The sequence below is a fragment of the Saccharopolyspora sp. MMCC62 genome (assembly GCF_057736575.1).
Window position 1 is genome coordinate 514,453 of record NZ_JBYKCM010000004.1, and the last position, 206,358, is coordinate 720,810.

Genomic DNA, 206,358 nt, shown 5'->3' on the forward strand with positions numbered 1-206,358 from the left:
TTGCCAGGCACCACGGTGTCGGCGGCGGCGCCGGTGCTGCCGGGGATGGACGGGGTGGAGCTGGCCGCGGCGGACGTGTGGGCGACGGGCGTGTCGCCGGACAGCTTCCCGGTGCAGTTCGTGCGGTCCCGGCTGGACGGCTGGGGCGCGGTTCCGGCGGCCGGGTTGTCCGAGGTGGCGCACGGGGAGCGGGTGCTGGTGGGCGGCGCGGTGACGCACCGGCAGCGTCCGGCGACGGCGGGCGGCATCACGTTCCTGAACCTGGAGGACGAGACGGGGATGGTCAACGTGGTGTGCTCGCCGGGCCTGTGGGCGCGCTACCGGTCGGTGGCGCGGGGCAGCGCGGCGCTGCTGGTGCGCGGCACGGTGGAGCGCTCCGAGGGGGTGGTGAACCTGCGGGCGGACCGCTTGCAGCGACTCGACATGCGGGTCCCATCGACATCCCGCGACTTCTGCTGAGCGCTCGGCGGTCTCCTTATGCTGCGAGGTGGGTGGCGGAACCTCAGCGGTCTTCTCGCTGCGGGATCGTTTTCGCAGGTGGCTCCGCCACATGCGAAAACGCTGTCCTCGCGAGAAGACCGCTGAGAACCCGCGGGTGGTCCGGTTGCTCGGGTGGTCGGCGGCTCAGCGGCTTCGCCGCTGACAGGAGAAGGACGTGATCCGCCGGGATGGGCGTTGCTCAGCCGGCCGGTTCGCAGTGGCGGAGGGCGAGCAGCACGTAGCTGCGGACCGCCTGCTCCAGGTCGGCGAGCGGGACGTGCTCGTCGTGCGCGTGCGCGTAGCGGATGTCGCCGGGCCCGTACTGCAGCGTCGGCACCCCGGCGGCCGCGTACAGCCGCAGGTCGGTGCCGTACGGGGCGCCGAGCACCCGTGGCTCCGCGCCACCGGCGTCGCGGATCGCGCCGCGGGTCTCGGCCAGCAGCGGATGCCCCTGCGGCAGCCGGCCGGAGGCGAACACGCCGCCGGGCCAGCTGACCCGCACCGGGTGCTCGGCGAGCCACGGGTCGGCGGCGCAGGCTGCGGAGACGGCCGCGGTGAACTGCGCTTTCGCGGTGTCGAGGTCCTCGTCCAGCCGCACCCCGTACCGGCCTTCGGCGACGGCGAGGTCGGGGACCGTGCTGGCCCAGTCCCCGGCGCGCACCACGCCGACCGACAGCGGGTACGGCAGGTCCAGGTGCGCGACCAGCGGGTCCGGGTCGGCGTTGCGCTCCGCCTCCAGCTCCCGCAGCGCGGGCAGCAGCGCGGCGAGCCCGTCTACGGCGTTCACCCCGCGCAGCCGGGTGGAGCCGTGCGTGCTCTGCCCCGGCACCTCCAGCCGGAAGGTGAGCGAGCCGCCGTTGGCGGCGACGACGTCGCCGCCGCTGGGTTCGGCGAGCACGACGGCCTGCGCCCGGTGCCCGCGGCGCAGCGTCGCGAAGGCGCCGAGCCCGCCGTCCTCCTCGCCGACGACCGCGTGCACCCCGACCGGCCGCCGCAGCGGGATGCCCGCGGTGCGCAGCGCCTCCAGGGCGCCGAGGAACGCCGCGATGCCGCCCTTCATGTCGCAGGTGCCGCGCCCGGCGGCGACGCCGTCGTGCACGCGCAGCGCGTACGGGTCGCGGTCCGGCCAGCGGTCCAGGTCGCCGGGCGGCACCACGTCGGTGTGCCCGCAGAACACCAGCGCCGGTTCCCCGTCGCCTGCGACGCCGACGCAGCCGTGCGCCACGTCCCGCTCGACCTCCTGCCCGGGGAACCCGGGCTGCGCGGCGAGGTCGTCGAGGTCGATGCGCCAGTGGTCCACCCGGTGCCCGAGCCCGCGGAGCCGGTCGGCGCACCACTGCTGCGCGTCCTGCTCGCCGCGGGTGCCGCCGACGCTGGGGATGGCGACGAGCTCGCGCAGGTCCCGCAGCACCCCGTCGAGGTCGACGGCGTCCAGCGCGGCCCGTTCGAGGTCGGTGCGGGCGGGTTCGCGGTGCTCAGTGCCGCTGCGCGAGGTGGTCACGACCCGAGTGTGGCGCATGGTCGTCAGCGGCTGAAGGGCTGCTACTACCATTCCGGCGTGGCCGAGGGCGACAAGATCGAGCGCGAGTTCGAGATCGGGAAAGACGGGCTGGGCGGCATCGTCGTGGGCATGGACGGCAGCCCCGCGAGCTTCCACGCCGCCTCGTGGGCGGCGGGACTGGCCCGTCGCGAGCGCGCGCGCCTGGTCCTGGTCTACGTGGAGGCCGTGGGCGGCGTCGCCTACTGGTCCCCGATGGGGGTGGCGGTGGCCAGCGAAGCCGCCGAGAGCCTCGTCGAGGAGTTGAAGAAGGAGGTCGTGGCGCACCTGCGCTACATCGACATCGACTGGGACTTCGTGCACCACCGCGGTGATCCGGCGGTGGGCCTGGAGCAGGTGGCCGAGCAGTACCGGGCCGACCTGATCGTGGTGGGCCGGTCCCGGCGCCGCGGCGGCCTGCTGGGCACGGTGCCCGCGACATTGGTGGTGGAAGCGGTGCGACCGGTCGTCGTGGTCCCCTGATCATCGTCACCGCTATTAATTGAAAATGCGATCGTTTCGCTGTTAGTGGTGCCGATTCCGCCGAATGGTGGATGTGCGAATAAGCGCGTTGATCGGGCGTCACCACCGGCCCATCCGTGTGAGGATGGCGGGCATGAGCGAGGACGGGCCCGGATTCGAGGAAGGGCCGAACACCGTGTGCTTCACCTGCGCCGGTTTCCGGAAGGTGAGCGAACCGCGGTTGTACGCGATCCAGGCCACCCGGGAGACCGAGACGGGCATGTCGATGGGCGAGTGGCGCAGCTGCCCGCACTGCGGCGGATCAGGCAGGTTGCCGGGGTTGCAACCGCCGAGCTGAGCAGCTCGGTGCACACTCCCGCCGTGGTCCCGGCAGCCGGGTGCCGCCGGCGCGGTCGGTGCTTTCTGCGAAGCTGAGCGGTATGCCAGAGGATCTGCGCGCCATCGGCGAGGACTTCTCCGACGCGGTGCTGACCGGCGCGGAATGGGATGGCCGCGAATTCGCGCACTGCGATTTCACCGATGCCGACCTGGGTCTGCTGCGCGCGCGGAACTGCGTGTTCACCGAATGCACCTTCACCCGCACCGATCTCGCCGAGTCGCGGATTCGGGCGTGCGCGTTCCGGTCCTGCCGGTTCGACCGGGTGGTGCTGCGCGATTCCCGGTGGGAGGGGTGCAGCCTGCTCGGTTCGTCCTTCGTGGACTGCAGGCTGCGGCAGTGGAAGCCGGGGGAGACGGACCTGACCCTGGTGGGGATGGGGCGCGCCGACCTGCGCGGGCTGGACCTGCGCGGCGTCCGGTTCCGGGAGGCGAACCTGAGCGACGCCGACCTGCGCCGCTGCGACCTGCGGGACGCCGACCTGATGGGGGCGCGGCTGCTCGGCACCCGGTTCGAGGAGGCCGACCTGCGCGGCGCGGTCGTCGACGCCGACGGGCTCGCGCAGAGCGTGCTGGCGGGCGCACGGGTGGACGTGAACACGGCGCTGGCGTTCGCCGCGGCCAAGGGCCTCCGCATCGACTGACCGGCCTGTTCGCGGGTGGGCGGGAGGCCGACAAGAAGAACCGGCACCGCCGCGGGGGCGATGCCGGTTCCTCGGTCCTGCGCTGAGCCTCACTCCATCGGCGGGCGCTGGGCGTCCCCGATCTCCTGGAGGGTGCCGTCGGCGACGAGGTCGCTGATCGAGCCGGGCAGCACGTAGGCCGTGCCCCCGCCGGGCTGCTCGAACCACGGCACCGCGGTGCCGCGCAGCGCCTGCAGGGGCCGCTGGACGCGGAACGCCGCGTACCCGCGGGTGGCCCACTGCGGCGGCAGCGACCGCTGGTTGTACGGCGTGTGGACCGCGTAGGTCACGTTGCCTGCCGGGTCGCCGAAGCGGTCCAGCTCGGTGCCGGGCTGCAGCACGAGGTTGCGGCGGTCCCGGTACAGCGTCAACGGTGGTTCGCCGCGCAGCGGCTGGATGTTCCCGCTCGGCTGCTGTTGCTGCTGCGGCGGGTGCGGCTGCTCGCCGGGGCCGTTCTGCGGCGGGCGCTTGATCGGCCCACCGGGCCGGCCCTGCGGTTCGCCGGGCGCCTGGCCCTGCGGGCCCGGTGCCTGCCTCGGCGGTCCGGCCATCCCCGGCCCGGACGGGCCGGGACGCCGGTCGGCGCCCCCGGTCGGGGCGGCGCCGGGGCCGCCGTGCGGACCCTGCGGGCCGGGCGCACCCGGGCGTCCCGCTTGGTCCTGCTCGGGGCGCGGGCCGCGCTGCGGCAGCGGCGGGTTCGCCGGGCCACCGGGACCGGCCTGCGGGCCCTGCGGTGCCGGGCCCTGCGGGCCGGGCTGCTGGGCCTGCGGGTTCTGCTGGGCCGGGGGCTGCGCCGGGTTCGGCGCCGCCGGGTTCGGCCCTGCCGGGTTCTGCGCCGGGGCGTTCGGGCCCGCAGCGTTCGGACCCGCCGGGTTCTGCGCCGCCGAGTTCGGGGCCGCCGAGTTCGGGGCCGCCGAGTTCGGGGCGAAGCCGTTCGGTGCCGAGCCGTTCACGTTCGGCATCGGCTGGAAGCGGGTCGCCTCCGCGTCCGGCGCCGCGGTCTGGAACCCGCCCTCGTCCACGGCTTCCTGCTCGGAGTCCTGGTTCGCGGTGAACAGGAAGTGCCCGCCGGTGCCGGATGCGGGCTGGCGCTGCGCGGGCTCGGCCGGTGCGCCGCGCCGCGGCAGCTCGCCGAGGGGGGAGCGCTGGTCGGCGCCGTCCGCGGTCTCCTGCTCCGGCGCCTTGAGCTCGGCCTGCCCGCCCTCGGTGACCTGGGTTCCGGCGGCGTCGACGGCGGGCTGCCCCTCGGAGGACTGGGCCTCGAAGCCCTGCGCCTCGAAGCCCCGCGAGCCGAAGCCCTGCGCTTCGAATCCCTGGGACTCGAAGGACTGCGCTTCGAACGGCTGCGCTTCGAACGGCTGGGACTCGAACGGCTGCGCTTCGGCGGCGGGCGCCTCGGCCCGGGCATCCGCGGTCTCCCGGGCCGCGCGGTCACCGCGCTGGGGGAGTTCGGCGCCCTCGTCCACCCGCTGGTCGGTGAACAGGCCGGCGGCGGAGGACTCGGGCGTGCTGCCGAACGCGGCGAACCGCTCCGAACGGCCCTGCTCCACCTCGGGCCCGTCCGCGCCGTCGAGCTCGGCGGCTTCCGGCTCGCGAGCGGGCTCCGGGGCCTCCGGTTCCGGCAGCGAGCTCCGCCGCTGGTCCTCGGCGGCGGGCAGCGGTTCGGTGCTGGACAGCAGCAGGCTGCCGAGCAGGAACGCCGCCGCCTGGTCGGCGTGCTCGAAGTGCACGTCGCCGTGCAGGTCGTCCTCGCCCGCGGTGACGACCCAGCCGGGCTCGTCGCGCAGCAGGCAGCGGGCGTCGGGGGAGTGGCTGCCGACGCGGTACTCGTCGCCGGCCACGCCCAGTTCGGTGAGCCGGTCGTGCAGCCGCGCCAGCACGGCCTGCGTCTCGTCGAGGTCCTCGTCGACGCCGCTGCCGAGGCCGTGCCGCGACCCGGACTCCTCGGCCGCGTCCTCGTCCAGGCCGAGCCCGGCGGGTGCCTGGTCGACCGGTTCCTCGTCGTGCGTGATCAGCGGGAGCCCGGCGTCCGGTGCGGACTGCTCGGCGGGCTTCTCGCGGCGACCGAGCACCGGGGTGCCCGGTTCGAAGGCCGTCTCGGGCTCCTCGCCGTGCGTGATCAGCGGCGGTTCCTCGGCGGGAGGCTGCTCGGCGGGCTTCTCGCGGCGGCCCAGCACCGCACCGCTCGACTCGAACGAGGCCTCGTCCCGCCAGGTGTCGCCGGACCGGTCGATCTCGGTCGGTTCGGACGGCGTGGGCAGCTGCACCGCGAAGTCGTCGGCGACGCGCGGCGTTTCGCCGGTGGCCTGCTCGTCGTACCCGGAGTCGTCGTGCTCGGGCTGGTCGAACAGTTCGCGCACCGCGGCGTCGCGGGTGCGGTCGTCCACCTCGACGAGCGCGAAGCGGCGCGAGCGGATGTGCTCGACCAGCTCCGGCTGCGGCGGCACGCCGTACTGCATCAGGTAGTAGGGGACCGCGCCCGGCCAGACCCACGTCCCGTCGGTGTGCCAGGTCGAGGGCACCGAGGCGGGGGCGTTCGGATCGAGCAGGTCGTCGTCGTTGTCGCGGGATGCGAGCACGATCGGCGCGTTCTCCAGGTAGTGGCGCAGCGCGCCGACCTCGTCCTGGGGAACGGGCGCGCGGGTCGCGACCAGCGGGCGGCTCTGGTCGTCGAAGTCGTCGAAGACCAGCGCAGTCCGGAAGTGCGCGTCCGAATCGTCCGATGTGGAGGGTTCGGGGGCGAGCGCGGCGGGCTCCGGTTCGCGCGGCTGCTCGGCGCGGTGCGAGTCCCGGCGGGGCAGCGCGGGCGCGGCCTCCTGCTGCGCGGCCTGCGGGGCCTGCTGCTGCGCGGGCTCCGGCGGCTGGGCGGCGGGTTCGGCGGGAGCGGTCGCGCCGTCCAGCTTCTCCCGCATCCAGTCCGGCACGTTGTCGTCGGTGCGCGGGTAGCGGCGGAGCTCGTCGACGTACGCGGCGCGCGGCAGCGGGCGCTGCCACTGCGGCTCGGCGTCGAAGTTGATGTCGATGCGGTAGCTCGACGGCCGCTCCACCACGTAGAGCGCGCTGAGCCACGTACCCACGTCGGGGCGGTACATGCCTTCCCGCAGGTGCTCGAAGATCCCCCACAGCTCTTCGGGCGGCTCCCACGGTTCGGTGCCACCGTCCTGGGCGGCGACCTCCCCGAGCAGATCCTGGTACTCGCCCGTGGCGCGGTACTCGACCGTGATCTGCTGCCAGTCCTCAGGTGCGGCCTGCAACAGCAGGACGCCGATCCTGCGGGCTATCTGTTCCTGCTCTTCCGGACTGATCGCTGTCGGACGCGACATGGGTGACATCCTCCCCCTCTCAACCGGGCCCACCGACCCCGCCCCGCGAAAACGCTACTCGAAGGGTCGTTCGTGGTGTGTCGTCCCGGGTGAGTTCGGTGCAGTGGTTCGGCGCCGTGGGCGCGGCGGTGATCATCGGGTGGGTCGTTCCGAGCTCCAAAGCCTGCCTTGTGGACGTCCGGAGCGACATCACACCACCAGGTGTGATCCGCCGTACGAAAATCGCTGGCCGTTGCGGACGTCGACCGGCACAGTGAACCGCGTGCTGCGCCCGTACCTGTTGTTGGCCCAGGTTCCGCATGCGTTCGCGCTGCTCGGCGCAGGTTTGCTGGCTCGATTGCACCAACCGGCGATCAACTTGGTGCTCACGTTCCTGATCGCGGACCGCACCGGTTCTTACACGGCCGGTGGTGTGATCGGCGGCTCGATCACCGTCGGTCAGGCCGTGGCGGGTCCGCTGCGCGGCCGGACGGCCGACCGCGCGGGACCCGGCAGAGTGCTGCTGATCACGGGTTTCGGCTACGGGCTGGGGCTGGGCGCGATCGCGCTGCTGGCGGGCCCGGACGGCCTGCTGCCCGCGGAGTCGTGGTGGCTGCTGGTGCCCGTGGCGTTCGCCACGGGGTTGTCGTTCCCGCCCGCCGGCCAGGTGGGGCGGGCGGTGTGGGTGCGGATCGCGGACGGCCCGGCCCGGCAGGCCGCGTTCGCGGTGGAGGCCACCGCGCAGGAGCTGCTGTTCGTGATCTCCCCGATCCTCGCCGCGTTCGTCGTCGCCGCGCAGGGCGCGTTCACCGCGACGGTGTGGTGCGGGGTGGTCGGCGCGGCCGGGGCGGTGGTGTTCGCCTTCGTGCTGCGCCGGGCCGGGATCAGCGCGGTGCCCGCGGCGGAGCGGCGGGACGTCGCCGAGCCGTTGTTCGCCGCCCGCGGGTTCGCCCTGGTGCTGGCGTTCACCTGCCTGATGATCGCCGGGGTGATCTCGGTCGACCTGCTGATGGTCGGCTGGGCGCGGGACCGCGGCACCCCGGAGCTGGCGGGCTACCTGGCCGCGGTGTGGGCGGTCGGATCGCTGATCGGCGGGCTGCTGCTGGGCGCGTCGTCGCGGCGACCCCGGCTGTGGCTGCGCGGTGCGCTGGTGGCCGCGGGGGTGGCGGCGCTGGTGCCGGTGCTGCCGCCGGTCGCCGATCCCGGATCGCCGTGGCTGGTGAGCGCGGTGCTGCTGGTGGGCGGCCTGGCGATCGCGCCGATGTTCGCGGCGAACAACGCGCGGGTCGGCGAACTCGCCCCGAAGGGCAGGCGGGTGGAGGCGTTCGGCTGGCTGGCGAGCGCGGGCATGGCCGGGGCCGCGCTCGCGGCCCCGCTGACCGGGGCGCTGCTGGACGCGTCCGGGCCCGCGGCGGCCGCGGCGGCGGGGACCGCGTTGGCGCTGGCCGCGGTGTGCCTCGCCGCACATCCGAGCGTGCGGGCGCGCTCCCCGGAGGACACTCCCGTCCCGTGAGTGCTCAACCTTCCGCGACCCGCGGCCGAGCCCTCGGCATGGCCGGTGCCGTGCTGGTCGGGGTGGTGCTGTCGGTGCAGTCCCGGCTCAACGGCGCGCTCGGCGCGCAGCTCGGGGACGGGCTCGGGGCCGCGCTGATCTCCTTCGGCTCCGGGCTGGTCGTGCTGCTGCTGGCCACCCCGTTCCTGCCCGTCGCGCGCGCGGGCCTGCGCGCGGTGGTGATGGCCCTGCGCGGCGGCGGCCTGCGCTGGTGGCAGTGCCTCGGCGGCGTCGCGGGTGGATTCCTCGTGTTCGGGCAGGGGCTCTCGGCGGCGGCGCTGGGCGTCGCGCTGTTCACCGTCGCCGTCGTCGCCGGGCAGGTCGGCAGCGGGCTCGTCGTGGACCGGATCGGGCTCGGGCCCGCCGGGCCGCAGCGGGTGACGGCGCCGCGCGTGGTCGGGGCGGCGCTCGCGGTGCTCGCCGTGCTGGTCGCGGTGTGGGAGGAGCTGACCGGGTCCGGCGCGAGCTGGCTGATCCTGGTGCCCGCGCTCGCCGGGATCGGCGTGGCCTGGCAGCAGGCGGTGAACGGCCGGGTGAAGCAGACCGCCGGGTCGCCCGCCTCCGCCGCGGTGATCAATTTCGGGGTGGGGGCGACGGGACTGCTGCTGGCCTGGCTGGTGGAGGTCGCGGTGCGCGGCCTGCCCGGCCCGCTGCCGCCGCAGCCGTGGCTGTACCTCGGCGGAGTGCTCGGCATCTTCGTGATCGGCGGTGCGGCCGCGCTGGTGCACCGCACCGGGGTGCTGGTGCTGAGCATGGGCATGGTCGCCGGGCAGCTGTTCGGGGCGCTGCTGCTGGACCTGCTGGTGCCCGCACCCGGCACCAGCGTGCCGCTGACCACGGTCGTCGGCGTCGCGCTCACCTTCGTCGCGGTCGCCGTCGCCTCGCTGCCGGACCGGTTCGCCCGAGCATGATCCCGCCGGACCCGCCGGGCCCGCGTCTGCCACGATGAACAACCGTGAGCGCCACGATCCTGGACGGCAAGGCCACCAAGAACGCGATCTACGAGGAGCTGCGCGGCCGCGTCGCCGCGCTCGCCGCGCGCGGCGCCACCCCCGGGCTGGGGACCGTGCTGGTCGGCGACGACCCGGGCTCCCAGTCGTACGTGCGCGGCAAGCACAACGACTGCGCGAAGGTCGGCATCGCCTCGCTGCGCCGCGACCTGCCCGCCGACAGCACCCAGGCCGACCTGGAGGCGGTGCTCGACGAGCTCAACGCCGACCCGGCCTGCACCGGCTACATCGTGCAGCTGCCGCTGCCCGCGCACCTCGACGCCGGTCCGCTGCTGGAGCGCGTTGCCCCCGACAAGGACGCCGACGGGCTGCACCCGATCAGCCTCGGCCGCCTCGTGCTCGGCGAACCCGCGCCGCTGCCGTGCACCCCGCGCGGCATCGTGGAACTGCTGCGCCGCCACGACGTGCCGCTGGACGGCGCGCACGTCGCCGTCGTCGGCCGCGGCATCACCGTCGGCCGCCCGCTGGGCCTGCTGCTGACCCGCCGCAACGAGAACGCCACCACGACCCTCTGCCACACCGGCACCCGCGACCTGGCCGATCTGGTCCGCACCGCCGACGTCGTGGTCGCCGCCGCCGGGCGCCCGAACCTGATCACCCCCGACATGGTGAAACCGGGCGCCGCGGTGCTCGACGTCGGCGTCACCCGCACCGAGGACGGCGTCGCCGGGGACGTGCACCCCGACGTCGCCGAGGTCGCGGGCCACCTCTCCCCGAACCCCGGCGGGGTCGGGCCGATGACCAGGGCGATGCTGCTCACCAACGTCGTGGAAGCGGCGGAGCGCCATGTCGCGTGACGGATCGGACGGCTCCCGCGGGCTCGGCTCTACGATGACCCGGCAGTTCGGGCAAGCGTGGGAGGCCGGCATGAACGAACGCTTCGGGGACCGGGCGAAGTGGGCGGTGCACGTGCCGTTCGCGCTGGTGCTGCTGGTCGCGGCGATCGGGTTCCTGCGGATCGCGATGCACGCGTGGCGGGAGGGCTCGATGCTGCTGAGCCTCGCGCTGCTGCTGGCGGCGGCCGCGCGGGCGTTCTTGTCCCGCGAGCAGGTGGGGCTGATCGCGGTCCGCTCCCGGAAGGTGGACCTGATCCTCTACGGCGGGTTCGGCTTCGTCCTGCTCGCCGTGGCCGTCACCATCGTCGGCGGCCCGCTGGACTTCTGAGGTCGATCTTCCGCTCGCCTCGCGGAGGGGTGCGGTGGCGGGATCTTCCTCCCGAGCGGCTCCGCCACGAGGGGACTCGCGCGAAACCCGCTGGTGGTCCCGTTGCTCGGGTGGTCCTTGCTCAGCGGCTTCGCCGCCGGCCGGACGAAGGCGGGGCGGGCCCGCTCACTCCCACCAGAAGGACCAGGTGCGGCGGCCGCGGATCTCCCGGGCGTAGGAGGCGATGCTGCCCGCGTCCTGCAGCACCCGGTCCGGGCAGAACGCCCAGTGCTCCGCGGCCACCGCGGTGGCGTGCGCCGGGTCCTGCGGCGGCGCCGCGACGCTCACGTCCAGCCGGTCCGGGCCGAGCCGCAGCAGCCGCGCCCCGAACCGGTCCTCCCAGCTGCGCAGCAGCGCGGACATGCCCGCGGTGCGGGACACGTGGTTCGACGCCCCGGACCAGCCGAGCACGGTGAGCGCGTCGGCCCCGCGCCGCACCGGCACCAGCCCGAGCCGCGTGTCCTCGTCGACGAACCGGGCGGCCTGCTGGTTGGCGAGGATGTCCGCGTCGGCCAGCAGGTTCCCGGCGGGCGCCAGCTCGGGGCAGTTCGAGTCGAACGGCGCCAGCGAATCCATGTCGTAGGCGGGTCCGAGGTCGTCGTCGGCCCGGCACAGCCCGTCCCAGATCCGCAGCATCACGTCCTCGGCCCGCCACAGGTCGATGTGCTCCAGCGGTTCCGGGGGCACGACGCCGACGGTGCACCGGCTGCCGTAGGTCTCGGTGTCGTCGCACAGCAGCAGCGGCCACAGCCCGGTGCGCCGGTGGTCGGCGCGCAGCGCCCCGAGCAGCCGCGGCGCGGGCCGGTCGAAGCTGATCCAGCACAGCGGCGGCTCGTCCCCGGTGGCGCGGGTGGACTGCTCGGTGAGCAGTTCGCCGTCGGGGAGCGGGACGGAGGGGGCGGTTCCGGAGGCCCTGGCGAGCAGCTCGGAGAGGTCGGCAGGGATCTCGGTGGCCTGGTCGTCGTCCAACTCGTCACCGCCTCCTCACCTGACGTCACGCCGCGCCCACCCTAATCAGGGGTGCCGGGCGGCCGGTGAACCTGCCGCCTTTTCGTGATCCGCACGGCGGTGGCGGCAGGCCCGCGCTCACGGCAGCAGCACGATCTTGCCGGTGGACTTCCCCGATCGGTGCAGGTCGAGGGCGTGCGCGGCGTCCGACAGCGGAATGCGGTGCGAGATCAGCGGGTGCAGCTCACCGCCGGCGAGCAGCCGCAGCAGTCCGCCGAGGTCCGCGCGGTACCGGCCGTCGGGCCGCACGTAGTACATGCTCGCGCTCCGGCCGCCGGTGCGGCCGAGGCGGCGCCGCACCTCCCACCCGGCGAGCTGCCGCGCGATGTCCAGGTGCGGTCGCCACGACGCGGAGGTCTCGTCGATCGTGTCCGCGCTGCCGTAGCTGACCAGCTTTCCCCCCGGTGCCAGGAGTTCCCAGGAACGACGGAGGCTGTCGAGGCCGATCGGGTCGAACACGGCGTGCACCCCGCCGGGCGCGAGTTCGCGCACTCGCCGGGCGACGTCCTCGGTGCGGTGGTCGACCAGGTCCGCGCCGAGTTCGCGCAGCGCGTCGTGCCGGTGGCCGGAGGCGGTGCCGATGGCGCGGATCCCGGCGAGCCGGCACAGCTGCAGCAGCGTGGCGCCGACGCCGCCGCCCGCACCGTGCACGAGCACCACGTCTCCGCTCCGGACCCGGGTGCTGCGGTGCAGCAGTTGCCACGCGGTGACGCCGTTGGTGATCAGCGCGACGGCCTCGTCGGCGGGCACCCCGTCCGGGACGACGACCGCGGAGTTCGCGGCGATCTCCGCGTAGTCGGACCACGCGCCGGTGCGCGGCATCGCGGCGATCCGCTGCCCGGGTCGGCACGAGGTGACCCCCGCGCCGACGGCGACGACCTCGCCGACGAGGTCGTATCCCGGCACGAAGGGGAAGGCGGGTTGCATCGGATAGCGCCCGGACAGCATCTGCACTTCGGCGAACGAGACTCCGGTCGCCTCGACCCGGACCAGCACCCGCCCTCGGCCGGGGTGCGAACGGCGGGTGTTCCTGCTGGTCAAGACGTCTTCTGGCGCGCCGATCCCGGTGAGCACGAGTTCGCGGCCGGTGTTCTCGTCCATGGTCCACTCCTGAGTGACAAGCATTAGCGGGTGTTAGAAGTTCTAACAAAAGAGTGCACCTGTTACGATCGCCTTGTCAATCCGGAGGGGAGAGCGCATGGCCGAGCAGGTCCGCAGTCCGCGGGAGCGCTACCGGGACCAGAACCGGACCGAGGCGAAGCAGGTCGCGCTGGAGCAGCTCGCCGAGTCCGGCCCGGCGGGCATTTCCGTGAACGCCATCGCGAAGCGCATGGGGGTCACCGGCCCCGCCCTGTACCGCTACTTCGCGAACCGGGACGCGCTGCTCAGCGCCCTGATCGTCGACGCCTTCCGGGACCTGGCCGAAGCGGTGGAGGGGGCCGCCGAGCGGCATCGGAAGAAGGCGCCCGCGGGGCGGTTGCGGGAGATCGCGCTGGAGTGGCGCGGGTGGGCGCTGGCCCAGCCGCACCGCTACCTGCTGCTGTTCGGCACCCCGGTGCCCGGCTACGCGGCGCCGGAGGAGACCTACGACCTCGCCGACCGCGGGATGCGGCCGCTGCTGAGCGTGTTCGCGGAGCTCGCGCCCGCCGGCCTGCCGCCGAGCCGAACCGCGCTCGACCGGCAGCTCACCGCGTGGCGCGCCGAGCGGGCGGGCGGGGAACCGGCGCCGCCCGCCGCGCTGCGGCGCGGGGTGCTGGCCTGGACCCGGTTGCACGGACTCATCAGCCTGGAGGTGCAAGGGCAGTTCGCCGGGACCGGAGTCGATCCCGAACTGCTGTTCCGCGCGGAGCTCGACGCGCTGCTCGCCGAGCCCTGGTAGGTGCCGCCCGCGCACCGGACGGCACCCGTCCGCGGTCAGGCCTCCGGCACGCGCCGCGGTTCGACGATGCAGTCGGGACCCGGGTAGACGAGCCGCTCGTGCCCGTCGTCGAAGCGCACCAGGTACGGCGGGGCGCCCGCCGTGCCGCGCACCTCCAGGATCAGCCCGGTGCGGTCGGTCTCCTCGACCGTCCGGCTGTGCACGTGCAGTTGATCGCCGATGGTCGCTCGCATCACGCTCACCTCCACGTCCAGGCTAGGGCCGGGGAGGCGCGGTTCGCAGGTCGCTGACCTGCGCGATCATCCGGTGATGTCGGCGCAGGCGTCGGCGACGGCGGCGGTCTTCTCCAGGTGCTGCTGCGACCAGTTGAGCCCGTTCTGCAGGGTGATCTGGCCGGTGGCGACCTGGTCCAGGGAGGCCTGCACGTCGAGCAGCCGGTCCTGCAGGTCCGCGTCGCCCACGCGCTGCGCGAGCGCGCTGATCTCGTCGGCCTTGGCGCGGGCGTCGTCCTGGGCCCGGTCCAGGTCGGCGAGGTTCGGGGTGTAGCCCGCCGCGTCGACCGCGTCCATGCAGGCGCCGGCCTTGTCCAGTCCCCGCTGGGCCTGACCCAGCCGTTCCTGGCCTTCCTGGAGCTCCCCGCACCCGGCGAGCACCGGCAGCACCAGCGCCGCCAGGACCATGAGCTGCCGACCGGCTCGCATCGATCTCCCCCGCGGTTCGTCGGCGCCCGCGCGCCACCTGTCTTCACCCTATCGAGCGACTCGTGCCGTGGTGGGCGTTTTGCGTCACTTCACGCGCTCGGCGCAACGGGGTTCAGGGTCGCGGGGTCAACCACTTCATGATCTCCGGCGGCAGGTCCAGCGTCGCGATCCACGGGGCGGCGCCGACCCGGTAGAGCACCACCGCGCCCAGCACCACCGCGACGATCGTCAGGGCGGGGCCGACCAGCACCATCTCGACCTTGCCGCCGGTGCGCATCCGCATCGTCTTCGGCGGGGCCACCGGGTACCAGGTCTGGCCGTCCAGCGGGATCGGCCACAGCATCGGGCAGCCCTGCTCGGTGATGGCGTCGCCGAGGAAGTGCATGACGCAGCCCAGGATCACCGCGACGCCGAGCGCCGCGGCCTCCGTCCCCTGGTCACCGGTCCACGCCCAGCAGGCGACGGTGAGCGCCAGCGAGGCCACCGTGATGAGCAGCGCGTCCCGCCGCGGGTTCCAGGTGTGCATGATGCCGCGCACGGCGAGCCCGGCGAAGGTGAACATGAGCACGCCGATCGCGATCGAGCTGGTGCTCTGCACGATGGCGGTGGTGATCAGCCCGGCGAGGACGGCGAACACGACGGTGTGGGTGAACCCGCGGTGGGTGCCCTCCCGGTCGCTGTCGTGCTTGGTGCGGGTGAGCCGGTACAGGAACCCGCTGATGCCGCTGAACATCGCCGACACGCCCCGGGACAGCGAGCCGAAGGTGCTGGCCACGGTGGATTTGGGATGGTCGATGTCGGGTAGTAGAGCGGCACCGGACGCGAGCGTGGCGCCGACGACCCACGTCTTCGGGGACAGCTGTCCGATGAGGTGCTGGTCCGCGAGCGCGGTCACCGCCGCCCAGGCGGCCAGTCCGCTCATGGCGTGCGTGGGTCCTGTCGACAATGCCGCCTCCCCGTGATCGTGGACCCCGCGAGCCTAGAAGGTGATCTCCCGCCGGGTGGTCGGGTGGGCGTTTTCGTCTCAGGGCGGTGTCGCGGGAGCCGGGGCGGGGGCACAATCGATACCGATAGCAGTACGCTTGTACCGCTTGCATTCTCGCGAGAGGAGCACCCCGCCACATGAGCAAGATCAAGGTCCAGGGAACCGTCGCCGAGCTCGACGGCGACGAGATGACCCGGATCATCTGGTCCTTCATCAAGGACAAGCTGATCCACCCGTATCTGGACATCAACCTCGACTACTACGACCTGGGCATCGAGCACCGGGACGCCACCGACGACCAGGTCACGGTCGACGCGGCGAAGGCGATCGCGCGGCACGGCGTAGGCGTCAAGTGCGCCACGATCACGCCGGACGAGGCGCGCGTGGAGGAGTTCGGCCTCAAGAAGATGTGGCGGAGCCCGAACGGGACCATCCGCAACATCCTCGGTGGCGTCATCTTCCGCGAGCCCATCGTGATCTCGAACATCCCGCGCTACGTGCCCACGTGGACCAAGCCGATCATCATCGGCCGCCACGCGCACGGTGACCAGTACAAGGCCACGGACTTCAAGGTCCCCGGCCCCGGCACGGTCACCATCACCTACACGCCCGCGGACGGCTCCGAGCCGATCCAGCAGGAGGTCGCGCAGTTCCCGACCGACGGCGGCGTGGCCATGGCCATGTACAACTACAAGCGCTCCATCGAGGAGTTCGCCCGCGCGTCCTTCCGCTACGGGCTGGAGCGCGAGTACCCGGTGTACATGTCCACCAAGAACACGATCCTCAAGGCCTACGACGGCGTCTTCAAGGACGTCTTCGAAGAGGTCTTCGAGAACGAGTTCAAGGAGGCCTTCGACGCCAAGGGCCTGACCTACGAGCACCGCCTCATCGACGACATGGTCGCCACGGCCATGAAGTGGGAGGGCGGCTACGTCTGGGCGTGCAAGAACTACGACGGTGACGTGCAGTCCGACACCGTGGCGCAGGGCTTCGGCTCGCTGGGCCTGATGACCTCGGTCCTCATGACCGAGGACGGCAAGGTCGAGGCGGAGGCCGCGCACGGCACGGTCACCCGCCACTACCGCCAGCACCAGCAGGGCAAGCCGACGTCGACCAACCCGATCGCGTCGATCTTCGCCTGGACCCGCGGCCTGGAGCAGCGCGGCCGGCTGGACTCCACCCCGGAGGTCACCGGTTTCGCCCAGGCGCTGGAGCAGGTCGTCATCGAGACCGTCGAGAGCGGCAAGATGACCAAGGACCTGGCGCTGCTCGTCGGCGGCGACCAGGGTTACCAGACCACCGAGGAGTTCCTGGCCTCGCTGGACGAGAACCTGCAGAAGAAGATGGCCGACCGCTGATCTTCTCCTGAAGGCATCCGCTGAACGCCACCCTCGCCCCGCTTCCCGGGGTGGGAGTGGCGTTTTCGCGTTCCGGGGCGGCCCCGTGCTGAGATCATCGCGGTACCCGATGCGGAGGAGGAACGGATGCCGTACCAGTACAAGGTCGTGGAGCTCCGGGAGAAGTGGCTCGGCGGCAAGATGTCCGGGGACAAGCTCGAAGGCGTGCTCAACGAGCACGCCGCCGACGGCTGGCGGATGAAGACCATCACCGGCGCCGACGTGAAGGGCCGCCTCGGGCCCGGCGGCGTCGAAGGCCTCCTGGTCACCTTCGAACGCGAGGTCTGAGCACCGGCGAACCCCCGGTCCCGCGCCCGCCGATGCGGCCCGGCCGCCCGGTGCGGCGGGTGCCGGGGGTCGCCGACGGGACGTGATCACCCGTCCGCTACGCTGCACCTACAACAACAGCAAGCGCGTTTAGCTCAGCGGGAGAGCGCTACCTTGACACGGTAGAGGTCACTGGTTCGATCCCAGTATCGCGCACCAACTCGGTATCGAGCACTAGCCCGGTATCGCGCACCGGCATTGTGCGCAGGCCGAAATCAGCATCGGTCGGCCCGAGCGAGCGGCGCCGGGTCGGCAGGCGGAATTCGTTTTACTCCGGTATCGGCGCGCCCGTCGTGGTGCCAGTGGCGACGACGATCTCGCGCCCGGCCGGCACCTCCGCAGCTGCGAAGCGCCTGCTGGAACCCGTTCCGAACGACGTCTTCAGCGCTTGGTCGATCTCGCGGCTGCGGAATCGCCGCGGACGTGGCCGCCCCCTCCCCGCCGCCCGGGGCCGCCGGAAGGTGCCGGGGAACCCGATCGCCGTCGATCCGGCCCGATCGGGTTCGGCGTCCCCGGCACGGTGCTCGATGCGAGCCGGGGTCGAGTCGTGCTCGCGGTGCGAGCCTCGAATCGACCTCCGGTTCGTCCACCGCGTTCAGCTCACGCGTTCGATCACGATTCCGCGCAGTGACTTGAGCTCCGAGACGAGTTCCGTGCACACCTTCACCGGCCAAGCCGGCAGTTCGAGTCGGGTCGCACCCAAGTGGACGTGCACCGGGGTTTCGCCGCGATAGGTGCCGAGCGTGTTCCGGAGTTCGCCGATGAGTTCCTTGTCGATCTTCTTGGCGTCCGCGCGGAGCACGAACGGTGGCGCCGATCCAGGCGAGTGCTCGGCCGCGGCGATGTCCACCGGTACGGCGTCCGAGGCGAACACGCTGATCTCGCCTTCACGTTCGTTGACCCGGCCCTTGACCGCTAGCGCGGTGTCTTCGGCCAAGCAGTCGGAGAACAGCTCGTAGGACTTCGGGAAGAACAGCACGTCGACGCTGGCATCGAAGTCCTCGAGCGTGACGATGGCCCAGGGTTGCCCGTTCTTGTTGAGGCGCCGCTGAATCCCCGAGATCATCCCGGCGATCTTGGCCTCTTCTCTTCCGCCGGATCCGGGCTCGCGCTCGCCGCCGACGAGTTCTGCGATGGTGGTGTCCTGGTACGGCCGCAGCAACCGCTCCGCGCCGTCCAGGGGGTGTGCGGAGACGTAGAGGCCGAGCATCTCCCGCTCGTACGCCAGGAGCTGCTTGCGCGGCCATTCCTCAGCGGTGAACTGGAGATGTGCCAGCGGGGAGGAGTCGGGGCTGGCCGCGGTGTCGTCGCCGCCGCCGAACAGGTCGAACTGGCCCATCGCTTCTTGGCGTTTGAGCCCGATCACGGCGTCGACCGCTGCCTCGTGGTGTTGGGTGAGCGCCATGCGGGTGGCTCCGAGCGAGTCGAAGGCGCCCGCCTTGATCAGCGACTCGATGACGCGCTTGTTGCACGCGGTGATCTCGACTTTGTCGAGGAAATCGGTGAACGAGGAGTAGCGGCCCTTGGTCTCGCGCGTTTTGCCGATCGACTCGACCACGTTCGCGCCGACGTTGCGGATGGCTCCCATGCCGAAGCGGATTCGGCCGTCCACGGCCGCGTGTCCGACCACGGATTCGTTCACGTCCGGCGGCAGCACCCGGATGCCCATTCGGCGGCACTCGGACAGGTAGACGCCGGTCTTGTCCTTGTTGTGCGCGTTGGCGGTCAGCAATGCCGCCATGTATTCGGCCGGGTAGTGCGCTTTCAGGTAGGCGGTCCAGTAGGTCACCAAGCCGTAGGCGGCCGCGTGGGACTTGTTGAACGCGTATCCGGCGAACGGAAGCACGGTCGCCCAGAGCTGGTCGATGGCCTCCTTGCTGTACTCCCGTTCGGCCATACCGGCTTCGAACCGGGCGAACTGCTCGTCCATCACCTCCTTCTTCTTCTTGCCCATCGCACGTCGCAGCAGGTCGGCTTGCCCGAGCGTGTATCCCGCTACTTTCTGGGCGATCGCCATGATCTGCTCTTGGTAGACGATCAGGCCGTACGTTTCACCGAGTGCGTCTTCGAGCGGTTCGTCGAGTTCGGCGTGGATCGGTTCGACGGGCTTCTTGCCGTTCTTGCGGTCGGCGTAGTCGAGGTGGGCGTTGACGTCCATCGGGCCCGGCCGGTAGAGGGCGACGCAGGCGACGATGTCGCCGAACCGGGTGGGGGCCATGCGCTTGAGCAGCGATTGCATGCCGCCACCTTCGAGCTGGAACACGCCCAGGCTCTCGCCCCTGCCCAGCATCTCGTAGGTGGGGGCGTCATCGAGCGGGATGTCGAGCGGTTCGATCTCCACGCCGTGATTGGCCTTCACCATGCGCACGGTGTCGTCGATCGTGGTCATGTTGACGAGGCCGAGGATATCGATCTTCAGCAGGCCCACGTCTTCGCATTGCGGCCCGTCCCAGCCGGTGATGATCTCACCGTCGTCCCGTTTCCACAGCGGCAGCACGTCGAGCAGTGGTTCACGGGAGATGATGTGGGCGCAGGCGTGCACCCCGGCGTTCCGGATCAAGCCTTCGAGGCCGCGTGCGGTATCGAAGATCTTGCCGATCTGAGCATCGGTTTCGATCAACGAGCGGACTTCGGCGGCCTCCGTGTAGCGCTCGTGCTGGGGATCGACGATCCCGGACAGCGGGATGTCCTTCGCCGCGATCGGCGCGGGCAGTGCCTTGCTGAACTGGTCGGCGAGCTGGAACCCGGGTTGCCCGAGGTGCACCCGAGCAGCGTCCTTGAAGGCCGCTTTCGTCTTAATCGTGCCGTAGGTGATGACCTTGGCGAAGAACGCTTCGCCGTACTTCTCCTTCGCGTAGGCGATGACCTCATCGCGCCGGCGCTCGTCGAAGTCGATGTCGATGTCGGGCGGGGAGTCGCGCTCGGGGTTCAGGAATCGCTCGAACAGGAGCCCGTGTTGCAAGGGGTCGATATCGATGATGTGCAGGACGTACGACAGCAGTGCGCCTGCCGCGGAGCCACGTCCCGGTCCTACGCGAATACCGTTGTTCTTGGCCCACCGGATCATGTCACCGACGACCAGGAAGTACGAGCTGTACCCCTTCTCGGTGATGACTTTCAGCTCCCATTCGAGCTGGTCGCGGTAGTCCTGGGTGAAGCTGTCGCCCGGGAACCGGGTCGGGATGAATTCCTCGACCTCGTCGCGCAGCACTTCGACGTCGGTGCTGCCGGGCTTGATCTTGGCCTGCGGCATCCGGTTCGTGGAGGCGAACGCCTCGTCGTAACCCTCGACCATGTCGGCGATCAGCAGCGTGCTGTCGGCGGCTCCGGGGACCTCGGCGTCCCAGTACTCGCGCATCTCCGCCGACGATTTGATGTGGTAGCCGTCGCCGTTGAACTTGAACCGGTCGGTGTCGGCGAGCGTCGAGCGGGTTTGCAGGCACAGCAGCGCATCGTGGTGGCCGGCCTGGTCGGCGGTCACGTAGTGGCTGTCGTTCGTGGCCACGGTGCGGAGGTCGAGTTGGCGCGCGATGTCCAGCAGCTCCGTGCGGATGTTGCGTTCCATCTGGATGCCGTGGTCCATGACCTCGATGAAGAAGCGGTCCGGCCCGAAGATGTCCTTGTAGTCGGAGGCGGCCTGCACGGCCTCTTGTTTCTGGCCCAGGCGGAGGCGGGTGAGGATTTCGCCGGCGAGGCAGCCGCTCGTCGCGATGATCCCTTCCGCGTGCTCGGCGATCAGTTCTTTGTCCATGCGCGGTTTGCGGAAGAACCCCTGCATGGATGCGAGTGAGGACAGTTTGAACAGGTTGCGCAGCCCGGTCGAGTTCTGCGCCAGCATGGTCATGTGCGTGTACGCGCCGGCACCGGAGACATCGCCGCTCTCGCCGTACTCGTCGACCTCTTTCTTGCCGGTTCGCGCTCGTTCGCCCCAGAACACCGGTTTCTTGTGGTAGCGGCTCTCCGGAGCGACGTACGCCTCGATGCCGATGATCGGCTTGATGCCGGACTTCTTGGCGTGCGCGTTGAAGGAGTGCGCGCCGAACATGTTGCCGTGGTCGGTCATCGCCACCGCGGGTTGCTCGAGCCGAGCGACCTCTGCGAACAGTGCGTTGTGCTTGGCGGCACCGTCGAGCATCGAGAACTCGGTGTGCACGTGCAGGTGAACGAACCGATCAGACACGCGGGCATCTCCGGGAGCGTCGGGGGGCTGGGTCGGTGGCGGGTCAACTCTAGTCGTCCTACGCGGTGTAGCCGGGCTGCGTCGAGCGAGTGTTGCCGCCCAGGCGCACCGAGCCCGTGGACCGGTCGGAACCGGGCCGGTACCGCGAGCTCGGGTGCGACGAGGACGGTGCGAGGAGCACGTCGACCGTGTCGCGCGACCGCGCCTGCTGGGGTGTCCTCCTGAGTTCGCCGATGCCCGAGAGGATGCGGCGGCGGCACCACCGCGATGCGGCCGGTGCGGGCCCTGCGTCGCGCTCGGCGGATCCGGACCGGCCGCACCGCGCGGTGCGGGAGTCGACCACCCCGGCTGGACCGTGCCGCTGCGGCACGGGGTCTGCTGGTGGGGACGAACCGCGGCCCCGGCGCCGCACCCCTGCGAACCGAGAAGGCTCCGCCAGTGACCGAGATCTACGACCCCGAGAACCCCTTCGCGAAGATCATCCGAGGTGAGGGGCCCGCGCACGTCGTGCACGAGGACGACGAGGTGCTCGCCTTCCTCGACGTCTTCCCCCAATCCCCGGGCCACGTGCTGGTCGTCCCGAAGAGCGGCGAGCCGCGGACCCTGCTCGACGCGACTCCCGAGCAGCTCACCGCGGTCGTGCACGTGGTGCAGCGCGTCGCCCGCGCCGTCACCGACGAGCTCCGTCCCGCGGGCGTGCAGGTCGTCCAGTTCAACGAGGCGGCGGCGGGGCAGACCGTCTTCCACCTGCACTTCCACGTGATCCCGCGGTACGACGCCGGCGAGCTCCTCCCGCACGCCGGGGTCCGCGGGGACGACGGGCGGCTCGGCGAGCTCCAGCGGCGGATCAGCAGCCGCCTGGCGGCGCAGCACCCGACCGCCTGAGCAGGACGGGGACGAGCGGTGGCCGAGTCGGATCACCGCAGCGTTCCGGGGCGGCGGAGCTCCGGGACGCGTGGCACCGGCTCGGCCCGGTGAGCTGCGCCATGTGCGCGGAAATCGGGCTTGAGCGTGCCGCGGCGGCACGGCTTCTCATCGTGGCAACGCACCGGAAGGCGCTCGCACGGCACGTGCGGTCGTGCCGTCCGCGCCCGGTGCGTCCGGCGGCCGAACCGCGGTCGCCCCGGACGAACGGAAACGCCATGACCACGACCTCGCCCGCCACCCGGAACCGGCCCGCCGCCGCCACCGCCGCCCTGTGGGTGCTGCAGGTGCTGCTGGCCGTCGTGTTCGCGCTGATCGCACTGCCGAAGATGCTGGGGAACCCGATCGCCGTCGACCCGTTCGACCTGGTCGGGATCGGCATCCCGGGCATGGTCGTCGTCGGCTGGCTCGAATTCGCCGGGGCGATCGCGCTGCTCGTGCCGCGCCTGTGCGGGCTCGCCTCGGTCTGCCAGGTGCCCCTCATGCTCGGGGCGACGGGCCTGACCGCGATCCAGGACCCGCAGCTGGTCGCCATCCCGGCGATCACCCTCGTCCTGGTGTGCGTCGTCGCCTGGTCCCGCAGGCACGACACCGCGGCGCTGGTCCGGGGCGTCCGCCGCCGCTGAGCCGCGGGCGGGCGACGAGTTCCCGCTCCGCCGGAACCGGCCGGGCCGGTACCGCTCGGCGATCGCCGCCGATCGCCGAGCGGTGGGCGGCCGTCAGCGGCGGCGGTAGTAGTAGCCGCGGCCGTGGGAGTCGTAGCCGTCGTACGGGGGCTGTTCCTGGTATGGGGCCTGTTCCCGGTACGGGTTCGGTGCCACGGCCGGGAGGCCGTAGCTGGAGTTGTACGGGTCCGGGGCAGGCGCCGTGGAGCTGCTCGCCATGGAGTTGTCGTAGTAGTAGTCGCCTTGGCCCCCGGTGTACGTGCTGGAGTAGGACGACGTGCTGGGGTAGGACGACGTGCTGGGGTAGGACGACGTGCTCGGGTAGGACGACGTGGCGTAGTAGTCCTGGCTCGAACTGGTCTGCGATGGCCCGGACCAGTCCCAGTCGGGGGTCACCGGCGGGAGTGGCACCTGCCGGGTCGTGCTGCCCGAGTAGTCGCGGCCGTAGCCGCTGCCGACCGCCGAGTTGCCGTAGCTGTTGCCGTAGTCCGGGAGCGTGGTCGGCGTGTTGTCCGGCGGGACGTTCGCCGCCGACTCGTTCCGGTTGATGTTGCTCACCTGCTGCGGGGTGTAGATCGTGTCCGCGTCCATCCGCGGTGCCGTCGAGCCGCGGTCGTAGCGGAGCCATCCGCCGTTCTCGGCGACGCCGATGTAGCCGGTGCGGGTGACGGTGACTTCGTTGAACCCGAAGTAGAGGGAGTTGTCGTAGCGGCGGCTCAGGTTGTGCCCGGCGGAGTATCCCGATCGGAGTCCGCTGACGATCCGGGTGGAGTTCTCCGCGTTCCCGGCGTCGCAGGCGGCGAACACGAGTGGTGATTTCTCGTTGCGCTCCATGATGTATTGGAATTCCGGGGTCTTGTCCAGCAGGTAGGCGACGGTGTCCTGGCTGACGCTGATGACGGTGTCGACGCCGTTGATGGGGATGGTGATGCCGTACCGCTCGTTGTTCGTGTGGATGAAGATGAAGGTGGGCGTGCGCGGGCGGTCGCGCCGGTCGGTGTCCCGCCGCCACGGCGGCCGCACCTGGGAGCCGTCGCGGTTGACTGGGCCGGGGGCGAGGCTCATCTCCCCGGGGAGCGTGCGCGTCACCCGGCCGTTCCAGTTCCTGGTGAACGCCCGGAACATGTCCGCATCGCCGCCCAGGGTGGGGAAGGCGACGCCGATCGGGTTGCCGTTCTCGTCGCCCAGGATGCGCCGTTGGACGGCTTCCGGCGCGAAGTCGACGGTGGCCGGGGTGCCGTCTTCGGTCCGGAAGCGCCCTTGCAGCATCACCGGTGCGGCTCGGCGTCGGGGCATGGAGGGTTGCGGTGCCGCGGGCTCGTCCTCGTCGTCCCGGCGCGGTGCGGAACCGTCGTCATTCCGGTCTCGCGTGGATCCGTCGTCGTCCCGGCGCGGTGCGGGGCCCTCGTCGTCCCGGTTTCGCGCCGAGCCGTCGTTGTCCCGGCGCGGTGCGGACTCGTCGTCACTCCGGTCTCGGGTGGATCCGTCGTCGTCCCGATGCCGTGCGGACCCCTCGTCGTCCCGGTCCGGTGCGGACTCGTCGTCCCGGTCTCGCGTGGATCCGTCGTCGTCCCGGTTCGCCGCGGGTGACGCGTCGTCCGGGTTCGGCCGTGGGGCGTCCGGCGTGCCGCCGGGTGCCGGGGTGCTCTCCGGGGCGGGGACGTCGTTCCGGAACGTGGTGGTGGGGACGTCGTCGCCGATGGCGGCGCCCAGCAGGTCCAGGTAACGAGGGCGGAGGCCGCCCTGGGACAGCCCTTCCGCGGTGGTCCCGTGCTCCGCGGGGGAGTAGAAGTCGCCCATCAGCGAGCCCGGGACGTCGAGCTGCACCTGCGGTCCGTGGCCCTCGTTGTGCTCGTCCGGAATGCCCAGCGCGTGCATGATCTCGTGCGCGGCTTCTCGCGGCCTGATGTCGGATCGCCACTGCCGGGCGTTGCTCAGCCCGCGGTGGCCCTCGCCGACGACCACGGACACGTCCGCGTCCCGGCCCGGCTCCACCTGCTCCAGCCGGACGAACAGCCGGTCCCCGACGGGACCGGTGCGGAACTTCGCGCCCGGCCGGTTCACCACGTCGTGGATGCCGTCGACCGCCGACGACCACGCCGCGTTCAGATCGCCCGGGGTGGCGTCCCGTCCCGCGGACAGCGACACCCGCAACGTCACCTCGGCGACCTGATCGCCGTCGTGGTTCATCCGGCGCACCTGGAACCGGGAGTCGAGGACGGGTGCGCGCGGTTCGTTCCGGCGCGCCGCCACGTCGTCGAGCGCGGAGCGCAGGTCCACGTCGGGATCGCGGAAGGCCGCCAGCTCCGCGTGGTGGATGCCCGCGGTGCGCCCGCGTTCGACCGCCGGGATCGAGTGGCGGAAGTTCTCCCACTCGCGGGGGTCCACCGCGAACGGGGACCGGTCGTCCCGACGGTGGGGTCCGGTGCCGCCGCCCGGTTCGTTCTCGGGGCGAGCCGGAGCCGACGGGTAGTAGTAGCCGTCGTCACCGTAGTAGCCGGAGGTGCTCCGGTACGGGTTCGGCGCGATCGCGGGCTGCCCGTAGCTGGATTCGTACACGGTGTGCGACGAGCTCGGGTAGGCGGCCGGGGTCTCGTCGTAGTAGGTGTCCCGGTGGTGGCGGCGGCGCCTGCGGTGCGAGCTCTGGTGGGCGGGCTCCTGGTAGGACGGCGTGGTGATGGGGGCCTGGCTGTAGGTGCTCGGCGTCGGCTGCGGAGCGCTGTAGTAGTCCTGCCCGACGTACCGGCCGCTGTACGCCCCGAAGCCGTAGTTGCTCGGGTTCGCGGGAGCCGGCGCGGGAGTGCCGTAGCCGGCGTCGTACCCGCCGCCGTAGCCGGCGGTGCTCGGTGCCGGGGGAGGTGGCGCGGGAGTGCCGTACCCGGCGTCGTACCCGTTGCCGTAGCCGGCGGTGCTCGGCACCGCTGAAGTGTCGTAGCCGCCGTAGCCGCCGCCGTTCCCGCGGCCACCGGACCCGCCGCTGCCGGTGGGGCTGTTGCCCCCGGTGCCCTGTTCCCGCAGCGCCTGCGCCTCCCGGTAGCTGGACCGGACGTGGTGCGCGATGTCCTCGGCGGTCCGCTGCAGCCCGTTCGGCGACTCGCGCGAACTGCCCTGCACCCGCAGTTCCGCCACCAGCGCGGGCGGGTCGAGCATGGGGACGCCGCTGACGTAGTTGTGGTCCATGCCCATCGTCGTCCGGATGACCAGCGCCTCGTACTGGCTGACGCGGTGCACCGGGCGCGACGAGAACGCCCCGTCGAGGTAGTCGCCCAGCGTCCGCCCGGAGGAGCGCGCGTTCCGCACCCGCGGCGGCACCCGCTCCTGCAGCAGGGCCGTGCCCGGATTCGCGTTGACCACCCCGCTGCGGAAGTTCCCCGCGAACCGGGTGGACAGGTCGCGCGACGCCCCGTCCAGGTACTGCCGGACGTTCTGGCTCAGCGAACGCCGGACGTCCCACATCTCGACCCGGGAGTTGAGGGCGGCGTAGTTCTTCCCCATGCCTGTTCCGGCGTAGTGCCGTTCGGCGATGGCCGCGAACTGCGTGTAGGTGAGGGCCAGGAACCCTTCGAGCTCCTTGCGCTCGAACCGGGAGAAGCCGTTCGCGTCGGCAGCCTCGTTGCTGATCCGGCGCGCCAGGCTCATGCCGTCCCGCAGCTGCTGCCGCGCCGCGCTGTTGAACCCGCCGGTGCGCATCGTGTCGCTGATGTAGCCCATGAAGCGGGGCAGGCCCGCCATCGGCACGCCCGCCGAGTAGTGCGCGTAGACCTGGTCCTGGTTGTGCTGGCTGTACTTGCGGATCGGGAACTCGCCCGCGTCCGGGTCCACGTCGAACCGGTCGTCGTCGAAGATCCGCTCCAACCGGGTGCGGTCCCGCGCGTTCCGCAACCTGCGCACCGCGTCCTGGACCGCCGTGTGCACCTGCGCCGCCGACGGCCGTCCCACATCCCCGTCCACCACCGCGAACGGCTTGGAAACGATCTCCAGCACCGGGCCGCTGTGGCCGTCGTCCAGCACGATGGAGAACTCCGGGGCGTCCACGATCACCTCGAAGTCGTTCGTGGTGTAGCCGCGCGGCAGCGAGACGCCGATGTTGTGCAGCTCGCCTTCCAGCCCCATCGCGCCGCCGTTCAGGCCCGGGAGCTCGCCCGACACGGCGTAGTGGGACAGCTCGTACGCGAGCCGGTCCGTGTTCCGCACCGGTCGCCGCAGCGGCAGCCACTCCCGGTACGCGGCCCGGACCTCCTCTTCCGAGACCGTCCGCTCGGTGAGTTCGCGCATCCTCTTGCCCACCATGGCCACTTGCAGTTCGGTGAGCTCCGCCGGGCGTCCGTCCGGCCTGACGGCCGGTCCGGTGTGCTCCCCGCCGTCCGCGTCCTGGCGGGCGGTGGCGTGCTGTTCCGGGGCGGTCACCTCGTCCGGGCCGGGACGGGCCGGGGTGGTGGTGTTCTCCGTCGACGGCCGCGCCGGGCGGGCGGCGGGGCGTTCGCCGCCGCGGGCCGGGCCGTCGCTGCTCCGGGCGGGGACGGTGCGGCCGTCCTGCTGGGGCGCGGCTTCGCCCTGCGTGCTCCGGTTCCCGGTGTTCGGCCTGCCCGACGTGGTGTCCGGCCTGGCGGTGGCGTCGGGGCGAGCTGCGGCGTCGGGTCGGACGGTCGCGTCCGGGCGGGCGTTGGTGCCGTGGCGGCCGGTGGTGTCCGGCCTGGTGGCGTCGGGACGACCGTTCGTGTCCGGGCGGGCCGCGTCCGGCTGTGCGGCCGGTACGTCGGACCTGGTCGCCGCGGGCACGGCCTGCCGGGCCGCCGGGGCCGCGGGGTGGGCGGCGAACGGGGAGTCCGGCGTGCCGTCGCCGTCGCGGGCCGGGCCGGAATCCGGTGCGGCGCGGTTCTCGGACGCGGCCTGGTCTTCGGGGGTGGTGCGGGTTTCCGGCGTCGCCCGCTCTTCCAGCGTGACGCGGCTTTCCGGCGTCGCCTGGTTCTCCGGCGTGGTGCGGGTTTCCGGTGTCGCGCGAGATTCGGGGACGGCTCGGTCCTCTGCGGTCGCCCGGTTCTCCGGCTCGGCGCGGGTGTCGGACTCGGGGCGGGACTGCGCTTCCCGCGTCGAGCTCGGCTCGGTGGCGCGGGTTTCCGGGGTGGTGCGGGACCGCGCTTCGGCCTCGGGCCGGGAGTCGCCGCGCGATTCGGCCTCGGGCCGGGACTGGGCCTCGGTCCGCGACCCGGGTTCGGGCCGGGACTGCGCCTCGGCGCGCGACTCGGTCCCGGCGCGCGACTCGGTCTCGGTCCGGGACTGGCCTTCGGGGCGTGACTGGCCTTCAGGGTGCGCCGGGGCGTCGGTGCGGCCGCCGGAATCGGCGCGGGTTTCGGACGATCGGTGCTGGTCCGATTCCGCGCGGTTGGGAGCGGACCCGCCGTCCTGCTGGAGATCGGTGCGGGCCGCCTGCTCGTCCGCGCGCGCCGGTCCGGCGTCGTGCGCGACGGTCTGCGCTTCGCGCGAGGTGGTGTCCGGCCGGTCCGCGGCCTGGTCGAGGTCCGCGCCGGTGGTGCGGCCGTCGTCGGTCGCGTGCCGGGCGGGTTCGGCGGTCTGCGCGAAGGACGGCGAGCTCTCGCCGCCGGTCTGCGCGGCGCGAGCCGGGGCGTCGCCGAGGCCGGTGGATTCGGTGCGCGGCGCGCCGCCGGCCGCCCGGGTGGGCGAGCTCTGCGCGGTCGCGGCGGGTGCGCTGTCGGCTGCGCCGCGCGTCCCGCCGGATGCGGCCCCGCCGCGGGCCGCGCCGTCGGAGCGCCCGGCCCCGGAGTCGGCGCCCGTCGAGTGGTTCCCGGTGGCCGCGGGCTGGACCTGCGCGGTGGTGCCGACCGCCGGGCCGCTCGCCTCGGTGGAGCGCGCCGCCCCGCCCTGCTCGGTGCCGACCGGGGCCTCGCCGGAACGGGAGCCGCCGGTGCTCGCGTCGCCGTCGAGCCCCCGCGACTCGGTCCCGAAGTCGCCGGGCTGCGCGAAGAGCGTGCCGAGCTCCGCGCCGCCGGTGCCGACGATGCGGGACGAGCCGTCCTGGACGACCGCCGAGTCGCCGCCGGTGGTCCCGGCCTCCGCGCCCGCGCGGGCCGCGTCCTGGTGCAGGACCGTTTCGTAGGACGGCGGTTCCGCCAGGACCGTCGCGTAGGACGGCGGGGCGACGTCGGTCGTCGCGGAGCGGTCCGCGCCGCCGGTGCCCACCACACCGCCCTTGCGGTCGCCTGCGGTGGTGCCCGCATCGGAGTTCGTGTCCGAGCCGCGCCCGGCGGTCCCGTCGGACACCGTGCCGCCGGACGTCGTCGTGCCGGAGTTCCCCCCGATGCCGGAATTTCCGCCGATGCCGGCGTTCCCGCCGATGCCGGCGTTCCCGCCGATGCCGGCGTTCCCGCCGACACCGGAACTTCCGCCGACACCGGAATTCGTGGGCGCACCGGAGCTCACCGCGGAGTTCGCCGCCGCACCCGAGTTCGCACCGGCGTGCGCCGCCGCACCCGAGTTCGCCCCGGAATCCGCGTCCGCCCCGGTCTGCACGCCCGCGTCGGAGCGCGCGTCCGCACCGGTCTTCGCATCCGCGCCGGAGTACGAGTCCGCGCCCGTCTTCGCCCCCGAACCGGAGTCCGCGTTCGCACCGGTCTTCTCGCCCGCACCGGCGTCGACGGCCGACTCGGACTTCACATCCGCACCGGAGTCGATGGCCGAACCGGACTTCACGTCCGCGCTGGAGGCCGGGCCGTTCGCGGCCGTCTCCACGCCGCCGCTCTTCCGGTCCCCGGCGCCGGTCCCGTCGTCGCCGGTCCGCTCCGCGCCGCCCTTGGCGTCCGATGTGGACTTCCCGGTGTCCGCCGGTCCGGGGATCTCCAGCGCCTCGGGCCCGGGGATCTGCAGCGTGCCGGGCCCGTCGACGGCACCGGGGGAGGTGGTGCCGCCCCCGGTGTTCTTGCCGCCGCCGAGGCCGCCGCGGGCGAACGCCCCGAACATGCCGTCGGAGGCGACGCCGCCCTTGTCCCCGCTGGCCAGGTAGACGAGCGGGTTGCTGCCCGCGACGGAGACGATCTGCGCCGCGCCGTCGGCGAAGCGCCCGAACGCCATCTGCCCGCGGGTGAGGGTCTTCTCGGGCAGCTGGTCGCTCGGGCCGCGGAGCTTGTTGGCCTGGGCGATGTTCTTGTTCATGCCCGTGATGACGTCGTCGACGCTCTTCGCGATGCCGCGCACCGCTCCGGCGGCGGCACCGGAGGCGGCGCCGCCGATCGCGCCACCGATCATCATGCCCTTGATGGACTCGGTGTTGATGTTGTCGCGGTAGCCGGTGGCCTTCTGGATGCCCTGGATGCTCGCGTCGAGCCCGCCCATCACCCCGGCGCCGATCGCGGCGCCCGCCGCGGGGTACTTGCCGAGCTGCCAGGCCTGGGAGCCCGCGGCCTTGGCCCCGGCCTGCCAGCCACCGGCCTTGATGGCCTGCGGGACGCGCGCGAGCTGCTTGACGATGTTCTGCGCGATCTGCTTGATCAGTTCCCGCAGCAGCGCGGTGATGCCCACCCGCGCGGCGGCGAGCACCGCGGGGACCATGAACGCGCCGAACAACGAGGCGATCAGCGAGATGACGGTGGCCAGCGTCATCGCGGTCATCGCCACGAAGAGGATCTTGTTCTTCTGGATGTCGGCGGCCGCGTCCCTGGCCTTGCTCGCGAGGTCCGAGGCGACCGCGACCTGCTCCTCCAGGTAGCCGGGCAGCTTGTTCGAGACGTAGTCCACCGTGGAATCAGCGGTCTCGCCGCGCATCGAGGTGGCGATGTCGCCGCCCGCCGCGGTCAGCCGCTGCCGGGTCTCCTCGGCCCGTTCGGCGTACTTGCTCAGCGCGTCGTGCAGTGCTTGGAGGCCGCCTTCGCTGCCCTCGGGCCACTCCATTCCGAGGGTGATCTTGAAGAACTTCTGCAGCCGGTCCGGCAGTTCCGTGGTCTCGTAACGCCCGCTCAACGCTGTCGCACCAATCATGTGAATCGAGTTGATGACTGCACTACGTTCGAATGAGCCGGGTGAATGAGATCGGGCACGACGAATGGGGCCGCGCAACGGTGGCGCGGCCTCGTCGGGCTGTTCCCGCGGAACTTCATGTCGAAGGAGGCGACGGCCACGCTACCTAACCGGAGGGGCATCCGTTCTGAGGGATGGCCAAGGTGGCCTGCGGTGCTGGAATAATCGGGGCGCGCGGAGAAGTGCCAGTTCAGCGGACGTTTTCGGCCGATCATCGGCGCTGGCGTGCCGGTCCGGAATGTTGCGCGGGCACGGATCGGCGGTCTTCTCGCGCGGTGCGCGGTCGTATGCGTTCTTCCGGAAGGATCAATGCGCATTCGGCCATCTCGCCGATCCGGAGTGGCTCATCCAGGTCGCGAACGGTCCACCGATCCTCGCCTTTCCGGCCGAGCGCAGATTGGTCGTGAACCGTCTGGTTTCGAAAATAATGGATGCGGATCCGATGCGAAACGGCCGATCAGGGGGATGGCTGTCGCTGATTGCGATAACAATCAATCGGCCGGTTGATTCGTGCTCCGCTGATTCAGGGATTCGGCGGAAGACCTCGGCTGAACGGATTCGGGGCTGGGCCATTGCGCGCAGCGCATCGTGATCATGAACACATTGGGCCGAACGGCGGTATGGAGGATTACGCACCGAGGTCGGACGTGTGCGAGCCGCAGGTATCGCCCGGATCGGCGGTGCCTGCGGCTCGGTGCGGGTGGTCGGCGGATCAGGACTCCGGCTGCTCGCTCCGCTCGCGGCGGGGCAGGCCGAGGCGGCCCTTGGTGGCGGCCAGCATGATCAGGCACAGCACGGTCATCGCGATCAGCGCGTCGACCTCGCCCTCCGAGCCGAACGCCGCGACCTTGAGTCCGGAGGCGGTGTTGATGCCGGCGTGCGCGATCACCACTGCGAGCAGGCTGCCCCGCGAGAAGTTCCAGACGTTGCCCATCGCGATGCAGAGGACGACCACCAGCATCACGTAGATCGGGATGGACATGCCCGCCTGCGAGGTGCCCTGGATCTCCCACAGCGGCGCGTGCCACACGGCCCAGATGATGCCGAGCACCACGTTGGAGGCGAACGGCGACAGCGCGGACTGGAGCCGGGGGAGGGCGTAACCGCGCCAGCCGAGCTCTTCGTTGCCGCCGCCGACCAGGGCGATGAACAGGAACGTGGTGGGGGCGCTGAGCAGCGCGGCCTGCAGCGCGGTGTCGTCGATCTGCCCGCCGCGCAGCAGCAGGTGGAACATCCCGGAGATCATGATGAACAGACCGGGGACCAGCGCGAGCAGGTAGGGCAGGACGCCACCGCGCCGCAGCGGGGAGTACCGCCGGAACATCGCGCCGACGCCCGCCTTGCCCTGCGTCGCCGCCGTGACGATCACCGACGCGGCCGCCGGGCCGAAGCTGCCGGCGACCACGAAGGCCATCGGGTCCACGCCGGGGGCCAGCTTGCTCGCGAACCAGATCGACCAGGAGAGGCCGAAGGCGAGGAGGAAGTAGGCGGCGAGGCCGCGGGCCGGGAGGGTCCTGGTGCGGGCCAGGTCGCCGGAGTCGGAGGGGAGCTGCCGCTGGGGCGCGTCGGTGATCATGCCGGAACCATACACTGTAGGAGAGTTCTCCTACAACGTATGTCTCGATTATGCTGGACCTATGCCCGACACACCTCCGGAACCGCACGTGGACAGCGTCTTCTACCGCCCGCAGCGCAAGCGCCGCACCGAGTCACCGCTCAGCAGGGAGCGCATCGTCACCGCGAGCGTCGCGCTGCTCGACCGGAACGGGGCGGGCGCGCTGACCATGCGCAAGGTCGCGGCGGAGCTGGACGTGCACGCGACGAGCCTCTACTGGTACGTGCAGCGCCGCGAAGACCTCATCGACCTGGCGCTCGACCACGTGCTGGCCGGGCCCGCGAACGATCTCCCCGGCGCGGACGTGCCCTGGGACGACGTGGTGTTCCGGGTCGCGAAGCAGTACTACGACGCGTTCGCGGCGCACCCGTGGGCCGCCGGGTTCGCGGGCACGCGGCCGCTGATCGGGCCGAACGCGATGGCGCTGGCCGGGCGGATCATCAGCGCGCTGGAGGAATCCGGCGGAGCGGAGCAGGACCGGATGATCGCCGCCACCGCCCTCTCGCAGCAGGTCCTCGGCGCGGCCACGACCGCCGTCGTCGCGCGCGGGTTGTCGAACGCGCCCGCGGAGGACTACGCCGCCGCGGTGGGCACGCCGGAGACGCTCGGCATCTGGCTCCCGTCCTTCGACGACGTGCTGACCCTGCTGGTCGACGCCATCCGCACCCGCCTGGCCCCCACCGGAACCACGAGCTGAACAGGCCGCGAGCCGCCCACAGCACGCGCCGCACCGCCCGCGACCCAGTCTTGTCAGCGGCGCAGCCGCTGAGCCGCGACCACCTGATCAACCGGCACCGCAGCGGGTTCTCAGCGGCTTCCTCGCGAGGACAGCGTTTCCGCCTATGGCGGAGCCACCGGTGAAAACGCAGCGAGAAGACCGCTGACCCCCCCGTCTCTGGACTCGCCCGGCGGGTCTTCTCGGTTTCCTGTCAGCGGCACAGCCGCTGAGCCGCCGACCACCTGAGACACCGGCACCGCCGCGGGTTCTCAGCGGCTTCCTCGCGAGGACAGCGATTTCACGTGTGGCGGAGCCACTCGAGAAATCGATCCCGCAGCGAGGAAGCCGCTGAGGTTCCGCCACCTCAGTCCTAAGCAGCAGGAGCGGACGGCTGCCGAAGACGAATAGGTTGCAGGTTCCACCAGGTTAGGCAGCGCCAGGCCCACTCCAACGGCCCGTAGCGGAAGTGCGCGAGCCACAGCCTGCTCCACACCGCCTGCACCGCGATGACCGCGACGGCGAACCCGAGCATCGTCCACCAGGAGGTGGAGTCCGCCAGCCCGATCAGCCGCCCGGCGCTCACCATCAGCAGCGTCGCGCTCACGTAGTTGGTCAGCGCCATCCGCCCCAGCGGTTCCAGCACCGCGGCGATCGGCTTCCCGGCCCGGGTCCGGAGCAGCAGGGCCAGCCCGCTGCTGTACGCGGCGGCCAGGCACAGCCCCGCGAGCACCGTGGTCAGCGCGAACCCGAGGTCGCGCGGGCCGTGGAGCTGGGTGAGCAGCGCGGGCACCGCCAGCGCCGCCGACACCGCGAACACGACCACCAGCTGGTTCCGCCGCGCGTGCAGCGTCTGCGGGATCTCGTAGCGGGCGAGGGCGTAGCCGAGCACCAGCGCGCCGGGCACCGGGCTGACCGGGATCAGCAGCGCCACCAGCAGGGCCGCCCACCGCGGCGCGAAGCTCAGCGGCAGCAGCAGCGCGATTCCGAGCACGCCGTAGAACAGCAGGTATTCGCCGGGGTGCAGCAGCTGGTGCAGGCCGCCGAGCGGGAACAGCACCGCCAGCCGGCGGGCCAGCAGCAGCCGCGGCCGGGGGTGCTTGCGGGCGGCGCGCTGCAGGAAGATGCCGAAGCCGATCCCGAACAGCAGCGCGAAGATCACGTTGAACCGGTACTGCACGAACAGGTCCAGCGCGCGCCGCACCGGCGCCTCGACGCCGCCGACCTCGCTCGGCATGCCCAGCACGTGCGGGATGTTCACCAGCAGGATGCCGAACAGCGCGAAGCCGCGGAGCGCGTCGAGCGTCGTCACCCGCTGCCCGGAGGAGCCGCCGGGCGCGGGGACGGCGGTGGGCACCGGGACGGCGATGGGCACCGTGTCCTGCGCGCCCGGTCGGGGGAGCCGCCGGGTGGCGGACCAGGGGTCGGCGCCGGGGTGCGGGGCGCGGTCTCGCATCGGATCACTTCTTCGCGGCTCGGTTTCCGGGAACCGGGCGCGTCGTCCGCCCGGCCCGAGCCAAGTTAGGGATCCGCGGCGCCGCGGTGATCACCTTCCGAGCCGATCCCGGCTACGACTTTCGGGTATCGCCGGGAAACGGCCCGGTCGCCCGCTCGGCGAGCAGGTGGGCCGTTCCCGTTCGAGCGCCGAGCCGGTCAGGGGAGCCAGGAGTCGAAGTCGGCGCCGCCCACGACGAACCGGCCGAACTGCTCGGCGAACTCGTCGACCTTGCGCGCGTTGTGCGCGGCCACCGCGGCGGGGTCGGCGGGCAGCGGTTCGCGGACGCCGACGAACACGCTGTACAGCGGCACCGGCTGCGCGCCGCGGCCCAGTTTCGCCTCGTAGGTGCCGAGCCCCAGGCCGATCTGCGCGATGCCGCGTTCGGCGCCGGTGCGCACCGCCTCGTACATCAGGACCTTGAAGTAGTCCGCGCGGTTCGGCAGGTCGTAGTCGAAGCCGACGACGCGGGAGAAGATCTCGTCGCCGCGCCGGTAGCGCAGCGCGAACGCGGCCGGCCTGCCCTCGTCCTCGACGAGCAGCACCGAGCTGTCCGCGGACAGGTGCCGGGCCTGCCGGTCGTACACCTCCAGCGCCCGGTCGAGGCTGTACCAGGTGTGGCCGTACTTCTGCATGAGCGCGTTGTTCAGCGGGGCGATCACGTCGACCACCTCGGCCAGCTCCACCTCGCGGATGGTGCGGCCGCTCTCGGCGAACTCGCGCAGCTCGCGGCGCACCCGGGTGCGGCGGTTGCGCGGCAGGTGGGCGAGGTAGTCGTCGAAGGACCAGTCGGTGCGCAGCACGTTCTCCACGTCCTGCAGCACCACGACCGGTTCGGCGTCCTCGTGCGCGCGGGCGACCTCCAGCGCCTGGTCCAGCGGCAGGAACAGGTAGCCGAGCAGGTGCGCGCCGCGGTCCACCGCCCAGGTCAGGGTGTCGGCGGTGAGCGCCTCGACGGCTTCGGCGCGGTCGGCGGCGGGCAGCCCGGGGCGCACCGGCAGCTGGCCGCGGAACTCCGACCAGCCCGCGCCGAGCACGTACGGTTCCCGCTCGTAGGCCTGCGCCCGTTGCTCGTCGACGATGCCGTCCAGCAGGAAGGTCGGGGCGTAGAGGCGGTGCGGCGGTTCGGTGAACGCGTAGGTCTCCAGCCCGGCCACCGGTCCGTCGTCGTCGGTGGCGATGAGGTGGCGGGCCGCGCCGGTGGCGGGCAGCTCCTCCTCGCGCACGCCCAGCCAGCCCGACGCCGAGTAGGTGGTGCCCCGCTCGCGGAGGGAATCCCACGCCTGCCCCGGAACGTCGTCGGCGCGGTGGTAGGCGGTCAGCTTCATCGGTCGTCCTTCTGCGGTGCGGCGGTGGTGGGTCGTCAACTCTTCCAGATGGGCCGCGACGCCGTCCTCGTCGTTCCCGGCGATGATCAGGTCGGCGGCGCGCAGCACGTCGGGTGCGGCTCCGGCGACGGCGACGGCGGTGCCCGCGACCGCGAACATGCCGAGGTCGTTGGGGGCGTCGCCGAAGCAGGTGGCCCGGTCCGGCGTGGTGCCGCGCCGGGCGAGCACCCAGCGCAGCGCGGTGCTCTTGTCCGCGCCGGGCGCGGAGAACTCCAGCAGTCCGGCGGTCGAGGAGGTGCAGCCGATGCCCAGCCCGGCGGCCACGTCCCGGCCGATCTCGGGCGGGCAGCCGACGACCATCAGGCACAGCACGCCGGAGTCCGCCGGCACGACCGCGGCCCGCCGCACCCGCGCGGTGGCGCTGGCCAGCACGTCCGGCCAGTCCGGGGACAGCACCCGGTCCTCGACCCGGTCCAGCGCCCACCTCGCCTCCGGGCAGCGGCGGGTCAGCTCGGCGACCGCGGCGGCGGCGAGCTCGGCGGGCATCGCGGCGGTGCGCAGCACCCGGCCGGTCGCGACGTCGGCGACCACCGCCCCGTTGGAGCAGATCAGGTCGCCCGCGGCGCCCACGTCGCGGAGCACCTCGCGGGCGCTCCGCAGCGGACGGGCGGTGGCGTACACCAGGTGCACGACGTGCGCCGCGGCCCGCAGGGCGCGCGCGGACCGCTCGGACAGCGAGCCGTCCGAGCGCAGCAGGGTGCCGTCGAGGTCGGTGGCGACCGCCTCGACGACCGGTTCAGCCGGCATCGCCCCGCCCGATCCGCCTGGCCAGCGCGGCCGGATCGGCGGTGCGGCTGCGCACCAGCACCGGGCCGGTGCCGTCGAGCCGCGCGAACAGGCCCCGGTTGGTGTCCCGGATGCGGCCGCGCAGCCGCAGCGCGAACCACAGGATCGACCGCGGGCCGACGACGCTGGTGAACGTCTCCCGGTTGCCGGACGCCCACAGCTCCTCCTGCCGCACGTACCGGGTGAGGGTGCGGCGCAGCAGCCGCGGCCAGGACACCCGCAGCGGCGGGTCGAGCCACACGACGCAGTCCGCCGCGGCGGCGAAGGAATCCACCGCCGCCGCGTACTGCCCGTCCACCACCCAGCTCGGCGAGCGCAGCAGTTCCGCGAGCTCCGCGCGGAACTCCTCCGCCGGCTGGGGCGTCCAGTCCCGCTGCCAGTACAACCGGTCCAACTCCACGTGCCGGGCACCGGCGGTGGACGCGAACTCCGCGGCGAACGTCGTCTTCCCGCTCGCCGAGCCGCCGAGCACCCACACCCGGCGCGGTGGTGCGGTGGTCATCCGGCCGCCGGTGCGTGGAAGCGGTGCGCGACGATGGCGGCGTAGCGGTGGTAGTGCCACTGCTCGAAGCCGAGGTGGCTCTCGCCGTAGATGCCGAGGTCCGCGTTCTCGAAGACCTCCCAGCCGTCGCGGGCGACGATCCGCTCCATCTCCGCCAGGCCCGGGTAGTAGCCGCAGGCCCGCTCCTCCGGGTTGAGCCCGATCAGCCAGTCCGCGAAGAAGATGCCGCCCGGTGCGACCATGCCCATCGCCTGGTCGAACAGCGCCTGCAGCGTGTGGTGCCGGTTCGGCGGCATGGACCACAGCCCGCTGCCCATCACGAACTGGAAGTCGCCGTTCGCGGGCAGCGTCATGTAGTCCTGCTCGACGATGGTGCAGCGGTCTTCCAGCCCTTCGTCGGCGAGCCGCTTGCGCAGCCCCACCACCTCGTGCTTGCCGTCGACGAGGTCGAGCTCGCCGCCGTCGAGGAACAGCTCGTCGGTCTCCACCCCGACGACCTCCCAGCCGGCGCGCAGCAGCGGCAGCGCGAACTTCCCGTCCGAGGCGCCGAGCACGCACGCCCGCGGCCGCACCTCCCGCGCGTACCTGCCGGTGGGCAGGTAGCGGGACATGGCGGGGAAGTAGGTGAAGTAGGGCGCCCAGTAGCTGCCGCGGTCCACTTCCAGCGGCGGGTTCAGGGTCTGTTCCAGCATCGCGTATTCCTCCCGGTCGTCAGGCGTTCTTGCAGCGTGTTCTTGGTCTGTGTCCTGTCAGCGGCGGAGCCGCTGAGCAGCGACCAGCTTGAGTAAGGTGACCATCGGCGGGTTCTCAGCGGCCTTCTCGCGAGGACGGCGATTTCGCTGTGTATGGCATACGTGAGAAATCGCGATCACACCGGCAAAGAGGGCAGCGAGAAGGCCGCTGAGGTTCCGCTACCGGACCCGCTACGCAGATCACCCGACAGAAACGCCGCTCTCGTCGATGGCGCTGTTGCGGACGTTGCCCCAGCGGCGTTCCGCGGCTTCGTGGATGTACCAGATGTCGTCCTCGGTGAGCAGCTTCGACACCACCTCGGGGTAGGCCTCCTCGAAGAACGTGTACGGCGGGGTGTTCTCCTTGCGGGAGTGGTAGTCGAGCTTGTCCTGCCCGTGCTCGCGGGCGACGCCGGTGCCCGGGTGGTAGGTGAGGATGTTCGGGCTCGCCATGATCAGCAGGTCGTCGTCGATGAGCAGCCCGATCTGCTCGATGGTCTCGGCGATGGTGTCCCGGTCCTCCCCGTCGAGGCCGAACAGCACGGAGCTGCCGACCCGGATGCCGTGGTCGCGGATCGTCTCCAGCGCGGCGCGGACCTTGCCGACCCACGGTTCCGGGTTGCGGCGCAGCAGGTTCTTCTTGACGTGCTTCATCACCTGTTCGGACATCGATTCGATGCCGATGTAGATGTAGGTGCACCCGGCTTCGCGCATCAGGTCGAGCCCGGCGGCGACCTCGTCCCGCTTGGCCTTGTTCAGCACCACGTCCACGGTCAGCTGCGCGCCCCACTCCAGCCGTCGCAGCGGGCGGTGGGTTGCGGCGAGTTCGAGCAGGTCCCGGCAGAACTCGTTGATGGCCGTCCAGTTGCCGCCCCAGAACACGGGGTCGTCGAAGAACACGGCCTCCGCGCCCCAGTCGGCGAGGGTGCGCACCCGGCGTGCCACCTCCTGCGATTCGGTGATCGCGAACCGGGTGGGGAGCCGCTTCATGGCGCTGCTCTCCGAGCAGAAGGTGCACTTGAACGGGCAGGCGTCCAAGGTCATCATGTGCGCGGTCCGGCTGCCGTGCGGCGAGGAACCGGCCTGCTCGAACACGCCGAAGCGGGCCCGGATGGAGAAGGCCTCGTACGGCGACGGCAGTTCGGACCGGCTCAGCGCCCGGCCGCGAACCGGTTGCAGCAGCGCGTCGCGGGCGCCGAAGCCGACGATGGTGCCGACCCCGGCCAGGTCGGCGCGGGTGGCGGCCAGCGGTGCCAGCGCGTCCATCACCGCGTCGACGTCGGTCGGGCCGAAGCCCGGTTCGGACACCAGCCCGATCGCCTGCATCAGCAGGTCGAGCAGCGGTGCCCCGTCCCCGGCGACGACGAAGTCCACCACCCGGTCGCTGCGCCCGTCGCGCTGCACCTCGACGGTGCTGCTCCAGGACAGCTGGAGGAGGCCGGAGCCGCGTTCCTCCCGGATGGTCTCGTCGGCGTGCCTGCCGCCGAGCACCACCAGGCAGTCGGGCACTTCCCGCTTCGCCACCGCCGCCATCTCCAGCGCGTACCGGTGGCCCGCGGACACCGAGCTGAGCAGCAGCACCTTCGGCCGCAGCGCGCGCAGCTGGGCGAGGAACGAGCTGCGCGCGCTCGCATCCCAGATCCGCGGGTCGAAGATCTTGCCGTCGGTGGTGGAGTTCTCCGCGGCCAGCCCGGTGCGCGGTCCGGATCGGGCCCGCCGGTAGGCGACGTCCGGGTAGTGGCCCCAGTCCGGGTAGACGTCGTCCACGTCCGGTTCGGGGGACGGCCCGGTCGCGCGCCGGTGCACGGACCGTTCGACGGTGCTGATCAGGGCGGAGTACAGGCACATCGGGTCGCCGGGGTAGGCGACCTCGCCGCCCCGGTTGGTCGCCACCGGCACCAGCGAGGCCAGCACCGGGAAGCGCAGCGCCGCCTCCCGGTCGCCGCCCGCTGCGGTGAACTCGGTGCGGCGCCGGTGCAGCCGGTCGACGAGACCGGGGTCCGGTTCGGCGGGTTCCGGTCGCTGCACCAGCGGTTCGCGCACGACTACGTCCACTTCGGACTCCCCTCGGCGGTTCGGGCCGGAGCGGTCACAGCGCGGTGATCAGGTCGCGCACCTCGGCCGTCGCGGCGGGGGAGTCCACCGTCGTGGCGGAGTCGCCGAGCTTGCGGTAGGCGAAGGTGGTCAGGCACGCGCGGGCCACGTCGGCGAATTCGGCTTCGGCCTTGGTGTCGGCGAACCGGTCCAGGGCGGCGGTGTCGCCCGCGGCGGCGGCCTCGCGGACGCCGCGTTCGACGTCGACGAGCTCGCGCACCGCGGCCTGCGCGGCCTCCGGGGTGTCCGGCAGCGCGGGCAGCGAACCCGAGGTGACGGTTCCCGCGGTGACGGAGCGGGCGAGGTCGATCTCGTTGTCGTAGAAGTGGAACGTGCCGGACTGGTGGATGTAGGGGCCCGGTTCGACGCCGAGCAGCGCGGCCGCCCACTGGTGCATCAGCATGAACAGGAAGCCGTCGTAGGGCAGCACGGTGAGGGCCTGCTGCGCGCGCATCACGGTGAGCCAGGTCAGCCGGTCCTCGCGCAGGAACAGCTGCACGCCCACCGCGCACGGGTATTCGCGGGAACGGCGGAAGTTGTCGGCGGGTTCGAGGACCAGGCCGAAGGTGCGGCGGTGCGCCGGGTCCTGCCGGATGCGTTCGACGATGGCGCCGACCTGGTCACCGCCCGCGGCGGTGATGAGCCGGTGGCCGAAGGCGCCGCTGAGCGTGTGCTGGTCGTCGGAGTACTCGTGCGCGCCGCGCCGGTAGTGCGCGGGGGTGTCGACGTCGTTGCGCCCGTCCAGCGACCAGGCGAGCAGGCCGAAGCAGTACGGGAGGTTGACCGGCAGCGCCGAGCTGATCGCGAGCGACTTCCTGGGGTCGCGGACGCGGAAGGAGTGCGCGATCAGTTCTCGGTACGGGCGGTCCTTCTGGCCGAAGTCCGATGCCTTGGAGTGCGGGTCGCGCACCGAGGGGACGGAGGCTCCGCCGTCGAGGACCTCGCGGAGGCCGCTGGTGTAAGCGTCGGCGAAGGAATCGAATTCAGGCACTGTGCTCCACTCGAGGCCGTGGTGGACCCTCCGCACGCCTGTCCGCACCCGTCGGCACGGCGGGAAAACCGCCGGTCGGGGGCGCGGGCATTGTGGCGAGAATGGTTGTTTCGCCATTCAGCCACAAGGAGGAGGGATCGGAGATTACGTGCACGAACTGATGTGCTCGGGCCGATGGGATGAACCCCGGCTGGTCTCGATTCCAGCACCCGAGCACTGGTGAGATTACCAGGATTCTCATGCCGTGCAAGCAGTTCATTGCGGTCGCACGCACCGTGACTACCGGGCGAAACGGGCGCAGCAGACAGGTCGGGCCTGGTGCGATGGGCTGGTTGTGAACACTGTGAAAATCAGTCCTATGGTCACGCGGCTCAATTTGTGGCAGTTCTCGCTGATCGCGCCGTGATGTGACCGATATCAGTACTGCTGATCATCCGGTGGAAGTGGTGCCGACATTGTTGCTCCGGCAATTAAAATGCCGTGAAGATTGCTTGCGGCACATATTTGAGCCGTGCTAGCTTCGCTCCTCGTGATCATCTTCGCAGTTCAGGCGGACCAGCAGGGTCAATTCGACGCCGGACTGCCTCCCACCGGGTGCGGAGACCGCGGCCCGTCGTCGAACCCGCGAGTCCGGACCGGGAACCGCTGATCGGCAGCCCGCGAGCGCGCGCAGGCACCGGGGCCGCCCGGAAACCGTCCGGGACCGCCCAGAACGGCTCCGTCCCGCGCCACCCGAGAGGAGAGACCGTGCCCGACACCACCTCCCCGCCCGCCCCGGACCCGGCGCTGCTGCCCTCCGCCGAGGACGTGCGGTTCTACGCAGAACACGGCTGGTACCTGTCCCCGAAGCTGCTCACCGACGACGAGGTCGGCACCCTCGTCGAGGCCAGCGAGCGCTACTACGCGGGCGAACGCGACCGGGAACTGCCGCACCACCCGGCGAAGCTGTCCTACTGGACGCCCGCCGACGGCGACGTGCAGCGCAACAACGACTACATCCACTACGAGAGCGACGCGATCGCCGAGATCCTGCGCAAACCCGAGATCGCGGCCACCGCGGCGCGGCTCGCGCAGGTCGACCTGATCCGGATGTTCCAGGCCACGCTCATCTACAAGCCACCGCAACCCGACGAGAAGTCGAACATCGTGCCCTGGCACTTCGACAAGTACTACTGGGCGTCCTGCAGCTCCGAGGACCTGATCACCGCGTTCATCCCGTTCCACCACTGCGACGAGACCCTCGGCACCCTCACCGTGGTCGACGGCAGCCACCGGTGGTCGGAGTTCCGCGGCTGGGACAGCCGCCGGGGGCACGCCGCCGTCGAAGGCGACCAGCAGCGCGAGCACCTGCTCACCGAGGCGTCCCGGCGCAACGGCGCCGAGGTGGTCAAGCTGCCGATGACGATCCCCCAGGGGCACATGACCTTCCACCACTGCCGCCTCTACCACGGCAGCGGGCCGAACCTCGGCGACCGGCCGCGCCGGGCCATCTCGATGCACCTGCAGGACGGCTCGAACGCCTACCGGGACCACCGGCTGGCCACCGACAGCAGGCAGACCACCTACAAGCACGACGAGCTGGTGCGCCGCACCGCCGACGGCGTGCCCGACTACGCCGACCCCGAGTTCTGCCCGGTGCTGTGGCAGGAAGGCCGTGCCGGCGCATGACCGCGACCCGCTTCGCCCCGCCGGTCCGGCTGTCGCCGCGGACGCGCATCGGACTCGGCGCCGCCGTGGTGGTGCTGACCTACGCCTACCTGATCGCGCTGCGGCCGACGTCGGAGCACGGCGTCGGCGGCTCGGCGGCGCTGCTCGCGCTCGTCGGCTACCTGCTCGGGTCGCTGCTGGTCGTCAGCGGTGCCATGGCGCGGCTCTCGACGTCGACGGTGACGCTGTTCCCGGTGGCCATCACGCTCAACATCGTGATCGGCCAGGTGGTGCGGATCAGCGGGCTGCCGGTGCACCTGGACTCGATCGGCACCGTGCTCGTCGGGGCGCTCGCCGGGCCCGCCGCGGGTGCGGCCTGCGGGGCGCTGTCGAGCATCACGGTCGGCATGACGATCAACCCGGGTTCGCTGCCGTACGCGGTCACCGCCGCGTCCGTCGGCATGCTGGTGGGCCTGTTCGCCCGGTTCGGCCTGTTCCGCCGGGTGCCGACGGTCGTCATCGCCGGAGTGGTGATCGGGGTGGTCGCCGGGATGGTGTCCGCGCCGACCACCGCGTTCGTGTTCGGCAACGCCAGCGGGCAGCTGGGGCAGTCGGTGGTGATCGGGACCTTGCAGGCCTACGGCAGCAGCATGGTGGAGGCCGCCACCATCAACGGGCTCATCGCCGATCCGCTGGACAAGGTGGTGGTGTGCCTGCTGGCCTACGCGGTGCTGTCCGCGCTGCCCGCCCGGCTGCGCCAGCGGTTCCCGTTCGCCCGGGAGCACCGCGTGTTCGGCCGGGACCGGCTGGAGGTGGGTGCGTGAGCGCGGCGCTGTTCTTCCAAGAGGGCGGTTCTCCGGTGCACCGGCTCAACCCGGTGACGAAGCTGGCGCTGGCCCTGACCGTGACGACCGCGGCGTTCGCGCTGCCGGTGTTCTGGGCACCGCTGCTGCTGGTGCTGCTGGTGCTGGTGCCCGCCGTGCTGGTCGCGGGGGTGGGGCGCGGCTACGCGCGGCTGCTGCCGCTGTTCGCCGCGCCGCCGGTCCTCGCGGTGTTCCTGCTGCAGGGCCTGTTCTTCCCGGAGGGCACCACGGTGCTCGCCGAGTTCGGGCCGGTGTCGGTCACGGCCGAGGGGCTGTCGTTCGCGGCGCTCACCGCGCTGCGGCTGGTGGCGATGCTCGGCGCGTTCCTGTTCCTGCTGCTCACCACGCACCCGGGCGCGTTGATGAGCGCGATGGTCGAGCGCGGCCTGTCGCCGAAGACGAGCTACGTGGTGTCGGCGACGCTGCAGATCGTGCCCGCGTTCCGCACCCGCGCGCGGAACGTGCTGCGCGCCCAGCAGGCCCGCGGCCTGGACACCACCGGGTTGCGGCGGCGGCTGCGCGCGCTGCTGCCGCTGGTGGGGCCGCTGCTGCTGGGTTCGCTGGCCGACCTGGAAGCGCGTGCCGTGGCGATGGAGGCGCGCGCGTTCGGCGCCGCCCACCGCCGGACCGCGCTGCTCGCCCTCGCCGATTCCCCGGCGCAGCGGGCGGCGCGGGTGCTCATGGCGGTGGTCGCGGTGGCCGCCGTCGTCGCCAACGTCGTCGGAGTGGCCCGGTGATCGAGTTCGAGGACGTCCGCTTCACCTACCCGGAGAGCACCGGGGTCGCGCTGCGCGGCATCACCCTGACCGTGCCGGAGGGCCAGGTCTGCGGCGTGGTGGGCGCGGGCGGCGCGGGCAAGTCCACCTTCGCGGCGGCGGTCGCGGGCATGGTCCCGCACGTCACCGGCGGCGCGCTGACCGGAACGGTGCGGGTGGCGGGCAGAGCGGTGGCCACCACCCCGCTCGCCGAGGTCGTCACCGAGGTGGGCCTGGTGGTGCAGGACCCGTTCAACCAGATGTCCGGCGCCAAGTTCACCGTCCGCGAGGAGCTGGCGTTCGGCCTGGAGAACCTCGGGGTGCCGCGGGACGAGATGGTGCGCCGGATCGACGCGGTGCTCGCCGAGCTCGGCATCGCGCACCTCGCCGACCGCTCCCCGTTCGCGCTCTCCGGTGGCCAGCAGCAGCTGGTGGCGATCGGCGCGGTGCTGGTGATGCGGCCGCGGGTGGTGGTGCTGGACGAACCGACCTCGCAGCTCGATCCGGCGAGCGCCGCGCTCGTGTTCGGCGCGCTGGCGGCGCTGCGCGCGTCCGGGATCACCGTGGTGCTGGTGGAGCACCGGGTGACCGGGCTGGTCGAGCTGGCGGACCGGGTGCTGGTGTTCGCCGACGGCGCGATCGCCCTGGACGGCACCCCGCAGGAGGTGTTCACCGACGAGCGGCTGGCCGGTTTCGGCGTGTCCGCCACCCGCTACACCCGGGCGGCCCGGCTCGCCGCCGAACGCGGCGCGTGGCCTGCGGACCGGCCGCTGCCGGTGCTGTTCGAGGAGGCCGCGGCCGGGTTCGCCGCGCCCGAGCCGATCAGTCCCCGATGACCGCCGATGCCCTGGATCCGAACGCGCCCCGGCTCTGAACAGGCGGCTCCCGTTGCCCGGTTCCGAATCCCGGTCCGTACGCCCCTGGCCCTGAACTGCCGGCTCCCGTTTCCCGGCCCGAATCCCCGGTCCGAATCCCCGGTCTGTACGCCCCTGCCCCGTACGCCCTTGGCTCCGAACGCCCCTGGCCCGAGTGCTCCCGGCATGAGTGCGCCCAACCCTGGATGCCCGAATTCTGAGTGCTCCCAGCCTTGAATGCCCCAGCCCTGAGTGCTCCCAACCCTGAGTACTCGCAACCCCGAGTGCTCCCCACCCCGAGTGCTCCCCACCCCGAGCGCTCACAGTCCCGAATGCCCCAACCCCGAATGCCCGACCCCGAATTTCGGTGGCACCGGGCGGAACGACGTGTCGAGGAGGCCCCGCCGTGCGGGTGGACATCCGGGTCGAGTCACTGACCCACGAGTACGACGAGCACGTGACCGCGCTGCGCGGGATCTCCACGACCGTGCGCCAGGGCGAGCGGGTCGCGGTCATCGGTCCCAACGGCGCGGGCAAGACGACGTTCGTGCAGCACTTCAACGGGTTGGCCCGGCCGACCGCGGGCCGCGTGCTGGTCGGTGACCTGGACACCGCCGAGCAGCCGATCGCGGCGCTCGCGGCGCGGGTCGGGTTCGTGTTCCAGAACCCCGCGGACCAGCTGCACGCGCGGACCGTCGCCGCCGAGGTCCGCTTCGGGCCGCGGAACCTGGGGCACCCGGCGCGCCAGGTGGAGGCGCAGGTGGCGGCCGCGCTGGCCGCGACCGGGCTCACCGACGTCGCCGACGCGCACCCGTACCACTTGGCGCCCGCGCAGCGGAAGCTGGTGGCGATCGCCTCGGTGCTGGCCATGAACACCCCGGTGGTGGTGCTGGACGAGCCGACCACCGGTCAGGACGCGTTCGCGCTGGACGTGCTCAGCGCGATCATCGCGGACCTCGCGGCGTGGGGGCGGACCGTCATCGCCACCACGCACGACATGGACTTCTGCGTGGAGAACTTCGACCGGGTGCTGCTGCTCACCGACGGCGAGCTGGTCGCCGACGGCGCGCCCGCCGAGGTCTTCACCGACACCGCCCCGCACCGCCTGCCGCAGCTCTTCCGCCTGGCCGGCTCGCTCGGCTGGGAATCCCGACCCACCACAGTGGACGATTTCGTAGCCACCCACACCACCCACCACAGGTGAATAGCCCATTCGCCCACTCTGGTTGGGCGGGTGGGCCATTCACCTGGTGGATGGGTGCCGGTTCGTGTCGGGTGAGTGGCCCATTCGCCCATTTTCGTTGGGCTGATGGGCCATTCACCTGGTGGTGAGCGGGGGCGCGCCGGAGTGGCGCGCCCCCGCTCCGCCTCCCGCGTGCGGGCCGGGTCGGGGTTTCCGGCGCCGCGACCTGCGGGAGGCCGCCCGGGACGGGAACGGGACGGGGAGAGGGGGCCCGTCCGCCCCGGGAGTCTTCAGCCGAACAGTCCTGGCTCGGGTCTCGGGAGTTCAGCGCGCAGCAGCTCGTTGCAGCCGGTGCAGGTCGGCGCCACCACCCAGTCCTGTTCGGACGGATCCGCGGCCAGCTCCACCCCGGCACCGCACACCGCGACCGCACTCGGCTCACCACACCAACGACGACCCCGGAACGCGTGCCGCACGACATCCCCACCAGGACGCCAGAAATGCCGGTCAACCATCGGACACCGCCGCGCACTCCCGGCAGGCATCCCGGTCGAACGTGCCCTCCGGGCAGGCGCCGCGCCGCAGGTGCACCGGCCCGTACACGAACGCCCCGCACCACGCGGGCAACGCACCACCGTCGGACCGCCACACCACGTGCCACCGCGAATCCACCGGACCACACGACGCGGCCCAGATCGGAACATCCATCGCCCACCTCCGATGCAAGTTCAGGATTGATTCAGTGGCTGACACTGTCAGAATCTATTGCTGACAGAATCATTGAGCAAGATCCCTTTTCGGGTGATCCACCTGGTGTGCGCATGATCGTTAGGCTTGGTCCATGTCGACAGCTCGCCGCAGGCAACTAGGTTCTTGGCTCGTCAAGCTGCGCAAGCAGTCCGGCTGCGACGTCGGGGAAGCGAGCCGGGCGCTCGGCTGCTCCGAATCCAAGATCCGGCACCTCGAAGCGGGCCGGTCCAAGGTCAAGAAGGCCGAGCTCGACCTGCTGGTGGAGCGCTACGGCGCGCCCGCCGAAGTGCGTTCCCAGCTGGAGGAAACTCGGCTGCACACCGAGGAACGCGGCTGGTGGGAGTCCTACCGCGTGCCCGAGTGGTTCGCACCGTTCGTCGACTTCGAGTCGTTCGCGACGGAGGCGGCGTGCTTCGAACTCGACCTGATCCCGGGGCCGCTGCAAACCGAGCGCTACGCCTATGAAATTCACCGGGCAGGGCGGTACACGACGAATCCGCAGGACATAGCTCGACGCGTGAAAGCACGCGTTGAGCGTCGGAAACGCCTCACCGGTGATTCCCCCATGTACCTCCGCGCGGTGATCAGCGAGTCCGCGTTGCACCGAGTCGTGGGGAGTCACTCGGTCATGGCTGAACAGCTGCAACAAGTTCTCGAACTGTGCGAACAACCCAACGTCATCGTGCAGCTGCTTCCGTTCGAGGCGGGAGCGCATGCCTCTCCTAGCGGATCGTTCGTCGTGCTGGCCTTCGACCAGCCGGAGGACGAGTCGATCGGCTTTCTCGACACCCCGCTCGGCGGGCACATCATCGACCGGGCCGAAGACGTCACTGCGCTCCGATACGTCTTCGACGAAGTGCGATCCCATGCACTTCCCGTGCCTGCGACACTGGAACGGGTGACCTCCATTCGGGACGCCCACCAGTGCAGACACGAGAAGGGCTAGCAGTGGATCTTCACGACGCGAAGTGGCGCAAGTCGTCCCAGTCGAACTCCGGAGGTTACTGCGTCGAGGTGGCGGTCACCCCGGCCGTCGTTGGCGTGCGGGACACCAAGGACCGCGCCGCCGGGTACTTCACCACCGACCACGTCCGCTGGAACGAGTTCCTCACCGCGGTCAAGTCCGGCCGCTACTCGCGCTGACCGTGCTCGGCGAAGCTCGCCGTCGTCCCGGCTAGTGACCTGGGAGGTGAGATCCCATGAACGTGACGCCCACGAACTGGCGGAAGTTCAGCCGTTCGCACCAGGTTTCCAACTGCGTCGAGGTCGGGCGGTTCGAGTCCGGCGCCGCGGTCCGGGACACGAAGGACCGCGCGGCCGGGTACCTGGCCGTCGACGGCGCCCGGTGGCACGAGTTCCTCGCCGCCATCGAGTCGGGTCGTTACGCGCGCTGATCCGCCCGGCCGCCGGATGTCGCGTCGCTCGGTGCGGGGCGTTCGGTGGAGTCCGGTCCGCCGCTCGCGCCGCGCACCGCCCGGATTCCGGGCCGCGACGGGGGACTGGCAGCATGCACGTCTGCCCCGAGAGGGCGCGGCCCGCCCCGGTTCCCGGCGCGGGGATCGCGGTATCGAGAGGTTTCGTCGTGCAGTTGACGCATGTCGCCCGAGGGAGCCGCCGGGGCCTGGTCCTGGCCGGCGGCGGGCTGGTGGATGCGCTGGGGACCGGGTTGTTCCTGGTGCTCATCCCGGTGTACGTGGTGGTGCGGCTGGGGATCGACCCCGTGCAGGTCGGTGTGGTCGTCGGCGTCGCGAACTTGATCGCGCTCGCCTCGCCGGGGCCCGCGGGCTGGTTGTCCGACCGGATCGGCGCCGGTGGGGTGTGGACGTTCCTGCTGCTGGTGCGCGCCGTCGGCTACGCGGCTTTCCCGTTCGTGTCCTCGTTCTGGGCGTACGCGGTGCTGCTGTGCGTGCTCGGCCTGGCCGACCGGGCCAGCACGCCCGTGCAGCAGCTGTTCCTGCTCCAGTCCGAGAGCCCCGAGAACCGCAGCCGCGCGATGGCCGTGCTGCGCACCGCCCGCAACATCGGGATGAGCGCGGGCCTGCTGCTCGGCGGCGTCGTCGTCTCCATCGGCACGGACACCGCCTACTTCACCGGGTTCGCGATCAACGCGGCGTCGTTCGCGGTGCTGCTGGCCGTCGTGCGGCTGCTCATCCGGCGCGGCAGCGGCCCGCTGCCGGTGTCCGCGGAACCCGCGGAACCCGCGGTCGAATCGCCCGAACGGCGCAAGGCCGTGCTGAAGGACCCGCGCTACCTGACGTTGGTGGCGGGCAACGCGATCCTGCTGCTGCACGACTCGGTGCTGTTCACCCTGCTGCCGCTGTGGATCATCACGCGGACCCCGCTGGCCGACGGCTGGGTCGGTCCGCTGCTGGCGATCAACACCGTGCTCACCGTCGGGTTGCAGGTGCCGCTGACCCGGTGGACCCGCACGATCCCGGCCGCGCGCCGCACCGCCATCCGCGCGCTGGTGCCGCTGCTGGTCGCCACGGGCTGCTTCTTCGGCGCGGAGAACGCGTCCGCGGACGTGGTGCTGCTCGTCGCGGTGCTGGCCGTCGTGCTGATGACGGTGGGGGAGAACATGCACTCGGTGTCCGCGTTCGAGCTCTCGTACCGGCTCGCGCCGGAGCGGTCGATGGGCGCCTACCTCGGCGCTTTCGACTTCGGGCAGGCCGTGCAGTTCGCCGTCGGACCGCCGTTCATGACCGTCGTCGTGCTGCGTGGCGCGCTGCTCGGCTGGGGTGCGCTGGGCGCCGCGTTCGCCGTCGGCACCGTGCTGGTCGCGGCCGCCGCCCGGAAGAAGAGCTGACCGGTTCCGGGTTCGTTCTCCCGGAATCGGGGTGCGACGGGATCTCCGGTCGGGTGAATCGTTGGCGCGGCGGGATTCCCGCTGCGGGCTCGTCCGCCACCGGCGACGCGCGGGAGGCCCGCGCCCGGTTCGACCGCGCGGCCCGCCGAGCTTCGGCACCACCCGGAGAAAGCACCGCCGGGTCGGAGCCTCGCGGTCGACCCCGATCGCCGGGCGGCTTCACGACCTGCAACGGGGGCAGCCCGGACGGCGCGCGCAGCGTGGTCGTCAGCATCGACACCGACTCGCTGGTGCCGGAGCCCGGCGTGCCCGCGCCCACCACGGACCCGGTATCGGACCTCGTCGAGAACGCCCGCCGCGGCGACGCCCCGCCGCCGGACTCGGCCCGCAGCGCTGATCTGGCCCGCAGCGCTGATCCGGTCCGCCGCCGCCGGACCCGGCCGCCCACCGCGGGCGCGGGTCCGGCGCGCACGTCGGCGGGTCACTCGGCGAGGCGGGTCAGCGCCTCCGCGAGGCCGTGCCGCTCGAACTCCGGCCGCTGGCCGCCGAGGTCGAGGAACCGGCGCATCCGGCGCTGCGCCTCGCCGCCGACCAGCAGGTGGTTCGCGGCGTGCGCCTCCTCCAGCAGGCCCAGCGGGGTGGGCAGCTCCGCCGCCGCGACCGCGGACTTGGCCTGCGCGATCGCGGCCGGGGCGAACGTGGCGAGCCTGCCGACGAGCCGCTCCACGAACGGCCCGGCCTCGGCCGCGTCCAGGGCGCGGTTCACCAGCCCGTAGCTCGCCGCGAGGTCCGCGTCGAACTCGTCGCAGCCGAGGATCACCTCCAGCGCCCGCGATCGGCCGAGCAGCTTCGGCAACCGCTGCGTGCCCGTGGCGCCCGGCAACAACCCGAGCGCCACCTCCAAGTGGCTGAACACCGCCGCGCCGCGCACCGCGAACGCCATGTCGCACGAGGTGACGATCTCCGGACCGGCACCGGACGTGCGCCCCGCGACCACCGCGATCGTCGCCTGCGGCAACGCCCGCAGGTCCTCGAACAGCTGCTGCAGCGCGGTGAGCCGCGTCGGCTTCGGCGGCACCGACTCGACCGGGTCCAGGAACAGGTTCAGGTCCGCGTGCCCGACGAAGAAGTCCGGGTCGGCGCTGTCGAACACGACCACGCCCAGGTCGGGACGGGCCGCCAGCCGCGTGACCAGGGCCCGCAGGTCCTCGATCATCGCCGGGTCGAACAGGTTGATGGGGGCGTGGTCGAACGTGACCCGGGCGACCGGGCCGTCCTCGACGACGCGCAACGTGCTGGGAACGGGTGACATCCGCCGCCTTCCGAGTTGACCCGAGCTGATCCGTGCTGACCCGAGCTGATCCGAGCGGGGCGGCCGGTCGACCGCCCGGCACCGATCCTGCGAGGCCGGGGGCCCGCTGCGGCAGTGCGGAACGCGGGTGGGAGCGCTGCACCCCCGCCGCGGACCGCCCGTCCGCCGTAAGCTCCGGGACGTGACCGCCACCCGTCCCACCGCGCTCGGCGGCTTCCTGCGCGCGGCCCGCGGCCGCGCCACCGCCGACGCGCGGCACCTCGCCCCCGGCGGGCCGCGGAAGGTGCCCGGCCTGCGGCGGGAAGAGGTCGCGGTGCTCGCCGGGGTGAGCGCCAACTACTACACCCGGCTCGAACAAGGACGGGAGCGGCATCCGTCGCCGCAGGTCGTCGATGCCCTGTCGGGCGCGCTCGGGCTGAACCCGGATGAGACCGGGCACCTGCGCGCCCTCGCGGGCGGTGCCGCCCCGGTGGGGTCGCCGCGGGCCGACGTCGCGCCCGAACTGCGGGCCCTGCTGGACGCGTGGACGGGCACTCCGGCGGTCGTGCTCAGCGACGCCCTCGACGTGCTCGCGCTGAACGACCTCGCGCGGGCCGTGCACTCGGGATTCGCGCGGCTCGACAACTTCGCGCTGCTGACGTTCCTCGACCCGCACGCGGCCGAGTTCTACTCGGACTGGCCGGGCGCGGCGGCCGTGACCGCCGGGAACCTCCGGCTGGCGCTCGGCCGCGGACCCGGCGACGCCCGGCTGCACGAGGTGATCGCCGAGCTGGCGGAGCGCAGCGCGGAGTTCCGGCGGCTGTGGGCGCGCAACACGGCAGGCGGGAAATCGGTGGCGCACAAGCGGTTCCACCACCCCGAAGCCGGTCTGCTGGAGCTGACGTACCAGGCGTTCGACGTGCGCGGGGCGCCCGGCCAGCAGCTCGTCGTCTACGCGCCGGAACCCGGCGGCCGGACGGCCGACGCCCTCGCCCGCCTGGCACCGTCCCTCGACCCCACCAGGTGAACGCCCCACCCGCCCGACCCCACTGGGCGAGTGGCCCACTCACCTGCCGCCGGGACCCGCCGAGTCGACCAGGTGAGTGTCCCGTTCGCCCAGCCCCGTTGGGCGGGTGGGCCATTCACCTGTCGCCGGGTCGTGCCAGGTTGGGCGGGTGGGTGTCCCGTTCGCCGATGTCGTGGGGCGAGTGGCCCACTCACCTGCCGCTGGGACCTGCCGAGTCGACCAGGTGAGTGTCCCGTTCGCCCAGCCCCGTTGGGCGGGTGGGCCATTCACCTCTCATGGTGGGGCCTTCGGGGTGGGAGAGCGAGGTGCCGGCGGGAGCGGAGGTCAGTCCGCTGTGGACTCGGTTTTGGTCGTTGCGGGGCGTTGGTGCGGGAGCCGGACGGTGACGGTGAGACCACCACCGGGGTTCGCGCCGGCACCCGCCGTCCCGCCGTGGGAGTGCGCGATCGCGCGGACCAGGGTGAGCCCGAGCCCGTGCCCGCGGTTGCCGGTGCGGCCGCGATGCCTGCGGAACGCCTCGAACAGCTCACCGGGGTCCGCGGCGGTGAGGTCCTCGCCGGTGTTCGCGGCGGTGATCGTCACCGCGCCGTCGGCGGCCTCGACGGACAGCCGGGCGCCGCCGCCGCGGTGGTTGTGCCGCACCGCGTTCTGCAGCAGGTTCAGCAGCAGGTGGTGCAGCAGGTCCCGGTCCCCGTCCACCCGGGCCGGGCGCAGCTCGCCGCGCACCTCCACCCCGGCCGCGGCGGCCTCCGCGCGCACCTGCTCCAGCGCGCCCTCGGCCACCACGTCCAGGTCGACCGGCCGCGGATCGGAGATGCCGTGATCGGCCCGGGACAGCGCCAGCAACGACTCCACCGTCGTGATGCTGCGCTCGTTGGTGGCGAGCAGCTTCGGCCCCAGCACCGCCAGCTCGTGGTCCTCGGGATGCGCCAGCGCCACCTGCAGCATGGTGCGGGTCGTCGCCAGCGGGGTGCGCAGCTCGTGCGAGGCGTTCGCCGCGAACCGCTGCTGAGCCTCGAAGCTGCCGTGCAACCGGTCCAGCATCGTGTCGATGGTGTCCGCGAGCTCGGTGAACTCGTCGCGGCGCCCGCCCAACCGGATGCGCTCCCGCAGGTTGTCGCCCGCCACCGTGCGCGCCGTCGACGCGATCCGGTGCACCGGCGCCAGGATGCGGCCCGCGATGAACCAGCCGACCACGAACGCCACCAGCGCCAGTCCCGCCAGCGCCACCCCCGACACCTGCAGCAGCACGTCCAGGAAGTCGTTCCTGGTGGCGATCGAGGTCGTCAGCGCGGGCCGGACCTCGACCCCGGGCAGCGCGTCCGCCCGCGGCAGCGGCAGCGCGGGTGGCACGTAGTCCGGCAGGTACCGCATCAACGCGTACACCATCACCAGCAGCAGCACCCCGCAGGCCAGCACCGCACCGCCCAGCAGCAGCATCAACCGCACCCGGATCGACGACCGGGCGGGCCGCAGCGCCGCCGACACGCTCACGCCGGAGCCCCCAGGAAGTAGCCGACGCCCGTCGAGGTGCGCAGCACCGGCGGATCGCCGAGCTTGCGGCGCAACGTGGACACGGTGATGCGCACCGCGTTCGTGAACGGGTCCGCGTGCTCGTCCCACGCCTTCTCCAGCAGGTGCTCGGCGCTGAGCACCGCGCCGTCCGCGCGCAGCAGCAGCTCCAGCACCGCGAACTCCTTGCGGGTCAACCGCAGCGGCCGCAGCCCGCGGTGCGCCTCCCGCCGCGCCGGATCGAGCCGCAGGTCGGCGAAGGTCAGCACCGGCGGCCGAGCCGGGGCGGCGCGCCGCCGCAGGGCGTGCAGCCGGGCCACCAGCTCCGGGAAGTCGAACGGTTTCACCAGGTAGTCGTCCGCGCCCAGGTGCAGCCCGTCCACCTTGTCGGCGAGCCTGCCCGCCGCGGTGAGCATCAGGACTCGGCACTCCGGGTGCTCGGCCACCACCTGCCTGCACACCTCGTCGCCGTGCACGCCGGGGAGGTCGCGGTCCAGCACCAGCACGTCGTAGTCGTGCACCGCCACGTTCTCCAGCGCGGTGCGGCCGTCGCCCGCGATGTCCACGGCCATGCCCTCCTTCTGCAAGCCGGAGCGCACCGCCTCGGCGAGGAACTCCTCGTCCTCCACGACCAGCACCCGCACCGAAGAACCTCCCGCCACTGCGCACCCCGCGCGCCGGGGCGTGCACATGATCCGCGACCGCGCATATGGCGGCCGTATGGCGCCGGCCAGACGCCCGCCACAACCCCGCCCTGGCTAGATGGGTTCCGAGCGCGGCACCCCGCCGCGGTCCCGCCCACCGGGCGGTTCTCCCGCAGGGAAGGGAAGTTCTCATGAAGTCCATCCGCAAGAAGGTCGTCGTCGCGGCCGCGGGCCTCGCCGTCGTGCTCGGCGGCGCGGGCGGTGCCGTCGCGTTCGCCGGGACCTCCGACGAGCCGGGCCGCCCGGTCGAGTGCGCGCCGGCCACACCGCTGGACCGGGATCGGCCCGACCTGGTCGTCGAGCCCGCGAAGCTCGTCGACGGTGCCTCGGACGAGATCGTCGGCTGCGCGCCCGCCCACCCGGTGGAACCCGGCCGGGACGCCGTGCCCGCTCAGCCCGTCCACGAGGTGCCGCCCGCCGAGGACGTGCCGCCCGCCGAGGACGTGCCGCCCGCTGAAGACGTGCCGCCCGCGCAGGACGTGCCGCCCGCGCAGCCGGTCCAGCCGGGCCAGGACGTCGTGCCGGCCCAGCCCGTCCAGGATGCCGCACCCGCACAACCGGTGGAGCCCGGTTCGGACGCGGTTCCCGCCCGGCCGGTCGAGGGCGCGCCCGCCGAGTGACCTGCCGCGGGTGGCCGCGGGAGCGGAGCCGGTGGTGCCCGGGTGGGGCCGCGGGACCACCGGTCGCCGCACCCGGCCACCCGCGTCCCGGGGCGCGAGAGGTCTTTCGCCGGACGTGCGAGAACGCCCCACCGAGACGAGTCGGTGGGGCGTTCTCGCGCCGAACGTCAGCGCTGGGCCGGAGCGCCGGGGGCGCCGGGGACGCTTTCGACCGGGTCTTCGGAGGGCTGGCCCGGAACGGTCTCCACCGGGGCGCCACCGGGCTGGCCGGGGACGCTCTCGACGGGGTCTTCGGCGGGCTGGCCGGGGACGCTCTCGTTCGGGTCCTCGGAGGGCTCGGTCGGCACGCAGGGCACGCCGTCGCCGGGCACGCCCGGGTCGCCGGGGACGCTGTCGCCCAAGGTGCCGGGGGCGCCCGGGTCGCCGGGAACGCTTTCGCCGTGGCAGATCTCCACCGGCGGCGGAACCGGCGCGTCGGCCAGTGCGGCTCCCGCGCCGGAGAGCAGACCGGCGGCGGCCAGCGCCGCGATCGCCGCGGTGCCGAAGGTGCGGGACAGCTGCATGGTTCTCTCCTCGTTAGCTTCCGCAGCCGGGGTTCCGGCCACGGCGAGGAAGCTACGGAGCGAGCCGTAAGTCCACGCGCAGCGCGGCGCTTACGTTTTCCTTACCTTGCCGCGCAACCGAATTCGCATCGTCCACTGTGGTAGACAACCGCCATGAGAGTCCTGGTGGTGGAGGACGACGGCCTGCTCGCCGACGCGGTGGCGGAAGGGCTGCGCGACGCCTCGCTCGCGGTCGACATCGTGCACGACGGGGCCGCGGCGCTGGAGCGCTGCGCCGTCAACGAGTACGACGTGGTGGTGCTGGATCGGGACCTGCCCGCCGTGCACGGCGACACGGTGTGCCGCCGGATCGTCGCGAGCGGCGCCGACACCCGGGTGCTGCTGCTCACCGCTGCGGCGGAGGTGCCGGACCGCGTGTCCGGGCTGGAGCTCGGCGCCGACGACTACCTGGCGAAGCCGTTCGCGTTCGCCGAGCTCGTCGCCCGGGTGCGGGCGCTCGGCAGGCGCAGCCGCCCAGCGAGCCCGCCCGTGCTGGAGCGCTCGGGAGTCCGGCTCGACCTCGGCCGCCGCGAAGCCACCCGCGAAGGGCGCCCGCTGTCCCTGTCGCACAAGGAATTCGCGGTCCTGGAAGAACTGCTGCGCGCCGACGGCACCGTCGTGTCCGCCGAAGACCTCCTGGAACGCGCGTGGGACGAGAACATCAACCCGTTCACCAACGTGGTGCGGGTGACGCTGTCCGGGCTGCGCCGCAAGCTCGCCGACCCCGCCGTCATCGAAACCGTCCCGAAATCGGGATACCGGATACCGTGAAGACCGGCAGAACTCTCGCGACCCGGCTGACGATCACCTACACGGCGCTGACCGCGGTCATCGGCGCACTGCTGCTCGCGGGCACGCTCGCGCTCGCCTGGTGGCAGCTGCCGGACGAGGTGATGGAAGCCGTGCCCGCCGTGTCGGCGGACGACCCGAACCCGCCGCCACCCCCGATCGACCCCGAGGTCATCGAGGTGCGCGCGGACGCCACCACGGCGCTGCTGCTGGCCGGTCTCGCCGGGCTCGTGGTGTTCGTGGCGCTGGCCGCGGTCCTCGGCCGGATCATGGCGGTGCGCGCGCTGCGCCCCGTGCACCTGATCACCGAGACCGCGCGGCGCGCCGCCGAGCAGGACCTCGCCGTGCGGATCGGCCTGGACGGGCCGTCCGACGAGGTGAAGCGGCTGGCCGACACCTTCGACCACATGCTGGTGCGGCTGGAGAGCTCGTTCACCAGCCAGAGCCGGTTCATCGCGAACGCCGCGCACGAACTGCGCACTCCGGTCGCCACCGCCCGCACCCTCGCCGAGGTCGCCCAGGCCCGGCCCGGCGCCAGTCCCGACGCGCTGCGCCTGGCCGGGAAGGTCCTGGAGAACACGGCCAGGCAGGAAGCGCTGCTCACCGGGCTGCTCGCGCTCGCGCAGAACACCGAGACCCTCCGCGACAAGCAGCAGCCCGTCGACCTGGCCCGGCTGACCGGGGACGTGCTCGACTCCCGGGCCGCGGGTGGGCTCGCGGTGCGCGCCGAGCGGGCACCGGCGGTGGTGCCGGGCGACCCGGTGCTGCTGGGCCAGCTGGTGCGCAACCTGGTGGACAACGCGTGCCTGCACAACGTGCCGGGCGGCTGGATCGAACTGCGCACCGGCACCGCGGGCGGGCGGGCCTCGCTGACCGTCGCCAACAGCGGAGCGGTGATCGAGCCCGCGGACGAGTCGCTGCTGTTCGAACCGTTCCGGCGGCTGCACCTGGACCGGGTGCAGCGCCCGCGCGGATCCGGCCTGGGGCTCTCCGTGGTCCGCGCCGTCGCCGAAGCGCACGGCGGGACGGCCGTCGCGCACCCGCTCGACGGCGGCGGCCTCCGCGTCGAAGTCGACCTCCCCGCGGCGCCCGCCCGCACCGCCGAACTCGTCGCCTGACCGGCGCCGCCCCGGTCCGATGAGTGAGATCTCGCCCGGGTGGGTACCGCGACGGGAAGAGTCGAAGGACCGAGACGAGGAGGCCCGCGGCACATGGCCGACAACGCGCACTTCATCACCAACGCGGGCGGAGCCCCGGAGATCATCGTGCGGGACGACCGGGGGTCCCCGGTGACGAGGCTCGCGCTCCCGGCCGAGATCTCCCGCCCGGAACAGGCGGACGAGGCGCTCGGCGAAGCCGGCTGGACCCGCCGAGCCGACTGGACCACCGCCGACGACGGCTGGGTGGTGCCGGTCGTCCCGGCCTGATCCGCACCCGAGCCGAAGCGACGCCGCGAGAAGTGAGGAGGAGGCCTTGGCACAGCAGGAACTCCCGCTGCCCGACTACGACGAACTGCCGTTGGGGACGTTGCGCCACCGGATGCGCGCGCTGGACGAGGACGAGATCCGGTCGTTGCTGGACCACGAGCGCGACCACGCCGCACGGGCCCCGGTGATCACGTTGCTCACGAGCCGCCTCGACGACCTGGAGCGGGGCGCCACGCCCTCGGGCGGGTCGCAGGAGCAGATGCCGGAGGTGTCCGAGCACAAGCGCACCGGCTCGCCGGTGACCCCGGACGCCCCGGCACAACCGGGCCGCTCCACCGGGCACGGCACCGTCGGCCCGACCGGGAAGGGCATCGAGCACGGCGAATGAGGCGGCACCGCCGCCCGGCCCCCGCAGCGCCAGCGCACCCGAGCGCTCAGCGAGGCGGGGGCCTCCGCATGTTCGCGCGACTTCCTCGACGGCCCGTCCTCACAGGTCAACGCATTGTGCGCATTGTTCGGGGCGAAGCGCACAAAGCTTCGGCCGGGCCGCGGCGGCTTTGGTCAAAGTTGGCTGGAAACCGGCCGCGAGCACTCCCTAACGTCATCGGCGTGCGGTGCTCCGGGGGTGAGCGCCGCACGGTGAAACCGATGGCCGGGCCGACGAACCCGGCCGCGCACTGGGAGGAACTCGCATGAACTCGAAGGCATTCCGCCGCATCGCCGGAGCGACCGCGGGCACCGCCGCCTGCATGGCGCTGCTCGTCGCACCCGCCTCCGCCGCGCCCGACGCGACCACGAAGGCCGACCACACCTACTCGGTCAGCTGCACCGGCGGCAAGGCGAACCTGTCCTGGTCGACCGGCACCATCAACACCCGCGTCTACTACAACAACCACTGCTCCACCACCGCCAAGGTCAGCGTGCAGCTCGCCGACGCGGAGAACACCTGGCTGGAGTGCCTGTCGATGCCGGCGGGGAAGAAGAGCAGCAAGGAGTTCAACCACGGGCTCTCCGGCTCCATCCAAAAAATGATCAAGGGCTGCTGAAGGATTCTCGGCTCCTCTTGCCAGGGGGGCAGGTGGCGGAACCTCAGCGGTTCCCTCGCTGCGGGATCGATTTCACCGGTGGCTCCGCCACAGGAGAAATCGCTGTCCTCGCGAGGGAACCGCTGAGAACCCGCGGCGGTGCCGGTGTCTTGCGTGGTCGCCGATCAGCGGCTTCGCCGCGGACAGGAAGACGGCACGACCCGTCGGGTTCTTCCGGGGTGCCTGCGGTGCCGTCGCCCGCCCGGCCCGCGCGGCCGGGCGGGGTTCGGCGTGTCGGGTGGGGGAGTTCCGGGCTTCTCTCCTGGTCCCCGAGGGGTGGTTCCGCGCTGGAGCGGTCCGGTGACCGCGCGTGGATCACAGCGTGCACGCGGAGTACTACAGTGTGCGGACGGCTTCTCGGCGGCGGCAGGAAGATCACACGTATGAGCGTCTCGGGCAAGGACCCGTACCCACCGCAAACCGCGGACTTGACCAAGCCCAGCGTGGCCCGGGTGTACGACTGGTACCTCGGCGGCGACGCGAACTGGGCCATCGACCGCGCCTTCGGGCGCAGCGTCATCGACAAGTACCCGCTGCTGCGCCCGATCGCGATCAGCAACCGGCTGTTCCTGCACCGCGCGGTGCGGCGGCTGGTCGCGCACGGCGTGCACCAGTTCATCGACATCGGATCCGGCGTGCCGACGATGGGCAACACGCACTCGGTGGCCGAGGAGATCGAACCGGACTCGCGCGTCGTCTACATCGACAACGAGCCGGTCGCCGTCGCGCACTCCAAGGTGCTGCTGGACAAGCACGGCGACCCGAACCGGCACGCCGCCGTCAACGCGGACCTGCGCAACCCGGACAAGCTGTGGCAGCGCGCGCTCGAAACCGGCGTGCTGGACCTGGAGAAGCCGATCGCGGTGCTGCTCATCGCGGTCCTGCACGTCCAGCAGTTCGGACCCGACGGCACCGACGTCTCCGAGCAGGTCGTCGCCCGCTACCGCGAGTTGGTGCCGCCCGGCTCGTACCTCGTGATCTCGCACATCACCGACGACGGGGTGCTGCCGGAGATGGAGGACAAGCTCGCGGGCATCAAGGCCATGTACGACCGCTCCTCCAGCCCGGTGATCTGGCGGCCCCGCAAGGACATCGAAGGCCTGCTCGGCGACTTCGAGCTGATGGAACCGGGCATGGCCTGGACGTCCGAGTGGCACCCGGAGGACCGCAGCCCCAACCACACCAAGGACCTCGGGTTCGAGCACCCCGAGCAGTCCGGGATCTGGGCGGGAGTCGGGCGCAAACCGCTCAAGCCGCGCGGCTAGCACCCTTGCCGTCCCGCCACCGATCGTTAGGCTCGGCGTCGCACACGTGGCGCCGAGCCGGGAGCGGACAGTGGACGACCAGGACTTCTGGCGGTTCGCCGCCGACCACCTCGTCAGGTACGGCGGGCCCTTCACCCCGCGGATCATCGAGCGGGCCGAGGGCGCGCACGTCCACGACTCGGACGGGAACGCCATCCTGGACTTCACGTCCGGGCAGATGAGCGCGCTGCTCGGCCACGCGCACCCGGACGTGGTGCGCGCGGCGGGGGAGGCGGTCGCGAACCTCGGCCACCTCTACTCGGGAATGCTGAGCAGGCCGGTCGTGGAGCTCGGCAAGCGGCTCGCCGCGACGCTGCCGGACCCGCTGGAGCGGATGCTGCTGCTGAGCACCGGCGCCGAGTCCAACGAGGCCGCCATCAAGATGGCGAAGCTGCACACCGGCGGCTACGAGGTCGTCGCTTTCGACCGCTCCTGGCACGGCATGACCTCCGGTGCCGCGGCCGCCACGTTCTCCGCGGGCCGCCGCGGGTACGGGCCGCCGGTGCCCGGGAACCTGACGCTGCCGACCCCGGACGCCTACCGCTCGCCGTTCCGGCACGCCGACGGCTCCTACGACTGGGAGTCCGAACTGGACTACGGCTTCCGGCTCGTCGATCAGCAGTCCACCGGGAACTTCGCCGCCTGCGTGGTGGAACCGATCCTGTCCTCCGGCGGCATCATCGAACTCCCCGCGGGCTACCTGGCGAAGCTGCGCGAGCACTGCGACCGGCGCGGCATGCTGCTGGTCCTCGACGAGGCGCAGACCGGCCTCGGCCGCACCGGCACGATGTACGCGTTCGAACGCGACGGCGTGGTGCCGGACCTGCTGACGCTGTCGAAGACGCTCGGCGCGGGCATCCCGGTCGCCGCGGTGCTGACCTCGCCGGAGATCGAGGAGTCCTGCCACGAGCGGGGATTCCTGTTCTTCACCACCCACGTGTCCGATCCGCTCGCCGCCTCGGTGGCGCTGGCCGTGCTCGACGTGCTGGAGCGCGACGACCTGGTGTCCCGGGCCGCGCTGCTCGGCAAGGAGCTGCGGTCCCGGCTGCTGGACCTGCAGGACCGGTACGAGGTGGTGGGGGACGTGCGCGGTCGCGGCCTGCTGCAGGGCATCGAGCTGGTGACGGACAAGGCGAGCAAGACCCCGGCCGACGACCTCGGCCGCGCCGTCACCGCCGCCTGCCTGGAGCGGGGGCTGCACGTGAACATCGTGCAGCTGCCCGGCATGGGCGGGATCTTCCGCATCGCGCCGCCGCTGACCATCGCGGACGCCGACCTGCACGAGGGCGTGGACCGGCTGGAGGCGGCGCTGCGCGCGGTGGTGGGGTAGGGGACTTCCTTGCGGGCTTGCGGGCTTGCGGGCTTGCGGGCTTGCGGGCTTGCGGGCTTGCGGGCTTGCGGGCTTGCGGGCTCGCGGGCGTAGGCCAGGAGTCCGCGGACGGCGGGCCGTGGACGGCGGAGTCGGGCCGGCGGACGGCGGGCCGCGGACCAGCCGCCTCACGGCCGGAGGCCGAGCAGGGTGCGGGTCACCGCGCGGGCGCCGTCCAGCGGGACGAGCTCGCGGCGGACCTTCGCGAGCACGCTGGCGCCGAGCCACAGCTCGTACAGGGCTTCGGCGAGCGCGCGGGATTCGCCCTGCGGCGCCAGCGATCCGTCCTCCCGGCCGCCGGTGATCGCGATCTCCAGCCGGTCGATCACCGCGGTCGTGCCCGCCTGCAGCGAGCGCCGCATCGGCTCGGACAGGTCGGCGACCTCCGCGCCGAGCTTCACCGCCAGGCACCGCCCCTGGCAGTCGTCCAGGCCCTGGGTGTCGTGCCAGGAGTCCCAGTAGCGCAGCAGCCGCGTCGCCCAGTCCGCGCCGGGTTCGGCGAGCATCCGGTCCACCTCGGCCAGGTACTCCGCGAAGTACTTGTCGAGCACGGCCTCGCCGAAGGAGTCCTTCGACCCGAAGTAGTGGTAGAAGGACCCCTTCGGCACGCCCACCTCGGTGAGCACCTCCTTGATGCCCACCGCCGCGTAGCCCTTGTTCGCGAAGATCCGCTGCGCGGCGTCCAGCAGCGCGGTGCGGGTGTCCTTCCTGGTCATGGCGCCAAGGTTACCCAGCCGCTGGAACGGTCTCCGGTCAGGAGAGCAGTGCGAGCAGCTCGTCGGCGGCCGCGGCCGAGGAAGCGGGGTTCTGGCCGGTGATGAGCAGGCCGTCGCGCAGCACGTAGGACGACCAGTCCGGGCCCTGCGAGAAGTCGCCGCCGAGGGACTTCAGCTCGTCCTCCACCAGGAACGGCACGACCTCGGTGAGCTGCACCGCGGCCTCCTCGGAGTCGGTGAACCCGGTGACGCGCTTGCCGCGCACCAGCGGGGAACCGTCCGGGTTCACGACGTGCCGCAGCACGCCGGGGGCGTGGCAGACGAGCGCGACCGGTTTCCCGGCGCCCAGCACGTCCTGGATCAGCCGGATCGAGTGCTGGTCCTCGGCGAGGTCCCAGAGCGGGCCGTGCCCGCCGGGGTAGAAGACGGCGTCGAAGTCGTCGGCGGACACCGAGTCCAACCGGACCGTGGCGGCGAGCGCGGCGGTCGCCTGCGGATCGGCTTCGAAGCGCCGGGTCGCGTCGGTCTGCGCGTCGGGTGCACTGCTGTTCGGGTCGAGCGGGGGTGCGCCGCCTTGCGGGGAGGCGAGCACCAGTTCGGCGCCGGCGTCCTGCAGGCGGTAGTAGGGCGCGGCGAGCTCTTCCAGCCAGAAACCGGTCTGGTTCCCGGTGTCGCCGAGGCGGTCGTGCGAGGTGAGGACGATCAAGACCTTCATGAGCTGCTTTCCACGTCGGCTGCGGTTCGGTCGGGCGGGGCCCGCGTCCGGGGTTCCCCGTCCGGCCGATCTCTATTCTAGACGACCGGTCTACTGATCTGTCGGGGGTGCGTCGGCGACACCGGTGACGCGGCCCAGGTCGAACAGGCGCCAGATGTCGTCGGTCGCGTTCGTCCCGTCCAACGGGCGCCCGTCCGTGCCGACCAGCGGCCGCTGCCGGTTCTGCTCGTCCGCGGCGCTGAGCACCACCGAGGTCGACAGCCACGGGTTGAACCCGTTCGTCCACGCCGTCATCGAGTGGTACCAGCCGCGCTCCACCACTTGGCGCGCCGATCCGCGCCGGTCCGCCGACCCCGGCCACTGGGCACCGGCGATCTCGTCCGCGAGCGCCGCCGAGTCGGCGGCGTCCGCGGCGAACGCGGGTCGCGGTGCGGACTCGGCGGACAGCACCACCCGGCCCTCCTTGTCCCGGATCTCGCCCAGCATCCGCGGCTTCCGCTCCTGCCCGTTCGCGGCGATCGTCGCGTAGGCGTGCGCGACGTCGACGGCGCTGACCGGCTGCTCGCCCGCCTCCAGCCGCTCGAAGAAGTCCGGGCCGGACCGCCACGCGCCGGTGTCGAAGCCGAGTCGCGCCGCGGTCTGCTCGACCTGTTCCTGCGCGCCGGTGCACTCCCGTTCGCAGGGCGCCACCTGCGCGACCCGCGGCGGCGGGGGCCGCAGGAACGGCACGAACGGTTCGAACGCCGTGCCCGGGTACTGCGGTGCCGCGGCCCAGTCGTAGCCGCCCGGTGCCGCGGTGCCGCTGTGGTAGGCGCGCACCTCGCCGGTGCCGGGCTCGATCGCGACCAGCGCCGCGTGCGATCCCGGCGCACGGGCGGTCACCTCGGCGACGGCCTCCTCCGCCGAGCGCTGCGCGACGGAGTCGATGGTGGTGACGACCGAGTAGCCGCCGCGCTGCAAGGTGTCCTCGGTGAAGCCCGCCCGCTCGGCCTCCTCCAGCACCTGCTGGCGGATCTCGTAGGTGGTGCCGGACAGCGATTCGCCGCGCCAGGCGAAGCGCTCCCGGGTGGCGGGCATCCGCATCGCCGCGCCCTGCGCCTCGTCGACCAGGTCGTGCCCGCGCAGCTGCCCGGCGACGTACTCCCAGCGGGCCCGGCCCTGCTCCGGGTCGTAGGCGGGGTCGTTCTCCGTCGGGCGCTGCACCATCCCGGCCAGCAGCGCCGATTCGCTCGGGTCCAGGTCGGCGGGCCGCTTGCCGAAGTACGCGTCGGCCGCCGCGTGCACCCCGTACGCGCCGCGGCCGTAGTAGGCGGTGTTCAGGTAGGCCTGCAGGATCTCGTCCTTGGGCAGCTCGTTGGTCACCTTGACCGCGAGCACGACCTCCTTGAACTTGCGCGTGTAGCTGTGCTCGTCGGCGCCGGTGGCGAGCTTGACGTACTGCTGGGTGAGCGTGGAGCCGCCGCCGACGCCCCCGGTGACCTGCGACCACGCGGCCCGCAGGATGCCGATCGGGTCGAACCCGCTGTTGCGGTAGAACGAGATGTCCTCGGCGGCGAGGGTCGCGTTGCGCATCGGCTCCGACACCTCCGCGCGCAGGTCGTCGACCATGGTCCGGTTCCCCGAGGACGGCACGATCCGGGTCAGCTCGGTGCCGTCGGAGTGCGCGATCAGCACCGACTGATCGGTGCGGGCCGCGATCTCGACCGGGTCCGGGATGGGCCACACCAGGTAGCCGACGCCGAACGCGGTCCCGCCGGCCAGCAGCAGCGCGGCGCACGCGATCAGCACGCCCGCGAGCGCGCGGCGCCACCGCTTCCGCGGCGGGCGGGCCGCGGTCGTGTCCTCGTCCATCCAGGTGATCTTGCCGGTTCCGCGCCGGATGTTCCATCGGTTCGGCGCAGATCGCGGTGTCTGCGGCGTCAGCGGTGTCGGCGGTGGTGTTGGCCGGCGTCAGCGGTGTCGGCTGGTGTCAGCGGTGGAACCGGGTGATCTCGGCGAGCGCGGCGCGGGGCATCCGCAGCGCGTTCGCCGGATCGGACTCGTCGGCGTAGCCGAAGGAGACGTGCGGCGAGCGCTCACCCCCGCGGCAGTGCCCGGCGGATCACGTAGGGGAGGGTGCCGCCGTGTCGCAGGTAGGCGATCTCGCTGTCCGAATCCATCCGCAGCAGCACGGTGAGCGAGCGCACCGCCCCGTCCCGCCGGGTGATCGCCAAGTGGAGCCGGTTCAAGCCCGGCACCAGCTCCGCCGGCACCGTCAGGGCGAGCTCGTCGGTGGCGCCGAACCCGTGGTCGGCGGCGGATTCGCCTGGCTCGAACAGCAGCGGCAGCACGCCCATGCCGATCAGGTTGCTGCGGTGGATGCGCTCGAAGTTCTCGGCGAGCACCGCGCGCACGCCCAGCAGCGCCTGCGCCTTCGCCGCCCAGTCCCGGCTGGATCCGGCGCCGTAGTTCCGGCCCGCGACGACGATCAGCGGAATTCCGGCCGCGCGGCAGGACAGCGCGGCGTCGTGCGCGGAAGCCGGTCGCCCGGCCGCGTCGAGCGCACGGGCACCCGTCCCCGCCTCCGACTCCGGCAGCAGCCGGTTCACCACCGCCCGGTTGGTGAACGCCCCGCGCAGCATCACCTCGTGGTTGCTGCGCCGGGTGGAGTACTGGTTCAGGTCGTGCGGCGGGGTGCCGCGCTCCCGCAGGTACCGGCCCGCTGCGCTGTCGGCGGGGATGGCTCCTGCGGGGGAGATGTGGTCGGTGGTGACGTCGTCGCCGAGCAGCAGCAGCACGCGGCCCCCGGCGAACCCGAGCTCCCCGCGCGGCTCCCGAGGCAGGCCCGCCACGTACGGCGGCCGGCGGATGTAGGTCGATCCGGGGTCCCACGGGAACCGGGTGCCGCCGGGGGCGCCCAGTTCCCGCCAGTGCGCGGTGCCGTCGCGGAGCCGGTCGGTGTTGGCGCGGAACATCTCGGGCCGCACCGATTCCGCGACGACCCGGTGCACTTCGTCGTCGGAGGGCCACAGGTCGGCGAGGTGCACCGGAGCTCCGTCCCGGTCGTGCCCGAGCGGTTCGGACTCGAAGTCGTGCAGCACCGATCCGGCCAGCGCGTAGGCGACGACCAGCGGCGGGGACGCCAGGAACGAGTGGCCGATCTTCGGGTTGACCCGCCCGGCGAAGTTGCGGTTGCCGGAGAGCACCGCGGTCGCCGCGAACCCGTCGTCGACCAGCTCGTCCACCACCGGGTGCAGCGGCCCCGAGTTCCCGATGCAGGTCATGCAGCCGAACCCGGCGACGTGGAACCCGGTGTCGCCGAGTGCGGCCAGCAGCCCGGCCGCGTCGAGGTAGTCGCTGACGACCCGGGAACCCGGTGACAGCGAGGTCTTCACCCACGGCTTGGCGCGCAGCCCGCGTTCGGCGGCCCGCCGCGCCAGCAACCCGGCCTGCACCATCAGCGCCGGGTTCGCCGTGTTGGTGCAGCTGGTGATGGAGGCGATGGCGATGCCGCCCGCCGGGACCGGCTCGTCGAAGGCGCCCACGGCGGGTTCCTGCTCCCCGGCGGCGGCGCGGAAGGCGGCGGGCACCTGGGACAACGGGAGCCGCGCGTGCGGCAGCCGGGGGCCGGCGACGCTCAGTTCCACCGCGTCCAGGTCGAGCGTGAGCAGCTCGTCGTAGACCGGGTCGGGTTCCGCGCCGGTGCGGAACAGCCCCTGCGCCCGCAGGTACGCCGCCACCACGGCCCGGTGCTCGGCATCGCGGCCGGTGAGTTCGAGGTAGTCCAGCGCCTGCCGGTCGAACGGGAAGTACGCGCAGGTGGCGCCGTACTCGGGCGCCATGTTCGCCACCGCGGCGCGGTCCGCCCAGCCGAGGTCGGCGGCGCCGGGGCCGAAGAACTCGACGAACTTGTCGATGACGCCGTGCGCCCGCAGCACCTCGGTCGCGGTCAGCGCCAGGTCGGTCGCGGTGACCCCGCTGCGGAGCCGGCCCAGCAGCCGCACGCCGACGACGGTGGGGAACGGGATGACGACGGGCTCGCCGAGCATCGCCGCCTGCGCCTGCAGCCCGCCGACGCCCCAGCCGACCACCCCGATCGAGTTGATCATCGGGGTGTGGCTGTCGGTGGCCACCAGCAGGTCGGGGTGCAGGACGGGCACGTCGCCGGATTCGTCCGCCCACACCACGCGCGCGAGGGATTCCATGTTGACCTGGTGGATGATGCCGGTTCCCGGTGGCACGACGCGGAAGTTCCGCACGCTGCCCTCGGCCCACTTGATGAACTCGTAGCGCTCCCGGTTGCGCCGGAAGTCGATGAGCAGGTTTCGCTCCGCCGCGTCGGCGGTGCCGTACTCCTCGGTGATGACCGAGTGGTCGACGGTGAGGTCCACCGGGATCGCGGGCTGCAGCAGCTCCGGGTCGCCGCCGAGTTCGGCGATCCCGTCGCGCATGCCGGCGAAGTCGGCGAGCGCGGGCAGGCAGGTGGTGTCGTGCAGCATGATCCGGTTCGGGTGCACCGGGACTTCGCAGTCGCCGGTGCGGTCCCGCGCCCGGCGCAGCACGGCGGGCAGCGCGGCGGGTGCCCGGCGGGCCACGTTCTCCAGCAGCACGCGGATGGCGTGCGGCAGCGCGGCCAGCTCCGCCTCGGAGGCGATCTCCCGCAGCGGGACGTACCGGTGCGTGCGCTCGCCGACGGTGAGTTCAGCGGTTCCGACCATGGTGTTGATTGTACGAATACGCGAAGAAAAACAAAATGGTTCAGCGAGTTCCCGGCAACCGCGTCTTCACCGCGCGCACCTCGTCGAGGTGGCCGCGCAGGAACCGGGACGCCGCCTCGCGGTCCCCGGCCTCCAGCAGGTCCAGCAGCTCCAGGTGCTCCCGCGCCTGCCGGACCAACCGCTGCCGGTCCGTCTGGTGCCGGTACTCGACGAGCCTGCGCACCCGGTTGACCCGGCTGACCGCGTCCAGCAGGTACGCGTTCGCCGCACACCCCACCACCATCTCGTGGAACTCCGCGTTCACCCGGAACAGCTCACCGCGCGGCAGCAGCAGCGCGTCCCCGTGCAGCAGGGCCCGCTGCTGCTCGCGGTGCAGCGCGAACTTCTCGGCGTCCACGGCGAACCCGGGTTCCAGCACCGCCGCCGGCTCCACGATCATGCGGAACCGGTAGCTCTGGTCGTGCGCCTCCGCCGTGGTCAGCAGGTGCTGGAACGCCCAGCCGCGGCCGGGTCTGCGCCGGATCAGGTCCTCCCGCTCCATCCGCAGCAGGACCCGGTCGGCCTCCCGCGCGGTGAGGCCGTACCGGCGGCACACCTCGGCGGTGGTGAACTCGCCGGAGAACCGGCCGCTGAGGTGGTCGTCACCGATGCGGAAGTAGGCGTCCTCCACGGCGTCGCCCGCCGAGAGGTCCACGTGCGCCAGCTCCGCCGCCGAGCGGTTGAGGAAGTAGCCGCGGTTCGGCTGCCGGGTCACCAGGCCCAGCTCGGCGAGGGCGGACAGCGCCTTGCGCACCGGCGACCGGGAGAGGCCCAGCGAATCGGCCGCCCACTGCTCGCGCACGTGCGCGCCCCGCTCCAGGCCGGAACGCCGGATCAGGTCGATGACCTGCATCTCGATGGTGGGGGCCATGATCTCCTCGCCGCGGTCGTCGTCGAGGCGATGCTAAACGGCGGGCACCGGCTCGCCGTCACCCACGCGCCGCGGCCCTCCAGCGCATCCCGAGCGCCACCACCAGGGTCACTGCCAGCACCGAGTACAGGCCGACCGCGATCGGGCCGTCCAGCAGCACCAGCACGTCCCCCTGCCCGAGGGCCATCGCCCGACGCAGTTCGCGTTCGGCGAGCGGCCCGAGGATCACGCCGATCAGCACCGGCGCGAGCGGAACCCCGGTGCGCCGCAACAGGAAGCTGAGCAAGCCGACCAGGTAGACCAGCACCACGTCCGAGATCGCCAGCTTCGCGGAGTAGGCGCCGAGCGTCGCGAACACGGCGATCGCCGCGTACAGGTAGTGCTGCGGGATGCTCAGCAGCTTCGCCCACACCGGGGCGAACGGGAGGTTCAGCACCAGCAGCAGCACGTTGCCGATGAACAGGCTCGCCAGCAGCGCCCAGACGAGGTCGCCCTCCTTCTCGAACAGCAGCGGCCCCGGCTGCATCCCGTACTGCTGGAACGCGCCGAGCATGATCGCCGCGGTCGCGGAGGTCGGCAGGCCCAGGCCGAGCAGCGGCACCAGCGACACCGCGGTGGTCGAGTTGTTCGATGCCTCGGGTGCGGCGACGCCCTCGATGGCGCCGCGCCCGAACTCGGAGTCGCCCCGGCGGCGGGCCAGCCGCCGCTCCAGCCCGAGGGACAGGAACGTGGGGATCTCCGAGCCGCCCGCGGGGATCGCGCCGAACGGCAGTCCGACGGCGGTGCCGCGCAGCCACGGCAGGAACGAACGCCGCAGGTCCCGGCGGCTCAACCAGGGCCGCCCGGAGCCGACGTCCTGCAACCGCTGGGTGCCGGGGCCGCGGGCGGCGACGTGCAGCACTTCGCCGATGGCGAGCATCCCGACCGTGACCACGACGACGCTCACCCCGTCGAGCAGCGCGTCGGCGCCGAGGGTGTAGCGCGCCACCCCGGTCTGCGCGTCGATGCCGACGCTCCCCAGCGCGAGGCCCAGCCCCAGTGCGGTCAACCCGCGCACCGCGGAATCGGCGACGACCGCGGCGGTGGCGGCGAACGCGAACAGCGCGAGCGCGAAGTACTCGGCGGGCCCGAACCGCAGCGCGAAGTCCACCAGGTACGGCGCGCAGAACACCACCGCGACGCAGGCGATGGTGCCGCCGACGAACGACCCGAGCACCGAGGTCGCCAGCGCCTGCGGGGCGCGCCCGGCGCGGGCCATCAGGAAGCCCTCGAACGCAGTGGCCATCGAGGAGGACTGGCCGGGCGTGTTGAGCAGGATCGCGGTGGTGGCCCCGCCGAACTGCCCGCCGAAGTACACCCCGGCCAGCATGATGAACGCCCCGGTCGGGTCCAGCCGGAACGTCAGCGGGATCAGCATCGCCACTGCCATCGAGCTGCCCAGCCCGGGCAGCACGCCGACGGCGGTGCCGAGCACCACGCCGACCAGGCACAGCAGCAGGTTCCCCGGGGACAGCGCGTCGGCGAAGCCGCCGAGCAGCAGGGTCCAGGCGTCCATCACAGCACCTCCGCGAGCAGACCGACCGGCAGCGCGACGCCGAGACCGGCGGTGAAGGCGAACTGGACGGCGCAGGCGAACACCGCCGCCACGCCGAGGTCGAACAGGGCGCGCCCGCTGCCGAGCGCCCGCGCGACGCCCCAGAACAGCGCGGTGCCCGCCGGGATCCAGCCGAGCAGCACCAGCAGCACGAGGTGCGCGGCGAGGGTGGCGACGACGAGCAGGAACGCGCGCAGATCGGTCCGCTCCGGTGGTTCGGCCTTCCGGCCCGCGCCGCGCAGCAGCGCGCCGGACAGCACGACCAGCAGCGCGCCGACGGCGATCGGGAACCACTGCGGGCCGAGGTAGCCGACGTTGAGCGGCAGCGGTAACCGAAGTCCTCCGACGACGAGGAAGCCGCCGAGCAGGAGCACGATCCCGGCGAGCAGCCGGTCGGCGCCGCGTCCAGTGGTGGTGGTGTCCGTGGTGGTCATGCGAGCCCCAGCTCCTCGGTGATCTCGCGGATCCGGTCGGTCTCCGCCGCGAGGGTGCGGTCGAACGCGGGCCCGTCCTGGAACCCGTCCAGCCAGCCGTTGCGCCGCAGCGCGTCCCGCCACTGCGGGGTGGCGGTGAGCTCGCGGGCGAACGCGCGCATGTCCGCGGCCTGCTCGGCGGTGATGCCGGGTGCGGCGACGAGCCCGCGCCAGTTCGACAGCACGATGTCGATGCCCGCTTCGCGCAGCGTCGGCGCGTCCGGCAGGTCGGCGGTGCGCTGCGGCGCGGAGACGCCGAGCACCCGCAGCTCTCCCGCGGCGACCTGGTCGCTGATCTCGTCGGTGTTGGCGACGCCGACGTCGAGGTGGTCGCCGAGCAGCGCGGCGACCATCTCGCCGCCGCCGGAGTAGGCGATGTAGTTCAGCCCCGCGGGCCCCACTCCTGCTTCGGCCGCCGCCGACCCGGCCAGCAGGTGGTCCAGGCTGCCGATGGAGCCGCCGCCTACGACGACCCCACCGGAGTCGCGCCGCCACTGGTCCACGAGGTCGTGCACGGTGCGCAGCGGCGAGTCCGCGGGCACCACGATCGCGTCGTAGTCCTCGGTGATCCGGGCGATGGGCGTGGTGTCCGCTACGCGGGTGGGGGAGCCGTTGATCTCGATCGCGCCGAGCATCGTCGTGCCGGTGAGCAGCAGCGTGTTCGGGTCGCCGGGCTGGTTCAGGGTGCGGGCGAGCCCGATGGTGCCGCCCGCGCCCTCGATGTTGAGCACTTCGGCGGTGCCGGTGAGGTCGTTCTCCTGCGCGGCGTGCTGGAGCTCGCGGGCGGTGGTGTCCCAGCCGCCGCCGGGCGCGGCCGGGGCCACGATCTTGAGCTTGTCGCGGGGGCCCGCACCGGAGCGGGCGGTGTCCCACGCCGAGGCCGCGCCTGCGGTGACCAGGACGAGTCCGGCGGCCGCGGCGGTGATCCGGGCGGCGAGTCCGCCGCGCGTCAGCACGGAGTCCGCCGCTGTTCGCGCTCGGCGGCGAGTCCGCCGGGGCAACGATCGCCGGTGATCGTCATGTGCGCTCCCGCAAGTCAGGTTTTGTATCAAATTGCGAATCGGAACAATATGGCCGCGGTGTGGCGCAGTCAACAGCCCGCGGCCGGGCGGGTTCGCGGGCGGCCGAACGGCTCGCATCGGCGCGGGAGCGGGCGCGAGCGATCTCGCGGGAGCGGGGCCCGGACGGGCCGGCCGGTGGGCGACGTGCGCGGGCGCCGGGGTGAGCGCCGGGGTCAGCGCACCCCGGAACCTCCCGCGCCGATCGGCGACGGGGTGCCGACCTGCGGTGAGCGGTGTCCTAGTGGGACAGGTCGTGCAGGTGGTCCTCGACCCAGGAGCGCAGGGCGTTGAGCGGGACGGCGGCGCTGCGGCCCAGCTCGGTGAGCTCGTACTCGACGTGCAGCGGGACCTCCGGGTACACGGTCCGCGACACCAGGCCCGTCGTCTCCAGGCGGCGCAACGTCTGGGTGAGCACCTTCGGGCTCACTCCCTGCAACCGCCGCTGCAAGGCGCCGAACCGGTGCGGTCCCGCCTCCAGGGCGCCGATCGCCAGCGCGGACCACTTGTTCGCCAGCAGGTCCAGCACCGGCCGGCACGGGCATTGCGCCTCGTAGACGTCGTGGTGCTCGTGCTCGCCCGTGGGGCACCGAGTGCTGATCGCCGATCCCTCCGCCCGTCCGCTTCCTCCGGGGAAGGCTACGGCGTGGGCCGGTGCGCACTTCCCGGGACTCGACCGCCGTTCGGAATTCCCCGGGCGCGCGGCGACACGCGCGGCGCAATTCTTCCGCGCGCCGCGCGTGCCCCCGGTTTTCGATTCTGATTTCCGCCCGTTCGATTCTCGTGCGAATCGATTCGTCGGGCGGCGGATCAGCGGATCAGATGACCCGCAGGTAGAGGCTCACCTTCGATCCGGAATGCGACTTGTCGAACTTCTTCGTGGTGCCGTTCCCGCCGGCCCGGACGGTGCCGAAGCTGTCCCCGTTGCCCCAGGTGCCGTACACCTCGGCGGCCTTGCCGTCCGCCTTGGTGTCCTTGACCCAGCCCTGCACCCGGACCTTTCCGCCGCCGCAGGTGATGGTCCACCCGGCAGCGCCCCCGCCGACCGAAGGGGAGAACTTGTCCCCGCAGGTTCCCAGAATGGTGATGACGCCGTCCGATTCGTTCGGGACCGCGGCGGCCGTGCCGCCTCCCACCAGTGCGGTTCCCAGGACGGCGCCGGTCAGCGCGACGGCGGCGGCCGCCTTCTTCGCGATGTGCATCCGCTGTTCCTCGATTTTCTGTTGGACCCCAGTCCGGCGTTCCCCCACGGATCGCCGGTGGAAGCCTGAGCGGCTTCGCGGAAATCATCACACGATTCTCGCGAATGTTTCCAGATCGATCACCGGAACGGTCCAATCGGGCAATTTCGGGATGAATCGGATTCCGCCGAGCCGGTCCCGGAGATTGCTCCGATCGGCGGCCGGCGTTGATCCGAGCGGAATTCCGATTCCTTTTCGGCATCGGATGATGCCGAATCGGTGTTGGCGACGCATGATCACGCGCCCCTAGTCTGCTGGCACTTCGCGATCGGGAACCCCGGTGGTGCCGCTCCGGGACTACCGGTCCGCTTTCCCCTCCGGGAGGACGACGATGTCCGACATCGAACCGGCGGCCGGGAGAACGGCGGGGCCGCGCATCCCCACCCGCTACCTGGTGCTGGCGCTGATCTTCACGATCACCGTGGTGAACTACGCCGACCGCAGCAGCCTGTCCATCACCGGCAGCAGCGTGCAGGAGGAACTGGGCTTCAGCACCGTGCAGCTCGGCTACGTGTTCTCCGCGTTCAGCTGGGCGTACGTGGTGGCGCAGCTGCCGGGCGGGATGCTGCTGGACCGGTTCGGCGCCCGCCGGGTCTATGCGTGGAGCCTGGTGCTGTGGACGCTGGTGACGCTCGCGGTCAGCGCCGTCGGCCTGGTCACCACCCCGGTGCTGATCGCGGTGACGACGATCTTCGCGCTGCGGCTGCTGCTGGGCGCGTTCGAATCGCCCGCGTTCCCGGCGAACGCGCGGGTCGCCACCGCCTGGTTCCCCACCGCGGAACGCGGCCGCGCCACGGCGGTCTTCAACTCCGCGCAGTACTTCGCCACCGCCCTGTTCGCCCCGGTGATGGGGTGGATCACCCACCAGTTCGGCTGGCGCTGGGTGTTCGTGCTGCTCGGCGTGCTCGGGCTCGCGCTCGCCGCGCTGTGGCTGCGCTGGATGGACTCGCCGCGCGACCACCCCCGGGTGTCCGAGGCCGAGTTCGAGAAGATCAGCTCCGGTGGCGGCCTCGTCGACCTGGACGCCCCGAAGAGCGGTGACGCGCAACGGGTGCAGGAGCGGGCCCCGCTGAACGCGGCGACCTTCCGGCAGATCTTCGCGGCCCGCGCGCTGTGGGGCGTGTACCTCTCGCAGTACGCGGTGAACGCGCTGACCTACTTCTTCATCACCTGGTTCCCGGTGTACCTGGTGCAGGGGCGCGGGTTGTCGCTGCTGGAGGTGGGTTTCGTGGCGGCGCTGCCCGCGCTGTGCGGGTTCGGCGGCGGACTGCTCGGCGGTTTCCTGTCCGATGCGATGCTGCGGCGCGGTTTCTCGCTGACCGCGGCCCGGAAGGTGCCGTCGGTGTTCGGGATGCTGCTGGCCACCAGCATCGGGCTGTGCAACCTGACCGACAGCAGCGTGCTGATCGTGGCGCTGATGACGCTGGCGTTCTTCGGGAAGGGCGTCGGCTCGCTGGGCTGGGCGATCACCACCGACATCGCGCCGCCGCAGGCGTCGAGCTTCGTGGCGTCGACGATGAACGCCTTCGGCAACGCGGCGGGCATCGTGACGCCCATCGTCATCGGCTACACCGTGCAGGCCACCGGTTCGTTCACCACCGCCCTCTGGTTCGTCGCCGCCCACGGGCTGCTCGCGCTCGTCGGGTTCGCCGTGATGGGCCCGATCAAGCGCATCCACTTCGAGTCCTGAACCCGATCGGCCGGAATCCGCCCCCGACACGGGGGGATCCGCCCGCACACGGGGGAATCCGCCCCCACAAGGGGGAATCCGCCCCCACACGAGGGGACCCCTCACACAGGGGAATCCGCCCGCACACGAGGGAATCCACCCCTCACACGAGGGAATCCGCCCGCACACGAGGGAGTTCGTCCGATGCCCCAGTCCGCCACCGTCGACCGGATCAGCCGCGTCAAGATCTCCTCGGTGACGTTGCCGCTGGCCACGCCGATCAGCGACGCGAAGGTCCTCACCGGCAGGCAGCGCCCGATGACCGAGGTCGCGATGCTGTTCGCCGAGATCAGCACCGAATCCGGTTGCGAAGGCATCGGATTCGGCTACTCGAAGCGGGCGGGCGGCCCCGGCCAGTTCGCGCACGCCCGCGAGATCGCGCCGGCGCTGATCGGCGAAGATCCCAGCGACATCGGCAAGATCTGGGACAAGCTGGTGTGGGCGGGCGCCTCGGTGGGGCGCAGCGGGCTGTCGGTGCAGGCGATCGCCGCGTTCGACGTGGCGCTGTGGGACCTGAAGGCGAAGCGCGCCGGGCTACCGCTGGCGAAGCTGCTCGGCGCGCACCGCGACTCGGTGCGCTGCTACAACACCTCGGGAGGTTTCCTGCACTCGCCGGTGGAGGAGGTCGTGGAGCGCGCCGCGGAGTCCGTCGGGAACGGCATCGGCGGCATCAAGCTGAAGGTCGGGCACCCGGACGGCCGCACCGACCTGGCCCGCGTCTCCGCGGTGCGGGAGGAGATCGGCGACCGGGTCGCGCTCATGGTCGACGCGAACCAGCAGTGGGACCGGCCGGCCGCGCGCCGCATGTGCCGCGCGCTGGAGCCGATGGACCTGGTGTGGATCGAAGAACCGCTCGACGCCTACGACGCGGAGGGCCACGCGGGCCTCGCGGCGGCGTTCGACACGTCCATCGCCACCGGCGAGATGCTCACCAGCGTCGCCGAGCACGCCGAGCTGATCCGGCTCGGCGGCGCCGACATCGTGCAGCCCGATGCGCCGCGCATCGGCGGCATCACCCGGTTCCTCAAGGTGATGGCCCTCGCCGAACATCGGAACCTCCAGCTGGCACCGCACTTCGCGATGGAGATCCACGTGCACCTGGCGGCCGCCTACCCGCACGAACCGTGGGTGGAGCACTTCGAATGGCTCGACCCGCTGTTCGACGAACACCTCGAGATCGCCGACGGCCGGATGCACCTGTCCCATCGCCCCGGCCTCGGCATCACCCTCAGCGACCAGGCCCGAGCCTGGACCGTCGCCGAACACGACCAGACCTGACCTCGCCGCGGCCGACCCGCTCCGCGTCGGGGGCGGCTCGGCTGTTCGGCCGGGTCAGGCGGGGTGCCTCGGCTGATCGGTTCGGGGAGTCCGGCCCGGCCGGCGAGGCGGGCGGCCGGAGATCGGGGAACCGTGGAAGCGGGCCGGTGGGGACGCCGCCGGACACCGCGAGGGAGGGAGCCCCGATGAACGACCTGCCGCACTTCGACCCGGTCGCGGCGTTCTCGATGCTGGTCCTGATCGGCTACGCGATCCTCATGACCACCGTGGTGGCGAGCATCGCGACCTCCCGGGCCGGCTTCGGGCTGCGGCTGGTGTGGCTGGTCGTGGTGTGCGGCGCACCGTTCCTGGGCGGCGCGCTGTGGTTCGTCGTCGGCAGGCCGGGCGCGCGGCGCGAGGGCGGGCGACCGCCGTCGAACCGTTCGGCCGCCGCGGAGGTGCGGGCGTAGGCCTTTCGGCCAAGCCGGCTCCGACCGATCTTCCGACGTGCGAAGAAGCCGGAAACTGCGAAAGTGGTTCACGTCGGCGGCGGACGCCACCGGCCACTTCCTCAGAACGGAGCACTTCGATGATGTCCCTGGTCGCACAGCAGTCGATGGCAGCGGCGAACGGCACCGAGCAGATCTTCGGCTTCGCCATGGCAGGCGGGATGCTGCTGGTGGCCGCGGCGTTCGTGTTCCTGTTCATCGCCGCGCTGATCAGCATCCTCGGCTCCGGGCTCAGCGGGGGCATGAAGCTGGTGTGGATCGTGCTCGCCTTCATCGCGCCCTTCCTGGGCAGCCTGCTGTGGTTCGTCGTCGGCCGCTCCGACGCCCGCAGGCGCTACGCCCACTGACGCCCCGCGTCCCGTCCCGGCCCGGCACCGACCGGCCGGGGTGAATCGCCCGGGCCCGCGGCACTCGGGTCTCCCGGCCGGTAGGCAGAACGGCTGGCAGACCGACTGGCGGACGGGCGGGCCGGCCGGCGGATCGCCCGGCGGGCAGGCGGACGCCGACACACGGCATGGTGGACAAGCCGCCCGGCGGATAGGCGGACCGGCCGGCAGGCGGACCACCCGGTGGACAGGCGAACCGCGACAGGCGGCCTGGCCGACAGGCGACGTCCGGTGGACAGGCGAACCGCCACAGGCGGCCCGGCGGAGAGGCGAACCGCCCGGCGGAGAAGCGAACCGCGACAAGCCGCCCGGCGGACCGGCCGACAGACGGACCGGCCGCCCGGCCACCGGGCATCGACTTCCGGACACGCACCGAGGCCGATCGGCTGACGACCAGGCCCCGCCCCGGCTGCGACGGTGATCACCGACGACGGTGGACCCACCGGGAACGGAGCCGAGAACCATGTCCCACCTGCTCGACCACCTGGGCGTGCCCGCGCTGTGGCAGGGCGCGCTCCTGCTGACCGCGCTGTGCTTCCTGTTCGCGCTCGCCGACATCCTCGTGCAGCCGGAACTCGACGGCGGCCGCAAGCTGCTGTGGGGTCTGCTGGCCCTGGCGCTGCCCCTCGTGGGGCCGGTGCTCTGGTACCGCCTCGGCCCCCGCACCCTCCGCGAGGCGTGATCGCCGCTCGGTCCCCGGTGCGCGGGCGTTGCGGAGCCTCGGCGGGTTCCTCGCTGCGGGATCGTCGTGACCGGCGGCTCCGCCGCTGGAGACGACGCCGCGAGAACCCGCTGCGGTGCCGGTCGATCGGGCGGTCAGCGGCCGGGCGAGCGAGCGGGACCGCTGCGCCGCGAAGTCACCCGGGCAGGGCGGCCGCGAACCAGCCTGTGATCGTGGTGGGGTGCGTGATGGCGGTGCCGACGACCACCGCGTGCGCGCCGCGGGCGATCGCCGCGGCGGCCTGCTGCGGCGTGTGGATGCGGCCTTCGGCGATGACCGGGACCGGCAGCGCCGCGACCAGCTCCTCGACCAGGTCCAGGTCGGGTCCGGTCGGTTTCGGGCCCGTGCCGGTGTAGCCGGACAGCGTGCTGCCGACGACGTCCGCGCCCAGCTCCGCCGCCCGCACTCCTTCGTCCACAGTGGACACGTCGGCCATCGCGAGCCGCCCGGCCGCGTGGATCGCCGTGATCGTCTCCGCCAGCGGCCGCCCGTCCGGGCGCGCCCGGTCCGTGCCGTCGAAGGCGACCACGTCCGCGCCCGTCCCGGCCACCGCCACCGCGTGGTCCGCGGTCGGGGTGATGTACACGCCGGTCGCGCCGTCCTTCCACAGCCCGATCAGCGGCACGTCCACCGATTCGCGGATCGAGCGCAGGTCGTCCAAGCCCTGCGCCCGGATGCCCGCCGCCCCGCCGTGCAGCGCGGCCAGCGCCATCCGCCGCATCGAATCCGGGTCGCGCAGCGGCTCCCCGGGATAGGCCTGGCAGGACACGATCAGCCGTCCCCGCAACCGTTCCAGCACGTTCACCGCAGTTCCTCCCACGCCATCCGGGCGGCGCCGAGCACCGCCGCGTCGCCTCCGAGCTCGCCCGGCAGCACCGGGATCCCGCGCACCGCGGGCAGCACCTCCGCCGTCACCGCGTTGCGCAGCGGCCGCCACCAGGACGGACCGCACGCGGCGACGCCACCGCCGATGAGCACCAGTTCCGGGTCGACCGCGTTCACCAGGCCGCCCAAGGCCTGCCCGAGCGCGGTCGCGCCGTCGGCCAGCACCGCCGCGGCGAGCGCGTCGCCGGTCTCGGCGAGCGCCGCGACCTCCGGCAGGGTCGTCGCCGCCCCGCCGCGTGCCCGGTACGCGGCGAGCAGCGCGGGCCCGCTGCCGACGCCCTCCACGTGGCCGGAGCCGCCGCACGGGCACGGTCGTCCCGCCGCCGCGGGCACCGGCAGGTGCCCGAGGTGCCCGGCCACCGCGTGCGCGCCGCGGTGCGGGCGCCCGTCGACCACCAGCGAACCGCCGATGCCGGTGCCGACCGCGGCGAACAGCACGTGCCGCCGGCCCGCGGCCGCGCCCGTCCACAGCTCGCCGAGCGCGTGCGCGTGCACGTCGTTGTCCACGACGACCGGAACTCCCAGCCGTGCGGCCACTTCCGCGCGCAGCTCGGTGCCCGCCCAGCCGCTGATCGAGTCCGTCGCCGAGCGCACCACGCCCGACTCGCGGTCGACGACCCCGGCGCTGCCCACCCCGGCGGCCGCGAACCCGCCGCCGAGCCGGGACACCGCCGCCGCGACCGCGTCGAGCACCGCCGCCGGGCCGTCCGCCGCAGGCGTCGGCACCGCGGCCCGGGACTCGATGGTGCCGTCCGCGGCGACCAGGCCCGCGACGATGCCGGTGCCGCCGATGTCGACGCCCACCACGCAGGTCACAGCAGGCCCGCCGCGTCCAGCCGCAGCCGCACGCCGGCCACCTCGTCCTCGGTCAGCGGCAGCTGCGGCGGCGCCGTCACCGGGTGGTCGATGACGCCGCGCAGGTGCAGCGCCGCCTTGAACGCGCCCAGCGCGGCGGAGCTCGCCCCGATCCGCGCCGGATCGCCCACCGAGGTCAGCGCGAACAGCCGGAACAGCCGTTCCTGCTCGGCCTGCGCCGCGTCCCAGTCGCCCGCGGCGCAGGCGCGGTGCAGCCGCACGTAGCCGTCCGGGTCCACGTTGCCCAGTCCCGGCACCACGCCGTCCGCGCCCATCCGCAGGTTGGTGTCCACCGTCAGCTCCGAGCCGGTGAACACCCGGAACGACTCCAGGCCGCGATCCGCGCGCTCCACCAGCAGCCCGCGCAGTCCCGCGTCGTCCCCGCTGGAGTCCTTCACCCCGGCCAGCACGCCGTCCGCCGCGAGCTCCAGCAGCGTCGCCGCGCTCAGCTTCGAGTGCACCGACACCGGGATGTCGTAGGCCAGCAGCGGGAGTGCGGTGTCCTCGGCGAGCAGCCGGAAGTGGTGCGCGATCTCCGCCGGGTGGGTGCGGGTGTAGAACGGCGCGGTCGCCACCACCGCGTCGCACCCGGCGCGTTCCGCGGCGCGCACGTGCTCGCGCACCCGCGCGGTGGTGGTGTCGATGACCCCGGCCAGCACCGGGACGCGCCCGGAGACGACGGCCGCGGTGGTGCGCAGCACCTGCTCGCGCTGCGCGTCGGTCAGGTACGCCATCTCGCCGGTGGAGCCGAGCGCGAAGATGCCGTCCACCCCGGCCGCCAGCAGGTGCTCCAGGAGCCGTTCCAGCGAACCGGTGTCCACCTCCAGGTCGGGGGTGAGCGGGGTGCACACCGGCGGGACGACGCCGCCGCGGATGCGGGAATCCATGTCTCTCCTTCGATTTCTCGGTTCGGGACGCGGGCCGAGCCCCGGTTCAGGACGCGGCGCGGAGTTCGCTGCCGTCGACCGCGTCCGTGGTCCACACCGCGTCCGGGCGCAGCCACCGCTGCATCCGGGACGGGGCGTCGACGGCGATGAGGATCAGCACCACGAAGGTCAGGCCGAACGACAGCACGGCCAGCGCGGTCCCCAGGCTGAGGCTGCCGCCGAGCGCGGCCCCGAGCGCCGGGGCGACCGCGCCGCCGAGCGAGCCGACGTTGTAGCTGAACCCGAGCGCGGCGGCCCGGTGCCGCACGTCGAAGTAGCCGCCGATCCACTTCGGCAGCAGTCCGGCGATGCCCTGGCCGAACACCTGCTGCACGAACAGCAGCGCACCCAGCGCGAGCAGGCTGCTGCCGCCGACCGCGAACACCGGGAAGATCACGACCTGCGAGACGAGCAGGCTGATCCAGTAGGCCCGCCGGGTGCCCAGCCGGTCCCCGGTGAACCCGGCGACGCAGCAGCCGACCGCGGCGCCGAGTCCGGCGAAGAACAGCACGTTCCCGGTGTCGGTGGCGCTGTAGCCGAGGTCGGTCTTCAGGTACGTCGGCAGCAGCGACTGGATCGGCCACGAGTACAGGAACGCGGTGAACACGATGACCAGCACGGTGATGCCGGTCGGCCAGCGCGGCCCGGTGAACTGCACCATGTAGGACGCGAACACGGCGGCGGTGAGCAGGCCCAGCACCGCGATCAGCCAGCCCGATCCGACGGCCTGCGTGAAGATCGCGATGAGCGCGCCGAGCGCCACGACCCCGCTCACCGCGTTGAGCACCGCGCGGCGCCCGGTGAACAGGATGCCGATGACCGACGGGGTCGCGTCCTGCCGCGCGGCGGCCTGCGACCAGTCCCGGGATTCGGGGAGGCTGCGGCGCAGCCAGACGGCCAGCAGGATCGGCAGCAGCCCGATCCAGAACAGGGCGCGCCAGCCGAAGTTCGGCACGATGAGGCTGTAGGCCTGCGCGGCGACGACGGTGCCGATGGAGTAGCCGGAGATGAGGAATCCGCTGGCCTTGTTCCGCATCGACGTCGGCCAGGACTCGATGACGTAGGTGGAGCTGGCCCCGTACTCGCCCGCCATGCCGAGGCCGACGACGAGCCGGGCGGCGAACAGCACGCCGAAGGTGGGGGCGAGCCCGCAGATCAGCGTGCCGACGGAGAACAGCACGATGCTGGCGATCATCGCGGACTTGCGGCCGAACCGGTCGGCGAGCGCGCCGAGGGTGAGCCCGCCGATCCACCGCGAGATGAACGCGGCCGACACGAGCGTGGCCGCTTGCACGGTGGTGAGCCCGAATTCCGCCTTCACCTCGGTGAGCACCAGCGTGATCAGCACGAAGTCGAAGCCGTCCAGCAGATAGCCGATCCAGGCGGCCGCGAACGCCTTCCACTGCGCGCGGTCCAGCTGCCGGTACCAGGGCGCGGGCGCGCTGGGCGGATCTGCGGTGGGGGTGGCGCGGCGCATGGGTCACCTCGGTTCACGAGCGCTCGTCGTCGGGCCCGGTCCGCGCGGGGGTAGCGGCGTCGGCAGGGTCGGCTGCGAGCTCCGGACGTGCCGCACCTCGCTGTGCGGACGTAGGACGTCAGACGTTGGACGTCTTGGTCGATCGGACTGTAGAGTGCGACCCACGGCGTGTAAACCCCGCGACACCAGTGCGAGGCGGAGAACCGATGACAGACGTGGCGATCGGCGCGGCCCGCCGCCCGGCGCTGGATCCGCTGCCCGAGCGGGTGCTGGAGCTGATCCACGAGCGCGGGCTGGGCCCCGGTGATCCGATGCCGACCGAGCTGGAGCTGATCGAACTGCTCGGGGTGTCGCGGAACAGCGTGCGGGAGGCGGTGCGCTCGCTGCGCGCCCTCGGCATCGTCGACGTCCGGCACGGGCACGGCACCGTCGTGGGGGAAGCCTCGCTGCACGTGCTGTCGCCGTCGCTGGCGTTCCGCGCCGTCGCGGGCGGGGACGGCCTGGCGGGGCTGCGCAACCTCATCGAGGTGCGGGAGCTGATCGAGGTCGGCGTCGCCGGCCGCCTCGCGGGGACGCTCGACGAGTCCACTTTGGACAGGTTGGACGCGCTGTGCACCGCGATGGGCGAGACCGAGCTCGACCCGGAGACCGACCGCGAGTTCCACCGGCTGCTGTACGCGCGGGTGGACAACCCGCTGATCGGGCAGCTCGTCGACGTGTTCTGGGACGCCTACCGCACCGCGCACGACGCGCTCAGCGCGCCCGGACCCGCCGAGCGGGCCGAGACGGTGCGGCTGCACGCCGCGATCGTCGACGCGCTGCGCGCCGGGGACTCCGCCGCAGCGCGCGCGGCGATGACCGCCCACTTCGCCGAGATCAACCACCGCCTCGGCTTCGACGCCTGACCGGCCTGCGGCCCGGCTGACCGCCCCCACCCACCCGACCACCCGGCTCGGGCGCCCCACCCGCTCCCGAACTCCCGCAGGTGAGTGACCCGTTCGCCCAGCCGTGCCGGGCGGGTGGGCCACTCACCTGGTGGGGTTTTGCAGGTGGGTGGCCCGTTCGGTCAGCCACGCTGGGCGGGTGGGCCACTCACCTGGTGGGTCAGCCGCTGGTGGAGTAGGCGTGGGCTCCGGCTCCGGCGAGCTTCCCGCCGTCGACGATCAGGTACTCGTCCCGCAGCGGCCGCTCCGCCAGCCAGGACTCCAGGATCTCCCGGGTGCCCGCCGCGTAGCGGGCCTGCGCGCTGAGCGTGGAACCCGAGGTGTGCGGCGTCATCCCCTGGTGCGGCATCGTCCGCCACGGGTGGTCGGCGGGCGCGGGCTGCGGGTACCAGACGTCCCCCGCGTACCCGGCGAGCCGCCCGCTCTCCAGCGCCCGCACGATCGCGTCCCGGTCGGTGATCCGGGCCCGCGCCGTGTTGATCAGGAAGGTGCCGCGCTTCATCGTGGACAGCAGCTCGTCGCCGAACAGCCCCTCGGTCTCCGGGTGCAGCGGCGCGTTGATCGTGACCACGTCGCAGTGCGGCACCATGTCCGCGGCGCTCGGGTGGAACGTCAGGTTCAGCTCCCGCTCCACCTCCTCCGGCAGCCGGTGCCGGTCGGTGTAGTGCAGGCGCACGTCGAACGGCGCGAGCCTGCGCAGCACCGCCAGCCCGATGCGGCCGGCCGCGACGGTGCCGACGTGCATGCCCTCCAGGTCGTAGGCGCGGGACACCGCGTCGGCGATGTTCCAGCCGCCGTCCCGCACGATCCGGTGCGACGGCAGGTAGTTCCGCACCTGCGACAGGATCATCATCACCACGTGCTCGGCGACGCTGATGCTGTTGCTGAACGTCACCTCCGCGACCGTGATGCCGTGCGCGACCGCCGCGTCCAGGTCCACGTGGTCGGAGCCGATGCCCGCGGTCACCGCCAGCTTCAGCTTCGGCGCCCGCGCGATGCGCTCCGCGGTCAGGTAGGCGGGCCAGAACGGCTGCGAGATCACCACGTCCGCGTCGGGCAGCTCCCGGTCGAACTCCGAGTCCGGGCCCTCCTTGTCGGAGGTGACGACCAGGGTGTGGCCCTGCGCTTCGAGGAACTCCCGCAGGCCCAGTTCACCGGAGACGCTGCCCAGCAGCGCACCCGGCGTGAAGTCGACCTCCTCCGGTGTCGGCAGCGCCTGCCCGTTCGGGTACCGCTCCAGCTCCGGGAGTCCGTCCCGGGGGAACGACTCCGGGTAGCCGTCCACCGGGTCCGGGTACAACACGCAGAGAATCTTGGCCATCGGACGAGCTCCGCTTCCTCGAGGGGTGCGTACCCCTCGACCGTCCACCCGCGCCGCGCTGATCGTCCACGCGATCGCGCTTATCGCCGGATAACCGGCGCCTATCCCGGCAGGTGAGCGCGCCGGCGCCGGAACCGGCGCCCGCGAAGATCGTGCTTCCGGGTGACGGGGGAGCGGACCGCCGCGAGACGCGCGGAACCCCCGCCGCACCGCGACGGGGGTTCCGCACCGCGATCCCGCCCGGCGCCGTTCTCGGGCGACGCCGACCGCTCCGCGCGAGGCGGATCGGGCTGCGGAATTCGCGGGGACCGCTCCGGGGAGCACCGGATCAGATCAGAAGGTGACGCCCTGCGCCGACGGCTGCAGCGTGCCGACCTGCATCGACTCGATGGGGAACTCGAGGTATTCGGCGTCGCCGCTCTCGATGTTCACGTTCACGTCACCGGAGGTGTCGGAGAAGCTCGCCCGGAAACCGGTGGCGGCCCGCACCTCGTTCTTGTCGCCGAGCTCGAAGTGCACGCCCGCGAACGCGGTGCGGCCCGGCTCCAGCGAGATCTCGGTGCGACCGCCCGGGATCTCGACGTTCTCGGTCGGCACGCCCTCGATCGGCGAACCGCTCATGTCCTGCGGCGTCAGCTCCACCCAGCCCGAGACCGGGCAGGTCTGGTCCGATTCGTTCGTGACGGCCAGCAGGTTCACGCCGGGGCGCCCGGGCTGCGGGATCAGGTCGACCTTGTAGTCCGCCGCGGCGCAGGGGGAAGCGGAGATGTCCTCAGTGGACCCGCCGCCCTGCTGCACGGCCGCGTTCGACGCCCCGGACGGCGCGGCGCCGGTGGCCTGGCCGCAGCCGACGAGCAGCAGCGCCCCGCTGAACAGCGCGGCGGCGGCACCGATCTTGCGGGTCTTGGTGAGCGACATGGTGTTTCCCCCTTCTCGGATTTCGCACGGTCGCCGTGCGCTTCTCATGCCGTAGGACGTGCGGTCCGGGGCGAGGTTGCCGAGGTCGTGCGGAAAACTCGTTCGTGCGGGTATCCCCGCTCGCCCTTTCGGCTCAGCTCCGCCCGCCGCGGTGGTCGTTAAGATTCACCCACTCGTGCGAGGAAGCGACATTCCGCCGCGCGGCACCGGGCATCGACGTCCGCTGCGCCGCCGCGCAGCTCCCCACGCGCGAGCCGCCGGATCGCCGCGCGCGATCGCCAGAGACACGGGTAGGTCCACATGAGAACGTCCTTCAAGGGAGGTGCGGCGCGGGCTGGTCGCCTGCCCCGCGCGTTCGCGGTGCTGACGGGGGTGACGGGCCTGCTGGCGAGCGCAGCGGCCCCCGCCTTCGCGGCGACCCCCGCCTTCGCAGCGACCCCGGAACGCCCCGACACCGTCCAGCAGCGCGCCTACGAGTCCGCCGCCGCCGAGTTCGGCGTGCCGGAACAGCTGCTGATGGCGGTGTCCTTCCAGCTCACCAGGTGGGAGGACCACCACGGCGAGCAGAGCAAGGCCGGCGGGTACGGCCCGATGCACCTCGTCGAGATCGACGCGGAGCAGCTCCGCGAGCAGCACCCCAAGCTCGTCCGCTACGCCGACGAGCCGTCCCTGCACGCCCTCACCGAAGCCGCCGAGCTCACGGACACCGATCCGGAGCAGGTGAAGTCGGACGTCGTGCAGAACATCCGGGCCGGTGCCGCGCTGCTCGCGCACCGCGCCGAGGAGCTCGACGGCGACGCGCCCGCGGAGATCGACGACTGGTACCCGGCGGTGGCCGAGTTCAGCGGTGATCCGCAGGCCGACGGCGCGCAGTCCTTCGCCGACGACGTCTACGACGTGCTCGGCCAGGGCCGCGCCCGCACCACGTCCAGCGGCCAGCGCCTCGCGTTCGCGAAGGTCGCCGAGCCGGAACCGGACCGCGACCTCTCCGCGGCCCGGCTCAAGGCCGCCCCCGCGGCGGACGAGGACCAGCCGAAGGCGGAATGCCCGGAGGAGCTGGACTGCCGCTACCTGCCCGCGGCCTACCAGCCCACCGACCCGGAGAACCCCGCAGGCGGGTACGGCAACTACGACACCGCGAACCGCCCGGAGGACGTGAAGATCGACTCGATCGTCCTGCACGACACCGAGGTGTCGTACCAGTCGACGATCGCCGCGTTCCAGAACCCGACGCACGGCGCCGCCTCGCACTACGTGATCCGCTCCTCCGACGGGCAGATCACGCAGATGGTGCCCACGAAGGACATGCCGTGGCACGCGGGCAGCTGGGACCGCAACATCCGCTCCATCGGCATCGAGCACGAGGGCTGGGCCGCGGAGGGCGGCACCTGGTACACGGAACCGATGTACCGCGCCTCGGCGAAGCTCGTCCGGTACCTCGCGGACGAGTACGACATCCCGCTGGACCGCGCGCACGTCCTCGGCCACGACGAGGTCACCGCGGAGAAGCCCGCCAAGGCCGGGCAGGAGCACTACGACCCGGGCCCGTTCTGGGACTGGGCGCACTACATGAACCTGATGGACGCGCCGCTGGACGACGACGAGGGCGGTGACGACGTCGTCACCATCTTCCCGCGGTTCGACACCAACCGCCCCGAGGTCGTCAGCTGCCCGCCGGACGAGGAGTGCGAGGTGCTGCCCGAGCAGCCCGCGAACTTCCTGTACCTGCGCACCGAACCGCGCGCCGATGCGCCGCTGCTGAGCAACCCGGCGCTGCACCCGGATGGCGAAGCGGGCACCACCCGCATCGAGGACTGGAGCGCCAAGGCCACCGTCGGCAGGCAGTACGCCGTCGCCGAACGCCGCGGCGACTGGCTCGCCATCTGGTTCGACGGCGAGAAGGCCTGGCTGAAGGACCCGGACGGCACCAACACCGCGCCGGCCGACGACGCCGAGCTCGCCACCCCCGCCCGCGACGGCATCCCCACCTACGGGCGGGCGCTGCCCGCGCCGGGCGACTACCCGGAGGGCATCGAGGCGCAGGAGCTCGAACCGCTGCCGTACGAGATCCCGGCCGGTCAGGTGTACGTGACGGGGGAGGAGACCAAGGCGATCGACTACCACGTCACCTACGACGAGCTCGACGATCCGACGAACCACACCGTGATCAACGGTTCCGAGACCTACGTCCCGGTCTCGTACAACCACCGCTGGGTCTACGTGAAGAAGTCCGACCTCGACCGGGTCTGACGCGCGGCGGGCGCTCCGACGAGCTCGGAGCGCCCCCTCGCGCCGATCAAGCCTGGAAGGAGAGGTTCCGGGCGTAGGTGACGCGGTTGCCGAGGTCGGCCACGGCGAACGGCGAGTTCACCGGGACGTGCACCTGGTGCGCCAGCCCGGGCCCGTGCACGACCACCTGCACCCAGCCGTCGGTGCGGTCCTCCTTCGCGAGCAGGAACAGCAGGCCGAGCAGGCAGAAGAACGCGAACACGATCGCGCAGACGATCGCCCAGGTCGGGATGCCCCGCGTCGTGCGGCTCAGGTCGGTGAACGACCACGTGGTGCCCCCGATCGGGAAGCGCCCGGCCGGGGTGATCACTTCGTGCTGGGTGCAGGCGATGTCGCCGATGGTGACCAGGATCGGCGGCTGCGCGGGGTAGGGGTGCACGGGAGGTGATCGTACGTCGCCGCCCGGTGCGGTTCAGGCGAACGCGATCACCCGCTCAATCGGACCAGACGTGCCAGCTGCGGGTGGTGAGCAGGAGCGCGGACAGCGTGGTGCACAGGGCGAAACCGGCGGCATCGTTGATCAGCAGGCAGGTCGCGGCGAGCAGCCCGGTCCCCGCGCCCAGCACCAGCCGCGCTCTGCCCGGGCCTGCCGGGTGCAGGTCGGCTTGGGAGAAGGTGGCGGCGAGCTCGGGGTCGTCGGCGGTGAGCCGGTTCTCGATCTCGGTGAGCCTGCGTTGCTCGTGTCGGTGCATCGGCTCCTCCTCCCGGCTCGATGCGGGCGTGTGCTCGAGCGTGCCCGGACGCGGGCGCGCGGGTGAGAGGACAACGGCCCCCGTCGCCGGGACGAAAGGCCTTGCTCCTCCCGCGGCCGCGCCCGCGATCAGCCCTGCCGGATCGAGATGAACGGCTTGTGCATCCCGGGGTAGCGCCCGAAACCGCCCGCGGTCAGCAGCCGCCCGTCGGCCAGTTCGGCGCCGGCCGCGGGCACTCCGGTCGGCGGCCCCAGTTCTTCGGTCCACCGCGCGCCGTCCCAGTGCAGCAGGCGCTCGCCCAGCGACCACAGCTCACCGCCGGTGCGGACCAGGTCGCCGCGGCCGCCGGTGTCCTGCGGCGACTCGACCCTGCTCCACGCGGTGCCGTCCCAGTGCAGCAGCAGCGATTCGGAGACCAGCGCACCGCCGGAGGCGTCGTTGATGTCGCCGGTCGCCCACACGTCGTCGGCGGCGAGCGCCTGCACCTGGGTGAGCGCCACCGACTCGTACTCGCCGAGCGGCACCTCCGGCACCGGGACCTCCGTCCACGCGGTGCCGTCCCAGTGCATCGCGAGGCCCTGCCCCCGGAAGCCGCTGCCGTTGCCGACGGCCCACAGGTCGTCGGGTGCGGTGCCGCCGATGTCGCTGAACGCCCAGGTGCCGTCCCGCTGCGGCACCGGCACGTCCTGCCAGGCCGCGCCGTCCCAGCGCTGCACCACGCCGCGCCCGGTCCCGGCGGAGTCGTCGAAGGCGTGCCCGGCGATCCACACGTCCCGCGGCCCGAACGCGGCGACGCTGCGCGTGCCGATGCGGTCGGCGACGGGGGCGTAGGTCACCTCGGTCCAGGTGCGGCCGTCCCAGTGCACCGAGGCCCCGAAGCCGTACTTCGGGTGCACGCCGACCGCCCACACGTCGTCGGCGGCGACGACCGCGGCGTCCTCGATCCGGCCGACCTGCGGCACCGGAACCTCCCGCCAGCCCTGCTGATCGCGCAGGTAGGCGAGGCTGTTCTGCGCCGGGATCGCCCCGTTCGAGCCGCCGAACGCCCAGGTGGTGCCGTCGCCGTCCGCGGCGGCGGTGAGCTCCGCGAAGGTGTCCCGCGGCGGCAGCGGCTCGTCCACCCAGGTCGCCGCGAACGCCTGCGGCGCCGTCCCCACCAGCAGCGCGACCGCGGCCGCGCCGATCCACGCCGCGCGCCGCGCGGCGGATTCCCCAGTAGTCCTCATGCGCGGACAACGCCGGAACGCGCCGCGGGGTTGCCCAGGCCGGGCGATCAGGTGAATGGCCCATCGGACCAGTGCTGTTGGTCGAGTGGGCCATTCACCTGGTGCGTGCGGGCGGGCTCACCCGTGGCGCGGTCCGGAAGGCCCGGGTGGTCGCGCCGTCAGTCCACCTGCTCGCAGTCCTCGGCGACGGGCTGTTCGAAGCCGTCCGAGAACACCGCGGTGAGCTCCGCGCACACCTGCCCGGCGCCGGTCCGGTCGTGCACTTCGGTGTGCGGATTCAGCCGAGTGGATCCGCGGTGCTGCCAGCCCGGCCCGGTCAGGGTGATGTACCCGGAGTAGATCTTTCCGTCGGCGAACACGTCGTACCCGGCGGAATTCCCGACGACGGTGAGCTCCACCGCGTATCCGGAGTCGTCCTTGGAATCGGCGACGGCGTTTCCAAGGGGCAGCGCGGAGAATGCGAGCGCGGCCAGTGCGATGGCGGTGGTGCGGCACATGGAATTCCTCTTCCGGTGGTGGTGCGGCGCTCGCCGGGAATCGGCACCGGCGAGCGCGGGTGTGCCGCACCGCCGCGCCGGTGTGCGGAACACCGCAGGTGATCAGGGATGTCGGCCGCCGGTGTGCCGACTCCGGCGGGAATCAGTGCGCGGATCAGCGCACGCGCGGGGCCGCGGAACTCGTGCTGCCGAAATCGCCTTCCGCGGACGTCGGCACGCGATTCCCCCTTCGTGTCGAACCATCGGACGTGCGGTTCCGGAATTCGAGTTCTCCTGGTCCGCCGATCCGAATTCCCCGGTCATTTCGGCGCGATCGATGTTAGCAGCGACGTGCTCGTCGGATCAGGTGATGTGCATTCATCACCTGATCGGCCGTCCTGGGAACGGATCACGGCCGGGAGCCCGCGACTCCGGGCTCCCGGCCGCGGTTCAGCCGAGCACCACCGGCAGCGCCCGGAAGCCGTTCATGATCAGCCCGCGGCTGCGGCGCAGTTCGCTCCCGCCGACGGCGAGCCGGGCGTCCGGGAAGCGGCGGGTGATCTCCTGGAAGGCCACCTCGCCCTCCAGCCGCGCGAGCGGCGCGCCGAGGCAGTGGTGCAACCCGTGGCCGAACGCGAGGTGCCCGGTCCGGGAGCGCTCCAGGTCGAGCTCGTCGGCCCGCTCGAACTGCGCGCCGTCCCGGTTCGCCGACGACAGGTTGATCATGACGAGCTCGCCCGCCGGGATGGTCACGCCGCCGATCGGCACGTCCTCGGTGGTGAACCGGTGCGTGGACATCCGCAGCGGCCCGTCGTAGCGCAGCACCTCCTCCACCGCGCCGGGCAGCAGCTCGGGCCGCTCGCGCAGCTCCGCCCACTTCGCGGGGTCCGCCAGCAGCCAGCGCACCCCGTTGCCGACCAGGTTCACCGTCGTCTCGTGCCCGGCCACGATCAGCAGGAACGCGGTGGCGAGCAGTTCCTCCTCGGTGAGCCGGTCCTCCTCGGCGGAGGCGGTGATCAGCGCGGAGAGCAGGTCCGCCCCGGGTTCGGCGCGCTTCGCCGCGAACAGCTCGTGGAAGAACGCGGCCATCTCGCGGGACGCGCCGAGGCTCTGCCCCCGTTCCGCCGGGGTCAGCAGCGCGGCGGTCCAGTCGCGGAACCGGGAGCGGTCGCCTTCCGGGATGCCCATCAGCTCGCAGATCACCGTGATCGGCAGCGGGAACGCGAAGTGCTCGATCAGGTCGACCGGCTCGTCCCGCGGCAGCGCGTCGAGCAGCCCGGTGACCAGCTCCACCACCCGCGGCCGCAGCGCCGCGATGCGGCGGACGGTGAAGTCCCGCGCCAGCAGCTTGCGCAGCCGGGTGTGGTCGGGCGGGTCGGAGTTGAGCATGTGCTTGGAGAACAGCCCGGACAGCTGATCGCCGAGCGCCGGATCCCGCTTGCTCCGGATGACGTCGTTGAGCCGGTCCGAATCCTTGGCCAGCCGTGGATCGTTGAGCGCGGCGCGGGCGTCGGCGAACCGCCCGATCACCCAGATCGGCAGCCCGTCCCCGGGGATCGCGCGGTGCACGGGCGCCTGCTCGCGCAGGGCGCGCTCCACCTCGTCGGCCCGGTCCCAGTAGTCCTCGTCGAACAGCGCGGTTCTGATGTCGCTCACTCGAACGAGTCTGCCCGTCGCGCTGTGCGATCGGCCACCGGATGATGTCGACGGCCCTCCGGCGGTGGACGCGCGCGGGGGAGTATGTCCGGGTGCGGACGCTGCTGATCGACAACCACGACTCGTACACCTACAACCTGTTCCACCTGCTCACCGAGGTCAACGGGCGGGAACCGGAGGTGGTGGCGCACGACGCCGCCGAGGTGGGCGACCTCCGGTTGGAGGAGTTCGACGCGATCGTGCTGTCGCCGGGCGCGGGCGATCCGCGGCGGCCGCGGGACTTCGGGCTGTGCCGGGACGTGCTGTGCAAGGCGGAGCTGCCGATCCTGGGCGTGTGCCTCGGGCACCAGGGCATCGCGGTGTCCGAAGGCGCCGACGTGGTGCGCGCCCCGCAGGCCCGGCACGGGTTCCGCAGCCGCGTCGAGCACCGCGGTGATCCGCTGTTCGCGGGGATGCCCGCCGAGTTCGCGGCCGTGCGCTACCACTCGCTGTGCGTGGCCGAGCCGCTGCCGCCGCAGCTCGAACCGCTGGCCTGGGCCGAGGACGGGGTGCTGATGGCGCTGCGGCACCGCACGCTGCCGCGCTGGGGCGTGCAGTTCCACCCCGAGTCGGTGGCCACCGAGCTCGGCGCCCGGCTGCTGGCCAACTTCCGCGACCTGGCGCGACCCGCGAGCTGCCCGCCCGCGCCCGCCCGCGCGACGGTCCGCCGCGCCGCGCCGGAGGTCGACTACCGGGCGCACGTCCGCGAACTCCCCGCGGTCGACGCGGAGGCCGCGTTCGCCCGGTTGTTCGCCACGTCCCCGGACGCGTTCTGGCTGGACAGCGCGCAGGTGCTGCCGGGCACGTCCCGGTTCTCGTTCCTCGGCGACGGGTCGGGCCCGCTGGCCGAGACCGTCCGGCACCGCACCGGCGACGAGCCGTCGATCTTCGACCGGCTGGACGCGGAGCTGGCGCGGCGCCGGGTGCGGGCGCCGGAGCTGCCGTTCGACTTCGTCGGCGGCTACGTCGGCTACTTCGGGTACGAGCTGAAGGCCGAGTGCGGCGGCGACGCCCGGCACCGCGCGGACACGCCGGACGCCTGCTGGTTGTTCGCGGACCGGTTCCTCGCCGTGGACCACGAGCTCGGCCGCGCCCACCTCGTCGCGCTCAGCACCGGCGCAGGCACCGGACGGGACGCCGAGCGGTGGCTCGCGGACACCGCGACCGCGCTGGCCGAGCTGCCCGCCCCGCCCGACCCGCTCGCCGGGCACCGCGGCATCACCGACGCGCAGCCGCTGCTGGAGCGGTCCCGGGACGACTACCTGCGGGCCGTGGCCGAGTGCCGGGAGCAGCTGCTGGCGGGGGAGAGCTACGAGATCTGCCTGACCACCGGCGCCGCGCTGCCCGCCGACGGCGACGCGTTCGACGCTTACCGGCGGCTGCGCGCCCTGAACCCCGCGCCGTACGGGGCTTTCCTGCGCTGCGGCGACGTGGAGATCGCCGGTTCCTCGCCGGAGCGGTTCCTGAAGATCTCCGGCGGCACCGCCGAGGCCAAGCCGATCAAGGGCACCGCACCGCGCGGCGACACCCCGGAGCGGGACGCCGAGCTGCGCGCCGGGCTCGCGGCCGACCCGAAGTCCCGCGCCGAGAACCTCATGATCGTCGATCTGCTGCGCAACGATCTCGGACGGGTGTGCGCGCCGGGGTCGGTGCACGTGCCGGTGCTGATGGACGTGGAGAGCTACCGCACGGTCCACCAGCTGGTCTCCACGGTGCGCGGCGAGCTGCGGGACGGGCGCAGCGCGGTGGACTGCGTGCGCGCCTGCTTCCCCGCGGGTTCGATGACCGGCGCGCCCAAGCGCCGCACCATGGAGCTCATCGACGAGCTGGAGGACCGGGCGCGCGGGGTCTACTCCGGCGCCCTGGGCTACCTGAGCCTGACCGGGGACGCCGACCTCTCGGTGGTCATCCGGACCGCGGTGCGCCACGGCGGGAGCTGGCGGATCGGCGCGGGCGGGGCGGTGGTGCTCGACTCGGACCCCGAAGCCGAGCACGCCGAGATGCTGCTGAAGGCGGCCGCCGCGGCCCGCTGCCTGCCCGAGCCGTGACCGGCCGGCAGGTGCGGCCGTTCGGTCGAGGCGCCGCACCGCCCGCCGAGGCACGCTGTGCGGGCACCCGGCGGTCGCCGAACCACCCGGAGGAGTGACTGTGCGTGGTCCATCCGCCGCACGGGGTGGAGGCGTGCCCCGGAACCGTGCATGATCGATTGTCGCGCCCGGGAACGGGCAGGACCGCGAATGGGAGGACGAGGGACATGGAGCGAGTGGTTCTGCTCGACGAGGGAGGTCGGGCCGCGGGCACCGCGGACAAGGCGACGGTGCACCACGAGGACACCCCGCTGCACCTGGCCTTCTCCTGCTACCTGTTCAACGAGCGCGGCGAGCTGATGCTCACCCGCCGCGCGCTGGGCAAGCGCACCTGGCCCGGCGTGTGGACCAACACCTGCTGCGGGCACCCCGCGCCCGGCGAGACCCCGCACGACGCGGTGCTGCGCAGGCTCGGCGAGGAGCTCGGGCTGCACCTGGACCACATCGAGCTGGTGCTGCCCCGCTTCCGCTACCGCGCGGTGATGGGCAACGGCGTGGTGGAGAACGAGATGTGCCCGGTGTTCCGGGCGATCGCCGAGCCCGTGCCCGCGCCGAACCCCGCCGAGGTGGACGACACCCGCTGGGTGCCGTGGACCGGGCTCGTCGACGGCGTGCGGGACGGCAGCGCGGACATCTCGCCGTGGGCGGCGCTGCAGATCACCGAGCTCGCCGGGCTCGGCCCCGACCCGCTGGCCTGGCCGACCGGCGACGCGGCGGAGCTGCCGACCGCCGCCCGCGAGCCCATGAGCACCGCGTGATCGCCGACCGCGACCGCCCGGTTGGTAGCGTCGCCGCCGCACCCTGTGAACGCGCGGAGGATTCGATGACCGGGAGCAAGACGGACACCGCCAAGTGGATCCGGCGGTTCCAGCCCGCCCCGGAGGCGACCGCGCGGCTGGTGTGCTTCCCGCACGCGGGCGGCGCCGCCTCCTACTACTTCTCGGTGGCGAAGCGGCTGGCACCGGCGATCGAGGTGCTCGCCGTGCAGTACCCGGGCAGGCAGGACCGCCGCACCGAGCCGTGCGCGGAGAGCGTGCAGGAACTGGCCGAGCAGGTGTTCGCGCAGCTCGAACCGTGGCGCGCGGAGCCGCTCGCGCTGTTCGGGCACAGCATGGGCGCCAGCGTGGCCTTCGAGGTCGCCCGGCTGCTGGAGGCGTCGGGCGTGCAGCCGCGCGCGCTGTTCGCCTCCGGCCGCACCGCGCCGGCCCGCACCCGCGACGAAGGCGTGCACGCGCTGCCGGACGACGAGTTCCTGCAGGCGCTGCGGGAACTGGACGGCACCGAGTCGGCGGCGCTGGAGAGCCAGGAACTGATGCGGCTCGCGCTGCCCGCGCTGCGCGCCGACTACCGGATCGCCGAGACCTACGCGTACCGGCCGGGACCGCCGCTGCACTGCCCGCTGCACGTGCTGCTCGGCGTCGACGACCCGAAGGTCTCCGAGGACGAGGCCCGCGACTGGGTCGCGCACACCTCCGGCGGGTTCCGCTTCCACCCGTTCCCCGGCGGGCACTTCTACCTCAACGCCGAGTCCGACGGGGTGCTGCGCCTGATCCGGGAGCAGCTCGCCCGGTGATCGGGCGCCCGCGCTGATCAGCCGACCGCGGTCTTCTCCGCGAGCCTGCCCTCCAGCGAGGCCGTGGCCAGCTCGACCCGGGACCGGCAGCCGGTGCGGGCGAACAGCCGGGTCAGCCTGCTCTCCACCGTCTTCTCGCTGACCTGGATGGCCATCGCGATCTGCCGGTTGGTGTAGCCGTCGCTGACCAGCCGCACGATGCGGCTCTCGGTGCTGGAGATGAGCTGCTGCTTGCTGCGGGTGCGCGGCGGAGCGATGCCGCGGCGGCGCATCAGGTCCTGCGCGGCGTGGCGCAGTTCGGTCCAGCCGAGCCTGCGGGCGATCGAGTGCGCCTCGTACAGCGAGCCCTTCGGTTCGTCCCCGAGCTCGGCGAGCAGCATGTGCAGCACCGCCAGTTGCGGGACGTCTCCGCGGCGGTGGGCGATCTCCAGGGCGCGGGTGGCGGGTTCGGTGGTGCCGTGCAGCTGGGCGCGGGCCATCAGCACCGCGGCGGAACTGGTGCCGGAGCGCAGCCGCGCGTCCAGCGCGACCAGTTCGTCGAACAGCTCGGTCGCGGCCTGCACGTGGCCTTCCCGGTGGTGCAGCGCGACCAGGCGGTGCAGCAGGTGCTCCAGCCCGGCGGGGGAGCCGCCGCCGTCCCGGAGCTGCTCGTAGTCGGCGCGCGCGACCCGCAGCGCCTCGTCCCGGTCGCCCGCCCGGTAGGCGACGCCGAGCCGGGCCCAGGACAGCACGTGCCCGCCCGCCAGGTGCCGGGGCGTGTCCTGCAGCCATTCCTCGGCGCGCCGGTGCTCGCCGCGGGACGCGCAGATCTCGGCGGCGAGGGCGCGGGCGAGGAACCGGGCCGGGGTGCGCCGCTGCGGGGACAGCTCGGCCTCCATCCGGCGCGCCGCGGACAGCGCCACGTCCCATTCGCCGGTGCGGAACGCGCGCAGGATCTCCTGGTAGTACAGGACGCTGCCGCGCGAGGGCAGCCGGTAGCCGTCGCCGAGCACGATCTCCAGGGCGGTGGCGTGGTCGGTCATCGCCCCGGCCTCGCGCAGCAGGTCGTGCGCGTGGTCGACGGGGTGCTGCGTGCGGTCCCGCCACAGCGCCCAGGCGCGCTGGAAGGTGTCCGCGTCGCCGCTGGCCGCGTGCAGCAGCATCAGCACCTCGGGCAGTTCCGGCAGGTCCTTCGGTTCGGCTTCGCGGTCGCCGTCGCCGGCGAACAGCGCGTTGAACCGGCCGGCGGCCTCGTCGAACCGGCCGCAGCGGACGGCGGCGGCGAACTCCTGCAGCTCGGCGTCGAAGACGGCGCCGCCGGTGAGGGCCTTGAGCAGCCGGGCCGGTTCCTGCACCTGCGCGGACTGCTCGTCCTGCAGCAGCGTGGTGAGCCAGCACAACCCGACCGCCACCAGCAGGGTGCGGCGCAGCGGCTTGGCCTGGTCGTCCTGGTTGGACCCGGCGATCAGCGCGGGCACCAGCAGCCCGAGGTCCTTGGTGAGCTCGTCGTACTGGCCGAGGCTGGCGCGCAGCCGCAGCAGTTCCTCCAGCAGCGGCGGCCACCGGTCGTCGTCGTCGGAGAGCTGGCGCAGCGCGGCCTTGTACCAGGCGGCGGCGACTTCGGGGTCGGCGCCGGACATCCGGTCGGCCTCTTCGATGAGCACCCGGGTGGCGGCGGCCTCCCCGTCGAGGCTCTCGCCGATGTGCACCAGGTGGGTGGCCAGCCGGGTGCGGTCGACCTGCCCGTTGCGCTCCAGCTTGGCGAGCATCTGCCGGGCCAGCGCGGTGTGCAGCGCGCGGGCGCGTTCGGCCCCGGAGCGGCGGCGCAGCGCGGCGGTCAGCGCGGGCACCGCGAACCGCAGCCTGCCGTGCTCGCCGATCTCCAGGATGCCTTCCTCCACCAGGGAATCCAGTCCGCGGCCCGCGCCGTCCAGGCTGATCGCGGCGGCGGCGGTGAGCATCGGCAGCTCGTCCACCGACACCTCGTCCTGCAGCGCGAGGAGCACGGCGAGCCGTTCGGTGTCGTCCCCGTCGGCGACGACGGCGCGGACCAGGTGGTGCGATTCGGGCAGCGAGATCGGCTCGTCCAGCGGGGACAGGCAGAAGTGCTGGTCGATGAGCACCAGCCGGTTCCAGGCCAGCAGATCGTCCAATGTGGACAAGATGGTGGCGGGGTTCCCGCGCAGCGGCCCGAGCGCGGCGCGCAGCGCCTCCGGGACGGTGGGGTCGAGCCGGGTCCGGCCGTGGGCGGCGCACCAGCGCTTGAGCAGCGCGTCGAACTCCTGCTCGTCCAGCGGTTGCAGGTCGATGATCTTGTCGGCGAACGAGGTGAGCCGGGATTCCCCTGCGACGGCGCGAGGTCCGGAGCCGGAGGAGACGACCACCGCGCACCCGACGGCCCGCAGCCGCTGCGCCAGCAGCGAGATGATCGAGCCGGTGGTGTCGTCGCCGCGGTCCGCGTCGTCGACCACGATGATCGTCCGGCCCTGCTCGGCGGCGACGCCGAAGACGCGCGCGAGCTCGTGCACCAGCGGCAGCGCGGAGGACTGCGGGGCCTGCTCCAGGTCGGCGCGGATGCGGGTGGCGGTGGCGAGCGCGTCGAGCAGCACGGCGTGCCAGCTGGACTCCAGCTGCTGGCGGGCGGCGTCCAGCAGCGAGTCGATCACCTGCGGGGTGCCGGTGGCCGGGTCGACGGTGATGTAGCACACGGTGGCGTCGTCGCCGCGCCAGCTCTCGGCCAGCGACTCCAGCAGGGTGGTCTTGCCCTCGCCGGGACCGCCGTGCACCAGCACCAACGTCCCGCCGGCGGTGCGGCAGGCCTCATCGACCTCGGTCCACTGGTCTCGTCTGCCGGACAACGTCGAGCGTTCCCGCGCCATGGGGTCCTCTCCGCTTCACCTGGTGTGGTGGTGCTACATCGTCGAGGGGTTTTGATACTTTTGCACTAGCAGAGGATCAAGCGCTCGCCATCGAACACGCTTAGTGACCAATATTCCTTAACTCTCGCTATCGCGCTAGTAAAGGTGTCGCCCATTATGGTGAATGTATAGCACACCGTTACCAGTGGCTCAGGGCAGCGATCGAGCCGTGCGGAGGGAGTCACCGTGGCGGTACACACCTCAGCCGCATCATCGTCGATCGGCGAGCCGGGCGCGGAACCGATGTTCCGCGAAGGACTGCTGGACCAGGCCGCCACCGTCGGCGGTCCCGGCAGCCCTCCCCTCGCGCTGCTCGTGGGCGAGCCGGGCGCGGGCGGCAGCGCGGTGCTGGCCGCCGCGGGCAGGCGCCTCGAAGCCGACGGCTGCCGGGTGCTGCGGCTGACCGCGTCGAAGCAGGACAAGCGCACCCCGTACGGCGCGCTCTACCGCCTGCTGTCCGAAGTGGACCGATCCGCTCCGCCGGACCAGGAACGCGCTGCGCTGCTGGGATTGGTCGCCAAGCTCAGCCGCGGGGCCGGCTCGGACTCGCTGCGCGTCGCCGTCGAGCAGGTCGCGCTGTCCATCCGCAACGTGGTGCGGCACCTGCTGCCGGTCGTGGTGCTGGTGGACGAAGCGCAGTGGCTCGACCACGGCACGGCGGCGGTGCTGGAACCGCTGGCCAGGAGGATGGCGGGCGCCCGGTTCTCGGTGCTGCTGGCCGCGCGCGCCGATCCGGACGCCGCGCCGCTGGAACCGCTGTGGAATCGATTGTCGGCGCAAGGACTACTGCGAGCACTGCCGATTCGCCCGTTCTCCAGAACTGAGAGCGGACAATTCATCGCCCGTTCCATCGGCGCGAAACCCAATGTTCACCTGATCGATGAGTTGTACGACATCGCACGTGGCAGGCCCGCGATGTTGCTCGCCGCGATCGACGCCTACCGCCGGGCCGACGCGCTCGTCGTCGTCGACCAGCACGCCTACCTGTTGCGCAAGCTCGGACCCGAGCTGCCGGTGGACGGCGCGCTGCTCGCCCAGGTCCGCGAGGCCGGGGACGCCGCCTGGTCGATCGCGAAGGCGATGAGCCTGCTCGCCCCGCTCGGCCCGCACGCGGTCGACGTGCTGGCCGCGGCGCTCGGCCTCGCCGAGCGGGAGGTGCGCGAGGCGCTGGAAGCACTGGTGCAGCAACGCCTGCTCGCCCCGGACGGCGCGGGCTGGCGGTTCCGCGTCCCGCTGCTCGCCACCGCGCTGCAACGCGCCCTCGGCCCCTACGAGCACCGCAAGCTCGCCGCCGCCGCCGTCACCGCGATCTGGGCCGGTGCCGCGCAGGTCGCCGACCCGGCCTACCTGCCGGACCGGATGGCCGACGCCGGAACCCTGGTGGACGGGCGCCGCGCGGGCGAAGAGCTGATGGCGCACGCGGGGAACCGGCTGCTGGACCCGAACGTCGACGCCTCCCGCTGGCTGCGGGCCGTCGTGGAGCGGGTCGACGACCCGGTGCTGCGGATCGAGGCGCTGCGCAGGCACGTGATCGCCTGCCTGGTGCGCAACGACCTGCCCGAGGTGCTGCGCAGCTCCCGGCTGCTGGTGCGCCACCACGCGGGCGAGCTGTCCCCGCAGATCCTGCCGGGCACCGTGCTCGCCTACCTCATGGTGCTGGCCGCGATCGGCGAGCACGACGAGCTCCGGCGCATCGCGCAGGGCGAGCAGGCGGTCCCGGGTGGTGCCGCGCAGCGGATCGTGGCGCGCGCGTTCGCCACCGGCTGGCTCGGCGACTGGCTGGGCGGGGAGCGGCTGCTCGACGAGCACTCGACCGAACTGGCCGCGGCCGAACCGGTGCTGGTGCAGCAGGTCGACATCTACCGCACCGGATCCGCCGTGATGCAGGGCGACGTCGCCGAACTGCGCCGCTTCGGCACCGCGCTCGCCGAGGTCCCGCGCGGCGCGGAACCGCACTCGCAGTGGGTGGAGGCGATCCGGCACCACGTGGACCTGCTGCTGGCGCTCGGCGAGGCGCGCGAAGCGCGGCAGGTGATGGAGCGCGGCGGTCTCACCGAAGACCGGCTCGTGCTGCCCGACCGGTTCCTGCTGCACCACGCCCGCGGCGAGTGGACCAGCGCCATGGACATCGCCCGCCGCTGCATGTCCTCGCCGGTGCACGGGGTGCGGCCGTTCGCGTGGGCGACCATGCACGCGCTGGCGGCCCAGGTGCACATCGACTCCGGGATGCTCAGCCGGGCGCGGCGGCTGGTGGAGATCGGCAAGGACGGTCCGTTCGGCTACCTCTTCGACTTCACCGAATCGCTGGCGAGCCACGTGCTCGGTGAACTGCACCAGTCGCACGAGCACCTGCGGACGGCGATCGTCCGGGCCGACGAGGCCGGGTTCACCTTCGGCACCGACGTGGTGCTGGCCGAGCTCGCGCACCGGGCGCACACCTCCGGCAGCTTCGACGAGGCCGCGGGCGCGCTGCACCGGCTGGCGGAGGTCGCGGCGCGGCTCGGCACCGGCCGCGCCGAGCTGGCGCTCCTGCTGACCAGGGCCCGGCTGGAATCCGACGAGTCCGCCGCCGCGGCCGCCGTCGACCTGGCGCGGGAGCGGGGCGAGCCGTACGAGATGGCGGTGACCTTCAGCAAGCTCGCCGCGGGCGGCCACCGCCCCGCCGAGCTGCTGCCCGAGGCGTACCGGCTGGCGGGCGGGCTGGACGCGCTGCTGCTGCGCGCGCGGCTGCGACACGTGATGCGGCAGAACGGCGTGCCGGTGCCGGACCGCGCCGCGACGACCTCGGAGAACGAGCGGCTGCTCGCGGTGCTGGTCGCCGAGGGCCTCAGCAACCGGCAGCTGGCGACGGTGTTCGCCACGACGGAGAAGAGCGTCGAGGGCAGGCTCACCCGGATGTTCGCCCGCATCGGCTACCGGTCGCGGGTGGAACTGGCCGCCGCGATGCTCACCGGTGACTTCGGGTGATCCACCGATATTGCCCGTTTCGTTCCGATCCGGTCCGCCGCGACCCTCCGATCGGTGCCCGCGCGGGACCGCCGTGGCTGGTCCCGGGTGGTGCGGGTCCGCCGTCGCGGGCGGTCCCATCAGCGGAAACGCATGTGTGGGTGGCGTTTCCCGCCTCGTGGGAGCGCAGGTGAGGGAATCCCCCTGGAACCCACAGCTCCGGATACCCCTGACAAGGTGGTCCGGTGGTCGCCGCGATACTCGATCGCTGAGGTGTCGCATCGAGTCGCGTACCGATGTGCTCGACGGGAGTGGAGATGCAGCAAGGTTCGGCAAGACCGTCGCTCGGCCCGCTGGTCGCCGAATGGTGCGGGGCGCACGTCCTCGTCCGCTGCGAGGGCGAAGATCCGGCTGAGCGCGCCTTCTTGGCCCACCTGCCGTCCGCGGCGAACGAGCTGTTCCTGTCCGCGTCGCGCGGTGCCTGCGCCGATCCCGAGCTGCTCCCGGCGCTGCCGGGACTGCTGCGGCCGCTGCTGCGCGCCGCCGCGGCCGTGCCGCACGTGCTGTGGCTCGGCGTCAGCGGGCTCGCCGGTCGTGCGGACGACCTGACGAAGCTGGCCGTCGACCTGGAACTCGACGTGGTCGCACCGGACGGCGCCGTCTCCGGCGAGTCCGGCACCACCGTGCACGCGGGCCGCGTCAGCGGCGGCACCGGCTGGTACCTGTTCCGGCCCGGCAGCAGGCCGTGGCTGTTCAGCACCCGGTACCCGATCCCGGCGTGGGAGCGCTGGGTCCCGATCCAGCCCGTCGCGAACCCGCAGCTGCTGGTGGACCCGGTTCCGGCCGGGCTGCTGGTGCGCGATCCGCGCAGTTCTTGGGCGGAGGTGCGGCGGGCCGCGGCGCGGGTTCCGGTCAGCGGCAAGGTGCCGAAGGTGCTGCTCGCCGGTCGGCCGCTGCCCGCGCCCGCCGAGGTCGCGCAGCTGCTGCAGGCGCTGCCCGAGTTCGTCCGCGCCTCCGTCGTCCTGATCCCGGTGGCCGCCGCGGCCGCCCGGCACGAGTGGCTGGTGGAGCTCTCCGCCCGGTTGTCCCGCCCGGTGGTGTTCAGCACCGGCGCGGAGTTCGCCGACGGGCCGCGCCGCCAGCCGGTGGCCGCCGTGCTGGACGAGGCGGGCGACGAGGTCTTCCGCCCGTTCGTCAGCGCGCTGCGCCAGCCCGCAGGCGCCGGGGACCAGCAGGTCGTGGACATCGCCGAGCCGCCCGCGGGCTGGCAGCGCTGCGGCCAGCGCACCTACCGCCCGGCGCAGGGTCCGACGGTGTTCGCCGAGGTCGTGCCGTCCGGGCTCGCGCTGCGCGATGAGCAGGGCGCGCCGCTGGTGGTCTCGCTGGCCGCCGCGGGTGCGTTCGACCCCGCGCGCTGGGTGCTGCACCTGGTCCCGGCGGACGGCGCGCTGTCCGAGGACGTGCTCGGCGGGCTGCGCCACCTGCTGGCGTCGCTCGACGAGAAGCGCCGCCGCACCGCGCTCATCCGGGTGTGGGGTCCGCTGGACCAAGGCCCGAACGCCGAGCTGCACGCGCTCGCGGAACCGTTCGGCGTTCCGGTGAGCAGCAACGGGCGCCCCGTCGAGCGGGATGCCGAGCAGGAGGCCGCCGAACTCCCGGCCGGAGCCGCGGGTGCCGCCGTTCCGCCGGATGCCGCCGTGCCGCCGGGTGCCGCCGTACCTCCGGGTGTCGCCGTTCCGCCGGGTGCCGCAGCTCCCGCGGTGCCGCCGGGTGTCGCGGTGCCGCCGGGCGTCGCGGGGCCGCCGGGTGCCGTCGCACCGAACCCGGCCGCCGCGCCGGATTCCGCCGCACAGCCCGGTTCCGCGGCTCCCGGCGGGGAGCCGGGCGCCGGGCGGCCGGACGCGGGCGAACCGGCCGCCGAGGCCGGCGGGATCGCCGAGGGGGACGAGGCCGACGAGCAGCTCGACTGGAAGCCCGCCGCGCCGGTCGCCGCCCCGATCGCCACCGTCTCCGCCGCCCCGGTGCCGACCATGTCCGGGATGCCGCACCGGTCCACTGTGGACGAACCGCTGCAGGACGTGCCGATCTCGGAGCCGGCCGCGTCGGAACCGCCCGCCGACCGGGTGCCCGACGAGCAGCCGGAACCCCCGGTGCCCGCCGAACAACCGCCCGCCGCCCCGCCCGCGGCCCCACTTGGCGCCCCGGAGGCGCCGCCGGTGGCGGAGCGGGAACCGGCACTGGAACCGCAACCCGAGTCCGAAGTGGACTTCTCGCGCCCGGTGGTCGAGTCCGGCCGCCCGTCGGTCGAATCGGGCCCGCCGCAGGTGGAGTCCGCGCCGGACGCGCAGCTCGAACCCGAACCGGTCGTCGAGGACGCCGAGCCCGAGGATGCCGAGCTCGCCGAGGACGAGGCGGCGGAGGACGAGGCCGAGCAGGCCGAGCCCGGCGAGTCGGCCGCGCCGCTCACCCCGCGCGACCTGCGCGACAAGTCGAGCAGCGGCGGCGAGCAGAGCCGGTTCACCACGGCCGCCGGGCCGTCCTTCTCCGACGCGCTGGCGACGGTGAACGCGGCGATGGCCTCCTGGCCCTCGTTGCGCCAGGACGATTCGGCCGGCGCGAAGGCCGACTTCGTCGCGGTGTGCCTGTACCTGGGCCGCGGCGAGGGCGGTGCGGAGCAGGTCAACGAGGCCCTCCGCGGCGGTGTGCAGCCGGAGCTGGACGGGCACCTGCCGTGCCTGGTCTCGGGCATCCGGCGGTTGCCGACGCACCGGCGGCCGGTGCTGCGGCAGAGCGTGCTCAAGGGCACGGCGGAGGAGAACTCCACGCCCGGCACGCTGTTCGTGGAGCCCGGTTTCCTCAGCGCCAGCATGAACCTGGACGTGACGGTGCCGGGCGCGATGGTCGACGTGCTGATCTGGCCGCACCGGGCTCGCCGCACCTCGGAGCTCGCGCTGAACCGGCCGATGGACGAGGTGGTGTTCCTGGCGGGCACCCGGTTCAAGACGCTCGCGGTGCGCGACCTCGACGCGCAGGAGAACGAGGACGAGGCCGAGGAACGGGACGAGGACGCCATCGCACCGCCGAAGATGGCGGTGCTGTTCCGAGAGATGGCCCCGGACGAGCGGGCCACCAGCACCGAGCTGGACGAGCGCGACCTCGCGGCGCTGAGCAAGCTGGACCGCGCCCTGGCCCGCCGCCAGCGCGGCACGTTGCGGATGCTCGAAGACTCGGACGCCATGTCGCGGCTGACCGGAACGATGGTCGAGACGGACCTGGCGACCGCGGGCGCTCCGCAGGAGGAGCGGCGGGACACGCTCATCACCACAGGAGGACAGGTGGGACACCCGTGACGCGGAGCTCGGTGCGCTCGGCGGCGGCCCTGCTGCTGGCGACCGGCATCGTCGCCGCTTCGGCCGCGCCCGCCGCGGCGCAGTCGTCGATCCCGTCGATGCCGACCGGCGAGCAGCCGTGCATCCAGCCGCCCACCACGCCCTACCCGGCGGAGCCGTGGGCGCAGCAGATCCTCGCGCCGGACCAGGTCTGGGACCTGACCCGCGGTGCCGGGGTGACGGTCGCGGTGGTGGACACCGGGGTGGACGCCGACACACCGCAGCTGGCCGCGCCGGGTTCGGTGCTGCCGGGGCGGAACGTGATCCCCGGCGAGTCCGGGAGCGCGGACGACGACTGCTTCGGGCACGGCACGTTCGTGGCGGGCATCATCGCCGCGGATCCGACCCCTGGCACGGGATTCGCCGGGATCGCCCCGGACGCCACGATCCTGCCGGTGCGGGTCGCGACCGGCCTGGAGGAGGAGACCGGCGACACCTTCGCGCCGGAGGCGCTGGCGCAGGGCATCCGGAGTTCGGTGGACCTGGGCGCCGACGTGATCAACGTGTCGGCGAGCACGAACTTCCCGAACCAGGCGCTGGCGGACGCGGTCCGCTACGCGGCCGATCGGGACGTGGTGGTGGTGGCGTCCGCGGCGAACGGGGCGCAGGAGGGCGACCCGGTCACCTACCCGGCCTCGTACCCGGGCGTGATCGCGGTGGGCGCGGTCGACGTCTCCGGGGCGCACGCGAACTTCTCGCAGACCGGCCCGTTCCTGTCCGTCGTCGCCCCCGGCGTCGACGTGATCAGCATCGGCCCGCACGGGCCGGGGCACTGGCAGGGCAGCGGCACCAGCTACGCGGCGCCGTTCGTGGCCGGGACGGCGGCGCTGATCCGCGCCTACCACCCGCACCTGACCGCCGCCCAGATCAAGCAGCGGATGGAGATCACCGCGAGCCACCCGCCGACCGAGATGCCGGACCCGGCGCTGGGCTGGGGGACGGTGAACGTGACGGCCGCGGTGACCTCGGTGGTGAGCGGCGAGGGCACGGACGGCGCGATCGTGGTGCCGCCGTCGCCCGCCGCGGCCTACCGGGTGCCGCCGGACGAGATCGGCCCGATGCTGGCGGTGCTGTTCACCGTGCTGGCCGCGGTCGGGGTGGCGCTGGCGGTGCTCACGGTGCGGCTGTCCACCTCCGGCCACCGCCGCGGCTGGCAGGCGCCGCGCACGATGCGCGTGGTCACCAAGGACAAGCCCGAGGACGCCGCGGAAGAGGCCCCCGCCGAACCCGCCGAAGCCAAGTAGCCCCACCCGCCGACGAAGAACGGCCCGCCCGACCGAGAACACCTCGATCGAGCGGGCCGTCCCCACATCCGCTCCGCCCGCCGGCACTGCCGTCGGCACAGCCGCCGATGAGCGGCCACCGACACCACCGGCACTCCACCGAAGTCCGAAACGGCGGGCTCGTCCTCAGCCGGTCAGCGGCGGAGCCGCTGAGCCGACGACCACCAGAGCAGCTTGCACCGCCGCGGGTTCTCAGCTGGTTCCTCGCGAGGACAGCGATTTCTCATGTGGCGGAGCCACCTGTGAAATCGATCCCGCAGCGAGGGAACAGCTGAGGTTCCGCCACCCGCCCCGAATACCAGGGCAGGCGGCGGAAAAACCTCAGTCCCGGGCCTTCTGCGCTCCTGGGACCAGGGGTGTCTGCACCAACCGGACCGTGCGGCGGCGGTTGATGTACTGCGCCCGCCCCGGGGGCAGCGTCCGCGGCTTGAGGTTGCCGAGGAACCGTTCGTCCTTCGGGCAGGACAGCAGCATCGCCGGCGTGCCGAGCTCCCACATCCGCCGGATGACCTGGTTGCTCATCGAGCGGCTGCCGCCGGAGGTGCTGCGCGCGAGGATCAGGTGCACGCCGACGTCGGCGCCGTGCGGCACCAGCGAGTTCAGCGGTTGCAGGATGCCCGCGCCCATGCCGCCTTCGGCGAGCTCGAAGTCGTCGATGATGATGAACAGCCGTCCGCCGTTCCACCAGTCGCGCTTCGGCAGCCTGCTCGGCGGGATCTCCGGTCCGGGGATCCGCTTCTCCAGGCCGCGCGCCGCGTTCGCGATGGAGGTGCCCAGCGCGTCCGCCCCGACGGCGTACTCGATCTGGTGCTCGGCCGGGACCGAGTCGTGCAGTTCGCGGCGGAAGTCGCCGAACATGATCCGGGCTTCGTTGGGGCCGTAGGTCGCGGCGATGGACCGGGCGATGTGCCGCAGCACGCTGGTCTTGCCGGACTCCGCGTCCCCGTAGATGAGCAGGTGCGGGGTGGTGTCGAAGTCGTACCACTGCACGTTGAGGCCGGTGTCCTCGATGCCCAGCGGCATCCGCAGTTCCTTGTCCCCACCGGGCCGGGTCGGCGCCGGGAGCTCGTCCACCGTGAGCGACATCGGCAGCATCCGCACCCGCGGCGCGACGGGCGCTTCGGGCAGGGCCAGCGATTCGGACAGCTCGGTGGTGGCGTCGGCGACGTCATCGCTGCTGGGGTCGCCGTCGATGCGCGGCAGCGCCGCGAGGAAGTGCAGCCGGTCGGTGGTGATGCCGCGCCCGGGGATGTTGGGCACGGTCGCCGCGAGCCTGCTGTTGACCTCGGAGTCGACCGGGTCGCCGAGCCGCAGCTCGAACCGGGTGCCGAGCACGTCCCGCAGCCACGGCCGCATCTCCGCCCACCGGTTGGTGGCGATGAGCAGGTGGATGCCGAAGCTGAGCCCGCGCGCGGCGAGTTCGGTGAACCGGTCTTCGAGCTCCTCGAAGTCCTGCCGGATCGTGTACCACCCGTCGACGACGAGGAACACGTCGCCGTAGGGGTCCAGGTCGGTGAACCGGCCGGCCCGCCGCGCCTTGCGGTAGGTGGCCATCGAGTCGATGTTGTGCTCGGCGAACAGGGTCTCCCGCTTGGCGAGCAGGTTGGTGACCTCCAGGACGGTGCGGGTGACGCGGTCCTTGTCGAGGCGGTTCGCGAGGCTGCCGACGTGCGGCATCTTGCCCAGCGAGGCCAGGGTGCCACCGAAGTCCAGGCAGTAGAACTGCACTTCGGCCGCGCTGTGCGTCAGCGCCAGGGCGCTGATCATGGTGCGCAGCATGGTGCTCTTGCCGGTCTGCGGGCCGCCGACGACGGCCGCGTTGCCGCGGCTGCCGCTGAGGTCGGCGGTGAGCAGTTCGCGGCGCTGCTGCGCGGGCAGGTCGATGAGGCCGACCGGCACGTGCAGGTTCGCGGTCTGCAGGTCGCCCACCGGACGCGGCCCGAGCACCGGGTGGTCCACCAGCGGCGGCAGCAGCTGGTCGAGGGTGGGGGACTTCTTCAGCGGCGGCAGCCACACCTGGTGCGCCCGCGGGCCGATGTCGCGGAGCCGTTCGATGAGCACGTCGAGGACGGTCTGCGTCGGCTCGTCGGCGTCCGGTTCCGGTTCGGGTTCCGGTTCGGGCAGCTTCGCGGGTTCGATGTAGTCGGTGCCGAACGCCACGACCTGCTGCTCGGCTTCGGCGCGGGTGCTGCGCTGGCGCTTCATCCGGTAGGTCCCGGAGACGAACGCGCCCTTGAACCGGGTCAGCGTGGTGGTGTCGGGTCGCAGGTAGCCGTTGCCGGGGCCGCTGGGCAGCTCGTAGGCGTCGGGCACGCCGAGGATGGAGCGGGACTCCATCGCGGAGAACGTGCGCAGACCGATCTTGTACGACAGGTGCGTCTCGATCTTGTGGATGCGGCCTTCGTCGAGCCGCTGCGAGGCGAGCAGCAGGTGCACGCCGAGGCTCCGGCCCAACCGGCCGATCATCGCGAACACGTCGACGAACTCGGGCTTGCTGGAGAGCATCTCGCTGAACTCGTCGACGACGATGAACAGCGCGGGCATCGGTTCCAGCTGCACGCCCTGCTGGCGCGCCGCTTCGTAGTCGCGCCGCGACGCGTAGTTGCCGGAGGCGCGCAGGTGCTCCTGGCGCCGGTTCATCTCGCCGGTCAGGGCGTCCTGCATCCGGTCGACGAGTTCGAGCTCGTCGACGAGGTTGGTGATGACCGCGGAAGTGTGCGGCAGCTGGTCGAAGCCGAGGAACGCCGCACCGCCCTTGAAGTCGACGAGCACGAAGTTGAGCTCTTCGGAGGTGTGCGTGGTGGCGAGCGCCGCGACGAGGGTCCGCAGCAGCTCGCTCTTGCCGGAACCGGTGGCGCCGATGCACAGGCCGTGCGGGCCGGAACCGTCCTCGGCGGACTCCTTGATGTCCAGTTCCAGCGGGGAACCGTTGGAGGCGATGCCGATCGGCACCCGCAGCCTGCGCTTCGCGGTCATCCGCTCGCGCCGGTACTTGGCGGGGGAGAAGGTGCGCACGTCGCCGAGGCCGAGGAGGCCGGCGAGCTCGTAATCGCCCGCGAGCGGCTCGTCGCTCTCGGCGACCGCTTCGCCGACCCGGTAGCGGGCCAGGGTGCGGGCGAGGGCGGCGACGCCGATGGTGCTCAGCGAGTCGGGGCGGCACAACGGGCTGCCCGCGGGTTTGCCGAGCCGGTCGAAGGTGACCGTGCTGACCTGCTCCGGTTCGACCTCCAGGAACAGCGCGTCCGCTTTCGACTGCCACGGCAGGGATTCGCCGACGTCGAGGACCACGGTGTTGCGGTAGCCCTCCTCACCGGCGCGGTGGTCGGTGGGCAGCTGCACGCCGTCGAGCACGATGACGACGAGCGGTTCGTTCGGGGTGACCGGGGTGTCGGCCTCGAAGCGGGGCCGGGAGGTGAAGTCCCCGCCGCCGAGCAGGTCCTCGACCTCGGTCATGGTCTCGCCGACGAGGCGGCGCGAACCGGCGGCGTCGCGGGAGTCGCCCTGGTTGTGCGGCAACCACTTCAGCCAGTCCCAGTCCTCGCGGCGCTGCTCGCTCGCGCACAGCGCGATCCGCACTTCGCCGGGGGCGTGCCCGGTGACGAGCTGGGCGAGCATGGCGCGGGACAGGCCGCGCACCGCCTCCTCGTCGCCGCGGAACCGGATTTGGCTGAACCCGCGCAGGTACACCGCGATCGGCGCGTTCGACAACGTCGTGTAGGCGCGCAGGAACCGGCGCAGCGCGTGCGCGGACAGCGGCTCCAGGTCTTCGATCGGCTTGCTGTCCGGCGGGACCAGCTTCGTCGCGGAGCGCTGCTTGCCGAGCCCGATCCGGACTTCGCCGAAGTCGTCGTGGGCGGGACGCCGTTCCCACAGCCGGTAGCCCAGCGCCAGCGACCACAGCGACCGCGGGTCCGGGTGGATCCAGCGGGCCGCCTTCTGCTGGCCGGTGAGCGCCTTGCGCACCTGGCGGCGCAACTGCCCCAGGTACCGGATGTAGTCGCGGCGGAACCCGTGCAGCTTCTGCTTGTGGTTGACCGAACTCCGCAGCAGCTGCACGAGGATCATGCCGACGGCGGAGCACATCATGATCCCGCCGCCGATGTAGGACAGCACCCCCGACCCCGGGCGCACGAACATCATGACCATGGCCAGCGAGCCGAGCCCCATCGGGGCGTACATCATGACGGAGCTGATCCCGCCACCGGTGTTCTCCGGAACCGCGGGCGGTTCCTGGATCTCAATCTCCTCGCTCGGTGAGGTCGGTTTCGGTCGGCGAGAACGCCGAGCGAACAGCACCGTGCTCACGTGCTCTCCCTTTGGTGAGTGGAATCCCCTGGATGTCCGCGGGGACGGACTGATCAGTAACGTCTGGGCCCGCAAGCGTTACGTTGCTGACCGGGTCGCGGTCTCTCAACCTGGCAGGAAAGGACCCCGGGCACCCATGGCGATTTCGGAAGAGCAGGTCCAGCATCGCACAACAGACTCGGGGAGGCTACGTTTCGTCCTCGGCAAGAAGTCGACCGACGTCGCCCTCCCTGCCGAAGTGCCGCTGGCCGACCTGCTTCCCGCCGTCCTGCCCCAGTTCGGCGCCGAATGGGTCGAACAGGGCGCTGATCACGAAGGCTGGGTCGCCCAGCGCGTCGGCGAGGCGCCGCTGGACGAAGACCGGACGATCGCCGAACTAGGTCTGCTCGACGGCGAGACGATCTACCTCCGCCCTAGGGCGGACCAGCTGGAACCGATCGACTACGACGACCTCGTCGACGGCGTCGGCGAGCAGGTGCAGAACCACGCGGGACGCTGGCGTCCCGCCCGGACGCGCTGGCTGCTGCGGGTGCTGGGGCTGGCGACGCTGCTGCTCGGCTTCCCGCTGCTGCTGGCCGGGACCGAGGTCGCGGTGGAGGCGCCCATCGCGGGCGGCATGACCGCGCTGCTGCTGGCCGTCGCGACCCTGGTGGCGCGCGGCGCCGCGAACCCGGTGCTGGCGACGGTCATCACGGGTGTCGCGGTCTGCTACTCGGCGCTCACCGGCGTGCTGCTGCTGCTCGCGCTGGACCCGGTGGCGACGGTGCCGATGATGATCAGCTGCGCGGCGGCGGGTGCGCTGATCGCGCTCGTCGTGGGGCTGCTGGGCGTCGCGGACTCCGCGCTGCTGTTCACCACCGCCATCACCTTCACGCTCCTGGTCGGGATCCCGGCGCTGATCGCCTCGGTGAGCCCGGCCTCCGGGCAGCAGGCCGCGTCGATCGGCCTCGTGGTCACGGTCGTGCTGAGCGTGTTCATCCCGTCCCTGTCGTTCCGGCTCTCCGGGCTCACGCTGCCGCTGCTGCCGACGACGCCGTCCGAGCTCACCGAGGACATCGAGCCGGTCGCGCAGCAGATCGTGGTGGAGCGCGGTGCGGTCACCGTGGGCTACTCGCGGGCGCTGCACGTCGGCGTCGGGGCCGCGCTCAGCTTCATGATGCTGGGTGCGCTGGTCGGCGAGGCCGACGTGTGGACCGTGGTGTTCGGCGCGGTGGTCTCGCTGCTGCTGTTCCTGCGCTCCCGGCACCCGGACGGCGCGATCCAGCGCTGGGCGCTGGTCGTCCCGGCCGCCGTCGGCTTCGCCACCTGCACGCTGCTGGTGGTGACCTGGGCCGGGCCGCTGGTCGCGATCCTCGCGGTGTGGCTGCCCTCGCTGGCCGTGGGCGCGCTGCTGCTGGTGCTCTCCGAGTTCCTGCCGAACCGGCGGCTGCGCCCGTACTGGGGCCGCGCGGTGGACATCTTCGAATCCCTGACGGCGGTGGCGGTGCTGCCGCTGCTGCTCCAACTCCTGCACGTGTACGCGAAGATGCGAGGGCTGGCCGGCTGATGCAGTCACGCAAGGATCAGGTCCAGGCGTACTTCTTCGTGGTCGGCAGGCTCGTCGCCGCGGTCACGCACGGCCGCCCGGACGCGCTGGAATCGCCGAACCGCCGGGTGAAGAACGGCACCATGTTCGGCGTGATCGTCGCGGCGCTGCTGATGGCGGTCTTCGGCATCCTCGGCCTGTTCCTGCCCGGGGGGAACACCTCCTGGAAGCAGGCCGGTTCGATCGTGATGGACAAGGAGACCGGCGCCCAGTTCGTGTACCTGGACGGGCAGCTGCACCCGGCGCTGAACTACTCCTCGGCGAAGCTGGCCTCCGGCAACACCGGCGGCACGGTGTCCTCGGTGTCGCGGGAGTCGATGGCGGGCACCCCGGTCGGCCAGCCGATCGGCATCCCGAACGCCCCCGATTCGATCCCCACCGCGGAGACGCTGCGGGTCACGCCGTGGACGGTGTGCGTGCAGCCGCTGCCGCCGAACCAGATGGTCGGCAACCCGACGATCACGCTGATGGTCGACGCGCAGGCGGGCACCGCGGCCACGCACGGGCAGGGCCTGCTGGTGCGCACCCCGGACGGCGCGCTGCAGCTGATCTGGGAGGGCAAGCGGTACCGGGTCACCAGCCCGGCGGTGGTGGACGCGCTCGGCTACGGCGACACCGCGCCGCTGGAGGTCCCGGCGACCTGGCTGAACCCGATCCCGGCGGGCCGCGACCTGGCGGTCCAGGACACCCCCGGCGCGGGGCAGACCGGTCCGATGATCGACGGCAAGCCCAGCCGCGTCGGCCAGGTCTACGAGGTGCGCAATCCGGCCATCGACTCCAGCCAGTTCTACCTGGTGCGGCAAGACGGCGTGACGCCGCTGAACCGGATGAGCGCGGCCCTGCTGTTCGCGGCACCGTCCACTCGGGACGCCTACCCGGGCATGCAGGTGGCGCCGATCCAGGCGGGCCCGTCCGCGATCTCCGGGGTGCCGACCTCGCAGGGCCCGGACCTGGTGACCGGATTCCCCGGTGTGGTGCCGGAAACCGTGATCCCGCCCGCGGATTCGCAGCCGTGCGTGCGCTACGCGTCCTCGGCCTCCGGCAACATGAAGGTGACCCTGGAGCTGCAGCCGACCTCCCGGGTGAACGCGGGCGCGGTGGACACCGCGCAGCACATCGCGGGCACCGTGGCGGACCGCATCGTCGTCCCGGCGGGCGGTGGCGTGCTGGCCAGGGACCTGCCCGCGCCGGGTGCGGCGCCGGGCACCGCGTACCTCGTCACCGACGTGGGCACGAAGTACCCGCTGGCGGACGCCAACGTGCTGAAATCCCTGGGCTACTCCGAGGATTCCGTGATGCAGGTGCCCACGGACCTGCTCGCGCTGCTGCCCAACGGACCGGTGCTGAGCACGGCTGCCGCCACGCAGGTCCAGTCCCCGAGTTCCTGATCATGAAACCTTGATGAGGGGAGTCCCTAGCTTGACGCGGTCAAGACCACTCGTGGGTCGCGCGAGCCGGGAAGAGATCTAGATTGGTATCCGGGTTAGACCCGATATCCACAGAGCACGAGAACTGCGGCGGGCCGCCGCGGCGAATGCCAAACGGAGGCACAAGTGGCTATTGACGGCGCACTTTTTGACGAAGCGGAAATCCAGCAGGTCGCCGGTCGGCACGACACCGCCCGCGAAGAGATCGAGCAGCAGCTGACCCAGCTGCGCAGCCAGCTCGACGGCGTCGGGCAGCGCAGCCCGAACGAGATGACCAAGATGCTCGTCGACCAGTACGAGCAGGACCTCACCCGCCTGAAGGACTCCGTGCTGGCCGACCTCCAGGCGATGTCGCAGGACATGCGCTCGACCGCCGGTGAGCAGACCGAGCAGGACCAGAGCAACGTCAAGCCGATCAGCAACACGCCGATCGAGAACTTCATCGGCTGATCGCGCTTCGCGCACCCGAACATCCGCAATCTCGCACTGAGGAGCAGCAGAGATGACCAGCCCCAAGACTTATGACTATGGCGCACTCGAAGAGGCCCAGAACTTCCTGAAGCAGGGCCTGGAGTTCGTCAACGAGCGCGCCAGCGAGCTCATCAAGGACGCCACCAACCTGCAGGAGAAGGGTTGGCAGGGCCAGTCCGCCACCGGCTACAACGCCTCGGCGGAGCGGCTGCGCGGCCGGCTGGACGGTTTCGCCCAGTACATCGAGCAGCAGAAGCAGAACGTCCAGACCGGTACGACGAACATGCAGGACACCGACCGCTCCGGTGGCAAGCGCATGAGCGCCTACAGCTGACCGGTGCCGGGCGCCGTTGCGGTAGCCGGGCCGGTCACGCGATTCGGCCCGGCATCGCTCTTCTCCCCTCGCCGCTCTCCGCGGCCACGTTCGATGCTGACGACACCACGTAAGTAGGGATGGTCATGGCGGACACCACCGCTTTCTCCCCGGATGACATCAAGAACGCTGCCAACGAGATCGGCAAGCTGACCGAGGACATGGCGGCCTTCCAAGAGCTGAAGGCGCACTGGCCCAACGCCGGTCACTTCGAGACCGCGCAGTGGCTGGAGCGGATCGTCGACGACCGCCGCAACGGCCTGGTCGCGCACGCCGAGCGGTTGAAGAACATCTTCGACAACATGAAGACCGATCTCACCGCGATCGCGAACGACTTCGAGAACGCCGACGGCGAGAACGCCGACAAGATCAAGGCCGAGGTCGCCGACATGCGCGGTCACATCGACACGGCGATCTCCTCCCTGGACAAGGGCACCGAGGCCGAGCAGCACAACTTCTCGGAGGACCCGGACATCAAGCCGGAGGACAACGCCTCGGACGGCGACGGCTACAACGACACCCTGCCCGCCTGATCGTGGTGCAGGGCAGCAGACCCAGATCCCGTTAGTCATTCGATCGGCCGGTGGGCCGCTTCATTCTGTGAGGACCATTCCCGATGGCGGACAAAGCCGAAAACGTGGTTGGCGTCTACAGCGCCTCCGCCCCTCCCATGGCAGTCGACAACTACTCCAACTGGGAAGAGATCGACGCCGCCACCTGGGACCTCACGCACAACGGAGGGGCCACCGGCGATCATGCGAGTCTGAGCAGCAACAAGACCGCCGAAGCCTGGTACGAGCTGGAGGCCGCCTTCAAGAAGGCGACCGAGCGGCTCGGTGAGATCAACGAAGGCTTCAACAAGCAGATCAAGGCCCTGCAGGACCACATGCAGGGCGTCGCGGGCGACGAGTTCAACAAGTACGCGACGGATCTGTTCAAGGAGAGCGAAGACCTCTACAACACGCTGACGAACCAGGCCTACGCCACCACCGTCGGCAACATCGGTCACGCCATCCAGGACTACGCGCACCGCTGGTGGGAGGCGCTCGACAACGAGCACGAGCGCCGCAAGACCGCGATCGAGAAGATCGAGGCCGTCTCCACCGAGCTCAGCCAGTCCGAGTTCGACAGCAAGGTCCAGGAAGCGGTCGACGTCAGCGAGGACAACCTCCTCAAGGAGCTCAAGGTTCTGCTGACGAACCTCACGAACCAGTACAGCTCGCGCGGCTCCGACCTGAGCCCGCTGCACATCGCGCTGAGCCCCGCCGCGGAGAACACCGGCGGTGACGAGGGCAAGGGCGATGACGACAAGGACGACAAGGACGACAAGGACTCGAAGGACGACGAGGACTCGAGCGGCTCCGGGGACGACGAGGACTCGAGCGGTTCCGGCGACGACGAGGACTCCAGCGGCTCCGGCGACGACGAGGACGACACCTCCGACGAGGAGAAGGACGCCAAGGACGAGGCCGACGACGCCATCGACGAGCTGACCGGGGAGGGCGAAGGTTCGGGCGAGGGCTCGGGCGAGGGCTCCGGCGAAGGTTCGGGCGAGGGCTCCGGCGAAGGGTCCGGCGAGGGCTCGGGCGAGGGCTCCGGCAAGGGCTCCGAGGACTACGACAAGGGCCTGCAGGACGCGAAGAGCGCCGCGAACGACGCCATCGACGGCCTCACTTCCGACGGCCCGGGTGCCGGCGGCGGTGAAGGCGAAGGCGCCGGTGGTGAAGGTGCCGGTGGTGAAGGCGCCGGGGACACCGGGGGTGCCGGGGACACCGGCGGTGCCGGTGAAGGCCAGGGCGACGACTACCAGCAGGCCACCGAGGACGCGAAGAAGGCCGCGGGCGACGCGATCGACGAACTGGGCGCCGGTGGCGGCGAAGGTGCCGGCGGGGGCGAAGGCGCCGGTGAAGACACCGGTGGCGGCGTCGGCGGCATGCCGGGCGGCATGGGCTCCGGCGGCGGCAGCACCGGTTCCGGCGGTGGCAAGAGCGGCAGCGACAGCCAGCGCGACAAGGGCCTCGAGGACGCGAAGAAGGCCGCGAACGACGCCATCGACTCGCTCGCGGGCGGCGGCGAAGGCGGTCCCGAGACCGAGTCCGGCGGCCCCGGCAGCGAAGGCTCCGGCGGCGGCGCCGGCGAGGGCGTCGACACCGGCGAGGCCAAGAAGGCCGCGGGCGACGCGATCGACGACCTCAAGAGCGAGGGCCAGAGCCCGGAGACCCAGCAGCGCCTGGACGACGCCAAGAAGGCCGCGAACGACGCGATCGACGACCTGAGCAAGGACGGCGGCCAGCCCAGCGCCGAAGAGGCGAAGAAGGCCGCGTCCGACGCCATCGACGAGCTCGGCCAGGACGGCGACAGCCCCGAGCAGAAGCAGGCGATGGAGGACGCCAAGAAGGCGGCCGACGACGCCATCGACTCGCTCTCCGGCAGCGGCGGACCGAACACCGAGTCCGACGGCCCGGGCGGTGCCGACGAGAAGCTCGACGGCGGCGAGGCGAAGAAGGCCGCGGGCGACGCGATCGACGACCTCAAGAGCGAGACCGAGAGCCCCGAGGCCCAGGAACGCCTGGACGACGCCAAGCAGGCGGCGAACGACGCGATCGACGAGCTCACCAAGGACGGCGGCCAGCCGACCGCGGAAGAGGCGAAGCAGGCCGCGGACGAGGCGATCGACGCGCTCGGCCAGGACGGCGACTCCCCCGAGGTGCAGCAGGCGATGGAGGACGCCAAGAAGGCGGCCGACGGAGCCATCGACGACCTCGCGGTGAAGGACACCCCGGTGGACGGGGGCCAGGCCAAGACGGCGGCCTCCGACGCGATCGGCGACCTCGCCAAGGGCACCCAGGACCCGGCCGCCCAGCAGCGCATGGAAGACGCGCAGCAGGCCGCGAGCGACGCGATCGACGAGCTCAGCAAGGACGGCGGTCAGCCGACCGCCGAGGAGGCGAAGCAGGCCGCGGACGAGGCGATCGACGCGCTCGGCCAGGACGGCGACTCCCCGGCGCAGCAGCAGGCCATGGAGGACGCGAAGAAGGCCGCGGACGACGCGATCAACGAGCTGGCGAGCCCGTCCGACTCCGGCGGCCCGATCGACGACGCCCAGGCCCGCCAGGCGACCTCGGACGCCATCGGCGACCTGACCACCAAGAGCGCCGACCCGGCCGCGCAGCAGCGCTTGCAGGAAGCGCAGCAGGCGGCCAACGACGCCATCGGCGGGCTCAGCCAGGACGGCACCCCGCCGAGCGCTGAGGAGGCCAAGCAGGCCGCGTCCGACGCGATCGACAAGCTCGGCCAGGACGGGGACTCCCCGGCGCAGCAGCAGGCCATGGAGGACGCGAAGAAGGCCGCGGACGACGCGATCGACGGTCTCGCCTCCGGCGGTACCGGCGGCGGCGGTGGCGGTGGGTCCGAACTGGACGACTTCCTCGGCGGCGGTGGCGGCGGCGGTGCCGCGAAGGCCGCCGCGGACGACGCGATCTCCAGCCTCGGCTCCGGCGGCGGCGGGGGCGGCGGCTACGGCGGTGGCGGCTACGGTGGCGGCGACAGCCCGAGCGCCCAGTTCGACGTGGCGGCCAAGCAGGGCCTGGCCGCGCCGGGCGGTGCCGGTGCCGGTGCAGCGGCCGCGGCTGGTGCCGCGGGCGGTGCCGGCGGCGGTGCCGCGGGCGGTGCGGGCGCCGGCGGCATGCCGATGGGCGGCATGCCGATGGGCGGCGGTGGCATGGGCGCGGGCGCCGGTGCCGCCGGGCAGCAGAACCAGGAGCGGGAGCCGCAGATCTGGATGAAGGCGGACGACGGCGTCTGGGACGAGGACAAGGACAACCCGCCATCGGTGCTCGGACGGAGCTGATCTCGTGCCCACCAGCACACCCATCCCGTCGAACCTGGACCAGCTGAACTTCGACCAGCTGGCCCAGATGATCAACGAACGCGATCCGGAGCTGTACTACCAGCGCGCCGACGAGTTCGATCGCGCCACGGCGGGGCTCCGGCAGCTGATCGACGGCCTGCGCGGCACCATGCGCAGGCTGGAGGTCGGCCTGTCGGGGCTGTCGATGGACCAGGCCGCGCAGGCGGCCGAGCACTTGGCGGCGAAGAACGAAGCGGTGCTGCAGGCGATGCAGCAGCCGGGCTACGCGGCGATGCTGCGCCGCGCCGCCGACTCGCTGGCGGCCTCGCAGCAGCGGCTGCGGGACCTCCAGCAGCAGCGGGCGGAGCAGAGCGACGCCCCGGCGGAGGAGGCCGGGAAGGCCGACGAAGACCGCACCGAGCAGGCTCGCCAGATCCTGCGCGACCTGGCGACCTCCTACGGCGACGCGGCGGGCGGGTTCACCCCGCTGCCGGGCACCGGCCCGGGCAGCAAGCCGGTGGACCAGATCACGGCCGAGGGCGCCGAAGGCGGGCAGTCCGGCAGCGGCGGGCAGTACTCCGGCGCCGTCTACTACGGACCGGACGGCACGCCGCACGCGATGGACGCCGGCTACGCGCCGGGTTCGGGTGAAGGCGGCGGCGCCGTCGGCACGATGGCGCGCACCTACGGCAGCCCGGCCGGTATCGGCGGCGGCTCCGGCGACGGATCGACCGCGGGCGGCGGGACCGGCGGCTTCGGCGGCGGCGACGGCGCGGGGGAGCGGTCCGGGAACGCGGCCCCGTGGCTGGCGGCTTCGGCGAAGGGTGCTCCCGCGGTGCTCGGGCAGTCGCCCGCGGGCATCGGCGGTGGCGGCGGTTCCACGACGTCGGGCGGTGGCGGCTGGCGGATGGCCTCGGCCGCCCGCTCCGGCAGCGTCCAGGAGGGTTCGCCGCAGGTCCTGGGCAAGCGGATGGCGGCGAACTCGGCCACCGGCGGGACCGAGCCGACCGCGACGAAGAAGGAGAAGCGGCCGCAGACCTCCAGCCAGGAGGGCACGTCCTCCGGCCAGGAGCAGATCAGCACCATGAGCTCCCCGGTGGAGGAGCACAAGGAGTCCACCGCGGACGCGCCGTTCGTGCAGTCCCACGCGCCGGGCCACCTCACCGCGACGGCGACCGCGAGCGCGGCCGCGGGCGCGACGGCGGCGGGCACGCTGCCGTCGAACTCGCCGGGCTCGCACGCGCCCGGTCACGTGACGGCCGGGGCCCCGGACCCGACGGGCTCGAACCCGCCGGGCGGTGGGAACCCGCCGGGTGGCGGCAACCAGCCCGGTCAGCCGGTGTCGAAGTCGGCGACCGCCGGGCCGCTGGACGCCGGTTCGTCCGGTGCGCACAGCACGACCAGCGGCGGGCCGCGCAGCACGCCGTCCTCCGCGCTGGACCTCGGCCAGGTGCGCACCCCCGGCGGTACGCCGACGTTGCCGCGCCCGGGCGGGGAGTTCTCCGGAGCGCTGCCCGGAACCGGCGGCGGTGTGCCCGGCGGAACGGGCCAGGGGACCGGACCGATGCACGGCCCGATGGGCATGATGGGCGGCGCGGGCGCGGGCCAGGACCGCCAGCAGCAGGAGCGGCAGCCGAACGTCCCCGTTCCGGCGGACCGGGATTCCTGGGACGACGGCAACGGCGTGCTCGGCGCGGTCGGTCGCCGGTCGCGGTCCGAAGAGGACGGTCCGGAGCCGAAGGAGAAGCCGGTGGGCGACGCGAACGCCCAGATCGACGAGATCATCAATGGTCTCCGGGAGGAGCGGAAGATTCGATGACCGAGATGAACCGCGGTGGCGGCGCCTTCCAGGACCTCGAAGCGGCGATGGCCGCGCTGGAGCAGGAACAGCGCAAGCTCGCCGAGATCGGCGAGGTCCGCGAGAACGAGACGACGACGGTCCAGGCCAAGGACCGTTCGCTGGAGATGACCTTCGACGGCAGCGGCGAGCTGTCCGAGCTGAAGTTCAACGGCACGAAGTACCGGAGCATGGCCCCGGCGCAGCTGGCCCACGTGATCGTGGAGACGCTCCAGCAGGGCCGCGCGCAGGCGATGGCGAAGATGACGGACCTCATGGGATCCGATGCACTGCCGGGAATTGATCTAGCGGGCATCGCCGCGGGTAAGGTGGACCCCAGCAGCGTGATCGACGCGCTGCTGGCCCCGATGCTGGACGGCATCGTCGACGACGACGAGCGCCCCGGAAAGAATTCCCGTACGGAGAAGGGTGGCCAGGATGGCTGACGACTTCTACCTCGACCCCGACGGGATGCGGGACGCCAACCAGCGGATCAAGACGGCGCACGACGAGATGTCCGCCGCCTTCGACGAGCTCACTGCCGAGCTGGAGGAGCTCTACGGCTGCTGGGGCAAGGACGACGTCGGCAAGGCGTTCGAGGAGAACTACAAGGAGCCCGAGAAGAACATCAAGGAGGGCTCCAAGGGCATCCTCGATGGCGTCAACGAGCTGACCGGCTCGCTCGACGAAGCGGTGGACGAGTTCGTCGAGGTGGACGAGCAGAACCGCCGGAACGTCGAGAACACCGGTTACGAGTCCTGATCTCGGTGCCGGGAACCGTGCGACCTCTCTGCTGGGAGACGAGGGCCGCGAAGACGTGAGTTGAACACCCGGGCGCGACAGGGCGTCCGGGTTCGAATCTGGAGAGGGGGAGCCGGTGAGCAAGTACGAGACCACCGAGCTGCCCGACAAACTCCAGAAGTTCTTCAAGATCACCCTCGGCATGGAGTGGCCCGAGGGCAGCGAAGGCGGCCTCAACGCGATGCACGCCGCGTTGGAGCGCTACGCCGACCGCACCGACGAGATGGCCGCCAAGATGGAGTCGGCCGGCGGTGACATCGACGCCGCCCTGGACGGCGACACCTCCGACGAGACCGTCCGGTACGTGAAGTCCGATCTGCCCGGCTACCTGCGCGAGCAGTCCGCCGTCGCGCGCGACCTGGCCAGCAAGGCCCACGACGCGGCCGCGGACATCCAGAAGAACAAGATCATGTTCATCGCGATGACCGCGATGACGCTGGCGACGGTCATCTCGCTGATCGCCTCGCTGTTCGGCGCGTTCATGGTCCCGGCGGTGCTCGCCGCTGCGCGGGTGGGCATCACCGCGCTGCTGCGGGAACTGATCAAGCAGATCGCGCAGAACATCGTCAAGCAGCTCGGCCGCATCCCGCAGGCCGTCAAGGCGGGCGGCTGGAAGGCCGGGGCGAAGGCGGCCGGTTCGCAGGCCTGGCAGCTGGGCAAGTACCCGGCCGGTGGTGCGGCGTTCGGTGCCGGCGTGATGGGCGGTCTGGACGCGGGCATCCAGGGCATCCAGAAGGCCGCCGGCTACCGCGACAACATCAACACCGAGTCGATCAAGGGCATGGTCATCGGTGGCGCGATCGGTGGTGCGGCCTCCGGTGTCGCCGCCGGGGCGGTGCGCGGCATCGCGAAGAACCTCGACGACGTGATGGTCAACATCAACAAGAACATCACGAACGCGAACAAGCTGCGGGGCCCCAAGGAGCAGATCCCGGAGAAGAAGTTCACCCGGGGGCAGGTGGCGTTCGGGCGCTTCGCGGACGGCGCGCTGCAGATCGTCTCGGTCGCGGCGAGCAACCCGCTGGTCTACATCGCCACCGACGACAAGCACGGCGTGGCCTCGGACGGCATGTTCGGCGCCTTCGCCAAGGGCGGTCTCGGCGGCACGACCGGTGGCGGTGGCAAGGCCGGTGCGGGCACGCCGACGATCAGCGAGGTCAAGGGCCCCGGCGACCTGAAGATCCCCAGCCCGGGCGAGATCGGCGGCGACAAGTCCGGCGGCGACGCCACGGGCGACAAGAAGGGCACCGGCGGGGCGCGGGACGGCGAGTCCTCGACGAACACCTCCAGCGACGGGCCGCCGAGCTACGAGGAGGCGACCCAGGGCCCGCCGTCGTACGCGGAGGCCAACGGCGAGGGGACCGCGGGCGCCGGGCAGGGCGGCCACGATTCGAGCGGGCAGTCGGATTCGAGCGGTCGGTCGGATTCGAGTGGCCGGTCCGACTCCAGCGGTCAGTCGGATTCGAGTGGCCGGTCCGACTCCAGCGGCCGGTCCGATTCCAGCGGGCAGTCCGATTCGGCTGGTCGGACGGATTCCAGCGGTCGCTCCGATTCGAGCGGTCAGTCCGACTCCAGCGGCCGGTCCGACTCCAGCGGGCAGTCCTCCTCGACGAACACCGGGTCCGGGCAGTCGGATTCCGCGGGCTCGCGCGACAGCCTGGTGGACTCGAACCGGGACAGCGCGGGGCAGCAGGAGTCCTCCTCGCGGGACGTGAGCCACGGCGGCACGAACATCGGCTCGGTGTTCGGGAACTCCGTGCCGGTGGCCACCGAGTCGACCGGGATCGGCTCGGCCGACGGCGGCACGTCCTCGGAGAGCTCCGGGACCTCGACCTCGCACAGCAGCGGGTCCGGCCAGTCCTCCTCGACCGGCGGCTCCGATTCGACCGGGTCGCAGTCGACCTCGCAGTCCAACGACTCCTCCTCGTCCAACCAGGGCCAGGCCGTCGCGCACGGCGGATTCGGGCAGTCGCAGAGCACCTCCGGCGGGCAGGTCGGGGGCGCGGCGAACTCGACGGCGGGCACGAGCACCTCGGGTTCCACCACGTCGTCCGCGCCGAGCTCCAGCACGACGTCCTCCAGCACGACGTCCTCCAGCACGACGTCCTCCAGCACGAGCGGTCCGAGCACGGCCGCCACCGGCGGTCCGAGCACGACGGCGACCGGACCCGGAACCACGGCCACCGGCCCGGGCACGACCGCTACCGGTCCGGGCACGACCGCCACCGGTCCGGGCACGACCGCCACCGGCCCGGGCACGACCGCCACCGGCCCGGGCACGACCGTCACCGGTCCGGGCACGACCGCCACCGGTCCCGGAACCACCGCTACGGGTCCTGGCACGACCGCGACGGGGCCGGGCACGACGGCCACGGGACCGAACACCACGGCGACCGGGCCGAACACGACCGCGACGGGCCCGAACTCGACCGCCACCGGTCCGAACTCGACGGCCACGGGGCCCGGCACGACGGCCACCGGTCCGAGCACGACCAGCACCGGCAGCCCGAGCACCAGCACGACGGGCGGGCAGACCGGCACCACCGGCGGGCAGACCAGCACCGCGGGCGGGCAGACCTCGTCGACCAACCCGTCGACCGCGGCCACCGGCCCCGGGCAGTCGCAGAGCACCCCGGGCGGCGACCGGACCGGGACGCAGGGCGGTCCGAACCAGACCTCGACCACGAACCCGAACGGCTCGACGGTCATCGGCTCGGACGGCACGACCTCGTCGACCGACGCGGACGGCGGGCCGAGCAACACCGACGGCCGGTCGAACGAGATCGGCGGCTCCGACCGGCAGGACGTCGGCGGGGACCGGGCCGACTCCGGGTTCCGCGACGACGTCCAGAACTCGCGCGACGAGTCGCAGTCGTTGCGTGACGATGCACAGACTTCGCGGGAGGAATCCCCGTCCTCGCGCGAGGAATCGCAGAGCTCCCGGGACGAGTCGGGTTCCCGCGAGGAGCAGGCTTCGCGGGACGAATCGAACTCCCGCGAGGAGCAGGGCTCCCGGGACGACGAGTCGACCACCGATCCCGCGCAGTCCCGGGACGACTCGGCCGAGCTCACCGAATCCGACCGGCCGGAATCCGAACGCACCCCGGATTCCCGCGCGGACGAAGCGGAATCCGGCCGGGACCAGCGCGAGGACTCCGCCGCGCCTGCCCCGGTGCAGGGCCAGCACCAGTCGGGCGGCCAGCCCGGCAACCAGGCGACCAACCAGCCGGGGCGCGGGGCGGCCACCACCCCGCAGGCGGGTGGCGAGACGCGCGCTCCGCAGTCCGGCACGGTCACCGGAGGCAGGCAGGACGCCGCCGCACCCGCCGCGCGCACCAGCGGCGAACCGGATTCCACCGCCGCGAACCCGACGAGCGAGCAGCGTCCCGACACCACCGCCGACCCGGAAGCGGACCCCGTCACCGAGTCCCGGTCCGAGCCCGCGCCGCGCACCGAATCCGCGGGCCGCCCGGACACCACCGCCGAGCCGGAGACCGGCGCCACCCGCTCCGACGGCTCCACCGAGCAGTCCGGCCGCACCGAGGACGCCCGCCCCGAGGACGCCGAGCCGACCCGCGTGGAGGACGAGCAGCCGACCCGCGCGCAGGACGAGCAGCCGACCCGCGCGCAGGACGAGCTGCCCGCTCGCGACGCGGACGCGGAGCGCGCCGACCCGGTCGCGTCCACGACGCCGAACCAGTCGACGCCGAACCAGTCGACGCCGAATCAGACGACGCCGAATCAGACGACGCCGAACCAGACCGGCAACCAGACGACGCCGAACCAGGGCGCCAACCAGAGCACGCAGAACCAGGCGAACCCGAACCAGGCGAACCCCGGCCAGACCACGTCGAACCAGCCGGGCCAGCAGCCCGGCGGGCGCCCGAACGTCACCTCGCAGCAGGACCCGGGCCAGGCGCGCGGCGGCGACCAGACCGCTACCCGCGGCGGCGACTCCCGCGGCCCGGCCACCGAGAGCAGCAGCCCGAACCGCAGCCAGGACACCAACCGCGGCCAGGACACCAACCGCGGCCAGGACTCCACCCGCACCCAGGACGGGGAGCGCGGGCTCAACGTCACCGCGCCCGACCAGCGCACCGCCTCGACCACCTCGCGCCCCGGCTCCACCGGCACCTCGCACACCCGCGAGGGCGGCAGGCAGGACCCGCCGCTGCCGCCGGTGTTCGCCGCGCTGCTCACCGATCCCGACCTGGTGCCCGCGCCGATCCCGGATGCGCCGCGCGCGCCGCAGGGCGGCAGGCTGAACGGCCCCGCCCAGCAGGACGGGACGCCGCTGCGCATCCCGGCCCCGGACGAGGTCGTGGTGGGCCTGGGCCCGCAGGGCGGTCGTTCGCTGGTGATGGGCGGCGATCCGCCCGCGCAGCGCACCGCGACCACCGAGGGCGACGCGGCGGCGGGCACCTCGTTCGCCAGGGACGTCCCGCTGTCCGAGGACCTGGAGTCCGCCGCCCGCTCCTACAGCAAGCTCGCCGCGGGCCGCACCCGCGAACTGCTGGACACCGCGGCCGTCCTGCTCAGCCGGGCCGGTGAGATCCCCGGCAAGGTGCCGACCGTCCTGTGGGAAGCCGTCGCGGCGCGGATCGCGAAGGGCGAGCACGGGCGCGCGGACGAGCTCGTCCAGCGCTACGTGCACGAGAAGGAGTCGCTGGGCGGCGAACAGGCCGCGCGGACCGGCCGGCCCGACTCGGACACCCCGCCGATGTCCCCTGTGGACAGTCCGCGGCGCGGTGCGTTCGACGAGGTCCCGGGCAGCCCGAAGGACGGCGAGAGCCGCAACCGCGGCACCGACGACGTCGACGGGTCCGGCAAGCGCGGGGACGACGCCGAGGACGGGCGCGGATCCGATCGCGGCGAGGACGGCAAGCGGTCCGACGACGACGGCGCGAAGGACTCGGAGCAGGCGAAGAAGGACGCCGAGGACGAGGCGAAGAAGACCCCGAAGCCGGTCCGGGAGATCCGGGAGGCGCTGCCGGACTACGTGCGCCGCGGCCAGTCCCTCGGCCCGATCGAGCAGATCGGCGCCACCCGTCGCGCGAACCTGCCGCAGGACACCCGGACGCTGGAGTTCAGCGGTCCCGACGTGGTCGCCCACCTCAACAGCCTGCTGCCCGGCGGCAAGGGCAAGTGGGAGGACACCGGCATCGTCCAGCGCCGCGTGGACAACGCGGTGCACAGCCTGGTCGGCTCCGGCGACACGTTCACCGTCCGCAAGGGCGGCAAGTTCTACGAGCTGCTGGTCAAGGCCACCCCGCAGTTCGACGAGATGAAGTCGGTGAAGCCCTCCGACGAGTCCATCAAGGCGAGCACCAAGACCGAGAAGTCCACCTCGCACACCAGCAGCGAATCCCGGGACAAGGCGTTCTCCCCGCAGCTGGCGACCACCTCGGTGCCCGGCGTCTACGTGTACGTGAACCCGACCGTGCCCGGCGGCTTCTCCGAGACGCACCTGTCGGAGCAGAGCCAGAAGTACGGCAGCGGCCACAAGTACGCCATCAAGGAACTGCACGACGTCGAAGTGCCGATGAAGTTCGAGTTCTCGCTGCGCGACAGCAAGAACCAGGTCGTGACCCCGCCCGGCGTCGGACGCGACGTCGTCGGCCCGACCGCGAACCGCACGCTGGAACAGCACAGCGTCTCGGAGACGGCGGACGTGGCGCTGCGGGTGCCGATCGGGCTCTCCAACGGCCGCTCCATCGGCAACGTGCTCGCGGACTCGCACGCGCACCTGGACACCTTCCACCAGTCGCTGAACCAGCGGCGCCAGGTGAAGCTGGCCGAGCAGGGCGTGCACGAGCTGGGCGAGCTCGGCGAGGCGGGCAGCCGCGCCGTCCGGGACTCGGCGCCGATCGGCGTCACCATCCACACCGGCCCGTTCGCCGGTTCGTTCTTCACCCAGGTGCAGCAGATCCTGGGCAAGAGATTCCGGGACGAGACCTCCGTCGACGCGCACGGCAGACCCGCTCTGCAGGAGTTCCTGCACAAGGACGGCATCACCGAGCGGTTGCCGGAGATGACGGTCTTCGAAGGTGCGCACCCCGAGGCGGGGTGGGTGCAGTCCGGCGAGATCTACAAGGGCCGCAAGCTCTCGCTGTTCCGCTCCCACCCCGGCACGAAGATCGAGATGCGGGCGGTGGCGACCTGGATCAAGGTCGGCCACGAGCACGCGGACGTGACGCACTCCGATTCGCAGACCGCCACGTTCGGCAGCAAGGACGTCCGCAAGACGGACCGCTCCGGCGGGCTCAACGCGATCGCGGGCCCCGGTGTCGTCGCGGGCCCGTTCCGGGTCGTGGCGGGACCGAACGCCGGGTTCAACATCGGCCGGGCCAACGAGCAGAGCATCAACCGCTCCACCGAGGTCACCCACACCGTCGACACCACGGGTGAGGCCGCCCGGTACCAGCTCGGCTACAAGATGCAGGTCCGCAAGCTCGGCGGCGAGCCGGTCACGCTGGACGGCATCGTCGCCGCCGACATGCTCGGCGACCGCGGCAAGGCGGCCGAGGCCGGGCTGTTCGACGGGACCCCGCTGGCCGACGCGCACCGCCCGGAGACCTTCCGCTCCGGTGCCGAGCGCACCCACTTCCTGCCGGAGTCGGTCGAGAACGGCCACGCGTTCATCGGCAGGCTCACCGACCTGCCCGTCGGGCGCGATCTGTACAACGGGCTGGCGGACCTGCTGCGGGACATCCCGCTGCGCGGGCGGGTGCGGCTGGACCAGAACATGTTCATCCGGCAGTTCGACGACCAGGCCTTCGCGAAGGGCCTGTCGGCGAAGATCGCCGACGTGCTCAAGCGCGGGCGCAACCTCGCCGACATCCTCGCCGACGAGGAGGTCGTCAAGCAGCTCGTCCCGCACATGGTCGACGGGGCGCTGCACCTGCCGCTGAAGCGGGAATCGCTGCTGAACGACTACGTCTCCGTCGTGCGGCTGTCGATGGAGACCAGCAACATCCGCGACGGCGAACCGGTCCGGTCCGGGGGCGAGTCCTTCGGGGGCGCCCGGCTGGACGGCGACGCGACGCCGGAGGGCACCGGCGGGCGTTCCGGGGAGGACTCCGGCAGCGGCGCGAAGGACGGCGGTGCGAAGGACGGCAGCGGTTCCCGGGACGGCGCGAAGGACGGCGCCGAGGACGGGAAGTCGAAGAGCGACGGCGCGCTCAACACCAGCCGGAAGGTCACCGACGAGACCACGGTGAAGAGCAGCCGGTTCCGCAAGCGCGGCCTCATCGGCGGCGTCCAGGCCCGGCTGTACGCCTCGCTGGGCATCGGGTCCTACGTGCTCAACGGCGGCTACCGCGCCGAGGGCAACCGGACCCGCAGGCGGGGCTTCGAGTTCGGCCGGGAGACCGCCGTCGAGCGCAAGCGCGGTGGCAGCATCGCCCCGGACGGCAAGCTCACCGACGACCGGCTGCGCTCGTTCCGCGCGGACCTCGACTTCAAGGCCGAGGTCCTCTCGTACAAGCGGCCGAGCGAGGGGATGCGCCGCATCCGCCCGCAGCGCCCCGGCAGGCACGTGCCGGTGTTCCAGGAGCTGACCAGCGACTTCCCGGTCGACCTGACCTCGAACGAGCGGTCCAGGCAGAAGCCGAACCCGCACGCCGCCGAGCCGATCACCAAGCGGGTCGACGCCCGCTTCGTGGTGCCGGAGAGCCTCGTCAGCGAGGAGGACCCGCTGGCGGTGACGCACTTCGAGGAGGGCGCACCGAACGCGCAGGTCGAGCAGATCGGCTCCCCGCCCGCGCCGCACCAGATGCCCCCTGGCGGGAGCCGCACGCTCGACGGCGCCCAGCTGGTCGGGTTCACCGGCGGCAAGATCCTGCGCCAGATGGCGACCGACCTGCTCAGCCAGGTCACCCGCAACGACCCGATCGTCCGGTTCCCCGTCCCGGAGATCACCAGCCCGATCGCGCACATGCTCGGGGCGGACCGCATCGAGGGCGATCCGCGGCTGTTCAGCAGGCCGCGCACCACCTCGATCTCCTACACGCGGGCGCGGCGCGACCTGGCCGTCGAGATGGGCACCTCGTTCAAGCCGGTGCTCGACACCGCAAGCCCGATCACCCGCAGCGAGTACGAGCAGGCCACCCGGGAGCTCACCGGCAAGGCCAACGCGGGGCGCACCACCGGTTGGAGCGTGAACCACGGCGGCTACGTGGGCGCGGTGTTCACCGGCCCGTTCGGGCAGGGCGTCAAGACCGGCACGCACGACGTGGACGGGCTCGGCGTCGGCGTCATCAACGTGCAGCCCTACACCCAGTCGATGGGCGCGGAGACCTCGCGTTCGCTGGAGAGCGGGCAGAAGCTCACCGTCGAGACCGCGCCGGAGAAGGTGTACCTGGCGCGGGTCAAGGTGCACGCCGGCATGGTCGCGGAGGCCACCTACAAGGGGAACTTCGACCAGCTGGAGCTGTTCTCCCGGCCCGAACCGCGCCGCCGCGGGCAGTACGTGGAGCTGCCGGAGTCGCAGCTGGTGTGGCTGACCAAGGACCAGCTGGACGAGATCAGCCCCGGCCTCGGCGGGGAGCGCGGCGGCGATCCCGCGTCGTCGACGCCGCCCGGTTCGGATCCGGCCACCGGCGACCGGGCGCGGCGGAACGACCCCGCCGACGACACGACCTCCGACTCGTCCGGCTCCTCGGCGGGCGAGCACAGCACCACGTCCACCAAGTCCCGCCCGGACGCGTCGCTGACGCTGCCGCCGAGCCTGGACCCGAACCGCGCGGTGCGGCCGTCCTTCGGCCTCGGCGGCATCATCGACCCGGTCGACCTGGCGAACCAGCTCGGCGAGATCCGGGAGAACCTGAGCCGGGAGCTCGGCGAGGACGTCGCCGCGGCGCTGCTGCCCGACACCTCCGCGGGCAACCCGCGGAACAACCACGCGTCGCTGCAGGCGCTGCTCACCGACATCAACAACTCGGTGGAGCAGGCGCTCAACGGCGGCGAGCGGACCACGCTGCGCTACGAGCGCCGGTTCAAGGGCAACACCTACCGGTTCAACCTGGAAGCCGACTTCCTGCCCGACCACGGCCCGGGTTCGATCCGGCACGTCGAGAAGCTCAAGGTCACCAACCTCGCCAGCACCGCCCTGGAGAAGGTCCGCACCAGCGGCCGGACGCTGCTGACCACGATGTTCGCCGGTCGGCTCGGCGTGCGCGGCACCGAGATCCCGCCGAGCGACCCGCAGGCCAGGCAGACCGAGCACACCGGGCTGGGCGCGGCGGGCGTCGGCATCACCCCGCAGGCGCGCTGGGGCAACCGCACCCAGCAGCTGACCAACAAGGACGAGGTCGGGCACGAGCGGTCCGCGGAGACCAGCGGCCCCGTCGCCGAGCACGGCGGCCGGCTGCGGCTGAACCTCCAGGTCGCGCACGGCGACGGTCCGGCCACGCACGCGATCTCGGTGGACCGGCCGGTCACGGTGACCAAGCTGGCCGAGGAGGCGCTGCCGCTGCCGGACGGCACCCGCTACGGGCAGCTGAGCCACCGCTCGACGCTGGCCGCCGAGCAGATGACCTCGGACGCGCTGAACGCCTGGCGCGGCGAGGGCAAGTTCACGCTGCCCACCGCCGACGCGCACTGGGGCGAGCACTTCTTCGGCGACATCGACGAACTCGTCCAGGCGGGGCGCGGCGCGCTGACCGACTCCGGGGCCGAGATCCCGCGGGACGTCGACAGCGCGCTGGCGATCGCGATCACCGTGGCGCAGCTGCGCTCGCGGCTGCCCGACCAGCTAGACGGCGTCTTCACGGTGCCGATGCCGGACCTGAACCGGACGCTGGAGTTCCACGCCCGCGTGCCGGAGACCCCGAAGTTCGCGAGCACCAGCGGCTCGGTGAAGTTCGAGGGCAAGACCAAGCCGAAGGACGAGCGGACCTCCGAGGTCGAGTCCGGGCACACCACGGAGCTGCGCACCACCGAGCCGTGGGGCTGGGGCGGCAACACCCAGCCCGCGGACAAGAGCCCCTACGCGTTCGGCCAGAACTCCGGCTACGCGGCGCGCGACCTGGTGGCGCTGTCCTCGCGCGACCCCGCCAAGCTGCTGCAGAGCGGGGAACTGCACTCGGAGGACGCGGCGCGGATGCCGATCTCCGACAAGATCATCCACAACGAGGAGACCGTCACCAGGGCGCTGCTGAGCGGCCTGGAGTTCCGCGTCATCGCCCGCGAGACCGGCGGCGCGTTCCAGTTCGGCGAGCCCAAGGTCGGCGGCCGCAGCGTCGGTTTCCGCGACGCCTTCGTCTCCCGGCTGTGGGACGACGACGCGACCGCGCGCACCGGGCACGCGATCTCCCCGGACCTCATCCAGGCCACCAAGGATCTCGCCACCAAGGGCGAGGAGTGGTCCAAGGCGGACAAGGCCCTCAAGGGCGCGCTGGAGGCCGACGGCTTCGCCGGCCCCAGCCGCACCGGCGAGACCGAGGCGGTCGCCAAGGCGCAGGAGGCCGAGTCCCACGCCCGGTCCGAGTACTCGAAGGCCAAGCGCACCTGGGACCAGCTGACCCAGGCCGAGCACGAGCGCGACGCGCGCATCCGCGAGGAAGCCCGGATCAGCGAGCGCCATGCCGCGCAGGACCGCGCCGAGCGGGCCGCCGACCCGGGCTCGCAGTACCGGCTGCCGCCGATCCGCCGTGCCTCGGTCGCCGACGACCTGCTCAGCGGCTGGGAAGACGTCATCAACTACGGGCGGCCCAGCACCTCGCGCACGCACGGGCCCGCGTTGCCGCGCATCCCGGAGGAGATCGAGCTCAGCGACCTGCCGCCGCGCGGCACCCGCGGCGACCTCGCCGGACCGCCCGCAGCGGTCCCGACGCCGCCGGGGGAGAACTCCGGGCGGAGCGGCGACGGTGCGAACCGCGGGGACGACGCGAACCCGGGCGAGGAGTCGAACCGCCGCGGGGAGGACTCGAACCGCCGGGACGAGGACTCGAACCGCGGCGAGGAGTCGAACCGCGGGGACGAGTCGAACCGCCGCGACGACGCCACCACCCGCGGCGGCGAGGACTCGCCGCGGCGCGGCCGGGACCGGAGCGGCACCCAGGACAGCTTCGACTTCGCCCACGACCCGGAAGCCCAGCAGTGGCGCCGGATGCTGGGCTTCTCCGAGCGGGACATCGCGCAGCAGGACGCCGCGCACAACCTCGGCACCCTGGACGAGGTCGGCCCGCTCGACGAGGTCGAACTGGACTCGCTGCCCAGCCGCTCCACCGACTCGGACGGGGTGCCCCCCACCGACCAGGACGGCTCGTCCCGCCCGGCCCCCGAGCGCCGGGTGCAGATGGGCGGCGAGCCGGTCGCCCCGCACCGCGCGGTGGTCGACGCGCTCAACGACGCCGCCGCCGAGCACTCCCGCAGCGGCCGCGAGCCGGAACCGCGCACCGAACTGCTCGGCCCGGACGTGTTCGGGCGGCGCGCTCCCGAAGCGGCGCCCGAGTTCCTCACCGGGCACGACTACTCGAACCTGCCCGCGGACCGCACCACCAGCCTGTTCCGGGCGCTGGACATGGCGCGCCCGGAGGGCCGCCCGACGCACGCCGAGATGGCGCCGGACGCGCTGGCCCCCGAGCCCGGTTCGGTGATCACCTCGCACCGCTCGCCGACGCAGCGGGCCCGGTGGGCGCCGCGTCCTCCGGTGCCGCTGCCGGAGACGCTGGAGATGCCGCGGCTGGCGCACCACGTCTGGCTGGGCGGCCCGCTGTCCGGCACGGGCAGGCACGGCATCCACCGGGAGGGCATCGGCGAGTCCGCCGACGCGCACGCCGGTCAGCTGGACACGGTGCTGTGGACGGACGTGCCGCGCTCGCAGTTCGAGGCGGCCGACGCGCACACCGGCCCGATGGCCGCCGACCACCCGCTCGCGCAGGTCCGCGACATGCTCGACTGGGCGCGGCAGCACGACGTGAAGCTGGTCAACCTGGACGAGGTCTCCAACGCGGAGAGCCCGCTGCCCGGCCACGAGTTCATCGCGAGCGAGCGGGCCAAGATGACCCAGGCCGGCAGCGCGGGCGCCAGCGACATCGCCCGGCCGGCGATCATCCACGAGTTCGGCGGCGTCTACGTGGACGGCGACAGCGCGCTGCGGAACCCGCAGAGCGTGTTCGACGTGGCGCTCACCAGCCCCGAGGGGTTCGCCCTCCACATCGACACCGAGCGGGGTTTCGCCAGCAACTCGGTGGTCGCGGCCCCGCGGCAGCACCCGGCGATGCGGTCCTACCTGGACACCATGATCCGGCAGTACGAGAAGCCGTACTCCGAGGTGGTGGACTCCCGGCTGCGGGACGCCGGTCCGGAGGCCTTCAACGACCCGATGCTCGCGATGCGGCGCAACTCGATCCGGCAGCGCAGCGGGCCGGAGAACCTCGACGAGTTCGCCCGGTCCCTGGGCTACCGGGACTCCATCGACCTGCCCGGGCTCAAGGACGTCGACGTGCGCAGCGCCGGGACCTGGATGTACCCGGCGCCCGCGCCGCACCCGCGGGTGTGGGACGCGGCGGCGACCGAGCGGTTCACCCAGAACGTCGTCCAGACCCTGGTGCGCGGCCTGCACAACCGGCCCGGCGAGCTGCTGCTCACCGAGGTCGGCGACGTGGTCAACACCCACCCGGACCCGGACCTGATCTGGAACTCGGCGATCACCTTCCTGGCCGAGCACCCGACCTTCGGTCCGATGATCGAGGGCGTCACCTTCGCCCGCCACGACTACGGGCAGCCGAAGAACCACGAGCTGCCCGACCACGCCCACGAGCTGCTCAACGTCGACCACGACGACCCGTACGTCCACTACGGCGAAGTCGGCATGCCCACCCGCATCGAGAACCCGGGGCACCCGAGCCCGGACCCGGTGGAGATGGGCGGGCACCCGCTGGACGCGGTGCAGCCGCAGGGGACCGGCAAGGACCTCACCTTCGCCGACGTGGAGTTCGTGCCGCTGCCCGCGGGCAAGGACGGCGAGGCGATCGGCGTCGGCTTCCCCCGCTCCGACGTCGAGGCCGAGACGATGCGGCACGCGTTCGAGGCGGGCGCCGGGGACCGGGCCGCGCAGCTGTACGGCGCGCCCGCGGACGGCAAGAACTACTTCGTGGCGCCGCACTTCAAGGACGGCCACTTCACCGTCCGGGACCACGACGGCGCGCTGCACCGCCTCGACCACGAGCAGATGAGCAAGCTGCTGCTCAGCGCCGGTCGGCCCGGTCCGCAGTGGACGCAGGGCACGAACCTGCTGTGGCTGAGCTGCAACCTCGGTTCGCCGGAGCACTCCGGAGTCGGCCAAGGCCTGCACTCGCTGCTGTCCGACCAGGTCGGGGAGCAGTACGCGCCCAGCGGCAAGCCGGAGCTGCTGGAGAGCGGCGGCGTGAACCTGCGCGGCACCGGCGACATCACCCGCTTCGGGCCGAACGAGGCGGACCCGCCGAGCTACGGGGATCTGGACACCACCCCGGGCCACGGCGTCGAGATGGGCGGCACGCCCCCGCCCGCCGACCCGGAGCAGCGCAGGCTGCTCGGCTCCGCGCGGGACTCGGTGGCCGCCGCGCAGCGACACCTGGCGGCGCTGCCGCCGGACGCGCTGCCGGAGGCCCGCGCCCAGGTCGCCGCCTGGCGCCAGGCGTGGGCGGACGGCCAGGTCACCTCGCTGGGCCCGGACGCGCTGCGCTCCTTCGACCAGACCGCGCGGGACCTCGCGAGCGAGATCCGGGAGACCCGCTACGAGCAGCTGCTGGAGCAGCACGACACGGCGTCGGACCGGATCGCCGACGGCGTCGAGGAACCCCCGTTCCACGAGGACGGCGTGCCCGGCGGCATCAGCTCGCGGCCCGGCGTGAAGGTGGGGCTGGAGCTGGAGTTCCAGCTCCCCGAGGCGGACCGCGAGCTGTTCGGCGCCAAGGTCTCCGACCTCGGCATGAAGCTCAACGCGGGCGGCTTCCTGGAGTGGAGCCCGGACACCCCGCTGCTCACCCCCGACCGGGTCCCGTCGGCGGAGCTGCACTCCCGCGGCAAGTGGGCGATGGTCGACGAGGTCGCCCACGAGAACGGCGTCGAGGTCATCTCGCCGATCCTGCGGCTGGACCAGCGGCCGGACATGTGGCTGGACGTCGAGGCGGTGCTCGACTCGGTGCAGGAGCACGGCGGCACCGCCGACAGCACCGGCGGTCACGTCAACATCAGCTTCGACCAGCCGCTCAACGCCCGCGAGTACCACCGGCTGGCGCAGCTGACCAAGTCGTTCGAGTCCGTGATGTACCGGCTCGGCAACTACCCGATGGGCCCGAACCAGCGCGCGCTGCACATGGTCGGCCCGAACCCGATCCCGCCGGACGCGTCCAAGGTCACCAGCCCGTCGGACGTCCGTTCGCTGAGCCGGGACAAGTACGACGCGGTCAGCTTCCGGCACGTGACCGGCGGTCCCGCGGACCGGGTGGAGTTCCGGTTCTGGTCGGGCAGCACGAAGGCGAGCGTGTGGCAGGCGCACGTGGAGCTCAGCGCCGCGATGCTGGCGGCGGCGAAGGACCCGTCGATCCAGACCCGGCTCGACGAGATGATGCGGGAACCGGAGCTGCTCGGCGTCGGCGGCGGTTCCGCGCTGCCGGACCTGATGAACCTGCTGGAAGTGCTGCCGCTGAGCCCGGCCGCGCAGGAGCAGGCGGTGCACCTGTTCGCGCTCACCGACCCGTGGGAGGACACCGGCGGCAACGACATCCACTGGCGCTCGCAGACGGTGGGCCTGCCCGACGGCGGGCTGTTCTTCCCGCACGACGGCAACACCATCGACTCCGCCGTCAAGGTGGCGCGGACCGTGCAGCCGCACCCGGACACCGACCTGGTGATGGGCACCCTGGACCCCGCCACCGGTGATCTGAAGCTGTGGAACGGGGAGACCCTCGCCGGCAACGACCTCATCGACACGATGAGCCACCGGCGGATGGGGGACCGGAACGCGGTCGCGATGGCCATCTCCGGGGTCGCCGACGCGCCGTGGTTCCCCGAGCTGGTGCAGCACTTCGGCCAGCTCGGCAAGCCGGTGCTGACCGCGGGCAATCCGCTGCTCGGCCCGGAAGGCCACCTGGTCGCGGCCACCATGCAGGTCGGCGCGGACGGCCGGATGCGCCCGGGCCCGGACCCGGCCGGCTGGGTGGAGCACCGGCCGGAGGGTTCCCGCCCGACCGGGCAGTTCGACCTCGGGCACGCGATCGCCCAGGTCACCCGGCCCGCGCAGCCCGAGCACGCCCCGGCGGGCGTCGTCATGGGCGGGGAAGCCTCGCCGCGCACCAGCATCGACGACCACTTCGCCGTGCCGGACCACGGCGACACCGCAGGCGCGCCGCACGATTCCGGTGCACCGGACGACGCGGCCGCACCGCACGACGCGGGCGAGGCGCAGGGCCCCGGCGCGCGCAGCGCGGCGCACGACCCGGCCGCGGTCGACGGCATCGTGTCCGAGCTGGCCGACGCGCGCGCCGGGCGCGCCGACGAGACGGCGCCGCTGCTGGGCGAGGACCTGTTCGGCCTGCTGAGCCCGGATCCGACTCCGGATTTCCTGCAGGGGCTGGACATCCCGGCGTTGGGCACCGACAAGTTGTCGTCGCTGTTCGACGCGATGGACCTGACGCACGACGCGCCGACCGCCCGGCTGACGTCGGACGGGCTGGCGAGCCGTCCGGACCAGGTGATCACCTCCCGTCCGTCGGAAGAGGCGCGGAACGGCTGGGCGCCGGGCGAGGTGACGCCGCTGCCGGAGACCCTGGAATTGCCGAAGCTGCTGCACAGCATCTGGATGGGGAGTCCGGTGCAGGCGGCGACGCGGTCGGCGGAGGTGTTCGAGAACTTCGGTTCCGCGGCGTCCCGCTACGACGGGACTTCGGTGCTGTGGACGGATGTTCCGCGTGCCGACTTCGACGCGGCCCGGGCGAGCGAGCCGCCGGCGGACGGTTCCCCGGACCCGCACGCGGGTACTCGCGAGATGCTGGACTGGGCGCGGGACAACGGGATCAAGCTCGTCAACATCAACGAGTTCTTCCACCAGGAGAACTCGATGGTGCTCGACCCGTACTTCCGCAGCGAGAGCGGCCGCCTCACCGGCGCCGGGTACGCCGCGGGCAGCGACATCAGCCGGATCGAGATCCTGCGCGCCCTCGGTGGTTTCTACAGCGACGGCGACAACCACGTGCGGGACCTCGCGCGCGCCGAGCGGGAACTGCTCGACACCCCCGAAGGCTGGGCGCGGCTCTCCGACCAGACCGGGAAGGTCGACAACGCCGCGTACGGGATGCCGCGGAACCACCCGGTGGCCGACTCGATGCTGCGGTCGATGGAGACGGCGCTCGGCGAGGAGCAGGCGAAGCTCTACCAGGACTTCGCCATGACCGCGCACAAGGAGATGTTCGACCAGAACGTCATGCGCGTCCGGCGGAACTCGCTGATGATGCGCACCGGGCCGGACGCGCTGTTCCGCCTCGCCGGCGAGCTCGGCTACCAGGGCATCCACGGCTTCCCGCAGATCCCCTCGGTGCACGTGGAGTCCGCGGCGAGCTGGCTGCCGGGCGGCTCGCGGCCCGACGCGAAGCTGTCCGGCCCGGAGGCCGCCGCCGACCTGGCGAAGCACACGGTGCAGACCCTGGTGCGGGACATGAACAACCGCGACGGCGACCTGCGGCTGGTGCGGCTGGAATCGTTGCTGGACAAGCACACCGACCCGGAACTCGTGCTGGCCGGCGCCCTGAAGTTCATCGCCGAGCAGCCGGACCTGGCGCAGCGGGTGCAGTCGATCACCACCACCGGCTGGGACCGCGGCGAGTTCAACGAGGTGCCCGTCCCGGAGGCCGTGCGCGACCGGTTCGTCGTCTCCCAGACCGGCTGGCAGCAGCGCATCGCCGAGTTCATCCGGCCCGCCGTCGTCCGCGACGGCGCGGACGCGGACTTCACCGCGCACGCCGAATCCGGCTGGACGGACCCGGGCGAGAGCGCGGCGCGGGCCGGGGAGCTCTACGGCCTGGACCGGCCGACGCAGCAGCAGCTCGACCACATCAACGCCCTGGACCGGCTCGCCGAGCCCGAGCCGTTCCAGCCGCGGCCCGGCGAGGACGCGCTGCTGCGGCTCGCCGACGAGGTCGACATCCCGGCGGGCTCGAACCGGGACCGGCTCGGGAACCTGCTCGACTTCGCCGAGCGGAACCCGGACGCGCTGCTCACCCGCCAGGACTTCCTGCGCGCGCCGCGCAGCCTCGCGTCGCCGGTGTTCGTGGAACCCAGCTTCGACGGGTGGCGCGGGCGTTCGGAACCCGACTCGCCGGACTCCCCGGACTCGCCCGGCGGTGGCCTGTTCCAGATGCGCCCGACGGGGCGCCCGGACACCTCGATCGCCCAGGTGCTGAACACGCTCGGCCGGGACCCGCTGTCCACGCTGAGCCCGGTCACCGACGGCCCGCTGCTGGGATCGCAGAGCTTCGGCGGCCCGCGGCTCGGTTCGGGCCGGTTCGGCGACGACGCGCCCCTGCTGGGTTCGGGCCGGTTCGGTGACGACGCGGAGCAGTTGGGCTCCGGTCGCTTCGGCGATGAGCCGCCGTTGCTGGGTTCCGGCCGGTTCGGCGACGAGCCGCAACTGCTGAGCTCCGACCGGTTCGACGGCCCGCTGCTCGGTTCCGAGCGGTTCGGCGGCGAGCGGCTGGGCTCGGACACCTTCGACCCGCGCAGGCGCGACTCCGACGTCGAATCCGACGACGGGTTCTTCCAGGCGCCGCTGCGGCGGGACGCCGCGGACGGTCCGTCCCGCCGGGACGAGGACTCGGACTCCGAGAACGAGGGCCTGTTCCAGCGGCCTCCCGAGCGCAGCGTGGTCATGGGCGGCGAGGACGTCGCCCCCGGCCCGATCGCGCGCAGCGCCGCGGACGCCCAGGCCGAGGTGGAGCACATCCGCGCCGAGCTCGACGGCGCGCTGGTGGACCACCCGAGCGAACCGGCGCCGCTGCTGGGCGAGGACCTGTTCGGCCTGCTGAGCCCCGAGCCGACGCCGGAGTTCCTGCAAGGGCTGGACATTCCGGGCCTGGGTGCCGACAAGCTGTCGTCGTTGCTCGACGCGATGGACCTGGCGCACGACGCGCCGACCGCCCGCCTCACCTCCGACGGGCTGGCGAGCCGCCCGGACCAGGTGATCACCTCGCGGCCGTCCGCCGAAGCGCGGAACCGCTGGGCGCCCGGTGACGTGACGCCGCTGCCGGAGACGTTGGAGCTGCCGAAGCTGCTGCACAGCATCTGGATGGGGAGTCCGGTGCAGGCGGCGACGCGTTCGGCCGAGGTGTTCCAGAACTTCGGTTCCGCGGCGTCCCGCTACGACGGGACCTCGGTGCTGTGGACCGACGTACCGCGTGCGGACTTCGACGCCGCGCGTGCGAGCGAGCCGCCCACCGACGGATCGCCGGACCCGCACGCCGGTGCTCGCGAGATGCTGGACTGGGCGCGGGACAACGGCGTCAAGCTCGTCAACATCAACGAGTTCTTCCACGCGGACAACCCGATGGTCCTCGACCCGTACTTCCGGGACGGGACGCAGCGGCTCACCGGCGAAGGCTGGGCCACCGGCAGCGACATCGGCCGCGTCGAGCTCCTGCGCGCGCTGGGCGGGTTCTACAGCGACGGCGACAACCACGTGCGGGACCTCGCGCGCGCCGAGCGGGAACTGCTCGACACCCCCGAAGGCTGGGCGCGCCTCTCGGACCAGGCGGCGCCGTTCGACAACGCCGCGTACGGGATGCCGCGGAACCACCCCGTGGCCGACGTGCTGCTCGACTCCATGCGGGACGCGCTCGGCGAGGAGCAGTCGAAGCTCAACGCGGACCTGAACGGCGCGCTGACCACGCAGGCCTTCGGGGCGGGCATGCTGCACGTGCGCCGCAACTCGGTGATGCAGCGCACCGGCCCGGACCAGCTCGTGCGCGCCACCGGGAAGCTCGGGTACGACGGCCTGGCGGACCTGCCCCGGATCGGGGCGGTCTCCGTCAAGTCGGCGGGCAGCTGGATGCAGGACGGCTCGACCTCCCCGGCGCGGGCGGACGGCCCCGCGCGGCTCGACGGCCCGGAAGCCGCGGTCGACCTGGCCAAGCGCGCCGTGCAGACCCTGGTGCGGGACCTGCACAACCGCGACGGCGACCTGCGCCTCACCCGGCTGGCCCCGCTGCTGAACCGGCACCGCGACCCGGAGCTGGTCCTGGCCGGCGCGCTGCAGTTCATCGCCGAGCGGCCGGACCTGGCGCAGCAGGTGCGGTCGATCACCACGACCAGCTGGCACCGCCCGCCGCCCACTTCGCGGCCGGACTCGGCGAACACGCGGAGCACCCTCGATCGCGGAACGATCTCCGAGGTGCCGGTTCCGGAGGCCGTGCGCCACCGGTTCGTGGTCTCGCAGACCGGCTGGCAGCAGCGGCTCGGCGAGTTCGTCCGCCCCGCGGTGACGCGCGACGACGCGTCCGTCGGCGTCGCCCTCACCGAGTCGCACTGGGCGGACCCGGTGCGGGCCGCGGATCGGGCGCACGCCCTGTACGGCTTCGACCGGCCGAGCCGGCGGGACCTCGACCTCGTCACGGCCCTGGACCGGCTCGCCGAACCGGAACCGTTCCGGTCCCGGCCCGACGCGGACGCGCTGCTGCGGCTGGCCGACGAGATGCGCATCCCGGACGGCCCCCGCCAGGAGCGGCTCCGCGCGCTGGCCGACTTCGCGGACGAGCACCCGAACGCGCTGTACTCCCGCCAGGACTTCGTGGCGGCCCACGCGTTCGAGCAGCAGCAGGCCGTGCAGTGGGACCCGAACGCGTTCGCCGAAGTGGAGTTCGAGCGGCGGGACGGCGGCTCCGACACGTCCCGCCGGGACGACGACTCCGACTCGGACGACGACGGCCTGATCATGCCGGGCCGCGGGCGCAGCGTGGTCATGGGCGGCGACGACGTCCTCGCACCGAGCCGCGAGCACGCGGAGCTGACCTCCGCGCTGAACGACACCGTCGACCAGGTCCGCAGGCACCTCGACGCGCTGCCCCCGGACTCGGTGCCGCGGCTGCGCGAGCGCGCCGAGCTGTGGATCGACTCCGCGCGCCAGGGCACCTTCGCCGCCGCCGATGTGGAGCAGCTGCGGCCGCGGCTGGACGAGGCGTCCCGGCTGCTGCGCAACGTGCGCACCCAGCGCGTCGCCCACCTCACCCGGCAGTTCGAGCAGGCCCGCGCCGACGTCCGCGACGGCGAGCCGCCGATCGAGTTCCACGTGTTCGGCGTCGAAGGCGGCCAGTCCGCCCGGCCCGACGCGCAGGTCGGCTTCGAGGTCGAAGTGGAGTTCAAGGGCGGCGACTTCGACGGCAAGGTCGGCGAACTCGGCATGTCGCTGCTGGAGCAGGACGTGCTGCTCGACCACCGGGTCGGCGGCAAGACCGACACCTTCGAAGCCCACGCCATGGACAAGTGGGCGATGGTCGACGAGCCCGACGTGGACCACGGCATCGAGCTCGTGTCGCCGATCCTCCGCACCGGTGAGGACGGCGCCGACCCGTGGATGGACCTCCAGGACATGCTGGAGACCGTCCAGGAGCACGGCGGCGAAGCGGGCGCGAAGACCGGCGGGCACATCAACGTCAGCTTCCGCGACCAGGTCCTCACGCCGTCCGAGTACGTGCGGCTGGCGCAGCTCACCAAGGCCTTCGAGGCCACCCTGTACCGGCTCGGCAACCACCCCGGCGACGTCGGGCACCGCAACACCTTCCAGGTCGGCCCGAACCCGCTGCCGATCGACCCGCGCGCCGACCTCACCTACGCCGACGTCCGCCGCCTCAACCAGGAGCGGGAGGAAGGGGTCAGCTACCGCAACGTCGACGGCGGCCCCGGTGACCGCGTCGAGTTCCGGTTCTGGTCCGGCAGCACCGATCCGGCGGTCTGGCAGGCGCGCACCGAGCTGAGCCTGGCGATGCTGGCCGCCGCGAAGGACCCGTCGATCCACGCCCGGCTGGACGAGCTGATGGCGGAGCCGCAGCTGCTCGGCCGCGGTTCGACGGACCTGCCGGACCTGGTGGACCTGCTGGAACTGCTGCCGATGAGCGAGACCGCGCAGCAGCAGGCGGTGCAGCTGTTCGCCGCCACCGAGACGTGGCGGGACACCGGCGCCAACGACGAGCGGGTGCGCGCGCAGACCATCGGCACCCCGCACGGCGGGCTCCGGTTCCCGGCCCCCGGCACCTCGATCGCCGACGCCGTCTCCGCCGCGCGGCGGACCACCGTCCCCGAGGGCGCGGACCTGGTCGTCGCCGAGCAGGCGCCGGGCGGGGCCGGGCTGAAGCTGTGGGACGGCGGGACGATGCCGCCGAAGGAGTTCGGCGACCTCGTCGAGAGCAGGCTCCGGCGGCTCGGCGGTGGCGGCCCCGCGGTGTTCGCGCTCGGCGCGGGCGGCGGCAAGGGCGGCTGGCTGCCGCAGCTGGTGAACCGGCTCGACGTCCCGGTGCTCACCACCGACTCGACCGTGGTGCAGGGGCCGGACGGCGGGCTGCGGGTCGTGGACCAGGTCGTCGACCAGGACGGTTCACTGCGACACCGCCCCTCCGCGGACGGTTGGGTGCTGCACGAGAAGGGCGGCGCCACCCGGCCCACCGGGCACGCCGACCTCGACGCGGCCGTCGCCTCGGTCGCGGCGGAGAACTCCCGGCGGCCGGACGGTTCGGCGAACGGCTCGACCGCGCGGGAGGACGGCACCACCGCCCCCGACGGGGAGCGCCGCCTCGTCATGGGCGACGAGGACGTGGCGATGCCGGACTTCGGCGCGCCGCACGTCGACGAGCGCACCCAGCTGGTCGACCGGTTGCAGGGCGCCGTGCCGCAGTTGCAGCGGCACCTCGCCGTGCTCCCGCCGGAGGCGCTGCCGAACGGGGTGCTCCCGCAGCTGCGCCAGCGGGCCGCCGCCTGGGCCCAGGGCTTGGACACCAGTGCGTTCTCCCAGGTCGACCTGGACCGGCTGCGCGAGCGGGTCGGCCAGGCCGAGCAGCTGCTGCAGAACATCCGCGGCGTGCGGGCCCGCGGCCTCACCCAGCAGTTCCAGCAGGCGCAGGCCACCGCGCAGTCCGGGGCCTCGCCGGTCGAGTTCCACCCGCAGGGCATCGCGGGCGGCGCCTCCGCGCGACCCGACCTGCGGGTCGGGCTGGAAGTCGAGTTCCAGTTCCACGGCGAGAACTTCGACGCCCGCGTCGGTGCCCTCGGCGACGCCCTGCACCGGCAGGGGATGCTCGCCACACCGTCCATGGTGGACAAGGGCGAGACCGGGATCTCGAACGACGCGGGCAAGTGGGCGCTGGCCGAGGAACCGTCGGACGAGCAGGCCGTCGAGCTGGTGTCGCCGATCCTGCGCCCCGGCGAGCAGGGCAGCACCGCCTGGCCGGAGCTCGGCGCGCTGCTCGACACCGTCAACCGGGCGCAGGGCGATGCCGGCCGCACCGGCGGGCACGTGAACCTGAGCTTCGACCGGCCCATGACGCCCGCCGAGTACCACCGGCTCGCGCAGCTGATGAAGGCGCACGAGGCGGTGCTGTACCGGCTCGGCAACTACCCGGGTGGCGGCGCGCACCGCGAGACCCACGAGGTCGGTCCGAACCCGCTGCCCGCGCGCCCGAGCGCGGACCTCACCGTCGCCGACGTCCAGGAGCTCAACTGGGGTCGCGAAGACGCGATCAACTTCTTGCACGTGGAGGGCACGCCCCAGGACCGCGTGGAGTTCCGCCTCTGGTCCGGCAGCACCGACCCGGCGTACTGGCAGGTCCGCACCGAGCTGAGCGCCGCGATGCTGGCCGCCGCCCAGGACTCGTCGCTGCAGCCGCGGCTGGACCGGCTGATGGCCGACCCGCAGCTGCTGGGCCGCGGGTCCGCGGAGCTGCCGGACCTGCTGAACCTGCTGGAAATGCTGCCGATGAGCGAGGAATCGCAGCGGCAGGCGGTGCAGCTGTTCGCCGCGACCGAGCCGTGGCGCAACACCGGCACCAACGACCCGGTCCTGCGCTCCGAGTCGATCAGCCTCGGCGGCGGCGGGATGTACTTCCCCGGCCCGAACACTCCGACGCCGGACGCCGTCTCCGGCGCCCGCGCCGTCGGGTTGCCGGACGGGGCGGGCCTGGTCGTGGCCGACCTGACGCCGGACGGCTCGCACGTCGCGCTGTGGGGCGGCGGTACCGCAACCCCCGAAGCCTTCGTCGAGGGCATCGCCACCCGCCGCGGCATCGGCATGGAGCAGCCCGTCGTGTTCGCCGCGTCCGGTGCCGGGCGCTCCCCGGTGCTGGCCGCACTGGTCGAGGAGTCCTCGCAGCCGGTGCTGGCCACCGAGAGCGGTGTGGTCCGCACGCCGGACGGCGGCCTGCACGCGGGCCGGATGGTGCCCGGCCCGGACGGCGCGCTGACCTTCCAGCCCGACCCCGCCGGGTGGACGGTGCACCACCGCGGCAGGGAGTCCTGGTCCACCGGCGAGTCCGAGATGACCTCGGCGGTCGACGCGCTCTACAACGACGGCCGCTACGACCCGAACGCGGACTCCGACGCCGAGTCCGGCATGGAGATGGGCGGCGACCGCACCGGGGACCCGGCCCCCGGTCGCGGCAAGGACCTCACCTTCGCCGACGTGGAGTTCGTGCCGCTGCCCGCGGGCAAGGACGGCGAGGCGATCGGCGTCGGCTTCCCGCGCAGCGACGCGGAAGCCGAGATCATGCGGCACGCCTTCGAGGCCGGGGCGGGCGAGAACGCGGCCCGGCTCTACGGCGCGCCCGCCGACGCCGACAACTACGTGGTGGCGCCGCACTTCAGCGACGGCCGCTTCACCGTCCGGGACAAGAGCGGCGAGCTGCACCGCCTGGACCAGGACCAGATGAGCAGGCTGCTGCTCAGCGCGGGCCGGCCCGGCCCGGAGTGGACGCAGGGCACGAACCTGCTGTGGCTGAGCTGCCGCCTCGGCGACGCCGACGGCTCGGTCGGCGCCGGGCTGCACTCGCTGCTGTCCGACCACGTCGGCGAGCAGTACGTCCCGCACGGCAGGCCCGAGATCTTCGAGAGCGGCGCCACCCAGCTGCTCGGTTCGTCCGACGTCTCCCGCCTCGGCGATCCGGACGGTTCCCGCGGCCCCGGCGACCCCGAGTCCGCCGAGCTGCCGGTGCCGGAGGACGGGCGCAGCGTCCGGATGCTCGACGAGGCACCCGGCAGGCTGGACTCGCTGGTGGGGCTGGTCACCGAGGCCCAGCGGAACCTGAACGCGCTGCCGCCGGAGGCGATGGCGGACGCCCGTCGGCAGGTCGCCGGGTGGACGAACTCGCTGGAATCGCTCAACGCCCTGTCCGACTCGGCGCTGCGCAGCTTCGAGAGCTCCGCGCGCGAGCTGGCCGCGCAGGTCCGCGAAGCGCGCGTCCGCGAAATCGGCGAGCTCTTCCGCGGCGCCGAGCAGGCGCGCGCCGACGGCGCCCGCGAACCGAGCTTCCACCGCGACGGCGTGCCCGGCGGGGCGAGCTCCCGGCCCGGGGTCAAGGTCGGCCTCGAAGTCGAGTTCAAGTTCCTCGGCACCGACAACGCGGGCGCCACCGCGAAGGTCACCCAACTGGGCACCCGGCTGGAGGACGCCGGGCATTCCGAATGGCACCCGGTCGCCGACTCGCCCGCCCCGGAGCGTCCGGCGTCGCCGATGGACCTGGACTCCGATTCCGACTCGGATTCCTACTCGGACGGCGGATCCTCGCGGTCCAGCGACTCCTCCGAACTCGAGTCGAACGTGCTGGCCGTGCTGCCGCACCCGAACCAGCCGCTCGTCGGCGAGCTGCATTCCCGGGGCAAGTGGGCCATGGTCAGCGAGACCGCCCACGACTACGGCGCCGAGCTGGTCTCGCCGATCCTGCGGCAGGACCGGCAGCCGGAGATGTGGGCCGACCTCGACTCGATCCTGCGCGACGTCGAAGCGGTCGACGGCAACGCCGACAGCACCGGCGGCCACGTCAACATGAGCTTCGACGAGCCGCTGACGCCCCGCGAGCACGTGCGGCTCGCGCAGCTGGCCAAGAGCTTCGAAGCCGTGCTGTACCGCCTCGGCAACTACCCCGGCGGCGGGCAGCGCGCGATGCACATGGTCGGCCCGAACCCGATCCCCGCGGACCCGGCGAAGGTCACCACCCCCGAGCACGTCCAGGCGCTGAGCCGGGACCGCTACGACGCGATCAACTTCCAGCACGTCGAGGGCGGCCCCGGTGACCGGGTGGAGTTCCGGTTCTGGTCGGGCAGCACGAAGGCGAGCGTGTGGCAGGCGCACGTGGAGCTCAGCGCCGCGATGCTGGCGGCCGCGAAGGACCCGTCGATCCAGCCGCGGCTCGACGCGCTGCAGAACACGCCCAAGCTCGTCGGCCGGAACACCGGTGCCGCGCTGCCGGACCTGGTGGAGTTCCTGGAACTGCTGCCGATGAGCCCGGAGTCGCAGCGGCAGGCCGTCGAGCTGTTCGCGCTCAACGACGCCTGGCGCCACACCGGCGAGAACGACTCCCACCAGCGGATCGTCACCGTCAGCGGCCCGGACGGCGGGCTGATGTTCCCGACGCCGCGGCACTCCGTCGAGGCCGCGGTCCGGGCTGCCCGGGACCAGCAGCCCTACCCCGACGTCGACCTCGTGCTGGGTGAACTCGACCCGCACGGCAGGGGACTGGTGCTGTGGAACGGCCGGTTCCTCTCCGGGCCGGAGCTGATCGAGACGATGGCCTCGCGCCGGTTCGGTGCGCGGGACGGCATCGTGCTGGCCATCTCGGGCGTCGACCGGGCGCCGTGGTTCCGGGACCTCTTCGAACCGGCGAACTTCCAGGACGAGGCGGTGCTGACCGCCTCGCACGTGCTGCGGCTGCCCGACGGCAGGCTCGTCGCGGGCGTGGTCACGCAGAGCCCGGACGGCCGGTTGCGGATGGCGCCGGACCCGCGGGGCTGGCTGATGCACGGCGACTACGTCGGCGACGGGATGACCCCGCCGGACCAGACGGGACGCGCGGACCTGGGCGAGGCCATCCAGGTGATGCAGCGCAAGCTGGGCCTCGACCAGCCGCAGGACGGCCCGGGCCACGCCGCCGAACCGCCTGCCGCCGAACCGCAGCCCGGCGGCGACCGCGGCCTCGTCATGGGCGACGACCCGGCACCGGTGCTGCCGCCCGAGATCGCCCCGCTGGTGGACCGGGCGCGGCGCACCCTCGGCTCGCTGCAGCGCAACCTCGACGCCGCCCCGGTCGGCGAGCCGCGGTTCGACCAGGCCAGGGAACGGCTCCAGACCTGGCAGCAGGCGCTGCGCAGCGACGACCTGCCGCGCGCCACCCCGGACGAACTGCGGGCCTTCGACGTGGACGCCCGCGTCCTGCTCGGCGAGGTCCGCGCCGACCGCACCGCCCGGCTGGAGCGGCTGCACGAGGAGGCGCAGGCCCGCGCCGACGAGGGCGGCGCCCCGATCGTCTTCCACGAAGGCGGCGTGCCCGGCGGCGTGACCAGCCGGCCCGGCGTCAAGCTCGGCTTCGAGGTCGAGTTCAGCCTTCCCGAAGCCGGGTTCGAGAACTCCGTCCGCGAGCTGTTCACCGACCTCAAGGACGGCGGCCACACCCAGCAGGACGGTGCTGGGTTCCCGCTGCCCCAGCAGGGCGGCGACATCGTCAAGCGGGCCAACGACGCCCACGGCTGGGCGATGGCCGACGAGGCGTCCTTCCCCGCCGGCGTCGAGCTGATCTCGCCGATCCTGCGGCCCGGCGACGACGCGGCCGTCTGGCCCGGGCTCGCCGACGTGCTCGGGATGGCCCGGGACCACGGCGGCAGCGCTCGTGGCACCGGCGGGCACGTCAACCTGAGCTTCGCCGAGCAACTCACCCCGCAGCAGTACGTGCGGCTGGCGCAGCTGACCAAGGGCTTCGAGTCGGTGCTGTTCCGCCTCGGCAACCACACCGACGGCAGCGGCGACCGCAGCCTCGACTACGTGGGCCCGAACCCGCTGCCGGTCGACCCGGCCACGGTGTCCGGGGTCGGCGACCTGCACGCGCTCAACCGGGGCGCGCAGCGGCAGGCGAAGTACGACGCCGTCAACTTCCGCAACATCGAGGGCTCGGCGAGCGACCGCGTGGAGATGCGGTTCTGGGCGGGCAGCCTCGACGAAGCCGAGTGGCAGGTGCGCGCCGAGCTCACCGCCGCGATGGTCGCCGCCGCGCAGGACCCGACGATCCACGCCCGCCTCGACGAGCTGATGTCCAGGCCCGCGCTGCTCAACCACGGCAAGGCCGACCTGGCGCAGCTGCAGGAACTGCTGGAGCTGCTGCCGCTGAGCCCCGAATCCGAGGCGCAGGCCGTCCAGCTGTTCGCGCGCACCGAGCCCTGGACCCTGGACGGGTCGAACGACAGCTACGACCGCGCGCAGAGCATCACGCTGCCCGGCGGCGGGCTGTACTTCCCGAACCCGCGCAACTCGCTCACCTCCGCGATCGAGGTGGCGCGGCGGCTGCCGAACCTGCCGGACACCGACCTGGTGCTCGCCACCCTCGCCCCGGACGACCCGGACATGGTGCAGCTGTGGGACGGCGAACCGGTGGACGGCACCGGGTTCGTCTCCTCGCTGAAGGAACGCGGCATCGGCGGCGAGAACCCGATCGTGCTGGCCATCTCCGGGGTGCTGCAGCCGGACCCGGACGTGACGCACGAGGGCCCGGACCCGTTCGCGGAGGACCTGGAATCCGACTGGGTCGGCGACCTGACCGTGGACAACACCGTCTACGCCGCGGCGAAGGTGGCGCTGACCCCGGACGGCAGGCTGCTGGCGGTCCGCGAGGTCGTCCGCGCCCAGGACGGCACCATCCGCTTCGAACCGGACCCGCGCGGCTGGGTGCTGCTGGAGGACGGCCAGTCCCGCGCCACCGGCGAAGCCGACCTGGCGGAGGCGCTGCGCACCGATCAGGACGCCGGGGGCGTGACCGACTCCGAGTTCGCCTCGAACCGCGACGAGGACTCCGACGTCGACATGTCCGACGCCGAGTCCGAGGGCTCGCGCAGCGACGACGACGCCGACGCCGAGGGCGTGACCGACTCCGAGTTCGCCTCGGACCGGGACGCGGACTCCGACGTCGACATGTCCGACGACCTCTACCGCTCCGACGAGGACGCCGAAGGCGAGATCGACCCGGACTACCAGCAGCAGCCGACCCGCCCGCAGGCGGCGCCGGAGCGCTCCCCGGCCGCGGACGGCCTGTTCAGCGGGCTCGCCCCGGCGGACCTGTTCACCGATGACGCGCTGAACGCGCTCGGCGACGACTTCTGGAACCAGTTCACCGAAGCGGATTCGCACTTCGACTTCGACTGGGCCGGCAGCACCGAGCTCGACGAGCTGCGACTGCCGGGCGACGTCGACCAGCAGCTCGCCAACGCCTTCTCCGACGCGGCCCTGCCCGTGCCCCGCTGGGCCGCGGAACCGGACGGCACCGGCGCGATCTCCGACGAGGCGTTCCGCCCGCTGCACGCGGAGCTCGCACCGACGCTCGCCCGCGAGCTGCTGGAGGTGGCCGACGGGACGCGCGAGCCCTTCGAAATCCACATCGCCAGCCTCACCTCCGAACCGGAGGTCCTGGACGGCAACGTCGAGCGGGCCAAGGAAGCCCAGACCCTCGGCAGCGCCGCGCGGACCAGGGACATCCAGACCAGGCTCACCGCCGCGCTGGAAGCCGAGCTGGCCGCGGCCCAGCGGGACGTCCCGGTCGCCGAGCGGCGCACGTTGCGCGACCTCGGCGTGCCGCGCGTGGTGCGGAACGAGATCGCGCTGTTCGACTCGGTCGCGGTGGAGACGGCTCCGATCCCGGACCGCGGCGCGCAGTGGGGCGAGGGCGCGAGCGAGCCCGCCGCCGCGGACCGCTCCTGGCAGCACTCCACGGCGACCCGAGCCGGCTGGTTCGACCCGCTGTGGGGCGACTTCGAACCGTCCGCGTGGGAGAACCTGCGCAGGCCGATCCCGGACGGCGTCGTCGAGTACGAAGCACCCGCCCCCACCATGGCGACGCGCGGCGCGCCCAACTTCTTCGCCGGGCCCGTCCGGTTCGAGTACCAGCGCATCGAGATCGAGCCCGGTCGGTTCGTGCAGGAGTGGACCGCTCGCCCCTACCTCGACACGACCGCGTTCCTCGCGCCGCAGCGCGGGCGCGTCGACCACGACCTGCGCCAGGTCCGGGCGGCGCAGGACGAGCTGGCGAGCGCCGAGATCTTCGCGAAGCTCTTCGAGGGCACCTCGCTCGTCACCGAAGCCGAGGCCGCGCAGGAACAGGTGCGTGCGCGGGCCGCGGAACTCGACGGGCTGCGGGCGAAGGCGGACGAGTCCAACGCGGAACTCGCCCGCCAGGAGCAGCGGGTCGAAGACCTGAAGGAACGGGTCCGCGAATCGGTGGCCTCGCACCCGTTCCAGGGCTCCCGGATGGCGATCTCGGGAGACCAGTTCCACGCGCGGATGGAATTCGCCTCGGACCCGGCGTCGGCGCTCCAGATCGTGCGGATCGGCGAGAACATCCGGGCGAACCAGACCCACTGGGACGTCAACATGACCGGCCGGGTCGGTCAGCACGAGCAGTTCCACACCTTCGGCCTGGCCGACGAGTACTCCTCGCCGCGCAGCTACGAACTGGGCTCCCGGGAGTTCGAGGGGAAGCCGATCCCGGAGTACAAGGTCCGGGCCTACGTGGATTCGGTGCGGTTCACCGAGCAGCGCGAGCGGATCGCCGAGGAAGCGGAGCGGAAGGCGGAGTCGGCGGAGCGCGTCGCCGCCATCGACGAGGAGCGTCGAACCTCCCTCAACAGCCAGGTCGACGAGGGCGGCGAGCCGATGTTCGACGCCGCGGCCCTCGACCGGCAGGTGGCCGCGTCGCGGCAGGAGGCCGAGCGCCTCCGCACCGAAGCCGACGCGGCCCGGCGGCGGGTCGACTCCGCCGACCAGGAGATCCGCGAACTGCGCGAACGCGCCGAGCAGGGCGTCCGCGAGCTGTTCGACCCGAGCCGGATGAAGCCCGACCGCCGCTACGCGGTCGAGGTCGAATTCGTCGAGCACGGCGGCTACAACCAGCTGCTCACCCTCACCGACGCGGACGACGTCACCGCCGTGGACGCGGCGCGCTGGCGCCCCTCGGACAGCGCCGAGCAGGCGGCGGGTCGCGTCGCGGCGCACCTCGGGCTGACGCCGGAGTTCGTCTCCGCGCTGCGCTCCGGCGACACCGGTGACCTGCGGCAGCAGCCGGTCGACAACCGCTTGGTGTTCAACCGCGCGGACCAGCCGCTGCCGCGGGACATCAGCACCGGCGAACCGCACGTGCGCCGCAACCGCTACATCGACGACGACGGGCTGATGGGCCAGAACCTCGGCTCGGTGCTGCCGCGGCACCTGTGGCGGATGGAGCAGCTGGCCCACGAAGCCGGTGCGCGCCCCGACGTGATGGTCCCGGGCCCGGAGCGGGTCGCTCGCCGCCTCGACTTCCTGCTGAGCAGGCCCCAGGTGGACGCGGGCGAGGTGCTCGCCCAGCTGCGCATCCTGATCGGCAACGATGCGGGCATCGAAGCGGTGCGGGAGCGCTTCGGCTCGGACGGGACTCCGTCGCTCGACCAGCGGCTCCAGGAGCGCCTCGACGGCGTGGACGCGACGCGCGCCGAGCGCTACCTGAGCGGCCGCTCGCGGGAACTCGTCGATTTCGAGGACTTCCTCGACACCGCGCCCGACCCGTTCGCCGAACCCGGCACCGACCTCGACCTCGACCTCGGTTCGCTCGGCGGCGACCTGTTCCAGGACGGGACGTTCGACTTCTCGAACCCCTGGCTCGGCACGAACGCCCTCGGGGCGAACGAGATCGGGGACGGCGCGGCCCACGGCCAGGGCGAGCTGGACCTGACCGGCGCCGAGAACCCGGTCGACTTCAACGCCATCGACTTCAACGCCATCGACTTCGACAGCGTCGACTTCAGCGGCTTCGACTTCACCTCGTTCGGTGAGCTCGGCGACCTCGGCAACCCGGACGGCACCGGGAACGCGCCGCAGGGCGACCAGATGCCGGGGCTCGACTTCACCGCCGCTTCGCACGGCACCTTCGCCGCGGGCGACCCGTTCGCCGCGCTCGGCGACCTGCCGCCCGCCGACCCCGAGCTGCTGCGGATGCTCGACGACGGGTTCGGGCAGGGCGATGTGGAGATGTCCGCGCCCGAGGCCGCCACCCGGCCCGACGGCGACGCCGAACAGCAGGCGCAGCAGGCGCCGCAGCAGACACCCCCGCCCCCGGCGGCGCGCATCGACCCGCACCTGCTGGAATCCGGCACCGAGCGCTCCGGCATCTCGCCGGACCTGCGCGCCCGGCTCGACGCCGCGCCGGTGCAGCAGCGCGGCCGCATCCGCGAGCAGCCCGACACCGACGTCGTGGAGCGCTCCGCGTTCGAGGTGCGCCGGGCCGTGTCCTCGGACGGCGTGCTGGTCAGCGAGGCCACCGTGCGCATCCGGCAGCAGACCTCGCTGCCGCGCACCGCCGCCGACGCGGACTGGGCGCGGATGGTGCACGACGTGGACCGGCGGTTCAACCGGCCGAACGTGGTGCTGCCCAACGGCGACGTGCTCCGGGTGCGGGTGCTGCGCGCGGGAGCCGGCGAGGAGCCGCACCACTCGGTGGTGCTGGACGCCACCGGCCGCGGTGACCAGACCTCGTGGAAGTTCGGCGACCCGAACCGGCTGCGCGCCATCGGCTCGATGCTGGGCCTGCCGGTCGAACCGGACGCCGCGGGCAGCCTGATGGGCGTCCCGGACGCCGAGGGCAACGCGGGCCTGCGGAGCCGCCACGCCGAAGTGCTGGGCCAGCACATCGGCGAGGTCCCGGCGCACTCGCCGGAATTCCAGGAACCGCGCCTCGCCGAGAGCCAGGGCCCGGCCGCGCGGCTGCGCGCCGCCGCCGACCTGATGCGCAGGCACCTGAGCAGCAGCGCGCACCGCTTCACCCCCGACCAGCTCCAGCGGTTCGCGCAGGTCGTGCGCGCCGCCGAAGCGCCCTCGCTCAGCGGCGTCCCGCTGCACGGGCTGCGCGCCGCCGCCGAGCAGGCCGAGCAGCACGCGCAGCAGATCCGCCAGGTCGCCGCCGACGAGCTGCGCGGCGGCTACGAGCGGGCGCGCCTCGACGCCGACAACGGCCTCAACCCGATCACCTTCCACGTGAACGGCGTCCCGGGCGGGGCCAGTTCCCGGCCCGACGTCCGCCTCGGCTTCGAGCTGGAGGTGCAGTACGAGCGCACCGTGCAGGGCCTGCGGGCGATGGACGACGACGCCACCACCTACCTGCGGCAGGTCGGCGACCCGGACCCGGTGTTCGACGCGCAGCTGACCGGCCTCACCCAGGAACTGCGCGACACCGGGTTCCTGCCGGACGACACCGTCCCCGGGGAGTTGCTGGCCGCGCGCGACCCGCGGGTCGCCGAAGCGCGCGAGGCGGGCAAGTGGTCGCTGGTCGAAGAAGGCGCGCACATCCAGGGCTTCGAACTGGTGTCGCCGATCCTGCGGCCCGGCGTGGACTCCGGGACCTGGCACGACGTCGCCGAGCTGACCGGCCTGGTGCGCGCCCACGAGGGTTCCGCGGCGAACACCGGCGGGCACGTCAACATCAGCTTCACCGAGCAGCTGACCCCGACCGAGCACGTCCGGCTGGCCCGCATCCAGAAGGGCTTCGAGTCGGTCCTCTACCACCTCGGCAACCACCCGGGCGGGCTGAAGCAGCGCCTGCTGACGATGGTCGGCCCCGGCCCGCTCCCCGCGGACCCGTCCCGGGTCACCAACGCGGCCGACGTCACCGGGCTGAACCGGACGCGGGAGGAAGGGCTCAACTTCCAGCACATCACCGGCAGCGACTCGGACCGGCACGAGTTCCGGTTCTGGGCCGGCACCCTCGACGCGGGCGAGACGCAGGCGCACGCCGAGATCAGCGCCGCGATGCTGCTGGCCGCGAAGGACCCGCGCATCGACCGCGTGCTGGACGCGCTGATGACCGAGCCGAAGCTGCTCGGCCACGCGCCCGCCGGACTGCCCGAGCTCGCCGACCTGCTGGCGCTGCTGCCGATGAGCCCGGAGGCCCGGGAGCAGGCGGTGCAGCTGTTCGCGGTCACCCGCGAGTGGGAGAACACCGGTACCAACGACGTCGACCACCGCACGCAGACGGTCGGGCTCCCGCACGGCGGCCTGCTGTACCCGGCGCCGGGCACCTCGGTGCGCAGCGCGGTCGCGCGGGCCCGCAACCTCTCGTCGATGTACGAATCGGTGGACGTGCTGTCCGCACCGGTGCGCCCGGACCAGCGGATCACGCTGTGGAACGGCAGCGTGCTGGAGCCGCAGGCGTTCATCGACTCGGCGAGCGAGCGCAACTTCGGGCAGGCCGTGCCCGGCGTGCTCGCCGTCTCCGGCGGCAGCAGGCTCGGCTGGCTGCCGGACCTGGTGGCGGCCACCGGCGAAGGCGTCATCACCACCGCGGGCCACGTCTTCCAGACCCCGGACGGCAGGCTCGTCACCGGGCGGCCGGTCACCGGCGCGGACGGGATCGTGCGCATCCAGCGCGACCCGCAGGGCTGGACGAAGCACACCGAGGACGACGTCGAGCACAGCGGCCTCGCCGACCTGGGCGAGGCGCTCGCCGAGTTCGGCCACGACGGCGACCGGCCGTCGCGTCCCGAACCGGGCCGGATCACCGAACCGCTGGCGGAGACCACCCGGCGCACCCGCACGCGCCCGGCCGCGAGCCCCGACGACATGGACGTCGACTCCCCGGTCTACGAGTCGGCGCCCACCCCGGGCTGGACCGGCGACGCCCCGACCCCCGGCTACGCGCCCACGCCGGGCTGGACCGGGGGCGCCGAGACGCCGAACGCCGCCTCCCTGCCGGACACCGCGTCGATCCCGGACACCGAGCCGTGGGGCGGCTCGCCGGCTCCGACCCCCGGCTACGCGCCCACTCCCGGCGGCTACGAGTCGCCGAGCCCGGCCGGGGCGATGGACCTCGACCCGGACCAGCCGGCGACCTCCGTCGAGTCCGAGTCGCCGGAGGAGATGGTCGAGTGGGTCGGCCACTTCGACGACGCCGACCCGGCCCGGCTGCCGCAGGACGCCGCGCTGGAGCTGCGGGACGTGTCCGCTCGCTCGCTGGCCACCGAACTGCTGGAGGTCGCGCGCGGCGAGCGCGCGCCCTTCGAGATCCGGGTGCACGGCTGGCACACCGAGGCGCACGGTCCCGAGGTGAGTGCGCAGCGCACCCAGCAGGTCGTCGACGGCCTGCACCGGTCGCTGGAAGCGCAGCTGGAGGCGCTGCAACCGGAACGGCCCGTCGCGGAGCTGACCACTGCGCTGGAGGCGGTCCGCGTCGCCCGCGAATCGGCGCTGCCGCTGCACGAGCTCGCGGACGCCGTCGGCCCGGTCCGCGACGAGCTGCCGCAGGGCGAGACCCGCGCCGCGCTGGACGCCCTCGGCGACGCGGTCCGCGACAGCACGCAGCAGGTCGCCGGAGCGCAGGGCCGCCTCCGCACCGCGCTGTGGCGCGCCGCGAACGCGCTCGACGCCGAGGTCCGCGGCGCCCAGCGGCACACCCTCAGCAGCCTCGGCGTGCGGATCGGCTCCGTGACCGCGGTGCGCGACGAGAACACGGTGCTCATCACCAGCATCGAGACCGAGCAGTACGGCAAGTACTGGGAGGACGGTGTCGAACCGCCCGCCACCTCCTCCGAGTGGCGGCACACCGAGGTGCAGCACGCCTCCTGGTTCGACCCGCTGTGGAACAAGCTGGAACCGGCCGAGTGGCGGGACCTGCTCCGGCCCATCCCGGACGCGACGGTGAACTCCGAGTCGCTCGACCTGCAGCTGAGCAGCACGATCACCAAGCCCGACCCGAGCACCGCCAGCACGGCGCTGCCGAGCGACGCCCGCCCGACGCTGGCGCTGGACGCCGAGTTCCTGACCGGCGACATCACCTACGACGTGCAGCGCATCGAGGTCAGTCCCGGCCGGACCCTGCAGCACCGCACCTTCAAGGCGCACCTGAACGCGGAGAGCCTGCTCGCCGAGCCCCGGCAGGAAGCCGGACGGCGCTCGACGCTCGCCGACCGCGCAGAGCGGCGCGCGGCCGACCTGGACAACGCCGCCACCCTGCTGGAGCTCAGCGGCAGGCCGGACGACCCGCAGGTCCGCTCGGCGCGGGCGCAGGCCGACACCGCCCAGAAGCGGGCGGAGCGGCAGCGCGCCAAGGCCGACGACGCCGCCCGGGAGCTCGCCACCCAGCAGCAGCGCGTCGAGGACCTCAAGGAGCGCGCGCTGCGCTCCGTCGACGAGATCCACAACACCGGCTTCCGGCTCCCCGGCGGCGACCAGTTCCACGGCAGGCTCGAGTTCGTCGACGACCCGGCGCAGGCCCACCGCACCGTGGTGCTGTCCGACAAGACCGCCATGGACCAGCTCAACTGGGACGTCAAGGACGACGGCAGCGGCGTCGCGCACGAGGTCGGGCACTTCTGGGGACTTCCCGACGAGTACCGGGCGCGGCCGAAGTTCGACATGAGCGGCACCCGCGACTTCCGCGGCAAGGAGCTGCCGGTCTACACCGTCAAGGTCCACCTGGACACCGACCCGCTGCTGCAGCAGCACCAGGACCGCGCGGACAGCTTCCGCCGGGAGGCCGACGAGGCCAGGGACATCGCCGAGCTCGACCGGACCGACGCCGACGAGCTCGAAGCGCACCTGATGGACGACGACTCCGACACCCCGCCGCCGGAGGTGGTGGAGGCCCGCGAGCAGGCCGAGAAGTCCCGCGACACCGCCGAGGTGCGCCGCCGGGAGGCCGAGGAGGCGCAGGAGAAGCTGGACGAGGTCCGCGCCGAGCTCGACGAGTTCCGGGAGAAGGCGGTCCAGGGCGTCGAGAACGTGTTCCACCCGAGCCGGATGAACCGCGAGGCCCGGTACTTCGTGGACCTGCAGTTCGTCGACGACCGGCGGTCGGCGCACCTGAGCTCGGAACTGCACCCGAAGCGCGATGCCGAGCCGAGCACCGAGCTGTGGGAGGTCACCGACGAGCCGTCGCGGGTCAACACGCGGATCGGCGCGCACCTGGGCCTCCCGCTGAACTACATGCACGCGCTGAAGAAGGGCAAGACCGGCGACCTGCGCGCGCTGCCGAAGGACGATCGGCGGATCTTCAGCCTCGACGACCAGAAGCTGCCGATCGACCCGATGACCGGCGAACCGCACCGGCCGTTCAACTCGTACGTCAACGACGACGGGCTGATGACCGGCAGGCAGCGGCTGTTCCTGCCGCGCAACGCCTGGCGCGTCGAGCAGGTCGGCTTCGACCTGGGCGTGCGGCCCGACGTGCTGCAACCCGGCCCGGTGCGGCTGGCGCAGCAGGCCGAGCGGCTGCTGTCGCAGACCGAGGCCGAGCACCAGAAGCCGCGGCCGCTGCCGAAGGGCCTCGACGAGACCCCCGCGCCGCGCTACGGGCCGACCCGGCAGATGTCGCTGCTGGCGGCGTTCGCCGAGCTCTCCCGCAACCAGGACGGGCTGGACGCGGTCCGCGCCGAGTTCCAGCGCGCCACCGGCCAGGACCTGGACCAGGTGATCCGCCGCGAACTCGGCCAGGACGCGCTGGACCAGGTGCAGGCCCTCGTCGACGGCCCCGACGACACCGCGATGTCCGACGCCGGTTCGCTCACCGAGCCCAACACCGAGCCCGAATCCGGGGACGAATCGGGGAACGGCAGCCGCCCGTCCGGCGCCAACGGCGACTTCACCATCCCCATCCCGGACCGGCCGCTCCCCGTCGACGAGCCGGGCTACCCGCTGCCCGACGCGACCGCCGCGCCGGAGACCGAGCCGCTGCTGGAGCGGACCCACCAGGTCCAGGAACTGCTGCCGCGCAACGCGGTCCGCGCCGAGCAGCTCGACGGCACCGCGATCCGCGCCGACGTGCGCTCGGCCATGCTGCAGGCCGCGGTGCCGCCGGAACGTGCCGACCAGGTGCTGCACGGCCTGTCCGACACCGAGCTGAAGAACGGCTTCACCGCGCTGCACGGCGAAGGCCTCGTGGTCTCCTCCGGCATCGGCGAGGACGCCGTCGAAGTCCTCGTCCGCGCCGGGCTCGACGACGACAGCACCGGAGGACGCCCCGCCCCACCGACCACCGCGCCCGCGAAGAAGGGCAAGGAGAACAAGGTCGACAACGCCTCCGGCGGCTTCGGCAAGGTCAAGAACACCTCGGACTCGCCCGCGGTCCGCGACGACGGCTACGCCTACCGGGGCAGCATCCCGCTGCCGTGGCTGTCCGGGACGTCGATGCAGACCGCGCTGAGCCTGCGCGGCCTCACCCCGCAGCACGGCTGGAGCAGCACCGACGGCTCCGAGGTCCAGCACGGCTCCACCGCGGAACCCGGCGGCAAGCGGACCCGCAGCCTGCACGACATGACGCACACCGCCACCGTGCTGACCAACGGGCACGGCGCGGTGCGGATCAGCGGCACCTCGCCCGGCGCGGTCACCGTCAGCACCCCGGACGCGCTGCACGGCCTGCGGCCCGCCGAGGACGCCGACGGCACGGCCGACTTCGGCGCCCCGAGGCCCGGCGACTCCACCCGCCTGCGCGGCGACCGCGCGCTGTTCGACCGCGCCCGCGAGCTCGTGCACCGGCACCCGGAGTGGGCGGGCAAGGCCGACGAGATCGGCTCGCGGCTGCGCGGCACCCTGCGCGGGCTGGTCACCACCGCTTCGCTGAGCCGCCGCGACGTCGACCTGCTCTCCGGCGGCACCCTCGTCGAGCAGCTGCGCACCGTCGACTCCGCCGGGCAGGACCGCACCGCCACCGTCGAGCTGAAGGCCCGCCGCGGTGCGAGCCGCGAGCACCTCGCCGACGACGGCTTCGACGGCAAGGTCGCGACCAAGGCCGGGCGCAAGGACGGCCACTCCACCGAGCGCACCGTCCAGCAGCCGGTGGACCTCGGCGGCCGCGTCCGGCTCACCCAGAACATCTGGGGCGACAACGCGGGCGACCGGATCGACCTGCGCGGCGCGGTGCAGGGCAAGCTCACCTCGCACGAGGGGCACGGCACCACCCGCGGCGACGACCTGCGCACCGAACTGGCCTGGGAGCGCAAGGGGCCGATGCACGTCGGCACCGCCGACCTCACCTACGACCTGCGGATCCGCTTCGACGACGGCACCGTCGAGGACACCTCGGTGCACGTGCCCGCCGGTGCCACCGCCTGGCGCGGGGATAGCCCGGACGGCACCGCGCCCGAGTTCACCGGCGGCGACCCGTTCCCGCCGCAGCGCGTCCTCGGCGCCGCCGAGACCCGCTACCCGAACGTCGACGGCGTCGCCGCCGCGCTCCGCGAGATGCTGCCGGAAGGCGTGCTGCCGCCCGAGGACGCGGAGGGCCGGACGGCCGAAGCGCACGCCACCGAGAACGCCGCCGTCCTCGCCGACGCCGTCTCCGAGAGCGGCTTCAGCAGCCGGTCCGCCGCGCTCAACGGCCCCGGCACCTCCTTCCTGCTCACCCGCGCCCGGTACGCCGCCACCGGCACCCCGGACGACCTGGTGGGCGTGCTGGTGGAGACCATGCCACGCGCCGGATCCGGCTACGGCACCTTCGCGTCGACGCCGCCGTCCTCGCCGACGACGCCGATCACGCCGGCCACCGCGACGACGGTGCCGGACGCCGCGCTCGGCGGTGACCTCACCGGCAGCACCGGCGTGCAGCACGAGACCAGCGCCAAGACCGGCCGGACCCTCGGCGCCGGCGGCGGCGTGCGCGGGCGGGTCCCGGCGCTCGGCCGGTTCGGCGGGCTCGACCTGAACCTGCAGCGCAACGACAAGTCGGACACCGAGCAGGTCACCCTCACCACCGCGAGCGGGCTGGGCCGCGGACGGGGCTGGAAGTCCGGCGACGTCGTCGCGCACCCGGAGCTCGTCGACTACCGGGTGACCGTGTTCGGCGCCGAAGGCGTGCTCGCCGAGCGGATGGTCGAAGGCGGGCAGGCCACGACCTACGCGGGCGGGCTGCTCGACCCCGCCGCGCGCACCGGCGATGTCGGCCTCGCCGCCCACTACCAGCGGGTCGAGCACGACGCGCCGCGCAGGCCGGAGGGCTGGGAGCCCGCCGAGCTGCCCGAGCACTTCGTGGTGCACGGACTCGACCTGCCCGAGGTCAACGGGCACCGGATCACCGAGGACGTGTTCGGCGGCTTCGGCGACAACAAGGTCATCGCCGCGCACCAGGTGCACTCCTTCGTCTCGCCGGAGGAGGTCGCGGTCAACTTCGACGCCGTGGCCACCGGCGCGTACGAGGGTTCGGTGCACCGCTACGAGAAGGGCGTGCTGCGCCCCTCCGAGCAGCGCATCGGCGACGTCAAGCTGCACGCCGCGCTCAGCAACGCGCGGCTCAACGGCCCGCCGCAGCAGGTCGAGCTCACCTTCACCCGCAAGGTCACCGGCAGCACCGGGCACGGCGCCGAGACCTTCACCGGCGGCGGCTGGACCGGCCGCGCGCGCCTCGGCAACCCCGGCTCCGGCGACTCCTCGACCGCGACGCCGGTCGTCAGCCTCGGCCAGGCCGACTCCGGCTCGCACGGGCGGTCCGAGGCCCGGGAGTTCGAGCGCACCACCACGACCACCTACAAGGGCCCGGCCTACCTGGTCAGCTACGACACCAGCACGCTGCTCAGCGGTGGCGAGCCGGACCGGCCGGACGCGGCCGTGCACCTGGAGGCGCACAAGACGGGCTCGGTGCAGCTGTGGGTGCCCGCCTCCGAGATCGGCAGGCTCGGCCTCGGCCCGATGCCGGAACCGGCCGACGGCGCCGGGTACACCGCTCCCGGCATCGACGCCGACGGCCACACCACCGCCACCGTCCGCCCCGAGGTCACCGCGCACCTGCTGAGCGGCATCAAGGACGTGCTCGCCGCGGTGCCGCAGCAGGACGTGCCGCGCAGCGCGATGCGGCAGTTCGGCGACTACCTCACCTCGCTGGCCCTCGGCGACGCCGAGCGCCGCGCCGGGCAGGACGTGTACCGGCAGAGCGCCCGCGACGTCACCCCCGGCGGCCTGCAGGCGCTGCTGGCCGACCTGCGCGGCCCCGGCAAGCACTGGACCGCCTCGGTCCCCGGTCCGCTCGGCACCGTCGACGTCTCGCTGACGCTGAAGGGCGAGCAGGGCCCCGGGCGGTTCGACGGCGTCGAATCCGGGTGGAGCGAGAAGCACGAGACGAAGACGACCTCCTCGGTCACCGAGACCGGCAAGACCGGGCACCAGCGCAAGGCGCAGCCGATGGTGCTGCTGCGCGGCGGCGGCGAGGAACTGCACCGCCGCGGCGCGCTGCTCGGCCAGGTCGGGCTGACCTCGAAGGACAGCGACAAGCACGTCGAGACGCACAGCACCGACAACACCCGGACCTACTCCACCAAGAGCGACTTCGCGACCTTCGGCCACGACCTGGACCTGCGGCTGGAGGTGCGCAAGACCGCGCACGCCAACCGGACCCCGAACACCCTCACCGGCGGGTTCGCGGACCGGAGCAGCCCGGCGAGCACCGGCGAGACGCTGGCGCTGCCGACGCTGCGCGACGCGGTCCGCACCCGCGTCCCGGTGGGCGAGCTCGGCCTCGGCGAGCACCAGCCGCAGCGGATCGACGAGCTCCCCGAGGTCAGCCACGTCGTCGCCAACTCCGACGACGTGCACCGCGTCGTGCAGGACCTGCTGGACGGCACCCCGGGTGCCGATCCCGACGCGGCACCGCCGGTGCCGGAACGCGCCACCTGGACCCGGCACGGGCTGCTCACCGGCACCACGACCAGCGCGCTGTCGTCGCACCTGCCCGCGGCGATGCGCGCCCACGGCTACCGCATCGGCGGTCTCGACCACGACGGCCACGCCGCCGACAGCACCCCGCACCCGCTGGAATCGGTGCTGATCACCGCGGAGCTGGACGACGCGCACGTGGTGCCGACCGGGGACGACGCCGGGCTCACCACGAAGGACTCTGAGACCACCGCGATCAAGGAGCAGCACAAGGAGGGGCCGGGCCTCGGCTTCACCGGTCGCGTCGCGCTGGACGCGCTGGCCGACCCGCGGCAGGCCGTGGACGCGACCGGCGCGAACTACCGCCAGTCGCCGCAGGCCTCGCTGCCCGGCCCGAGCTACTCGTGGCAGCGCACCTCGGCCGCCGAGGGCAAGTTCAAGGACGCCCAGTCCGAGCAGCGCTCCGCGGGCGAGACCTACCTGGTCAACGCGATGGCGAACTGGACCATCACGCCGGAGCACCGGGCGGGCGCCCCCGAGTCCTGGAGCGAGCCGCGGCAGGCCCGCGACCGCGTCTACGTGCACACCGACCGGGCCGGTCTGATCATGATGGGCCTGACCCCGCCGGAGCCGCTCTCGGTCCCGGAGATCCGGGAACCCGCCGACGAGGCCACGACCACCGAGGACGGCGCTGCCGGCCAGCGCACCCCGGACCCCAGCCCGACGCCGGAGCCCGCGCCGACCCCGGACGCGATCCCCACGCCGGACCCGATGCCGTCCCCGATGTCGGAGCGGGACGCCGCCCCGGCCGAGCCCGCGGAACCGCGGACCGCGCTGGACGACTTCCTCTTCCCGGTGGAGCCCGAACCGGTCCCGGCGGAGCCCGAACCGGCCGCCGCGGACACCCGCCCGGAGTCCGATGTGGACGGAACGGCTCCGGTCGAGGACGGCGCGGCGGCGCGCGACGAGTCCGATGTGGACTCCGAGTCGCGGGCCGACTCCGACTCGGATTCGGACTCCGTCGCCGACTCCGACGCGAGCACCGGTTACCGGTCCGACGCCGACGACGACGCCCGGACCGACATCACCGAACCCGACGAGGGCCCCGACCCGCAGGGCAAGGCGCGGGAGCAGGACCTCGACCAGCAGGGCGAGGTGCGCGAGCAGGCGGAGCAGGACCCCGACCCGCAGGGGGAGGTGCGCGAGCAGGCGCAGCGGGCGCACGACGCGCTGGGCAAGATGACCGAGCAGGCCTTCGAGTCCCTGTTCATCGAGGCCCGCCGCATCGTGCAGCCGCTGCACCAGGTCCCGGTCGCGCTGGACTCCCCGAAGGCGCCCGTGGCGCGGATGCGCGAGCTGATGGACGAGGTCACCACCATCGTCGCCCGCGACCTGCACGAGAAGGGGCCGGAGGCGGCGACCGCGCGGGCCCGCGAGCTCGCCGACCAGCTCGGCACCCACCGCACCGAAGGCCTCATCGGCGGCGGCCGGTTCGGCGCGGGCCCGACCGAGGCACTGCCCTCCGCGCTGCCGGAGCACTCCGAGGCCGGACCGTCCGGCACCGCCCGCGACCGCTCCGTCGACACCCGGACCAGCGCGCTGCCCGACCCGGAGCGCCCCGCATCGCGGGCCGAGGAGAGCTCGACCCGCGGTGCGGAGGAGCGCGGGCGCACCGGACAGGAGTCCCGCCGCACCGAGGACGCCGCGGACCGCACCGGAGAGGGCTCGGACCGCGCCGGGCAGGACGAGAGCACCGTCCGCGACGAGAGCACCCGCGACGAGAACTCCGGGCAGCGCGATGCCGAGCAGGAGCGCACCGGCCGCGACGAGGACGCCGTCCGCGACGAGGGCGCGCGCACCGACGACGCGACCACCCGCGGTGAGGACGCCACCCGCGTTGAGGACACCGCCCGCACCGAGGACGACCCGGCGTCCCGCACCGACGAGGACCCGGCCACCCGCACCGAGGACGACCCCACCCGCACCGAGGACGACCCCACCCGCACCGAGGACGACCCCACCCGCACCGAGGACGACACCGCCCGCACCGACGAGTCCGCCCCGCCGCGCCGCCGCCGCTGGCTGGGCCTGCCGAGCTACCTGTCCCGCGGCCGCGGCCTCGGCGCGGGCGTGCAGCTCAGCCGCACCGAAGGCGCCGATCAGGTCGTCGCCGCGGTGACCGGTTCGCTCGACGGCAAGGTGAAGCAGCGCGAGATCGACGCGCTGAACCACGCGGTGCGCAACGAGTTCGGTTCCTTCCTCGGCGACGGCCGGGTCGTGACCATCGGCGAGGAGCGGTTCCGCATCAGCTCCGACCTGGACTGGTCGGGCCGCACCCCGTCGGAGGCTCCGGCGAGCTCGAACGCGGCGTCCACCGGCGGTTCCACCGGTTCCAAGGCGGCCACCAGCACCGGCCGCACCCCGATGTCGCGCTGGTTCTTCTTCGTGCCGACGGTCCCGGGCATGTTCGTCATCGGTGCGGTGAGCGTGCCGACCGACGTCGGCTTCTCCCGGTCGAACTCGCGGGAGAACTCGCAGAGCACCCGGCTGACGGTGGCGCTGCCGGAGACGGTCGCCGACGGCGCGTCCGGCTACCGCGGCATGACGGCCCAGCGGGTGCCCGCCTCGTTCACGATCACCCGCCTCGACGCGGCGGGCGACCCGACCGGCCCGACCACGTTCGTCGGCAGGCGCCCGGGCATGGACCCGGTGGCCGTGGAGCTGAGCGTCCCGGTCGGCCTCGGCGGCGAGGGCCGCGAGGTGGCGGTGCCCGCGGCGCTGCCGCCGTCGGTGGTGGAGAACGCCGACGTCCGCGGCAGCGCCCGCGGCCGCTACCAGGGCAAGTCGCTGCCGCGGCGGTTCGGCCGCCAGGACGGGATCGTCGAGCAGGTCGCCGCGCACCTCGGCAAGCTGAGCAAGGACGGGCAGAACACGCTGCGCTCCTTCCTCAGCTCGGCGAACGTGAAGCAGCGACTGCCGGAGATGGCCGTGACCCCGGAGCAGGCGGCGAAGGGCCACGGCTGGATCCAGTCCGACGCGCTGCTCCCCGGCGGCAACCCGCTGAAGCGGCTGCTGCCCGGTCACACCCGCGCGGTGCAGATGCGGGTGGTCGCCCGCAAGGTCGCCTACGAGCAGACCATCGAGGGCGCGCACTACGCGGAGGTCCGCACCGAGGGCTCCAGCACCAGCAGCACCAACACCACCGCCCGCGACGGCGGCGGCTCGCTCACCGCGGGCCCGGGCTACGACGTGGGCGTGGTGTCGGTCGCGGCGGGCGTCAACGTGGCGCTCGGCGGCGGGCACGGCCGCGGCCAGGAGTACGGCCGCAGCACCGGATCCGAGCAGGGCACCTCGCACACCGGCGACGTGGTGCGCTACCGCACCGTCTACGACCTGCAGGTCCGCAAGCCCGGCGACTCGCCGATCACGTTCGCCGAGGCGGTGGACGCCCACCAGCTGGCGCGACCGGAGGACGCGGGCGCGGCGGGCATCACCGCGGACGGCACCACCACCGCACCGGTCGGCAGGCAGGAGGTCGCCGACGCGGCCGCCTCCGCCGCGCTGGACCACAACGCGGCGAGCGAACTGCTCAGCAAGGTCATGCGCGATTCGGCGGCGGAACTGCCCGGCCACCACCGGTGGAAGTGGCGGGACACGTCCTTCGTCACCGAGTTCGACGACCCGAAGCTGGCGCACGGCATCAGCGGCAAGGGCGAGCGGCAGCTGGCCCGCGGCGAGCAGATCCACGAGGCCGTCTCGCCGGAGCAGCTGGTGCGCCGGGCACCGGACATGGTCGCCGACCGGCCGCTGCACCTGGACCTGCAGCCGGAACCGGGCCGCGGCAACGACTACCGCGCCTCGTTCCAGGTGAAGGCGGAGCTGCAGGGCGAACTGCGCCCGCTCGGGCCCGCCGAGGGCACGCCGAGCTCGGCGGCGCTCACCGAGTCCGAGTCCGGTTCGCACGCCAAGTCGCGCAGCTGGTCCCTCGGCGGCGGCATCGTCGCCCGGCTGTACACGGCGCTGCACGGCACGGGGATGATCACCACCCAGCACAAGGGCGGCTACTCCCGCACCACGGGCACCGAGGTGGGGCAGCGCACCGGCGGGTCCACCGGCGGCGTCCGCGGCGGCACCCTCGACGGGTCCGGCAACGTGCGGCCGGAGCCGATGCAGCGCTACGCGGCGACGGTGAAGCTGACCACGACCGGGCAGCACTGGTCGCGGGCGAACGAGCTGGTCCGCGGCGTGACCTTCGGTTCCCGCGGCCTGGACACCCCCGAGCTGCACGACCTGCGGATCGTCGACGAGTCGGCGGCCGCCGAGGGCCGCGAGCCCGGCACCGTCACGGTCGACGTGGTGGTGGAGCTGCCCGCCTCGCACGGCCCGCTGCGGGTGGAGGTCGCCCCGGAGAACCGGACCGAGCTGCCCGACGTCTCGCTCAACCGCAGCGCGGAGCTGCGCCGCGGCGCCTCCCGCAAGCTGGACGGGTTGCAGGTCGTGGCCTTCCACGGGCTGGAGCACGTGCGCGACTCGGTGCGGTCGATGCTGGCGAAGGCGTCGAACGACCCGATCTGGCACTTCGCCGACGGCGACAACTCGGGCCTGATCGACCAGGCGATCTCGGTGGAGGCGCTGCGCGGCGACCCGCGCGCGTTCAGCAGGCGCACCAAGCTCAACGGGTTCCGCTGGCACCGCAGGCGCGCCGACGTCGAGGCCGCCGCGGCCGTGTCCTACATGCTGCGCGACCCCGAGGTCGTGGAAACCCAGTGGCAGCAGCCGAAGCAGTCCACGACGGGGGCGACCTCCTCCGGCCAGGACGTCACCGGCACCTGGTCCGGCGCCAACGCGGTCGAACCCGCGATGATCATGTTCAGCGAGACCTCGAACCACACGCCGGGCACGGCCGCGCACGGCGTCGGCCTGTTCATGCACGAGCTGAGCCTGTGGATGGGCAGCTTCAGCAAGAAGACCGGCCACCGCACCGAGGTCTCCGCGGAACGCGCGCTGGCGCAGGAACCGCGCCGGATGCACCTGATCAACGCGAAGGTGGAGACCACCGTCGCCGCCGAGGCCATCCGCCGCGGCAACCTGGACCGCTGGCGCCTCCGGAAGCCGAAGCCGACGGGCACGGCCGCCGAGCGCTTCGAACTGCCCGGCGCGGTGCGGGTGCTGGTCACCGACGAGCAGCTGCACGAGATCCGGATCAAGCAGGCCGAGGAGGACGCGCGCCGCGCCGCCGAGCAGGCCGAGCAGGACCCGCCGGAGCTCCCGCCGCCGGACCGCTCCTCCGAGCCGGGCCGCACCAGCGCGGTGCCGGACGGCGTCCGGCTCGGCGCGCCGCGCTGGGCGGGGGGCGTCACCGAGGCGATCGACCTCAGCGACCGCATCCAGCCGCTGTACGAGCAGCTGGTGCGCACCGTCGGCCAGGAGAACGCGGACCGGCTGCTGCCGTCGTCCTCGGTGGAGACGCCGCACGACAACCACCGCGAGGTGGAGCGGTCGCTGTCGCAGCTGCAGGCCTCGCTGGAGGACCTGGCCAACGGCGGCGCGACCTCGTTGATCCGCCAGGAGTTCCGGGTCAGCGGCGAGACCTTCGAGCTGCGGGTGGACGCCTCGCTGGTCGGCGAACCGGAGCTGACCGGCATCAAGCACGGCGAGCTGTCCAAGGCCACCTCGTCCTCGTTCACCACCAGCGTCGCCCGCAAGTTCAGCCGGGTCCTCGTCGAGGCCATGACGATGATGGCGCCGGCGGGCATGTTCCAGAACGAGTCGGCGCTGCACTCGGCCGAGGCGGACCCGAACGCCAAGCACGGCGCGCCGTACGGCAACTTCGGCTTCGGCGGCATCCACGTCCTGGAGTGGCTCAAGCAGACCCGCGAGTCCAAGCAGGACGAGGCCACCCAGCACCAGCACACCGAGTCGGTGCGCGGCGCGCTCGCCGAGCACCGGGCCGAGGTGCTGTTCGACGTCCGCATCGAGCGGCACGGCGAGCGCGTCGCGGCCGCCCCGGACACCCGCACCGTCACCACGCACAGCGCCGTCGAGGACGCCCGGGTCGCCCCCGAGGGCGGCTCCCGGAAGCCGGTGGTCACCGCGCGCACCGCCGCCGATGCCACCCCGGAGGCGCTGTCCGAGTGGCGCGGCTCCGGGCACCCGGAGGCGCTGCCCACCGATCCCGCGCAGTACCGCGTGATCGACTTCGACGGCGACACCGCGGGCCTGGTCGGCGCCGCCGAGCAGGCGCTGGAAGGCGCCCGCGTCGACGTGGACCCGCACCTCCGGACGCTGCTGCGCGCCGAGCTCACCCCGAGCAGGCTCGCCGCGCTGCTGGACGCGCACCGGGACTCCGCGGAGGGCGTGCCGCTGGACCTGCCCCCGGACCTGGGCGTGAAGCTGACCGTGCACCCGAAGGTGCCGGGCGACGGCGAGCTGGTCGGCGCCAGCGGACGCATCCAGCTGGGCGGCAGCACGACCTCCACCGGTTCCACGCACACCGAAGTGGCCACCGGCAACGGGAACATGATCGCGGCGGTGCCGATCGTGGCGGCCGGCGTGCCGCAGGCCCCGCACTCGGCGACCTACGCCGACGGCCGCACCCCGTTCGGCGCCACCGGCGACTGGGCGCTGGCGATGGAGCCGCTGGGCGCCGCCGGTGCGGAGCACGAGCAGCAGGGCGCCGGGTCGACCGGTGGCGGCGAGCTGCCCGCGCCCGGGCCGCGCCCCGAGCAGAGCTCGATCACCAGCGCGTGGGCGCACGGCGCCGAGTTCCGCATCGTCGCCGAACCGACCGGCACGCTCACCACCAAGCGCACCGCCGTCGTCGACGCCGAGTTCGCCCCGGGGAACGGCTACGTGCTGCGCCGCGCGGACCGCGGCGACCTGCTGCCCGAGTCGCTGGTGCGCGCCACCGAGGACTTCGCCGCCCGCGACCGCGAGTGGTCCGAGGCCCGCGCCGCCCGCCGCGCCGCCGACCCGTTCGGGCCGGACGTGGACGGGGAACTGGTCGCCCGCCCCGACGAGGAGTTCGCGTTCCGCGCCGCCACCGAGGCCGAGCAGGCCGCGGAAACCGCCTGGTGGCAGGCGAAGCAGCACTACGACGCCGAGCTGGCCGCCGCTCGCCGCGACCCCGGCCTCAGCGGCACCACCCCGGACCAGCGGCTGGAACTGCCCCGCGACGGCGGGCAGTTGCCGCCCGCGGAGCGCGCGAAGCTGTACTCGCTGGCCAGGGAGGTCGTGCGGGCGCACGACGAGGGCACCCCGGTGGTCGCCCGCTACCGGGTGACCGGCGAGGTCGGCATCCGCTCCGCGCAGGACTTCTCCGCGATGATGTCCGAAGTGGACCGTTCGCTGCGGCTGGCGCAGTACGGCCTGCCGGACGCGGAGCGGCTGCGCCGGACCGCGCTCGGCATGGGCGGCACCCCGCACTTCGTGGACGGCGAGGGCCCGACCCGGGTCGAGGTCTGGCTCGAACCGGCCCCGGTGGCCCGCCGCGCGGACGGCGACGCCGAGCCGGTCGGCGTGCCGCGCGTGGAGGTCGAGGACACCGACGGCTCGCAGAACGGCGAGACCTCGCAGCGCGGTGGGACTTCGCGGGACGGCGAGGACGGCCGCGACGACGCGACCCCCCGGAACAGCGGGGAGAACCGGGACGGCGGGGAGAACCGGGACGGCGAGAGCTCCCGGGACGAGCAGGCCTCCCGCGACGGCTCGCGCACCGAGGACGAACCGCGGGGCCGCGAACGCGAGCGGCTCGCACCGCCGGAGCGCTCCCGCTCGATGGTCCCGCGGAGCATCAGCCAGGACTGGTCCCGCCCGTCGCACCCGACGCCCGACCTGACCGACGACGCGATCGAGCACACCTACGGCATCACCACCGAGAACCAGCGCCTGTTCCAGGAGTTCGTCGAAGAGCACCAGCTGGTCGTCGACGTGCGCCCGACGAACCCGGACTCGGTGCGGCTGCTCAAGGAGGGCGCGTACCCGAAGCCGCTGGAGATCAAGGCGAAGACGATCAACCGGCTGGACGTGCGGCTCGGCGCGCCGGAGCACGGCCTGGGCGCGGTCGGCTTCTTCGAGCCGACGCTGCCGGAGGACGTCACCGAGGCGGAGGCCCCCGGCCTGCGGGAGCGCGCGAAGCAGCGCCTCACCGAGTACCGCGAGCTGTTCGGCACCATGAAGGACCTCGCGAAGCAGTACTGGGTCGAGGACGGCGTGGTGCGCACCAACTCCGGTCTCGCCGAGGACGGCTCGCCCAGCCGGGACGTGCCGGTGGCGGGCGACCACGACGTGTTCAACATCCGCTCCGCCGAGGACGGCCGGGTGCTGCCGGAAGGCCGCTACCACGAGATGGTGCGCGAGCTGATCGCCCGCAAGATGGGCGTGCAGCACGGGGCGCACCGCTACTGGAACCCGCGCCGCGCCACCTACGAAGCGGCCATCTTCGACACGATCAACCGGGGCCACGACCCGGGCCACGAGCCGCTGGTCCGGTTCGCCCCCGGCGAGCCGCCCACCGAGGTGCACGCCGACCTGCCGGACATCCCGCAGGCGGGCGCCGACTTCGCCGCCGACATGGCCGCGCTCGCCGAGCGCTACCTGGGGCCGGAGCCGCACCGCGCGCTCAGCACCGACCCGACGTCCCGGTGGTTGCAGTCGTACGAGCCGCAGCGGGAGCGCTACGACTCGCGGGTGCAGGCCGGGCTGGAAGCCGCCGCCGAGAACCTGTTCGACGAGAGCCGCGGCCGCACCCGCGACGGCGGTGGCGCGGAGTCCCGGGACGTCTCGCCGTTCACCCGCCTCGAAGGCGACCCGCCGCCGCGCACCGAACCGCGCACCGAACCGGACGCCGAGCCGGCGCGCACCCCGGCGGAGGACGCCCAGCACGGCTACGACGCGGTCGTGCCGACGGAGCTCGCGCTGCCCGAGCAGCAGGTGCGGGACCGGGCCGCCGAGCTCACCTCCTTCGGCGACCCCGCCGCGCTGGAGCGGCACGCCCTCAACGCGGGCACCCCGGACCTGCTGAGCAGGCTCGGTGCCCGGATCGACGCGCTGCCCGACGACGCCCGCCGCCAGGAGCTGCGCTCGCTGGTCGCGGACGCGGTGCTGGCCGCCACGGCCGTGCCGGTGCACACCACCGAGCTGTCCCGCAGCCGGACCGACCGGGCACCGCTGCGCCCGATCACCCCGTCCCGGCTGGACCAGCTGCTCGTCGACGCCGAGCAGGCGCTGCGCGTCGGCCTCGACCCGCTGCGCACCGCGGGCCAGGAGCTCACCGAGATCGGTTACCGCGCCGACGAGCCGATGCCGGCGCGGCTGGCCCGGCTCGGGCTGCTGGCGCTGAACTCGCCCGCGCGGCAGGCGACGCTGGCCGAGCCGCTGTTCAGCGTGCTGCTGGCGAACCCGGAGGCGCTGCTGAACTCCTGGTTCGGCGCCACCGGCAACGAGCGGCAGCTGTTCCTGAACACCTGCCTGAGCGCGGCGGTCAACTCCGAGGTGCGGGCGTCGGTGCCGACGCTGGCCGGGCTGCTGCAGGTCGGCCGCGGGGTCGCCGACGCGACGCTGCACGACCTCGCGAAGGTGCACCCGGACCAGCGTTCCCGCTGGGAGAACCTGACCGGGCGCAGCTACGAGGACATGGTCCGCAGCCGCGTCGACGAGTCGAAGGCGGCCTTCGCCGGGCTCCGGGCCGACGCCCTGCGGCTGGTCCGCGAAGACGGCGACCGCGCTGAGTGGGCCGAGCTGACCGACCGGTGGTCGCGCACCATGCAGAAGCTCTCCGGCGCCTCGCTGCGCGACACCCCGCCGGTGCTGACCCGGCAGCTGTTCCCCGGCCAGTGGGCGCTGAGCGGGGTGCTCGCCGCGCCGCTGGCCGTGGTGGACCGGCTCCGCCGCCGCCTCACCGGTGTCGACGCCGCCACCTACACGCAGGCGCTGCGGACCCAGTTCGCGCTGGAACCGGACGCCTCGCCGTTCGGCGGCCACGACGCGCACACCGCGGGTCGCGGGGGATCGGCACCGCTGGCCGGGCACCTGGCCACCGCCGAGGGCCGGGCCGACTTCTGGCAGCGGATCGCCGAGCGCCACGGCGCCGTCGTCTTCACCACCGGCCACGGGGTCTTCGTGCGCGCCGCCGAGCACGACGGTGCGCAGGTCTTCGTGATGCACGACCCGATGTTCAACGGCTCCACCCGGTTCGACGGGGAGGCGTTCGCCCGCTGGGCGGAGGACAAGTGGGCGGAGGTCTCGCCGCGCCTGCTGCCGGACGAGGACGAGGGCACGTCCTCCGACGACGGCGGCCCGCCGCGCGACGACGACGAACCGGACCAGGGCTCCGACGGGGAACCGCCCGCCCGGGACCCGGAGGACGCCGAGGACGCCGACGGCCCGGCCGGGGAGGAGCGGGACGGCACCGACTCCGAGCCGGACCGGTCCTCCGACCCGGAGCCGGAGGCCGCGCGCTCCGACCGGGACGGTGCCGAGTCGACCCGCACCGAACCGGGCGAGGAGTCGACCCGCAGCGACGTGGGCGACGAGTCCGCCCGCACCGAACGGGGCGACGAGTCCACCCGCAGCGACGCCGACCCCGCCGAGCCGGAAGGCCTCCGCGCGGAGTCGGAGACCTCGCGCACCGACGTGGCGAACTCCCGCCCGGACCAGGAGAACGCGCGCGTCGAACCCGAGAACTCGCGGACCGAGCCGGAGGGCGCGCGGACCGAGGACTCCGCGGAGATCGCGTCGGAGCACCCCCGGACCGAATCGGCGGACACCCGCACCGGCCAGGACACCACCCGCGAGCAGGACCGCGTCGGCGAACCCGCCCGCGAGACCGCGGAACTCGCGGGGGAGACCGCGCGCGACACCCCGCGCACCGACCCGGCCGAGGCCGGTCTGCCCACCCCGCCCCCGCGGGCGCACCTGCGTGCCGCCGACTCCGATCCGACCCCGATCGGCGCGCTGCCGCGCGACCTCGACGGCACCGAGCGCGCGGGCACCCCGGGGCGCGAGCAGGCGAGCGACCGCACCGGCGACGCCGTGATCGACATCGACGGCACCGCCCCGCTGCAGGGCCCCCGCACCGAGCGCACCCAGCTGGTGGCGGACCTGGTGCGGCACAACGCGGTCATCGCCGACAAGATCGACGGCACCGCGGTGCGCCACGACGTGCGGGCCGAGCTGGAGGGCGCGGGCGTGCCCGCGGACCGGGTCGAGGCGCTGCTCGACGGCCTCTCCGACATCGCGCTCAAGGACGACTTCAAGACCCTCACCCACGAGGGCCTGCGGCTGCGGTCCGGCCACGGCGCGGCCGCCGTCGAGGTCCACGTGCGGCTCAGCACCGCCGACGACACCGCGCCGGACGCCACCGGCACGCCGACCGAGGGCAAGCAGGACTTCGCGCACGGCACCGACGTCGTCGCGGGCGGCGCCTACGGCAAGACCACCGGCGCCAAGGCCTCCGCACCGCGCCGCGACGGCGGGTTCACCCACTTCCTGTCGCTGCCGCTGGGCACCCGGTTCCCGGTCCGCACCATCGACCCGACGGTCGGTTTCCGCGGCGCCACCCCGACCTCGTCCTGGATGCACTCCGACACCACCGAGCTGGAGCACAGCGCCAGCTACACGCCGCCGAACACCTGGTCCGGCAGCACCCACGACCTCGTGCACGAGGTCGTGGTGCGGTACCCGGACGACACCTCGGTGCTCGCGGGCAGCCGGCCCGGTGGCGCGGAGCTGAGCATGCCGGAGATCTTCACCGAGCTGGACCCGGCGGCGGCCAAGGCGAACGGCGGCCCGCGCGCCACCTTCGTGCGCGGCGACCCGGCGCTGTTCGACGTGCTCACCGACGTGGTGGGCGAGCACCCGGACTGGCGGGACTCGCCGGGCACGCTCAACTCGCCGGTGCGCAACGACCTGCTGGAGCTCAGCGGCGGCAAGAACCTCTCGCACCTGGGCAACGACGTGCTGGACGGCACGACGATCACCAAGGCGCTGGAGACGCACAACAGCGCCGGGCGACGCCGCACCGCGCAGGTCGAGATCCGGCTGCGCCAGAGCGGCGGCCGCGGGTTCGCCGCCCCGCTGCAGCCGGACCCGGAGACCGCGTCCCGGGCAGGCAGCGACTCGGCGGACTCCTTCCGCACGGCGCCGGAAGAGGCGCCGGAGGAACCCGGCAAGACGATGCTCACCGAGCAGGGCCGCGGCTACAAGCACGAGGCCTCGCACACCGTCGGCTCCACCCAGCCGTTCAACGTGAACGCCGGTCTCGGCCTCGGCTTCAGCTGGAGCCTGTTCGACAACCCGGACACGCACCAGCCGAGCTACGTGCACGGCGACCGGCTGGACCTGCGCTTCGACGGGCGCGCGTTCCGCTCCAGCGGCCAGGACCGCTCGTCGGTGCTGACCACGGAGAACACCGCGGCGACCACCTGGTTCGGCAGCGGCAGGCTGCACGGCGTCGCCAGCGACCTCGACTACGACATCACCGTCCGCTTCGACGACGGGCAGGTGCTGGAGCGCACCCACCACGTGCCGGAGGGCGCGACGACCTGGACGCTCGCCGACGACCCGGCGACCGACGCGGCGAAGGACGCCGAGGACGCCGGCCACCCGGACGAGGCGAACGAAGCGCCGTTCTCCCCGCACAAGGTGATCGGCGCCGCCGAGACGCACTTCCCCGACGCCGACCGGCTGCGGGAGTCCGTCCGGGACCGGCTCCCGGCGGACGTGGTGCGCGACTTCGCGGGCACGAGCCGGAACGTGCGCGTCTCCGACAACGAGGTGGCGCTGACGCACTTCCTGTCCGCGCGCGGGCTGCTGGCGCACTCGCCGGAGCTCAACGGCGACGGGATGTCGTTCCTGCTGGGCCGCGGCGACAGCGCGCGGGCCGGGATCCCGGACGACTTCCTGCGCGTCGTGGTCCGCGCCGTCGACCCGGTCGAGCACGCGTGGACGGCCTGGGACGGGGAGCCGCCGATCGACCGGGACGGTGGCGAGCCGTCGGGTGCCGAGCGCGATGGGGCCGACCTCGACGGTGCCGAGCCGGCGGGGATCCCGACGATCACCGTCACCGACGTGGACGCCCCCGCCGGGCGCGCCGCGGAGAGCGCCGACGGCAGCAGCGCCGCCCGCCGCTACACGCCCGACACCGACCGGAACGCCGACGGCTCCGGCTGGGGCGAGGCCACGCTGCGCGGCGAACTCCAGCAGAAGAGCCGCATCGACCACTCCGAGACGGTCCGCGGCGCCACCACCGCGGGCGGCAGCTCCGGGGTGCGCGCGGGCGTCGGTTCCTCGCGGATCAACCGGACCCTCGAGTTCACCGGCGGCTACAACCGCTCCTTCGGCGGCGAGCAGCGCACCCTGGAGTCCTCCAGCGGGCAGGGCCGCGGTTTCGGCTGGGCGGGCACGAAGTTCAGCTCGCACTCGCGCCAGGTCGACTACGAGGTGTCCCTGCACGGCGAGGGCGTCGCGGAGACCTTCACCGTGCGCGGCGGCGAGGCCACCACCTACCGCAGCGGCCGCACCCGCCTCACCGAGCCCGGCCTCGGCCGCGACGGCGCCACCGATCGCGACGGCGCCGTCGATCAGGGCACGGTCGCCGACCGCGACACCGCCGTCGATCGGGACAGCGCTGCCGACCGCGACAGCGCCGCCGATCAGGACAGCGCCGACGACCGCAACAGCGCCGACGACACGTCCACTGACACCGACAGCACCGCCGACACCGAGCTCACCACCGACACCGACGCCGAGGGCGGCAGCGGGTTCCACCAGGTCGGGCACGACAGCCCGCGGCGGCCCGAGGGCTGGAAGCCCGCCTCGCTGCCGGACCACTTCGCGGTGCACGGCTTGGACCTGACCCCCGGTCGCGCCGGCCGCATCACCGGCCACCTGCTCGGCGAGAGCCCGGCGGGCGCGCAGGTGGCCGAGCAGCAGGTGCACGCGTTCACCGGCGAGGACTCGGTCGCGGTGAACCTGGACCGGGTCACGACCGGCACCTACCGCACGCCGGTGCACCGCTACGCCGAGGGCGAGTTCTTCAGCTTCCGCAACCGGGTCGGCGACGCCGCGATGCAGGTGGCGCTGAGCAACCCGCGCGTCTCGGGCCCACCGACGAAGATGACGTTGACGTTCATCGGCAAGACCACCGGCTCCACCGGGCACGGCGCGGACCGCACCCGCAACGACTACACGTTCGGCAACGGCCGGATCAGCGCGGCGCCGATCAAGAAGTTCTACCTGCTGCCGCAGACCGGCTACGGCTACTCGCGCTACGACGTCGAGGGCGAGTCGTTCAAGCAGGAGCACGAGCACACGACCACGACCACCTACGACGGCCCGGCCTACCTGGTCACCTTCGACACGACGACGCTGCTGTCGGCCCGCGACGTCGACCACACCGGCGCCGGCCCGTACGACGGCCGCCGCGTCGGCGACTGGCAGCACTCCGAGGCACACCGGCGGGATTCGGTGCAGGTGTGGGTGCCTGCCGCGGAGATCGACCAGATCGGGTTGCCCGCGGGCTGGGACGCCGGGCACGAGCAGGCGAAGGCCGACGCCCGTGCGAACGCCGAGTCCGGCCGGGACGCGGCCGCGACCCGCGAGGACGGCGGTGCCCGCGAGGACGGGGCCGACCGGGCCGCCCGGGACGAGGACGGCGCGACCGGCGAGCGCGACGGCGCGGACGGCACCCGCTCCCCGGCGGACACCGCGGCGCGGACCGAGGGCGAGCAGGCGCGGACCGAGGACGAGCAGGCGCGGACCGAGGACGAGCAGAACCGAACCGACGACGAGCGGAACCGCACCGAGGACGAGCAGAACCGCACCGAGGACCCGGCCGAGAGCCGCCGCGCCCCCGCGATCACCCTCGACGGCCACGCCTCCCCGAGCGTGCGCCCCGAGGTCACCGAACGCCTCGTCGCCCAGATCAAGGACGCGCTGCTCAAGGTCGACCCGGACGTGGTGCCGCGCTCCGACCTGGCCCGCTTCACCCGCTTCCTCACTTCCGGGATCGCGGAGGGCGTGCGGCACGTCGCCTACGGCGCCGGGCACCGGGTCGCGTCCGAGGAGCTGGCCCAGCAGGTGCTCGGCGAGGTCTCGCCGAGCGGGGTGGCGCGGCTGCTACCGGACCTGGTGGGCCTCGGCAAGGAGTGGTCCACCTCGGTGGACGGCCCGCTGGGGTCGTCCCGGGTGACGCTGGCACTGCGCGCCCGGATCGGCGAGGGCCGCTTCGACGGGACCGACGAGGGCTGGTCGGACAACCACCAGACGAAGGCCACCACGACGGAGGGCAGCAGCTCCTCGGCCAGCCGCTCGCACAACGTGAACTTCTCGGTGCGCAGCCCGATCTACACGAACCAGCAGATCGCGCGGTCGGTCGGCACCGGCGCGCAGACCACCGGTTCGCTGGCGGAGACGACCAAGCGCACCGCGGAGTCGGTCCGCGAGCGCACCACCTCGCAGTTCACCAACGGCGACATCGCCCGGTTCAGCCACCCGATCGAACTGGAGCTGGAGGTCCGCAAGACCTCGCACGCCAACCACGCGGCCCGCTCGCTCACCGGCGGCCTGGTGGACTGGGCGATGCCGGGCGTGCAGACCACGACCGTGCGGCTCGACCCGATCCCGGACGCGGTGCGCAGCTACCACCCGGAGGGCGAGAGCAAGCCGGGCGAGCGCGAATCCCAGCCGGTGACGGGCTTCCCGGAGGCGCACTACTCGCGGGTCGGCGCCCGCCAGGTCGCCGGGCTGGTCCGCGACGTCGTGGACGGCGTCCCGACCGGCGAGCACGTGAGCACCCCGCCCGCCGTGCCCGCCGAGGCCACCTCGGCCCGGCAGGCCATCAACACCGGGGCGAACGCCTCGGCGCTGTCGGCGCACCTGCCCGCGGCGCTGGAGGAGTCCGGTTACCGGATCGAGGGCCTGGACCACGACGCGCGGCACTGGACCGCGGCCGGGCAGCGGCATCCGCTGAGCGCGCTGACCTTCCACGCGGAGCTGAAGCAGGCGCGGGTCACGCCCGCCGGCTACACGCCGCTGGAAGGGCTTGAGATCAACAAGACCGAGGTCACCCGCGGTTCGGCGGGCGACGAGCGCTCCGCGGGTCCGATGTGGAACACCGCGATGGTCTCGGCGCCGCTCACCCTGTTCCCGCGGCCGAAGCCGGGATCGAGCTGGGAACCGGGCACCGCGATCACCGAGATGGGCGAGGTGTTCGGCCGCGGGCCCGCGATGAGCTGGCAGCGCACCGACGCCGCGACCCTCAGCGGGAAGAAGACCGAGGACATCACGCTCTCCGACGGCGAGGTGTACCTCGTCGAGGCGCGCACCGAGTGGACCGTCACCCCCGAGTACCGGGGCGAGGCGCCCGCCGAGTGGAGCACGCCGCGCACCGCGCAGGACACCGTCTACGTGCGCACCGACGCGAACGGGCTGCGCGCGATGGGCCTGGAACCGCCGAAGAAGGACGACGAGGGCTCGACCACCGACGCGGACGAGTTCTTCGACGCCGAGGACGGTTCGGCGCCGCGCGACGGCGAGAGGACCGCGCCGCGCGACGGCGACGAGTCCGTCCCGCGCGATGGCGAGGAGACCGCCCCGCGCGACCCGGCGTCCGAGCGGACCGCACGGCTCGACTCCGACCGGCCCGCGGGCCGCGACGCCGCCGAGTCCGCGGGCCGCGACGCCGAGCAGCGCGCGGGCCGCGACGCCGATTCCGAGGAGTTCTTCGACGCCGAGGAGCACCTCCCGGGCGAGCGGCGCGCGTCCGACGCAGACCTCGACGTCTCGATGCGGTTCGCGGACAACTACTACCCGCAGGGCTACGGCCGGGGCAGCCACTACCAGTACCCGCAGGGCTACGGCAGCGGCTCGCACTACCCGGCGTCCAGCGGCTACGACCACGCCGCCACGCCGGGCACCACCGTCCCGATCGCCTCGGACTTCTCCGACCCGCGGTCGAAGATCTTCGGGCGGGACGACCGCGGCCGCAAGCTCGGCATCCCGCTGAGCCAGATCGACTACGAGATCATGCCGTCGAGCGGGGACTACAGCAGCGGCATCTCGTTCCGCCGCACCGGTTACTCGCTCACCGAGTCCTCCGACCGGTTCGTGGCGACGCTGCCGGGGGAGCGGGTGGTCGACGCGGCGGCGCACACCACGCGTCCCGGGGACGTGCAGCTGGACGGCAACGCGTTCTTCGTGGACGCGGCGCGCGCGGGCGAGGGCTACGAGATCAGGCTCCGCGACGGCACGCCGGTGACGATCAGCCAGGAGACGCTCGGCGCGATCGTGTCCCGCGTCAACGACTTCCGCGCGTTCAACCGGGAGCGCAACTCCGCGGGCGACCCGGTCCCGCTGTCGGTGGTCGTGCTGAGCTCGCCGCGCGCCAAGGTGTCCGGGGTGCTGGCGCAGCTGCGCGAGGAGGGCTTCCAGGGCGAGGTGCTGCGGCCGCGCGGCGACGTCACCCAGCTCACCGACGGCCGGTTCGGCGTCGCGGGCAACGAGGGCTGGAGCCGCTACGGCCCGGGCAGCAGCAGCTCGAAGTTCGTGTACTCCAAGGGCAACGTCCGCAACATCAAGTTCTTCGAGCGCTACCTGCCGAACGCGGAGTTCATCCCGGACCACGACAAGGCCATCAAGGTCACGGACAAGAACTGGAAGGAGTACTGGATCACGCCGAGCGAGGCGCGGCCGAAGGCGTTCACCACGCGGGCCGGCGGGGTCTGGCGCGTCAACGGCCTGTCGTTCGTCGGCGAGAAGCACGAGGTCCGCACCGACGCGGCGATCGCCGCCGACCTCGACGGCTTCACCCGGGTCGTGCGCACCCGCCCCGGCGAGGGCATCTCCGACAAGCTCGTGCACCGGCTGCCGAAGCTGTCCCCGGAATACGACCCGACGGCCCGGCTCGCGGCGCTGCCGTGGCAGCTGGAACGCCGGAACGTCCTGGACGTGACGACCGGCAAGGTCAAGACCGTCCGGACCGGCCCGGCGCTGCTGAGCTCGCACGGCAACGCCGAAGAGATGACCATGCACATCAAGCGGGGCGACCAGCAGCTGGAGATGTGGCTGCCCGGCAGCTCGTTCATCTACATGCTGGTGCAGCAGAAGGAGTTCCAGGACCTCTACGCCGCCAACCCCGGCGTGGAGTTCGCGGTGACCGTCTGCGAGGCCGGGGCCGAGGGCGCCAAGGTGCTGCCGAAGATGATGGAGATGGCGAAGCGGTTCAGCATGCCGAACCGCTTCTTCACCGGTGCCGACACGATCAGCATGATCAAGCTGGAGGACAAGGACTGGAAGGGCGCCACCATCGGCGTCGCGAACAACAAGGGCTGGGTGTCCGCCTACGTCGCCGCCGACGGCCAGATCGTGCAGAACTCCTACCCGCACACCCGGTACTCCGACGAAGAGCTGGAGACGCTGCCGTTCCGCTCGAAGATCTCCAGCGGCGGGCACAACCACCGCGGCGCCGGGCCGGTGCCGCTGAGCACCGAGTACTTGAACCCGAACGTGTCGGTGCGGGCGCAGGACGAGCAGGGCAGGCCGGTGACGCTGCCCATCGACCAGATCGGCTACCGCCCGACCAGCGGGGAATCCGGCCTCGGTGTCGCGTTCGGGCGGCCGGAGTTCCGGCTCGACGGCGACGCGGACCGGGTCGTGGCCACCATGCCGGGCGAGACCGTCGAGCAGGCCGCCGGGCACGAGAAGCGGCCCGGCCACGAGACCGCGCTGCCGAAGGGCGCCAAGTTCTACGCCGAGGTCGCGAACACCGACCGCGGGTTCCAGGTCCCGCTGGTCGGCGGGCGCCACGCGTTCCTGCGCGGCGACGCGCTGGCCGCGGTGATCGGGCAGATCCCCGCCGCGAACGGGTTCCTGAACCGCGGCGCGCACCTCGCGCTGCTCGCCGACGACGTGGCTCCGGCCGAGGTCGTGGAGGGGCTCACCGCGCAGGGCTTCCAGAGCTCCGTCATCTCCACCGGCGGCAAGGTCGGCCAGCTGCCGGACGGGCGCCTCGGCGCCGCCGACAACGCCGGGTTCACCACGACCCGCGCCGACGGCACCGGCAGCGCGCACGGTCGGTACTCGGCGGGCAACGTGGCGAACATCGCGTTCTTCGAATCGGAACTGCCGCGCAGCTCGCACATTCCGGACGCCGACGCCCCGATCCGCGGCACCGACCTGGACGGCAACCCGTTCGAGTTCTTCCCGCACGAGGTGCACCGCGCCGGGTACCGCACCGGTGACGAAGGCGGCGGCCGCACCACCGCCATCGACTTCACCGGCACGGACCGCAGGCCGAACTTCGTGGTGAACCCGTTCAAGGTCCTCGCCGAGCAGGCGGACTCGATGCCGCAGGTCGCCCGCACCCGGCCGGACGAGGAGTTCAGCAAGACCTCCGCGTCCGAGCCGCGCAAGCTCGACACCCACGACCCGAATCGGCGGCTCGTCGACGCCCCGTGGACCCCGACGAAGATCGAGGTCACCGACCCGGCCACCGGGCAGCGCAAGGTCGTGGACGCGGGCCCGAACATGCTCGGCGGGCACGGCAGCGAACACCACGTCGGCGTGCTGGTGAACCGGGACGGCGTCGAGCACAAGGTCCGGGTCAGCGGCGCCGACTACGTCCGCACCCTCGCGCAGACCCCCGAGTTCCGGGAGATGCGCCGGGCGAACCCGCACAGCCCCTACCTGCTGACCGTGTGCAAGGCGGGCGGCGACGGCGGCAGCACCTTCTCCTCCGCGGTGCGCGAACTGCGCTCGATGTCGGTGCGCAACGAGGTCATCGCGGCCCGCGACGTGCTGGACCTGACGGTCACCGGGCGCAGGCCGCTCGTGTCCGTCGTGGACAACAAGGGCTGGGTGAGCAGCAGGCTCGACGACGGCACCGAGAAGACCGTGCTGCACGAGGGAACCCGCTACTCGGCGGCCGAGCTGGCGTCGTTCGCCGGCCACGGCTCGAAGGACGAGCCCCGCCGGAGCTCGACGTCCGCCGGCCCCGAGCGCACGCCCGCCGAGCACTCGATGTCCTTCGGCGAGGACGGCGGCCCCAGCGCCCCCCGCGGTCCGCGGCCCGGCCGGGAGGCGATCATCGCCGAGGTCGACAAGGCGGCCAAGGCCTGCACCTGCAAGCAGAACAAGAAGCAGTGGGGCCGCGTCACCAAGGACGTGGTGATCCGCTACGCCCGCAGCTACGAGGGCGACCGGACCGGGCAGAGCCTGCGGCACCTCGACCGGCAGATGTTCAACGCGGTCGTCGACGCGGAGCAGCGCGCGCGGGAAGGGGACACCGCCCCGGCCGCGGACGGGCGGAAGACGCCGGCCGCGATCGCCGAGCAGGAGCTCCAGACCATGCTGCACAACGGGCACCTGGTCTTCGCCAGCAACTACAACCGGTCCGTCTTCCGGCTGCACGACGTGCTGAACGAGCTCGGCGGCGGTGGCCGCGACGCGGACCTGGGCGGCAGCGACGCCCTGCAGCGGCTGGTGCAGCAGGACTTCGGCGAACCCGGCCGCGCCGGTGCCGACAGCGACGGCGAGGCGCCCCCGGCCGCGCCGCCGAAGAAGGGCCCCGGCAAGCGCGCCTCCGTCGTCGACGACCCGAGCGGCAAGCGCCGCCGCACCGTCGACGGCACCGACGAGTCCGCCCAGCTGCCCGGTGGCAAGGCGCTGCGCGAGATCGAGCGCCAGCGCCGCGACCGGCAGGCCATGCTGAAGGTGCGGGAGGGCCTCACCCCCGACACCCGGGCGATGGAAGTGGACGGTTCCGGGAAGGAAGTGTTCAAGCGGGACAACGAGACGCTGCAGGCGCTGCGCGAGGCCTCGCACATCCGCCTGGTCGACGTCTCCAACGACAAGGCGAACGACCCGGCCTACCGCGACTACCTGGCGCAGCTGCTCTCCGACGACGACGATTACGCTGGCTACGCGTACCTGGTGCACGACGGCGAGGGCGTGGGCAAGATGCACGCCGAGCAGAAGCTGCTCCAGCTGCTGCAGAACGCGGGGATCACCGCGGACGCCCAGGGCGGCCCCACTCACATCCGCGGCACCAAGCGCCCCTGCGACCCGTGCCGGTCGCTGCTGCGCTACTTCCGGGACAAGGTCGGCCTGGACCTGCGGTTCAACGACCGCGGCAACCACTACTACCGGGAGTCGCTGGAGACCGGGGTGCGCCACCTCGCCGGGTACGACGAGTCGAACGGCCCGGACCTCGGCGACCACCTGCGGCGCGGGCTGGGCGACCCGGAACGCGTGATGTACATGTCCGCGCCGAAGCACACCCGTCCCGCGCCCGCGAACTCCGCACCCGGCCTGCAGGACGTCGAGCGCGGCGCCGAGGGCGGCGAGCAGCAGCGCTACTCGGTGCCGGAGAAGACCCGCGACGCCCAGGGCGAGCCGGTGCTGGAGTTCCCGCCGGACTCCGACATCCAGGGCATGGTGGACACCCCGTCCAGCAGCGAGGCCGAGGACGACGCGGCCATCACCGACCTGGTCTCGCACACCCGGCACCTGCGGATCGGCAACCGGGCGGGCGCCGAGGCACCCGAGCTCAAGGAGCCCAGCGCGGTGCGCAAGCAGCGCGAGCAGGCCCACTTCGACGCCGTCGTCGCCCCGCAGCTGGAGCACGCGGCGGGCGAGGCGTTCTGGCGCGAGGTCGAGGCCCGCCCGCCGCGCGGCGGCAAGTTCAAGCTGGAGTTCCCCGACGCGCTGCGCCACAAGATCAAGGAGCTGCTCGACGAGACCCCGGAGCTCAAGCCCCGGATCTCCGAGCGCCTCCGGATGACCACGATCGCGATGGACAAGCAGCTGGACAAGATCGGCGGCGGTGCGACCCGCAAGCTGGCCTACCGCGTCGAGAACATCCAGGGCGCGGAGTCCCGCCTCGACACCGCCATGCCCGCCGAGTTCCGCGCCATGTGGGAGGCCGAGAAGCGGGCCGCGGCGAACGAGGGCCGCGACCCGAAGAAGCTGGACTCGAAGAAGGTGAAGTTCACCGAGGCGTTCGAGGACGTGCTGCACGCGATGGTCTACGAGGACGAGAAGAAGATCTCGATCAACTCGATCGCGCAGTACCTGCTCATGCCGGAGAACACCTTCAAGAACCGGATGCAGAACATCGCCAAGAAGCGCGGCGCCGGGAGCTAGCCCGGGAGCGGGCGCAGCAGGTCGGGCGCGCAACGGCACGGATAAGGTGGGTCGCGGGGCGACCCCGATCGAAGGACTCCTGATGCGAGACGAGACCCCGCCGGACGGCGAGGACCGCCAGTGGGTGCTGCTGGTCGACCCGGCCTGGCAGCCCGAATCCGACGACGAGCCCGCCCCGCCGGAGGCCGTGGTCGGCGCCTGGGTGCTGGCGGACGGCGGTTCCGTCGGACCGTTCCAGCCGAACCCCGGCTACCTGCCGTCCCGCGAGGACTCGCCGACCGACCCGGTCGACGCCGCCGTGCAGCTGGTGGTGCGCGGGGAGCAGCCGGAACGCGCCGCGATCGAGACGATGCGGGACGCGATGTTCGGCATCGCCCTCGACGGGCGCGGCGCCGCGATCGTGGCGCCCGCCCCGGACGGGGTGCCCTCGGTGCTGGTGGCGACGTCCCCGGTGCACGCGCGGCCGCTGGACGTGCCGAGCTGGCAGGAGATCAGCGCCGCCGACCTGGCCGCCTCGCTGCCCGCCGAGGGCGTGGACGTGCTGCTGAACCCGGGCGCCCCGGCGTCGATGCGGGTGGTCGCCGCCGCGCTGAAGGACGTCCTCGCCGAGCCCGCGCCGACCGCGCCGGCCCCGTTCGCCCGGCCGTGACCGGACCGGCCCGGAGCAGGGCGAGCCGACCGTGACCACGAACCGAGAGGACCCCGCCGTGGCGGACACCGACAGCGCCGAGGCCGCGCGGGAGGACACCGGCGAGCACTGGGCGATGCTCATCGACCCGAACTACGAGCCGGCACACCCCGACGACCCGGTTCCGGAAGAGGCGATCGTCGGCGCCTGGTACGTCGACGACGGCGGCATCGCCGAGCGGTTCGCCCCGAACCACGCCTACCGGCCGTCGAGCCCGGACCTGCCGACCGACCCGCTGGACGCGCGGCTGCGCCTCGCCGCCCGCGGGGAGGCCACCGCCGACGAGTTCGTCGCCTCGCTGCCCGGCGCGCTGGTGTGCCTCGCGCTGGACGAGGACGGTTCGGCGATCGTCACCCGCGCCCCCGACGGGGTGCCCTCGGTGCTGGTGCTGACCTCGCTGGCGCACGCGCACCGGCTCACCGTCGAGTCCTGGCAGGAGATGGAGGTGGAGCGGCTCGTCGCGCTGCTGCCCGTGGCGGGCGTGGACGTGCTGTTCAACCCGGGCGGGGAGGCCTCGGTGCGGCTCGGCGCCGACGAGCTCCGCCACGCGCTCGCCGACGAGCAGTCCGAACCCGCCGAGCCCGCCGGAGCCGCTGGACCGGCTGGGCCCGCTGGAGCCGCCGGGCCCGCCGGGCCTGCCGGACGCGCCGGGCCTGCCGGACCCGCTGGAACTGCCGGATCCGCCGAGCCGGGAACGGCCGGTTCGTGAGGGTTTGGCCGCGCACCGGAACCTCCGATCGGGGTAAGACCGGGGTCCGCGCGCGGCCGTGGGACCATCTTCCGCAGGAGAGAGAGGTGCGCCCGGTGTCCACTGCCGATCGAATGCACGACCTGTTGCTGCACTTGGCGGGACGGGTGCCGGACGACTTCCTCGCGTCGATGCGGGAAGTGCTGTCCACCGGAGTCGTCGGCCGGGTCGCGGGCTCGGTGTGCGAGGTGCTCGCGGCGGACAAGGTCTCGGTGACCATCGCCCAGGCCGGGCTGCTCAGCGAACTCGTCGACGACGCCGCCTCCGCCGTGTTCACCGGCATCCCCATCGCCGACGAGACCCCGCCCTCGGTGTGGCTGTTCGACGCCGACGAAGCCCCGGAGCGGACCGCCGAGGTGACCGCCGCGCTCACCGCGGTGCTGTCCCGGAACCCGGCCGCGCTCGGCCTCTGGACCGCCTGGCGCCGCCCGTCGCGCGGCGAGGGCTCCCCGCTGCCGGTGCACGTGGTCACCGCCGCCGCGGAGGCCGATCTGCCGCGGCTCAGCGGCGAACTGCACCGCGCGCTCGCCGACCACCCCGACGTGCCGCGGATCGAGGTGGTGGGGGAGCAGGACGCGCCCGCCTACCAGCGCGCCGCCCGCGGCCGCGGCACCCTGACCTGGGCCAGGGACGAACCGGTGGAGCTGCGCATCGCGCGGGTCTTCGACCGCGTCGACCCGGACCGCGGCCCCGAGTTCGACCGCGACCACCCGGTGCTCGAAGCCGACGACCGCGAGGAGGCGCTGGCCTACCTGCGCGCGGGCGAGCTGCTGCTGAGCACCGGTGCCGCGATGGACGACGTGGTCGACCCGGACCGCGGCCAGGTCGTGCCCACCAGCTACCGGGGCGACGGCGTCTGGCTGTGGCCGGACGCGGTCACCTACTACCTGGAGGAGCACGGGCTCGCGCCCGACGAGCACTTCCTGGAGCACATCCGCCGCGCGAGCGGGCTGCCCGAGCGGCTCGACGCGGTGAGCACCCACCGCGCGCTGCGGCACCTCTTCGAATCCTGATCAACCCCGCACAGCGCATCCCCGGCGGGGAGTGAGGAGATCGCGGCATGCCGGACACGGGTGAGTCCCGCTTCTACCTGCTGATGGACCCGGGCTGGGCGCCGTCGGCCGCGGAGACCGAGCCCCCCGTCGAAGCGATCATGGGCCTGTGGCCGACGGCCGATGACGGCGGGCTGGGCCGGTTCCGCCCCAACCCGGACTACGCGCCCACCGATCCCGACGCGCCCGCCGACCCGCTCGACGGGCTGTTCCGGATGCTCACCGCGCGCCGCGCCGAACCGGACCAGCTGCGGCTGCTGCTGCACGACAGCGAGCTGGAGGTCGCGATCGGGCCCGGCGGTGGTCCGCTCGTGGTGCGCTCGCCCGACGACGTGCCGTGCCTGCTGGTGGCGACCTCGCCGCACTACCGGTTGGCCTCGGAGCAGATCGGTTCCTGGTGGCGGACCGGGGTGGACGGCCTCGCCGACCTGCTCCCGGAGGGCACCGACGTGCTGTTCAACCCGGGCAGTCCCGGTTCGCTGCGCCTGGTGGCCGGATTCGTGCGCTCCGCGCGGGAACCGTCCGCCGAGCAGCGCGCCTCCGCGCGCGCCGGCCTGCCCACCGCCGCCGGGGAGCAGTTGCGGCTGCTGGCCTGGCCGATCGATCCCGCCGAGGAGTCCCGATGAGCGAGCCGACCCCGGAGCAGGACCTCACGGCAGGCGCGCCGGCGGTGCCGGACCGGGAGACCACGCCGACCGACTGGATGATGCTCACCGACCCGGCGTGGGTGCCCCCGGAAGAGGGCGCCGAACCGCCCCGCGAAGTGCTGCTCGGCGGCTGGCCGATGTGGATCGACGGTTCCTGGGGCCGCTTCCAGGCCAACCCGGCTTACCAGCCGCTGAGCGAGGAATCGCCCAGCGACCCGGTGGACGCGGTGCTGCGCATCATGGTCCGCGACGACTACGGCGCGGAAGCGCTGCTGTCGGTGCTGGTGGACACCGCGCTGGAGATCGCGCTCGACGAGGACGGCGTCGCCGTCCTCGACCGCTCCCCGGACGGCGTGGCCTCGGTGCTCGTGGTCACCGCTCCGGTGCACCGGGACCGCGTCGACGCCGCCGACTGGCGCGGCACGCACGCCGCCGAGATCGCCGGAGCGCTGCCGGAGAGCGGCGTCGACCTGCTGCTGAACCCGAACTCGCCCGCGTCGATGCGGCTGTCGGCGGACGCCCTCCGCGCGCACCTCGCCGCGGATGAGGACGAGGCCGCCCGCGGATCGCTGCGAACCGAGATCGGATAGCGTGTGACCAGGGTGTCGCCCACCGCGATCACCCATGAAGGATGTCCCCAGGAACAGCGGCCCACCGGCTCCCGAGCCGCCGTGGCGACCGGTCGGCGGTTATGACTGAATCGGATCGCCGCAGCGGGCCGCGGTACCGCCGGTCCACCCGGCGCGCGGTCATCGCGGACGCGCCCGCAGCGCTTCGCGATCCTGATCGCCTCGGGCGCCGCCACGTCGCAGGAGTGGCCAGGAGCCGCTTCTCGGCGGGGGACGCGTCGGTCGCACGCACGGTGAGTACGGAGGAACCGGGAACGTGAGCCAGAACGTCATCATGGTCACCCAGGGCACCGGCCAGGGGCACCGGAGCATCGGAGACGCCGTGGACAGCGCGTCCGAGGGTGCGGTGATCGTGGTGGGTCCCGGGCGCTACACCGAGAACCTGGTGCTGACCAAGGCCATCACCATCACCGCTGAGGACGGTCCCGGGACCGTTCGGATCGTGGCGCACAAGGGGGTCGCGGTCGCGCTGGCCGCCGATTCCGCCGCGCTGTCCGGCGTCACCATCGACGCCATCGACGGGGAGAACCCGGCCGTGCTCGCCACCGCCGGTCAGCTCACCCTCACCGAGTGCGAGGTCCGCGGCAGCGGCTGGGCCGCCATCTACGCCAGGGACACCGGCAGCGTGCTGATGCGCGAGTGCAAGGTGCGCAACCAGGTCGGCGCGGGCGTCGTGGTCACCTCCGCGCAGGGCGGCGTGCTGGACTCCTGCGAACTGCTCGAGCTCGGCACCTCCGCGGTCGTAGTCGCCGACGGCGGCGGGCTGACCGTCCGCGCCTGCGCCGTGCGCGAGGCCGCGGGCAACGGCATCTGCCTCAACGGCCGCGGCCGGATCACCGTCGAGGACACCACCGTCGCGGGCACCTCGAAGCCCGCCATCGCCGTCGAGCAGCACGCGCAGCTCACCGCGACCCGGCTGAACGTGGTGGACAGCAAGGGAATCGGCTTCTACCTCGCCAGCTCCGAATCCGTGCAGCTGGAGGAATGCCGGGTCGAGCGCGCCGGAGCCGAGGGCATCTACGTCGCCGAGTCCTGCGCGCCGATCATGCGCGGCTGCCGCGTCCAGGGCGCCCGCGGTCGCGGCCTGCACTTCGCCGGCCGGGCCTCCGGCGAGATCAGCCGCTGCGAGGTGTCCGATGTGGACGGAATCGGCATCGGCGTGACCGAGCGCAGCGTCCCCGAGTTCGACCAGACCGACGTCTCCGCCTGCAGCGGCGGCATCCGCGTCGACGACGGCTCGGACCCGTTCTTCCGCAGGCTCCGCGTCGTCGGCAGCGACGGCGCCGCCATCGCGGTGGACACCGGGGCCCGCGGGCGGCTGGAGAACATCGAGATCGACCAGACCGGCGGCTCCGGCGTCGAGGTCACCGGCGAGGCGCGGCCCGCCGTCAGCGGCCTCAGCATCCGCCGCGCGGGCGGCTCCGGCGTCGAGGTGAAGGGCGCCGCGCTGTCCCTGGCCAACTGCGACATCACCGAATCCACCGGGTACGGCGTGCACGCGGGCCCGGGCGCGGACCTCACCCTGACCAAGTGCCGGGTGCACGGCAGCGGGAAGGTCGGCTGCCACTTCGCCGACGGCGCCTCCGGCTCCGTCACCGACTCCGAGTTCACCGGCGGCGCCTCCGACGGCGTGCACCTCGAGACCGAGGAGACCGTGCAGCTGTCCGGCTGCACCGTCCGCGACAACCGCGGCAGCGGCGTCCGGCAGGTCAAGCCCAGCGCGAAGATCACCGTCGAGAACCTGATCAGCGGTGGCAACGGCGCCCAGGACGCCTACGGCAGCTCCGCGGCGGCCACCGGCGACCAGCAGCCCGCCGACCAGCAGGCGCAGCCCGCGCGGGACCGCGCGCCCAGCGGCTCCGACCCGCTCGGCGAGCTCAACCGGCTCGTCGGCCTCGACGGCGTGAAGCGCGAAGTGACCTCGCTGGTCAACCTGAACAAGATGGCGCAGCGCCGCGTCGACGCCGGGCTGTCCGCGCCGCCGATGGCCCGCCACCTCGTCTTCGCCGGCGCTCCCGGCACCGGCAAGACCACCGTCGCCCGGCTCTACGGCCAGGTCCTCGCCGAACTCGGCGTGCTGCGCTCCGGCCACCTCATCGAAGTGGCGCGCGCCGACCTCGTCGCCCAGATCATCGGTGGCACCGCGATCAAGACCACCGAAGCGTTCAACACCGCGCTCGGTGGCGTGCTGTTCATCGACGAGGCCTACACGCTCAGCTCCGGTCGCGGCGGCAGCGGACCCGACTTCGGCCGCGAAGCCATCGATACCCTGGTGAAGCTGATGGAGGACCACCGCGACGACGTCGTGGTCATCGCCGCCGGGTACTCCAACGAGATGCGCGACTTCCTCAGCGCCAACCCCGGCATGGAATCCCGGTTCAGCCGCACCATCGAATTCGCGAACTACTCGCCGGACGAACTCGTGACCATCGTCGAATCGCAGTGCCGCAAGCACGACTACAAGCTCGACGACGACGCCGTGACCGTGCTGCTCGAGTACTTCGAGGCCATCCCGAAGGACGGCACCTTCGGCAACGGCCGCACCGCGCGCCGCGTGTTCGAAGCCATGACCGACCGGCAGGCGTCGCGGCTCGCGGTGGACGTGTCGGCGGTCGCCGACGACCTCACCATCCTCAAGGCGGAGGACTTGGACACGTCGTTGGTCTGAGTCCCGGCCTGCTTCGCTGCTTCTGTCGTGTAGTGGTCGGGTGGCGGGACCTCAGCGGCTTCCTCGCTGCGGGATCGATTCCACCGGTGGCTCCGCCACAGGCGAAAACGCCGTCCTCGCGAGGGAACGGCTGAGAACCCGCTGCGGTGTCGGCGGTTGCGCTGGTGGTCGTTGCGCAGGGGCTCCGCCGCTGACGGGCGAGGGGCGCCGCGCGTCGACGGCGGCGCGGAGGACTCGGCTCGGCGGTGCCGCCGTCGGTGGGGCGCGCGGTCTTCCTGATCAGCTGGCTCGGGCGGTGGATTCGCCGGGATCGGTGGACTCGTGTTCCGCCGCGGCCGGTCCGGGCTCGGCTTCGGCCGCCATGGCCGCGCGGAGCGTGGAGACGTCCACCCGGACCGTTTCGGCCGCCGCGGCGGGGGCCGGGCCGCCGGACATCGTGATGTGCGGGGCGGCCGTCGCGGGCGGTGCCGCGGCCGTCGGGTTCCCCGTCGCCGGGGCGGTTTCGGACTCGGTGGGCTCGGCGTTCGCCGTCGCGGATTCCGCTGGTGCCGCGGGAGATTCCGCGGGTGCTGCCGCGGCCGCTGCCACGTCCGCGGCGCGCACGACGGTGGTCTCTTCGGCTGCGGGAGTGGATGCGGCTGCCGCCACATCGGCGGCACGCACGACGGTGGTCTCTTCGGCGACGGGTGCGGATGCGGCCGCTGCCACGTCCGCCGCGCGTACGACCGTGGTCTCTTCGGCTGCGGGAGTGGATGCGGCCGCCGCCACGTCGGCCGCGCGCACGACGGTGGTCTGCTCGGCGACCGGCTCGGCCGTCGCCGCGACCGGTGCGGGGGCACCGCTCGTGCGGACGGCGTCCGGTGCACCCGCGGCCGCCGCCACGTCCGCGGCCCGGACCACCTGGGTGCGCTCCACCCGCTGCGTCCGCTCGGTCTCCGCCGCGGCAGGCGCCGGCGCCGCGGCCTGGCGGTGCACCCGCACCGTCGCGTGCTCCTCGTCGCGCAGCGGCGCCGAGAGCACCTTCGGGAACGCGACCCGGCCGCGCAGCTCCCCGGCCGCCTGCAACAGCGCCGATCGCGCCGCCCGGTCCGCGACGCCGAGCACCAGGATCCGCACCCGTGCCAGCTGCTCCCGGTCCAGCCCGCTCAGCACCCGGTTCAACGCGAGCGCCGCGCCCTCCGGCATCGGGGTGCACGGCACGCCGACCGTGATCGTCAACCGGTCCACCTCGAACGCCAGCCGGTCCGCGGAGGTCGCGGACGCCACCTTGCTCGCGGGCACCAGGGCCAGCCCGGCAGGCACCACCTTCGCGATGAGCTCGTGCGGCGTCGGCTGCACCTCCGGCGAACCGCTCCAGCGGTACAGCAGCGGCGCGCCGGGCACCCAGCCGCGCGGTGCCAGGTTCGCCTGCACCGCGGCGATCCGGCCGTCCGGGCCGTACCGCATCGCGGCCACGAACGGGCGCCAGGTCGGCGCGCCGATCGCGTCGACCAGGTGCGCGGCCTCCAGCCCGCCCAGCTGCTGCAGCGGGCCGATCGTGGCCACCACCTCGTGCCCCAGCGTCCGGGACAGCTCCGCGAGCCACCCGCCGGACGCGGTCCACTGGTCCAGCGGCACCAGTTGCATCCGCAGCCGCACCGCGTCCGGGAACCGCCGCAGCAGCGCCGCCACCTGGTGCGGCAGCAGACCGCGGCCGCCGACCACCAGCCGCGGGCGGGCGGACGCGATCGGAATCCAGCGGGCCGGTTCCAGCAGCTGCTCCGCGCCGTCCGGCGCGGCGGCGAGACCCGCGGGCACCGGGCGCAGGTGCAGCGTCCCGTCGTAGCCCGCGCCGCGCGGCAACCGGTCCTCCCAGTCCGGGCGGGGGAAGCGGGTGCCGTGGGCCTCGCCGGGGCCGTCCGCGGTGAACCGGATCCACCGGTGGTCCTCGTCCCCGGCGTACACGCAGCCGCCCGCGACGATCCGGACCGGGCCGCTCGGGGCGTGCACCTCGGCGCCCAGCTCGCGGGCGAGCTTCTGCGCCTGCGGGCGGCCGCGGCCGCGCTCGCCGAAGGACGGCACCGCCACCCACAACCGGGCCTGCTCGGCCGGGTTCCGGGTCAGCTCCGCGGCGGCCACCGCGGCTCGGCAGGCCTTGCGCAGCGCGGTGCGGAAACCACCGGCCTGCACCGAGGCGGGGGAGACGAGGACGAGGCCTTCGCCGCGGCCGACCGGCACGGTGCCCGCCAGCGCCGCGCTCTCCTCGTCCGCAGCCGATCGGCGCACGACGAGCACGGTCGAGCCGTGCGCTCGCACGACCAGGTCGCGAACCCGTGCGGTCCCGGATTCGTCGAGGTCAGACATGGATTTCGCTCTCGTTCTCCGCGCCCGGAGGTCCACGAGCCGTCCGCGCATCCGTCGCGTCCGCGCGGTGATCGGCGGTTCCGGGGTCTCCGGCGCCGTTCGGACCGGGCGAGCGGTTCGCGGTGAGTCCGGCCGCGGTTGCGCCAAGTGTGCACTGCAGTTGAACACTAACACCGAACAGGCGTCGCGGAACCGGTCGGCGACCGTCCCCGGTGACCCACCGCAGCGGTCCCCACCCCCGGGCATCGGACCGTTCCCGAACGTGTTCCCGCTGTTCACCGGGGTGCCCGCGATGATCTCCGGGCTGCGGCGGCGGGCGCCCCGGTGTTGTCGGAGGTTTTCCCTCGGTTGTGGACCGCTAGTGCTCCGCGGGCTCCGGCACCTCGTCCGGGACGAAGCCCACCGGCTCGGCCAACCGGGCCAGCGCATCCCCGGCGGGGGTGCGGGGCTGGGCCCGCTGGTGCTTGCGGGCCAGCCGCATCAGCTCCAGGTGCTCGGCGTCCGAATCCGGGGCTTCCCCGGGCTCCTCGGCCCGCCCGAGCTCGCGCAGCAGCACCACCGGCCCGTCCGCCGCGCGGTCCACGTCGAGCACCGCGAACCGGGCCCCGGCCGGGAACACGACTTCCCCGGTGGTGTCGCCCAGCGGCGCGGTGCGGCGCGCGTCCTGCGACCAGAGCATCACCTGCGCGTGGTCCGCGGCGTGCACCGGTTCGGTGCTGGCGCTGAGGAAACCCGCCTCGGACACCGGCATCCCCGGCTCGTACACGTCCAGCACGTCCAGCTCCAGCAGCCGGTACACCGGCCCGCCGTGCACCGGCAACCGGCGCAGCCCGGACATCAGGCACACCGCGTGGTCGCCGAACTCGTCCCGCCCCGCGCCGCGCAGCGCGCGGTTCACCGACACGGCGCCGAACGCCCCGGCGCCCAGGTACAGCCGGGCGGCCACCAGGTCCGCTTCGGGTTCCGGTTGCACCTCCTCGCCGGAGGTGGCCAGCGCGGCGCGCACCGCCGCCAGCCCGCTCTCGAAGTCGGTGCCCGCCCGCTGGGCGAACGCGGTGCGCTGCTGCTCGCTGCTGCGCCGTTCGGCGAGGAACTGCGGCAGCGCGGGCACCGGCACCAGCGCCGAGCGCTCCCCGGACGCGGCGCGACGCGGCGGCAACCGCAGCGCGGCCACCGACAGCCGCGTGGTGCGGTCCGCAGGGGCGACGGGGACGTTCGCCGGGTCCGGTTCCGGCGGGTGCACCTGCGCCGCGCTGATCGTGGCGAGCTGGGTGACCCGGACCGGCTCGGGCTGCTCGGCCCGCTTCGCGGCGGCCGCGGACAGCCGCGCCTTGCGCTCCCGCGACCGCAGGGACAGGGGAGAGGCGCCCGGCTGGCGCTTGGGCAGCGCGGACGGGGTGGCGAGCTGCGTCATCGACACCTCGGCGGACATCCGGGGGACGTCCTGCGCGGTGTCGGCGCGCACCGCGACCGGGAACCCGGCGTCGGCGGGGAGCAGGCCGGTGAGCGGAATCTTCCTGGTGGCCAAGGACGTCACCGGTCCCGGGGACTCGTCCGAGGTACCGGGACCGTCCGAAGTGCCCGGTTCGGGCCCGGCCTTTCCGGGCGACGGCTCGGCCGGGGTTCCCAGCGCTTCGGCAGCGGTGGTCCCCGAGCCGGTGGGCTCGGCGGAGTCGGCGGGAGGCCCGGCGGGTGCTGCGGACGCGTCCGGCACGTCCGCACCGGTCCCGGTACCGGACGAGCCCTGCGCCGCGGCCGGTCCGTCCGAGGACCGGGGTGCCACGACGGGTTCGCCCGCCGGAGCCGACACCGGAGCACCCGGCTCGGCCGGATCACCCGGCGCTGCCGTGGAGACACCCGTCCCGGCCACCGGATCGCCCGGACCCGCGACCGGATCGCCCGGACCTGCCACCGGATCACCCGGCTCGGCCACCGGATCGCCCGGCTCGGCCACCGGATCACCCAGCCCCGCCGCCGCGGGCAGCACCGCCGGGAACCGCAGCCGGTCGGCCAGCGGCCCGGCCGCGCCGCGCAGCTGCTCGCGCATCGGCTCCGGCGCGATGCCCTGCACCAGCAACCGCACCCGCGCCCGCTGCTCGGCGTCCAGCCCGGACAGCAGCCGGTTCAGCGCCGCAGGCATCCCCTCCGGCAGCGGGGTGCACGGCCAGCCCAGCACGACGGTCAGCCGGTCCGGTTCGAACGAGAGCCGGTCGGCGGCGCCGGGGACGCCCGCGCGCGGCGCGGGCAGCAGCGCGATGCCCGCGGGCACCACCTTCGCGATCACTTCGTGCGGGGTGGGCTGCGGATCGGTCATCCCGCTCCAGCGGAACACCAGCGGCCCGGCGGGCAGCCAGCCGCGCGGCGGCGCCCCGGCCAGCACCGGTTCCACCCGCCCGTCGGGGGAGTACCGCAGCAGCGCCGCGAGCGGCAGCCAGCTCGGCCCGCCCCGCTGGTCGGGGACGAGGGTGAACTCGGCGTGCACGCCGTGCCGGATCAGCCCGGTGGCGGCCACCACGTCGTGCCCGAGGAGCGCGGCGAGCTTGCCGAGCCACTGCGGGGAGGCGGGGTCCGGGTGCGCGGGCACCAGCTGGATGCGGTCCCGCACCGTGCGCGGGAAGCGCCGCAGCAGCGCCGCGACCTGGTGCGGCGCGATGGACGGTCCGCGCGGCCCGCCGAGCACGATGCGCGGGTGCTCCGCGGACACCGCGACGGCGTGCCACACCTCGTCGGCGGTGGTCTCCGCGGTCGCCGAGGCAGCCAGCCCCGCCGGGACCGGTTCGGCGTGCAGCCCGCCGTCGTGCACCGCGCCGCGGGGCAGCAGCGCCTCCCACGGCGGCTGCGGGTAGCGCGCGCTGTGCAGCTCACCTGCGCCGCCGCCCGCGGGGAACCGGATCCAGCCGTGGTGGTCGGCGCCGGTGAAGATCGAGCCGCCCGCGACGAAGGTGACCGGGCCGTCCGGGGCGTACACCTCGACGGAGAACTCGCGGGCCAGCTTCTGCGCGGTGGACCGGCCGCGGCCGTCGAGCCGGCCCGCTCCGGAGATCGCCAGCCACAGCCGCGGCGCATCGGAGCCGGTGGTCTTGGCGCGGGCCGCGGCGGTGACCGCCATCCTGCTGGCGTGGCGCAGCGCGGCGCGGAACCCGCCGGCGCGCACGGCTTCGGCCGCGGCCAGCACGAGGCCGTCGCCCGCCGCGACGGGCACGGCGCCGAACACGCGCTGCTCGGTCTCATCGCCGCCGGAGGAGTGCAGGATCAGCACCGTCGAGCCCTGCGGCCGGACGATCAGATCGCGGACCCGGACGGGTTCGACTTCCGGTTCTGACATCGACCTGCTCTCGTCGGGCGCGCTCGAAGGACCCGCCGCTCGGCACTCGCCGGGGATCGGGAGGGATCACCCGTGGTGCGGCCGCGGCCGGGACGCCGTGCGCGGGGTTCGGTGGGGCAGGGCGGTCGTCGCGCGCCGACCGCGTGCGCACCATGATCGCATCCGGCGCGCTCGGTGTCGCCGGTCACTCGGAACCCGCCGCGGGCGTGGCCGCGCGACGCGCGGGATCAGGCGATGTGCTCGGCCGCGGCGGACTCGCAGCCGCAGTCCGCGGGGCGCTCCCGCTCCTGCACGACGCGCCCGTCCTGCAGGACGACGACGCGGTCGGCGTAGCCGGCGACGGACGGGTCGGCGGAGAACAGCACCAGGGGCAGCCCGAACTCGGCGCTGCACTGGCGCAGCAGCCGCAGGTGGTGCCTGCCGGTGATGGCGTCGAGCGCGGCGGTCGGCTCGTCCACGAGCAGCAGGTCGGCCTGCTGCAGCACGGTGCGGGCCAGCGCCACGCGCAGTTCCTCCGCACGGGTCAGCGACGGGGTGGCGCGTTCCAGCAGCGCCCGCACGTCCAGCACGTCCAGCGCGCGCTGCAGCAGCTCCGGGTCCGCGCGCCTGCCCGCGGTGTCCAGCGGCAGCAGCAGGTTGTCGGCCACGTCGAGCTGGGGCAGCAGGTTCGCCTGCGGGTAGACGACGCCGATCCGGGTGCGGCGGAACTCGGTGCGGGCGCCTTCGTCGAGCGCGGTGAGCTCGGTGCCCGCGATCCGCACCGACCCGCGGGTGGGGCGTTCCAGCCCGGCCAGGCAGCGCAGCAGCACGCTCTTGCCGGAGCCGGTGGGTCCGACCACGGCGGTGCAGCGCCCGGGGGTGACCCGCAGGGTGACGTCGTGCAGCACCGGTCGACGAGCCGTCCCGAATTCCTTGCTGATCCCGTCGGCGATCATCGCGCCGTTGCTCATCGGGCATGTCGCGGACACGGGGTCCTCCTCCTCGTCGTGGGCGCCCGGTACCGGCCGGCCTGCTCGTCCACCGTCGCCGACCGCCGAGGTGGGCGGATCGGCCCATCGGCCGGGGTCGCTCCTGCGGGAGGCCGAGATCGGGCGCGCGTCCCTCGTCCCGTGGGACGTGCCGGGAGCCGCGGGGTTGCTCGGCGCGGTGCGTTTCCGGTGCCGTGCGTTCGGTTTCGGCAGGTCGGCGCCGGTTCTGCCGGGGCCGGTCGATCCGGCGCCGGATGCGCGAACGGCCGCGGCGGTCCGCCGGGGTGGGGCGGACTGCCGCGGCCGTGGATCGTCAGCCGCCTGGCCGGGCCGGGTCAGGCGGAGGCGGCCAACCAGGTGGAACGCCCCGCGCGGGTGGGTACCCAGCAGCCTTTCGCGGCGGCGCGGTCCTCGTCGGGGTCCGCCAGCGCCAGCGCCGCTTCGACCACTTCGTCCGCGGAACCGGTGGTGCGCCACAGCACGGTCTTCGGGAACAGGACGTCCGGCTCGTCGCCCGGGATGCGGGCGGCGTCGGCTTCGTCCTCCCCGTAGAGCTGCACGATGTCGATCACGCCGTGGTGCACCCGGATGCCGACGACGGCGATGAGGGTGCCGTTCGCGTCGCGGGGGTGCGCGAAGTGGAAGTCGCGGGCGATGAGTGCCTGCAAGCCGTCCGTTATGTCGTTCATGACGCCACCGAGGGTTCTGCGCGAGCGCTGGTCGATTGCGGGGGGCGGGCCGGGGGTCAGACGATCAGGTCGTCGAACTCGCCGTCCTTGGCACCGGACAGGAAGGCCGCGATCTCCGCCCGGGTGTAGATGAGCGCGGGCCCGTCCGGGTAGCGGGAGTTGCGGACCGCGATGTCACCGTCCAGCAGGGAGGCCAGCTCCACGCAGTTGCCCACCGAGCCGCTGTGCGCGCTCTTTCTCCAGGACGCTTCGGGTAGCTGTCCCGCGATCATTCCGTTTCGGATCTCCGGCATCGAAGTTCCCAGCCTTCCCCGAGTTGCTTGCAACGATCAGATGCACGTGCATCTGATCGTGCAAGGACCGTATCACTGAACGTTGGAATGATGAATGCACGTGCAGCCGCACGGACGTCCGGGTAGGTGACGCAGGGGCCACCGGTGATCACGGAGCGTCGAGCTGTTGCGGGCACAATCGCAGATTAATCCTGCATATGGCTTCGTGCAGGATCGAGCATCGCGGGAGCCCGCGTCACGGATCTCGAAAAACTGTGAGCTAACTCACGAAACAGAGGGGCTGCGCGGTCAACCGGCGTCGCCGAGCGCCTTGCGCGCGGCCTGCAAGGTCTTGCGCGTGGCCTCCGGCGTCTGCGCGTCGACCGCGAGCCGGTGGCTGACCTTGCTGTAGAGCTCCACGTCCTCCGGCTTGTCCAGGTACAGCGCGCCGGAGAGGTGCTCCAGGTAGACGATGTCCGGGATCTCCTGCTCGGCGAACCGCAGGATCGTGAACGCGCCCTCCGCCCCGGAGCGGCCGAGGTCGAACGGCAGCACCTGCAGCGAGATCGTCGGCAGCTTGATCACTTCCAGCAGGTGGTCGATCTGCTCGCGCAACACGTCGACGCCGCCGATCGGCCGGTGCAGCACGGATTCGTCGATCACCGCCCACAACCGCGGGGCGTTCGGCTGGGTGAACAGGCGCTGGCGGTGCATCCGCAGCCGCACCCGGCGCTCCACCTCTTCCTCGACGGCTTCCGGCCGCCCCTGGCTGGAGATGGCGCGCGCGTAGTTCTCGGTCTGCAGCAGGCCGGGCACGAACTGGATCTCGTAGGTCTGGATGCGGGACGCCGACTCCTCGAGTCCCACGTAGTCCTGGAACCAGGACGGGACGAGGTCGTTGTAGCGGTGCCACCAGCCGGGCTGGTTGGACTGGCGGACCAGGTCGAGGAAGGAGCTCCGCTCGCCCTCGTCCGACACCCCGTAGAGGGTCAGCAGGTCGGCGACGTCGCGTTCCTTGAACCCGACCCGGCCGAGTTCGAGACGGCTGATCTTGGACCCGGAACCGCGGATCTCGTACCCCGCGTCGTCGCGGGAGATGCCGCTGGCCTCGCGCAACCGGCGCAACTGGCTCCCCAGAACCAGGCGACGCGCGGTGGGGCCGCCACTCGCGGCACCATCCGTGGTCACGTCCAGACCTCCCGAATCACGCACGGTCGTTTCCATCGACAGATAGTCGTACCAGCGGTACGCACCGTTACCCGGCATGGCAGTCTAGCCCATCTCACCGCGCCGCCCGCGAAGGTTGTGAACCGTTCCAGCAGGTCGAACGCACATGATCAACATCCCCGGTGAATCCCCAGTCACCCCAGCCGGAACAGTATCGGCGCCCGACCGCGTCGCACGCAATGCCCGATCGTCGGTGCGGATCGATAGGCTCGCCGCGTGTTCACCGTCTCGACCGTCAACGTCAACGGATTGCGCGCCGCCGCGAAAAAGGGATTCGTCGAGTGGCTGTCCGGAACCGGCGCCGACGTGGTCTGCATGCAGGAGACCCGCGCCGAACCGGAGCAGCTGCCCGCGGCCGTCCTCGAACCGGACGGCTGGTTCCCGCTGCTCGCGCCCGCCGCCGCCAAGGGCCGCAGCGGGGTCGCGCTGTACTCGCGGGTGGAGCCCACCGCGTCCCGGATCGGATTCGGCAGCACCGAATTCGACGACAGCGGGCGCTACGCGGAGATCGAACTGCCCGGACTCGTCATCGCCAGCCTCTACCTGCCCAGCGGTGAGGTCGGCACGGAACGCCAGGACGAGAAGGAGCGGTTCATGGCGGAATTCCTGCCGCACCTCGATTCGCTGCGCGACCGCGCGCGCGAGGAGGGGCGCGAAGTGCTGGTGTGCGGCGATTGGAACATCGCGCACCGCGAGGACGACCTGAAGAACTGGAAGGCGAACCGGAAATCCGCGGGATTCCTGCCGGAGGAACGGGAATGGCTCAGCCGCGTCTTCGACGAACTCGGCTACGTCGACGTGTTCCGCGCGCGCAATCCCGAAGGGCCCGGCCCGTACTCGTGGTGGTCCTACCGCGGGAAGGCCTTCGACAACGACTCCGGCTGGCGCATCGACTACCAGGTCGCCACGCCGGGACTCGCGGAGCTGGCCACCTCCGCCGTGGTCGAGAAGGCGCCGTCGTACGACAAGCGCTGGAGCGACCACGCCCCGGTCACCGTCACCTACGACCGCTGATCGCGCGCACGGCGCCCCGTCGTCGGCTTCCGGGCGAGCGGGACCGGCCCCGCTCGCCCGCGCCGTGCTCGGCCGTCGACACCGCCGCCGCCCCGGACCGCGGGCGTTCGGGCGCCGCGGTGATCGGGAGCTGCTCGTCTACGCTCGACGGCATGCCTGACACGCAGTACGAAGACCTGCTCCGCCACGTGCTCGACGACGGCACCCGCAAGGCGGACCGCACCGGCACCGGCACCCGGTCGATCTTCGGGCACCAGCTGCGCTACCGGCTCTCCGACGGCTTCCCGCTGATCACCACGAAGAAGGTGCACTTCCGCTCGGTCGCCTACGAACTGCTGTGGTTCCTGCGCGGCGACCCGAACGCCACCTGGTTGCAGGAGCGCGGCGTGAAGATCTGGGACGAGTGGGCGGCCCCCGACGGCGACCTCGGCCCGATCTACGGCGTGCAGTGGCGGTCCTGGCCGACGCCGGACGGCGGCCACGTCGACCAGATCTCCGAGGTGCTGCGCACGCTGCGCGAGAACCCCGACTCCCGGCGGATCATCGTGTCCGCGTGGAACGTCGCCGAGCTCTCGCGAATGGCGCTGCCGCCGTGCCACGCGTTCTTCCAGTTCTACGTCGCCGACGGGCGGCTGTCCTGCCAGCTGTACCAGCGCAGCGCGGACCTCTTCCTCGGCGTGCCGTTCAACATCGCCAGCTACGCGCTGCTGACGCACATGATCGCCGAGCAGGTCGGGCTCGGCGTCGGCGACTTCGTGTGGACCGGCGGGGACTGCCACATCTACGACAACCACGAGGAACAGGTCCGCACCCAGCTCGCGCGGGACGCCCGGCCGTTCCCGCGGCTGGACCTGAAGCCGGCGGAGAGCCTGTTCGACTACACCTACGAGCACATCTCGGTCGACGGCTACGACCCGCACCCGGGCATCAAGGCGCCGGTGGCGGTCTGATCGGCATGATCGGCTTGATCTGGGCCCAGTCGACGACCGGCGTCATCGGCCGCGACGGCACCATGCCCTGGCACCTGCCGGAGGACCTGAAGCACTTCCGCACCACGACCGCGGGCGCGACCGTGCTGATGGGCCGGCGCACCTGGGAGTCGTTGCCGCCGCGGTTCCGGCCGTTGCCGGGCAGGCGCAACCTGGTGCTCTCGCGCACCCCGCAGGACGGCGCGGAGACCTTCACCGACCTGTCCGCCGCGCTGGCCGCGGCCGACGGGGACGTGTGGGTGATCGGCGGTGCCGCGGTGTACCGGGCGGCGCTGCCGCTCGCGGACCGGATCGTGGTCACCGAGATCCGGGAGCCCTTCGACGGCGACACCGTCGCCCCCGACGTGGGCCGCCCGCCGGACCGCACGACCGACTGGCAGGAGTCGACCACCGGCCTGCACTACCGCTTCCGCACCTGGGGCTGACCCCGCGACCGGCCCGCCCGGCCGAAGGGGGCCGTCCGAGCCGTTCACCCGGGCGGCGATCGAGGGCATGATCGGGGCGTGGACGACGAAGACCTGATCGCCGAGCGCACCCCGCTGCCCGACGCCATCGGCGGGCGGTTGCGGGAGCAGCTGGTGTTCCTCGCCGAAGTGGACAAGCTCAAGACCGTGCTGCGCCAGTCCCCGCTGGCCGCGGCGGACCGCAGGGAGAACGACGCCGAGCACTCCTGGCACCTGGCGCTGATGGTGTCGGTGCTGGCCGAGCACTCCGACGAACCGATCGACGTCGGGCGCACCGTCGAACTCGTCGTGCTGCACGACCTCGTCGAGATCTACGCCGGGGACACGCCGCTCTACGACGACGCGGGCCGGGAGAGCCAGCAGGAACGGGAGGAGGCCGCCGCCGACCGGTTGTTCGGCCTGCTGCCCGCCGACCAGGCGGTGCGCTTCCGCGGCCTGTGGGACGAGTTCGAGTCCCGCAGCTCACCGGAGGCGCGCTTCGCGAAGGCCGTGGACCGGGTGCAGCCGCTGCTGCTGAACTGGCTGGCGCGCGGCGGCACCTGGGGGACCCCGGGCGTCACCGCGGACACCGTGCGCGCCCGCAAGGCCGTGATCGGTGCGGCCTCCGCTCCGCTGTGGACGGTGGCGCAGGAGCTGATCGACGAGGGCGAGCGCCGCGGCTGGGTCCGGCCGGGGGAGTGAGCCGAGCCCGGGCGCGCCCCGTCCGGAGCGCGCCCGGAACCGCTCAGCCGACCGCGTCCAGCGCGTCGATCAACCCCGCGCCGTAGAACCCGGCGCCGGTCGCCCCGCCCGCGCACACCGCGTCCGGTTTCCCGTCGCCGTCCGGGTCGTAGGCCTCCGGGCACGGCAGCGCGTCGGCCTGGCCGGACAGCGCGCCGGTGACCTGCGGCGCGCTCCACTCCGGGTGGGTGGCGCGCAGCAGCGCCACCACGCCCGCCGCGTGCGGCGCGGCCATCGAGGTGCCCTGCATCCAGCCCCAGCCGCCGCCGGGCACGCTGGAGAGGATGCGGCCGTTCGCCGACGGCGTCTGCGGGATCTGCCGCGCATCCCCGCCCGGCGCGGTCACCGCGACCGAACCGAGGCCGTAGTTGGAGAAGTACGACTTCACCGCGTCCGACCCCACCGAGGACACCGCGACCACGCCCGGCAGCTCACCGGGCAGCGCCGCGCAGTCGTGCCCGGCCCACCGGTCCTGCTGCGGCCCGCCGTTGTTCGGGCTGTCCGTGTCGTGGATCGGCTGCGACAGGTCCCAGCCGCTGTTGCCCGCCGCGGCCACCGTCACCACGTCGTGCCCGGCCGCGTAGGCCACGGCCCGGCGCACCGCTTCGGCGCCCGCGCGCTGGTCGGGATCGCCTTCGCACCACAGGTACCAGGGGTCCACGAAGTACGAGTTGTTCGTGACGTCGATGTCGTGCTCGGCGGCCCACAGGAATCCGCACACCGCGTACTCGGGGTAGATGAACCCGTCGTCGTCGATCACCCGCACCGAGGCGAGGTTCGTGTCCGGGGCGACGCCCGCCACGCCGACCCCGTTGCGGGCGGCGGCGATGGTGCCCGCCACGTGCGTGCCGTGCGCCTGGGTGTCGTCGGCCGGGGCCCAGGCCTCGACCGCGGTGTCCGGGATGCCGTCCTGCGCGCAGCTCACCGACTTCGACAGGTCCAGGTTCGGCTTCAGGTCGGGGTGTTCCGGGTCGATGCCGTAGTCGAGCACGCCGACGGTGACGTCCGGGCTGCCGGTGGAGATCGCGTGCGCCCGGTCGGCCCCGATCAGCGGCAGGTCCCACTGGTCGGCTTCCAGCGGTTCCCGGTCGGCGGCGGTGGCGGGCCGCTGCGCGGCGGTGCCCTCCAGCCGTTCCAACCGGGTGCTGGGCGGCGCGGGCGGGAGCTGCTCCGCCAGGTTCCGGCTGGCTCCCGCCTGGTCGACCGCGGGCTGCGCGCGCACGGCGGCCGCGAACCCGGGGTCGGGGGAGGTGGCGAGCAGGACGCCGATCTGCGGCCAGCTCTGCACGACGGAACCGCCGACGGCGCGCACCGAGTCCTCGGTCCCGCGCAGCCCGTCGCCGGTGGGGCCCAGCACCACGAAGTGGGCGGGCGCGGCGTCGGCGGCGGTGGCCGCGGGGTCGAGCCCGGTCGGGACGGCGGCGACGGCCGGGACCAGCAGGCCCAGCGCCAGCGCGGAACCCGCGAGGCGCAGGCGGTTTCCGCGCGGGCGCGGAGTCGATCGTTGTGGTGACACGTGTCCTCCCACGGCACATTCGTACCGAGCGATCAGTGACTGATCGTCGGATGATCCGCCCGATCAGCGGACTTCGACAGGGCGAAAAGGAGCAATCCGGCAGGGGAACCGGACGGCCGCCGCCTCCCGCTTTCGCGGGTCACCCGTTTCGGGGTCGCTTGCTAGGGCCGAACGGGTCGACGTGTTGCCGGACTTGCCACTCGGCCGAGTTATGGCGCTTGTCACCGCTCGGCTCGGTGAATTCGGTGTGTCGTGCGCGAGCGGGGCGTGCACCCGCCTCCAGCAGTGATAACGCGCACTTCGGGTACCCGGTGCCGCCGCGGTTCGGCGGGAAAATAGGATCTTTGCGTCGTGGCCGGTTTACGCAACGCGATCGTGGTGTTCACACACGATCGGTACGGTCCGCAACCGGGTTGAACGAGATCTGTACCCGTACGGGTTAACCGTCAAGGGAGGCAACGCTCGTGCGTAGCCGATTTGCCCGCGTGACCACGCGGGTATTGGTACTGGCGCCGCTCCTGGCCGTCGCAGTCCTGGGCACCGCCACGGCGCAGGCCGCGGGCAGCGGCCAGGTCCTCGCGCAGGGCGCCCCCTTCGTGGGCGCGGCCACCCCGGTCGGCATCGCCGCCATCGGTTTCGGCATCGTCGGCATGCTCGCCGGCGTCCTCCGCCGCAAGAAGATCGAGATCCAGCCGGAGAACCAGCGCAAGGGCTGACCGCACGCCCGGCGCGGCGCCCCGGCCACCACCGGGAAGCGCCACCCGATCCCCCCGCCCGCGCGGACCTTGCGAGAATCGACGGGTGAGCAGCGACGAGAACCCGCACACCTCCGCAGCAGGCTCGGCACCCGGGCGCGGACCCCGCGTCCTGTCGGGCATCCAGCCCACCGCCGACTCCTTCCACCTCGGCAACTACCTGGGCGCCCTGCGGTCCTGGGTGCGGATGCAGCACGACCACGACGCGTTCTACTGCGTCGTCGACCTGCACGCGATCACCGTCGAACAGGACCCGGAACTGCTGCGCAAGCGCACCCGGACCTCCGCCGCGCAGCTGCTCGCGCTCGGCATCGACCCCGACGCGTCCACCCTGTTCGTGCAGAGCCACGTCCCCGAGCACGCCCAGCTGAGCTGGGTCCTGGAATGCCTCGCCGGATTCGGCGAAGCCGGCCGCATGACCCAGTTCAAGGACAAGTCCGCGCGCCAGGACTCCGACCACATCAGCGTCGGGCTGTTCACCTACCCCGTGCTGCAGGCCGCGGACATCCTGCTGTACCAGGCGAACCAGGTCCCGGTCGGCGAGGACCAGCGCCAGCACCTCGAACTCACCCGCAACCTCGCCCAGCGGTTCAACTCCCGCTACGGCGACACCTTCACCGTGCCCTCCGCGCACATCCCGAAGGAAGCCGCCAAGATCCAGGACCTGCAGGACCCGACGGCGAAGATGAGCAAGTCCCAGCCGAGCGGCGTCGTCGACCTGCTGGAAGATCCGAAGCGCTCCGCCAAGAAGATCCGCTCCGCCGTCACCGACAACGAGCGCGAGATCCGCTACGACCCGGAGCACAAGGCGGGCGTGAGCAACCTGCTCGCCATCCACTCCGCGCTGACCGGCAGCGGCATCGACGAGCTCGTCGCCGAGTTCGACGGCCGCGGCTACGGCGACCTGAAGAAGGCCGTCGGCGAGGCGTTCGTCGAGTTCGCCGTCCCCTTCCAGGAGAAGGTGCACGGCTACCTCGCCGACCCCGCGGAACTGGACAAGGTGCTGCGCCGCGGCGCCGAGCACGCCCGCGAGGTCGCCGCCGACACGCTGCGGACCACCTACGAGCGCGTCGGCTTCCTCCCGCCGTCGGTCGGCTGACGGCGCGTCGATCTTGCGCTGACGAGATCATTCGGCGGTAACCTCAGGCCCGTTCGGGGCAACCCCTCCGTCCCGGACGGGCCTGGAGGTGACCCGTGACCGATCGCAGCCAACCCGCGCGCGCCGCCACGACCGGTGAACAGCCCGGTCTGCTGGAGCGGCTGCGCCGGGAGCACCCGTGGCTCGACCGGCTGATCCGCGCCGCGGCGCGCTACCAGAGCCAGTACGGCGACTACTACGCCGCGGCGATCACCTACTTCAGCGTGCTGGCCCTGGTGCCGCTGCTGATGATCTCCTTCGCGGTGGCCGGATTCGTGCTCGCGGGCAACCCGGACCTGCTGGACCAGCTGCGGCTGTCGATCACCGAAGCCGTCCCGAACCGGGAGATGAGCGGCATGCTCAACCAGGTCGTCGGGCAGGCGATCGAGCAGGCGGGCACCGTCGGGATCATCGGGCTGCTCGTCGCCCTCTACTCCGGTCTGGGCTGGATGACGAACCTGCGCGAGGCGCTGACCGCGCAGTGGAGCCAGGAGCACGAAGCCCCGCCGATGCTCAAGCGGCTCGCCTCCGACCTGGTGTCGCTGATCGGGCTGGGGCTGGCGATGGCGGTGTCGTTCGGGCTCAGCGCGCTCGGCGGCGGCGTCGGCCGGGCGCTGTTCGCCGCGCTCGGCATCGGGAACACGTGGCCCGCGCGGATCGGGCTGTCGGTGCTGGCGATCGCGCTGTCCCTGGCCGCGGGCTGGCTGGTGTTCATCTGGGTGCTGGCGCGGTTGCCGCGGCTGCCCGTGTCGCTGCGCAGCGCGGTGTGGGGCGGGTTGTTCGCCGCCATCGGATTCGAAGTGCTCAAGCAGGTCGGAGTCGTCTACCTCGGCAGCGTCACCGGATCGCCCGCGGCGGCCGCGTTCGGGCCGATCCTCGGGTTGCTGGTGTTCGCGTACCTGACCTCGCGGTTCATCCTGTTCGTCACGGCGTGGACCGCGTCGTCCGCCGACAACGAGCACCGGGCGCTGCCGGAACCGCCGCCGCCCGCGGTGATCCGGCCGCAGGTGCGGGTGATCGGTGCGGGGGCCAAGGCTTCGGCGGCGGTGTTCGGGCTGGGGGCACTCACCGGCTGGCTCCTCCGCCGCTGACTTGATCTCTGGTTCTTCTCGGCTCGTCTTGCCATGGGGGTGGGTGGCGGAACCTCAGCTGCTTCCTCGCTGCGGGATCGTTTTCGCAGGTGGCTCCGCCACATGCGACAACGCTGTCCTCGCGAGGAAGCAGCTGAGAACCCGCGGGTGGTCCGGCTGCGTGCGTGGTCGCTGCTCAGCGGCTTCGCCGCCGACAGGAGAGGGTGGTGGGCTCACCCGGCCGGGTTCGGGGCGAGGCCGAGCATCACGGCCATCGCGTCGCGCACGGCGGCCTGGTCGTCGACGACGAGCAGCCTGATCGGGT

At 72.9% G+C, this 206,358-nt stretch carries 119 protein-coding genes and 1 tRNA gene (1 of these 120 only partly in view); 69 read left to right on the plus strand and 51 right to left on the minus strand.

The window, feature by feature from the left end; genetic code table 11:
• Positions 1 to 459: the 3' portion of an error-prone DNA polymerase gene (locus AC29IT_RS12790; protein ID WP_488218811.1), read on the plus strand. 2,844 nt of this gene lie to the left of the window's left edge; 459 of the gene's 3,303 nt are visible here — the last part of the coding sequence; the start codon falls outside the window, past its left edge; its stop codon occupies positions 457 to 459.
• Between the two features lie 220 nt (positions 460 to 679).
• Here AC29IT_RS12790 and AC29IT_RS12795 read toward each other — a convergent pair whose 3' ends face one another.
• Positions 680 to 1,981 (minus strand): ArgE/DapE family deacylase, encoded by a 1,302-nt coding sequence (locus AC29IT_RS12795; RefSeq protein WP_488218812.1) that lies wholly within the window; start codon positions 1,979 to 1,981, stop codon positions 680 to 682.
• Positions 1,982 to 2,038: 57 nt separating this feature from the next.
• Here AC29IT_RS12795 and AC29IT_RS12800 point away from each other — a divergent pair, with 57 nt between their 5' ends.
• The 3 genes from AC29IT_RS12800 (at position 2,039) to AC29IT_RS12810 (ending at position 3,519) form a co-directional block, all read left to right on the plus strand.
• Positions 2,039 to 2,500 carry a universal stress protein gene (locus tag AC29IT_RS12800; protein ID WP_224957948.1) on the plus strand — a complete coding sequence of 154 codons (462 nt, stop codon included), beginning with the start codon at positions 2,039 to 2,041 and terminating at the stop codon, positions 2,498 to 2,500.
• 133 nt (positions 2,501 to 2,633) lie between these two features.
• Positions 2,634 to 2,837: a hypothetical protein gene (locus tag AC29IT_RS12805; RefSeq protein WP_224957946.1), complete on the plus strand. Its 204-nt coding sequence runs from the start codon at positions 2,634 to 2,636 to the stop codon at positions 2,835 to 2,837.
• Between the two features lie 82 nt (positions 2,838 to 2,919).
• Positions 2,920 to 3,519: a pentapeptide repeat-containing protein gene (locus tag AC29IT_RS12810; RefSeq protein WP_488218813.1), complete on the plus strand. Its 600-nt coding sequence runs from the start codon at positions 2,920 to 2,922 to the stop codon at positions 3,517 to 3,519.
• A gap of 89 nt (positions 3,520 to 3,608) precedes the next feature.
• On the opposite strand, the gene AC29IT_RS12815 is transcribed toward AC29IT_RS12810, so the two are convergent.
• Positions 3,609 to 6,881, minus strand: coding sequence for a TNT domain-containing protein (locus tag AC29IT_RS12815; RefSeq protein WP_488218814.1), 3,273 nt, complete (start codon positions 6,879 to 6,881; stop codon positions 3,609 to 3,611).
• A gap of 262 nt (positions 6,882 to 7,143) precedes the next feature.
• Here AC29IT_RS12815 and AC29IT_RS12820 point away from each other — a divergent pair, with 262 nt between their 5' ends.
• The 4 genes from AC29IT_RS12820 to AC29IT_RS12835 all read left to right on the plus strand — a co-directional run bounded on the left by AC29IT_RS12820 (position 7,144) and on the right by AC29IT_RS12835 (position 10,586).
• Positions 7,144 to 8,373 (plus strand): MFS transporter, encoded by a 1,230-nt coding sequence (locus tag AC29IT_RS12820; protein ID WP_488218815.1) that lies wholly within the window; start codon positions 7,144 to 7,146, stop codon positions 8,371 to 8,373.
• A complete protein-coding gene (locus AC29IT_RS12825) occupies positions 8,370 to 9,323 on the plus strand; it encodes a DMT family transporter (RefSeq protein ID WP_488218816.1) in 954 nt (317 codons plus the stop codon). Before AC29IT_RS12820 ends, AC29IT_RS12825 begins: the two co-directional genes overlap by 4 nt.
• Before the next feature lie 44 nt (positions 9,324 to 9,367).
• Positions 9,368 to 10,219 carry a bifunctional methylenetetrahydrofolate dehydrogenase/methenyltetrahydrofolate cyclohydrolase gene (locus AC29IT_RS12830; RefSeq protein ID WP_488218817.1) on the plus strand — a complete coding sequence of 284 codons (852 nt, stop codon included), beginning with the start codon at positions 9,368 to 9,370 and terminating at the stop codon, positions 10,217 to 10,219.
• Positions 10,220 to 10,289: 70 nt separating this feature from the next.
• Positions 10,290 to 10,586 (plus strand): DUF3017 domain-containing protein, encoded by a 297-nt coding sequence (locus AC29IT_RS12835; protein ID WP_358440948.1) that lies wholly within the window; start codon positions 10,290 to 10,292, stop codon positions 10,584 to 10,586.
• 165 nt (positions 10,587 to 10,751) lie between these two features.
• Here AC29IT_RS12835 and AC29IT_RS12840 read toward each other — a convergent pair whose 3' ends face one another.
• The gene (locus AC29IT_RS12840; protein WP_488218818.1) at positions 10,752 to 11,594 is read right to left on the minus strand and encodes a DUF4253 domain-containing protein; all 843 of its coding nucleotides are present in this window, start codon (positions 11,592 to 11,594) and stop codon (positions 10,752 to 10,754) included.
• Positions 11,595 to 11,711: 117 nt separating this feature from the next.
• Entirely contained in the window at positions 11,712 to 12,734 is a 1,023-nt protein-coding gene (locus AC29IT_RS12845) for a zinc-binding dehydrogenase (RefSeq protein ID WP_358440942.1), read from the minus strand.
• A 97-nt stretch (positions 12,735 to 12,831) separates the two neighbouring features.
• Here AC29IT_RS12845 and AC29IT_RS12850 point away from each other — a divergent pair, with 97 nt between their 5' ends.
• Complete coding sequence (locus tag AC29IT_RS12850) at positions 12,832 to 13,512, plus strand: TetR/AcrR family transcriptional regulator (protein ID WP_488218819.1); 681 nt, start codon at positions 12,832 to 12,834, stop codon at positions 13,510 to 13,512.
• A 35-nt stretch (positions 13,513 to 13,547) separates the two neighbouring features.
• On the opposite strand, the gene AC29IT_RS12855 is transcribed toward AC29IT_RS12850, so the two are convergent.
• The 3 genes from AC29IT_RS12855 to AC29IT_RS12865 form a co-directional block, all read right to left on the minus strand.
• Positions 13,548 to 13,745, minus strand: coding sequence for a DUF1918 domain-containing protein (locus AC29IT_RS12855; RefSeq protein ID WP_358440936.1), 198 nt, complete (start codon positions 13,743 to 13,745; stop codon positions 13,548 to 13,550).
• A gap of 66 nt (positions 13,746 to 13,811) precedes the next feature.
• Positions 13,812 to 14,213, minus strand: coding sequence for a hypothetical protein (locus AC29IT_RS12860; protein WP_358440934.1), 402 nt, complete (start codon positions 14,211 to 14,213; stop codon positions 13,812 to 13,814).
• Between the two features lie 112 nt (positions 14,214 to 14,325).
• Positions 14,326 to 15,159, minus strand: a complete 834-nt coding sequence (locus AC29IT_RS12865; RefSeq protein WP_358440931.1) for a metal-dependent hydrolase — start codon at positions 15,157 to 15,159, stop codon at positions 14,326 to 14,328.
• Positions 15,160 to 15,335: 176 nt separating this feature from the next.
• Here AC29IT_RS12865 and AC29IT_RS12870 point away from each other — a divergent pair, with 176 nt between their 5' ends.
• The 3 genes from AC29IT_RS12870 (at position 15,336) to AC29IT_RS12880 (ending at position 17,081) form a co-directional block, all read left to right on the plus strand.
• On the plus strand, positions 15,336 to 16,556 hold the full coding sequence (locus tag AC29IT_RS12870) for an NADP-dependent isocitrate dehydrogenase (protein WP_358440929.1): 1,221 nt from the start codon (positions 15,336 to 15,338) through the stop codon (positions 16,554 to 16,556).
• A gap of 126 nt (positions 16,557 to 16,682) precedes the next feature.
• Positions 16,683 to 16,883, plus strand: coding sequence for a DUF4177 domain-containing protein (locus tag AC29IT_RS12875; RefSeq protein WP_358440927.1), 201 nt, complete (start codon positions 16,683 to 16,685; stop codon positions 16,881 to 16,883).
• Positions 16,884 to 17,006: 123 nt separating this feature from the next.
• Positions 17,007 to 17,081 (plus strand) — tRNA-Val (locus tag AC29IT_RS12880).
• Positions 17,082 to 17,517: 436 nt separating this feature from the next.
• Here the strand turns inward: AC29IT_RS12880 and dnaE are convergent.
• Positions 17,518 to 21,057 carry a DNA polymerase III subunit alpha gene (dnaE, locus tag AC29IT_RS12885; protein WP_488218889.1) on the minus strand — a complete coding sequence of 1,180 codons (3,540 nt, stop codon included), beginning with the start codon at positions 21,055 to 21,057 and terminating at the stop codon, positions 17,518 to 17,520.
• 483 nt (positions 21,058 to 21,540) lie between these two features.
• Between dnaE and AC29IT_RS12890 the strand changes: the two genes are divergently transcribed.
• Together AC29IT_RS12890 and AC29IT_RS12895 are read left to right on the plus strand one after the other, a co-directional pair.
• Positions 21,541 to 21,987 carry an HIT family protein gene (locus tag AC29IT_RS12890; protein WP_488218820.1) on the plus strand — a complete coding sequence of 149 codons (447 nt, stop codon included), beginning with the start codon at positions 21,541 to 21,543 and terminating at the stop codon, positions 21,985 to 21,987.
• A gap of 257 nt (positions 21,988 to 22,244) precedes the next feature.
• Positions 22,245 to 22,652: a DoxX family protein gene (locus AC29IT_RS12895; RefSeq protein ID WP_488218821.1), complete on the plus strand. Its 408-nt coding sequence runs from the start codon at positions 22,245 to 22,247 to the stop codon at positions 22,650 to 22,652.
• A 93-nt stretch (positions 22,653 to 22,745) separates the two neighbouring features.
• Here the strand turns inward: AC29IT_RS12895 and AC29IT_RS12900 are convergent, their stop codons facing one another.
• Positions 22,746 to 30,680: a WXG100-like domain-containing protein gene (locus tag AC29IT_RS12900; protein ID WP_488218822.1), complete on the minus strand. Its 7,935-nt coding sequence runs from the start codon at positions 30,678 to 30,680 to the stop codon at positions 22,746 to 22,748.
• Between the two features lie 751 nt (positions 30,681 to 31,431).
• Positions 31,432 to 32,295 (minus strand): CPBP family intramembrane glutamic endopeptidase, encoded by an 864-nt coding sequence (locus tag AC29IT_RS12905; protein ID WP_488218823.1) that lies wholly within the window; start codon positions 32,293 to 32,295, stop codon positions 31,432 to 31,434.
• A gap of 61 nt (positions 32,296 to 32,356) precedes the next feature.
• On the opposite strand from AC29IT_RS12905, the gene AC29IT_RS12910 reads away from it, so the two are divergent.
• Positions 32,357 to 33,031 carry a TetR/AcrR family transcriptional regulator gene (locus AC29IT_RS12910; RefSeq protein ID WP_488218824.1) on the plus strand — a complete coding sequence of 225 codons (675 nt, stop codon included), beginning with the start codon at positions 32,357 to 32,359 and terminating at the stop codon, positions 33,029 to 33,031.
• A gap of 391 nt (positions 33,032 to 33,422) precedes the next feature.
• On the opposite strand, the gene AC29IT_RS12915 is transcribed toward AC29IT_RS12910, so the two are convergent.
• The 6 genes from AC29IT_RS12915 to AC29IT_RS12940 all read right to left on the minus strand — a co-directional run bounded on the left by AC29IT_RS12915 (position 33,423) and on the right by AC29IT_RS12940 (position 41,036).
• Positions 33,423 to 34,505 carry a DUF418 domain-containing protein gene (locus AC29IT_RS12915; protein ID WP_488218825.1) on the minus strand — a complete coding sequence of 361 codons (1,083 nt, stop codon included), beginning with the start codon at positions 34,503 to 34,505 and terminating at the stop codon, positions 33,423 to 33,425.
• A 197-nt stretch (positions 34,506 to 34,702) separates the two neighbouring features.
• Positions 34,703 to 36,679 carry a GNAT family N-acetyltransferase gene (locus tag AC29IT_RS12920; protein WP_488218826.1) on the minus strand — a complete coding sequence of 659 codons (1,977 nt, stop codon included), beginning with the start codon at positions 36,677 to 36,679 and terminating at the stop codon, positions 34,703 to 34,705.
• Positions 36,669 to 37,220, minus strand: a complete 552-nt coding sequence (locus AC29IT_RS12925) for a P-loop NTPase family protein (protein WP_488218827.1) — start codon at positions 37,218 to 37,220, stop codon at positions 36,669 to 36,671. The genes AC29IT_RS12920 and AC29IT_RS12925 overlap by 11 nt, the downstream gene beginning before the upstream one ends.
• Positions 37,217 to 37,912 carry a class I SAM-dependent methyltransferase gene (locus AC29IT_RS12930; RefSeq protein WP_358440905.1) on the minus strand — a complete coding sequence of 232 codons (696 nt, stop codon included), beginning with the start codon at positions 37,910 to 37,912 and terminating at the stop codon, positions 37,217 to 37,219. Before AC29IT_RS12930 ends, AC29IT_RS12925 begins: the two co-directional genes overlap by 4 nt.
• A gap of 240 nt (positions 37,913 to 38,152) precedes the next feature.
• Entirely contained in the window at positions 38,153 to 40,006 is a 1,854-nt protein-coding gene (locus tag AC29IT_RS12935; RefSeq protein WP_488218828.1) for a B12-binding domain-containing radical SAM protein, read from the minus strand.
• 34 nt (positions 40,007 to 40,040) lie between these two features.
• Entirely contained in the window at positions 40,041 to 41,036 is a 996-nt protein-coding gene (locus AC29IT_RS12940) for a thymidylate synthase (protein ID WP_488218829.1), read from the minus strand.
• Between the two features lie 747 nt (positions 41,037 to 41,783).
• On the opposite strand from AC29IT_RS12940, the gene AC29IT_RS12945 reads away from it, so the two are divergent.
• The 5 genes from AC29IT_RS12945 (at position 41,784) to AC29IT_RS12965 (ending at position 46,359) form a co-directional block, all read left to right on the plus strand.
• Positions 41,784 to 42,704: a phytanoyl-CoA dioxygenase family protein gene (locus tag AC29IT_RS12945; RefSeq protein WP_358440898.1), complete on the plus strand. Its 921-nt coding sequence runs from the start codon at positions 41,784 to 41,786 to the stop codon at positions 42,702 to 42,704.
• Positions 42,701 to 43,507, plus strand: coding sequence for a hypothetical protein (locus tag AC29IT_RS12950; RefSeq protein ID WP_358440895.1), 807 nt, complete (start codon positions 42,701 to 42,703; stop codon positions 43,505 to 43,507). The genes AC29IT_RS12945 and AC29IT_RS12950 overlap by 4 nt, the downstream gene beginning before the upstream one ends.
• On the plus strand, positions 43,504 to 44,283 hold the full coding sequence (locus tag AC29IT_RS12955) for an energy-coupling factor transporter transmembrane component T family protein (protein ID WP_358440892.1): 780 nt from the start codon (positions 43,504 to 43,506) through the stop codon (positions 44,281 to 44,283). Before AC29IT_RS12950 ends, AC29IT_RS12955 begins: the two co-directional genes overlap by 4 nt.
• Positions 44,280 to 45,137: an energy-coupling factor ABC transporter ATP-binding protein gene (locus AC29IT_RS12960; protein WP_358440889.1), complete on the plus strand. Its 858-nt coding sequence runs from the start codon at positions 44,280 to 44,282 to the stop codon at positions 45,135 to 45,137. Before AC29IT_RS12955 ends, AC29IT_RS12960 begins: the two co-directional genes overlap by 4 nt.
• A gap of 424 nt (positions 45,138 to 45,561) precedes the next feature.
• Entirely contained in the window at positions 45,562 to 46,359 is a 798-nt protein-coding gene (locus tag AC29IT_RS12965) for an energy-coupling factor ABC transporter ATP-binding protein (RefSeq protein WP_358440886.1), read from the plus strand.
• Between the two features lie 486 nt (positions 46,360 to 46,845).
• Here the strand turns inward: AC29IT_RS12965 and AC29IT_RS12970 are convergent, their stop codons facing one another.
• Positions 46,846 to 47,010: a hypothetical protein gene (locus tag AC29IT_RS12970; protein ID WP_358440884.1), complete on the minus strand. Its 165-nt coding sequence runs from the start codon at positions 47,008 to 47,010 to the stop codon at positions 46,846 to 46,848.
• A gap of 169 nt (positions 47,011 to 47,179) precedes the next feature.
• Between AC29IT_RS12970 and AC29IT_RS12975 the strand changes: the two genes are divergently transcribed.
• The 4 genes from AC29IT_RS12975 (at position 47,180) to AC29IT_RS12990 (ending at position 49,894) form a co-directional block, all read left to right on the plus strand.
• The gene (locus tag AC29IT_RS12975; RefSeq protein ID WP_358440881.1) at positions 47,180 to 48,034 is read left to right on the plus strand and encodes a helix-turn-helix domain-containing protein; all 855 of its coding nucleotides are present in this window, start codon (positions 47,180 to 47,182) and stop codon (positions 48,032 to 48,034) included.
• A 2-nt stretch (positions 48,035 to 48,036) separates the two neighbouring features.
• Positions 48,037 to 48,231, plus strand: coding sequence for a DUF397 domain-containing protein (locus AC29IT_RS12980; protein WP_358440878.1), 195 nt, complete (start codon positions 48,037 to 48,039; stop codon positions 48,229 to 48,231).
• Between the two features lie 56 nt (positions 48,232 to 48,287).
• Positions 48,288 to 48,482 (plus strand): DUF397 domain-containing protein, encoded by a 195-nt coding sequence (locus AC29IT_RS12985; protein ID WP_358440875.1) that lies wholly within the window; start codon positions 48,288 to 48,290, stop codon positions 48,480 to 48,482.
• Positions 48,483 to 48,670: 188 nt separating this feature from the next.
• Positions 48,671 to 49,894 carry an MFS transporter gene (locus AC29IT_RS12990; RefSeq protein ID WP_358440873.1) on the plus strand — a complete coding sequence of 408 codons (1,224 nt, stop codon included), beginning with the start codon at positions 48,671 to 48,673 and terminating at the stop codon, positions 49,892 to 49,894.
• Between the two features lie 481 nt (positions 49,895 to 50,375).
• On the opposite strand, the gene AC29IT_RS12995 is transcribed toward AC29IT_RS12990, so the two are convergent.
• Positions 50,376 to 51,206, minus strand: coding sequence for an enoyl-CoA hydratase/isomerase family protein (locus tag AC29IT_RS12995; protein ID WP_358440871.1), 831 nt, complete (start codon positions 51,204 to 51,206; stop codon positions 50,376 to 50,378).
• A 181-nt stretch (positions 51,207 to 51,387) separates the two neighbouring features.
• Between AC29IT_RS12995 and AC29IT_RS13000 the strand changes: the two genes are divergently transcribed.
• Positions 51,388 to 52,212, plus strand: coding sequence for a helix-turn-helix domain-containing protein (locus AC29IT_RS13000; protein ID WP_488218830.1), 825 nt, complete (start codon positions 51,388 to 51,390; stop codon positions 52,210 to 52,212).
• 324 nt (positions 52,213 to 52,536) lie between these two features.
• Here the strand turns inward: AC29IT_RS13000 and AC29IT_RS13005 are convergent, their stop codons facing one another.
• A complete protein-coding gene (locus AC29IT_RS13005) occupies positions 52,537 to 53,706 on the minus strand; it encodes a sensor histidine kinase (protein ID WP_488218831.1) in 1,170 nt (389 codons plus the stop codon).
• Positions 53,703 to 54,368, minus strand: coding sequence for a response regulator transcription factor (locus AC29IT_RS13010; RefSeq protein WP_358440865.1), 666 nt, complete (start codon positions 54,366 to 54,368; stop codon positions 53,703 to 53,705). The genes AC29IT_RS13005 and AC29IT_RS13010 overlap by 4 nt, the downstream gene beginning before the upstream one ends.
• Before the next feature lie 191 nt (positions 54,369 to 54,559).
• Between AC29IT_RS13010 and AC29IT_RS13015 the strand changes: the two genes are divergently transcribed.
• Positions 54,560 to 55,048 carry a hypothetical protein gene (locus tag AC29IT_RS13015; RefSeq protein ID WP_488218832.1) on the plus strand — a complete coding sequence of 163 codons (489 nt, stop codon included), beginning with the start codon at positions 54,560 to 54,562 and terminating at the stop codon, positions 55,046 to 55,048.
• Positions 55,049 to 55,215: 167 nt separating this feature from the next.
• Here AC29IT_RS13015 and AC29IT_RS13020 read toward each other — a convergent pair whose 3' ends face one another.
• A complete protein-coding gene (locus tag AC29IT_RS13020; protein ID WP_358440861.1) occupies positions 55,216 to 55,611 on the minus strand; it encodes a hypothetical protein in 396 nt (131 codons plus the stop codon).
• A gap of 153 nt (positions 55,612 to 55,764) precedes the next feature.
• Between AC29IT_RS13020 and AC29IT_RS13025 the strand changes: the two genes are divergently transcribed.
• The 7 genes from AC29IT_RS13025 to AC29IT_RS13055 all read left to right on the plus strand — a co-directional run bounded on the left by AC29IT_RS13025 (position 55,765) and on the right by AC29IT_RS13055 (position 61,585).
• Positions 55,765 to 56,421 (plus strand): response regulator transcription factor, encoded by a 657-nt coding sequence (locus tag AC29IT_RS13025; protein ID WP_488218833.1) that lies wholly within the window; start codon positions 55,765 to 55,767, stop codon positions 56,419 to 56,421.
• Positions 56,418 to 57,557 (plus strand): sensor histidine kinase, encoded by a 1,140-nt coding sequence (locus tag AC29IT_RS13030; RefSeq protein WP_488218834.1) that lies wholly within the window; start codon positions 56,418 to 56,420, stop codon positions 57,555 to 57,557. The genes AC29IT_RS13025 and AC29IT_RS13030 overlap by 4 nt, the downstream gene beginning before the upstream one ends.
• Positions 57,558 to 57,650: 93 nt before the next feature.
• Positions 57,651 to 57,866 carry a hypothetical protein gene (locus AC29IT_RS13035; protein ID WP_358440854.1) on the plus strand — a complete coding sequence of 72 codons (216 nt, stop codon included), beginning with the start codon at positions 57,651 to 57,653 and terminating at the stop codon, positions 57,864 to 57,866.
• Between the two features lie 46 nt (positions 57,867 to 57,912).
• A complete protein-coding gene (locus AC29IT_RS13040; protein WP_488218835.1) occupies positions 57,913 to 58,254 on the plus strand; it encodes a DUF8129 domain-containing protein in 342 nt (113 codons plus the stop codon).
• 304 nt (positions 58,255 to 58,558) lie between these two features.
• Positions 58,559 to 58,912: a hypothetical protein gene (locus tag AC29IT_RS13045; RefSeq protein ID WP_358440851.1), complete on the plus strand. Its 354-nt coding sequence runs from the start codon at positions 58,559 to 58,561 to the stop codon at positions 58,910 to 58,912.
• Between the two features lie 422 nt (positions 58,913 to 59,334).
• The gene (locus AC29IT_RS13050) at positions 59,335 to 60,216 is read left to right on the plus strand and encodes an SAM-dependent methyltransferase (RefSeq protein WP_488218836.1); all 882 of its coding nucleotides are present in this window, start codon (positions 59,335 to 59,337) and stop codon (positions 60,214 to 60,216) included.
• A gap of 70 nt (positions 60,217 to 60,286) precedes the next feature.
• Complete coding sequence (locus AC29IT_RS13055; RefSeq protein WP_488218837.1) at positions 60,287 to 61,585, plus strand: aspartate aminotransferase family protein; 1,299 nt, start codon at positions 60,287 to 60,289, stop codon at positions 61,583 to 61,585.
• Positions 61,586 to 61,752: 167 nt separating this feature from the next.
• On the opposite strand, the gene AC29IT_RS13060 is transcribed toward AC29IT_RS13055, so the two are convergent.
• The 10 genes from AC29IT_RS13060 to AC29IT_RS13105 form a co-directional block, all read right to left on the minus strand.
• Positions 61,753 to 62,340, minus strand: a complete 588-nt coding sequence (locus AC29IT_RS13060; RefSeq protein ID WP_488218838.1) for a TetR/AcrR family transcriptional regulator — start codon at positions 62,338 to 62,340, stop codon at positions 61,753 to 61,755.
• A 37-nt stretch (positions 62,341 to 62,377) separates the two neighbouring features.
• Positions 62,378 to 63,055, minus strand: a complete 678-nt coding sequence (locus AC29IT_RS13065) for a type 1 glutamine amidotransferase domain-containing protein (RefSeq protein WP_358435435.1) — start codon at positions 63,053 to 63,055, stop codon at positions 62,378 to 62,380.
• A 90-nt stretch (positions 63,056 to 63,145) separates the two neighbouring features.
• A complete protein-coding gene (locus AC29IT_RS13070) occupies positions 63,146 to 64,906 on the minus strand; it encodes a transglycosylase domain-containing protein (protein ID WP_358435438.1) in 1,761 nt (586 codons plus the stop codon).
• Between the two features lie 224 nt (positions 64,907 to 65,130).
• Positions 65,131 to 67,752, minus strand: coding sequence for an aconitate hydratase AcnA (gene acnA / locus AC29IT_RS13075; RefSeq protein WP_488218839.1), 2,622 nt, complete (start codon positions 67,750 to 67,752; stop codon positions 65,131 to 65,133).
• Positions 67,753 to 67,792: 40 nt separating this feature from the next.
• Positions 67,793 to 68,662 carry an FCD domain-containing protein gene (locus tag AC29IT_RS13080; protein ID WP_358435446.1) on the minus strand — a complete coding sequence of 290 codons (870 nt, stop codon included), beginning with the start codon at positions 68,660 to 68,662 and terminating at the stop codon, positions 67,793 to 67,795.
• A 58-nt stretch (positions 68,663 to 68,720) separates the two neighbouring features.
• The gene (locus AC29IT_RS13085) at positions 68,721 to 70,217 is read right to left on the minus strand and encodes a tripartite tricarboxylate transporter permease (RefSeq protein WP_488218840.1); all 1,497 of its coding nucleotides are present in this window, start codon (positions 70,215 to 70,217) and stop codon (positions 68,721 to 68,723) included.
• On the minus strand, positions 70,217 to 70,690 hold the full coding sequence (locus AC29IT_RS13090) for a tripartite tricarboxylate transporter TctB family protein (RefSeq protein WP_488218841.1): 474 nt from the start codon (positions 70,688 to 70,690) through the stop codon (positions 70,217 to 70,219). Before AC29IT_RS13090 ends, AC29IT_RS13085 begins: the two co-directional genes overlap by 1 nt.
• A complete protein-coding gene (locus tag AC29IT_RS13095; RefSeq protein ID WP_488218842.1) occupies positions 70,687 to 71,685 on the minus strand; it encodes a Bug family tripartite tricarboxylate transporter substrate binding protein in 999 nt (332 codons plus the stop codon). The genes AC29IT_RS13090 and AC29IT_RS13095 overlap by 4 nt, the downstream gene beginning before the upstream one ends.
• A gap of 343 nt (positions 71,686 to 72,028) precedes the next feature.
• Positions 72,029 to 72,316 (minus strand): winged helix-turn-helix transcriptional regulator, encoded by a 288-nt coding sequence (locus AC29IT_RS13100; protein WP_358435459.1) that lies wholly within the window; start codon positions 72,314 to 72,316, stop codon positions 72,029 to 72,031.
• Between the two features lie 289 nt (positions 72,317 to 72,605).
• Positions 72,606 to 72,989: a hypothetical protein gene (locus AC29IT_RS13105; RefSeq protein ID WP_358435462.1), complete on the minus strand. Its 384-nt coding sequence runs from the start codon at positions 72,987 to 72,989 to the stop codon at positions 72,606 to 72,608.
• Positions 72,990 to 73,359: 370 nt separating this feature from the next.
• Here AC29IT_RS13105 and AC29IT_RS13110 point away from each other — a divergent pair, with 370 nt between their 5' ends.
• The 5 genes from AC29IT_RS13110 to AC29IT_RS13130 all read left to right on the plus strand — a co-directional run bounded on the left by AC29IT_RS13110 (position 73,360) and on the right by AC29IT_RS13130 (position 77,591).
• Positions 73,360 to 74,718 carry an MFS transporter gene (locus tag AC29IT_RS13110; protein WP_488218843.1) on the plus strand — a complete coding sequence of 453 codons (1,359 nt, stop codon included), beginning with the start codon at positions 73,360 to 73,362 and terminating at the stop codon, positions 74,716 to 74,718.
• Positions 74,719 to 74,901: 183 nt separating this feature from the next.
• The gene (locus AC29IT_RS13115) at positions 74,902 to 76,035 is read left to right on the plus strand and encodes an L-talarate/galactarate dehydratase (protein ID WP_488218844.1); all 1,134 of its coding nucleotides are present in this window, start codon (positions 74,902 to 74,904) and stop codon (positions 76,033 to 76,035) included.
• 185 nt (positions 76,036 to 76,220) lie between these two features.
• Positions 76,221 to 76,484, plus strand: coding sequence for a PLD nuclease N-terminal domain-containing protein (locus AC29IT_RS13120; protein ID WP_488218845.1), 264 nt, complete (start codon positions 76,221 to 76,223; stop codon positions 76,482 to 76,484).
• A gap of 122 nt (positions 76,485 to 76,606) precedes the next feature.
• Positions 76,607 to 76,870 carry a PLD nuclease N-terminal domain-containing protein gene (locus tag AC29IT_RS13125; protein ID WP_488218846.1) on the plus strand — a complete coding sequence of 88 codons (264 nt, stop codon included), beginning with the start codon at positions 76,607 to 76,609 and terminating at the stop codon, positions 76,868 to 76,870.
• A gap of 502 nt (positions 76,871 to 77,372) precedes the next feature.
• On the plus strand, positions 77,373 to 77,591 hold the full coding sequence (locus AC29IT_RS13130; protein WP_488218847.1) for a PLDc N-terminal domain-containing protein: 219 nt from the start codon (positions 77,373 to 77,375) through the stop codon (positions 77,589 to 77,591).
• Between the two features lie 175 nt (positions 77,592 to 77,766).
• Here AC29IT_RS13130 and AC29IT_RS13135 read toward each other — a convergent pair whose 3' ends face one another.
• The 4 genes from AC29IT_RS13135 to AC29IT_RS13150 are packed head-to-tail and all read right to left on the minus strand — an operon-like array spanning position 77,767 to position 81,773.
• Complete coding sequence (locus tag AC29IT_RS13135; RefSeq protein WP_488218848.1) at positions 77,767 to 78,435, minus strand: N-acetylmannosamine-6-phosphate 2-epimerase; 669 nt, start codon at positions 78,433 to 78,435, stop codon at positions 77,767 to 77,769.
• A complete protein-coding gene (locus tag AC29IT_RS13140; RefSeq protein WP_488218849.1) occupies positions 78,432 to 79,322 on the minus strand; it encodes an ROK family protein in 891 nt (296 codons plus the stop codon). The genes AC29IT_RS13135 and AC29IT_RS13140 overlap by 4 nt, the downstream gene beginning before the upstream one ends.
• A 5-nt stretch (positions 79,323 to 79,327) precedes the next feature.
• Entirely contained in the window at positions 79,328 to 80,257 is a 930-nt protein-coding gene (locus tag AC29IT_RS13145) for a dihydrodipicolinate synthase family protein (protein WP_488218850.1), read from the minus strand.
• A gap of 46 nt (positions 80,258 to 80,303) precedes the next feature.
• Complete coding sequence (locus AC29IT_RS13150) at positions 80,304 to 81,773, minus strand: sialate:H+ symport family MFS transporter (RefSeq protein WP_488218851.1); 1,470 nt, start codon at positions 81,771 to 81,773, stop codon at positions 80,304 to 80,306.
• A gap of 206 nt (positions 81,774 to 81,979) precedes the next feature.
• Between AC29IT_RS13150 and AC29IT_RS13155 the strand changes: the two genes are divergently transcribed.
• Positions 81,980 to 82,678: a FadR/GntR family transcriptional regulator gene (locus AC29IT_RS13155; protein ID WP_358435489.1), complete on the plus strand. Its 699-nt coding sequence runs from the start codon at positions 81,980 to 81,982 to the stop codon at positions 82,676 to 82,678.
• Between the two features lie 199 nt (positions 82,679 to 82,877).
• On the opposite strand, the gene AC29IT_RS13160 is transcribed toward AC29IT_RS13155, so the two are convergent.
• Together AC29IT_RS13160 and AC29IT_RS13165 are read right to left on the minus strand one after the other, a co-directional pair.
• Positions 82,878 to 84,038, minus strand: a complete 1,161-nt coding sequence (locus tag AC29IT_RS13160) for an NAD-dependent formate dehydrogenase (RefSeq protein WP_358435492.1) — start codon at positions 84,036 to 84,038, stop codon at positions 82,878 to 82,880.
• 333 nt (positions 84,039 to 84,371) lie between these two features.
• On the minus strand, positions 84,372 to 84,956 hold the full coding sequence (locus AC29IT_RS13165; RefSeq protein ID WP_488218852.1) for a DUF4232 domain-containing protein: 585 nt from the start codon (positions 84,954 to 84,956) through the stop codon (positions 84,372 to 84,374).
• Positions 84,957 to 85,256: 300 nt separating this feature from the next.
• Between AC29IT_RS13165 and AC29IT_RS13170 the strand changes: the two genes are divergently transcribed.
• Positions 85,257 to 87,206 (plus strand): N-acetylmuramoyl-L-alanine amidase, encoded by a 1,950-nt coding sequence (locus AC29IT_RS13170; RefSeq protein WP_488218853.1) that lies wholly within the window; start codon positions 85,257 to 85,259, stop codon positions 87,204 to 87,206.
• Positions 87,207 to 87,252: 46 nt separating this feature from the next.
• Here the strand turns inward: AC29IT_RS13170 and AC29IT_RS13175 are convergent, their stop codons facing one another.
• From AC29IT_RS13175 to AC29IT_RS13195, 5 genes are all read right to left on the minus strand, one after another.
• Positions 87,253 to 87,624 carry a hypothetical protein gene (locus tag AC29IT_RS13175; RefSeq protein WP_488218854.1) on the minus strand — a complete coding sequence of 124 codons (372 nt, stop codon included), beginning with the start codon at positions 87,622 to 87,624 and terminating at the stop codon, positions 87,253 to 87,255.
• Between the two features lie 55 nt (positions 87,625 to 87,679).
• Positions 87,680 to 87,937 carry a DUF3040 domain-containing protein gene (locus tag AC29IT_RS13180; RefSeq protein ID WP_358435508.1) on the minus strand — a complete coding sequence of 86 codons (258 nt, stop codon included), beginning with the start codon at positions 87,935 to 87,937 and terminating at the stop codon, positions 87,680 to 87,682.
• Between the two features lie 128 nt (positions 87,938 to 88,065).
• Positions 88,066 to 89,163, minus strand: a complete 1,098-nt coding sequence (locus tag AC29IT_RS13185) for a hypothetical protein (protein WP_488218855.1) — start codon at positions 89,161 to 89,163, stop codon at positions 88,066 to 88,068.
• Positions 89,164 to 89,321: 158 nt separating this feature from the next.
• Positions 89,322 to 89,660 (minus strand): hypothetical protein, encoded by a 339-nt coding sequence (locus tag AC29IT_RS13190; protein WP_488218856.1) that lies wholly within the window; start codon positions 89,658 to 89,660, stop codon positions 89,322 to 89,324.
• A gap of 429 nt (positions 89,661 to 90,089) precedes the next feature.
• The gene (locus tag AC29IT_RS13195) at positions 90,090 to 91,295 is read right to left on the minus strand and encodes a cytochrome P450 family protein (RefSeq protein WP_488218857.1); all 1,206 of its coding nucleotides are present in this window, start codon (positions 91,293 to 91,295) and stop codon (positions 90,090 to 90,092) included.
• A 92-nt stretch (positions 91,296 to 91,387) separates the two neighbouring features.
• On the opposite strand from AC29IT_RS13195, the gene pabB reads away from it, so the two are divergent.
• The 3 genes from pabB to AC29IT_RS13210 all read left to right on the plus strand — a co-directional run bounded on the left by pabB (position 91,388) and on the right by AC29IT_RS13210 (position 94,994).
• Positions 91,388 to 93,382, plus strand: coding sequence for an aminodeoxychorismate synthase component I (pabB, locus tag AC29IT_RS13200; protein ID WP_488218858.1), 1,995 nt, complete (start codon positions 91,388 to 91,390; stop codon positions 93,380 to 93,382).
• Positions 93,383 to 93,588: 206 nt separating this feature from the next.
• Positions 93,589 to 94,179, plus strand: coding sequence for an isopentenyl-diphosphate Delta-isomerase (idi, locus tag AC29IT_RS13205; protein ID WP_358435522.1), 591 nt, complete (start codon positions 93,589 to 93,591; stop codon positions 94,177 to 94,179).
• A gap of 65 nt (positions 94,180 to 94,244) precedes the next feature.
• The gene (locus AC29IT_RS13210; RefSeq protein ID WP_488218859.1) at positions 94,245 to 94,994 is read left to right on the plus strand and encodes a thioesterase II family protein; all 750 of its coding nucleotides are present in this window, start codon (positions 94,245 to 94,247) and stop codon (positions 94,992 to 94,994) included.
• Positions 94,995 to 95,011: 17 nt separating this feature from the next.
• On the opposite strand, the gene AC29IT_RS13215 is transcribed toward AC29IT_RS13210, so the two are convergent.
• Positions 95,012 to 97,852, minus strand: coding sequence for a helix-turn-helix transcriptional regulator (locus AC29IT_RS13215; protein ID WP_488218860.1), 2,841 nt, complete (start codon positions 97,850 to 97,852; stop codon positions 95,012 to 95,014).
• A gap of 225 nt (positions 97,853 to 98,077) precedes the next feature.
• Between AC29IT_RS13215 and AC29IT_RS13220 the strand changes: the two genes are divergently transcribed.
• The 3 genes from AC29IT_RS13220 (at position 98,078) to mycP (ending at position 105,470) form a co-directional block, all read left to right on the plus strand.
• On the plus strand, positions 98,078 to 100,858 hold the full coding sequence (locus tag AC29IT_RS13220; protein WP_488218861.1) for an AAA family ATPase: 2,781 nt from the start codon (positions 98,078 to 98,080) through the stop codon (positions 100,856 to 100,858).
• A gap of 296 nt (positions 100,859 to 101,154) precedes the next feature.
• Positions 101,155 to 104,187, plus strand: coding sequence for a hypothetical protein (locus AC29IT_RS13225; RefSeq protein ID WP_488218862.1), 3,033 nt, complete (start codon positions 101,155 to 101,157; stop codon positions 104,185 to 104,187).
• A complete protein-coding gene (gene mycP / locus AC29IT_RS13230) occupies positions 104,184 to 105,470 on the plus strand; it encodes a type VII secretion-associated serine protease mycosin (RefSeq protein ID WP_358435537.1) in 1,287 nt (428 codons plus the stop codon). The genes AC29IT_RS13225 and mycP overlap by 4 nt, the downstream gene beginning before the upstream one ends.
• A gap of 360 nt (positions 105,471 to 105,830) precedes the next feature.
• Here the strand turns inward: mycP and eccCa are convergent, their stop codons facing one another.
• Positions 105,831 to 109,814, minus strand: a complete 3,984-nt coding sequence (gene eccCa / locus AC29IT_RS13235) for a type VII secretion protein EccCa (RefSeq protein WP_358435540.1) — start codon at positions 109,812 to 109,814, stop codon at positions 105,831 to 105,833.
• A 136-nt stretch (positions 109,815 to 109,950) separates the two neighbouring features.
• On the opposite strand from eccCa, the gene eccD reads away from it, so the two are divergent.
• The 16 genes from eccD (at position 109,951) to AC29IT_RS13315 (ending at position 189,543) form a co-directional block, all read left to right on the plus strand.
• On the plus strand, positions 109,951 to 111,360 hold the full coding sequence (gene eccD / locus AC29IT_RS13240) for a type VII secretion integral membrane protein EccD (RefSeq protein WP_358435542.1): 1,410 nt from the start codon (positions 109,951 to 109,953) through the stop codon (positions 111,358 to 111,360).
• On the plus strand, positions 111,360 to 112,787 hold the full coding sequence (gene eccB, locus AC29IT_RS13245) for a type VII secretion protein EccB (RefSeq protein ID WP_488218863.1): 1,428 nt from the start codon (positions 111,360 to 111,362) through the stop codon (positions 112,785 to 112,787). The genes eccD and eccB overlap by 1 nt, the downstream gene beginning before the upstream one ends.
• Before the next feature lie 165 nt (positions 112,788 to 112,952).
• On the plus strand, positions 112,953 to 113,276 hold the full coding sequence (locus AC29IT_RS13250) for a hypothetical protein (RefSeq protein ID WP_358435546.1): 324 nt from the start codon (positions 112,953 to 112,955) through the stop codon (positions 113,274 to 113,276).
• Between the two features lie 52 nt (positions 113,277 to 113,328).
• Positions 113,329 to 113,631 carry a WXG100 family type VII secretion target gene (locus AC29IT_RS13255; protein ID WP_358435549.1) on the plus strand — a complete coding sequence of 101 codons (303 nt, stop codon included), beginning with the start codon at positions 113,329 to 113,331 and terminating at the stop codon, positions 113,629 to 113,631.
• A gap of 125 nt (positions 113,632 to 113,756) precedes the next feature.
• Positions 113,757 to 114,203: a hypothetical protein gene (locus AC29IT_RS13260; protein WP_358435552.1), complete on the plus strand. Its 447-nt coding sequence runs from the start codon at positions 113,757 to 113,759 to the stop codon at positions 114,201 to 114,203.
• 137 nt (positions 114,204 to 114,340) lie between these two features.
• Entirely contained in the window at positions 114,341 to 117,520 is a 3,180-nt protein-coding gene (locus AC29IT_RS13265) for a hypothetical protein (RefSeq protein WP_488218864.1), read from the plus strand.
• A gap of 4 nt (positions 117,521 to 117,524) precedes the next feature.
• A complete protein-coding gene (locus tag AC29IT_RS13270; RefSeq protein WP_488218865.1) occupies positions 117,525 to 119,339 on the plus strand; it encodes a hypothetical protein in 1,815 nt (604 codons plus the stop codon).
• Positions 119,336 to 119,803, plus strand: coding sequence for a YbaB/EbfC family nucleoid-associated protein (locus AC29IT_RS13275; protein ID WP_358435561.1), 468 nt, complete (start codon positions 119,336 to 119,338; stop codon positions 119,801 to 119,803). Before AC29IT_RS13270 ends, AC29IT_RS13275 begins: the two co-directional genes overlap by 4 nt.
• The gene (locus AC29IT_RS13280) at positions 119,796 to 120,119 is read left to right on the plus strand and encodes a WXG100 family type VII secretion target (protein ID WP_358435564.1); all 324 of its coding nucleotides are present in this window, start codon (positions 119,796 to 119,798) and stop codon (positions 120,117 to 120,119) included. The genes AC29IT_RS13275 and AC29IT_RS13280 overlap by 8 nt, the downstream gene beginning before the upstream one ends.
• A gap of 115 nt (positions 120,120 to 120,234) precedes the next feature.
• Positions 120,235 to 183,111: a WXG100-like domain-containing protein gene (locus AC29IT_RS13285; protein ID WP_488218866.1), complete on the plus strand. Its 62,877-nt coding sequence runs from the start codon at positions 120,235 to 120,237 to the stop codon at positions 183,109 to 183,111.
• Between the two features lie 82 nt (positions 183,112 to 183,193).
• Positions 183,194 to 183,760: a type VII secretion system-associated protein gene (locus tag AC29IT_RS13290; RefSeq protein ID WP_358435570.1), complete on the plus strand. Its 567-nt coding sequence runs from the start codon at positions 183,194 to 183,196 to the stop codon at positions 183,758 to 183,760.
• Positions 183,761 to 183,791: 31 nt separating this feature from the next.
• Positions 183,792 to 184,508, plus strand: a complete 717-nt coding sequence (locus AC29IT_RS13295; RefSeq protein WP_488218867.1) for a type VII secretion system-associated protein — start codon at positions 183,792 to 183,794, stop codon at positions 184,506 to 184,508.
• 95 nt (positions 184,509 to 184,603) lie between these two features.
• Positions 184,604 to 185,560 (plus strand): hypothetical protein, encoded by a 957-nt coding sequence (locus AC29IT_RS13300; RefSeq protein ID WP_358435575.1) that lies wholly within the window; start codon positions 184,604 to 184,606, stop codon positions 185,558 to 185,560.
• Between the two features lie 47 nt (positions 185,561 to 185,607).
• Entirely contained in the window at positions 185,608 to 186,225 is a 618-nt protein-coding gene (locus AC29IT_RS13305; protein ID WP_488218868.1) for a type VII secretion system-associated protein, read from the plus strand.
• On the plus strand, positions 186,222 to 186,836 hold the full coding sequence (locus AC29IT_RS13310; RefSeq protein WP_358435579.1) for a type VII secretion system-associated protein: 615 nt from the start codon (positions 186,222 to 186,224) through the stop codon (positions 186,834 to 186,836). Before AC29IT_RS13305 ends, AC29IT_RS13310 begins: the two co-directional genes overlap by 4 nt.
• Before the next feature lie 295 nt (positions 186,837 to 187,131).
• The gene (locus tag AC29IT_RS13315; RefSeq protein ID WP_358435582.1) at positions 187,132 to 189,543 is read left to right on the plus strand and encodes a right-handed parallel beta-helix repeat-containing protein; all 2,412 of its coding nucleotides are present in this window, start codon (positions 187,132 to 187,134) and stop codon (positions 189,541 to 189,543) included.
• A 279-nt stretch (positions 189,544 to 189,822) separates the two neighbouring features.
• Here AC29IT_RS13315 and AC29IT_RS13320 read toward each other — a convergent pair whose 3' ends face one another.
• The 6 genes from AC29IT_RS13320 to AC29IT_RS13345 form a co-directional block, all read right to left on the minus strand.
• Positions 189,823 to 191,886, minus strand: a complete 2,064-nt coding sequence (locus AC29IT_RS13320) for a hypothetical protein (protein ID WP_488218869.1) — start codon at positions 191,884 to 191,886, stop codon at positions 189,823 to 189,825.
• A gap of 358 nt (positions 191,887 to 192,244) precedes the next feature.
• Positions 192,245 to 195,211: a hypothetical protein gene (locus AC29IT_RS13325; protein ID WP_488218870.1), complete on the minus strand. Its 2,967-nt coding sequence runs from the start codon at positions 195,209 to 195,211 to the stop codon at positions 192,245 to 192,247.
• A gap of 227 nt (positions 195,212 to 195,438) precedes the next feature.
• Entirely contained in the window at positions 195,439 to 196,179 is a 741-nt protein-coding gene (locus AC29IT_RS13330) for an ABC transporter ATP-binding protein (protein WP_358435589.1), read from the minus strand.
• Positions 196,180 to 196,514: 335 nt separating this feature from the next.
• Complete coding sequence (locus AC29IT_RS13335) at positions 196,515 to 196,868, minus strand: hypothetical protein (protein WP_358435592.1); 354 nt, start codon at positions 196,866 to 196,868, stop codon at positions 196,515 to 196,517.
• Positions 196,869 to 196,924: 56 nt separating this feature from the next.
• A complete protein-coding gene (locus tag AC29IT_RS13340; protein ID WP_358435594.1) occupies positions 196,925 to 197,161 on the minus strand; it encodes a DUF397 domain-containing protein in 237 nt (78 codons plus the stop codon).
• 288 nt (positions 197,162 to 197,449) lie between these two features.
• The gene (locus AC29IT_RS13345) at positions 197,450 to 198,364 is read right to left on the minus strand and encodes a helix-turn-helix domain-containing protein (RefSeq protein ID WP_488218871.1); all 915 of its coding nucleotides are present in this window, start codon (positions 198,362 to 198,364) and stop codon (positions 197,450 to 197,452) included.
• 219 nt (positions 198,365 to 198,583) lie between these two features.
• Here AC29IT_RS13345 and AC29IT_RS13350 point away from each other — a divergent pair, with 219 nt between their 5' ends.
• From AC29IT_RS13350 to AC29IT_RS13365, 4 genes are all read left to right on the plus strand, one after another.
• Positions 198,584 to 199,381 carry an exodeoxyribonuclease III gene (locus tag AC29IT_RS13350; RefSeq protein WP_358439289.1) on the plus strand — a complete coding sequence of 266 codons (798 nt, stop codon included), beginning with the start codon at positions 198,584 to 198,586 and terminating at the stop codon, positions 199,379 to 199,381.
• 152 nt (positions 199,382 to 199,533) lie between these two features.
• The gene (locus AC29IT_RS13355) at positions 199,534 to 200,331 is read left to right on the plus strand and encodes a thymidylate synthase (protein ID WP_358439287.1); all 798 of its coding nucleotides are present in this window, start codon (positions 199,534 to 199,536) and stop codon (positions 200,329 to 200,331) included.
• 5 nt (positions 200,332 to 200,336) lie between these two features.
• Positions 200,337 to 200,795, plus strand: a complete 459-nt coding sequence (locus tag AC29IT_RS13360; RefSeq protein ID WP_488218872.1) for a dihydrofolate reductase — start codon at positions 200,337 to 200,339, stop codon at positions 200,793 to 200,795.
• Between the two features lie 78 nt (positions 200,796 to 200,873).
• Complete coding sequence (locus tag AC29IT_RS13365; protein ID WP_358439281.1) at positions 200,874 to 201,515, plus strand: HD domain-containing protein; 642 nt, start codon at positions 200,874 to 200,876, stop codon at positions 201,513 to 201,515.
• 43 nt (positions 201,516 to 201,558) lie between these two features.
• Here AC29IT_RS13365 and AC29IT_RS13370 read toward each other — a convergent pair whose 3' ends face one another.
• Positions 201,559 to 203,070 carry a S8 family peptidase gene (locus AC29IT_RS13370; protein ID WP_358439278.1) on the minus strand — a complete coding sequence of 504 codons (1,512 nt, stop codon included), beginning with the start codon at positions 203,068 to 203,070 and terminating at the stop codon, positions 201,559 to 201,561.
• A 485-nt stretch (positions 203,071 to 203,555) separates the two neighbouring features.
• Here AC29IT_RS13370 and AC29IT_RS13375 point away from each other — a divergent pair, with 485 nt between their 5' ends.
• The 3 genes from AC29IT_RS13375 (at position 203,556) to yhjD (ending at position 206,054) form a co-directional block, all read left to right on the plus strand.
• The gene (locus tag AC29IT_RS13375; protein ID WP_358439275.1) at positions 203,556 to 203,786 is read left to right on the plus strand and encodes a hypothetical protein; all 231 of its coding nucleotides are present in this window, start codon (positions 203,556 to 203,558) and stop codon (positions 203,784 to 203,786) included.
• Positions 203,787 to 203,871: 85 nt separating this feature from the next.
• Positions 203,872 to 204,924 carry a tryptophan--tRNA ligase gene (trpS, locus tag AC29IT_RS13380; protein WP_358439272.1) on the plus strand — a complete coding sequence of 351 codons (1,053 nt, stop codon included), beginning with the start codon at positions 203,872 to 203,874 and terminating at the stop codon, positions 204,922 to 204,924.
• A gap of 95 nt (positions 204,925 to 205,019) precedes the next feature.
• Positions 205,020 to 206,054, plus strand: a complete 1,035-nt coding sequence (yhjD, locus tag AC29IT_RS13385) for an inner membrane protein YhjD (protein ID WP_358439269.1) — start codon at positions 205,020 to 205,022, stop codon at positions 206,052 to 206,054.
• The last annotated feature ends 304 nt before the right edge of the window (positions 206,055 to 206,358 follow it).

Excerpts from the sequence above, each read along its gene's own strand:
- AC29IT_RS12805 (WP_224957946.1), top strand. The coding sequence starts at position 2,634 with ATGAGCGAGGACGGGCCCGGATTCGAGGAAGGGCCGAACACCGTGTGC.
- AC29IT_RS12810 (WP_488218813.1), top strand. The coding sequence starts at position 2,920 with ATGCCAGAGGATCTGCGCGCCATCGGCGAGGACTTCTCCGACGCGGTG.
- AC29IT_RS12815 (WP_488218814.1), bottom strand. The coding sequence starts at position 6,881 with ATGTCGCGTCCGACAGCGATCAGTCCGGAAGAGCAGGAACAGATAGCC.
- AC29IT_RS12835 (WP_358440948.1), top strand. The coding sequence starts at position 10,290 with ATGAACGAACGCTTCGGGGACCGGGCGAAGTGGGCGGTGCACGTGCCG.
- AC29IT_RS12845 (WP_358440942.1), bottom strand. The coding sequence starts at position 12,734 with ATGGACGAGAACACCGGCCGCGAACTCGTGCTCACCGGGATCGGCGCG.
- AC29IT_RS12850 (WP_488218819.1), top strand. The coding sequence starts at position 12,832 with ATGGCCGAGCAGGTCCGCAGTCCGCGGGAGCGCTACCGGGACCAGAAC.
- AC29IT_RS12855 (WP_358440936.1), bottom strand. The coding sequence starts at position 13,745 with ATGCGAGCGACCATCGGCGATCAACTGCACGTGCACAGCCGGACGGTC.
- AC29IT_RS12860 (WP_358440934.1), bottom strand. The coding sequence starts at position 14,213 with ATGCGAGCCGGTCGGCAGCTCATGGTCCTGGCGGCGCTGGTGCTGCCG.
- AC29IT_RS12870 (WP_358440929.1), top strand. The coding sequence starts at position 15,336 with ATGAGCAAGATCAAGGTCCAGGGAACCGTCGCCGAGCTCGACGGCGAC.
- AC29IT_RS12875 (WP_358440927.1), top strand. The coding sequence starts at position 16,683 with ATGCCGTACCAGTACAAGGTCGTGGAGCTCCGGGAGAAGTGGCTCGGC.
- dnaE (WP_488218889.1), bottom strand. The coding sequence starts at position 21,057 with ATGCTCGACGGTGCCGCCAAGCACAACGCACTGTTCGCAGAGGTCGCT.
- AC29IT_RS12895 (WP_488218821.1), top strand. The coding sequence starts at position 22,245 with ATGACCACGACCTCGCCCGCCACCCGGAACCGGCCCGCCGCCGCCACC.
- AC29IT_RS12900 (WP_488218822.1), bottom strand. The coding sequence starts at position 30,680 with ATGATTGGTGCGACAGCGTTGAGCGGGCGTTACGAGACCACGGAACTG.
- AC29IT_RS12905 (WP_488218823.1), bottom strand. The coding sequence starts at position 32,295 with ATGATCACCGACGCGCCCCAGCGGCAGCTCCCCTCCGACTCCGGCGAC.
- AC29IT_RS12910 (WP_488218824.1), top strand. The coding sequence starts at position 32,357 with ATGCCCGACACACCTCCGGAACCGCACGTGGACAGCGTCTTCTACCGC.
- AC29IT_RS12915 (WP_488218825.1), bottom strand. The coding sequence starts at position 34,505 with ATGCGAGACCGCGCCCCGCACCCCGGCGCCGACCCCTGGTCCGCCACC.
- AC29IT_RS12920 (WP_488218826.1), bottom strand. The coding sequence starts at position 36,679 with ATGCCGGCTGAACCGGTCGTCGAGGCGGTCGCCACCGACCTCGACGGC.
- AC29IT_RS12925 (WP_488218827.1), bottom strand. The coding sequence starts at position 37,220 with ATGACCACCGCACCACCGCGCCGGGTGTGGGTGCTCGGCGGCTCGGCG.
- AC29IT_RS12930 (WP_358440905.1), bottom strand. The coding sequence starts at position 37,912 with ATGCTGGAACAGACCCTGAACCCGCCGCTGGAAGTGGACCGCGGCAGC.
- AC29IT_RS12950 (WP_358440895.1), top strand. The coding sequence starts at position 42,701 with ATGACCGCGACCCGCTTCGCCCCGCCGGTCCGGCTGTCGCCGCGGACG.
- AC29IT_RS12975 (WP_358440881.1), top strand. The coding sequence starts at position 47,180 with ATGTCGACAGCTCGCCGCAGGCAACTAGGTTCTTGGCTCGTCAAGCTG.
- AC29IT_RS12985 (WP_358440875.1), top strand. The coding sequence starts at position 48,288 with ATGAACGTGACGCCCACGAACTGGCGGAAGTTCAGCCGTTCGCACCAG.
- AC29IT_RS12995 (WP_358440871.1), bottom strand. The coding sequence starts at position 51,206 with ATGTCACCCGTTCCCAGCACGTTGCGCGTCGTCGAGGACGGCCCGGTC.
- AC29IT_RS13015 (WP_488218832.1), top strand. The coding sequence starts at position 54,560 with ATGAAGTCCATCCGCAAGAAGGTCGTCGTCGCGGCCGCGGGCCTCGCC.
- AC29IT_RS13020 (WP_358440861.1), bottom strand. The coding sequence starts at position 55,611 with ATGCAGCTGTCCCGCACCTTCGGCACCGCGGCGATCGCGGCGCTGGCC.
- AC29IT_RS13025 (WP_488218833.1), top strand. The coding sequence starts at position 55,765 with ATGAGAGTCCTGGTGGTGGAGGACGACGGCCTGCTCGCCGACGCGGTG.
- AC29IT_RS13035 (WP_358440854.1), top strand. The coding sequence starts at position 57,651 with ATGGCCGACAACGCGCACTTCATCACCAACGCGGGCGGAGCCCCGGAG.
- AC29IT_RS13045 (WP_358440851.1), top strand. The coding sequence starts at position 58,559 with ATGAACTCGAAGGCATTCCGCCGCATCGCCGGAGCGACCGCGGGCACC.
- AC29IT_RS13050 (WP_488218836.1), top strand. The coding sequence starts at position 59,335 with ATGAGCGTCTCGGGCAAGGACCCGTACCCACCGCAAACCGCGGACTTG.
- AC29IT_RS13060 (WP_488218838.1), bottom strand. The coding sequence starts at position 62,340 with ATGACCAGGAAGGACACCCGCACCGCGCTGCTGGACGCCGCGCAGCGG.
- AC29IT_RS13065 (WP_358435435.1), bottom strand. The coding sequence starts at position 63,055 with ATGAAGGTCTTGATCGTCCTCACCTCGCACGACCGCCTCGGCGACACC.
- AC29IT_RS13070 (WP_358435438.1), bottom strand. The coding sequence starts at position 64,906 with ATGGACGAGGACACGACCGCGGCCCGCCCGCCGCGGAAGCGGTGGCGC.
- acnA (WP_488218839.1), bottom strand. The coding sequence starts at position 67,752 with ATGGTCGGAACCGCTGAACTCACCGTCGGCGAGCGCACGCACCGGTAC.
- AC29IT_RS13080 (WP_358435446.1), bottom strand. The coding sequence starts at position 68,662 with ATGGCCCCCACCATCGAGATGCAGGTCATCGACCTGATCCGGCGTTCC.
- AC29IT_RS13085 (WP_488218840.1), bottom strand. The coding sequence starts at position 70,217 with ATGGACGCCTGGACCCTGCTGCTCGGCGGCTTCGCCGACGCGCTGTCC.
- AC29IT_RS13090 (WP_488218841.1), bottom strand. The coding sequence starts at position 70,690 with ATGACCACCACGGACACCACCACCACTGGACGCGGCGCCGACCGGCTG.
- AC29IT_RS13105 (WP_358435462.1), bottom strand. The coding sequence starts at position 72,989 with ATGCACATCGCGAAGAAGGCGGCCGCCGCCGTCGCGCTGACCGGCGCC.
- AC29IT_RS13110 (WP_488218843.1), top strand. The coding sequence starts at position 73,360 with ATGTCCGACATCGAACCGGCGGCCGGGAGAACGGCGGGGCCGCGCATC.
- AC29IT_RS13115 (WP_488218844.1), top strand. The coding sequence starts at position 74,902 with ATGCCCCAGTCCGCCACCGTCGACCGGATCAGCCGCGTCAAGATCTCC.
- AC29IT_RS13120 (WP_488218845.1), top strand. The coding sequence starts at position 76,221 with ATGAACGACCTGCCGCACTTCGACCCGGTCGCGGCGTTCTCGATGCTG.
- AC29IT_RS13125 (WP_488218846.1), top strand. The coding sequence starts at position 76,607 with ATGTCCCTGGTCGCACAGCAGTCGATGGCAGCGGCGAACGGCACCGAG.
- AC29IT_RS13130 (WP_488218847.1), top strand. The coding sequence starts at position 77,373 with ATGTCCCACCTGCTCGACCACCTGGGCGTGCCCGCGCTGTGGCAGGGC.
- AC29IT_RS13145 (WP_488218850.1), bottom strand. The coding sequence starts at position 80,257 with ATGGATTCCCGCATCCGCGGCGGCGTCGTCCCGCCGGTGTGCACCCCG.
- AC29IT_RS13150 (WP_488218851.1), bottom strand. The coding sequence starts at position 81,773 with ATGCGCCGCGCCACCCCCACCGCAGATCCGCCCAGCGCGCCCGCGCCC.
- AC29IT_RS13155 (WP_358435489.1), top strand. The coding sequence starts at position 81,980 with ATGACAGACGTGGCGATCGGCGCGGCCCGCCGCCCGGCGCTGGATCCG.
- AC29IT_RS13160 (WP_358435492.1), bottom strand. The coding sequence starts at position 84,038 with ATGGCCAAGATTCTCTGCGTGTTGTACCCGGACCCGGTGGACGGCTAC.
- AC29IT_RS13165 (WP_488218852.1), bottom strand. The coding sequence starts at position 84,956 with ATGTCGCTCACCAAGACCCGCAAGATCGGTGCCGCCGCCGCGCTGTTC.
- AC29IT_RS13170 (WP_488218853.1), top strand. The coding sequence starts at position 85,257 with ATGAGAACGTCCTTCAAGGGAGGTGCGGCGCGGGCTGGTCGCCTGCCC.
- AC29IT_RS13180 (WP_358435508.1), bottom strand. The coding sequence starts at position 87,937 with ATGCACCGACACGAGCAACGCAGGCTCACCGAGATCGAGAACCGGCTC.
- AC29IT_RS13185 (WP_488218855.1), bottom strand. The coding sequence starts at position 89,163 with ATGAGGACTACTGGGGAATCCGCCGCGCGGCGCGCGGCGTGGATCGGC.
- AC29IT_RS13190 (WP_488218856.1), bottom strand. The coding sequence starts at position 89,660 with ATGTGCCGCACCACCGCCATCGCACTGGCCGCGCTCGCATTCTCCGCG.
- idi (WP_358435522.1), top strand. The coding sequence starts at position 93,589 with ATGGAGCGAGTGGTTCTGCTCGACGAGGGAGGTCGGGCCGCGGGCACC.
- AC29IT_RS13210 (WP_488218859.1), top strand. The coding sequence starts at position 94,245 with ATGACCGGGAGCAAGACGGACACCGCCAAGTGGATCCGGCGGTTCCAG.
- AC29IT_RS13215 (WP_488218860.1), bottom strand. The coding sequence starts at position 97,852 with ATGGCGCGGGAACGCTCGACGTTGTCCGGCAGACGAGACCAGTGGACC.
- AC29IT_RS13225 (WP_488218862.1), top strand. The coding sequence starts at position 101,155 with ATGCAGCAAGGTTCGGCAAGACCGTCGCTCGGCCCGCTGGTCGCCGAA.
- eccD (WP_358435542.1), top strand. The coding sequence starts at position 109,951 with ATGGCGATTTCGGAAGAGCAGGTCCAGCATCGCACAACAGACTCGGGG.
- eccB (WP_488218863.1), top strand. The coding sequence starts at position 111,360 with ATGCAGTCACGCAAGGATCAGGTCCAGGCGTACTTCTTCGTGGTCGGC.
- AC29IT_RS13255 (WP_358435549.1), top strand. The coding sequence starts at position 113,329 with ATGACCAGCCCCAAGACTTATGACTATGGCGCACTCGAAGAGGCCCAG.
- AC29IT_RS13260 (WP_358435552.1), top strand. The coding sequence starts at position 113,757 with ATGGCGGACACCACCGCTTTCTCCCCGGATGACATCAAGAACGCTGCC.
- AC29IT_RS13265 (WP_488218864.1), top strand. The coding sequence starts at position 114,341 with ATGGCAGTCGACAACTACTCCAACTGGGAAGAGATCGACGCCGCCACC.
- AC29IT_RS13275 (WP_358435561.1), top strand. The coding sequence starts at position 119,336 with ATGACCGAGATGAACCGCGGTGGCGGCGCCTTCCAGGACCTCGAAGCG.
- AC29IT_RS13280 (WP_358435564.1), top strand. The coding sequence starts at position 119,796 with ATGGCTGACGACTTCTACCTCGACCCCGACGGGATGCGGGACGCCAAC.
- AC29IT_RS13290 (WP_358435570.1), top strand. The coding sequence starts at position 183,194 with ATGCGAGACGAGACCCCGCCGGACGGCGAGGACCGCCAGTGGGTGCTG.
- AC29IT_RS13305 (WP_488218868.1), top strand. The coding sequence starts at position 185,608 with ATGCCGGACACGGGTGAGTCCCGCTTCTACCTGCTGATGGACCCGGGC.
- AC29IT_RS13310 (WP_358435579.1), top strand. The coding sequence starts at position 186,222 with ATGAGCGAGCCGACCCCGGAGCAGGACCTCACGGCAGGCGCGCCGGCG.
- AC29IT_RS13320 (WP_488218869.1), bottom strand. The coding sequence starts at position 191,886 with ATGTCTGACCTCGACGAATCCGGGACCGCACGGGTTCGCGACCTGGTC.
- AC29IT_RS13325 (WP_488218870.1), bottom strand. The coding sequence starts at position 195,211 with ATGTCAGAACCGGAAGTCGAACCCGTCCGGGTCCGCGATCTGATCGTC.
- AC29IT_RS13335 (WP_358435592.1), bottom strand. The coding sequence starts at position 196,868 with ATGAACGACATAACGGACGGCTTGCAGGCACTCATCGCCCGCGACTTC.
- AC29IT_RS13340 (WP_358435594.1), bottom strand. The coding sequence starts at position 197,161 with ATGCCGGAGATCCGAAACGGAATGATCGCGGGACAGCTACCCGAAGCG.
- AC29IT_RS13345 (WP_488218871.1), bottom strand. The coding sequence starts at position 198,364 with ATGGAAACGACCGTGCGTGATTCGGGAGGTCTGGACGTGACCACGGAT.
- AC29IT_RS13355 (WP_358439287.1), top strand. The coding sequence starts at position 199,534 with ATGCCTGACACGCAGTACGAAGACCTGCTCCGCCACGTGCTCGACGAC.
- AC29IT_RS13360 (WP_488218872.1), top strand. The coding sequence starts at position 200,337 with ATGATCGGCTTGATCTGGGCCCAGTCGACGACCGGCGTCATCGGCCGC.